168 protein-coding genes, 2 tRNA genes, 1 rRNA gene, 5 pseudogenes and 1 riboswitch (1 of these 177 running past the window's edge) are annotated in these 203,952 nt (G+C 37.2%); of the genes and pseudogenes, 91 read left to right on the top strand and 85 right to left on the bottom strand.

From position 1 onward, the window contains the following. Positions 1–157: 157 nt before the first annotated feature. From rrf to C0T34_RS05700, 6 genes are all read left to right on the top strand, one after another. A 5S ribosomal RNA gene (gene rrf, locus C0T34_RS05725) occupies positions 158–273 on the top strand. Positions 274–323: 50 nt separating this feature from the next. Beyond that, positions 324–400, top strand: a tRNA-Asp gene (locus C0T34_RS05720). 217 nt (positions 401–617) lie between these two features. Then, the gene (locus C0T34_RS05715; protein WP_098942029.1) at positions 618–1,403 is read left to right on the top strand and encodes an endonuclease/exonuclease/phosphatase family protein; all 786 of its coding nucleotides are present in this window, start codon (positions 618–620) and stop codon (positions 1,401–1,403) included. Positions 1,404–1,587: 184 nt separating this feature from the next. Next, the gene (locus C0T34_RS05710) at positions 1,588–2,781 is read left to right on the top strand and encodes an FAD/NAD(P)-binding oxidoreductase (RefSeq protein WP_098942030.1); all 1,194 of its coding nucleotides are present in this window, start codon (positions 1,588–1,590) and stop codon (positions 2,779–2,781) included. An 11-nt stretch (positions 2,782–2,792) separates the two neighbouring features. Further along, on the top strand, positions 2,793–3,191 hold the full coding sequence (locus C0T34_RS05705; protein WP_109849823.1) for a hypothetical protein: 399 nt from the start codon (positions 2,793–2,795) through the stop codon (positions 3,189–3,191). Between the two features lie 19 nt (positions 3,192–3,210). Then, the gene (locus tag C0T34_RS05700) at positions 3,211–4,392 is read left to right on the top strand and encodes a methionine gamma-lyase (protein ID WP_109849822.1); all 1,182 of its coding nucleotides are present in this window, start codon (positions 3,211–3,213) and stop codon (positions 4,390–4,392) included. A 72-nt stretch (positions 4,393–4,464) separates the two neighbouring features. Here the strand turns inward: C0T34_RS05700 and C0T34_RS05695 are convergent, their stop codons facing one another. Further along, positions 4,465–5,832: an amino acid permease gene (locus C0T34_RS05695; RefSeq protein ID WP_088494719.1), complete on the bottom strand. Its 1,368-nt coding sequence runs from the start codon at positions 5,830–5,832 to the stop codon at positions 4,465–4,467. 166 nt (positions 5,833–5,998) lie between these two features. Here C0T34_RS05695 and queE point away from each other — a divergent pair, with 166 nt between their 5' ends. Beyond that, complete coding sequence (gene queE, locus C0T34_RS05690; RefSeq protein ID WP_098942034.1) at positions 5,999–6,670, top strand: 7-carboxy-7-deazaguanine synthase QueE; 672 nt, start codon at positions 5,999–6,001, stop codon at positions 6,668–6,670. 78 nt (positions 6,671–6,748) lie between these two features. On the opposite strand, the gene queD is transcribed toward queE, so the two are convergent. Continuing rightward, a complete protein-coding gene (gene queD / locus C0T34_RS05685) occupies positions 6,749–7,114 on the bottom strand; it encodes a 6-carboxytetrahydropterin synthase QueD (protein WP_088494721.1) in 366 nt (121 codons plus the stop codon). A 298-nt stretch (positions 7,115–7,412) separates the two neighbouring features. On the opposite strand from queD, the gene cysJ reads away from it, so the two are divergent. The 17 genes from cysJ to C0T34_RS05600 all read left to right on the top strand — a co-directional run bounded on the left by cysJ (position 7,413) and on the right by C0T34_RS05600 (position 26,157). Further along, positions 7,413–9,239, top strand: a complete 1,827-nt coding sequence (gene cysJ / locus C0T34_RS05680) for an NADPH-dependent assimilatory sulfite reductase flavoprotein subunit (protein ID WP_109849821.1) — start codon at positions 7,413–7,415, stop codon at positions 9,237–9,239. Beyond that, complete coding sequence (gene cysI, locus C0T34_RS05675; protein ID WP_098942036.1) at positions 9,240–10,970, top strand: assimilatory sulfite reductase (NADPH) hemoprotein subunit; 1,731 nt, start codon at positions 9,240–9,242, stop codon at positions 10,968–10,970. Then, on the top strand, positions 10,967–11,698 hold the full coding sequence (locus C0T34_RS05670; RefSeq protein WP_109849820.1) for a phosphoadenylyl-sulfate reductase: 732 nt from the start codon (positions 10,967–10,969) through the stop codon (positions 11,696–11,698). The genes cysI and C0T34_RS05670 overlap by 4 nt, the downstream gene beginning before the upstream one ends. Positions 11,699–11,904: 206 nt before the next feature. Next, positions 11,905–13,329, top strand: a complete 1,425-nt coding sequence (cysG, locus tag C0T34_RS05665) for a siroheme synthase CysG (RefSeq protein ID WP_109849819.1) — start codon at positions 11,905–11,907, stop codon at positions 13,327–13,329. Between the two features lie 11 nt (positions 13,330–13,340). Next, positions 13,341–14,249, top strand: coding sequence for a sulfate adenylyltransferase subunit CysD (gene cysD, locus C0T34_RS05660; protein WP_098942039.1), 909 nt, complete (start codon positions 13,341–13,343; stop codon positions 14,247–14,249). A gap of 11 nt (positions 14,250–14,260) precedes the next feature. Then, the gene (gene cysN / locus C0T34_RS05655; RefSeq protein ID WP_109849818.1) at positions 14,261–15,712 is read left to right on the top strand and encodes a sulfate adenylyltransferase subunit CysN; all 1,452 of its coding nucleotides are present in this window, start codon (positions 14,261–14,263) and stop codon (positions 15,710–15,712) included. After that, positions 15,712–16,326 carry an adenylyl-sulfate kinase gene (cysC, locus tag C0T34_RS05650; protein ID WP_109849817.1) on the top strand — a complete coding sequence of 205 codons (615 nt, stop codon included), beginning with the start codon at positions 15,712–15,714 and terminating at the stop codon, positions 16,324–16,326. Before cysN ends, cysC begins: the two co-directional genes overlap by 1 nt. Positions 16,327–16,656: 330 nt before the next feature. Then, a complete protein-coding gene (ftsB, locus tag C0T34_RS05645; RefSeq protein ID WP_036913758.1) occupies positions 16,657–16,947 on the top strand; it encodes a cell division protein FtsB in 291 nt (96 codons plus the stop codon). Positions 16,948–16,986: 39 nt separating this feature from the next. Then, complete coding sequence (gene ispD / locus C0T34_RS05640; RefSeq protein WP_075673793.1) at positions 16,987–17,733, top strand: 2-C-methyl-D-erythritol 4-phosphate cytidylyltransferase; 747 nt, start codon at positions 16,987–16,989, stop codon at positions 17,731–17,733. A 3-nt stretch (positions 17,734–17,736) separates the two neighbouring features. Continuing rightward, a complete protein-coding gene (ispF, locus tag C0T34_RS05635) occupies positions 17,737–18,222 on the top strand; it encodes a 2-C-methyl-D-erythritol 2,4-cyclodiphosphate synthase (RefSeq protein WP_023582677.1) in 486 nt (161 codons plus the stop codon). Further along, positions 18,219–19,271, top strand: coding sequence for a tRNA pseudouridine(13) synthase TruD (truD, locus tag C0T34_RS05630; RefSeq protein ID WP_098942042.1), 1,053 nt, complete (start codon positions 18,219–18,221; stop codon positions 19,269–19,271). The genes ispF and truD overlap by 4 nt, the downstream gene beginning before the upstream one ends. Next, positions 19,249–20,013, top strand: coding sequence for a 5'/3'-nucleotidase SurE (surE, locus tag C0T34_RS05625; protein WP_109849816.1), 765 nt, complete (start codon positions 19,249–19,251; stop codon positions 20,011–20,013). The genes truD and surE overlap by 23 nt, the downstream gene beginning before the upstream one ends. After that, positions 20,007–20,633, top strand: coding sequence for a protein-L-isoaspartate(D-aspartate) O-methyltransferase (locus C0T34_RS05620; RefSeq protein ID WP_098942044.1), 627 nt, complete (start codon positions 20,007–20,009; stop codon positions 20,631–20,633). The genes surE and C0T34_RS05620 overlap by 7 nt, the downstream gene beginning before the upstream one ends. A gap of 153 nt (positions 20,634–20,786) precedes the next feature. After that, on the top strand, positions 20,787–21,905 hold the full coding sequence (nlpD, locus tag C0T34_RS05615; RefSeq protein WP_098942045.1) for a murein hydrolase activator NlpD: 1,119 nt from the start codon (positions 20,787–20,789) through the stop codon (positions 21,903–21,905). Positions 21,906–22,592: 687 nt separating this feature from the next. After that, on the top strand, positions 22,593–23,576 hold the full coding sequence (gene rpoS, locus C0T34_RS05610; protein ID WP_023582671.1) for an RNA polymerase sigma factor RpoS: 984 nt from the start codon (positions 22,593–22,595) through the stop codon (positions 23,574–23,576). 170 nt (positions 23,577–23,746) lie between these two features. Beyond that, positions 23,747–25,006 carry a hypothetical protein gene (locus tag C0T34_RS05605; protein ID WP_109849815.1) on the top strand — a complete coding sequence of 420 codons (1,260 nt, stop codon included), beginning with the start codon at positions 23,747–23,749 and terminating at the stop codon, positions 25,004–25,006. Next, positions 25,003–26,157: a hypothetical protein gene (locus C0T34_RS05600; RefSeq protein WP_109849814.1), complete on the top strand. Its 1,155-nt coding sequence runs from the start codon at positions 25,003–25,005 to the stop codon at positions 26,155–26,157. Before C0T34_RS05605 ends, C0T34_RS05600 begins: the two co-directional genes overlap by 4 nt. A 115-nt stretch (positions 26,158–26,272) precedes the next feature. Here the strand turns inward: C0T34_RS05600 and mutS are convergent, their stop codons facing one another. Next, positions 26,273–28,837 carry a DNA mismatch repair protein MutS gene (mutS, locus tag C0T34_RS05595; RefSeq protein ID WP_109849813.1) on the bottom strand — a complete coding sequence of 855 codons (2,565 nt, stop codon included), beginning with the start codon at positions 28,835–28,837 and terminating at the stop codon, positions 26,273–26,275. A gap of 819 nt (positions 28,838–29,656) precedes the next feature. On the opposite strand from mutS, the gene C0T34_RS05590 reads away from it, so the two are divergent. Both C0T34_RS05590 and C0T34_RS05585 read left to right on the top strand, forming a co-directional pair. After that, entirely contained in the window at positions 29,657–29,956 is a 300-nt protein-coding gene (locus C0T34_RS05590; protein WP_231039512.1) for a hypothetical protein, read from the top strand. 171 nt (positions 29,957–30,127) lie between these two features. Next, complete coding sequence (locus C0T34_RS05585; protein ID WP_098942050.1) at positions 30,128–30,475, top strand: hypothetical protein; 348 nt, start codon at positions 30,128–30,130, stop codon at positions 30,473–30,475. 72 nt (positions 30,476–30,547) lie between these two features. Here the strand turns inward: C0T34_RS05585 and C0T34_RS05580 are convergent, their stop codons facing one another. The 4 genes from C0T34_RS05580 to C0T34_RS05565 all read right to left on the bottom strand — a co-directional run bounded on the left by C0T34_RS05580 (position 30,548) and on the right by C0T34_RS05565 (position 34,331). Continuing rightward, positions 30,548–31,477, bottom strand: a complete 930-nt coding sequence (locus tag C0T34_RS05580) for a Dyp-type peroxidase (RefSeq protein ID WP_098942051.1) — start codon at positions 31,475–31,477, stop codon at positions 30,548–30,550. Between the two features lie 189 nt (positions 31,478–31,666). Continuing rightward, positions 31,667–32,245 (bottom strand): YebB family permuted papain-like enzyme, encoded by a 579-nt coding sequence (locus C0T34_RS05575; protein ID WP_196556616.1) that lies wholly within the window; start codon positions 32,243–32,245, stop codon positions 31,667–31,669. A 226-nt stretch (positions 32,246–32,471) separates the two neighbouring features. After that, positions 32,472–33,296 carry a VanW family protein gene (locus tag C0T34_RS05570; protein WP_109849811.1) on the bottom strand — a complete coding sequence of 275 codons (825 nt, stop codon included), beginning with the start codon at positions 33,294–33,296 and terminating at the stop codon, positions 32,472–32,474. Between the two features lie 120 nt (positions 33,297–33,416). Next, positions 33,417–34,331: a LysR family transcriptional regulator gene (locus C0T34_RS05565; RefSeq protein ID WP_098942053.1), complete on the bottom strand. Its 915-nt coding sequence runs from the start codon at positions 34,329–34,331 to the stop codon at positions 33,417–33,419. Positions 34,332–34,440: 109 nt separating this feature from the next. Here C0T34_RS05565 and C0T34_RS05560 point away from each other — a divergent pair, with 109 nt between their 5' ends. From C0T34_RS05560 to C0T34_RS05515, 10 genes are all read left to right on the top strand, one after another. Then, entirely contained in the window at positions 34,441–35,934 is a 1,494-nt protein-coding gene (locus C0T34_RS05560; RefSeq protein ID WP_098942054.1) for a DASS family sodium-coupled anion symporter, read from the top strand. Positions 35,935–35,956: 22 nt separating this feature from the next. Further along, positions 35,957–36,562 carry a histidine phosphatase family protein gene (locus C0T34_RS05555; protein WP_098942055.1) on the top strand — a complete coding sequence of 202 codons (606 nt, stop codon included), beginning with the start codon at positions 35,957–35,959 and terminating at the stop codon, positions 36,560–36,562. A gap of 491 nt (positions 36,563–37,053) precedes the next feature. Next, complete coding sequence (locus C0T34_RS05550) at positions 37,054–37,578, top strand: fimbrial protein (protein ID WP_109849810.1); 525 nt, start codon at positions 37,054–37,056, stop codon at positions 37,576–37,578. A 69-nt stretch (positions 37,579–37,647) separates the two neighbouring features. Beyond that, a complete protein-coding gene (locus tag C0T34_RS05545) occupies positions 37,648–38,316 on the top strand; it encodes a molecular chaperone (protein WP_109849809.1) in 669 nt (222 codons plus the stop codon). Between the two features lie 24 nt (positions 38,317–38,340). Continuing rightward, on the top strand, positions 38,341–40,851 hold the full coding sequence (locus C0T34_RS05540; protein ID WP_109849808.1) for a fimbria/pilus outer membrane usher protein: 2,511 nt from the start codon (positions 38,341–38,343) through the stop codon (positions 40,849–40,851). A gap of 87 nt (positions 40,852–40,938) precedes the next feature. Continuing rightward, positions 40,939–41,454, top strand: a complete 516-nt coding sequence (locus C0T34_RS05535; protein ID WP_098942059.1) for a fimbrial protein — start codon at positions 40,939–40,941, stop codon at positions 41,452–41,454. Between the two features lie 12 nt (positions 41,455–41,466). Further along, entirely contained in the window at positions 41,467–41,958 is a 492-nt protein-coding gene (locus C0T34_RS05530; protein ID WP_098942060.1) for a fimbrial protein, read from the top strand. 23 nt (positions 41,959–41,981) lie between these two features. Then, positions 41,982–42,275 carry a helix-turn-helix transcriptional regulator gene (locus C0T34_RS05525; protein ID WP_098942061.1) on the top strand — a complete coding sequence of 98 codons (294 nt, stop codon included), beginning with the start codon at positions 41,982–41,984 and terminating at the stop codon, positions 42,273–42,275. Next, positions 42,256–43,248 carry a fimbrial protein gene (locus C0T34_RS05520; RefSeq protein ID WP_109849807.1) on the top strand — a complete coding sequence of 331 codons (993 nt, stop codon included), beginning with the start codon at positions 42,256–42,258 and terminating at the stop codon, positions 43,246–43,248. The genes C0T34_RS05525 and C0T34_RS05520 overlap by 20 nt, the downstream gene beginning before the upstream one ends. A gap of 31 nt (positions 43,249–43,279) precedes the next feature. Further along, on the top strand, positions 43,280–43,576 hold the full coding sequence (locus tag C0T34_RS05515; RefSeq protein ID WP_098942063.1) for a helix-turn-helix transcriptional regulator: 297 nt from the start codon (positions 43,280–43,282) through the stop codon (positions 43,574–43,576). A gap of 96 nt (positions 43,577–43,672) precedes the next feature. On the opposite strand, the gene C0T34_RS05510 is transcribed toward C0T34_RS05515, so the two are convergent. Both C0T34_RS05510 and C0T34_RS05505 read right to left on the bottom strand, forming a co-directional pair. Then, the gene (locus tag C0T34_RS05510; protein WP_098942064.1) at positions 43,673–45,145 is read right to left on the bottom strand and encodes an anion permease; all 1,473 of its coding nucleotides are present in this window, start codon (positions 45,143–45,145) and stop codon (positions 43,673–43,675) included. A 454-nt stretch (positions 45,146–45,599) separates the two neighbouring features. Then, positions 45,600–45,698, bottom strand: a pseudogene (locus C0T34_RS05505) (pirin family protein); the annotation flags it as partial. Positions 45,699–46,722: 1,024 nt separating this feature from the next. Between C0T34_RS05505 and C0T34_RS05495 the strand changes: the two are divergent. The 5 genes from C0T34_RS05495 to C0T34_RS05475 are packed head-to-tail and all read left to right on the top strand — an operon-like array spanning position 46,723 to position 52,762. Next, positions 46,723–48,390, top strand: coding sequence for an acyl-CoA synthetase FdrA (locus C0T34_RS05495; RefSeq protein WP_098942065.1), 1,668 nt, complete (start codon positions 46,723–46,725; stop codon positions 48,388–48,390). Positions 48,391–48,402: 12 nt separating this feature from the next. Beyond that, positions 48,403–49,668 carry a DUF1116 domain-containing protein gene (locus tag C0T34_RS05490; RefSeq protein WP_023582647.1) on the top strand — a complete coding sequence of 422 codons (1,266 nt, stop codon included), beginning with the start codon at positions 48,403–48,405 and terminating at the stop codon, positions 49,666–49,668. A gap of 43 nt (positions 49,669–49,711) precedes the next feature. Next, positions 49,712–50,539, top strand: a complete 828-nt coding sequence (locus C0T34_RS05485) for a DUF2877 domain-containing protein (protein WP_098942066.1) — start codon at positions 49,712–49,714, stop codon at positions 50,537–50,539. Positions 50,540–50,586: 47 nt separating this feature from the next. Next, the gene (locus C0T34_RS05480) at positions 50,587–51,492 is read left to right on the top strand and encodes a carbamate kinase (protein ID WP_109849806.1); all 906 of its coding nucleotides are present in this window, start codon (positions 50,587–50,589) and stop codon (positions 51,490–51,492) included. A 25-nt stretch (positions 51,493–51,517) separates the two neighbouring features. Continuing rightward, a complete protein-coding gene (locus C0T34_RS05475) occupies positions 51,518–52,762 on the top strand; it encodes an MFS transporter (RefSeq protein ID WP_098942068.1) in 1,245 nt (414 codons plus the stop codon). A 58-nt stretch (positions 52,763–52,820) separates the two neighbouring features. Here C0T34_RS05475 and allS read toward each other — a convergent pair whose 3' ends face one another. From allS to C0T34_RS05445, 6 genes are all read right to left on the bottom strand, one after another. Further along, complete coding sequence (gene allS / locus C0T34_RS05470) at positions 52,821–53,735, bottom strand: HTH-type transcriptional activator AllS (protein ID WP_036934748.1); 915 nt, start codon at positions 53,733–53,735, stop codon at positions 52,821–52,823. A gap of 397 nt (positions 53,736–54,132) precedes the next feature. Beyond that, positions 54,133–54,954 carry a CPBP family intramembrane glutamic endopeptidase gene (locus C0T34_RS05465; RefSeq protein ID WP_098942069.1) on the bottom strand — a complete coding sequence of 274 codons (822 nt, stop codon included), beginning with the start codon at positions 54,952–54,954 and terminating at the stop codon, positions 54,133–54,135. A 320-nt stretch (positions 54,955–55,274) separates the two neighbouring features. After that, on the bottom strand, positions 55,275–56,210 hold the full coding sequence (locus C0T34_RS05460; protein WP_023582641.1) for a phosphatidate cytidylyltransferase: 936 nt from the start codon (positions 56,208–56,210) through the stop codon (positions 55,275–55,277). After that, complete coding sequence (locus tag C0T34_RS05455) at positions 56,197–56,919, bottom strand: lysophospholipid acyltransferase family protein (RefSeq protein ID WP_109849805.1); 723 nt, start codon at positions 56,917–56,919, stop codon at positions 56,197–56,199. Before C0T34_RS05455 ends, C0T34_RS05460 begins: the two co-directional genes overlap by 14 nt. A 3-nt stretch (positions 56,920–56,922) precedes the next feature. Next, positions 56,923–57,585: a CDP-alcohol phosphatidyltransferase family protein gene (locus C0T34_RS05450; protein WP_109849804.1), complete on the bottom strand. Its 663-nt coding sequence runs from the start codon at positions 57,583–57,585 to the stop codon at positions 56,923–56,925. 945 nt (positions 57,586–58,530) lie between these two features. Next, positions 58,531–59,166, bottom strand: a complete 636-nt coding sequence (locus tag C0T34_RS05445; protein ID WP_098942072.1) for a LuxR C-terminal-related transcriptional regulator — start codon at positions 59,164–59,166, stop codon at positions 58,531–58,533. Positions 59,167–59,634: 468 nt separating this feature from the next. On the opposite strand from C0T34_RS05445, the gene C0T34_RS05440 reads away from it, so the two are divergent. Next, positions 59,635–60,630 (top strand): LacI family DNA-binding transcriptional regulator, encoded by a 996-nt coding sequence (locus C0T34_RS05440; RefSeq protein WP_109849803.1) that lies wholly within the window; start codon positions 59,635–59,637, stop codon positions 60,628–60,630. 29 nt (positions 60,631–60,659) lie between these two features. Here C0T34_RS05440 and C0T34_RS05435 read toward each other — a convergent pair whose 3' ends face one another. Beyond that, positions 60,660–62,126 (bottom strand): glycoside hydrolase family 32 protein, encoded by a 1,467-nt coding sequence (locus C0T34_RS05435; RefSeq protein ID WP_098942074.1) that lies wholly within the window; start codon positions 62,124–62,126, stop codon positions 60,660–60,662. A 273-nt stretch (positions 62,127–62,399) separates the two neighbouring features. Here C0T34_RS05435 and C0T34_RS05430 point away from each other — a divergent pair, with 273 nt between their 5' ends. The 3 genes from C0T34_RS05430 to purT all read left to right on the top strand — a co-directional run bounded on the left by C0T34_RS05430 (position 62,400) and on the right by purT (position 65,807). After that, on the top strand, positions 62,400–63,347 hold the full coding sequence (locus tag C0T34_RS05430; protein ID WP_098942075.1) for an aminoimidazole riboside kinase: 948 nt from the start codon (positions 62,400–62,402) through the stop codon (positions 63,345–63,347). Between the two features lie 235 nt (positions 63,348–63,582). Then, a complete protein-coding gene (rarD, locus tag C0T34_RS05425) occupies positions 63,583–64,494 on the top strand; it encodes an EamA family transporter RarD (RefSeq protein WP_098942076.1) in 912 nt (303 codons plus the stop codon). A gap of 125 nt (positions 64,495–64,619) precedes the next feature. Next, on the top strand, positions 64,620–65,807 hold the full coding sequence (gene purT / locus C0T34_RS05420; RefSeq protein ID WP_109849802.1) for a formate-dependent phosphoribosylglycinamide formyltransferase: 1,188 nt from the start codon (positions 64,620–64,622) through the stop codon (positions 65,805–65,807). Between the two features lie 15 nt (positions 65,808–65,822). On the opposite strand, the gene C0T34_RS05415 is transcribed toward purT, so the two are convergent. Further along, positions 65,823–66,560, bottom strand: a complete 738-nt coding sequence (locus C0T34_RS05415) for a substrate-binding domain-containing protein (RefSeq protein ID WP_109849801.1) — start codon at positions 66,558–66,560, stop codon at positions 65,823–65,825. An 11-nt stretch (positions 66,561–66,571) separates the two neighbouring features. Beyond that, entirely contained in the window at positions 66,572–67,624 is a 1,053-nt protein-coding gene (locus tag C0T34_RS05410; protein ID WP_109849800.1) for an ABC transporter substrate-binding protein, read from the bottom strand. 211 nt (positions 67,625–67,835) lie between these two features. Here C0T34_RS05410 and htpG point away from each other — a divergent pair, with 211 nt between their 5' ends. From htpG to C0T34_RS05385, 5 genes are all read left to right on the top strand, one after another. After that, a complete protein-coding gene (gene htpG, locus C0T34_RS05405; protein ID WP_075673307.1) occupies positions 67,836–69,719 on the top strand; it encodes a molecular chaperone HtpG in 1,884 nt (627 codons plus the stop codon). A 181-nt stretch (positions 69,720–69,900) separates the two neighbouring features. Then, positions 69,901–70,545 (top strand): adenylate kinase, encoded by a 645-nt coding sequence (gene adk / locus C0T34_RS05400; protein WP_075673308.1) that lies wholly within the window; start codon positions 69,901–69,903, stop codon positions 70,543–70,545. A gap of 163 nt (positions 70,546–70,708) precedes the next feature. After that, positions 70,709–71,689 (top strand): ferrochelatase, encoded by a 981-nt coding sequence (hemH, locus tag C0T34_RS05395; protein ID WP_109849799.1) that lies wholly within the window; start codon positions 70,709–70,711, stop codon positions 71,687–71,689. 163 nt (positions 71,690–71,852) lie between these two features. Then, positions 71,853–72,971 (top strand): LPS O-antigen length regulator Wzz(fepE), encoded by a 1,119-nt coding sequence (wzz(fepE), locus tag C0T34_RS05390; RefSeq protein WP_109849798.1) that lies wholly within the window; start codon positions 71,853–71,855, stop codon positions 72,969–72,971. Positions 72,972–73,074: 103 nt separating this feature from the next. Beyond that, on the top strand, positions 73,075–74,385 hold the full coding sequence (locus C0T34_RS05385) for an inosine/guanosine kinase (protein WP_075673311.1): 1,311 nt from the start codon (positions 73,075–73,077) through the stop codon (positions 74,383–74,385). A gap of 120 nt (positions 74,386–74,505) precedes the next feature. Here the strand turns inward: C0T34_RS05385 and ybaL are convergent, their stop codons facing one another. Both ybaL and C0T34_RS05375 read right to left on the bottom strand, forming a co-directional pair. Beyond that, positions 74,506–76,266 carry a YbaL family putative K(+) efflux transporter gene (ybaL, locus tag C0T34_RS05380; RefSeq protein WP_098942082.1) on the bottom strand — a complete coding sequence of 587 codons (1,761 nt, stop codon included), beginning with the start codon at positions 76,264–76,266 and terminating at the stop codon, positions 74,506–74,508. A 238-nt stretch (positions 76,267–76,504) separates the two neighbouring features. Continuing rightward, the gene (locus C0T34_RS05375; protein WP_109849797.1) at positions 76,505–77,743 is read right to left on the bottom strand and encodes an MFS transporter; all 1,239 of its coding nucleotides are present in this window, start codon (positions 77,741–77,743) and stop codon (positions 76,505–76,507) included. Between the two features lie 261 nt (positions 77,744–78,004). Between C0T34_RS05375 and ushA the strand changes: the two genes are divergently transcribed. Then, positions 78,005–79,669: a bifunctional UDP-sugar hydrolase/5'-nucleotidase UshA gene (ushA, locus tag C0T34_RS05370; RefSeq protein ID WP_098942084.1), complete on the top strand. Its 1,665-nt coding sequence runs from the start codon at positions 78,005–78,007 to the stop codon at positions 79,667–79,669. A 120-nt stretch (positions 79,670–79,789) separates the two neighbouring features. On the opposite strand, the gene ybaK is transcribed toward ushA, so the two are convergent. From ybaK to copA, 4 genes are all read right to left on the bottom strand, one after another. Beyond that, positions 79,790–80,269, bottom strand: coding sequence for a Cys-tRNA(Pro)/Cys-tRNA(Cys) deacylase YbaK (gene ybaK, locus C0T34_RS05365; RefSeq protein WP_098942085.1), 480 nt, complete (start codon positions 80,267–80,269; stop codon positions 79,790–79,792). 34 nt (positions 80,270–80,303) lie between these two features. Beyond that, the gene (locus tag C0T34_RS05360) at positions 80,304–81,113 is read right to left on the bottom strand and encodes a TraB/GumN family protein (protein ID WP_098942086.1); all 810 of its coding nucleotides are present in this window, start codon (positions 81,111–81,113) and stop codon (positions 80,304–80,306) included. Between the two features lie 109 nt (positions 81,114–81,222). Continuing rightward, positions 81,223–82,692, bottom strand: a complete 1,470-nt coding sequence (locus C0T34_RS05355; RefSeq protein ID WP_109849796.1) for a YadA C-terminal domain-containing protein — start codon at positions 82,690–82,692, stop codon at positions 81,223–81,225. A gap of 374 nt (positions 82,693–83,066) precedes the next feature. Further along, on the bottom strand, positions 83,067–86,009 hold the full coding sequence (copA, locus tag C0T34_RS05350; protein ID WP_109849795.1) for a copper-exporting P-type ATPase CopA: 2,943 nt from the start codon (positions 86,007–86,009) through the stop codon (positions 83,067–83,069). Positions 86,010–86,141: 132 nt separating this feature from the next. On the opposite strand from copA, the gene cueR reads away from it, so the two are divergent. Further along, positions 86,142–86,555 carry a Cu(I)-responsive transcriptional regulator gene (gene cueR, locus C0T34_RS05345; RefSeq protein WP_109849794.1) on the top strand — a complete coding sequence of 138 codons (414 nt, stop codon included), beginning with the start codon at positions 86,142–86,144 and terminating at the stop codon, positions 86,553–86,555. Here the strand turns inward: cueR and C0T34_RS05340 are convergent. From C0T34_RS05340 to tesA, 5 genes are all read right to left on the bottom strand, one after another. Further along, a complete protein-coding gene (locus tag C0T34_RS05340; protein ID WP_098942090.1) occupies positions 86,509–86,997 on the bottom strand; it encodes an NfeD family protein in 489 nt (162 codons plus the stop codon). The genes cueR and C0T34_RS05340 overlap by 47 nt on opposite strands. A gap of 2 nt (positions 86,998–86,999) precedes the next feature. Then, positions 87,000–87,923, bottom strand: a complete 924-nt coding sequence (locus C0T34_RS05335; protein ID WP_088494787.1) for an SPFH domain-containing protein — start codon at positions 87,921–87,923, stop codon at positions 87,000–87,002. Positions 87,924–87,960: 37 nt separating this feature from the next. Further along, a complete protein-coding gene (locus tag C0T34_RS05330; protein WP_088494788.1) occupies positions 87,961–88,818 on the bottom strand; it encodes a co-chaperone YbbN in 858 nt (285 codons plus the stop codon). Positions 88,819–88,902: 84 nt separating this feature from the next. Beyond that, positions 88,903–89,688 (bottom strand): SDR family oxidoreductase, encoded by a 786-nt coding sequence (locus C0T34_RS05325; protein WP_098942091.1) that lies wholly within the window; start codon positions 89,686–89,688, stop codon positions 88,903–88,905. A 50-nt stretch (positions 89,689–89,738) separates the two neighbouring features. Next, positions 89,739–90,368 carry a multifunctional acyl-CoA thioesterase I/protease I/lysophospholipase L1 gene (gene tesA / locus C0T34_RS05320; RefSeq protein WP_109849793.1) on the bottom strand — a complete coding sequence of 210 codons (630 nt, stop codon included), beginning with the start codon at positions 90,366–90,368 and terminating at the stop codon, positions 89,739–89,741. On the opposite strand from tesA, the gene ybbA reads away from it, so the two are divergent. Both ybbA and ybbP read left to right on the top strand, forming a co-directional pair. Beyond that, a complete protein-coding gene (gene ybbA / locus C0T34_RS05315) occupies positions 90,339–91,025 on the top strand; it encodes a putative ABC transporter ATP-binding protein YbbA (protein WP_098942093.1) in 687 nt (228 codons plus the stop codon). The genes tesA and ybbA overlap by 30 nt on opposite strands. Then, positions 91,022–93,463: a putative ABC transporter permease subunit YbbP gene (gene ybbP / locus C0T34_RS05310; RefSeq protein WP_109849792.1), complete on the top strand. Its 2,442-nt coding sequence runs from the start codon at positions 91,022–91,024 to the stop codon at positions 93,461–93,463. The genes ybbA and ybbP overlap by 4 nt, the downstream gene beginning before the upstream one ends. Positions 93,464–93,551: 88 nt before the next feature. On the opposite strand, the gene C0T34_RS05305 is transcribed toward ybbP, so the two are convergent. From C0T34_RS05305 to ppiB, 7 genes are all read right to left on the bottom strand, one after another. Then, positions 93,552–95,714, bottom strand: a complete 2,163-nt coding sequence (locus tag C0T34_RS05305; protein WP_109849841.1) for an ornithine decarboxylase — start codon at positions 95,712–95,714, stop codon at positions 93,552–93,554. A gap of 177 nt (positions 95,715–95,891) precedes the next feature. Next, entirely contained in the window at positions 95,892–96,917 is a 1,026-nt protein-coding gene (locus C0T34_RS05300; RefSeq protein WP_098942096.1) for a mechanosensitive ion channel family protein, read from the bottom strand. Positions 96,918–96,984: 67 nt separating this feature from the next. Then, positions 96,985–98,244, bottom strand: coding sequence for an MFS transporter (locus tag C0T34_RS05295; RefSeq protein ID WP_098942097.1), 1,260 nt, complete (start codon positions 98,242–98,244; stop codon positions 96,985–96,987). Positions 98,245–98,367: 123 nt separating this feature from the next. Next, on the bottom strand, positions 98,368–99,435 hold the full coding sequence (gene purK, locus C0T34_RS05290) for a 5-(carboxyamino)imidazole ribonucleotide synthase (protein ID WP_109401425.1): 1,068 nt from the start codon (positions 99,433–99,435) through the stop codon (positions 98,368–98,370). Continuing rightward, the gene (purE, locus tag C0T34_RS05285) at positions 99,432–99,953 is read right to left on the bottom strand and encodes a 5-(carboxyamino)imidazole ribonucleotide mutase (protein WP_098942099.1); all 522 of its coding nucleotides are present in this window, start codon (positions 99,951–99,953) and stop codon (positions 99,432–99,434) included. The genes purK and purE overlap by 4 nt, the downstream gene beginning before the upstream one ends. A 134-nt stretch (positions 99,954–100,087) precedes the next feature. Further along, the gene (locus tag C0T34_RS05280) at positions 100,088–100,810 is read right to left on the bottom strand and encodes a UDP-2,3-diacylglucosamine diphosphatase (protein WP_098942100.1); all 723 of its coding nucleotides are present in this window, start codon (positions 100,808–100,810) and stop codon (positions 100,088–100,090) included. Positions 100,811–100,822: 12 nt separating this feature from the next. Beyond that, the gene (gene ppiB / locus C0T34_RS05275; RefSeq protein ID WP_006533972.1) at positions 100,823–101,317 is read right to left on the bottom strand and encodes a peptidylprolyl isomerase B; all 495 of its coding nucleotides are present in this window, start codon (positions 101,315–101,317) and stop codon (positions 100,823–100,825) included. Between the two features lie 374 nt (positions 101,318–101,691). Between ppiB and cysS the strand changes: the two genes are divergently transcribed. After that, a complete protein-coding gene (gene cysS, locus C0T34_RS05270) occupies positions 101,692–103,083 on the top strand; it encodes a cysteine--tRNA ligase (protein WP_098942101.1) in 1,392 nt (463 codons plus the stop codon). 89 nt (positions 103,084–103,172) lie between these two features. On the opposite strand, the gene C0T34_RS05265 is transcribed toward cysS, so the two are convergent. From C0T34_RS05265 to folD, 4 genes are all read right to left on the bottom strand, one after another. Then, positions 103,173–103,616: a hypothetical protein gene (locus tag C0T34_RS05265; RefSeq protein WP_098942102.1), complete on the bottom strand. Its 444-nt coding sequence runs from the start codon at positions 103,614–103,616 to the stop codon at positions 103,173–103,175. Positions 103,617–103,852: 236 nt separating this feature from the next. After that, positions 103,853–104,794: a 1-phosphofructokinase gene (gene fruK / locus C0T34_RS05260; RefSeq protein WP_109849791.1), complete on the bottom strand. Its 942-nt coding sequence runs from the start codon at positions 104,792–104,794 to the stop codon at positions 103,853–103,855. A 652-nt stretch (positions 104,795–105,446) separates the two neighbouring features. After that, positions 105,447–105,659 carry a ribosome-associated protein YbcJ gene (gene ybcJ, locus C0T34_RS05255; RefSeq protein ID WP_023582608.1) on the bottom strand — a complete coding sequence of 71 codons (213 nt, stop codon included), beginning with the start codon at positions 105,657–105,659 and terminating at the stop codon, positions 105,447–105,449. Positions 105,660–105,662: 3 nt separating this feature from the next. After that, positions 105,663–106,535, bottom strand: coding sequence for a bifunctional methylenetetrahydrofolate dehydrogenase/methenyltetrahydrofolate cyclohydrolase FolD (folD, locus tag C0T34_RS05250; RefSeq protein WP_075673948.1), 873 nt, complete (start codon positions 106,533–106,535; stop codon positions 105,663–105,665). A 190-nt stretch (positions 106,536–106,725) separates the two neighbouring features. Here folD and C0T34_RS05245 point away from each other — a divergent pair. Then, positions 106,726–106,802 (top strand) — tRNA-Arg (locus C0T34_RS05245). Positions 106,803–106,817: 15 nt separating this feature from the next. On the opposite strand, the pseudogene C0T34_RS05240 reads toward C0T34_RS05245, so the two are convergent. Continuing rightward, positions 106,818–106,943 (bottom strand): annotated as a pseudogene (locus tag C0T34_RS05240) (integrase); the annotation flags it as partial. Positions 106,944–107,288: 345 nt separating this feature from the next. Here C0T34_RS05240 and C0T34_RS05235 point away from each other — a divergent pair. Further along, complete coding sequence (locus C0T34_RS05235; RefSeq protein WP_109849790.1) at positions 107,289–107,828, top strand: hypothetical protein; 540 nt, start codon at positions 107,289–107,291, stop codon at positions 107,826–107,828. Positions 107,829–107,975: 147 nt separating this feature from the next. Here the strand turns inward: C0T34_RS05235 and C0T34_RS05230 are convergent, their stop codons facing one another. Together C0T34_RS05230 and C0T34_RS05225 are read right to left on the bottom strand one after the other, a co-directional pair. Beyond that, complete coding sequence (locus tag C0T34_RS05230; RefSeq protein WP_075674159.1) at positions 107,976–108,284, bottom strand: helix-turn-helix transcriptional regulator; 309 nt, start codon at positions 108,282–108,284, stop codon at positions 107,976–107,978. 361 nt (positions 108,285–108,645) lie between these two features. Next, positions 108,646–109,125 (bottom strand): annotated as a pseudogene (locus tag C0T34_RS05225) (DUF523 domain-containing protein). A 217-nt stretch (positions 109,126–109,342) separates the two neighbouring features. Between C0T34_RS05225 and C0T34_RS05220 the strand changes: the two are divergent. After that, a complete protein-coding gene (locus C0T34_RS05220) occupies positions 109,343–109,756 on the top strand; it encodes a hypothetical protein (RefSeq protein WP_098942104.1) in 414 nt (137 codons plus the stop codon). On the opposite strand, the gene C0T34_RS05215 is transcribed toward C0T34_RS05220, so the two are convergent. Then, positions 109,724–109,984 (bottom strand): hypothetical protein, encoded by a 261-nt coding sequence (locus C0T34_RS05215; RefSeq protein ID WP_098942105.1) that lies wholly within the window; start codon positions 109,982–109,984, stop codon positions 109,724–109,726. The two genes, C0T34_RS05220 and C0T34_RS05215, sit on opposite strands and share 33 nt — an antisense overlap. A 625-nt stretch (positions 109,985–110,609) precedes the next feature. Between C0T34_RS05215 and C0T34_RS05210 the strand changes: the two genes are divergently transcribed. Next, positions 110,610–112,025: an FAD-dependent oxidoreductase gene (locus C0T34_RS05210; protein ID WP_075674162.1), complete on the top strand. Its 1,416-nt coding sequence runs from the start codon at positions 110,610–110,612 to the stop codon at positions 112,023–112,025. A 594-nt stretch (positions 112,026–112,619) separates the two neighbouring features. Beyond that, positions 112,620–112,913, top strand: a complete 294-nt coding sequence (locus C0T34_RS05205) for a helix-turn-helix transcriptional regulator (RefSeq protein WP_098942106.1) — start codon at positions 112,620–112,622, stop codon at positions 112,911–112,913. A 144-nt stretch (positions 112,914–113,057) separates the two neighbouring features. Here C0T34_RS05205 and C0T34_RS05200 read toward each other — a convergent pair whose 3' ends face one another. The 18 genes and pseudogenes from C0T34_RS05200 to C0T34_RS05120 all read right to left on the bottom strand — a co-directional run bounded on the left by C0T34_RS05200 (position 113,058) and on the right by C0T34_RS05120 (position 129,467). After that, positions 113,058–113,795: an ankyrin repeat domain-containing protein gene (locus C0T34_RS05200; protein WP_192940909.1), complete on the bottom strand. Its 738-nt coding sequence runs from the start codon at positions 113,793–113,795 to the stop codon at positions 113,058–113,060. Between the two features lie 413 nt (positions 113,796–114,208). After that, positions 114,209–114,433, bottom strand: a complete 225-nt coding sequence (locus C0T34_RS05195) for a hypothetical protein (RefSeq protein ID WP_109849789.1) — start codon at positions 114,431–114,433, stop codon at positions 114,209–114,211. 261 nt (positions 114,434–114,694) lie between these two features. Next, positions 114,695–115,003 (bottom strand): VasL domain-containing protein, encoded by a 309-nt coding sequence (locus tag C0T34_RS18125; RefSeq protein ID WP_162556816.1) that lies wholly within the window; start codon positions 115,001–115,003, stop codon positions 114,695–114,697. A gap of 128 nt (positions 115,004–115,131) precedes the next feature. Next, positions 115,132–115,923: a type VI secretion system ImpA family N-terminal domain-containing protein gene (locus tag C0T34_RS05180; RefSeq protein WP_109849787.1), complete on the bottom strand. Its 792-nt coding sequence runs from the start codon at positions 115,921–115,923 to the stop codon at positions 115,132–115,134. A 78-nt stretch (positions 115,924–116,001) separates the two neighbouring features. After that, positions 116,002–116,430: a type VI secretion system baseplate subunit TssE gene (tssE, locus tag C0T34_RS05175; protein WP_098942110.1), complete on the bottom strand. Its 429-nt coding sequence runs from the start codon at positions 116,428–116,430 to the stop codon at positions 116,002–116,004. 2 nt (positions 116,431–116,432) lie between these two features. Beyond that, the gene (gene tssJ, locus C0T34_RS05170; protein WP_109849786.1) at positions 116,433–116,990 is read right to left on the bottom strand and encodes a type VI secretion system lipoprotein TssJ; all 558 of its coding nucleotides are present in this window, start codon (positions 116,988–116,990) and stop codon (positions 116,433–116,435) included. A gap of 11 nt (positions 116,991–117,001) precedes the next feature. Next, positions 117,002–117,799: a type VI secretion system baseplate subunit TssG gene (gene tssG, locus C0T34_RS05165; protein WP_275425775.1), complete on the bottom strand. Its 798-nt coding sequence runs from the start codon at positions 117,797–117,799 to the stop codon at positions 117,002–117,004. Next, positions 117,715–118,065, bottom strand: a complete 351-nt coding sequence (locus C0T34_RS18400; RefSeq protein ID WP_252957280.1) for a type VI secretion system baseplate subunit TssG — start codon at positions 118,063–118,065, stop codon at positions 117,715–117,717. The genes tssG and C0T34_RS18400 overlap by 85 nt, the downstream gene beginning before the upstream one ends. Further along, positions 118,029–119,794, bottom strand: a pseudogene (gene tssF, locus C0T34_RS05160) (type VI secretion system baseplate subunit TssF). Before tssF ends, C0T34_RS18400 begins: the two are co-directional and overlap by 37 nt. Before the next feature lie 32 nt (positions 119,795–119,826). Then, positions 119,827–121,116, bottom strand: a complete 1,290-nt coding sequence (tssA, locus tag C0T34_RS18120) for a type VI secretion system protein TssA (RefSeq protein WP_239450317.1) — start codon at positions 121,114–121,116, stop codon at positions 119,827–119,829. Position 121,117: 1 nt separating this feature from the next. Then, positions 121,118–121,429, bottom strand: a pseudogene (locus C0T34_RS18115) (type VI secretion IcmF C-terminal domain-containing protein); the annotation flags it as partial. 477 nt (positions 121,430–121,906) lie between these two features. Then, positions 121,907–122,488: a DJ-1/PfpI family protein gene (locus tag C0T34_RS05150; protein ID WP_109849784.1), complete on the bottom strand. Its 582-nt coding sequence runs from the start codon at positions 122,486–122,488 to the stop codon at positions 121,907–121,909. Between the two features lie 5 nt (positions 122,489–122,493). Further along, the gene (locus tag C0T34_RS05145; protein WP_098942129.1) at positions 122,494–123,135 is read right to left on the bottom strand and encodes a bifunctional 4-hydroxy-2-oxoglutarate aldolase/2-dehydro-3-deoxy-phosphogluconate aldolase; all 642 of its coding nucleotides are present in this window, start codon (positions 123,133–123,135) and stop codon (positions 122,494–122,496) included. Next, positions 123,116–124,087, bottom strand: a complete 972-nt coding sequence (locus C0T34_RS05140; RefSeq protein ID WP_098942130.1) for a sugar kinase — start codon at positions 124,085–124,087, stop codon at positions 123,116–123,118. Before C0T34_RS05140 ends, C0T34_RS05145 begins: the two co-directional genes overlap by 20 nt. Beyond that, positions 124,084–124,938 (bottom strand): tagatose bisphosphate family class II aldolase, encoded by an 855-nt coding sequence (locus C0T34_RS05135; protein WP_088494868.1) that lies wholly within the window; start codon positions 124,936–124,938, stop codon positions 124,084–124,086. The genes C0T34_RS05140 and C0T34_RS05135 overlap by 4 nt, the downstream gene beginning before the upstream one ends. Before the next feature lie 114 nt (positions 124,939–125,052). Then, the gene (locus C0T34_RS05130) at positions 125,053–126,528 is read right to left on the bottom strand and encodes a DUF2264 domain-containing protein (RefSeq protein ID WP_109849783.1); all 1,476 of its coding nucleotides are present in this window, start codon (positions 126,526–126,528) and stop codon (positions 125,053–125,055) included. Between the two features lie 54 nt (positions 126,529–126,582). Continuing rightward, a complete protein-coding gene (locus C0T34_RS05125; protein ID WP_098942133.1) occupies positions 126,583–128,193 on the bottom strand; it encodes a sulfatase-like hydrolase/transferase in 1,611 nt (536 codons plus the stop codon). A 38-nt stretch (positions 128,194–128,231) separates the two neighbouring features. Continuing rightward, positions 128,232–129,467 carry an anaerobic sulfatase maturase gene (locus C0T34_RS05120; RefSeq protein WP_098942134.1) on the bottom strand — a complete coding sequence of 412 codons (1,236 nt, stop codon included), beginning with the start codon at positions 129,465–129,467 and terminating at the stop codon, positions 128,232–128,234. Positions 129,468–130,002: 535 nt separating this feature from the next. Here C0T34_RS05120 and agaR point away from each other — a divergent pair. From agaR to C0T34_RS05065, 11 genes are all read left to right on the top strand, one after another. After that, positions 130,003–130,782 (top strand): transcriptional repressor AgaR, encoded by a 780-nt coding sequence (agaR, locus tag C0T34_RS05115; RefSeq protein WP_075673686.1) that lies wholly within the window; start codon positions 130,003–130,005, stop codon positions 130,780–130,782. Positions 130,783–130,835: 53 nt separating this feature from the next. Beyond that, the gene (kbaZ, locus tag C0T34_RS05110) at positions 130,836–132,116 is read left to right on the top strand and encodes a tagatose-bisphosphate aldolase subunit KbaZ (protein ID WP_098942135.1); all 1,281 of its coding nucleotides are present in this window, start codon (positions 130,836–130,838) and stop codon (positions 132,114–132,116) included. A gap of 12 nt (positions 132,117–132,128) precedes the next feature. After that, positions 132,129–133,319 carry an SIS domain-containing protein gene (locus tag C0T34_RS05105; RefSeq protein ID WP_098942136.1) on the top strand — a complete coding sequence of 397 codons (1,191 nt, stop codon included), beginning with the start codon at positions 132,129–132,131 and terminating at the stop codon, positions 133,317–133,319. A 24-nt stretch (positions 133,320–133,343) separates the two neighbouring features. After that, complete coding sequence (gene agaV / locus C0T34_RS05100) at positions 133,344–133,838, top strand: PTS N-acetylgalactosamine transporter subunit IIB (RefSeq protein ID WP_023581440.1); 495 nt, start codon at positions 133,344–133,346, stop codon at positions 133,836–133,838. Between the two features lie 48 nt (positions 133,839–133,886). Continuing rightward, positions 133,887–134,654, top strand: a complete 768-nt coding sequence (agaW, locus tag C0T34_RS05095; protein ID WP_098942137.1) for a PTS N-acetylgalactosamine transporter subunit IIC — start codon at positions 133,887–133,889, stop codon at positions 134,652–134,654. Next, positions 134,644–135,534 carry a PTS system mannose/fructose/sorbose family transporter subunit IID gene (locus tag C0T34_RS05090; RefSeq protein ID WP_072063421.1) on the top strand — a complete coding sequence of 297 codons (891 nt, stop codon included), beginning with the start codon at positions 134,644–134,646 and terminating at the stop codon, positions 135,532–135,534. The genes agaW and C0T34_RS05090 overlap by 11 nt, the downstream gene beginning before the upstream one ends. A 99-nt stretch (positions 135,535–135,633) precedes the next feature. Next, positions 135,634–136,068, top strand: coding sequence for a PTS galactosamine/N-acetylgalactosamine transporter subunit IIA (agaF, locus tag C0T34_RS05085; RefSeq protein WP_098942138.1), 435 nt, complete (start codon positions 135,634–135,636; stop codon positions 136,066–136,068). After that, a complete protein-coding gene (nagA, locus tag C0T34_RS05080) occupies positions 136,065–137,234 on the top strand; it encodes an N-acetylglucosamine-6-phosphate deacetylase (RefSeq protein ID WP_109849782.1) in 1,170 nt (389 codons plus the stop codon). The genes agaF and nagA overlap by 4 nt, the downstream gene beginning before the upstream one ends. Positions 137,235–137,276: 42 nt before the next feature. Next, positions 137,277–138,107, top strand: coding sequence for a 5-dehydro-4-deoxy-D-glucuronate isomerase (gene kduI / locus C0T34_RS05075; protein WP_098942140.1), 831 nt, complete (start codon positions 137,277–137,279; stop codon positions 138,105–138,107). Between the two features lie 78 nt (positions 138,108–138,185). After that, positions 138,186–138,941: a 2-dehydro-3-deoxy-D-gluconate 5-dehydrogenase KduD gene (gene kduD / locus C0T34_RS05070; protein WP_098942141.1), complete on the top strand. Its 756-nt coding sequence runs from the start codon at positions 138,186–138,188 to the stop codon at positions 138,939–138,941. 17 nt (positions 138,942–138,958) lie between these two features. Then, the gene (locus C0T34_RS05065; protein ID WP_109849781.1) at positions 138,959–140,020 is read left to right on the top strand and encodes a glycoside hydrolase family 88 protein; all 1,062 of its coding nucleotides are present in this window, start codon (positions 138,959–138,961) and stop codon (positions 140,018–140,020) included. Positions 140,021–141,227: 1,207 nt separating this feature from the next. Here the strand turns inward: C0T34_RS05065 and C0T34_RS05055 are convergent. From C0T34_RS05055 to C0T34_RS05020, 8 genes are all read right to left on the bottom strand, one after another. Further along, positions 141,228–144,269 carry a chondroitinase family polysaccharide lyase gene (locus C0T34_RS05055; protein WP_109849780.1) on the bottom strand — a complete coding sequence of 1,014 codons (3,042 nt, stop codon included), beginning with the start codon at positions 144,267–144,269 and terminating at the stop codon, positions 141,228–141,230. A gap of 54 nt (positions 144,270–144,323) precedes the next feature. Then, positions 144,324–147,389 (bottom strand): chondroitinase family polysaccharide lyase, encoded by a 3,066-nt coding sequence (locus C0T34_RS05050; RefSeq protein WP_098942144.1) that lies wholly within the window; start codon positions 147,387–147,389, stop codon positions 144,324–144,326. A gap of 11 nt (positions 147,390–147,400) precedes the next feature. Further along, the gene (locus tag C0T34_RS05045; protein ID WP_098942145.1) at positions 147,401–149,566 is read right to left on the bottom strand and encodes an autotransporter outer membrane beta-barrel domain-containing protein; all 2,166 of its coding nucleotides are present in this window, start codon (positions 149,564–149,566) and stop codon (positions 147,401–147,403) included. 36 nt (positions 149,567–149,602) lie between these two features. Continuing rightward, complete coding sequence (locus tag C0T34_RS05040; protein WP_109849779.1) at positions 149,603–150,487, bottom strand: OmpG porin family protein; 885 nt, start codon at positions 150,485–150,487, stop codon at positions 149,603–149,605. A 146-nt stretch (positions 150,488–150,633) separates the two neighbouring features. Further along, complete coding sequence (locus tag C0T34_RS05035) at positions 150,634–152,193, bottom strand: sulfatase-like hydrolase/transferase (protein ID WP_075673699.1); 1,560 nt, start codon at positions 152,191–152,193, stop codon at positions 150,634–150,636. 329 nt (positions 152,194–152,522) lie between these two features. Continuing rightward, complete coding sequence (locus C0T34_RS05030) at positions 152,523–153,011, bottom strand: N-acetyltransferase (protein ID WP_098942148.1); 489 nt, start codon at positions 153,009–153,011, stop codon at positions 152,523–152,525. 234 nt (positions 153,012–153,245) lie between these two features. Continuing rightward, positions 153,246–153,995, bottom strand: a complete 750-nt coding sequence (locus C0T34_RS05025) for a YadA-like family protein (protein WP_109849778.1) — start codon at positions 153,993–153,995, stop codon at positions 153,246–153,248. Between the two features lie 233 nt (positions 153,996–154,228). Then, on the bottom strand, positions 154,229–155,056 hold the full coding sequence (locus tag C0T34_RS05020; protein ID WP_075670703.1) for a MurR/RpiR family transcriptional regulator: 828 nt from the start codon (positions 155,054–155,056) through the stop codon (positions 154,229–154,231). 1,038 nt (positions 155,057–156,094) lie between these two features. On the opposite strand from C0T34_RS05020, the gene C0T34_RS05010 reads away from it, so the two are divergent. The 5 genes from C0T34_RS05010 to tehB all read left to right on the top strand — a co-directional run bounded on the left by C0T34_RS05010 (position 156,095) and on the right by tehB (position 160,707). Continuing rightward, positions 156,095–156,649, top strand: a complete 555-nt coding sequence (locus C0T34_RS05010) for a cytochrome b (protein WP_098942151.1) — start codon at positions 156,095–156,097, stop codon at positions 156,647–156,649. A gap of 33 nt (positions 156,650–156,682) precedes the next feature. Beyond that, positions 156,683–157,261, top strand: coding sequence for a YceI family protein (locus C0T34_RS05005; RefSeq protein ID WP_088494888.1), 579 nt, complete (start codon positions 156,683–156,685; stop codon positions 157,259–157,261). A gap of 232 nt (positions 157,262–157,493) precedes the next feature. Continuing rightward, entirely contained in the window at positions 157,494–158,579 is a 1,086-nt protein-coding gene (locus tag C0T34_RS05000) for a linear amide C-N hydrolase (protein ID WP_098942152.1), read from the top strand. A gap of 22 nt (positions 158,580–158,601) precedes the next feature. Further along, entirely contained in the window at positions 158,602–159,774 is a 1,173-nt protein-coding gene (locus tag C0T34_RS04995; protein ID WP_098942153.1) for an NAD-binding protein, read from the top strand. Between the two features lie 78 nt (positions 159,775–159,852). Then, entirely contained in the window at positions 159,853–160,707 is an 855-nt protein-coding gene (gene tehB / locus C0T34_RS04990) for an SAM-dependent methyltransferase TehB (RefSeq protein ID WP_098942154.1), read from the top strand. A 69-nt stretch (positions 160,708–160,776) separates the two neighbouring features. On the opposite strand, the gene clcA is transcribed toward tehB, so the two are convergent. Further along, positions 160,777–162,198 (bottom strand): H(+)/Cl(-) exchange transporter ClcA, encoded by a 1,422-nt coding sequence (gene clcA / locus C0T34_RS04985; RefSeq protein WP_098942155.1) that lies wholly within the window; start codon positions 162,196–162,198, stop codon positions 160,777–160,779. A 195-nt stretch (positions 162,199–162,393) separates the two neighbouring features. Here clcA and C0T34_RS04980 point away from each other — a divergent pair, with 195 nt between their 5' ends. Next, positions 162,394–163,794 (top strand): sodium:alanine symporter family protein, encoded by a 1,401-nt coding sequence (locus tag C0T34_RS04980; protein WP_098942156.1) that lies wholly within the window; start codon positions 162,394–162,396, stop codon positions 163,792–163,794. Between the two features lie 186 nt (positions 163,795–163,980). Here C0T34_RS04980 and C0T34_RS04975 read toward each other — a convergent pair whose 3' ends face one another. After that, positions 163,981–165,462, bottom strand: a complete 1,482-nt coding sequence (locus C0T34_RS04975; RefSeq protein WP_098942157.1) for an aldehyde dehydrogenase family protein — start codon at positions 165,460–165,462, stop codon at positions 163,981–163,983. Between the two features lie 493 nt (positions 165,463–165,955). On the opposite strand from C0T34_RS04975, the gene hcp reads away from it, so the two are divergent. From hcp to mgtE, 4 genes are all read left to right on the top strand, one after another. Continuing rightward, the gene (hcp, locus tag C0T34_RS04970) at positions 165,956–167,608 is read left to right on the top strand and encodes a hydroxylamine reductase (RefSeq protein ID WP_109849777.1); all 1,653 of its coding nucleotides are present in this window, start codon (positions 165,956–165,958) and stop codon (positions 167,606–167,608) included. 58 nt (positions 167,609–167,666) lie between these two features. Continuing rightward, positions 167,667–168,671, top strand: coding sequence for an NADH oxidoreductase (gene hcr, locus C0T34_RS04965; protein WP_098942159.1), 1,005 nt, complete (start codon positions 167,667–167,669; stop codon positions 168,669–168,671). A 270-nt stretch (positions 168,672–168,941) separates the two neighbouring features. Next, positions 168,942–169,277 (top strand): DUF6694 family lipoprotein, encoded by a 336-nt coding sequence (locus C0T34_RS04960; protein WP_098942160.1) that lies wholly within the window; start codon positions 168,942–168,944, stop codon positions 169,275–169,277. Between the two features lie 215 nt (positions 169,278–169,492). Beyond that, positions 169,493–169,664: riboswitch (M-box (ykoK) riboswitch) on the top strand. Positions 169,665–169,740: 76 nt separating this feature from the next. After that, positions 169,741–170,814, top strand: a complete 1,074-nt coding sequence (mgtE, locus tag C0T34_RS04955) for a magnesium transporter (protein WP_098942161.1) — start codon at positions 169,741–169,743, stop codon at positions 170,812–170,814. 70 nt (positions 170,815–170,884) lie between these two features. Here mgtE and C0T34_RS04950 read toward each other — a convergent pair whose 3' ends face one another. Beyond that, entirely contained in the window at positions 170,885–171,400 is a 516-nt protein-coding gene (locus C0T34_RS04950) for a SprT family zinc-dependent metalloprotease (protein ID WP_138158011.1), read from the bottom strand. Positions 171,401–171,505: 105 nt separating this feature from the next. Here C0T34_RS04950 and C0T34_RS04945 point away from each other — a divergent pair, with 105 nt between their 5' ends. The 3 genes from C0T34_RS04945 to C0T34_RS04935 are packed head-to-tail and all read left to right on the top strand — an operon-like array spanning position 171,506 to position 172,691. Beyond that, positions 171,506–171,829: a metalloregulator ArsR/SmtB family transcription factor gene (locus C0T34_RS04945; RefSeq protein ID WP_036912417.1), complete on the top strand. Its 324-nt coding sequence runs from the start codon at positions 171,506–171,508 to the stop codon at positions 171,827–171,829. A gap of 3 nt (positions 171,830–171,832) precedes the next feature. Further along, positions 171,833–172,273 carry a YeeE/YedE family protein gene (locus C0T34_RS04940; protein WP_098942163.1) on the top strand — a complete coding sequence of 147 codons (441 nt, stop codon included), beginning with the start codon at positions 171,833–171,835 and terminating at the stop codon, positions 172,271–172,273. Between the two features lie 4 nt (positions 172,274–172,277). Then, on the top strand, positions 172,278–172,691 hold the full coding sequence (locus C0T34_RS04935; protein ID WP_098942164.1) for a YeeE/YedE family protein: 414 nt from the start codon (positions 172,278–172,280) through the stop codon (positions 172,689–172,691). Between the two features lie 83 nt (positions 172,692–172,774). On the opposite strand, the gene bcsC is transcribed toward C0T34_RS04935, so the two are convergent. From bcsC to bcsR, 5 genes are read right to left on the bottom strand one after another with little or no spacing between them, the layout of a single operon-like run. After that, on the bottom strand, positions 172,775–176,101 hold the full coding sequence (gene bcsC / locus C0T34_RS04930; protein ID WP_109849776.1) for a cellulose synthase complex outer membrane protein BcsC: 3,327 nt from the start codon (positions 176,099–176,101) through the stop codon (positions 172,775–172,777). Positions 176,102–176,104: 3 nt separating this feature from the next. Continuing rightward, entirely contained in the window at positions 176,105–178,426 is a 2,322-nt protein-coding gene (bcsB, locus tag C0T34_RS04925) for a cellulose biosynthesis cyclic di-GMP-binding regulatory protein BcsB (protein WP_109849775.1), read from the bottom strand. A gap of 59 nt (positions 178,427–178,485) precedes the next feature. Next, complete coding sequence (bcsA, locus tag C0T34_RS04920) at positions 178,486–181,071, bottom strand: UDP-forming cellulose synthase catalytic subunit (RefSeq protein WP_109849774.1); 2,586 nt, start codon at positions 181,069–181,071, stop codon at positions 178,486–178,488. After that, entirely contained in the window at positions 181,071–181,808 is a 738-nt protein-coding gene (locus C0T34_RS04915) for a cellulose synthase operon protein YhjQ/BcsQ (protein WP_098942168.1), read from the bottom strand. Before C0T34_RS04915 ends, bcsA begins: the two co-directional genes overlap by 1 nt. 8 nt (positions 181,809–181,816) lie before the next feature. Beyond that, positions 181,817–182,008, bottom strand: coding sequence for a cellulose biosynthesis protein BcsR (gene bcsR / locus C0T34_RS04910; RefSeq protein ID WP_109849773.1), 192 nt, complete (start codon positions 182,006–182,008; stop codon positions 181,817–181,819). Between the two features lie 864 nt (positions 182,009–182,872). On the opposite strand from bcsR, the gene bcsG reads away from it, so the two are divergent. Continuing rightward, a complete protein-coding gene (bcsG, locus tag C0T34_RS04905; protein ID WP_109849772.1) occupies positions 182,873–184,618 on the top strand; it encodes a cellulose biosynthesis protein BcsG in 1,746 nt (581 codons plus the stop codon). A 175-nt stretch (positions 184,619–184,793) separates the two neighbouring features. Here bcsG and metK read toward each other — a convergent pair whose 3' ends face one another. Further along, the gene (gene metK, locus C0T34_RS04900) at positions 184,794–185,948 is read right to left on the bottom strand and encodes a methionine adenosyltransferase (RefSeq protein ID WP_098942171.1); all 1,155 of its coding nucleotides are present in this window, start codon (positions 185,946–185,948) and stop codon (positions 184,794–184,796) included. A gap of 689 nt (positions 185,949–186,637) precedes the next feature. Here metK and speA point away from each other — a divergent pair. Together speA and speB are read left to right on the top strand one after the other, a co-directional pair. Next, positions 186,638–188,545, top strand: a complete 1,908-nt coding sequence (gene speA / locus C0T34_RS04895) for a biosynthetic arginine decarboxylase (RefSeq protein WP_075670749.1) — start codon at positions 186,638–186,640, stop codon at positions 188,543–188,545. 103 nt (positions 188,546–188,648) lie between these two features. After that, positions 188,649–189,569 carry an agmatinase gene (gene speB, locus C0T34_RS04890; RefSeq protein ID WP_036912424.1) on the top strand — a complete coding sequence of 307 codons (921 nt, stop codon included), beginning with the start codon at positions 188,649–188,651 and terminating at the stop codon, positions 189,567–189,569. 102 nt (positions 189,570–189,671) lie between these two features. On the opposite strand, the gene mutH is transcribed toward speB, so the two are convergent. The 6 genes from mutH to leuA all read right to left on the bottom strand — a co-directional run bounded on the left by mutH (position 189,672) and on the right by leuA (position 197,622). After that, positions 189,672–190,349, bottom strand: coding sequence for a DNA mismatch repair endonuclease MutH (gene mutH / locus C0T34_RS04885; RefSeq protein WP_098942172.1), 678 nt, complete (start codon positions 190,347–190,349; stop codon positions 189,672–189,674). A gap of 623 nt (positions 190,350–190,972) precedes the next feature. After that, a complete protein-coding gene (gene sgrR, locus C0T34_RS04880; RefSeq protein ID WP_109849771.1) occupies positions 190,973–192,652 on the bottom strand; it encodes an HTH-type transcriptional regulator SgrR in 1,680 nt (559 codons plus the stop codon). 291 nt (positions 192,653–192,943) lie between these two features. Continuing rightward, complete coding sequence (gene leuD, locus C0T34_RS04875) at positions 192,944–193,549, bottom strand: 3-isopropylmalate dehydratase small subunit (protein ID WP_098942174.1); 606 nt, start codon at positions 193,547–193,549, stop codon at positions 192,944–192,946. An 8-nt stretch (positions 193,550–193,557) separates the two neighbouring features. Beyond that, entirely contained in the window at positions 193,558–194,967 is a 1,410-nt protein-coding gene (gene leuC / locus C0T34_RS04870) for a 3-isopropylmalate dehydratase large subunit (RefSeq protein WP_098942175.1), read from the bottom strand. Position 194,968: 1 nt separating this feature from the next. After that, on the bottom strand, positions 194,969–196,060 hold the full coding sequence (leuB, locus tag C0T34_RS04865; protein WP_109849770.1) for a 3-isopropylmalate dehydrogenase: 1,092 nt from the start codon (positions 196,058–196,060) through the stop codon (positions 194,969–194,971). A gap of 2 nt (positions 196,061–196,062) precedes the next feature. Then, positions 196,063–197,622: a 2-isopropylmalate synthase gene (leuA, locus tag C0T34_RS04860; RefSeq protein WP_098942177.1), complete on the bottom strand. Its 1,560-nt coding sequence runs from the start codon at positions 197,620–197,622 to the stop codon at positions 196,063–196,065. 869 nt (positions 197,623–198,491) lie between these two features. On the opposite strand from leuA, the gene leuO reads away from it, so the two are divergent. The 4 genes from leuO to mraZ form a co-directional block, all read left to right on the top strand. After that, complete coding sequence (gene leuO / locus C0T34_RS04850) at positions 198,492–199,436, top strand: transcriptional regulator LeuO (RefSeq protein WP_109849769.1); 945 nt, start codon at positions 198,492–198,494, stop codon at positions 199,434–199,436. A 520-nt stretch (positions 199,437–199,956) separates the two neighbouring features. Then, a complete protein-coding gene (locus C0T34_RS04845) occupies positions 199,957–201,762 on the top strand; it encodes a long-chain fatty acid--CoA ligase (protein ID WP_098942179.1) in 1,806 nt (601 codons plus the stop codon). A gap of 223 nt (positions 201,763–201,985) precedes the next feature. Beyond that, positions 201,986–202,993: a catabolite repressor/activator gene (gene cra, locus C0T34_RS04840; RefSeq protein ID WP_098942180.1), complete on the top strand. Its 1,008-nt coding sequence runs from the start codon at positions 201,986–201,988 to the stop codon at positions 202,991–202,993. A 684-nt stretch (positions 202,994–203,677) separates the two neighbouring features. Beyond that, on the top strand, positions 203,678–203,952 hold the 5' portion of the coding sequence (mraZ, locus tag C0T34_RS04835; RefSeq protein WP_075670769.1) for a division/cell wall cluster transcriptional repressor MraZ. Its footprint extends 184 nt past the window's final position; only the first 275 of its 459 coding nucleotides appear in the window; it begins with the start codon at positions 203,678–203,680; its stop codon lies off the right edge, out of view.

Here is a 203,952-nt window from a genome sequence, read left to right as displayed (position 1 = left end):
GTTGAGCTAACCAGTACTAATGAACCGTGAGGCTTAACCTGACAACACCGAAGGTGTTTTGTCTGAGAGACGAACAGTAGATGAAGTAGGCTTGTTTAAGATTGATATTGCTGGCGACTAACCGAAAGGAAAGAAGCGGGTAATAAAACCGAATTTGCTTGGCGGCCATAGCGCAGCGGACCCACCTGAATCCATGCCGAACTCAGAAGTGAAACGTTGTAGCGCCGATGGTAGTGTGGGGTCTCCCCATGTGAGAGTAGGGAACTGCCAGGCATTAATTAAAGCGTTAGTGTTAAATAACATTAATCGCGCAAAGAATACGCGGAGCGGTAGTTCAGTTGGTTAGAATACCTGCCTGTCACGCAGGGGGTCGCGGGTTCGAGTCCCGTCCGTTCCGCCAACATTAAGAAACCTAAGTCTAACGACTTAGGTTTTTTTTTGCTTAAAATTTAAAATAAACCAAAAATTAATCAGAGATTTTTAAGTAAATATAACTATTATGTATAAAAATAATTACTTTTGTTGATTATAGTGTCCTTTTAAAGGGTGAGAGCGAAGCTTGCCTTTGGTATACTTCAGTTATAGCAAGAGATCTTGCTGTTTATCTGAGGTTGCTAATGGCGAAAAAACCAACTTATTCAGTGCGTTTTGTGGCAGGTCAACCTGTTGAAAGGATTGAGCCGAGCCCGCCTCTAAGTGAAAGAAAGGATATTCTACCTATTGGAATGCCTCTTTATACTGAAGGTACTCTAAAAATTGCGGTTTGGAATATCTATAAACAGCAACGACTCAATTGGCGTAATATGTTGGAAACGCTTTCAACAGATACACATTTACTTTTGTTACAAGAAGCGCAAACCACACCAGAGCTTGTCCGTTTTGCTGGCACTCATCATTTAATTGCAGATCAAGTTCCTGCCTTGGCTTTTCAACAACACCCTGCAGGTGTGATGACATTATCAAGTTCTCATCCTATCTATTGTTGTCCTCTCAGGGAAAAAGAGCCCTTTTTAAGACTACCGAAATCAGCATTAATTACGGTATATCCGCTAATTACAGGTGATCATTTAATGGTCATTAATGTTCATGCGATTAATTTTAGTTTTGGTGTTGATGTTTATCAGCGTCAGTTAAGTAATTTATCTATTCACATCATGCATCATAAGGGGCCTATTATTTTAGCGGGTGATTTTAATGCGTGGAGTCGCCCAAGAGTCAATGTATTAAAACGTTTTGCGAGAGCGTTAAGACTTAAAGAGGTTATTTTTGATAACGATTGGCGTACAACAGCCTTTGGTAAACCCTTGGATTATATTTTTTATCGAGGATTATCATTGAATAAAGCTGAAGTCTTAATCACAGATGCATCTGATCATCATCCTTTAATTGCGACATTTTATTAGTGAGTGATTATAATATTAGTTAATATTAAAGTTTTAATATTTGAATTGAATGTAATTATATTATTCATTGATTAGATATATTATTTTATGGGTGGTTTATTTATCTATTTAATATATTTGTTATATTAATAACTTTTACTATAATTTTTTCGTCTATCTAATATCACTAGGTATAGGAAATAAAATGCCAACAAAAAATATAGTTATTATTGGCGGCGGTACAGGCGGAACTATTCTTGCTAATATCCTAGCTAAAAAGTTAAATGACGAAATATTTTCAAATAAAATCAAAATAACGCTTATTTCAGATAATCCTAATCATTATTACAAACCTGCATTTATGTATATTGCATTCAATCTTTTTTTAAAAGAAGAGCTAATGCGATCAGAAAGAAGTTTATTAAGACCTGAAATTGAATTTGTTATTGATAAAGCAGAACGTTTTGACTTTAATAATAAAGTTATTTATTGCGAGTCTAATAAAAAATACAATTATGACTTTTTAGTATTAGCAACAGGTTGTGTTCCTAGTCCTCATAGAATTGAAGGCTTAAAAGAAGCGGGGAATCATTTCTACCAATATGAAGCCGCTAGAACACTTGCTGATAAATTAGCTAAAATTGAAAAAGGCCGTATATTTATTACGGTTAGCTTCCCTGAAACACCTAATGTACCTCATCAATGTGGTATTGCTCCTATGGAGACTACATTGATGCTGGATGAACTTCTTCGCCAGCGTCGAGTGAGAAGTAATATTGAGATTGTTTATACCTATCCTACAGTTGCTCAATTACTAAGAAACTGTCTGTTTATGCAACAAGAAGTTTGTGAAGTTCTTCCTGCGGTATTCTCTGAGCGAGATATTAAAGCTAAACGAGGCTTTACGTTAAGCCATGTTGATCCTGATAAGAAAATCGCTTACTCAAAAGAGGGTGAGGCAGAGCCGTTTGATATCCTTATGAGTACACCGCCAATTACTGCGGTTGAGGCTATCCGTAACACAGGCTTAAGTGAACATAATAATGGTGAAGGCTGGTTACCTACTGATCCTGAAACATTGCAAGTTTATGGGTTAAATCAAGTGTATGTTCTTGGTGATACGGTTGATTTACCGATTAGTAAAGCCGGTGGTAGTTGTCATAACCAAGCTGGCGTGATTGCAAATAATATCTGTGGTGAGCTTCGCTATGGTTATCCTGCTGCAATTTATGATGGTCGAGTGCAAGCTGTCGCACAAATGGGATTATCTGCAGGTATGCCATTACAGTATGACTATAAACATGACGTAATTCCTACACCACCAACAAAGTTGGGTGGGTTATTGCGTAATAGTTATAACCGAGGCTTATATTGGGCAACCGTTAGAGGATTATTATAGGGGATACAATAATGAGTGAAAATAATTTAAGCCCAGCAGATATTCAACTTTTATCTGATGAAGATAAATTACATCTTCAACATTTATTAGAAAAAGCAAGACCATTATTGGCATTAAAACGGTTTGATAATATCGTCGATTTATTATCTTTAATATCAGATTCAATAGATATTATGGATAATGCAACAGTTGAAAAACTTTCGGTTGCATTTGAAGAAACATTAATTCCAGTTTGGGAATTAAGTGCTGCTTATAATATGGCAAAGAAAGAATCTATTTATCAAGATAAAAAATATACATTAGGTTCAACTTTCGCATTATTAAGAAACCCTGATACTCTTAAAGGAATTTCAATTATTCTAAGAACAGTTCAGATTATCGGGAAAAATAACCAACGAATAGAAAATTAATTAATATTTAGGAGATATAATGATGCAAAGTAATAAACATTTTAATACTCAAGCAATACATTATGGTTATTCTCCGTTAGATTCTCAGGGGGCATTAGTGCCTCCTGTTTTTCAAACATCTACTTTTGTTTTTCCAACTGCACAATATGGTGCTGATTGTTTTTCAGGAAAACAAAAAGGGCATTTTTATTCTCGGATCTCAAACCCTACATTAGAGTTATTAGAAAAGCGTTTAGCTCAATTAGAAAATGGTGAAGGTGCTGTTGTTTTTTCATCTGGTATAGGTGCAATTACTTCTAGTTGTTGGTCATTGCTTAAACCCGGTGATGAACTTATTGCTGATATGACGCTTTATGGCTGCACTTTTACATTTTTCAATCATGGACTCGCTAAATTTGGCGTTAAAATAAAGCATGTTGATTTAACTAACCTCGAAAAATTAAAAGAAGCGATCACAGAGAAAACAAAACTCATTTTCTTTGAGACTCCGGCTAATCCCAATATGCGAGTGAGTGATATTGCAAAGATATCAGAAATTGCGCATCAGCATAATATTTTAGTCATGGTAGATAGCACTTATTGCTCGCCTTATTTACAGCAACCTTTAGGGCTTGGCGCTGATATTGTAGTGCATTCTATGACTAAATATTTATCAGGCCATGGTGATGTAACAGCAGGTGCAATTATTACTACACATGCCCTAGCAGATAAAATACGAGTTGAAGGTTTAAAGGATATGACTGGTGCTTGTCTGTCTCCTCACGATGCCTCATTAATTTTACGAGGTATAAAAACGTTAGGCATAAGAATGGAACAGATCTGCCAAAATGCACAGCGTATTGCACAATATCTTGAAGATAATCCTAAAGTCGAAACTATTTATTATCCTGGGCTAGCTTCATTTCCTCAATACGAACTTGCTAAGCGTCAAATGCGTTTAGCTGGAGGTATGATCGCCATTGAGTTAAAGGGGGGAATAAAAGCAGGCCGAGAGTTTTTGAATCGCTTAAATCTTTTTAGTCGAGCAGTGAGTTTAGGAGACTGTGAGTCTTTAGCTCAACATCCCGCCACAATGACCCATGCTACTTATAGTGCAGAAGAACGACAAAGGCATGGTATTAGTGATGGTTTGATTCGATTATCAATTGGTCTTGAAGATGTGAATGATTTAATTGCTGATTTAAAACAAGCACTGGTTTAGTGAAGATCGCATAATAAAGAAAAAGGCTGTGAATTAATCCGCAGCCTTTATTGTTTAACTCAGAATTGTGATTTATTTCTGGTTCATTCTTGGTTTGATACCTACATAGTAGCCAATAGTTAAAATAGCTACCCATACCATACCGACAACCAATGCCATTCTGGTTGACTCAAAATAGCCTAAGATTGCGATAACAAACGCCATAAAGACGATAGTCAGTGCAGGAGCAACAGGCCATAGTGGTACTGGGAATTTCAGTGTTTTCACTTCATCTGCGCTCATCTTACGACGCATCGCAACTTGAGAAAGTAAAATCATTAACCATACCCAAACTGTTGCAAATGTCGCAATAGAGGCGATTAAAACGAAGATTTGCTCTGGGATTAGGTAGTTAAGTACTACGCCCAGTAACAAGACAACAGACATCACTAGCACAGTCATCCAAGGCACACCATTACGAGTGAGCTTCATAAAGGATTTTGGTGCTTGTCCTTCTTGAGCCATTCCGTACATCATTCGACCAGCACCAAAGATATCACTGTTAATCGCAGAGATTGCGGCCGTGATAACCACAAGGTTTAAGATATTTGCTGCTGAATTGATCCCTAGATTTGAGAAAATCTGTACAAATGGGCTACCGTTATGGCCGATTTGTTGCCAAGGGAAAATGCACATTAGAATGAAAATCGTCAGTACATAGAATAATAAGATACGAAACGGTACGGCATTGATAGCTTTAGGAATGGTTTTTTCAGGATCTTTAGCTTCACTGGCAGTAATACCAATCACTTCAATCCCACCAAACGCAAACATGACAATGGCGAGCGAGGCGATAACCCCTTCAATACCATTTGGCATAAAGCCACCAAACTCCCATAAGTTAGAAATACCAATAGGGTGTTCAGTTTGTTGCCCAAAGCCATACATCATAATGACAACACCGCCAATTATCATGGCGATAATTGCAGTGACTTTAACAATAGAAAGCCAAAATTCCATTTCACCAAATATCTTCACATGGCAAAGGTTTAAGGCGCCAATAAAGCAAACGATGCCTAATACCCATATCCATTGATCAACATCTGGGAACCAGAGTTTCATATAGAAACCAAATGCCGTGACGTCAGCTAAACAGACAATCAGCATTTCAAAAACGTAGTTCCAGCCCGTTAAGAAGCCGGCTAAAGGCCCCATATAATGGCTTGCATATTGTGAAAAAGAGCCTGCAACAGGATGATGAACTGCCATTTCACCTAATGCACGCATAACCATAAATACTGCTGCACCACCAATAAGGTAAGCAAGCAATACAGCTGGACCCGCTTTCTCAATGGCAGCCGCAGAGCCATAAAATAAACCTGTACCGATTGCAGAGCCTAGCGCCATGAAACGAATGTGCCGCCCTGATAATCCTCGTGAAAGTTGATTCTCTTTTTGCATCTAAAGTATTCCCATCTCTGTCCAACGGAGGATATCTATCCTCTTTTTCAGTGTCTTCTCGCACGTTAGCTATTCAAAACAAACCATGTACCTTATCATAAAGCCTCTTACGGTGAGATAGTTATCTGTAATAATCATCAGCATTCATTGGATATCAGAGTTTCTTATGCAATACCCCATTAATGAAGTGTTTCAAACCTTACAGGGTGAAGGTGTTTTTACTGGCGTTCCTGCACTTTTTGTTCGATTACAGGGTTGTCCTGTAGGTTGTAGTTGGTGTGATACCAAACATACTTGGGAAAAAGAAGACCAAAAAAAAGTTCCTCTTGGTGATATTTCTATTAAAACGCAAGAAAGCGATGCTTGGGGAGAAGCCAGCGTTGCTCAGATTTTATCACTTTTCCAACAACAAGGTTATAGTGCAAAACACGTGGTTATCACAGGAGGCGAGCCTTGCTTATATGATTTACGCCCTTTAACAGAAGGGCTTGAGCAAGCAGGTTTTGCCTGTCAGATAGAAACCAGTGGTACTCACGATATTTTATGTAGTGAGAAGACTTGGGTGACACTTTCCCCAAAAGTGGGCATGAAGGGGGGCTTTAAGGTATTAACCAGCGCAATTAATCGTGCTAATGAGATAAAACATCCTGTTGGACGTGAAAAAGATATTGAAGCGTTGGATGCCTTACTGACATTACGCACAGAGCACCCCGCACCTGTTGTTGCTTTACAACCTATTAGTTGTAAAGAGAGTGCGACGGCATTATGTATTAAAACCTGCATTGAGCGTAATTGGCGTTTCTCAATGCAAACGCATAAATATTTAAATATTGCGTGATCGTGTTTTTAATATAAAAAATCAGCCAATAAAGGCTGATTTTCTTCTAGGTGATAACGGTTTAATGTTAAACTCGATTTACTCACCGCGATAAATACATCCTGCTGTACACGTCTCTTTCACCATCACCGCAGATAATAATGGCAATGACGGTTTTACTTGTTGCCAAATCCATTTTGCCAGCACTTCGCTGGTCGGATTTTCTAGGCCTTCAATTTCATTAAGATAGTAGTGATCTAGACGCTCAAGAGTAGGTTTAAATGCGGCTTTCACATCAGCAAAATCAATAAGCCAACCTGAATGTGCATCAACTTCACCTGTTAGCTCTAATCTAACAAGAAAGGAGTGCCCATGAAGACGTCCACATTTATGGCCTTCAGGAACATGTGGCAAATGGTGGGCTGCTTCAAACTGAAAATCTTTAAAGATGGTGGTTGTCATCAAAACTCTCTTGACTTAATTAGTAAAAAAAAGACACAAATAGTACGAAGTCTACCAGTGTAGCCGATTTATCGTATCACGCCTAATCTCCCTTAATCTTAATGGCTTATTATGTTCCTTTTTGCTTATTGATTATATTGGTAAAGGAAACCGATAAATAAATTTAGCATTTAAGGTTATTAGATAGAGCCAACAGGTCTTTAATTCATCTTCTAGTCGTGGGATACCCTCTCAATATTAGAAATATTATCAAAGAACAATAAAGCACAGATAAGTGCTTCGCTTTTTTAAGGCAGGATAAATGAGCAATCAACCTCCATTATTATCAATGCTTCCATTAACACCGGAACAATTGAATAAATTACAGGATGCAACAAAAGATCTCTCAACAGCGCAGATTGCGTGGTTATCTGGCTATTTGTGGGGACAGCTTAATCCTTCTGTTGTATCCGCATCGACAGCGGTTACCTCAGCAACAGTTACCTCAGCACACGTACCAGAGCAGGAAACCATTACATTGATCTCTGCCTCTCAAACGGGTAATGCGCGTCATCTTGCTGAACAGTTACGAGATAATTTGGTTGCTCACAAATTGAATGTAGAACTATATTCCGCAGGCGAATATAAGTTTAAGCAGATCCATAAAACAACAACCTTGATCATCATTGCATCTACGCAAGGTGAAGGTGATCCCCCTGAAGAAGCAATCGCTTTTTATAAATATCTGAACTCTAAAAAAGCGGCTGAAATGAAAGGAACGTCTTATGCAGTATTGAGCTTAGGTGATACATCGTATGAGCATTTTTGTAAGGCAGGAAAAGATTTTGATGAGCGAATTGCACAACTAGGTGCAACACGTTTATTACCAAGAGTTGATGCTGATGTTGAATATCAAGCCATTGCGGATGAATGGATAGAGCAGCTTACCGGGATCTTAAAGGCAAAAGTTCCGACACAAAATACACAAGTCTTACAACAAACACAGTCAGGTACAACAGATACGATTGAGGCATCTATTTATCATCGAGATGCCCCTTTTACTGCCACATTACTGACTAATCAAAAAATTACAGGCAGAAATTCAGATAGAGATATTCGCCATATTGAAATCAGCCTTGAAGGTTCTGATTTGCAATATCAACCGGGCGATGCATTAGGCGTTTGGTTTAATAACTCACCTGAAAAAGTAGATGAACTTATTACTTTGTTGTGGCTAAAGGGTGATGAGCTTGTCACGTTAAAATCTCAAACATTCACCTTAAGGGAAGCGTTACTGCATCATTGTGAACTAACTCAAAATAGCGCACCTATCGTAAAAGCCTATGCCCAATTGACGCGTCATGAAGATCTATTGTCATTAGTGGCTGATAAAACCAAGCTTCAGCAATATGCAGACAAACATCCTATTAATGAGATGGTACGCCAATATTGTGCTCAACCTACTGCACAAGATTTTGTTGATATTTTACGTCCACTGATTCCTCGCCTTTACTCTATTGCATCGTCACAACAAGAAGTCGAAGACGAAGTACACCTTACTTTAGGGGTTGTACGTTACGACGTTAATTCTCGTGCTTATACCGGTGGGGCTTCTGGCTTTTTAGCGGATAGCTTGAAAGAAGGCGATAGCATCAATGTTTTTATCGAAAAAAATGTGCATTTTCGCCTACCTGAAGATAACACCGCCCCTATCATTATGATTGGCCCAGGTACAGGCATTGCACCTTTTCGAGGTTTTATGCAACAGCGCGACAATGACGCCGCGACAGGTAAAAACTGGTTATTTTTTGGTAATCCTCATTTTGTAGAAGATTTTCTCTATCAAGTGGAATGGCAACGTTATGTCAAAAGCGGTCTGCTAACTCATATCGATTTAGCATGGTCACGAGATCAAGCACATAAAATTTATGTACAAGATAAATTACGTGAACGTGGTAGTGAGATTTGGCAATGGTTACAGCTGGGCGCTTATCTTTATGTCTGTGGCGATGCGTCACGAATGGCAAAAGATGTTGAACAGGCGTTGTTAGATATTGTGATGGAGTATGGCAATAAAAATATTGAAGAAGCAGATGAATACTTAAGTGAGCTACGCCTAGAACGGCGTTATCAGAGGGATGTCTATTAAATGAAATCACACACTCAAGCGCCCTTAGTGGTTGAAGGGAAACTGGCTGATAGTGAACGCATGAAAAAAGAGAGTCACTTTTTACGCGGCACTATTACAGAAGACTTACAAAATGGTTTAACGGGTGGTTTTGAAGGCGATAACTTTCTATTGATCCGCTTTCATGGCATGTATCAACAAGATGACAGAGATATTCGCGCTGAACGTGCGGAGCAAATGTTAGAACCTCGTCATGCAATGATGCTACGTTGCCGTTTACCCGGGGGAGTTATTTCGCCTAAACAGTGGCTTAGCATTGATAAATTTGCGACTGGAAATACGCTTTATGGCAGTATTCGTATTACCAATCGTCAAACATTTCAATTTCATGGCATTTTAAAGGGCAATGTAAAACTTGCTCATCAAATGTTAGCCGCCACAGGACTTGATTCTTTAGCAACAGCGAATGATGTTAACCGTAACGTGTTATGTACTTCAAACCCAGTGCAATCTTCATTACACCAAGAAGCGTATGAGTGGGCGAAAAAAATATCAGAACATCTGTTACCTCGCACCCATGCTTATGCGGAAATTTGGTTAGATAAAGAGAAAATTGCAACAACAGACGAAGAGCCTATTTTAGGAGAAACCTATTTACCACGGAAATTTAAAACCTCGGTGGTGATCCCGCCTCACAATGATGTTGATCTTCATGCTAATGATATGAATTTTATTGCGATTGCTGAAAACGGGCATTTAGTGGGCTTTAATGTGCTTGTAGGTGGCGGTCTTGCAATGACACATGGCGATAAAAACACCTTTCCTCGCTTAGCCAGTGAGTTTGGTTATATCTCTATTGAGAATACATTGGCAATTGCCGAAGCCATTGTGACGACTCAACGTGATTGGGGAAATCGAACTGAACGTAAAAATGCAAAAACAAAATACACACTGGAACGTGTTGGCGTAGAGACATTTAAACAAGAGGTTGAACGCCGTTCTGGAGTGATTTTTGAGGCTATTAAACCTTATGAATTTACCCATCGAGGTGATCAAATCGGTTGGTTAAAAGGTGTTGATAATAAATGGCACCTAACTTTATTTATTGAAAGTGGACGATTGATTGATACGACAGATACTCCATTAAAAACAGGCGTGGCGGAAATAGCCAAAATTCATCAAGGTGATTTCCGACTGACTGCTAATCAAAATTTAATTGTGGCAGGTGTATTAGAGAGTGAAAAAGCCAATATTGAAGCGATTGCTCGTCGATATGGTTTGATGAATAGCCAAATTACACCACTGCGTGAACATGCGATGGCGTGTGTTTCTTTCCCAACTTGCCCATTGGCGATGGCAGAAGCTGAGCGCTTTTTGCCTTCATTCACAGATATCCTTGATAGTTTGATGACAAAACATGGTGTGAGTGACGAGTATATTGTTGTGCGTGTAACAGGATGCCCGAATGGCTGTGGTCGGGCTATGTTGGCAGAAGTTGGGCTGGTGGGTAAAGCACCTGATCGTTACAACTTGTATTTAGGGGGTAATCGCATTGGGACACGTATTCCTAGAATGTATCGTGAAAATATTACCTCGCAAGAAATCATTGCAATACTGGATCCGCTGATTGGTGAATGGGCGATTTCTCGTCATAACAATGAAGGTTTCGGTGATTTTCTTATCCGCACTGATGTTGTTAAACCTGTACTGAATTCAGCGATTGATTTTTATGAAGTGCAGGAGGCGATATGAGTTTATTTCAGCTTGCTTCGCTAAAACAGTTACCTGTTGAAGAGCAAACACATGCTTTGAGCGAGATTAATCAACAGCTAGAGCAATTAAGCGCCATTGAACGGGTTACTTGGGCTTTAGAACATTTGCCTAAAGCCTATGTATTAAGCTCTAGTTTTGGTATTCAAGCTGCGGTATGTCTGCATTTAATCACTCGGCAATATCCTGAAATTCCTGTGATTTTGACTGATACAGGTTACCTGTTTCCTGAAACCTATCAATTTATTGATACGTTGACTCAGCAGTTACAACTTAACTTGAAGATCTATCGAGCTGAAATATCTTCATCTTGGCAAGAAGCGCGCTATGGCAAACTTTGGTTAGAAGGCATTGATGGTATTGAACGTTATAACCAGATAAATAAAGTAGAGCCGATGGAAAGGGCGTTAAAAGCATTACAGGCTCAAACATGGTTTGCAGGTCTTCGCCGACAACAAGCTAAAAGCCGTGAACATTTACCAGTGCTTTCAATCGCAAAAGGGATCTTTAAGTTTTTACCTATCGTTGATTGGGGTAATAAGCAGGTTTATCAATATCTTAAAGAGAACAACTTACCTTATCACCCTTTATGGGAACAAGGTTATCTCTCTGTGGGAGATACTCATACAACCCGAAAATGGGAAGACGGTATGAGTGAAGAAGAAACACGATTTTTCGGCTTAAAACGTGAGTGTGGATTACACGAATAACGCCATTATCTACCAATAAATAATTTGGGGGAATAGAGCTTATCTATTGCCCTTTTTGTCATTTATAAAATTATAACCATTTGAAAATACTTTATTTTTCCTTATTCCTTTCTGTTCCATCACATAGCTTTTTGTCATTTCATAACTTCTAAAGCACCTTTTATAGTCGTTAGTTATAAAGTGAACAACGAAGGTGAAATGCGCGTATGGATTACCTACCCTTATTTGTGGAATTAAAAGAACGCCCAGTGTTATTGGTTGGTGGTGGTCATGTTGCTGCGCGTAAAGCTTTGCTGTTGTTAAGAGCTGGCGCTCGCTTAAGAGTGATTGCACCTCAGTTGTGTGATGAATTACACCTTGCTTATCAGCAAGATAAAATTGAATGGGTATCAGCAAAATATCAATCTGAACATCTATTAGGAATGATGCTTGTGATTGTAGCCACTGATGACAGTGTGCTTAACCAGCAAGTTTATCTTGATGCACAAGCACGGCATATTTTTGTCAATGTGGTGGATTCACAACCTCAATGCTCATTTATTTTTCCTGCCATTATCGATAGAAATCCTATTTTGATTGCCATTTCATCGGCGGGAAAAGCACCTGTTTTAGTGCGAATGATCCGTGAAAAGTTAGAAGCCTTATTGCCAAGTTCATTAGGCACAATGGCGACAATAGCCGGAAAATGGCGCAACAAAGTGAAACAGCACTTAGAGACTTTTCAATCTCGTTGCCGTTTTTGGGAGCAAGCTTTCAGCGGTAAATTTGCTTCTTTAGTGGCAAGCGATCAATTAGCACAAGCAGAAGCCTTGCTTGAACAACAATTGAAACAAAAAGAGTGCCAACAAGGCGAACTTGCATTGGTTGGGGCTGGTCCCGGGGATGCAGGGTTATTAACACTGCGCGGTTTACAGGTTATTCAACAAGCTGAAGTTGTGCTCTACGACAGTTTAGTGAGCCCAGAGGTTTTAGAGCTTGTTCGCCGTGATGCTGACACTATTTGTGTAGGTAAAAGAGCGGGACACCATAGTGTTTCTCAAGAAGAAACCAATGCACTTATCGTGAAATATGCACAACTTGGTAAACGCGTTGTTCGATTAAAAGGTGGCGATCCCTTTATTTTTGGACGTGGTGGTGAAGAAATTGAAGTTGCTATCGCGCATGGGATCTCTTTTCAAGTTGTACCGGGGATCACTGCAGCGAGCGGAGCGAGTGCCTATGCAGGGGTCCCGTTAACCCACCGACAATATGCTCAAAGTGTCACCTTTATGACAGGGCATTGTAAAGCGGATGGGATCGAGCCGGATTGGGCATCGTTAGCGCAAGCTAATCACACACTCGCTATTTATATGGGAACAGCAAAAGCAGAGCTTATTAGCCAGCGTTTAATCAAACTAGGACGTTCTCCATTAACGCCTATCGCGGTGATTAGTTGTGGCACTCGTGGGGATCAGCAGGTCTTCACGGGGGATCTAACACAATTAGCTCAGTTAGCTGAAAAAGCACCGACTCCCGCTTTATTAATTGTGGGAGAAGTCGCTGCACTACATCACCAACTTGCGTGGTTTGGTGATAGATACACTTCTCAATCCTTACCGTCACTCCATTCACCTTTGGTTCATTTTGCCTAAACGAGGTTGTTATGAATGAAACACAGCTAACCCACCTTCAGCAATTAGAAGCAGAAAGTATTTATATTCTGCGTGAGGTTGTCGCTGAATTTGAAAATCCCGTCATGCTTTATTCAATAGGCAAAGATTCCTCGGTGATGTTGCATTTAGCTCGCAAGGCGTTTTATCCCGCGAAATTACCTTTTCCTTTGTTGCATGTTGATACGGGCTGGAAGTTTCGAGAAATGTATGAATTTCGAGATAAAACGGCTAAAGAATATAACTTTGATCTTAAAGTTTATCGAAATCCACAAGGGGTAGAACTTGGGATCAATCCGTTTATTCATGGTAGTGCAAAACACACAGATATCATGAAAACCGAAGGACTAAAGCAAGCCTTAGACAAATATGGGTTTGATGCGGCATTTGGTGGTGCGCGCCGTGACGAAGAAAAATCACGAGCTAAAGAACGTATCTATTCGTTTAGAGATAGAAAGCATCGCTGGGATCCGAAAAACCAACGCCCTGAATTATGGAAAAACTATAACGGACAGATTAATAAAGGTGAAAGTATTCGTGTGTTTCCGTTATCTAATTGGACAGAACTCGATATTTGGCAATATATCTATTTAGAAAATATCGACATTGTTCCGCTCTATTTTGCAAAAAATAGACCGGTTATCGAACGAGATGGCACCTTAATCATGGTAGATGACGACAGAATCGATCTAAAACCCGGTGAGGTGATCTCACAGCAAAAAGTAAGATTTAGAACACTGGGATGCTGGCCATTAACTGGTGCCATTCATTCACAAGCAGAGACTCTACCGGCCATTATTGAAGAAATGCTGATTTCCACCAGCAGTGAGCGACAAGGGCGTTTAATTGACAGTGATCAGTCGGCATCGATGGAACTGAAAAAACGCCAAGGTTATTTTTAATCGGAGGAAATATGGGACTTTTAGCCGTAAAAACGAATCAACTTGTCGCAGGTGAAATTGCACAACAGGGCGGTATAGAGCGCTATCTAAAGACTCAACAGAATAAAGGATTACTGCGATTTCTAACCTGTGGCAATGTCGATGATGGAAAAAGTACATTAATAGGACGTTTACTTCATGACACAAGGCAGATCTATGAAGATCAGCTTTCTACATTACAAAATGAAAGTAAAAAGATCGGGACTCAAGGTGAAAAACTCGATCTTGCTTTGCTGGTGGATGGATTAGCGGCAGAAAGAGAGCAAGGGATCACTATTGATGTTGCTTATCGCTATTTTTCAACTTCAAAGCGCAAGTTTATTATTGCTGACACACCAGGACATGCTCAATATACCCGCAATATGGCGACAGGTGCATCAACAAGTTCACTTTCTATTCTGCTGATCGATGCTCGAAAAGGCGTACAAGAACAAACACGGCGACACAGTTTTATCAGTACACTCCTTGGGATCCGTCACTTAATCGTTGCAATCAATAAAATGGATCTTGTGGATTATCAGCAAGCATTCTTTAACTCGATCCAACAAGATTATCTTCATTTTGCTGATCAGCTCCCAACGGATCTAACCATTGAGTTTGTTCCTATTTCTGCCCTTGATGGTGACAATGTGGTTTCTCCCTCATTGAATATGCCTTGGTATCAAGGAAAACCATTGCTTTCATTATTGGAAGATGCGCCGGTTAAATTAGGTTCAGACGCACAACCACTGTGTTTCCCTGTGCAATATGTGAATCGTCCAGATTTAGATTTTAGAGGATACAGCGGTACGGTGTCTTCGGGCGTGCTTTATCAAGGGCAACAAATCAAAGTACTACCTTCAGGAAAACAGACAACGATTAAACGTATCGTCACTTTTGATGGAGATTTAACACAAGCCAAAGCGGGGCAAGCCATTACACTGGTTTTGGCGGATGAAATTGATATTAGTCGTGGGGATATTATCGTTGATGATAACGATACAACCACCAATATTAGTACTCATGCATTAATTGACGTGGTGTGGATGTCAGAGCAACCTTTAGTACAAGGGCATACTCTAGACATCAAGATCGTAGGCAAAAAAAGCCGCGCCAAAATAGAGAATATTCATTATCAAGTGGATGTGAATAAGCTTACTCAACAAGTTACAGATAACTTAAGTTTAAATGCAATAGGTAGTGTTGAAGTCTCATTTGAAGAGCCATTGGTGCTGGATAACTATCAAACCAATGCCGATATGGGCGGGCTTATTTTTATTGATCGACTAAGCAATGTCACTGTTGGTGCTGGACTTATTCGAGAAACAAGAGATAACGCGATACAAACTACGACACAATATGATGCTTTTGAAATTGAGTTAAACCAGCTTATCCGTCGCCATTTTCCCCATTGGGGAGCAAGAGATCTTCTTGGAGGAAAATAGTGGTGATAAGCAACGATATTGTTTGGCATCCTCATAAAATTGGATTAAATGAACGCGAATCACAACAAACACACAAAGGATGTGTGCTTTGGTTTACAGGCTTATCTGGTTCTGGTAAATCCACACTTGCCGATGCGCTAGAGCAAGCGCTTTATAATTACTCACAAAAGTATTCACTCATTCATACCTATCTATTAGATGGAGATAACTTACGTTATGGATTATGTCGTGATCTTGGATTTAGTGCAGAAGATAGGCACGAAAATATCCGCCGTGTGGGTGAAGTGGCTAAATTGATGGTAGATGCGGGACTGATTGTCTTAACGGCTTTTATCTCGCCTTACCAAAAAGATAGACAACAAGTTAGAGATCGTTTTGAGCAAGGAAGATTTATTGAGATCTTCGTTGATACGCCACTTTCTATTTGTGAAGCTCGTGATCCGAAAGGGCTTTATCAAAAAGCAAGACGAGGTGAGATAAAGCAATTTTCAGGTATCGATTCGCCTTATGAACGGCCCATTGATCCCGAATTACATTTAGACGGCACACTTCCTATAAATACCCTTATCCAACAAATCATCATATACTTACGGCAAAAAAAAATTTACTGTTAATTTTATGATGAGTTTGAATTATCTCTACACAAACACCCCAAAAAAGGGGATATGTGTAGAGATAATGTATGTATTTAAAGTAAAATATGCATATTAAGTCATACTATTTCAAATGCGACTTACGCATTAATTAAGAGCCCATTTATTTATAAATAACCCCCATAGCACTTCATCTTAATAAGAAAAAATCAAACCTTAGTCTGAATTTTATAGAAGTTATCCATGTTTATAGTGAGGATAATGGGAATAATAATGTAATATATTCCAGCACTTTTGTGGCGTCTGTGGTTGAGTTGTGGGATGATTAGCCCATTAATCTTGGGGGTGGTAATGGGGAAATTAACAGTCTTACTTCTGATTTTACTTGGCTGGCTACAATATTCATTGTGGTTAGGTAAAAATGGTATCCATGATTACAACAAAGTAACTCAAGAAGTTGAATCTGCATTGGCGCAAAATACGCAGTTAAAAGAGCGTAATGATCGTCTATTTGCAGAGATTGATGACCTCAATGGCGGGCAAGAAGCTTTAGAAGAGCGTGCTCGTAGTGAATTAGGAATGATAAAGCCTAATGAGACATTTTTCCGTATTGTGAGTGATAAATCTCAACCACGTCGTTAATTTATTGAATTAATAGTGTGTCCTGATACAAATATCATAATGAATATAACAAACTCTACTCTTCCTATTGTTGCCGTTATTCCGGCAGCCGGTATTGGAAGTCGAATGCAATCAGTCTGCCCAAAACAATATTTGAAGATTGGCGGATTGACTATTCTTGAACATACCATTAATGCCTTATTGAAACACCCACGTATAACGCAAATTATCGTGGCAATCAGCCCTAATGACAGCTACTTTCACACTTTATCTTTAGCGCAAGATAAAAGAATAATTACGGTTGATGGTGGTGGTGAACGCGCTGACTCCGTATTGTCAGGTTTAGAATATGTCACTCAACATTTTCCTGAAAACACATGGGCATTAGTTCACGATGCAGCAAGACCTTGTCTACATTTTGGCGATCTTGATCATCTAATTAAACTCATTGATGAAAACGTGATGGAACCCCACTTTTGTGGTGGCATTCTTGCGACACCGGTTCGCGATACAATGAAACGTAGTTATCACCAAGATAACCATATTGAACAAACAGTAGAAAGAACAACGCTATGGCATGCTTTAACACCACAATTCTTTCCTGCATTGTTATTAAAACAAAATATAGAAAATGCACTCTCTCAAAAAGCAACGATCACTGATGAAGCCTCAGCGATGGAGTTTGCTGGATATGAACCTTTATTAGTTAAAGGTCGTGCAGATAATATCAAAGTTACTCAGCCAGAAGATTTAGCGCTTGCAGAGTTTTTCCTCTCACGCCAAATCACCAGTATAAGGAACACATAATAAATGAGAATTGGACACGGTTACGACGTACATAAATTTGGCGGCGAAGGCCCTATTATTATTGGCGGTGTCAGAGTTCCTTATGAACAAGGGCTATTAGCTCACTCTGATGGCGATGTAGTATTACATGCAGTTACAGATGCTATTTTAGGTGCAGTGGCAATGGGTGATATTGGTACATTGTTTCCTGATACCGATCCTGCATACAAAGGTGCAGATAGCCGCGTACTCCTTCGTGAAGCCTTCTCTCGTGTAAGAGCAAAAGGTTACCGAATTGGTAATTTAGATGTCACGATCATTGCTCAGGCTCCAAAAATGCTACCTCATACACCACAAATGCGCGTCAATATTGCAGAAGATCTTCATTGCCACGTTGATGACATCAATGTGAAAGCGACCACAACAGAAAAGCTTGGATTTGTCGGTAGAAAAGAAGGCATTGCCTGTGAAGCCGTTGTTTTACTAATGAAAGAGTCATTACCTGAATGAGTGATTTACCCGAACTCCATTGGTTACATGGAAAACCACAAGCAACAGGTTTGTTAAAGTTAATTCCTGAAGATTTTATTGTCTGTGAAGATCTTGGCTTCACCCTTGATGGTGAAGGCGAGCATGTCATGGTGAAAATCAGAAAAACAGGTTGTAATACGGCTTTTGTTGCTGAAAAATTAGCAAAATTTGTTGGGGTCCATCCTCGTGATGCCAGTTACGCCGGTCTAAAAGACAGAAATGCAGTGACTGAACAATGGTTTTGTCTGCGTATGCCGGGTAAAGAGATGCCTGATTTCAGCCAGCTCGCTTTAGAGGGTTGTGAAGTTCTAGAAGCGACTCGTCAACAACGTAAATTACGTATAGGAACACTAAAAGGTAATCACTTTACATTGGTATTACGAGAGATTTCTGATCGCAATTTTGTTGATGCTCGTTTGACGAAAATAAAAGCAAAAGGTGTCCCTAACTATTTTGGTGCTCAACGATTTGGTCGTAATGGTGATAATTTACGACAAGCCATGCGTTGGGCAACAGACGAAATCCGCGTAAAAGAACGAGGAAAGCGTAGCTTTTATCTCTCCGCAGCCCGTAGTGCGATGTTTAATCATATTGTCAGTAAAAGATTGGAATGCGATTTATATTCAAAAGTGATACTCGGTGATGCAATGCAACTTCATGGGCGAGGTAGCTGGTTTGTTGTTGATGAAGCAGAGCTGACTCAAACACAAATTCGTTATGAAGAGCATGATGTTCATATTACGGCACCTTTACCAGGTAAAGGTGATTTAGGTACACAATCACAAGCATTAGATTTTGAAACTGAAAATCTGGCAGAATATGAAGCCTTCTGGTCGTTGGTTCGACAAGAACGCGTTGATAATACAAGACGTGCTATCAATGTATTACCAGAAAATATGTCATGGAATTGGGTAGACGATACCACTGTTTCTCTGTCATTCTTTTTACCTGCAGGAAGCTTTGCAACTAGCGTTGTACGTGAATTAATTTTATTAGGGAATGATGATGCTGAAAATATTGGTGAGTAATGACGATGGTGTGATGGCGAAGGGGATACAGACCCTCGCTAAAGCATTACGCCAGCGTTATGATGTACAAATTGTTGCACCTGATCGCAATCGTAGTGCTGCATCTAACTCTTTAACAATCGACAGACCTCTACGCAAGCAAGAGCTTGAGAACGGGGATATTGCGATTGTTGAGGGTACACCAACAGATTGTGTTTATCTTGGTGTAAATCATTTAGTGCGCCCTCGTCCTGATATTGTGGTTTCTGGTATTAATCATGGCCCTAATTTGGGTGATGATGTTATTTATTCAGGTACGGTTGCTGCTGCAACAGAAGGGCGTTTTTTAGGTTTACCTGCCATTGCTGTTTCACTTGATGGTGAAACGCACTTTGAGACAGCTGCTCAAGTAACTTGTGATGTTTTAGCAATGTTACAACAAGTACCTTTAAGAGCCGGAAATATTCTCAATATTAACGTACCTGATATTCCTATTGATGAAGTAAAAGGTTTCCGTATTACACGCTGTGGTAGTCGTCATGCATCACAACATGTTTATACGCATACCGATCCTAGAGGAAATAGCCTTTATTGGATTGGGCCTCCAGGTGAAAAAAATGATGTAGGTCCCGATACAGATTTTGCTGCTGTTGATGAAGGTTATGTTTCGATAACTCCATTACATGTTGATTTAACAGCGTATAAAGCACTTGATTTACTACAAAATTGGTTAAATAAAGCAGAGGTCAAAAAAACATGTTAAGTCGGTCAATGAAAGACTTACTGACAATGTTAAAACAGCATGGCATCAAGGATGAGAGCCTGTTGGAAGCAATGAGTAAAGTACCTAGAGAGCTTTTTATTGATGAAGCGCTTTCTCATAAGGCTTACGAAAATACGGCTTTGCCTATTGGCAATGGGCAAACTATTTCACAGCCTTATATTGTTGCCAAAATGACAACATTACTGGAATTACAAAGTACAGATTCTGTATTAGAAATTGGTACAGGTTCGGGGTATCAAACGGCCGTATTAGCAAATTTAGTCCATCATGTTAGTTCTGTTGAGCGTATAAAGATATTGCAATGGCAAGCTAAACGACGTTTCAAACATCTTGATTTACATAACATCTCGACACGCCATGGTGATGGATGGGAAGGTTGGTCATCAAAAGCGCCGTTTAATGCCATAATAGTGACAGCATGTGCAACAGAAGTACCACAACAGTTATTGATGCAGTTAGCCGATGGTGGCAGGATGATAATACCTGTTGGTGAACAACAACAAATACTGAAGTTTATCCGACGTTTAGGTAATGATTTTCACTACCAATCTATAGAAACAGTTAGATTTGTTCCTTTAATTTCAGGCGAGTTAGCATAACTTCCAGATAAATCTGACCGTTTTTTATTACTGCTTTTTAATAGCTTGTCGTAATCTGCACTAATAAATGAAACATTTTCAAAAAATTGCAGTCTTTTTGTTTAACTCGACAAATTGCTAGATGCTAATGCCTTTTTAAAGGGAGAAGGAAGTATGAATTCAGAAAGCCCAATTAAGCATGTCCGCTGGGCAATCATGTGTTCGGTAATTGGATTTGCATTAACAGGCTGTGCAGATACACCTTATCGTCCTGCACCAATTACCTCTGTAAATGATAGCTCTTCAAATAATACGGTATCAACCGCACCTGTAATGACTAACAGTAATGCGACGCCTATTGAAAGAACTACCCCCTTACAATCGTCACCTCCTCCTTCAATTAAGGTGAACTCCGCTTCGTCTAATGGAGGCATGGTTCAGTCTCAAAACCAGCCTCGTCCTCAAACATCTGTTGCTGCGCAAAATGTAAGTACTGATGGCTCTGGACGGATTGTGTACAACCGCAATTATGACAGTATTCCTAAAGGCAATTATAGCGGTAATACCTATACAGTAAAACGCGGTGATACCATGTTCTATATCGCGTGGATAACAGATAGCGATGTAAAAGAGCTGGCATCAATGAATAATATTCCAGAGCCTTACAGTTTAAATGTGGGGCAGGTACTGAATATTGGTAACCGTCAAGTCAATACGGGAACCAATACAAATGTGAACACATCCGTTATCAATCAACCAAGTAGTGCAGGTGTTCAAACGGCTCAAACGAAACCGACAAACAACACATCAATGGGGCCATTGATCACTAAACCGGCAACAACACCGCCGAAAACAACGACTCCGCCACCAACAACCAACACGAATACCACAACGGCAGCGACACCAGCACCAACAGCGGTTTCTGGTAAGTGGATTTGGCCTGCACAAGGTAATATCATCGAAAGCTATTCAAGTGCGCCAGGTGGTAATAAAGGTATCGATATCGGTGGTACAAAAGGTTCACCAATTGTTGCAACCGCAGCGGGTAAAGTGGTTTATGCTGGTAGCGCATTACGTGGTTACGGTAACCTCGTTATCATTAAGCATAATGACGAATACCTCAGCGCATACGCACATAACGACACCATTTTAGTGCGCGAACAACAAAATGTGAATGCAGGTCAGCAAATTGCCACAATGGGTAGCTCTGGAACTAGTTCTGTCCGACTACACTTTGAGATCCGTTATAAAGAAAAATCACTCAACCCAATGAGTTATTTACCTAAGAAATAGATGAGTGATTTTTTACACGCATAGTGAATAATCCTAAAGTTAAGCCCTCTCCTTTACAAAAAGAAGAGGGCTTTTTCTTATCTGTAATTAATTAAAATATTGAAACAAAATAAATTTTACCTAAGTATAAGTGCTTATTTAAAGGTTATTAAAAATGAGAGGTCAATATAAAATTATAGATAACGTTAAATTAGACGGTTGATTCTCAACCAATGAATGCGTATGCTAAAAATTGTTATATAAAAAATGAATAAAGATTCGTTGTTATGAAAAGATGAACTATAAAACAACCTCTTGTTTAGGTAGGTATTTTCTTTATTAGATTATCTTTTTAATAATAGTACGTAATATAAATTATTGGATATTATTTTATTATTATGGATTTTTATTTGTTTTTTTAGATGTAAATAGTCACAAATAGTACATCAAATAGAGTAATTTTACGCATAGATAGATATACGTAAAATATAATAAAAAAACTGTTAATAACCTGCACTCAATAGTTAAGTTATATATTGAATAAAGAAAGAATAAAATTAACAGTAAAATAGATTATGTTATCTTTTATTTTGTAATTCGTTACAAGGGAAAATCAGTAAACCCGTTGTGTCGTGACACAGCGATAAACTGGTAAACAGACTTTAATTATGGGTCGTTTACCTAAATTATCAAGGGTAGGAGCAGCTGATGAGCCAAAGTACGCTAAGAGTAGACGAGTTATATACAGATGAAATTGAAGAGAACATGGAAGAGTTCGATGAAGTTGCTGCAAAAGAGGCAGAAAATGAGTCTGATGCTCAAGATGAAATTGAACTTATTGAAGGAGTCAACCAGCGTGCGCTCGATGCAACTCAGCTTTATTTAGGAGAAATTGGTTATTCTCCGTTGCTGACCGCTGAAGAGGAAGTTTTTTTTGCCCGTAGAGCGTTGCGAGGCGATATTCCTTCAAGACAACGAATGATAGAAAGTAACCTACGTTTAGTTGTTAAGATCTCTCGTCGTTATACAAACCGAGGTCTTGCCCTGCTTGATTTGATTGAAGAAGGGAACTTAGGACTTATTCGTGCTGTTGAAAAATTTGATCCTGAAAAAGGTTTCCGTTTTTCAACTTATGCGACATGGTGGATACGTCAAACTATTGAACGTGCCATTATGAACCAGACTCGTACTATCCGCCTTCCCATTCATATCGTTAAAGAGCTGAATGTTTATTTAAGAACAGCAAGAGAATTAGCACATAAACTCGATCATGAGCCTAGTGTTGAAGAAATTGCACAAACACTTGATAAACCAGTTGAAGATGTGAGTAAGATGCTACGTTTAAACGAACGTATTACTTCTGTTGATACCCCAATTGGTGGTGATTCAGATAAAGCATTACTCGATATTATCTCTGATGAAAATGAAGAAGGACCGGAAGCAACAATTCAAAATAATAACCTCAAGGAAAATATCATAAAGTGGTTATTTGAATTGAATCCTAAGCAACGTGAAGTATTAGCACGTCGTTTTGGGTTATTAGGCTATGAAGCAGAAACTTTAGAAGATGTTGGTAGAGAAATTGGTCTAACAAGAGAAAGAGTTCGTCAAATTCAAGTTGAAGGACTGCGTCGCTTAAAAGACATCCTACAAAGTCAGGGATTATGTATTGAAGCACTTTTCAAAGCATAGTTAGCCACCCTTTTTCTGTTTATAGCTTTAATTGACAGATTGTTATTACCAAAGCCGATTAGTGGATTTACTAATCGGCTTTTCTTTATCTTGTATTATGCGACTCAAAACGATAAAACAAGAACGCAGTCTTGCACCTTGTTAGCCTGATGAAAGTAATAAAGGAAGATATGAAAGATTATTTTTTAAACGTTAAATTAGAATGTTGCGATTTTAACCAACGTAAAATCTCCCCGAATGGAATGGTGAGATTAATAGCATCAGGTAAAAACTTCTATCTTAATGAAGAGGATTTTGCTAATTCCCAAGATTTTCTTAAACGATTAAAACAAGGTGATGAACTTAAAATCTGTGCTGAATTATTGAAAGATGGTAGTTTCTGGGTGCAATGGATTTATCATGATACTAAAGGAAGGCTTGAGCCTGAAAGAAAATTCACGCTAACAGCAAAACAACAAAAATGGTTATTGCTTGCATTTATTCTTACGCTTGTTGGCGGTTATTGGAGCTACTTCTCGATCCTCTATCTTGACGTGAATTTCTTTATCGTTGTTTCTATGGTTATTGCATGTGGTGCTGTGATGGCGGGGGTCAGTTATATCGGAGAAAAAGCTTATCGCTATTTTCAGCGCACAAGACCTAAACATAGAAAGAGAATAAAGGCGTTAGATAAAGTTATCACCAAGCAAGTGTTGATAGCGCCAGATGGCGAGCACCTCATTATTACTGGAATAAAATCAGCACCATTACCTTCATTGACTGTGAGTAAAAAATCGTTTCCTCAAATAAAACAAAGTAAAGTACAACGAGTTCGAGGAATAATACAAATTCATAGTACTAATAGAATTAAAATGCATCACCGCAACGGCGAGACGGTGATAATGCAAGTATCCTGCCTGATTGATAATCATCCTTTCGTATTAAGTTATAGAGAGCGCTTATTTTATTCTGATCATAATCTGTTTCTTGCTGATGGTGATGATGTTGAACTGTTCTTTTGGCAAGTTGAAGATAAGAACTCAGGGCCTGTTGTCTTGGGCGTTTATAATCATACAGATAATGGCGTTTATTCAATATCAGGACAAATGTATATTGGCCACCAGCGTACATATCGTTTATCACTGCTAATAATCGCATTAGTTAGTGTTTTTATTTTCTCAATGGTTGCAAGTTTTTCTATTTCTGATGTTTATGATAATGGCAATTATTGGGATAAATGGGATTGGTATTCTATTGGTGATAGTTTTTTAGGAATGGGAATTATCTATGGCTTAATTATGAGTGGCATTGCTTTTTTAACTGCCTTGTTTTCAAATCTTTATATTTTGTTATCAGAAAAAGGCAATAGCAGTTATCAAACCCATTTTTTACTTCAGCAGCAATGTATTGAAAGCAAACAACCCCTGTATATTACGGAGTTGCGCCAATGAATCCTTTTTTCCGTAAGCCTTTTATCATTATCACAAGTTTATTTATTTTAAGCTTATTGCTTTTTTATGGCGTACTTTTTCATGGATTCGCCTCTAAGTGGCAATGGAAAAATGAAAACTCTTCCGAATTATCTTCATACCCATATTCTCACTATGATTGGCGTAATACTTTTTATGCTTCTAGCGGAATGTTAATTAAAACTGAATCTGATAGTGGCCGATATGATGTAGATATTTATGGCAGACTTCATCGCCAAGATAACCAGAGAAAATATACACTGTACTTTTCTGATAAAGAAGGCATGCGCTTTGTATCGCAAGGTCAAGGTAGCTTTTATAACGCTTATTGTGTTGCCGATAAATGTGTTTTATTTACAGAGCAGGGACGACAAACTATAGATTTAACAGAGTTTACAATAGCAGATTTAATTCCTTGGCAAGAGACTAACAATGGTTATTATCGTTTTCCTTTAGCGCTAATTGGTGGAAAATTACTCTTTTCACAAACAACATCGCAACTAGTACTAGTTGATAATAAGACAATATTAACAAGTTTAGATGAAGGCGAAAGCTGGGAATATTCAGTTAATACAGAAGATTTGGTGAAGCAATATTACGCTGAAGATTTTGGTGAGTTTACTCAATTTCATTACGCTCTATCAGGTGATTCCCTCATTATTTTTTATAACCACCATTACACAACAAATACGTTAGAAATCACGTTAAATTTAGTGAATAAAGAAGTGACAAAAACACGCTGGCTTCCTTTGCGTGTTAAAGAAGTTGCCCAAAATGCTAAAGGTGATATCTATTTTATTGCTCAACATGCTTATCGTGATCTCTATTCTGTTGTTCAACGTCAAGCTGATGGAAATTTAGTGATTTTCTATGAAAGTGGTTATAAATATATAAATCAGTTAATGGCAAGTAATGATAATTTGATTTTAAATAAAGGCCGTAATGATGATGAAATTACGTTAGTCTTTTCATTGAAAACAAAAGATTATACATTTTATGAGAAAACTACTGACGATATGATGTTTAATCCTGCTTTATCATCATTTGTTCGCTTATTTGACAACTATGGTGATAAAGACACTTTATTGTTATTGGGTGAGCGGCTGAAATATAGCCATGCTTCAATTAATTAATGTTGTATTTATCTTTGATTATCTTCATTTGAAAAATTAGAAAGTAAGCCATAAAAAAGGCTCTGAAAAATCAAACAGAGCCTTTTTGCTATCAATATTTAGTATTTGTTATGACTTATTTTACCATCTCTTTTAAACGATAGAGTTGTTCTAATGCTTGTCGAGGTGTTAATGCATCAGGATCGATTTTATCTAATGCTAATTCAATGGCAGAAGGCTCTGCTTCTGTTAATAACATCAGCTGTGACGTTTCAACATGACCAGAGCCAGTATGACCTGATAGCATTTCAAGCTCTTTTAGCTTCTGCTTAGCGCGACGGATCACCTCTTTTGGCACGCCCGCTAATGACGCTACGGCTAAACCATAACTTTTACTTGCAGCGCCTTCTTGGACGCTGTGCATAAAGGCAATAGTATCGCCATGTTCAACTGCATCTAAATGAATGTTTGCAGTGCCTTTAAGTTTTTCAGGCAGTGTAGTTAATTCAAAATAGTGAGTTGCAAAGAGAGTCATCGCTTTAATGCGGTTTGCTAAATTTTCAGCACAAGCCCAAGCCAGAGATAACCCGTCATAAGTGGATGTACCCCGACCAATTTCATCCATTAAAACTAAGCTATTTTCAGTCGCATTGTGCAAAATATTAGCGGTTTCTGTCATTTCAACCATAAAAGTAGAACGTCCAGAAGCAAGATCATCAGAAGCACCGACACGCGTAAAGATGCGATCGACTGGGCCAATTAAGGCTTTTTCAGCAGGTACAAAGCTACCAATATAAGCAAGTAAAGTAATTAATGCGGCTTGGCGCATATAAGTACTTTTACCCCCCATATTAGGGCCTGTAATGATCAATAAGCGACGTTGAGGTGCTAATTGTAATGGATTTGAAATAAACGGTTCACTAAGGACTTGTTCAACAACTGGGTGACGTCCTCCAGTGATTTGAATGCCTGTTTTTTCACTCAATTCTGGGCGAGTATAATTTAATGACTCAGCACGCTCTGCAAGGTTAGAAAGAACATCTGTTTCAGCTAAAGCCTCTGCACTAATTTGTAATGCTGTAAGGTGAGGTAGTAGCTTTTCAAAAATCTCTTCATAAAGCATTTTTTCGATAGCTAATGCTTTACCTTTAGAAGTTAATACCTTGTCTTCATACTCTTTTAATTCAGGAATAATATAACGTTCAGCATTTTTCAATGTTTGACGACGAACATAGTGCATAGGCACTAAATTGCTTTGCCCGCGACTGACTTGGATGTAATAGCCATGTACACCATTAAAGCCAACTTTTAGAGTATCAATACCCCATTTTTCACGTTCACGGATTTCAAGTTTATCAAGGTAATCACTTGCGCCATCGGCTAATGCACGCCATTCATCTAATTCGGCATTATACCCAGAGGCAATAACACCACCGTCACGTACTAATACTGGCGGTGTTTCAACAATAGCATGTTCGAGTAATTCACATAATTCATCGAACTGACTAATACGCTTTTGTAATTCTTTGATGTAAGGCATATCAGCTTGTTCAAGCACTTGATGAATATCGTGATATTGCTGGAAAGCATGGCGCATACGAGAAAGATCACGTGGACGTGCGGAGCGTAGAGCTAAACGAGCTAAGACTCGCTCTAGATCACCTATTTGTCGTAAAAAAGGTTGCAGTTCAAAATAGAGGGGCTGTAATGCACTAATTGCATCTTGACGTTTAACGAGTTGTTCACGTTGGCGCAAAGGCGAATGTATCCAACGTTTTAGCATGCGGCTTCCCATAGGGGTAACACAGAGATCAAGTACGGATGCGAGTGTGTTATCGGTACCACCTGCAAGATTCTGTGTTAATTCAAGATTACGCCGAGTCGCCGCATCTAAAATAATTGAATCTTGAGGACGCTCCATAGTGATGTTACGAATATGGGGCAATGCAGTGCGTTGTGTATCTTTCACATATTGTAATAAGCACCCAGCAGCACAGAGTGCCAAATGTGCATTTTCAACACCAAAGCCTGTTAAATCACGAGTACCAAATTGCAGGTTCAGTTGTTGTCTTGCTGTTTCTGGTTCAAATTCCCAAATAGGACGACGGCGCAAGCCTTGCTGGCGCTCAATCAGTGCCATCGACTCAAAAGTTTCTGGATAGAGTAATTCCGCTGGATGAGTACGTTGCAATTCGGCAGTCATGCTTTCACTATCTGGCATTTCAGTAACACGAAAACGCCCTGATGTGATATCTAACGTTGCATAACCAAATGCGCCATTTTTATCTTGCCAAATAGCCGCTAAAAGGTTGTCTTGGCGCTCTTCAAGTAAGGCTTCATCAGTAACAGTACCCGGCGTTACAATACGAATAACTTTGCGCTCAACAGGGCCTTTACTTGTTGCAGGATCACCAATTTGTTCACAAATAGCGACAGATTCTCCTAGTTGAACTAATTTAGCGAGATAGTTTTCAACAGCATGATGTGGAACACCTGCCATAGGAATAGGTTGACCTGCGGACTGACCTCGTTTTGTTAATGAAATATCTAATAAGCGAGAGGCTTTTTTGGCATCATCAAAAAACAGTTCATAAAAGTCACCCATACGATAGAACAGTAAGATTTCAGGATGCTCTGCTTTAATCTTAAGATACTGCTGCATCATTGGTGTGTGGGAGTCTAAGTGTTGAATGTCAGTCATGTTGTTGTCTGTCTTAACGTATTGAATTTTGAGTTATTTGTGAAAATCTGTTGTTACACCGCATATCGTTCTATTTCACAAGCATTGCGTGATCATATCACAAGGTTTCAGTTCATTGTTTTAATGATCCAAATATCTTTTTAGACCAAAAGCCAAATAATTTCACACACTATAATATCGTTAATTCACCATTAATGATAATCTGCACTTTTCTGAAAACTCTTTATTTTTAATTCATTACATATTGATTTTAATGATGTTTAATTACATTGATAAATAAAGTGGGATACTTTTTACACACAAAATATAAATACGCAAATGACGAAAACAAGGCTAGATATTTAAATGCTAAACATAAGAAAATCATCTCTTTTGCGGTATAACTCGCATAAAAAAAGTTTGTTAGCTATTTTTCGATTTTTAATAGATGTAAAAATCAAGAGTGTGTAAGAGTAATAGGTTATCTTATCGATAATTAAACAAAAAATAGATAAATAATATTTTTTAGTCATCGTCTTACAGTCGCTAGATTTTTTTAAAATAAACATAAAGAGCCACATTATGAGTCGTAAATATTCGCCCCCCTATACAATTACACTTTCAATTCTTAACTCTGTGGCAGAAATTAGTGAGTTATTAGGGTATTGATCAGCGACGGGAAAGGTTGCTTGTCCCCCATATAATGAAGTTCAGGTCAAGATTGAAGTTTTTGAATATTGGCCTTCTGATTTAGCTAAAGTATTTGTTCAAGCAGGGTTACCAAAGCGAATACCACCTTCTACTGCTCACTGTAAAAATGGAGATATTGCTATTACAGGAATGCCTCCTCGTATTTTATCTCCATTACGTAATACCACTTATACTTTAAGGCGTGCTTCATCACCAAATACATCAATTGTATTTAATGCAACAACGGATAATGACAGCAATATTATTTATTGGTTTGTTGATGATGCTTATCTAGGGAATAGTACAAATCAGCGTTCAATAGAATGGTATCCCAAAGAAAGTGGTCGCTATCGTATTCGTGCAGTAGACGATAAAGGAAGAGCGGATACGCGAAATATTCGTGTTGATATTATTGGGGTGATTAACAAACAAGAAATCGAAGCACATTAACATTGAAGTTAAAGTCCGTAGGTTTTACTTAATGTTTTTCTTAACGCCAAAATCTTAATCTCTATCGTTATCTTATCCTAACTGTTATTACCCTATATTGTTGCGAGATAATTATTAGGTAAAATATTGAAAAATTTATTTTATCTCGTGAGCAAGGAAGAAATAACCAGTATGAAAACTAGAATTCTAAAATTAGCTTTATTAGGTGCATTAGCGTTACCGTTAGTGGGATGTGGTGATGCAACACCTAATTGTGATAGCACTGAAGCAAAGAACTTAGTGATTGATATTACAAAAGATGAATTACGTGATCAAAGAATGGCGTCAGTGATCGATCAAATTAAGATCAAAGTAGAAAGCGTACGTACCCGTGAGCATGATGAGAAGAGAGATACTTACTCATGTGCTGCTGAACTTTCTTTTGAAGGTAAAGGTGGTAAAAATTCTATTCCGATTACTTATACCATTGAAAGTACAGATGACGGCAAAGAGTTTTACGTTAATGTATTTGGTTTGTAGTTGACCCAGAAAAAACCAGAATAGAAAGTAGATATATAAGTAACAAGCCTATATATCTACTTGTAATAGAAATTATGCTAGATCATCCAGAAATTCGGGTGATGGAACAAAGAATAATGTACCGGTTACAGGGGTACTGAATTTAAGCAACTTATCCGTATGGCCCTCAGGTGTACCTGCAAACATATTTTCTAACATACGGTTAGTTGTTGAAAAATAACGTGCATAACCAATAAAGTAAGTACCATATTCATTTTTGGATGGATTGGAAAAAGGCATATTGGCTCTGACAATTTTTAAATCTTCGCCGTTCTCATCTTGAATATTGGTGACAACATTGTGTGAACCAGGCTCTTTTTCTTCATCGGTTAATTCCACATCATTAAATTTATGTCTACCAATGACTTTTTCTTGTTCGATAAGAGGCTGTTTTTCCCATGCTTCCATATCGTGAATATATTTTTGTACAAAGGCATAACTGCCACCTGCAAATTCAGGATCTTCATTACCAATAACAGCATAAGAAGCTCGTTCATCTTCATATTCTGGGTTTTCAGTTCCATCGACAAAACCAATAATAGAGCGCCCATCAAAATATCTAAATCCATGTACTTCATCGACAGGCGTAACAATATTCTTTAGCTTTTGGCTGATGATAGATGCTAATTCGTAACAGGCTGAAACCTTGAGAGCTCGAATATGGAAAAAAAGATCGCCTGGAGTTGAAACCGCGGTATAAGTATCACCTTTAATTTCTTTAAAGGTATTTAGCTCTTTGGGTTTAGGCTGATTGGGAAATAATGTAGCCCATGCATTTGCACCGAATCCCATTACACAACTTGTTTCCAATTCAGGAAAACGTGTTCTCATGCTACGTATCAGGCCAGAAAAATTATTACAAAAATCGATCAGAGTATCGCGGTTCTCGGGTGAATAGGTGAGGTTAAAAACTAAAAAATAAGCATTCTCACAGGGTGATTTCGTAACATCTTGGTATTTCATAGTGATCCCTAAATGACGAATAATAGATGAATAAAATTAAGCTATATTTACAAAATATTGTTTTTTAGTTTTACACCAAAAACCTCCCTATTACAAAGAGAGGGTTTGAGTTTTATTCAGATTTTTATCAATAAACAGTATCAGAAATGCTATTGTTTTCTCTATTTTTTTTAATGCTAATACACTGTATTAATTAATATTCTCATGACTTTGATAAACTAAAGATAGGTGCGGATGTTGCCATAAACTAGCTGGAGTGACAGTGGTTCTTTCCCACGGTATTTGCCCAATAAACCATAATTTCCAAAATTGTAATTTGGCATTAGGATTTTTGCTTAATAACTCTTGGAATGTTTCTATTTCACCTATACGAATAGAGAGTGCTGATTTATAAATATCAAAAACAAATTTAGAGCAAAATTGGCGGGAAGAGTCGTATTTAAAACCTGTGTGGTAAAGCTTATTTAATCTTTCAGGTACTTGTGCAACAAGTGCATTTTTTTGTTCGTCAGAGAGTTGTGTGGATAGCCGGCGTATTGCATAACGTTTGCCCGCAGAGCGGTTAATAAAGCGGGTTAATGTGGTTGTGGTTGAGAGCGGAACTCGGCTTTCGGCAACTAAATAATCCTCACCATTATGACCAATAATAATGCCAACATGATTACTCCAGCATAAAGAAGCTGAGGAAATTTGACGAAATAAAGAGGTACCAATACACGTAAATACGATATCACCAACTTCTAATTTTTGTGGATAATCAATTTTTATCATCATTATATGACCTATTAAATAGAAACATAATCACCATTCTTTGACCATAATAAGTACATAAGGTTTCTATTTGATAACTCAATGATCTCAAGATAAAAAGAATACTCGGATTTAAGGTGTTCTTAATTTTAAGAGAAAAATAATTATTTATTTAGAATAAGAAGATAAAATTAAAATATTAAATTAATATTTTAATTGAGTAATAAATATATATTTAAGTAAATTAACTTAGTTGCTCATTTGAAATATCATATTTCACGACCACACTATTTTCATAAAGTAATTCTGATGTAATTAATTGAGGAAAAGCACCTACATTGTTCTTAGTGTAAATATCTCGCCAAATTTCATTACAACGATATACATGCTCTCCCTTTTTGATAAAAGAAGAAGATTTCTCATAAATATGATAACGATATTCTCTTGCTTCACTACAAAGGAGTTCGCCTTCTAACTGATGTTCAGCGACATGTAATCTAATTTGGTAATCATAAGATGTTGGATTATATAAGACTAAATCTACATAATTATAAAAAATAGCGGCTCCTGAGCCAAAAGGAAGCACTCTCCCTTCATCAGGAAAGGGATCAAAACTATGATTAGCTTTCTCGACCACTTTTAATTCAGAATGTAGTGCTAACCAATGTATTAAATTACTCGCCTGACAAATTCCACCGCCTACACCTTTTCTTGCTTCGCCATAGGAAAGCTGCATACCATCAATAAAACCTCTTTTATAGCTAGGTTTACCGACTAAATAGCAAAAAGAGAAATACTCACCCGGTTTTATCACTACGCCATCTAACGCTTTTTCGACTAATTTAAGATTCGTTATTTTATTGTATTGTAATTGAATATCACTTTCGCCACGGCGACTAATTAATTTAGATGTATGTTTTAAATAACGGTAAGAAAGTCGTTGTTCTGGTTGAACGTCTCTGCTGTATTTTCGACCTGAAAAATACCAACGAAGAGAACGAAATAAACGACGCTGAGCCACTCTCAAAGCATAAAGAATAGGGTGATAAGACGAGAGTGTTCTACGCATAAAATCCTTTTAAACAATAGCAAATAGAAAGGGATAAACGTGAGTATAATAACGATCTAATGAGGATATTGATATGCTGATATCCTTAAAATAACAGGGTTAAAAATTTAGTCACTAAATTTACTTATTGATATCTTTAGTTAAAATTTGAGCTTGAGATTGTAAGATAGATAAAAAGTTCTTAGTGGCTGGGGAGATATACTTTTCTTTATGATAAAAGTAACGAATGCCTCGGCTAAATTGAATATCATCAAATGCAATTTCACATAAAAGACCAGATTTTAATTCTTGCATGATAGACAAACGAGATAAAATTGAGATCCCTAAACCGTGAATAACACCCTGTTTTATTCCTTCTAAACTATTTATTTCCATCACATTTTTGAGTTCTTTATTATTTTCTTGGATCCTATCTAATAAAAAATCACGAGTAGCAGAGTGCTCGGGTTTGATCAGAAAAACTTCTGATGCAATATCAGAAAATCTGCAATGTTTCTTTTTTGCCAACCAATGTTCAGGTGAACAAATAAGCACTAAGGGATCGATAAGAAAGGTATCAAGATGATATTCCGTCGGATCTAAATAGATATGATCTGACATGATCAAAAATTCTAATTCTTGGGTATCAAGCTTACGGATAAGTTGTGTTGAGCTTGAAATATCCATACTTAATTTCACATCAGGATATTGCTCTCTAAACTGCGCCATAATTTGAGGTAATAGGTAAACGCCAACAAAATGGCTAGCGCCAAACTTAATTTCACCTTTAGAGGGATCATCAAATTGTCGCATATGCTCAGAAGAAGATTTTACCAAGTTAATAATCTGAGTTGCGTACTGTTGATAAACCTTACCTTGGGGAGTTAAATAAAGCCGATTATTGATCCTTTCAAACAATGTTGTTTGCAATTCTTCTTCTAGTTTTCTGATTTTAATACTCACACTTGGTTGAGTGCAGAATAGGCGTTCTGCGGTTTCCGTAACATTAAAACCGTTGGCAAGTAGTAGAAAAGCATCAAGTTGGCTTAAATTCATATCAACACCATAAATTATTTTTATAGTTATAATATATTAATACAATTATCTTTATACCTCAATATTTCTATACTGGACTTCCTACCCTACACATTAAGAGGAATCGGTTATGGAAAAGACTGCGAAGCGAGATGATATCGCTAAACCAGCGCCATCATCACCAAAACAAAACGGTAAGAAGATAACCTTAAAAACAATAGGAATACCTTTAGCTTTATTGGTATTACTCGTTTTATTTTTTATGCCAACACCAGATGGATTAAGTATTGAAGGGCAAAAAGCCATTGCTATTTTTTGTGCGGCGTTAATTTTATGGGTGTGTGGATCTTTACCCATTTATTTAACCTCAATGCTCGTTATTGTTTTACTTCCAATAACGGGAACTGTCGCAAAAGAGAAAGTGGTTTTCGGTACATTAGGTTATGATGTTATTTGGCTGATGGTTTCAGCATTTGTTTTAACGTCCGCCATGATCAAATCGAATATTGCCAGACGCTTTGCTTTATGGATGATCACCAAATTTGGGCAAACCCCCAAAAAAGCGTTATTTGTTCTTATTTTAATTAACTTCAGTTTAGTTTTCTTTGTTCCTTCAACGACTGCACGCGCAACATTAATGGTGCCTATTTGTATGATCTTATTAGAGATACATAAGGCAATTCCCGGAAAAAGCAATTACGGGAAATTAATGATGTTGCAAGGTGTACAAGCTGATGCTTTGGCAACATCCGGCGTAATGACGGGTACTGCCGCTAATATTATTGCGGTTGGATTTATCAATTCACAAGCAGGTGGTTCTATTGGTTATATGGATTGGCTAATTGCCTCTTTCCCATTAGCTATTGTTGGCATGACTATCTCCTTTTTTATTGGATTAAAATTATTCTCTTTTAAAGGGGAAGTGGATTTTGAAGGCTCGCTAGAGAAATTGAAAAAAGAACGTTCTCAACTTGGTGCATTAACTAAGAATGAGAAAAAAGCCATGTATATCTTTTTAATGGCAGTGTTCTTATGGGCAACCGAAAGCTATCACCAAGATATGTTTGGCTTCAAGATTAGTGTTTATATGACTGCTGTTATTGCTGCCATTCTTTGCCTGATGCCTCGTATTGGCTTATTAACGTGGAATGAAGCCAATATCAAATGGGATCTAATGATATTTGCAGCAGGTGCTTATGCGGCTGGTAACACCTTAGAATCTACAGAAGGAGCACAATGGTTAATTGGTAAAATGGTTTATGGGCTCGGGCTAGAAAATATGAGCACTACAATGGTTTATATTGTGGTTGTCTTTATCTGCATGTATAGCCATTTAATTTTTACCAGTAAAACAGTAAAAACAACCATCTTAATTCCAGCCATTATTGCACTTGCTAAAACATTGGGCATGGATCCGGTTACATTGGCATTAGCTGCGTCATTTACACTGACTTATACCATTACCTTACCACCACATTCGAAAGTAAATACTATCTATTTCTCAAGTGGCTACTTTAGTGTATTAGAGCAAATGAAATATGGATTAATTACTTGTTTTGTTGGGGCATCGGTAATTTCTATTGCGATATTTACTTGGTTCCAAATTCTTGGATATGGTCTTTAAACCATTAAATTAAGGAATAATAATGAGACTAATTTTATTAAGACACGGTGAAACCTTATGGAATATGGAATCGCGCTTACAAGGACATGCTAATTCATGTTTATCACCAAAAGGTATTAATCAAGCAATGGCGATAAAAGAGAGCATTAAATTGTTATCGCCAGTTCGGATTATTACGTCAGATTTAGGCAGAACAGTACAAACCGCAGAAATTGTTGGTCATCCTGAAGCAGTTAAAGAGCCGTTATTGCGTGAGTTAAATATGGGAGAGTGGACGGGGCAACGAAAACCAGAACTTATAAGACACCATGCAGATAAATACAAAAATTGGCGAGCAGGAACATATACGCCACCTAAAGGCGAAAATTGGTTTGATTTTTGCGATCGCATTGGTGCGGCATTACAAGGATGGGTGCATAAAGAAGACAGCGATTTATTAGCAGTTGTGCATAGTGGTGTTATTCGTGCCGCCTGCAAAGTATTTTTAAATTTATCTCCTGAGTTTTTATTACCAGCAACACCAGGCACAATAACGATATTTAATTTTGATCTTAATTCTGACAAAGCACCAAAATTAGAAGCCTATAATATTGGCTCTTATATGCCAGATAAGAATGTCGCTGATTAAGATTAATAAGAGGTGGTTTTCAAATTAATTGTAGTAAATCAATGTATATAACGATCTAAAAAGCACTCCGATATTAAATCAGAGCAAGGGAAACCTTGCTCTTTTTTATGCTCATATCTATTAAAAATAAAAAAAATCCATTAATTACACCGTATAAGTTATTATTCGAAATTAAATCATAAACAAAATAAATTTTTAGTTTTAAAATTTTATTTTGTTTTTATTGATCTACAATAATTAAAAAAAAAGAAAGATATTTAGATCTTAAGTTTATTTATTAACTCATGATGTGTAACTTTAAAATTAACATTTATTAAAGTATATAAATGTATATTTAATGCTGTATTAAGGCAAACTTGTTTATTCTAAAAAATAATATAATAATACTCATATATTGAGTTAATTATTGATGTGGATTAAATTCATGTATTAACCAGTATATATAAATATATTAATAAATATATTAATAATTATTTTTTTGGAGAAAATAAATGAAGAAAAATTTACTTGCAATACTTATTGCTAGTGGTTCTATTTTTACAGTTAATAATGCGTTTGCTGAGGATGGTACTATTGATTTTACAGGTGAAATTATTGATAACGCCTGTGAGCTAGCATCTGGCTCTGATGCTTTAAAAGTTAATTTAGGTACCGTCTCTAAAAAAGCATTACCAAGTACAGGGAGTACTGCTGCAGCGACAAAATTCACAATTAAATTAATTAATTGCCCTAAAACAGTGACTACTGCATCTGTTAAATTTGACGCTGATTCATATGTAGGTGATGACAGTGTTATTGCCCTGAAAAAAGAGTCGGGTGTAGCAACTGGAGTGGGTATTCAAATTACGGATGATGCGAATGTTGTAGTACCTTTATTTACAGCATCTAAAGTCTATCCATTAAAAGAAAATATTGAAAATAATTTAGATTTTAGAGCTCGTTATATTGCTAAAACAGATTCTGTTACTGCGGGTTTAGCAAATGGTAATGCAACATTTACTATTAACTATAACTAAATAAGATTAAATATAAATTAAGGTTTAAAAGGACTTGAACCTTATTATAAATAATACAGTGGTGATAATGTGAAATCTATTATTGTCTTTTTAATTTCTATTCTTTTTTTTATTAGTCAATCTTCTGCTGGCGTTATTATTGGTGGAACTAGAGTTATTTACACAGAGGGAAATAAAAACGTTAGTATTAATGTTGAAAATCCAGATAAAATTCCCTATTTAATCCAGTCTTGGATAGATGATGTTAATGAAAATAAACAGTCAAAATTTACTATTACTCCACCTTTATTTAGATTAAATCCAGATAAGGCGAATACGCTGAGGATTTTTTTAACTGAAGGGAATTTACCTAGCGATAAAGAGTCTCTATTTTGGTTAAATATAAAAACAATACCTGCTACAGAAAAAACAGAAAATTCATTGCAGATTGCTTTTAAGACTCAAATGAAATTAATTTATCGACCTGAAAATTTAAAAAAGGTAAATTTTGAGGAAGAGCAGAAAAAATTAAGATGGTCAAAAGTTGGAAATAAAATTAGTGTGAATAATCCAACACCCTATTACTTTAATTTTCAGATGATTAATTTTAATGGGAAATCAGTCAATGATGTCTCTTATGTTGAACCTTTTTCAACAAAATCATTTGATATAAATGATGATAATAAACACGGCACGATAAACTGGGAAGTTATTAATGACTATGGTGCCAGCGTAAATTTATCAGAAGTTAAAATATAATAAATTATAAATTTAGGTTTTAATATGAAAATTAGCAAAATATGTATTAGCCTAATTTTATATTTGGGCTATACGGCCTCGCTGTATGCGGAAGGGTCTAATATAGATAATCTTTATTTTGATCCTGATTTTTTAGAATTACCTAATAAAGGCTCTATTGATTTATCTCAATTTGAAAATAATGAACAATTGCCCGGTAAATATTATGTCGATATTTATGTTAATACTAATTTAATTGGTACTGAAAATATTAAATTTGAAAAGATAAATAATGGTAAGTTAATACCCTGTTTATCAATCTCTGATCTAGATAAATTTGGTATTAAAACAAAGGAATACCCAGAATTAGAAACAAAAGAAAATAACTGTATTAATTTATCAGCGATCCCTAATGCAAAAAGTGAATTCGAGTTTAATTCTCAGCGTTTGTACTTAAGCATTCCACAAATAGCGATGAATAAGAATCCTAGAGGATTTGTTGATTTAAATAATATAGATAACGGTATTACCGCACTGTTATTAAATTACAGTTATAGCGGTTCTAAAAATTATGATCGTAAAAATGATGGTTCAGATATTACATCGAATTATCTTAATTTAAGACCTGGTCTAAATATAGGGCCATGGCGTTTAAGAAATTACACGACTTGGTCTAATAGTGACGATAAATCCAGTAAGTGGAACACTGTTTATACTTATTTATCGCGTAGTATTAATCAACTAAAAAGCCAATTAGTTTTAGGGGATGGAGTATCACCTTCTTCTATTTTTGACAGTGTACCTTTTAGAGGCGTACAACTCGGTACTGATGATGATATGTATCCTGAAAGTGTACGTGGATATGCACCTGTAGTACGTGGTATTGCGCGTAGTAATGCACAGATTACGATCAGACAAAATGGTTATACCATTTATCAAACAGAAGTGGCAGCAGGTCCTTTTGAAATTAATGATCTTTATCCAACAGGAAGTAGTGGTGATTTATATGTCACAATCAAAGAATCAAATGGAAGTGAACAACACCAAATAATCCCCTTTGCTTCTTTACCTGTTTTACAACGTGAAGGCTATGTTTCTTATAGTATTACTGGGGGGGAATATCGTGCTTATGATAAAGAAATTGAAAAACAGAAATTTGGTCAATTAACATTAATTTATGGTTTACCTTATGGAGCAACGGCTTATGGTGGAAGCCAATTTAGTAACCATTATCAAGCATATTCTATTGGTGTAGGACAAAATTTAGGCGCATTAGGCGCAATTTCAATAGATGTTACTCAAGCAAACTCAAAATTAAATAATGGTGATACATCGCGCGGACAGTCTTACCGTTTCAGATATAACAAAAATCTAAATACGATTGGAACGAATATTGCCCTAGCAGGCTATCGTTATTCAACTGACGGATATTATAGTTTAGCGGAGGTTTTTGACGAATATCGAAATGGTGCTAATGCACCAGAAATAGAACGTAGACGTAATCGTGCTGAAATTACAATTAATCAGAATTTAGGCGAGACATTAGGCTCTCTGTCTTTGGGATACATCAGGGAAAACTATTGGAACAGTGATAGAAAAACACAGTCAGCCACGGTGGGATATAACAATAGCTGGCAAGGTATTAGTTACGGTTTAAATTATACCTATAATAAAAATACAAATAATTATTCTTATAGATCGAGCAGTTACTCCAAAAGTAATGATGACCACCAATTAGCGCTATCGGTGAGTGTGCCGTTTAGTTTCTTTGATGATACGTTTTATTATAACTTTAATACGACGAGTAGTAGTCAAAGTCCAAGTACAGGAAATGTGGGGCTTTCCGCATCTCAATTAAATAATCGATTAAATTGGAGTCTACAACAAGCATTTACAAACCAAGATCAAGGATCTTCTGGAAATTTAAATGCATCTTATAAGGGTAAGTACGGTGAAATGACGGGGGGAAGTGGATATAGTAAAGACAATTATAATTTATATTACGGTGTTAATGGTAGTTTAGTCGCGCATTCTGGAGGGATTGTCTTGGGCCAACAGCTTGGCGAGACCGCAGCTATTGTAGATATTCCTAAAGCAGGTAATGTGGCAGTTTTAAATCAAGCAGGGGTAGAAACTAATAGTTATGGTTATGCTTTAGTGCCTTATATTACACCATATCGTAAAAATACAATCGATATTGATACGACAGCATTACCAGAAAATACTGAAATGGCATTAACGAGCCAGACGGTTGCTCCTAGCCGTGGCGCATTAGTGAAAGCAAATTTCTCTGCGAATGTCGGATATCGTGCATTAATTTCGTTAACATTAGAAAATGGTGAATTAATTCCTTTTGGAGCGCAAATTATTTTTAAAGATAATCCTCAATTAAATAACATCGTTGGTAATGATGGTGAGGTTTATTTGTCAGGATTAAGTGAAAAAGGACAGTTTATTGTTAAATATAATGATAAACAATGTAGTGCAACTTATAATTTATTAGGAGTTCCTCATTATTTAGGACTTTATAAAACTACCGTAGTTTGCCATAAATAAATAACATAAATATTTTATTAATCTAATTGCATTATTACAGCTAATTAAAATATAGCTGTCGATATCTGCTACGTGTAGGAAATGAAAATGAAAAAAATAATCAGTAAGTTATTTTTAATAAATGCTCTGATAATAAGCTCTACATCTGGAGCTTCAGATAGCGTTAATTTAAATTTTACAGGTAATATTAGGATCGCCACATGCAATGTTTCGAGTGGCGATAATATTAATGTTGATTTAAAAAATATACCCGCTGCTAATTTTGAAGAGGCAAACTCAGCGTCTAGCTGGAATATTTTTTATATAGATTTTAAAAATTGTTCCACGGCGATTAATCAAATAAAACTTACGTTTTCAGGTGATTCGGATACTGCTGACCCGAGTAGTCTATATAAAAATCAAGGAAGTGCTAAAAATATTGCAGTGCAATTAGAGAATTGGACAGGCACGTTAAAACTAGGAAATCAACAATCATTAATCATCACATTAAATGGACGAACTGATATTAACCTAGGACTACGAACGCGAGCTTTTAGCCCATCAGGAAAGGGAATGCCAGGAACAATATCGGCGAAAGTGACTGCAAATATTGTCTATTTATAAAAGAGAAATACTATGAAAGCGATAAATTTTTTATTTCTATTTTTCTCATCTTTTACAATGGCGAGTACTGTAAATATCAATATTTATGGAACAGTGACGGTATCTCCTTGTGAAATTGAGAATAAAAACTATTTAATTGATTTTAAGAAAATAAATATTAAAAATTTACAGAATAACCAAAACACAGATTGGATCGATTTTTCAATAAAACTAAGAAATTGCCCAATAAGTACACAAAAAGCGACGATAACAATAGCAGGTGTTTCTGATCCTAATAATGGGAATTATTTTTTAAATAATGGCAGTGCAAAATATGTGGCATTAAATTTAATAGAAAATAGAAATAAAACAACGGTAAAGAATGGTACAAAATTAGAAGCTGTTATTAATAGTCAAACAAAAACAGTTGAATACCCTTTGTCAGCAAGATTAGTTAAAACGGGTAGTGGAATAAGTACAGGTACATTTAAAAGCCATCTTGAATTTACATTACTTTATAATTAATTTTTTCATTGGGGAAAATGAAAATGAGTAGCCGATATCCAGTATCAAAAGCAATAGGTAGAAAGATTACCTATTACAGGAAAATGAAAGGGATTTCATTAGATGAATTAGCCACAATAATTGGAGTCAGTCAACAGCAACAATCAAGGTATGAAAGGGGAGTTAATAGAATTAATTTGGATAGATTAGATCAATATGCACAGATATTTGGTATTCATATAAAAGATTTTTTTATTCTCGATGAAAAAGATAACTTTGAAATAAAAAATATTCTCTTAATACGGAGTGGAATTAAAAATGAAAAATATAATAATTAAATCATTGTTAGTAAGTGGAGTATTAATTTATTCTGCTTATTCCACTGCCGCATGTATACAAAATCCAAATTATAATAATGTGATGGTTGATGTCCCAAATCGCGTTTTTAATATTCAATATGACGATCTAACGACAAGAACACTAGCAACATTTACACTTAATTATAGACCAGCTAATATAACTTCATTTAAAGAAAATAGTGGTAGATGTGGAGATAATGCTTTTATTAAGGGTGATTTCATTAATGGATGGACACCTAATTCCAATAAAATAGCAACAACAAATATTCCTGGCATTGGAATAAAAGTAAAAATGAATAATATGGGTTATATAAATCTTAAATATACTGGTGATAATTATCCTAGCAATGTTATTAAAAGTAAATTTATTATTATTAATCCTACTTGGACAGTAGAAATAATAAAGACAGGTAGAGTAACTCAATCGAATACATTAACGGGAGGAAATTTAGCTCGAATGGTACAACATAATACTTTACCTAATAATCACCAATGGATTTTGTCAACATTAAGGATCCCCGCTGGGGCAATAAAAGTAAACTCATTAAAATGTACAACAAAAGCAACTAGCTACAATATAAATTTAGGAACTTGGTACGATACTCAATTTAAAAATATTGGGGATGTGAGTCAAAATGTTAATGTTCCTATTACGTTGAATTGTGCGGCAGGAACAAATATTAAAGCAACTGTGACAAGTAGTGCAGGATATATTGACGCAAATACAGGAAAATTAAAATTATCTGGTGCTAATAGTGCAACGGGAATTGGTATTCAATTAGTTAATGCCAATAATAGTCCAATTAAATTAAATACAAAACTGACTATGCAAAATAATGTTTCTTCTGGTGATTATATTTTTAATTGGAAAGCGCGTTATATTAAAACAGGTAATACGATAACCGCGGGTAGTGCTAACTCAGTCGCAACAGTTAATATTCTATATGAATAATATATTTTATTTGTTTATGAGGATATTTGTTATGAACAAGAGAATATCAAAGTTAGTTGGAAGAAAGATCCGAAGTTTGAGAGAAATGTATTGTATGAGTGGAGATGAACTCGGCGCACTACTTGGCGTGAGTCAACAACATCAATCTCGTTATGAAAATGGAGACACAAATATTCATGCTGAAACGCTTTATTGTCTATCTTATCTTTTTGATGTGGAGCCTGAATATTTTTTAAGTGATGTGCTTATTGAAGATAATAAGCTTGAGGAAGATAAAATCGATAGTAAAAAAAATCACTACATGGCAGAAGTATTATTTATACAATGAGGTTTCTTTAAAAGAATGCCTAAGGTGTGACTCATTATTTAAATAATGGTGTGATCACGGACACTTAGGCATTAATGTGTTTATAGGCGTTTATTTTTACCAATATCCCAACACTTTCCACCATACACTACCCAAGGTTATCCAAACGATAAGGTTAACTACACTCATCACAAATCCTGTTTTCCACCATTCACCCAATGTGGCATAGCCGGAACCGAAAATAATTGGCGCAGTACCTGTACCATAATGCGTTAATGACATCATTAATGAAGATGAAAATGCCAAAATAAGACCTAATAACATTGGTGGTGCGCCAAGGGCTAAACCAGCGGCATAGAAAGCTGCAAACATTGCGGTAATATGGGCTGTAGTACTGGCAAAGAAATAGTGAGAATAAACATAAATTAGTACCAGTAATATCATGCCACTGACCCAACTTATTCCCATACTATCAATACTTGCCCCTACGCTGAGTGACAACCATTTAATCAATCCTAATTTTCCTAAGAAGGATGCCATCATTACTAAGGCAGAGAACCAAACAACGGTATCCCATGCACCTTTGTTTTTTAAAATATCATCCCAATTTAAAACGCCTGTACATAATAAAATAGATAAGCCAATAAATGCCGCAGTCGTCGCATTAACGCTAAATCCATCACCAAATAACAGCGCAGGGACGCCAGCCCACATAATTAATAATAAGGCGAAGACGGCAAGGGTTATTTTTTCAGGCAATGAAATAGGTCCTAATTGTGCTAAACGTTCTTTAGCAAAATGTGGTGCATTCGGGGTGCTGGTTATTTTAGGTTTATAAAGTAGATAAATAACAATAGGCATTAAAATTAATGAAACGATAGCGGGTACAAAAGCCGCAATAGCCCACATAGACCAACTAAGCTCATGTGTAGGATCAGTTTCACTAATAATTAAACTCACAATGAGTGGATTAGGAGCTGTTGCCGTAATAAACATGGCAGAAGTAATAGGATTTATATTGTAGTTCACTAAAGAGAGATAACGACCTATTTTACCACTTGTACCATCTTCTGCTTTAGAGTTAAAACTGTCTGATATTGAACGCATAATTGGGTGAATAATCCCACCACCACGCGCGGTATTACTTGGTGTTACTGGGGCTAATATTGTTTCAGCAATAGCTAATGAATAGGCTATTCCAATGGTTCTTTTGCCAAATAGTGAAATAAAATAATAGCCAATTCGAGCGCCGAGCCCGGTTTTATTCAGACTCATTGACACCATAATGGAAATACCAATTAACCAGATAAGATCATTGGAAAATCCACTTAATGCATCACCGATAGCGGCTTTGGTTGAATTAGGGTTAGTGACCCCCGTCACAGCAACTAATGCGATAGCAATAATAGAAACAGCACCGATAGGGAGAGCTTTACCAATAATAGCGGCGATAGTACCAACAAAGAGTGCTAATAAGTGCCAAGCATTGGGATCAACACCTTGTGGTACTGGGATCAGAAACCAAATAATAAGGGTAATAGAAACGGCGATTAATGTAGGTATGGGTCGTAATGGAGTTAATTTATTCATCAGGTTATTCCATTAGGTTGCAGGTTAAATAAATAATTGGAAGTAAAAAATAAAGCGAATAAGTGTTTTTATTTAAGATAATCTTATTAACATATTATTAAATATTCATTGATTAGTGTCATAAAAATAAAATTATCTATTAACTTAATTTTAAAACAAGAGGTTTTATGTAACTCAATGTTATTGAAATATAAGGTGACTATTTATCTCTGTGTTTTTATTAGTGTTTTTTTATTACAACTAAAGTTTAATAATAAAAACCAATTCCAATGATAGGTGGAAATAAAATATAATTGTGGTATGTGAATTTATCTCATATCACATTTATAATATTTAATTGATAAGGTTATAACGGATTATGTTATTATTTTTAGTCGTTTTTGTTTTATTAACCTATGTGATTATAATGTTATTAACAATAGCTGAATAATAGCAAATAATATTTACAATTATTTTTACCATGATTACCATAACTAAAGAGTGAGCGAACATGAAAACCATCACCAACCCAATGTTGACGAGGTGCTTTATAAATACCTATGATCTTTTTCATAAAATGTTCCTATAAGATTTCTATCGGACCTATTTTAGAGCGACTAATATATTTAAGTAGTGCCAAAAATAGATTTCATCATCCTAAAAATAGAACAATAATAAAATGTTTTAGTGTTCTATTTTTAGAATAGTGTTTATCAGAATCGCTACTACCGAGCTTTTAATTAATTGATTATTGTTTATTACAACGAAAGAGAAAAGATATAAAAATATTTTTCTCTAATATTGTTCTTCAATCATGTTAATGATCAACTTTATTAATTAAAAGGAATAAATAAATGAGCACTTCAGCAAATTCAATTAACGGCAACTAAATTTAATTGTTATGAAAGCCCTGTATTTAATGCACCTGTATGTGGAGGCGATTTTGAAACGATCATTAAATGTTCAGATTGGGGTGTAGACTTTTTAGTTAAAGAAGGGATGGCTGATAATATGACATTAAAAATTCAAGTAGAAGCTATTAAGCAGTAACTTAAGTCATATATTAAATATTCTTTCTATTTTAAATAGCCTTATTATATACAAGGATTTTTTGTTATTTTATAAAATAAAATGCAATTAAAAATAAAGGTTAATTTAAAAATCCAAGAAAGAAAAATGGCCTTTTTTTATTTGTTGATAATAATAATTTATTACTGTATGTTATAAAATTGTAACTTGCAATTCGGTTGTCTTTGTTTTATTTGAAGTTTATAGTTTGGTGATTGTTTCTTGTTCGTTAGGTTCCTCTCTAAAGTTTGTGGTTTTATTCCAAGATTAATAAACTTTTCTCATCATAATTTATTTAATAAATATCGTTCGATTAAATAAAAATTTTTTACAATAAATAAGTGTGACTTCTATCACTCTACATTTTGATATTTCTTCAGTATGTTTATACGCAGAGATTAGAAATTAATAAATCAAACATTTATTTATATTGCTTAATAACTTAAGCAAATAGGCTTCTTATTATCAAAAAAACGAAATGCAAATAGATATGTGCTGTTACATATATTAAATGCGTTAAGGATATCATAATGATCCATGCTTTTATTAAAAAAGGGAGCTTTCAGGATTCAGTAAGCCTGATGATTATTTCCCGAAAATTAAGTGAAGCCCCAGAGGTGGAAGAAATTTCCGTCATGATGGGAACACCAGCGAATAAATCTCTTCTCGATGTCACCGGTTTCTGGCATGACATGTTTAACGAAGCAACACCGAATGACATTTGTGTTTCGATTAAAGCGGAATCAGATGATCCTGCGATTATCGATATGATTTCAACTGCGTTAGAAGAAGCATTAGCAGAAATTGCAAGTGGTCAAAAAGGCGGTAACAAATTAACGACAGTACGTAGCTGGCGCACCGCTAAACAAAAAAGCACGAATGCCAATATGTTGCTTATCTCTATTGCCGGTGAATATGCTGCTGAGCTAGCGGATACGGGGTTAGAAGATGGCTGTAACGTTATGCTGTTCTCTGACAACGTATCTATCGCAGATGAAAAAGCATTAAAAGAAAAAGCAGCAGCCAAAGGCCTGATTGTTATGGGACCTGACTGTGGTACGGCAAATATTGCAGGTGCTCCTCTTGCTTTCGCAAACATTGCACCGAAAGGCTCAATTGGTATTGTTGGCGCATCAGGTACAGGTATTCAAGAAATTACCTCTCAAATCGTTTTACAACGCCAAGGTATTTCTCACTCAATTGGTTTAGGTGGTCGTGATTTAACAGAGCAAATTGGTGGTATCAGTGCAATCACTGCTATCAATATGCTGGCAGCTGATCCTAATACCCGTGTTATTGCTTTTGTTTCTAAGCCACCAGCACCTGCTGTTCGTCAAAAAATCATTGCAGAAATGAAACGCCATAATAAACCGATTGTGGCTCAATTCTTAGGAACAACACCTGAGAAATTCCAAGACGACAATATCTATTTTACTCGTACTTTAGATGAAACTGCACGTGTTGCGGCTGAATTAGCGCGTGTTGAAGATATCGCAGCAGAGTTACCAAAAGTTGCTGGTAAGAAAATCATTGGTCTTTATGCCGGTGGTACGTTAGCGGCTGAGTGCGCCATGCTGTTATCTGAAAAACTTAATGTTGAAGTCGATAACGAGCATAAACAAGGCACGATGCTAGATGCAGATGGCCACAAAATTATCGATATGGGTGATGACTTCTATACACAGGGTAAACCACACCCAATGATTGACCCATCTACACGTAACAAATTTATCAGTGAGCTAAGCAATAAAATAGAAGCTGGCGTGTTACTGGTTGATTTTGTTATTGGTTATGGTGCAACTCAAGATCCAGCTGGCGCGTTAATTCAGGAAATCAAAAAACTGAATGAGAAACGTGGCGAAGCTAATCCACTGATCACTATCGCAACTATCACTGGTACTGAAGACGATCCACAAAACCGCAGCGAACAGCAAAAACAGCTGAAAGAAGCGGGCATTATTGTGATGGACACGTTGCCAGAAGCCGTTTTATTAGCAAAAGAATTAATCCAGCCACATCCAGCAGAAGCACATGCTGAAGTGTCGCCACTACTTAACGGGATCTCTGTGATCAACGCAGGATTACGTAGCTTTGCAGACGATCTGCAATCAAGTGGCACCCCTGTTGTTCATTATCAGTGGGCACCTGTCGCAGGTGGCAATAAAAAACTGGCTGAAATATTAAAGAAATTGAAATAAGGAATTGCAGATATGTACTCAACTATCGAACAAGCGAATGAAGCAGTTATCGAACGTATCCGTGAAGCCCGTCCTCACTGGTGTGATGTTAGCTTAGCAAAAGAAGTTGTTCCTACTTTAGAGACAGGTAAAAAATTACTTCACGCAGGTCCACCAGTAACTTGGGGAGAAATGAGTGGCCCTGTTCGTGGTGCATGTATCGGTGCTTCTTTATTTGAAGGCTGGGCAGAAACTGAAGAGCAAGCATTAGCCATGTTAGAAGCAGGCGAAATTGAGTTTATTCCTTGCCATAACGTGAATGCAGTAGGCCCAATGGGCGGTATTACTTCTGCTCATATGCCAATGCTGGTTATCAAAAACCATATTCATGGTAACTATGCTTACTGCAACATGAACGAAGGTATCGGTAAAGTGATGCGCTTTGGTGCTTACGGCCCAGATGTGCAAGAACGTCTACATTGGATGCAAAAGAGTTTAGCGCCAGTATTAAAAGCAGCGATTGCAACGTTTGAAAACGGTATCGATCTAACTGCAATTATGGGGCAGGCAATTACGATGGGTGATGAGTTCCACCAACGTAACATCGCTGCATCTGCCCTGTTACTGCGCCAACTGGCACCAGTATTAGGTACTTTAGATTTCGAAGAAGCTGAAATCACAAAAGTGACTAAATTCCTGAGCATTACAGACCAATTCTTCCTGAACTTAGCAATGGCTTACTGTAAAGCAGCGATGGATGCAGGTGCTCAAATCAAGCAAGGTACTATCGTCACCGTGATGACACGTAATGGTAGCAACTTTGGTATCAAAATCAGCGGAATGGGTGACCAATGGTTTACCGCTCCAGTCAATACACCGCAAGGTTTATTCTTCTCTGGCTTTAGCCAAGCTGATGCAAACCCAGATATTGGTGACAGTGCGATCACTGAAACTTTCGGTATTGGTGGCGCAGCAATGGTTGCGGCTCCAGGTGTAACACGCTTTGTAGGTGCATCTGGTGGTATGGATGCAGCGCGTGAAGTGACTGAAGAAATGGCTGAGATCTACCTTGCTCGTAACATGATGTTGCAAATTCCAACTTGGGATTTCCAAGGTGCATGTTTAGGCTTAGATGCACGTCGCGTTGTTGAAACAGGGATCACACCACTGATTAACACTGGTATTGCACATAAAGAGCCGGGTGTTGGTCAGATTGGTGCGGGTACCGTGCGCGCACCTCTAGGTTGCTTTGAAAAAGCGATTGTTGCACTTGCTGAAGAGCTAGGTATCGACGCTTAATCTCGTTTTCTAACGACAAAGTACAGCAATAAAGGGGGGCATTATGCAAATTCAAGCGCTTCAAACCAGCCAGCATATCACTGACTTTGAAGGTGAGATTAAATGTGTGGGCATTTATGATCATGCTTTGAATTTCATTTGCCCTCAGCAACACTTAATAACTTTTCATCGTGAAGGAAGAGGATTAAGCCCGATGGGGTGGTTGCTGAAGCAAGATGATTTTGATTATTTTGCAAAACAGTGCCATCTCTCAATCGTGATGAACCTTAAAAGTCATCAAGCAACACTGACAAATAAGCTCACATTGATCGCAGGTCAAAGTGAGAATTTGCGCTTGCAAGATAAAGCAGATTTAGATTTACGTTGGTTAGAAAGTTTTTTTTCTCTGTTATCACCCGCGATTGCAACGGGATTATATGGATCATTGAAAAATTACCGTCAAATCGCGCAACTTAGTGAAATTAAGTTATTAACTAAGCTGTTTCATAACCAACTATTAGGCAATGCAGTTAACTGGGCTATTTTTACAGGGAAAGGCCCCGGATTAACACCAAGTTCAGATGATATGCTGGTGGGTATGTTATTTGCACATTATTTAGCAGAACCTGAAAAGAAACTTAATAATTTTTTTAATAACACACCGCCTTTATCTGAATTGACCACTATTGTCAGTAAGCATTATTTGGAATATGCCACACAGGGAATATTTTCTACCTATCTCATTCAACTAGGTAAAAAAATAAAGAATAAAGAGATTATTTTTAAGGATATGTTGGAAATACTCTCTATTGGTCATCATTCCGGAGCAGATACATTACTGGGATTATGGATTGGTTACCAAGCTAAAAAACAACAACAGCATATTGATTAAATTTTTTTAATAAAAGAATTTATATAAACATTCGGATACGGATAATTATGAAAACAATTGTTATTGCTTTAGGCGGAAATGCATTATTGCAACGCGGAGAAGTTTTGTCTGCTGAAAATCAATATAAAAATATTGAATTGATGTCAGAGACAATTAATAAATTAGCTAAAGAGTATCGTGTTGTATTAGTACACGGTAATGGGCCTCAAGTTGGATTGCTTGCACTGCAAAACCTTGCATATCAAGATGTTCCTTCATACCCGTTAGATATCTTGGTGGCAGAAAGCCAAGGTATGATTGGTTATATGATGATGCAGAAAATTAATCAAAATCATCCTGAGCAAGCTATTACAACGGTAATGACTCGCGTTTCAGTTGATATTAATGATGAAGCATTTAACGATCCAAGTAAATTTATTGGCCCTATTTATGATGAAGCTGATAAAGAAGAATTAATTGCGAAATATCAATGGACATTTAAACAAGACGGTAAACATTATCGTCGTGTTGTTCCATCACCAACACCGAAAAAGATTATTGATATCGAGGCAGTAAGACTTTTATTAGATAAAGGTCATATTGTTATTTGTGGTGGCGGTGGTGGTATTCCAGTCAACAATTCAAATAATGAATTTATTGGTAGTGAAGCTGTTATTGATAAAGATTTAACGGCGGCTTTAATTTCTCGTGAATTAAATGCAGAGCACTTTGTTATTTTAACAGAGGCAGATGCTATTTATAAAAATTGGGGTACACCAGAACAAGCTGCAATTCGTGAAGCAACACCAGAAGAACTTGCACCAATGGCTGTCGCTGATGGTGCAATGGGACCAAAAATTATGGCAGTGAGTGATTTTGTTAATGCAACAGGGCAACAAGCTCATATTGGTGCATTACAAAATATTCAACAAGTTATTGAAGGTCAGTCTGGCACTTTAATTTATAAGTCTTAATAAGAATTCTTTCAGGAGCGTCATTATGAACGATGCACAAGTGAATGAGAAAGGCAAAGTCCCTTATTGGGTCAAACTGACCATTATCTTCTTCTTTGGCTGGATTGCGCTGTATGGCAGCCGTGCCATTGTTGGTCCTTTAATGGTAAATATTGGTGCTGAGTTTGATCTATCTAAAGCTCAACTTGGCTCCATCATGAGTATTTTCTTTATCGGATATACTGCACTTAATATTCCATCAGGAATGATAGGTGACTATTTAGGTAAGAAAAAAGTATTAGTAACAGGGGTTGTTCTCTTTGGTGGATTTACCATTATTGCGGGGATGATGCCAACTTACGTGACCTTTATGTTTGCATGGGTCATGGTGGGGATATTCCAAGGCTTCTATTATGGCCCTCAGTATGGCTTATCTTCAGAAGCAATACCGAAGCATCGTATTACATTAGGTAGTGCGATTATCAATAGTGGTATGGCATTTGGTCTGTCTATTGGTTACTACATTTCAAGTATTTCTGTCGGTGAGATGGGAATGAGCTGGCGTGCTCCGTTCTATATCATTGGTGTGCCAATTATTATCATTGGTTTGGTGATGTTATGGATCATCAAAGATAAGCCAAAAGCACAACCTGCGGCAGAAAGTGGCGCTCCAAAACAGAAAGTTAAACTGACATTTAAAGATCTATTTGGCAATCGCAATATCAACCTTGCATATGTCACTATCTTCTGTTCAATCTATGGCTTCTTTGTATTAGTCACTTGGTTACCGTACTACTTAGAAACTGAGCGTGGAATTACAGGAACTCAAATTTCAACTATCGCATCATTAATGCCATGGTTTGCTATTCCTGGTTCACTTATTTTTAGCTGGGTTTCAGATAAAATTGGTCGTCGTAAACCTGTATTACTGATCATGTTACCACTGTCATTAGTCGCTATTCTTGCTGTACCAATGTCAGAATCAATGCCTGTATTAATCGGTGCTCTGATCCTTTACGGTATTGTAGGTAAAATCAGTACAAACCCAGTTCTTGTTGCTGTAGTGGCTGATAACTCACCGCGACATGCATTAGGTACATCGTTTGGTGTTTATAACTGTATCGGTATGTTAGGTTCTGTTTTTGCTCCAACATTAACGGGTTTCTTATCAGACAAAACAGGTAGCATGGACTCAGGTTTCTACTTTGCAGCTATTCTGATTTGTATCGGTATTGTGGCAAGCCTCTTTATTAAAGAAAGCAACAACAATAATGAAGAAGCAAAAGCGTAGCACACTATTCAGATAGTCACTGAATAAATAGTTAAAGGGCAAACTTCGGTTTGCCTTTTTAATTTAAAGGATCGTAAAACGATTGCACACTAGGATGATTTTGCTTAAACAACTCCACTAAATAACTTACCACAGCACCTTTTTTATCTTCACACCATGCTAATGAGAGAGGGGAGTTATGACGACGGTTTTTCACTTCTTTCGCAATTAACTGTCCACTATCAATAAGTGGTTTGCATAAACTTAATGGCAAAAATCCTATTCCTACGCCTTTTAAGTGACAGGCTAATTTTGTGTGTAAATCAGGCACACGGATCTCATGCTGACCCGATAAACGCCATGCTGTACGTTTAGAAAGATGGCGAGAGGTATCTTCGACGTTTACAGCAGAATACATACGCATTTGGTCATCACTTAATACACCACTGATATTGGCTAAAGGATGATTAGGCGCGACAACAAATTGCCATTGAATTTCGCCCATCGCACAAATGTTAATATTATTCTTAAGGGATTCATTACCGGTAACGCCGATAGCAAAATGATAATCTTCGTTAATAAGCGCATCCCAAACACCCATATAGACTTGGCGAGTGATATGAAACTGGGTAGAAGGAAAGCGTTGATGAAGACAAGCCAACATACTGGCAACTGCGGTGCGATCATAAAGCAGATTATTGATGACAATGTTGACCTGATGTTCGACACCCGCGTTCATCTGCTGAAGTTCCACAGGCATTGACTCTAACCATACAATCCATTGACGACATTTTTCTAATAGATATTCGCCCGCTGGTGTCAGTGTAACGGTTCTTGTGGTGCGATTAAAAAGTTGGGTGCCGATATTTTCTTCTAATGTTTTGATACGGTAACTAATTGCCGCTGATGTTTTATGAAGCACATCGGCTGCTTTGGTAAAACTTTGGCAATCGGCTACCTGTATAAAGGTACGGATCATTTCTTGGTCTAACATATTTTTTGTCCTGGTAATAAGAGAGGCAAAATATCAGCAGATAAGGCTGAACTAAAAAAAGCAAAAAAAGTAAAAAAAGCAAACAGAGCAAAGCTTACCTATTTTTTCTGAGGTCTATACCGCAAAGTAAGACAACTTCTTGTCGTGTTAATGGATGTTATTATTTTTGGCTTATTGTTGTTCGCCGTATGAAGTTTTGATTATTTATAGATAAGCGATAAAGCATACTAACAAAAATTTCATCAGATGATGGGCGCAAATAAGAATATCTGTATTCTATTTGTGTGATTGCTTTCACGTTTCACTCATCCTTTTACTGACGAAGTTAAGATATCAGTAAAAGGCAGTGAAGATCAGAATAAAAATTAGGCCAGTATTAAATGGTGATAAATAGAGATCACGCGATTTTAAATGGGTAAGTAAAGAAGAGAAGGTGAGTCAGATTAAGTGCAAAGTGAAATAGCGTTGAAACCCAAAGTCGACCACTCCACATCCACGCTAATCCATAAATAATACCTGCCAGTGAAGCAAATATGATCAACAGTAATCCGCCTGCAGAATGTGCTAAACCAAAGATAATGGCTGCTATTAATAGCGCGACATAAGGGGGAAGGTAACGTGATAATGTTTGCTGAATCACACCTCTAAATAATGCTTCTTCAGCAAGTGATACAAAAAAGAGATTCGCGAGAATAAATGCAGGTAGCCATGATGGTAAATGCAATTCAATTGCCAATCCCCCCAGCTTTACAGCGATCAATAATAATGCAGGAATGGCAATAATTAGCATTGCCCAATGTAATTTATTTGCTTTTTTTAATGGATCGCAGACAAAAAGTGTAGGAATAAAAATCAGAAAAATAAAAGGTAATAATGCTTTATCGGCATTGAAATAAAAAGAAAAAGGGGCGCTTTTCATACCTATAATGGCATGTGAAAGGTAACGTAAATTGTTAAAACCAGGAATAAGGTGAAAAGTTAATCCACTGGCAATAATGACAAGTGCGAGAATGATGATAGCTCTAAGTAGAGGCTGTTTTTTATAGCGAGAATAGGCGAATGCGAGTAAGAGAATACTAAAAATAACTGGCAAGGTTTGCCATGTAATAACACCCGTTATAAATGCGCTAAGTGCTGTAAATATCAATGTAATAAACGCAAGCTTACGATTGAAACCCAGAAATAACAAAGAAAAAGCAAGAAGTAGCCAAGTGATCATAATTGTAAAGGATCTAAAATAAAAAAGGAGCGCTAGGGTAAAAGATAGTAGCCTTCTAGGCTATCATTATAAATAAAAATGGAGAGAAATCAGACCTCTTTATTCGCCATGTCTTTATTTAATTGCTTGATTTATATATAAAATGGTTATATTTGATTTTTAATCTAAAATTAAAACAAATGTTTAATTTATATAATAATAGTCAATTCGTGATATTAAATTAGCATGAGCGAAATAGGGCGTATAAAAATGCCGATAGTTTTAATATCGGCATTTGAGCCTACATCGGGCTAGTTTACATTTGATTAAACAAAGTAAAACTAAACATAAAAATAGCGAATAACATGGAAGAAAATAGGCGCTGCAAAACAGAGAGAATCCATTCTATCCATCATGCCACCATGGCCTTCGATCATCGTACCAAAATCTTTTACACCACTGTCTCTTTTGATTGCTGACATGCATAAACCACCAGCAAAACCGGCCAATGTAATTACTAAAGAGAGTAAAAATGCCGCCCACCATGAGAAAGGAGTTGCCCACCACAACATCATGCCAATCAGGCTGGCAGAGATAATTCCACCAAAAAAACCTTCCACTGTTTTATTTGGGCTTAATTTAGGAACGATAGGATGTTTGCCAAATAATTTACCAAATACATATTGAAGTACGTCAGAAACTTGCACCACTATCATTAAAAAGAGCAGTAAATTGATATTACGACCTTCAAAACCTTCTATTGGTAACATTAGAAGTGCTGGTGCATAACTTAGGCAATAAATTGCTATCATCACGCTCCACTGTACTTTCGCCATACGTTCTAAGAAGTGGCGAGTATCACCTGAAAGTGCCATACGTGTTGGTATTAATAAGAAGGCGTAAACTGGGATAAATACCGCCATTAAGTTATACCATTGCACGCCAACAAGAATGTATTGGATAGGTAATATAACGAAGAAACACCAGAAGAGCGCTTCATGATCGCCACGATGTGTGGGTGTTAAGGTAATCAGTTCACGTAATGCAAGCCATGAGATAATGGTAAATAGGACGACAGATCCAATTGCCCCAATTCCTATGGCAACACCCGCAATAATACACATTACCCACCACGCGTTGATCCTTGAATTAAGATTCGTGATAGTGGAGGTTGGGCCTTTTATGGCGGCTAAAATAGCACCAATAATGCTGGCAATAATTAAGAAAGAGAAGAGCCCGATAAAGATCCATAGGACTTCGTTATTAATACGTTCCATTGTGTAGCTCCTCTAACGCACTTTTTGCTCTTACCAGAAACTCTTGTTTACTTTCATTTTCATGAGTGGAGCCAATAGGGGCACCAAAAATCGCACTGCAAATAACAGGAACTACTAAGCGAGAACCTTTAGGAAGGACTCTATTTAAGTTTTCCAGATAAATAGGGACTAATTGTACATTCGGATTTTTACGAGAGAGATGCCAAAGACCCGCTTTAAAATCTTGAATAGACTCGCCGTTACCTCGAGTGCCTTCAGGAAAAATAATTAAAGAATCACCTTGGTCTAAAATTTCTTGCATCAAAGCAAGTGCGTTGACTTTATTGGGTGTAGATGATGTCGAGTCATTAGTGGGTTGTTCTATGATCTCTTCGCCAGAATTTTCTTCTTGTGGAAAATTCATTTTGGCAGCATGACGAGGAATAAGAATAGCTCTAAAGATACGACGAGATAAATAACGGCGTAAGCGATTTTTATTCCAATAATCTTCAGCGGCAACCGGATGAACATAAGGACGAATATTGGGCGAAAGACAAGACCAAATAACTAAGCCATCAAGATGACTAGAGTGGTTAGCGTAATAAATACAAGGTGTATCTTTCGCAATAGGAGAGGTTTGTTTAGCACGAATACCTGTTAAGAATCGGCAAATAGAGACTAAGACAGATGATACCACTTTTGCATCTAAAGCAAGTTTTCCATTTTTCATTAATCAGACACCTTGTGCTAAATCCCGTAAAATTCGACGGGTTCTGAAAATTGTGGTCAGCGTTGAACCTAAAATAATAATCCATAACGAAATAAAAAAGAGCCATATTCCACAAAGACTAGGAATAAATGCAGCAATAACGGCAACAGAGGTTAATAATGCCATTCGGTGTTGTTTTGCCATTGGGCCTGTAAATTGTTGATCTAATCCACAAGCACCACCTAAGACACGAACATAAGCGGTCATTACCGCAAAAAAAGCGCCCACCCAACTTAATGTAATGGCCATAGAAAAGTCAGAAGAGAGCCCATAACCGACACCCAAAATAATTAAAGTATCGGCAATTCGGTCAGGTAATTCATTATAGACAGCACCTACTGGGCTTTTCATGCCCCCTTCGACAGCAACCATACCATCTAATAAATTACAAATTAGGCGACCTTGGATCATGATAGCTCCAAGGATCAATAAAATTGAGCGTAATAATCCAGATGTGTAAAAGAGAGCACAAAAGAGTGATAAGCCAGCAAGTAATGCAAATACGACGCTAAACACAGAAATACCATTAGGGGTAGCCCCTTTTTGTTGTAAAAAGCGACTGCACTTTGTGGCCCAGTTTGTTTGCCTTGCTTTTATAGGACGACGGTTTTTATCTTGAGCGTTCATTTTTCTTTGTAAAAGGCGAGTTAGGAATGTATAGCATAAAGGCATTTGTTCAAAGTGAGAATAAGAATAAACGTATAAGTTTATCTTATGTTTTTTTTATAACGATTGATCTCTTTTTGTTATGCTCGAATTAAGACTATAAATCAAACATTAATAATCATTTATTTTTCTAGGTGTTAATACTTATTTAGGGCTAGTGTATTATACTTACATTGCAAGATCATTTTATGATGCTCTTTATTTGAGTGTTATTAAGTATAGATGTTAAATGATGTATTACATTAATTAAACTATGAAGAGAATAAATTTCTTAAGTAAAAGGGAGTATAAAGGGAAATACTTATTATTATTTCTTATTTTACTGTTTAAATAATCGCAATTAAAATACTTCGATTAGAATATTCTTATAAGGAATTTTTTGTTTAAATCAAAAATCAAAACGCATAAACAGTCTTTAAATGGGCATAAAAAAAAGAGACAAGAATTCCTTTTGTATTATTTTTTAATCGTTAATAATTTTCTTCGTGAAATAAGAATAAAGGAAATGATAAATTAAAAATGAGAATATTCATCTTTATAATAAGTAAAAAATGATTTATATCAAATGAAGAGCTTCATCTGTTCTTATATTGCCATTATTAATAAAAAACAATCATAATAGTTATTAATAATAGCGATTATGAAAATAATATATAGAAGTGTTTTTTATTGAAATAAAACGAACACTAATGAAAGGGTGGCATCAAAATAAGTTGCCGCCCTTTCTATCGTAGAATGGTGTTTAACGTATTAATTATTCCCATATTAGGTGTAATTCATCCAAAATAGAATATTTTTAGAAGTACAGCTTTCTCTCATTAATAAAATATAATGAAAATTAAACAGGTCATATCGTTATATCGCTAGATAATACAACCCATTGATAAATAGAAATCACGTTGTAAATCAACTTGCTCTTAAATCATATTTCTTAAAGAAATCATATTCTTGAACTAATTGTGGTAGTGATCTTATTTTCAATTTTGTATACATATTTGAACGATGTACTTCAACGGTACGAGGCGATAGAGAAAGTTTTTCTGCTGCTTCTTTGCTCGTATTTCCCTCAAGGATCATCTCCATAACCTCTTTTTCTCTATTAGATAACTTACCAAATTTATCTTTTAGAGAGATATATGTTCGGAATTGCTCAACTTCGCTTTCATAATGTAGGAAAGATTCCGAGACAATATTAAGAAGTTCATTTACATTTAGAGGGCGAGTTAAATATTCAAAAGCCCCTGATTTAAATGCGTTACGACAACTCTCAATGGAACTATCCCCTGAAATAATAATAACAGGGATGATGTTTCTCAATTTGTTGAGTTCTTTAATCAGTGCAATTGATGGCGCAGCACTGCTTTTTGTATTAATTATGATGCACTCTTTATGAGCCCCTTTTGTCGATGAAAAATAGTATTTCAAGAAAGCCTGTTCATTTGAATAGGTTTTCACATTAGCCGCTAAAGAAGAAAGAACGGCTTTAAGCTGAACTTTTGTACTGTCATCTTCAAAAGTGATTAAGTGGATTATTGATTCCATATGTTGCTCCTGGTTTTACTCTGCTCTTTCACTAAAAGTGAATGAGTAACGAAATTTGACTAATTTATAAGTTTTTTTGTGTAGGGTGACATTCACGCAACGGAGCCATATTTAGAATATATCAAATTAAAAATGATTAATACTTCTGTATTATATTATAGATAAAATATCAGAACTTTGTTTTGTTTCAATATTTGTATTTTATAGATAAGAATAATTTATTTCTATAATGAAGGAAGGAGATAACTATTATTAATTGTAACTAAGTTTTTTCTCGTAAGTGATTTTAACTATATTAAACTCATTTAATAAGTAAAAAAATAATATATTTAGGTGTCTTTTTATGAGGTAATTAATAGTCGCATTTAGTTACAATACAATTCCCTTTGTGGCTTTTTGACTTTACTTCTTGTAAAATAGCACTTTATTTCTATTGATCTTTTTTAATAAACCAATCGAGCCAATGCTATGGCGTCACTGAAAGATGTAGCTCGACTTGCATCCGTTTCTTTGATGACAGTCTCAAGAGCGATTAATAACCCTGAGTTATTAAAACCAGAAACACTGAAACAAGTCCAAAATGCGATTGATCAACTTAATTATGTTCCAGATTATTCTGCACGAAAAATTCGTGGTCAAGGAACAAAAGTATCATCAATCGGTGTTCTGGCAATTGATACCGCAACGACACCATTTTCTGTGGAAATGATTTTATCCATAGAACAAACTGCAAGAGAATTTGGCTGGAGTTCATTTGTTGTCAATTTGACTGCACAAGATTGTTATGAAAATGCCATTTGGCAACTTTTGGCTCAACGTCCAGATGGTATTATTTATACCACGATGGGTTTGCGTGAAATCACCGTGCATGAAAAGTTGCTTGATAAGAATTTAGTGTTAGCAAACTGTTTGGATAAAACGCACGCTTTTCCTACTTATATTCCCGATGATTATCATGGGCAGTATTTTGCGATGAAAAAAGTCATCGAAAAAGGGTATCGCCGCCCTTTGTGCTTCTATATACCTGAAGAGTCTGTAGCAGGCCCTATTCGCCGTAAAGCTGTTGAAGATGCTTGGCATGAGGCTGGGCTACCATTGGTGGATCTGCAACAATATACGATGATGTTTGGAGATGAACATTACCGTGATGTGATTGAAATATTGAAAAAGCATTGTATTCATCAAAAAGCAGATTTTGATATTCTCATTTGTGGTAATGACCGTATTGCATTTCTAGCGTATCAAGTTTTACTTTCTATGGGGGTACGCATTCCAGAGCAAGTGGCTGTTTTGGGATACGACAATATGATTGGTACAGGAGAGTTATTTTATCCGCCATTAACAACGGTACAATTGCCTCATTATGAATTAGGTAAAGAAGCAACGTTGCATATCATTCAAGAACGGAACCATAGAGATACGGTACACGTACCTTGCCAATTAGTTGAACGTGAGTCTATTTAAAGACTCACGTCTTACTTATCTTATCAATATCAGTAAATACTATTTAACTGCCAATATTCACCATTAATCAGTGTTACATCACCATTAATGGCGAAAAGACGTAAAGTTTGAATATCTTGTTGATCATAATATCGGCTACTAAAAGTGAATTCGCCTTTGTTTACAAAGATTTCAATTGATGAGCGATCAATGAAAATACGTAAATTCAATTCACAACCTTCAGGTAATGGAATACTTCGAGCGCCACTTATATTGTACTGAGGATAATGACGATTAAGAACTAAACGGTGTGATTGATTATCAACAAAGAGCTCAAGCCCTTCGCCTAGCCATAGGCCAAACTTTTCAGCGAGGCTGTCTAAAGATAATGTTAAGTTGAGTTCGATCGCAGAAGTGTTATTGATTAGCTCTATGGATTGATTACTGAGAGTTAATGGCTGGATAGTCTGTTTTTCTTGGCGCAATGATTCGACTTCTTTAACGGGGATCATGCGTAAGCGATTTTTGGATTTATCAAAAGTGATTTCACGAGGGAGTGTAAAACAGCCAGACCAAAATTCAGATTTTGAAGGCATGGGTGAATTCCACATATCCATCCATCCCATAGAAACGCGACGACCATCAGGTGTCATAAATGATTGTGGCGCATAATAGTCATGACCATTATCAAGTTCAATAAAATGCCCTTGTGGTTTAAAGAGTTGGTTTGGCGCCCACTGGCCAATTAGCGCACCAGATTGAAAGAGATTGCGATATTGATATCCTTCGGCTCGTTTTCCTTGTGGTGAGAAGACGATTGCAAATTCGTTTTCTTGGCTAATAGGGAAGAAATCAGGGCACTCCCACATATAGACATTTTTATCATCCGTTTTTCCTAAAACAGTGTAATCGTTGCTCCACTGCTGACCTTCCACAAATAAGGCGTCGCTAGAAAAGAGCAGAACTTGTCCTTGATCTTTTTCATCACGAGCACCAACAACCATCCACCATTTGCCTTCTTGATACCAAACTTTAGGATCACGAAAATGCATATAGCCTTTAGGGGGTTCTAAAACGATCCCTTTTTTCTCAAAATGAATGCCATCTTCACTGATAGCAACACATTGCGCTTCATAGATTTGGCTATCATCACCTTCGTCTGCTAACCAGTTGTGTCCTGTATAGAAAAGATAGAGTTTGCCTTCATGACTAATTGCTGATCCTGAGAAACAACCACTTTTGTCATAGTCATCCCCTGGTGCTAACGCAATAGGTTGGTGTTGCCAGTGGATCATATCCGTACTAGTGGCATGCCCCCAATGCATTGGCCCCCAATCTTGAGAATAAGGGTGGTGCTGATAAAAGGCATGATATAAACCATCATGATAAATAAGACCATTAGGATCATTTAACCAACCCGCTGGTGCAGCCAAATGAAACTGGGGATAAAATTTATTGCCTCGTTTTTCAATCAAAGTATTTAAGGCTTTTGTTGATTGTTCTAAGCGGTGTTTCATATCATTATCCTTATTATATTTCAGAGTTATTAGTGTGTTTTTAAGAGCATAAAAAGGGTAAAGAACAGATGTAATCACACTATTACTCTTATTGTTAACGATAACATTTCGAGTGAAAAAAATACGATGTATGAGATTGACTTTATCATATTATCTCATTATGTTAACGTTATCAGTGTGGATTTACGAGCAATATCTTTATTTATTCGTTATGAATAGCCATAAAAACAGAATATAGTTAATAAAAATAATTGCTTATCTTCAGGAGAGATTATGAAAGTCTGGTCTTTAGGTGACGCTGTTGTTGACTTGATCCCATTGCAAAACATGCAATATGAAGCATGTGCTGGTGGTGCGCCAGTCAATGTTGCTGCAGGCGTTGCCAAGCTTGGTCAACAAAGTGGTTTTATTGGACGTGTAGGTGAAGATGCGTTCGGCCATTTTATGCAAAAAACACTGTTTGATCTGGGTGTCGATACTCGTGCAATGGAATTTGATGAGTTTCACCGTACCAGTACTGTACTTGTCTCTTTACAAGAAAATGGTGAGCGTGATTTTACTTTCTTAGTTGCAGAGTCTGCTGATCAATTTTTAACAGAAAAATCTTTACCTGCATTCGAAAAAGATATTTTGCATTTTTGCTCCTTAGCATTGGTGAATCCTATTTGTCGCTCGACCTTAGATTGTGCAATCAAAAGCATTAAAGAAAGTGATTCACTATTGAGTTTTGATATTAATTTACGACCTCAAATGTGGCGTGATCATGAAGAAATGCGTGAAATTATCGATAATTATGCGCATAAAGCAGACATATTAAAATTATCAGAAGATGAGCTCACGTGGATGACACAAGAAGTGACATTGAATAATGCACTTAAAAAATTAGAAAATTATCCCGCTCGTTTAAAAGTGATCACTCAAGGTTCTAAAGGTTGTTTAGTTTTAACGCCAAATACTCAAGTCGCATTTAGTGCCTTTACTGTTGAATGCATTGATACAACAGGTGCCGGTGATGCCTTTATGTCAGGTTTGTTAGCAGCGCTTGCGGAATATGGTTTTGCTGAAGATGAACAATACCTATCAAAAATAGTGACGCAAGCAGCAGCTTGTGGTGCTTTAGCCACCACTCAAAAAGGGGCGATAGCTGCGGCACCAAGTCGTAAAAAATTACATGATTTTGTTCAGCAACAGCCACCTTTACATGTTAGGGAGATTTTCTAACAATTTACCCATTTTTTCTGGTTGTGGTTTTTACCACGGTTTTCCCTTAATGGTATTTTCCTATTCTCCATTTATAACTACTTTTCTCGGAGTGGTTATTATGGAGATTTTTTTTATCCCGTCTATTTGGTTGTATTGATGTTTGATCAATCAATCAGCGATGCTGATCATATTGTTCTGTCTGTTTTAAGCGTATGATATTAAATCTTATTCACTTTTATTGATGGAACATTAAATGTGGGCTCAATCGGGCGCGATATTAGCCATTTTTTCTTATATTCTTTGGGGAATAACCCCTCTGTTTTATCGGCTGTTACCCGGAGCACAACCATTAGAGATGTTGGCTCAGCGTTTGATCTGGTCTATCCCTCTTTTATTACTCGTACGACTCTTTATTAAAAATAGAACACGATGGCGCGCGGTTTTACAAGATAAGCGCTCTGTTTTTATGTGTCTATTTAGCTCAATGGCTATGGCTGTATCTTGGTGTACGTTTACTTATGCGTTAACACATCAACAAGTATTAGAAGCGAGCTTGGGGTATTTTATTAATCCTCTTTTCTCTATTTTATTAGGTGTGATATTTCTTAAAGAAAAGCTTAATTCAGCAGAAAAATGGGCTGTTACCTTAATTTGTGCGGGTGTGGGCTATCAATTGTGGATGTACGGTGAATTACCTGTATTGGCTATCATGATGGGGGGAGCATTTGCTGTATATGGCTTAATCCGTAAGTTTATTCGTTTTGATGTGATCACCTCTTTATTTATGGAAACACTTTGGTTAATGCCATTAGCAATAGGTGCCACTATTTGGTTGTTTATAACAGATAAAAGTGCACTACCTTCTGAAGATAATCTGACTCGTTTTTATTATATTCTAACCGCACCAGTCACGATACTTCCGTTATTGTTCTTTACCGCAGCAGTCAAACGAACCACATTAACTGTAATTGGATTAGCACAATATATTGAGCCTACTATTCAATTTTTACTGGCTGTTTTCTTATTCCATGAAGCTTTTGATGAAGTAAAAGGTGTGAGTTTCTCTTTAATTTGGTTAGGGCTTTTATGCTGTATCTTAGCACTTATCCGAAAACGCCTGAATTATCTAAAAATCCAAAAAGGAAAACGTAGCCAAACGGTGTAATTGTTTTATTTCCTTGTTTGATTATTTTTTTGTCTGGCTATTTTTCTATCAAGCTAAATCCGCTATGCTATATGAAAAGCAATCGTTTGCGTGATTGTGGTTTTTATTAATGGTGAGGATAAAAAATGACAGTGCTGGGTACGGCTCTTACGGCAAATGCAACAAAAGTGATGTTATTAGGTGCTGGTGAATTAGGCAAAGAAGTCGCGATTGAATGCCAACGCTTAGGCATTGAAGTGATTGCTGTTGATCGCTATCTAAATGCCCCTGCTATGCATGTTGCTCATCGCTATCATGTTATAAATATGCTTGATAGTGATGCATTAAAGCAAGTTATTGAACAAGAGCAACCTGATTTTATCGTTCCAGAAATTGAAGCTATTGCAACAACGTTACTGGTTGAATTAGAGCAGGCAGGACAAAAAATTGTTCCTTGCGCCCGTGCGGTAAAGCTGACTATGGATAGAGAAGGGATCCGTCGATTAGCCTCAGAAACATTACATTTATCTACATCAAACTATCAATTTGTTGATGATGAAGTGAGTTTTAAAAAAGCCGCTTTAGAAATAGGCTTCCCTTGTATTGTAAAACCCGTCATGAGTTCATCCGGAAAAGGGCAAAGTGTTATTCGTAATGAAAACGATTTGGCTCAGGCTTGGACTTACTCGCAAGAGGGGGGGAGAGCAGGAAAAGGACGCGTTATTGTTGAAAAAATGATCCCGTTTGATTTTGAGATCACTTTACTGACTATTCATGCTGTTGATGGTATCCATTTTTGTGCCCCTATTGGTCATCGACAAGAAAAAGGGGATTACCGAAGTTCGTGGCAGCCTCAAAAAATGAGTGATATCGCACTTGCTAAAGCAGAACATATTGCGAGTAAAGTGGTTGAGAACTTAGGGGGCTATGGCTTATTTGGTGTTGAGTTATTTGTTCAAGGTGATGAGGTATTCTTTAATGAAGTCTCTCCTCGTCCTCATGATACAGGGCTCGTAACATTAATCTCTCAAGACTTATCCGAGTTCGCGCTTCATGTCCGTGCTTTTTTAGGTTATCCCATTGGTGGTATTCGCCAATTAGGCCCTTGTGCATCAGCTGTTATTTTACCGGAGCTTTATAGTACAAATATCGTTTATTCTGGTATTGAAAAAGCGTTGAAGGCGGATCGTCAAATTCGCCTTTTTGCTAAACCTGAAATTGCCGGCACTCGCCGTTTAGGTGTCGTACTTGCCCATGCTGATACAATAAAACATGCATTAGATGAAGCAAACGCAGGTGCTAACGCTATCATTGTAAATGATGCCAAAAAATAGCGATATAACATAAGGTTACTTACCGCTAAGATGGGAACTTAGCGGTAAAAATCCAGCTTTAATAAAATACGCTTTAGTATAAGGAGATAATATCTCCTGATATAAACTATAAGCCTGAGAATGAATAAGCGTCGCACAATAGTGCGCGATAACATTAAAGGGTTTTGGAATATCGAAGATCTTTAATTCAGGAAATTGGCTTAATTGTGTTTGGTAGTGCTGGTAACCAATAAACGCGTCCGCTTGGTGTGTGGCAATTAAATAATGTGCAGCCATTCTACCTTGAGGAATGGTAAGTGAATGCTCACCCCCAACCAAAGAGAGTGCTCGCATTTTTAATGCCTGGCTTAACTTTGGGTCAATCTGCGCGATATTATCAAATAGTTGCCAACTATAATCCCCTGATGGATCTGCTTTGGGTGTGGATATCCCTAATTTTAATGTAGTATTTGATAATACACTAAGCCAGTTATCTTCTTCATTCACATCATTACGACGAGTTGTAATACAAAGCTGATTGGCAATAAAAGGAGCATATTGTAGTGCGAAACTTTTATCGATTAATTGCTTTGCATTATTTTCATCAGCAGAAAGAAATAAATGACAGGTTTCCCCTTGTTCAATGCGTTGGCGCAAAAGCCCAGCAGGTCCAAATGTAAGTGTCCACTTCTCGCCTGTTTTTTGCTGATGATGCTCAATAAAAGCAGGTAGTGTAGTTTTTAAACTACCTGCTGCAAAAAGGGAAAATGTCATGGTGTTATATCCTACTCTTTTCCTTGATACTGAGTACGATAGAATTTTTGATACCAATCATTAGCTACTTTTTGCATATCGATATCGCTAAATTTTTCAGGATATAGTTTTTTTGCCATCCACAATTCACCTATTGCCATAGCTTCAGGCATTGGGTATCCCCATGCTTTCGCATACTCAGGCATTAAGTAAATTCGGTTATTTTTAACAGCGCTAATGACTTGCCAACGTGCATCTTGTTTGATTTCATCGACAACTTGAGGATATCTGTCTTGAATAAAAATAACTTCGGGATCCCATGCAATAACTTGCTCTAGCGAGACTTGCTTATAACCTTTAACGGTTGATGCGGCGACATTAAATGCACCTGCATGTTCCATCATTAACCCAGTATATTTTCCTGAGCCATATGTTGTTAAGTCTGGATTAGCCATATAAGCCCGCACTCGTTGCTCTTTAGGAACATTTTGTAAGCGCTGACTAACTTGTTCACGTTGTTTAAAGGTATCGTTAACTAATGCTTGTGCATTTTCTGATTTATTGACGATGTTACCAATCAGCAAAATACCTTCTTTTAACCCTTCGTTATAGGCTTGCTCTTCATTTTGTAATGTTGGATTCAGTGTTGATTTATCATCATTAACTTCTTTACGTAATGAAATCGCCACAACCGGAATACCAAGAGCAGAGATCTTATTAATCATCTCTTTAGGGGCATAGTTAGTAACAAAAACAACTTGAGGTTGCAATTTTACTAAGCTTTCAGCATCAAAACTGGTGAGATCGCCGACTTTAGGTGTTTTTTCTAGAGATGGCGCTAGTTGTGCATATCCATCACCAAGTTGTTGTTTCCAGTTGGACATCACGCCAACAACTTTATCTGTGGCATCCAGTTGAACCAGTAAGTTCAGTGTTTGGTGTTGTAAAACTACCGTTCTTTCTACTTTGTCTGGAATGGTAACAGTGCGACCAATTTGGTCTACGATTTGTCTATCTGCATAAGAGAAAGAAGATAGGGAGAGTAAGCCAATACCTAGTAAACAGTGTTGTAATAAAGTTTTCATAGTAATAAACCTAAGTTAATATCGCTGTATAATAAAATATACAGCTAAAAATATACAGCAAGTATTATTTTGGCTCAAACTTTAATCATATAAGGTGCTTAATCACTTTTATTCGCTTAATTTTTTACTCGACCCTTGAAACTAGCTTAACTATCCCCACTTTTTACTCATATTGATTTTTTTCGCCAAATTAGGATTAATTGAGGTAAAAATGAGTATGAAAGGTCAGGAAACAAGAGGATTTCAGTCAGAAGTTAAACAACTTCTTCAATTAATGATCCATTCTCTTTACTCCAATAAAGAAATTTTCCTTCGCGAATTGATTTCGAACGCATCAGATGCGGCTGATAAATTGCGTTTCCGTGCATTATCAGATGCAGCGCTTTATGAGAATAATGGTGAGTTGCATGTGCGCATTTCCACTGATAAAGAAGCTCGTACTCTGACTATCAGTGATAATGGTATTGGTATGACTCGCGATGAAGTCATTGATAACCTCGGTACTATTGCAAAATCAGGTACCAAATCATTCTTAGAATCTATCGGACAAGATCAAGCTAAAGATAGCCAACTAATTGGTCAGTTTGGTGTCGGATTCTATTCTGCGTTTATCGTTGCAGATAAAGTGACAGTACGCACTCGTGCAGCTGGCGAAAGTGCAGATAAAGGTGTTTTTTGGGAGTCTGAAGGCGAAGGTGATTACACCGTTGCTGATATTGAAAAAGCAGATCGCGGTACTGAGATTACGCTTCATTTACGTGAAGGTGAAGATGAGTATTTAGATGATTGGCGTCTGCGTAGCATTATTAGTAAATATTCCGACCATATTTCTCTGCCTGTTGAAATTGAAACAAAAAATGAAGAAGACGGCACTGTAACATGGGAAAAGATTAATAAAGCGCAAGCCCTTTGGACTCGTAACAAAGCTGAAGTGAGTGATGAAGAGTATAAAGAGTTTTATAAACATATCTCTCATGACTTTGCCGATCCATTAAGCTGGGTACATAACCGTGTAGAAGGTAAGCAAGAGTATACAAGCTTATTATATGTGCCATCAAAAGCGCCTTGGGATTTATGGAATCGTGAACAGCGCCATGGTTTAAAACTGTATGTCCAGCGCGTCTTTATTATGGATGAAGCTGAGCAGTTTATGCCTAATTACCTGCGTTTTATCCGTGGGTTAGTAGATTCTAATGACTTACCGCTAAACGTTTCTCGTGAAATTTTACAAGACAGCTCTGTTACACGTAACTTACGCAGTGCATTAACTAAACGTGCATTACAGATGTTACAAAAACTGGCAGAAAACAAGCCGGAAGAGTATCAAGCATTCTGGAAAGAGTTTGGTTTAGTCTTAAAAGAAGGCCCTGCAGAAGACTCATCTAACATTGAAACAATTGCTAAATTACTACGTTTTGCATCAACGCATAACGATAGTGATGCTCAAACAGTTTCTCTGGAAGATTATGTTGGTCGTATGGTCGATGGTCAGGAAAAAATCTACTACATCACCGCAGATAGCTATGCCGCAGCAAAAAACAGTCCTCATTTAGAGCTGTTCCGCAAAAAAGGTATCGAGGTACTGCTGTTATCTGATCGAATAGATGAGTGGATGATGAATTACCTGACTGAGTTTGATGGCAAATCATTCCAGTCTGTCAGTAAAGCGGATGAATCTCTTGATAAACTTGCCGATGAAGAGAAGCAGGCTGAGCAAGAAGAAACAGATAAACAATTAGCACCGTTCGTCGAACGTATTAAAACCTTACTAGGAGATAAAGTTAAAGATGTGAAATTAACGCATCGTTTAACAGATACTCCAGCAATCGTGACAACCAGTGCTGATGAAATGACAACACAAATGGCTAAATTGTTTGCTGCAGCAGGACAAGAAGTGCCAGAAGTGAAATATAACTTTGAGCTGAATCCAAATCACCCATTAGTGAAGCAAACAGCCGAGCTAACGGATGAAGCATTATTTGCGGATTGGGTAAATTTATTACTCGATCAGGCATTATTTGCTGAAAGAGGCTCTTTAGAGGATCCAAACCAGTTTATTCGCTTAGTGAATCAACTTTTAGTTCAAAAAGCGTAACTGTTTTCGTTTTCAAACATTTAAACCACGTTTATCTGAAAAGAGAGCGTGGTTTTTTCTTTTTCGATAAAAATAAAATGCAATCGCTACCGTGATTTCTTGAGCGATGACCTCACAAAATGGTATGGTAATGCGTTTTCGAGTTTAAATATAAAAAATTAAATGCAAGGGGATTTACGCGATGCGTATCATTCTGCTAGGCGCTCCAGGCGCTGGTAAAGGCACTCAGGCTCAATTCATTAAAGAAAACTATGGTATCCCACAGATTTCAACTGGTGATATGTTACGTGCAGCAGTAAGTGCAGGTACAGAACTAGGACTGAAAGCAAAAGCACTGATGGACAATGGTCAGTTAGTTACTGATGAATTAGTTATTGCGTTAGTTAAAGAGCGCATCAAACAAGACGATTGCCGTAATGGTTTCTTGTTGGATGGGTTCCCAAGAACAATTCCACAAGCTGATGCAATGAAAGAAGCGGGTATCAACGTGGATTTCGTACTGGAATTCGCTGTACCTGATGAAATCATTGTTGAGCGTATTATTGGCCGTCGTGTTCACGCACCATCAGGTCGTGTTTATCATGTGAAATTTAATCCACCTAAAGTGGAAAATCGTGATGACGTGACAGGTGAAGAGTTAACAACACGTAAAGATGACCAAGAAGAAACTGTTCGTAAACGTTTAGTTGAGTACCATACTCAAACTGCACCATTAGTTTCTTATTACCAAAATGAAGCTAAAGCAGGCAATGCGAAATACTTCAAAGTTGATGGTACACAAAAAGTAAGCGAAATTAACGCTGAACTGAAAAGTATCCTTGGCTAATTTCGTCATTGTGATGATTAATCCCGGTTGAGCCGGGATTTTTTTTATCTAAATAAAATAGGGGAAAAGAACAATCCAATAAATTGACAAGCACAATCTATTATTTTCCTTTATTCTTCTACTCTTTGGTTATCCTAATAAAATAACTCTAAGGAGTCATAGTATGAATGATGCTAAGTATGGTGTTCTTTTGGTTAATCTTGGCACACCTGATGCGCCGACAACGAGTGCTGTTCGACGTTATTTAGCACAATTTCTTAGCGACCCTCGTGTTGTTGATGTTTCTCCTTTGATTTGGAAACCAATATTACAAGGGGCGATATTACCGTTTCGTTCACCTAAAGTGGCTAAGTTATACCAACAGATTTGGATGGATGAGGGATCACCACTTTTAGTCTATAGCCGAGCGCAACAACGAGCTGTCGCTGAGCGATTACCTAATATACCCGTAGAGTTAGGGATGTGTTATGGCAATCCATCGCTAAATGAAGGGGTTGAAAAGTTATTACAACAAGGTGTTGAAAAGATTATTTTGTTACCGCTGTATCCTCAATACTCTTGCTCTACTTCTGCTGCGGTATTTGATGGTGTTAGTCGCATTTTTAAAGATATGCGCACAATACCTTCTCTTCACTTTATTCGCAGTTATCCTACTCATCCGCTTTATATCAAAGCGCTTGTCACCTCTATTGAGAAAAGTTTTCAGCAATATGGCAAACCCGATCGTTTAATTCTCTCTTTTCATGGTATTCCTGAGCGCTTTATCAAAACGGGCGATATTTATTATGATGAGTGTTGCCTCACAACAGAAAAACTAAAACAGCAATTAGAAGAACAGTTAGGTTATCCTAAAGAGCAAGTCATGCTGACATTCCAGTCACGCTTTGGTCGCGAACCTTGGCTATCGCCTTATACGGATAAAACGATGGAAAAGCTGGGAAGTGAGGGTGTTGAACATGTGCAGGTTGTATGTCCGGGATTTTCATCTGATTGCTTGGAAACATTAGAAGAAATTAATGAACAGAACCGAGAGTTCTTTATTCATGGTGGTGGCAAACAGTACGAATATATTCCGGCATTAAATGATGATCCAGAGCATATTGACTTGCTAGAAGCGATGATCCGTGAGGTATGCGAAAAATAATTACTGAATTCTATAAATAAAATTATCGGATTTGATGATATATTAATTTGAACATATTTCAGTTATATATAAACTTATCTTTTCTCATTTTTTAAGTCTTTTAGTGGAAACCACTAAAAGTGCTGATAAACGGACACTGCATTACATAAATTTAGGCAGGAAAATGAATAGTAAGCTTTCAAAACCACAATCTTCAGAAATTGATAAAGGACATTTTGACGATTTCTATCTAAAACAGAATGATGAAATCGATCTTTTTGAATTATTTTCTGTTATTTATAAATCAAAATTTGTCATTATTGGTATCACTTTATTATTTGCTATCGTTGGCTTTACTGTTGCAAGCTTTTTGCCACAAAAATGGACAAGCCAAGCTGCAATTACTAAGCCAATGTTAGAGGAAATGAAACAGTTAAGAGCAACTCTAACTGAGCTTAGCTTAGTGGATGTTGATACAGGTGTGAATGGTTCATCTGTTTATCAAAAATTTATCAATAACTATAACTCTCGTGTTTTACGTGAAGAGTATTTGGTCAGTACGGATTATTACAAAAGTTTGCTGGCTAAAATGGAAGATCCAACGCCATTGGATAAACGTAGATTAATCGAAACCATTGTAACTAAAGATATTAATTTAAAAGCTGCAGATGATAAAAAGAGTGAAGACGAGTTTAGTGGTGAAATTAATTTAAGCTTTACAGCGCCAACGCCTGAAGAAGCTTACGATTTACTTTCTGGTTATATTCGCTTTATCTCTACCAAAGTACGTGTAGAAGTAAAAGACGAAATTGATGATCAAATTGAGCGTAAATTAAGTTTCGCACAAAAAGCCTATGAAATGGATTTAGAGCGTATCGCTAATGCGCGTAACGTTAATGTGCAACGCTTAAAGTATGCATTAGAAATCGCAAATGCAGCTGGGGTTAAAAAACCAATTTCCAGTGAAGGCGCACAGATTAAAGATGACCCTGATTATTCTATTGCTATGGGTTCTGATGCATTAAGCAGTAAATTAGCCATTACTGAAGCTATCACTGATCCTACAACGGTGAGTGCTGATCTGAAAAACCGTTTATACAATATGAAGCAATTAGAGAAAGTCAAATTAGATGATCTTCAATTTGTACCGTTCAAATATATGTTGAAACCTTACGAACCGACTAAAAAAGATGCACCTAAACGCGCTCTGATCTTAGTTGGCGCCGCTTTTGTTGGCTTCATTCTTTCTATTATGGGTGTTTTACTGAGCTACATGGCAAGAAGCCGTCGTAAAACTGCATAAAAATATCTTTAAATAAGTAGGTGTACTGACGTACACCTACTGTCTCTCCTATAATATTGTGTTAACATTGCGCATCTTTTTTAGCTGTGTAGCATCGTTCACAATGAAATTCCCTGGCAAACGAAAATCCAAACACTATTTTCCCGTTAGTTTACGAGATCCTCTATTACAACCCATCATCAATATGACGGAGAGCGAATCCTCTCGCGCTTATATCGTGGGTATTGACCAAACATTGGTTGATATTGAAGCGAAAGTTGATGAAGCGTTTATTAACCGCTATAACTTGAGTCAGGGACACTCTCTTGTTATTGAAGATGATGTCGCAGAGGCACTTTATCGTGAATTAACAGACAATAATCTGATAACACACGAATTTGCTGGTGGCACCATTGGTAATACGCTACATAACTACTCTGTATTGGCTGACGACCGCTCTGTGTTATTAGGTACTATGTGTAATAACATTCAGATTGGTAGCTATGCTTATCGTTATTTATGTAATACCTCTAGCCGTACTGATCTTAATTACCTCCAAGGTGTTGATGGCGCCATTGGGCGCTGTTTTACGCTGATCACGGAAAATGGTGAACGCACATTTGCTATTAGCCCTGGTCAAATGAATCAGCTTAAACCTGAAAGTATTCCGGAAGAGGTGATCGCAGAAGCTTCTGCATTGGTATTAACAGCTTATTTAGTTCGCTGTAAACCCGGTGAGCCGATGCCGTTAGCAACCATGAAAGCAATTGAATACGCGAAAAAATACGATGTGCCAGTTGTTCTCACCCTTGGTACAAAATATGTTATTGCAGATGATCCACAATGGTGGCGTGATTTCCTAAAAGAGCATGTGTCTGTTGTCGCAATGAATGAAGATGAAGCGTTTGAGTTAACAGGGCATTCTGATCCTCTGTTAGCCTCTGATGTTGCTTTAGAATGGGTTGATTTAGTGCTTTGTACCGCTGGGCCAGCAGGGCTTTATATGGGCGGTTATACAGAACATAGCTTTAAGCGCCAAACCACACATCCTTTATTACCGGGAGCGATTGCTGAATTTAATCGCTATGAATTTAGTCGTGCAATGCGCCGTAAAGATTGTGATGAACCAGAGAAAGTCTATTCTCATATTGAGCCTTATATGGGTGGCCCAGAAAAGATCATGAATACAAATGGTGCGGGTGACGCAGCATTGTCAGCATTACTGCATGATATCACAGCGAATAGCTATCATCGTATTAATGTGCCAAATTCAAGTAAGCATCCTCGGACTTATTTAACTTATTCATCATTAGCGCAAGTGTGTAAATATGCTAACCGAGTGAGTTATCAAGTGCTAAGCCAGCATTCTCCACGCTTGACACGCGGTTTACCTGAAAAAGAAGACAGCTTGGAAGAAGCTTATTGGGAACGTTGAGTTTATATTGTTTCTAAGCCTTGTTTTATCCGAGTGAAATAAAAAAAACCTATCAACATTTATTGATAGGTTTTTTTATTGACTTAAATTTTATAGGGTTAAGTGGTTATTTGTGTTTGATTATTGTGCTGCACTAGGTGCAATGATTTGTTGACCATTTTCAGGTGTATCATCAATAGCACAACCAAACTCAACTTCTTTAATTAGCATATCTGCCATTGCAGATGCGGTTTGATCTTCATCGATAATGACGTGATTTGCTCCTTTTTCAAGGATAAAAGAAGCTTCTTCATCATAGTTAGCGCGCACGATAATATCGTCAAAATGAGCACGAACAATGATGTTTAAATCAGGGTTCATACTTCTTGCTGTTTCAGCGATATCGGCTGCTTCATAACCATTAGGTATCGTCAGTAATAAAGATTTAGCACAATCAATACGGGCTAAAGCAAGAGACTCTTTAGTTGATGCATTACCCAGTACTGTGTTTAAGCTTTTCTCTTTTAATTCAGCGAATTTATTACGACTATTTTCGATAATAACTAATGGAATAGATTGAGCTAATAATTTCTCCGAAAGCATGCTTCCCGCACGTCCATAACCGACGATAATGGCGTGGCCACAAATATCAACAGGGACTGGCATCTCTTCTTCAAGCTCTTCTTGTTGTAGCTGCTCCATTTCTTCTTTGGTTTCTGTTTTTGCCAGATAACGATCTAACAAAGAGAACAGTACAGGGTTTAGCATAATAGAGACTAAAGCACCGGCTAAAACAAGGTTACGCGCATCGGGTTCTAAAACGTTCAGTGCCACACCAAGACCTGCAAGAATAAAGGCAAATTCACCAATTTGAGCAAGGCTGGCTGAAATAGTTAATGCGGTGCGTCTGGAATGCCCAAACATCCGCACAAGGACTAATGCCGCGGCTGATTTACCAATAATAATGATAGCCAGTGTCGCTAAGATACCTAGTGGATGCTCAATTAATACCATTGGATCAAATAGCATACCGACAGAAACAAAGAACAGTACAGCAAAAGCATCACGCAGCGGTAAAGTATCTTGAGCTGCTCTGTGGCTTAACTCAGACTCATTAAGCACCATACCTGCAAAGAATGCGCCTAATGCGAAGGAAGCATCAAATAAGGTTACAGCGCCATAAGCGATACCTAAAGCAAGAGCGAGTACACTCAGTGTAAATAGCTCACGAGAGCCCGTTGCTGCGGTTTTAGCCAAAATCCAAGGAATAAGTTTACGACCAACAACCATCATGATTAAGATAAAGGCAACAACTTTACCGATTGTAATACCTAAATTGATCATGAGTTCAGAAATACTGGTTTGATCGCTACTTTCCAGCATATTGGCAACAGCGGGAAGTAGTACAAGAGCTAACACCATGGCTAAGTCTTCAACAATCAACCAACCAATAGCAATTTGACCTCGTTGGCTATCAATCAAGCCTCTTTCTTCAAGTGCTCGTAAAAGCACAACGGTACTTGCTGTTGATAGACACAAGCCGAATACTATGCCACTAAATAAACCCCAGCCAAAAAATGCTGATAATCCCAGTCCTAATAGCGTTGCGACTGCAATTTGAGCAATAGCACCCGGAATAGCGATGGCTTTTACCGCCATCAGATCTTTTAACGAAAAGTGTAAACCTACACCAAACATTAGCAGAATAACGCCAATTTCAGCGAGTTCAGGTGCGAGAGAGGTATCGGCAACAAAGCCGGGAGTAAATGGACCAGCGAGTACACCCGCAGCAAGATATCCTACTAAAGGTGAGATTTTTAGCCGTTGAGCAATCATGCCTAAAATGTAAGCAAGTGCTAACCCACCAACAATGGTGGTAATGAGGGGTGTTGAATGCGGCATCAATTCTCCTTCTCTTTATAAAACTACATGTATCGGGGGGCGAGTAATATAGCAGGCTGATAGTTTAACGTATTCATGCAATAAATTCGCTAAAAATTATTGATTATTTATAAAAATAGCAAGTTGATTGAGTTTTTTGATGCAAATGCACTTTTTTATGTTATTTTAATCAGTCTTACCTTTTAAAGTAAGAAATACCCTGTTGCCGGTTCATTTAGATAACAGGGAGAATTACAAGTTATTCGGTTTTATCTACCCCAATGTTAGGGAGAAGAATGGTGAAAATACCTAACAGTGGTAAATAAGCACAAATATGATAAACATATTCAATACTCTTCTGATCTGCAATATAGCCTAAGACAGCGGCACCAATACCTCCCATCCCAAAAGCAAGTCCGAAGAAAAGCCCTGAAACCATGCCTGTTTTACCCGGTATTAACTCTTGAGCATAAACTAAGATAGCAGAAAATGCTGAAGCTAAAATAACACCAATGAATACAGTAAGTACGCCAGTCCAGTACAAGCTGGCATAAGGGAGCATCAACGTAAAAGGTGCAACACCAAGAATAGATCCCCAAATTACGTATTTTCTGCCAATTTTATCGCCTACGGGGCCACCAATCATAGTGCCAGCAGCAACAGCAAAGAGGAAAATAAACAGGTGAATTTGTGCATTTTGTACTGAAACGCCAAATTTATGTATTAAATAGAAAGTATAGTAGCTACTGATGCTTGCAAGATAAAAATACTTAGAAAAAATCAGAATAAGTAAAATGGCTAAAGAGCCCAAAAGGGTTTTACGTGGCAATATGGCTTTGTTATTTAGTGCTTTAGGTTTTTTTTTCTGAGCTTCTTGTTGAATTTTATACCAACGGCTAACTTGTAATAGCACTACAATAGCCAATAAAGCAGCAAGGGAGAACCAACCGACATTTCCTTTGCCATAAGGCGCAATCAATAAAGCTGCCAAAAGAGGGCCTAAAGAGCTACCTAAATTACCCCCGACTTGAAAGAGTGATTGTGCAAGTCCGTGTCTTCCTCCTGATGCCATTCTAGCAACACGAGATGATTCAGGATGGAAAACAGACGAGCCAGTACCAACTAATCCCGCAGCAAGTAATAACATTGGGAATGTATCTGCAAAGGCGAGGAGAATAAGCCCTGTCAGCGTAAAACCCATACCAATAGGTAATGAGTAAGGCTTAGGGAATTTATCAGTATAGAGGCCAATAAAAGGCTGTAATAAAGATGCTGTAATTTGATAGGTCAACGTTATCATCCCTATTTGCACAAAACTGAGTGAAAACTCTGATTGCAACATAGGGTAAATAGCTAATATCAATGATTGGATCATATCATTGAGAAGATGAGAAAAACTGATAGCAGTTAAAATACTAAAAACAGTATTACGCTTATTGGCTTTTCGTTGTAAAACATCGGTTTCTTCTATGGGAAGCGTTGGATCGGTATTGCTCATTTTAGTTCCCTGTCACATCATTTTGTTAATGAATTGTTTCTATTTTTATTGGTCTAGTTTACATCTATTTGGAGTTGAGTGCTTTTGTGAGAAATAGAGTTTGATTCATGTCTCAAAAAAACTATTGGATCAATGAAATAATAAAAAAATTATATAACCTACGTCATAAAATACAGCAAAAGTATTTAACTTCTGTCTTCTTTTTCTACAGTAGAACCATGGCAGAACCTTCTCAATAAATAATATACATGGGGATATACCATGAGCTTATCTTTTAAATTATCAGCATGCGCATTAACAGTTTCTTTAGCGATGGCGCCTGCGATGTCTCAGGCATGGGAAAAGGATAAAACCTACGAAATTACTATTTTGCATACCAATGATCACCATGGCCATTTCTGGCATAACGATCGTGGCGAATATGGTTTAGCGGCACAAAAAACGGTTGTTGATGACATTCGTAATGAAGTGGCTAAAAAAGGCGGTAGCGTACTGCTGTTATCTGGCGGCGATATTAATACTGGTGTACCAGAATCTGATTTACAAGATGCAGAGCCTGATTTTAAAGGTATGAATCTTGTGGGTTACGATGCAATGGCACTGGGTAACCATGAATTCGACAATCCATTAGATGTTTTACGTCAACAAGAGAAATGGGCAACATTCCCATTCTTATCTGCAAATATTTATCAAAAAAGTACGGGTGAGCGTTTATTCAAGCCTTACACCATTTTCGATAAGCAAGGTGTGAAGATTGCAGTATTGGGCTTAACGACTGATGATACTGTGCGTATCGGTAACCCAGCAAACTTCCCTGATACTGAATTCCGTAAGCCTTCTGATGAGGCTAAAAAAGTGGTAGAAGAACTGCGTACAACAGAAAAGCCAGACATTATTATCGCTGCAACTCATATGGGTCACTATGATGATGGTAATCACGGTTCTAACGCACCTGGCGATGTAGAAATGGCGCGTGCCTTACCAAAAGGCTACCTTGATATGATTGTGGGTGGTCACTCACAAGATCCTGTTTGTATGTCTCAAGAAAATAAAAACTACAAACAAGCTGATTATGTGCCAGGAACACCTTGTGCACCAGATAACCAAAATGGTACATGGATTGTTCAGGCTCATGAATGGGGTAAATATGTTGGTCGTGCAGACTTCGAATTCCGTAATGGTGAATTCACGTTAAAACATTACCAATTAATCCCAATCAACTTAAATCAAAAAGTGAAGAAAGACGACGGTACAACTGAGCTTGTTTACTATACAAAAGAAATTCCTCATAACCCTGAAATGATGAAACTGCTGACGCCTTACCAAGAAAAAGGTGGCGAGCAATTGAATGTTAAAGTGGGTGAGGTTGTTGGTAAATTAGAGGGTGATCGTAGTAAAGTTCGCTTTGTTCAAACCAATATGGCACGCCTATTATTATCAGCTCAAGCTGAACGTGCAAATGCAGACTTTGCCATTATGAGTGGTGGTGGTGTCCGTGATTCTATTGAATCTGGTGATATTACTTATAAAGATGTACTGAAAGTACAACCATTTGCGAACGAACTGGTTTATGTTGATTTTAAAGGTGAAGAAGTCGAGCCTTATCTATCAGCTGTTGCATGTATGAAAGTAGACTCTGGTGCTTACGCACAATTCTACAATGTTAGCTTAACTGTAGATGCAGACTGCAAAGTTAGCGATGTTAAAATTGCTGGTAAACCATTAGATAAAACTAAGACTTACCGCATGGCGACATTAAACTTTAATGGTATTGGTGGTGATGGTTATCCTAAGATTGATGTTCATCCTGCATATGTAAATACTGGTTTTGTTGATGCTGAAGTATTAAAAGGTTATATCGAAGCACACTCTCCATTGAAAGCTGCTGATTTCGAACCTAAAGGTGAGATCGTTTATAAAAAATAAGCTCAGTAAATCATGATGATATAGATAAAAGGCGACATTAATGTCGCCTTTTATTTTAGGTCTAAATTAGGTTAATTTCTTATTTTGAGGATGCGCCTTAAAATAAAAAATCATTAATGATTATGACGCTTTACGAATAAGTGCAAATTGAGCACCTAATACAGAACCTAAATCTTTTGCTGATAATTCAATATCTAAACCACGTTTGCCACCAGAAACAAAGATAGTGTCAAATTCAAGGGCTTGTTCATCAATTACTGTCGGTAGGCGTTTTTTCTGACCCAATGGGCTTATTCCACCCACTAAATAACCCGTTACCTTTTGTGCAATCTGTGGATCTGCCATATCTGCTTTTTTTGCCTTAAAGCACTTAGCAACAAGTTTTAAATCTAACTGACCAGAAACCGGTGTTACTGCAACAGCAAGATTCTTAGCATCACCATTTAAAGAAACTAACAGTGTTTTGAATACTTGGCGATTATCCAAACCTAATTTTTCAACGGCTTCATCACCGAAATTATGGACATTCGCATCATGCTCATAAGGATGAAGGGTAAATTTGATTTTTTGTTTTTCCAGTAAATTTACAGCGGGAGTCATAGCTATTCCTATTTATAAGGTTAGAACCATATTTTTATTCTTGGTGCGTTAATAAATCGATCAAATTCTCTTCACCAAATAAATGAAGGGCACCTACAGTCACTACATAACGACCAGCCGGTAATTTTGATAATATGCTTACCCATTTTTGGTTACGGCTTTCCATTAAAATATCAAATACAGCTTTACTAAAGGTATTCGGTAAAGGCGGTTGTTTTTCTCTACTATTATAATTTAACCACCAATTGATCATGATTTGCAATGTACGCGCGTTCTCGTGCCAATTTTTTAATGTGTCTTCGAGTAATTGCTGACCATCCTCAGGAAAACTCAATAATAATGCGACCTGACTCTCAATGCCTTCGAGTTCAATAATCCTTTTTTTGTGTTCATTAGCATGTTGGATAACTTGATAATCAACGCCGTATTGTGGTTGTAATCCAAGTTGCATCGCTTGAGTAGATTGTAAAATCAAAGCAATTTGCCAAAGAGGCTTATTCTCAAGTTGATAAAGCGAGAGGGAGAGATCTTCACAATAGCGTGTCACTTGAGAAAATAGAGGAGTATTTAAGCGTGTTTCTAGTGACTCTCTAAAAAGGGATGCTTGGTCAAAAGGTTGAACGTCAGTTGAAATATCAGCTTCAACAATAATAGCATCTGCATTTTTTATTTCGTTGATAAGCACGTTGGAGAGCGGTGACATTGCAGGAACCCCCATATGGATACTACCCACAAGGTGTAAAGAGACATTATTAGGCAACGCAATATCAACAGCGGGATAAGGGTAATGGACCGTATTTTTTATTCCTACCCAATGTTTGATTTTCTGAAAAATACCCGTCATTGATATGCTCCTTTGAGTATAGAATCGCAAAGTTTTAGCATAACGGATTTGAACTGGAATGAAACAACGAAAACTAAGCTTTACTTAGCTTTCGCTGTTTTTACGTTATTTACCAGCTTATGCCAACACCGCCAGCAGAAACCCAATTTGATTCATTCCATGCAGTAGAGGCTCTCACTTTAATATTTTCGTTAATACGGTATTGCATACCCCAAGCAAGCGCTGTTGCATTACGATAATTACCGATACCAATTGCGGTACTAAATGTGGCAGAATCAGTAAAGGGCAAATTACTCATGGCTGCCACAGATGCAATACCTTGATTGGCACGTTTCTCAACTTTATAAAAGCGGTTTTGAGTATCTGATTTAAAATGTTCAAAATTAGTTTTTAGATCTTTAAATTCATTTCTTGCTACTGATTGTTCAATATAAAGAGTAGAAAAATGATTTTTTAATGAAAGATCCCTTCCACTAATATTTAGATTATCAATATATTTTTCTTTAATATTATCAATGCCTTCTTTGTTGGTTTCGATATTTTCTTTATTAGCTTTGATATCGGTCGAGTTAGTGTTTATTTTGTTTCTATTGCTTGTAATATTATCTTTATTAATGTCAATGTCAGTTTTGTTGGTAATAATGTCATTTTTATTAGTGGCAATATTGTTTTTATTGGTACTGATATTGCTTTTGTTAGTGTCGATTTGGGTTTTATTGTTTTCAATATTACTTTGAATGGTATTATTTTTAGCCTCTATTCTATTTTTGTTACCATTGATTTCATTTACATGTTGATCTAGTTTAGCTATTGTATCATGTATTTTTTCATTTAATTCATTATCAGTTTTTTGTCTTTCTCGATTGTCTTCGGTTCTTTTTTTCTCAACATTTGCAAACTTTTCTACGACACTCTCTTCTAGTTTGAAAATTATTTTTTTTGAATGAGGTGGAACTTTCATTCCTCTTTCTATATTTTCATTTAGCTCGCTAAGTTTCGAGGTTGGTTGGTAATGTCTTTGGATTTCAATAGGTTTTTTAATGATCTCATCTATTTTATTTTTATTAAAAGAAATCGTTTCTTTTAATCCGGAATTTATATTTTCTTTTTGATCTGAAAAATTAGAAAGATAATTCAATATCGCTGTTTTAAAATCAGGCGGCATACTATCTAACTTTATTGAGTTATTACCTCGTTGGTTATCTGTGATGAGAACTTTCTCTATATTTATATTTGTATTTTCTTGAGATACGTTTTTTTTTATTTCTTCATTCATCATCTTTATTATTTCATCTGTGATTTTGATGACTTCAATATGTTTTTTTGAAGATGCTTCGGCATCATGATAGATATATATATCACTCACAAATTCATCAAAAATAGGTCTGATAATGTCATTTTTCATGGGGTGTGAGTTTAGATATGTAGAATTAGAATCGGTGTTGTTAGGGTAATTATTTGCAGGATAGCTGTCTTCAAGTGAAATAATGTTTTTATCGGTTGTTTTTTCTGTAAAGGAAAAAGCATTTATAGAATAAATTAAAGATAAGCAAAATATAGTGGTATTTTTTAATTTCATGATTAATTCCTTTTAATATAGATTCCTTTGTTACTTTTTAATTCTAAATTTAGAAAAATATACTGGCAACAATAATATCTTTTAAAATATTTTTATGGCTATTTTATATAAACATTTAATTTTATATATGAATAATAAAGTTAATGAAAAAATTATAATATATTGCTATTCTAGCGCTAAGAGGGCGGAGTGATGACTCTCTTGTATAATGAGAAATTCCTCTTTGACTGGCCGATAGTAATATCGGCTTTTTTTTTAACCTTTTGATAAGGTTAAAAATCATTAAATAAGAATTCAACAATAAGATAATAAAAAACCTCTTTAACTAATAAGCAAAAGAGGTTTTAGGGAAATGCTTAATATATTATTAAGTATTATTGCTTGGGTTTGAATCGTAACAAGCGATTCGCATTACTCACAACAGTAATTGAAGACAATGCCATTGCCGCACCTGCAACAACTGGATTTAACAGTGTGCCAGTGAAGGGATAGAGAATACCTGCTGCAATAGGGATACCTAAGCTATTATAGACAAAGGCACCAAATAGATTCTGCTTCATATTACGTAGTGTGCCTTTTGAGATCTCAACTGCATCAGCCACACCATGCAAACTATGACGCATTAGCGTGATTGCTGCTGTTTCAATGGCAATATCACTACCGCCTCCCATTGCAATACCGACATCTGCTTTGGCTAATGCTGGGGCATCGTTAATACCATCTCCAATCATTGCAACACGACGTCCTTCAGCTTGAAGCTCTGTAATCGCTTGTGTTTTGCCTTCTGGCATCACACCTGCAATAACCTGATCAATACCTGCTTCTTTTGCAATTGCATTGGCCGTAATAGGGTTATCCCCCGTTAACATCACGAGGCGATAACCTTGATTATGTAAACGCTGTAATGCACTTACGGTATCATCTCTAAGAGGATCACAAATAGAAAGTAATGCTGTAATTTTGCCATCTTGTGCTAATAAAACAGGAGTCACCCCTTTGGCAGCTTGGGAATCAATCAATGAATTAACTTCGCTAATATCAATACCAGATCCAAGCATTAATTTAGGGTTACCTAAAAGCACTGTTTTACCATTAATTTCGCCACTTAATCCCATACCGGCTAATGTACGGAAATTGTTTACTTCTGGTAAATCAATACTTTCGGCACGCGCTAAAATAGCTTTAGCTAATGGGTGATTAGAACCATTTTCTAGTGATGCCGCCAATGCAAGTGCTTGAGTGTCATCTACTTGATTAAAAGTATGAATTTCAGTGACTTGAGGCATACCTTCTGTCAGTGTTCCTGTTTTATCAAAGACTAAAGTGTCTAGTTTACTGGCTTGTTGTAGTGCATCTGCATCACGGACTAGCACACCATATTCAGCAGCACGACCGACACCCGAAATGATCGACATAGGTGTCGCTAGACCTAAAGCACAAGGGCAAGCGATGATAAGAACAGTTGTGATAATCACAAGTGCATAGGTAATTTGTGGAGAAGGGCCAAAGAAATACCAAATAGCTCCTGCAACAAGAGCAATAGCGACAACGACAGGTACAAATACCCCCGAGATTTTATCCGCTAACTGACCTATTTCAGGTTTACTGCTTTGTGCTTGGCGAACTAATTTAATAATACGAGCCAGTGTTGTTTTACTTCCCACTGCCGCTGCTTTAAATAGAACAGAGCCGTCTTGAACTGTTGTTCCGGCATGAATAGTATCACCCACTGTTTTTTGCTGTGGAATTGGCTCGCCTGTTAGCATAGCCTCATCCATCCACACTTCACCTTGGATAATTTCACCATCAACGGGTACTTTATCACCTGTTGCTAAACGTAAAGTCATTCCTTGTTTAACATCAGCCAATGGCATTTCGACTTCACCATGTTCAGTTATCACTCTTGCTGTTGGTGGAGTTAAATCTAATAGTCGTTCTAGCGCTTTAGATGAACGTTGGCGCGCTCTTTGCTCAAGCATATGCCCTAGATTGATTAACCCGATAATCATCGCACTAGCTTCATAATAGAGATGTCGAGCTTGAGCTGGGAACACTTCTGGCCATAAGTTTACGGTAATGGAATAGAGCCAGGCTGTTCCTGTTCCTAATGCAACGAGGGTATCCATTGTTGCACTGCGGTTTTTTAAACTCTGCCATGCGCTACGATAGAAGTGACCACCAGCAACAACCATAACAAACAGTGTCACAATACCAATACCTAACCAGATGTTGTGATTGGCTTCTGTCAGCATCATATTGTCGCCGATCATTCCCCAAATCATGACAGGAATACCAACAACTAAGGCCAACGCAGCTTGCCAGCGAAAACGTTTCATATTAGCAACAGCAACTTCTTGCTGACGTTCTCTGCGTTTTACATCGTCTTGAATAATTTCAGCGCCATAACCTGCTTTTTCAATGGCAGTCACAAGTGCATCATGATCGATGTCACCCGTTACTAATGCACTACGTTCAGCTAGATTCACACGCACATTTTCAACGCCATCAACGGATTGTAATGCTTTATGAACCTTGTTTACGCAACTCGCACAAGTCATGCCATCAATTAAAAGCTGAACACTGTCGTCATCGTCAGTGTCGATTTCAGCGCTATCATCAATATCAGTATTCTCAGCTGGAATATTACAAACAGCCGCTGACGATGCTTCCAGTTGTGCATGCGTTTGCGTCAGCGGCTCAGTTTTTGGGAAATCAGTACCTGCTAGTTGAGCTTCAAAACCAGCTTCTGTAATGGCGGTAATTAAGGTTTCAGCGGTTGCAGAACCAGTCACTTTTGCATGAGTCAATTCAACTTCAGCTGTTTCAACACCCGCAGTATTTTCTAGTGCTTTTTTTACTGAACCGACACAGTGACCACAATTTAAGCCCGATAGAGTTAAGTGAATTACGTTGTCAGCGGGTGCTAAGCTTGCTTGAAAACCTTCAGCCGTAATCGCTGAAATTAAAGTATCCGCATCTGCGTCACCAAAAATTTCAGCTGACTCTTTTGTGACATTAACGGCTGCAACACCTTCAACAGCTAATAATGCTTTTTCAGTTTTACCAACACACTTCATGCAGTTAAGTCCGCTTAGGCTTAATTTTACATCAGGCTGTGTTGCAACACTTGCTTCATAGCCTGCATCTTCAATTGTTTTGATTAAGCTTTCAGCAGTTGCATCACTGTCAATTTTAGCGTAATGAATAGTCACAATTGCCTGCTCTATGTCATTGCGAGTATCAAGTGCTTTTTTTACACTGTTAACACAGTGAGAGCATGAAAGTCCTTTCAATGCGAGTATTATAGTTTTTGCCATGTTAATTATCTCCGTCATAAAAGCGTTACCTCTATTATTGCGCAATATTCGGTAACTCGCTTTCTTTAAAGGTTTTTTCTTATCAGAGATAAAGGCTAAACCTTTCCGCAAGGGGAAGGTCAAGGGGGAATTTTGAATATTAGTGAAATCGCAAGTAAAACAGGATTAACGGCTAAAGCTATTCGGTTTTATGAAGAAAAAGACTTGATAACACCACCGGGAAGAGGTGAAAACGGCTATCGTTATTATCAGGCTCAACATATTGAAGAGTTAACATTATTGCGCCAAGCAAGAGAAGTTGGCTTTAGTTTAGAAGAGTGCCGAGCTTTATTAATGTTGTTAAGAAATCCTTCTCGTCATAGTTCAGACGTGAAAGAAGCCACCTTAAAAAAAGTGGCTGAAATTGAGAAAACAATTAATGAGCTTAATGGCATTCGCCAGCGATTACTTTTGTTGGCCAGCGAATGTCCTGGTGATGACGGAGCAGATTGCCCGATCATCAATCATTTGTCAGGGTGTTGTCATCACCAGAAACAGCCGGTTTAAGTGCAATCACTCGTAAGGTAATACCATCAATTTCGGTTACGGTTACTTTATCGCCTGCAAGTAATGGCGTGTCTGAATAAACGCGCCAACTGCCATCAGCTAATTTAACGCGACTAAAACCGTTTTCTGTATCTGATAATAAAACAGCATGAACACCAATTAGTTGATGACTTTTCTGATTTAAGTTCTCGGCTTCTTTTGATTGTTTTCTGCGTTTAAGCCAAAGGTGCCAAAAAACAGCACTAATAACTGTTAATATCGCAAATAAAACACCTTGAATAGGCCAGTTAATAGGCAATATCCATGTGATCAACGATACACATAGAGCAGCCATTCCTGACCATAAAAGGTATCCTGCTGTTCCTAACATTTCTGTAATTAACAACAAGCCACCAAGACAAAGCCAGAAAAGTGCAGGTTGAGCACTAATCCATTCAATCATAATTAATTGCTCTTGTTGCCTGAGTCACTTTTTTTGGTATTGAGTAATTCAGAAATACCGCCAATCGCACCCATAAGATTACTTGCTTCTAGTGGCATCATAATAACTTTACTGTTATTAGCTGAACCAATTTGAGACAGCGCATCAGTATATTTTTGAGCAACAAAGTAGTTAATTGCTTGCATATCACCTTTTGCGATGGCCTCAGATACCATTTGTGTTGCCTTAGCTTCAGCTTCTGCCGCACGTTCACGGGCTTCTGCTTGTAAGAATGCAGATTGACGCTCACCTTCAGCCTTCAGAATTTGCCCTTGTTTCTCACCTTCAGCTTTTAAGATAGCTGCTTGACGAATACCTTCAGCTTCAAGAATGTCGGCACGTTTAGTTCGCTCAGCTTTCATCTGCGCATTCATTGCAGAAATCAATTCTTTTGGTGGGCGGACATCACGAATTTCGATACGGGTAATTTTGATACCCCAAGGGTTTGTTGCATCATCGACAATCAGTAACAGGCGACTGTTGATTTGGTCACGCTGAGAAAGAATTTCATCAAGTTCCATTGAACCTAACACTGTACGAATATTCGTGAGTGTTAAATTAATAATGGCAAGCTCAAGATTATTGACTTCATAAGCGGCTTTTACAGGATCGATCACTTGAATAAAGCAGACTGCATCGATGCTGACGTTGGCGTTATCACGAGAAATGACTTCTTGAGAAGGAATATCAAGCACTTGTTCCATCATGTTGATACGACGACCAATACGATCGACAAATGGCACGAGAATTTGAAGACCTGGAGTCAGAGTACGAGTGTAACGACCAAAACGTTCGACAGTCCACTGGTAACCTTGTGGAACGGTTTTAACTCCGCATAAAACTAAAATAATAGCGAATAAGATGATAATACCAATGACTATTTCCATATACCTGTCCTAAGTCTGCTTTAATAAGAAAGTAAAATTAATAAAGTAAAGAATACACCATACGACGATATTTAGACGCTAAATTATCATTAGTGCCTAAGGCTGACAGAATATCCATCAGGGTTTTCTTAACTTGACCATCACCTGCATTTAGATCTTTTTTGATAAAGCTAAATAGCAACTCTAATGCCTCTTCATTACGAGCAACTTCATGTAATTTTAGTGCAAGTTGAATAGCAAGATCGGTATTTTCAGGCTGTTGATTAAAATCGTTCTGTAATTGTTGAATTTCAGGCGTATCAGCAGCCTGTTTTTGTAGTTCAATTTGCGCTAACAAACTATGGTAGTAGCTGTCTTGATCTTGTAATGGAATGGTGATTAATAGTGTTTGAGCTTCTTCACTTTTATTTAAAGAAATTAAAGCACCAGCCAATGCAAGTGTAATTTCACTATTTTTAGGTGCGAGCTGGTGAGCTTCTTTTAGTAGCGGTAACGCTTCCTCGGCTTTTCCTTCAGAAAGTAGTTGTGCTGCTTGTGCTGCTTTCAACTCTTCTGGCTTAGGTAATACGTTGGCTAAAATTTGACGGATTGCTTCTTCTGGTTGAGGGCCTTGGAAGCCATCAACTGGGCGACCTTCTTGCAATATATAAACAGTTGGAATAGCACGTAGACCAAACTGTGAGGCAATCATTTGTTCAACATCACAATCCAATTTTGCCAAAATAAATTGATCAGCAAATTCGGCTGCAAGTTTATCTAATGTTGCGCCAAGCTCTGCACAATGAGGGCTACGTTCTGAATAGAAATACATCATGACCGGTTTCGTCATGGATTGTTCTATAACTTGTTGAATATTTGATTCATTTACATCAACAATATGTGCAGTTGCTAACATTAACTTGCCCCTTTTTGAGAGTTTTAAAGATAGATGCTATTTATAAAGCTATTTTATTAATAAGTAAGGGTGGATACTGAAAAATCAAGCCTTGCCACTCTGGCGACTGAGAATCGCATCCATTAAAATATCAGGTAGAAAACGCTTTAGTATTCTAACAGCGTGAGTTAATAAGGTTACGGGATAACGTATCTTAGGTTTTGGGCTTTCTAAAGCATGAATGAGCTTTTTCACGACATCTTCAGGCGTTAATGTGAAACGACTCGCAATCCCCGGATTTTTTACAGGTTTATCTTTTTCGGCTTGAGCGACATTTTCAGTGAAACAAGTTCGTATTGGGCCTGGCTCTATTAAACTCACCTTAACTCCAGTATGCGCTATTTCCATTCTTAGCGCATCAGACCATGCTTCTACCGCATATTTACTGGCAGCGTAAGCACCTCGACCTGGCGTTGAGATAATCCCCATTACAGAACTCGTTTGAATAATGCGTCCCTCTCCATGAGGTAACATTGCGGGTAGAAGTAATGTAGTAAGCTGATGTAAACCAAAAAAGTTAGTCGAAAACTGTTTTTCCATTTGTTGGCGAGTAATAGCATCTAATGGGCCATAAACACCAAATCCACCATTATTAAATAATCCATATAAATGACCGTTTGTTAGGCGAATAACTTCTAATGCCGCATTTTCAACACTTTTTGGATCATCAAGGTCAAGATGAATGGGTTCTAATCCCAATGTTTCCATGCGTTTAAGGTCTTCACCTTTACGGCAAGCAGCAAGAACTCGATAGCCTCTTTTCTGTAGTGCTTTTGCCGCACAGAGTCCTATTCCACTGGAACTTCCTGTAATCAATACCGTTTTTTGCATAATTTTACAATTAATCTCGTTTAATCTACGTCAACTACTGTCAGAATAGTCTAACGTGTTAGGTAAGGGGATAATGTTTCATCCATCCACTGCGTAATAAAAGGCTGAGCATCTTCATTGGGGTGTATGCTGTCATTTTGCATCCACTCAGGCTTATCAGCGATTTTCTCCATATAAAAAGGAAGCAGAGGAAGCGCATTATCTTCAGCGAGTTTTGGATAGATCGCTGAAAACGATTGTGTATAACGTTTACCGTAATTAGGTGAAATCATTATTTGCATAAAAAGTGGCATTGCACCGGCATCTTTCACTTGTGTAATGATGTTTTGTAATGCCTCTTTTGTTTGTGCAACAGGGTATCCCTGTAAACCATCATTTGCACCTAATTCAATTAAAACCCAGCGTGGTTGATGCTGTTTTAATAAATCAGGAAGCCTATCTTGTCCCTGAAAGGCTGTTTCACCACTAATGCTTGCATTAACAACATTAATTTCAGGGTAGGTTGTTTTCCATTTATCAGCAAGGCGTTGTGGCCATGCGCTTTCAATCGGAAGACGGTATCCTGCACTCAAGCTGTCACCAAAGATCAAAAAGGTATCAGCAGCAATTGCCTTAAAGCTAAACATCATCATAACGATAAGGAAAAATGTATGTCGACGGAAAAGGTTCTTGAAGTTCATCAGTTAACCAAAAAAGTAGGACAAGGTGATAGTCAGATCTCTATATTGCAGGGTGTTGAGTTAGTTGTCGAGCCTGCACAAACAATTGCGTTAATTGGTGAGTCAGGATCGGGTAAATCGACATTGCTAGGGATCATCGCTGGATTAGATGATGGCACCTCTGGCAGTGTACATTTGATGGGTGAAGATCTCACAAAAATGAATGAAGAAGCGCGTGCCAAGTTGCGTGCTGAACATGTTGGTTTTGTTTTTCAATCATTTATGTTGATCCCAACATTGAATGCTCTTGAAAATGTGCAGTTGCCCGCATTATTAAAAGGTGAGTCAGAAAAGCACAGCCATGCGCGTGCAGTTGATTTACTTAAGCTGTTGGGGTTAGGCGAACGTTTATACCATATGCCAGCACAGCTTTCTGGCGGTGAGCAACAGCGTGTTGCATTAGCAAGAGCATTTTGTACTCAACCTGCCATTCTTTTTGCGGATGAACCAACAGGGAACCTTGATCGTAAAACTGGCGATAAAATTGCTGACTTGTTGTTCTCTCTTAACCGCGATTATGCAACAACCTTGATTTTAGTGACTCATGACAATGAGCTAGCTGCTCGTTGTCAAAGACGATTACGATTAGTTGATGGACAACTTAAGGAGGAGTCATGATTTGGCGTTGGTTTTGGCGTGAATGGCGTTCTCCTGCATTATTAATTGTTTGGCTTTCTTTAGCGCTGGCAGTTGCTTGTGTGCTCGCTTTAGGGCGGATAGGTGATCGCATCGATAAAAGCATTTATGCTCAAAGCCGCGATTTGATCGCTGGTGATTTAGTCTTACGTGCATCTTATCCTGTTGATGAAAACTGGCTTGCTGAGGCGAAGAAAGAAGGGTTAACTCTCAGTCGCCAAATGCAATTTACTACCATGTCTTATGCGCCAGAAGGTGATACACCTCAGCTTGCGTTGGTGAAAGCTACAGATAATTTATATCCACTGTATGGTGAGTTAGAAACAGAGCCAGCAGGCTTAAAGCCTGAAAAAGGAACTGCGCTTGTCGGTGCTAGATTACTTGAATTACTTGATATAAAAGTCGGCGATAACATTGATGTAGGCGATGCCTCATTTACTATCAGTGGTGTATTAATTCAAGAGCCAGACAGTGGGTTTAATCCTTTTCAAATCGCGCCCCGAATTTTAATTAGTCTTGATGATGTTGAGGCAACTGGAGCTGTGCAACCCGGAAGCCGCCTGACTTATCGCTATATGTTTGCGGGCGATGAAGCGGTGATTGATAGTTATCAGCAACGCTTCGACCCAATATTAAAGCCAGATCAGCGTTGGAATAGTTTAAAACAAGATAGCGGGGCACTTTCACAATCAATGGAGCGTGCAAAAAACTTTCTTTTGCTATCAGCTCTATTGACATTATTGCTTGCTATATCAGCGGTTGCTGTTTCAATGGCTCATTATTGCCGGACTCGTCATACCTTAATCGCGGTATTAAAAACACTAGGTGCAGATAAACGGGCATTGAGAAAGTGGATCGTTGGGCAATGGGGAGTGATCCTTGTTGGTGCTATTGTTGTAGGCTCATTAGTCGGGCTTGTTTTTGAGGCAATATTGCTACAAATTTTAGCACCAGTGTTACCTAAAAGTTTACCTGAAGCGAGTTTCTTACCATGGGTATGGTCAGTGGGTTCCTTGTTGTTAATAGCTTTATTAACAGGATTAAGACCTTATTATCAACTAATGGCGACACAACCTTCTCGTGTATTAAGAAGTGATACCACGGCACCTATCTGGCCTCTTCGTTACTATTTACCGATTGTAGGCTTAATTATTGTTGGTGCTTTGACGCTTTTTGCGGGAACGGGCGTTTTACTCTGGTCAATTCTATTTGGTGTTGTTGTTATTGCTTTTTTATTGGGGGGGATTGGTTGGCTTGGATTGTGGGTGTTAAAGCAGTTTAAATTTCGCCAACTCAGTGCGCGCTTAGCAGTAACTCGCTTGTTGCGACAGCCTTTTCAGACCATGACTCAATTGGCTGCTTTTGCACTTTCATTTATGTTGTTAACACTATTGGTGCTGATCCAAGGTGATTTATTAGATAAATGGCAAAAACAGTTACCCGAAGATAGCCCTAATTACTTTCTGATCAATATGTCTGCACCTCAAGTTCAAGAAGTTAATACCTTGTTGGCAAAGTATAACGTTGAACCAACGGATGCATTTCCTGTGGTATTAGCGCGCTTAACGCAGATTAATGAGAATAATGCTAAAGAGTGGGCTGATAAACGTGATGCTGGTAATAACACTGTTCGTCGAGAGCTTAACTTAACGTGGCATAGCGAGTTGCCAAAAGATAACGTGATTGTTGAGGGAACATGGCCTCCAGTGGGAAATGGTGTTTCTCTTGATCAAGGTGTTGCTGAACAACTCGAAATTAAATTGGGTGATGAATTAACATTTGTTGGTGATACTCGTGAATTTAAGTCGATTGTTACTAGCATTCGCCATGTTGATTGGGAAAATATGCGTCCTAACTTCTTCTTTATCTTCTCTGAAGAAGGGTTAAGTAATCAGCCAGAAAAATGGATGAGTAGTTTTTATTACAATGGTGAAGGGACGTTAATTACGGCACTTAATCGGCAATTTCCAACTGTAAGCGTATTAGATACAGGCGCATTAATTCAGCAAGTTCAACAAATCTTACAGCAAGTCAGTCGAGCATTGGAGATTATGGTTGGATTGGTAATGATCTGTGGTGCGTTATTGTTAATTGCCCAAATTCAGGTAGGAATGACACAGCGACGTATTGAGCTAGTGGTATATCGAACATTAGGCGCAGGTAAGTCATTATTAAGACGGACTCTTTGGGCTGAATTTGCATTATTAGGTTTAATGGCGGGATTAGCTGCGGCGATTGGTGCGGAGGTTGCATTAAGTTTATTACAAATATCGGTGTTTAATTTCCCTTGGCAACCGCAATGGGGAATGTGGATCATCGTACCTATTGTTGCTGCACTATTACTTTCATTATGTGGCAGTATCTTAGGGATCAGACTGTTGCAAGATAAAGGGCAGTATCGACGAATTCAAGGTGAATAGTTGAAATAAGTTGGGCTTATAAATAGAGTTAAATAAAAATGCTGATGTTATTAAACATCAGCATTTTTTATGGGAAAAGATAAGACAATTATTCTTTTATAACATAAGCATAAATGCGCTTGCTGCCATCATCTTCATCATAAATATAAACCCCTTGAAGTTCAGTTGAAAAACCAGGTAGTTGATTAAGCGTGACTTCAAGTGCCTGAAAATAACGTAAAACAGCACCATCCCAAATTTCACCGGGCACAGCACATAAAACACCTGGTGGATAAGGTAAAGCACCTTCCGCGGCAATTCTGCCCGCTAATTTATTTAAAGGTAAAAACTCAACATTACCACGAACAAACTCAATATTAGCTTGTTGCGGACTTAGTGCTCGCTTAGGGAAATGACTTTTTCTAAACATCTGTTTTTGCAGCAACTTGATATTATATGTGACACAAATATCATGCATTTCCTGACAGAGTTGACGCAATGTATAACCTTGATAACGAGATTGATAGCGATGACAAACAGAAGGCAATATTTGTTCTAATGGCACATCTTCAACTAAGTGCTTTTCAAATTGAACAATCAAAGAGATTAAGCGATCAAATTTCGCTTGATGCTCTGCGGGAGTCAGCAAAAATAAGATTGAATTAAGGTCACTTTTTTCAGGAATTACACCGTGCTCACGTAGATAATTTGCCAAAATAGAGGCTGGTACACCAAAGGATTCATATTCCCCTGTATGAGGATTGATCCCCGGCGTTGTAAGCATTAATTTGCAAGGATCAACAAAGTATTGATTGGTGGCGTAACCTTCAAATGAGTGCCAATTATCATCAGGAATAAAATTGAAAAAACGTTGATCGTGAGCGATTTCATCTGTGTCATGATCTTGCCAAGCAAGTCCATCAATTACTTCAGGAATAAATGGCTTAATAAATTGACACTGTTTTAGTAATGATTTACGAGCTTCGATGCCTTGTTTTACACAACTCATCCACATTGCTTCACCACTTTTACCCGAATGCATTTTTGCATTGACATCAAGAGCCGCAAAAAGGGGGTAAAATGGGCTGGTGGACGCATGCATCATAAAAGCATTATTCATACGTTTATGATTAACATAACGTGATTGCCCTTTAAGGTGCGCATCTTTTTTATGTATCTGCGAGGTTTGTGAAAAGCCCGCTAATTGCTTATGAACGGATTGAGTAACCAAAATACCGGGATCGTCTTTATTAAGCGTTAGTAATAAAGGGGAACACTGTTTCATCATCGGAATGAATTGTTCATAACCAACCCATGCAGAATCAAATAAAATGTAATCACAAAGATGACCAATTTTATCGACAACTTGTCTTGCGTTGTAAATCGTACCGTCATAAGTGCCTAGTTGAATAACGGCTAAGCGGAAAGGGCGTTTATCGAATTGGCGTTCTGGCGTAATCTCTGCGATTTGTTGGCGTAAATAGCTCTCTTCAAAGCAATGTGCATCTATACCCCCGATAAAGCCAAAAGGATTACGAGCCGTTTCTAAATAAATAGGTGTTGCTCCCGCTTGAATTAACGCGCCATGATGATTGGATTTATGGTTATTCCTATCAAATAGCACTAAATCATTTGGTGCCAATAAGGCATTTAAGGCAACTTTATTAGAAGAGGATGTCCCATTTAAAACAAAATAGGTTTTATCGGCATTAAACACTTGTGCTGCAAAGGTTTGGGCATCATAAGGCGCACCTTCATGAATAAGTAAATCACCCATTTCTACATCAGCATTACAGAGATCAGAGCGAAATAGATTCTCACCAAAATATTGATAAAACTGTTCGCCTGCGGGATGACGACGGAAAAACTCTCCGCCTTGATGGCCGGGACAATCAAAAGCAACGTTCTTTTCGGCAACATAATTCACTAAGCGTGAAAAAAATGGTGTTGTCAGACTCTTTTCATATTGTTGTGCAGCTTCATTAATCAACGCACTATTTTTTTGATGCGCGCTTTTATCTGTAATCACAATCCCTGAAACTTGATTAAGTAATTCAGCACTGACTGTATCATTAAGATTAACTGCAATAAATACGGGGAGTTGAAAGCCTGTTTGATGAATGCGATATAGTTCGCCAGACTCAATATCTGACAACGACAATACTACTGCTGACACTTGCGTTAAATTTGCATCAACAATATCAACAATCGGACGTTCACAATAAAAATAGTGTGAAAGAGTCGGGTGACACGCCAACTTCATTTTTTTCATTATACTCGCGTTTTTATCAATAGAAGAATTGGCGAACAATATACTTGGTTGTGAATGTGATTGAAATAAATTAAAAGATAAATGAGGTGTTTCTATGCACTTAAAGCGCATAAATTACCATTTTAACAAGTGGGTGAATGGATAAGTTTATGAGAAAATAAACTTATCCATTTTGTATTATTGGGTAATTGGCGAAGGTTTTTCGATATAGACCGTTTGAGATGGAAAAGCAAAATCAGCGCCATGTTTATGCACAATCTCAATTATCTTTAAATAGACTTCTTGCTGAGCTTCAAGCCACTGTGCCCATACCGTTGTTTTAGTAAAACAATACACCATGATATTGAGTGAAGAGTCTGCAAATTGATTAAAGTAGACTAACAATGTTTGTTGTGTATCAATTTTGTCATTTTGCATCAGCATGGTGCGAATATCTTCAACGATCACGCCAATTTTATCTGAATCTTCATAACGTAAACCGAGTTCAGTTTCAATACGTCGATTAGTCATTCTTCCCGGATTTTCCACACTAATAGAGGAAAAAATTGAGTTAGGAATATAAAGTGGTCGATGATCAAACGTGATGATTTTGGTAATACGCCAGCCAATCTCAACTACTGTACCTTCAATATTACGATCAGGAGATCGAACCCAATCACCAATATTAAAAGGACGATCGAAATAGAGCATGACACCCGAAAAAAGATTACTTAATACATCTTTACTTGCCATGCCAATGGCGATACCACCTAATCCGCCAAATGTCATTAAGCCGGATAAGCTCATACCAAAATGCTCACCAAACAATAAAATGATAATGACAAATAGAGTGATTTTAAATATACGAGAAATAATACGAGCAGAAGTAGGGTCACTACCTTTTTTAATTTGAGCTTTTTCTAATCGATTAATTAGTAAGAAAAACTTTCTCATTAAAATTAATGCAATGCCAACATAGGTGAAAAAATTAATCATTCTAAAGGAGATAAAGTGGAGATTAAAATCGACCACAGCCATTTCACAATATTGGCTTAAGATAAGCACTAAACTACAAAGCAAGATAGCTTGGCTGATATGAATAATAATATTTCTACGGCGTTTTTTCTTTTTGTCATGAAAAAGAGATACGACGACAAAACCAACAAAACAGGCTAAAGCTATGCCAACACCTATCGAGTATTTTATTATTAATGCATCATTCATCAGCTTAATATCTCCTTAGAAAATGCGTTCTTATAATACGAAACTCACTATCTTGCTTATTTAATGGTTACTTTTCTTGCTCACTTGCATGCTGAAATTTAGGATAGACTGGTGGTTTCATAAACAGTGTTATCGCTAAAATAAGTAAAACAGGGATGGTTAAAATCAAGAACGCAGGTGTAAAACTACCTGAAATATCTTTGATTGCTCCAGCAAAGAAAGGTGCTAAACAAGCCAGTGTTGAAATTAAATTCATCACTGAAAACAGCTCAAGGTAAGGAGAGCGGCCAAAATAGTTAGCAAGCAAAATACTTGATGCTAAGAACGTCATGCCATAACCGATGCCGACACAAACCGTAAATAAGATCAGATAAACCCAAGAATTAGCCATACTTAGTGCAAGCAACCCAATGATAATAATACTTAAACTTGCGATAAGTAATTTTTTAGGTTCTAACCATTCACCAATAGCTCCACCTGCTAGGCGCGAGAAAGCATTAATAAATGCCATACTACTCAATAGTGTTGCGGCAATGGTTTCACCAAAACCATTTTCAATAATATGTGCAACAGCAAAACTATTGACCGTGATCCCACACCATAAAAAGGCCGTATAAGTCGCAGCAATAACATAAAATTGCCATGTTCTTAAAGCATGACGAGCCGTCCAAATCTCTTTAGTTTGATAGATACGTTTTGTGGTTTGAAGTTGGTTAATTTTTTTTGCGTGCTCTTGCTCTTTAGTGCCTTCGCGTAAAAATAAAATAGTGAGAAGAGTAACGATAGTAAGTGTGATCGCTGAGATAAGCCAGTGCATTCGCCATGTATGCCATAAATGGGTTGCTAAAAAATAGATCCAAGGCCCAGCAACACCACCTAATCCACCAATGGTAAAATAAACACCAAAGGCAAAGGACTGCTTTTCAAATAAGCGGGAAATAACATAAGTACCGGGTACGGTAGCCAGTAGCGTAAAACCAATACCTAGTAGTGCAGTACCGAGAAAATAACGTGCAATGGTGTATGTTTCATAAAGAAAGTAGAAACCACTGACAAAAATGATTAATCCGATAAGTAGTGTAAGACGAACACTTAATTTACGGATCAGCAAGGTAGGTAAAAAACTCGCAAGACCGCAGGTTAATCCTAATAACGTAAAGCCAAGGCCTGCTTGAGTCCAGTTCCACTCTAGCTCGTTTATCATACTAGGAAGAACAACGCCTAAAGAAGTAAATGTGGTTGCGGTAGCTAAAAAATACACAAAGCCCAATAATATCAGCATACTCCACTGATAAACGGGCCCAAAAATCTGTTGCGTGGCTTGCATCCTGACTCCATCAAATGGGTGCAGTAACCTGAATAATCAGGAGAAAATAGCGAATAACAGACCTCTTTATCTAAGGTCTGTTCGTTTAAAGGCTATTATTCTCTAACTTTATGAGTCGGACTGCTAGCTTAATTTTTCTAAAGCCCATTTGATAGGGTACTGATAGGCATCATCAAGCATCAAGCTTAATGATTTGAGTGTCTCTTTCAGTGGTTGATTATCACGATGTACAAGATTGAGATGGCCCACTTTACGGACAGGGCGAACTTCTTTTTCATACCAATGTAAATGAACTAATGGTAATGAAAGCCATTGAGGGTTGACATCAGTACCAATCAAATTAACCATTACTGCCGGTTGGCAAACTTCAGGTTTTGGCATAGGTAAATCTAAAATTGCACGTAGATGTAACTCAAACTGGCTAATTGAGGCACCATTTTGTGTCCAATGACCACTGTTATGAACTCTAGGGGCTAATTCGTTAATAAGTAATTTATCACCAACGATAAAGCACTCCATCGCCATTACACCCACATAATTGAGCTTATTAAGGATGGCGGTCAGCATTTTTTCCGCTGATTGTTGTAGTTTTGACGCAGGTGTTGGTAAGGCGACACTCATGCGTAAAATGCCATCTTGGTGCAGGTTGTGAGTCAAAGGGTAGAAAACACAATTTCCGTTACTATCTCTTGCACCTACTAATGATACTTCACCTGAAAAAGGGATACCTTGCTCAACAATACACTCACCATAAATTTCAGCCGGTAATTGTTGTTCTTCACCGGGATGAATGCGCCATTGGCCACGACCGTCATACCCACCAACACGGCGCTTCACAATAATAAAATCACCCAATTGAGCGAAGATATCAGGCCATTGTGTTGGCGATGTTAATGGTTGCCAAGGTGCTGTTGCTAAACCTAGCTCATCAAGAAGTTGTTTTTGAGGCAATCTATCGGCAAGCAATGGGAATATGTCACGGTTTACAAAGTTAGTATGGCGTTCTAATTCTTTGGTGAGTGCGGTTTCAGGCCAGCGTTCAATTTCAGCTGTGATGATGCTTTTTTGATAAGGAACTGCTTCAGGCTCTGCATCTAATCCTACTGGATAAACTGCAATTCCTAAAGGCTCACCGGCTTGTCTTAGCATTCGCCCTAGTTGGCCATTTCCAAGAACACAAACTGGCTTCATAGTGCCTCCCTTGGATCAGGGTTATTTAAGACATCATCAGTTTGTGCTGTACGCCATGCTGTTAGTGCTTCAAAAATAGTAGAGGAGTGTAATGCTAAAATTTGAGCAGCTAATAAAGCGGCATTGGCGGCACCTGCTTTACCAATCGCTAAGGTTCCCACAGGAATACCTTTCGGCATTTGTACAATAGAGTAAAGGCTATCAACACCGCTTAATGCAGCACTTTGAACAGGAACACCTAATACAGGGACGAGTGTTTTTGCTGCGAGCATACCCGGTAAGTGGGCAGCACCGCCAGCTCCTGCAATAATGACATCAAAGCCATTACTTTTGGCTTGTTCTGCAAAGCTAAATAGCTTATCAGGGGTACGGTGTGCAGAGACAATCTCAACATGATAAGGAAGTTGTAGTGCGTCTAGTACATCAGCGGCATGAGACATTGTTGCCCAGTCACTTTTAGAGCCCATTACAATAGCGATACGAGCGGAAGAGGTATTTAGACCAACTTGAGAAGACATTACTTAACTGCTCCTGTAAGCATAAACGGATATAGCCTAATAAACTGAGCATGATAGTATCACGCTAACACACATAGGAAAACGTTTGCGTAAAGAAAAAACAGCCTTTTTATGAAGAAAATAAGCAAAACAACTTAGAAGGGGAAATGAATAAGTTCTATTTTTTCAGCCGTTACTTTAAACATAGAACCTTCAGTATGCCAAGCACCTAATACACCTCGATAATGTATTTTATCATCAATATTAACAGTATGAATTGCTGGACGATGAGTATGACCGTGGATCATCCATTCTGTATTGAAATACTTAAAAGTATCAATCACTGCCTGCGGGTTAACATCCATAATGGCATCAGACTTATACTGATTTTCGTGCTGGCTACGTGAACGCATTTTGTCAGCGATACGCAGTCGAATAAATAGAGGCAGTAGTGAGAATAAGCGCTGAATAAATTTATTATGCACTTTTTTACGGTAACGTTGATACGCATCATCATCTGTACAAAGTGTATCACCATGCAAAATTAGGATGCGATGCTTCTCAATTTCGAGCACTTTTTCTTGTGGAAGTAAGGTGATACCACTCTCTTTTGCAAAACGAGAGCCAATTAAAAAATCACGATTTCCATGAATAAAATAACAAGGTACTCCTGCATTTTTTAGCGTCATCAGAGCTTGAGCAATTTGTTGATGCAAAGGATTAGGATCATCGTCACCTATCCAAAAATCAAAAAAATCACCTAGGATATAAAGTGCTTTTGCATGAATAGCTTGTTCTTTTAAAAAGCGAAGAAAACCGGCAGTGATTGCCGGTTCATGTTCACTTAAATGCAGGTCTGCAATAAAAAGCGTACACATAAAAAGCGAGGCTTATTCGCTAACCGTTACACTTTTAATGACGATATCTTCACGAGGAACATCTTGGTGGAAACCGCTACGACCTGTGGAAACAGCTTTAATTTTATCAACAACGTCCATACCTTCAACAACTTCAGCAAAGACACAATATCCCCAACCATTTGCGTTTTCAGCACGGAAGTTTAAGAAATCGTTGTCTGCAACGTTGATAAAGAATTGAGCAGTAGCAGAATGTGGATCGTTCGTACGAGCCATTGCTAATGTACCGCGGTTGTTTGCTAGGCCATTGTTTGCTTCGTTTCTTACAGGTGCTTTGGTCGCTTTTTGGTTCATACCTGGTTCAAAACCACCACCTTGGATCATAAAACCATTGATGACACGGTGGAAAATAGTGTTATCGTAGAATCCTTCTTTACAGTAGTCTAAAAAATTTTCTACGGTTGCAGGTGCTTTGTCTGCAAATGTATTAATCACGATATCGCCGTAATTGGTATGAAAAGTAACCATATTCAGATCCTAATATAATTTTAGCTTTACCCAGATTTGGGCATAAACAACAGTCCCGTTTTTATATCACAGTTGCCTAATTTAGTCAGTATGCATCTTTTTCTCGCTCTACTTTTTCTTGCTAAATAAATCAGTAATGAAAGGAAAAAACACTTTTCGCCAAAATTTAGCAAATAATAGAAGTTTGATTGTTCACTATCAACGATTGAACAGTGAAAATAAGTGTTAAGCAGAGTAAGATGAAAACCCTAATCTTGCGTTTGCTTTGGCTGCAAGATCCAATATCCTTATTAATATCATGCTATAGTAGTTGTTATTTTCTTTTATATAAAAACGTAATAAACACGTACAGTTGAAAACGGGAACGTCCACTGATGCTAAAGATTTTTAATACTCTCACTCGCCAAAAAGAAGAATTTAAACCTATCCATGCAGGAAAAATAGGTATGTACGTGTGTGGCATCACTATTTATGACTTATGCCATATTGGTCATGGGCGTACATTTGTGGCTTTTGACGCCATAACCCGTTATCTGCGTTACTTAGGATACGATGTTAACTATGTTCGTAACGTAACGGATGTGGATGATAAAATCATCAAACGTGCGATTGAAAATAATGAAACATGTGAGCAATTAACTACTCGTATGTTAGCTGAAATGCATAAAGATTTTGATGCATTAAATATTGCTCGCCCTGATTCAGAGCCGCGTGCAACACACCATATTACTGAAATTATTGAATTAACAGAAGCGTTAATTAAACGTGGACATGCTTACGTTGCCGACAATGGCGATGTGATGTTTGCGATTGATACTGATCCTGATTATGGCTTACTTTCTCGCCAAGATTTAGAGCAGCTACAAGCCGGTGCTCGTGTTGAAGTGGCTAACGTAAAACGCAATCCAATGGATTTCGTCTTATGGAAAATGTCTAAACCGGGTGAACCAAGCTGGGAGTCTCCTTGGGGAGAAGGTCGTCCGGGCTGGCATATCGAATGTTCTGCGATGAATGGTAAAGAATTAGGACATCATTTTGATATTCATGGTGGTGGTTCAGACTTAATGTTCCCTCATCATGAAAATGAGATTGCACAATCAACTTGTGCCCATGATGGCCCTTACGTTAATTACTGGATGCACTCTGGTATGGTGATGGTAGACAAAGAAAAAATGTCTAAATCACTTAATAACTTTTTTACTATTCGTGATGTATTGGCTTATTACGATGCTGAAACTGTGCGTTATTTCTTATTATCAGGCCATTATCGTAGTCAACTTAACTACACTGAAGAAAACTTAAAACAGGCTCGTACGGCATTAGAACGCCTCTATACTTCATTACGTGGCACTGATGCAGATGCACAACCTGTGGGGGGCGAAACGTTTGAAGCGCAATTTATTGACGCAATGAACGATGATTTCAATACACCAGAAGCTTATTCAGTCTTGTTTGATTTAGCGCGTGAAGTGAATCGCCTAAAATCAGTTGATATGAATACAGCGAATGGCTTAGCCGCGGTATTACGTAAGCTTGCTAAAGTATTAGGTTTATTAGAGCAAGAGCCTGAGTTCTTCTTACAAAGTGGTGCTAAAGCAGATGATGCTGGTGAAGTTGAAAAAATTGAATCGTTAATTCAGCAGCGTAATGATGCTCGTAAAAATAAAGATTGGGTAGCAGCTGATGTTGCTCGTGACGCATTAACAGCGATGGGGATTGTTTTAGAAGATGGTCCTCAAGGAACAGTTTGGCGTCGTAATAATTAATACAATGATTGAGTGGTTACTCTTAATACGTGTTTAATATAAAGATATCGGATATTAAATATCCGATATTTTTTTGTCTGATGATTAATTTATTTACTAATAATACTAGTTTCTCTTTCGCTATCTTTTTGTTTATCTTCAAAATAAGAAATCACATTTTCAGAGAAAAAAAGTCGATGCGTTAAGATTACGATAATAGAAAAAATAACAAAGCTAATCTCTGACATATTTGTTAATGACATCGAAATACTAAGTATAAAAAAGAGCGAAATAGATAAACATACCCATGAAATCTTCAAAAAAGAGTAAGCATTTCTACTATTTCTAGCTAGTTTTATCCATGCTGTAACTTGCATTATCATCGTTATAATTAGACACAGCATGATTAAAAAACCCACTAGCATTGTTTGACCGCCACCCATTGCCATTGCTAATAAATAAATTGGTGCCCCGGCAACTAATATAAATAAACTTACACCTAAAAATAATACCGAAATAACTTGGATCCATAAAAGCACTATGGGCCTTTCCATAACTTCTCCTAAAAACAGAAATAAGTTTTTATTGGCTTTAGAATATCTTTATCAATTTTTATTAAAGTGAAGTTTATCGAATAAATAGAAAAAATAAAGTTTGATTTAATAATAAAAAAATATTAATCAATTAAAGAGATTCTATTTTAGAGTTTTATAACATAGCGTTAATATATTTAATGAAGGTAGTGGTAATTCTACTTAATATTATTCGATTTACCACCAAGTGTTATTACTCATAATTTTAGAGGGGTTAATTCTACTTCTGCCATCATTTTTGCTAATTGTTCACGATCGTGAATACCAACATTGGTTTGGCTTACAGCAAGTGCAGAAACAGCAGTTGCTAGACGTAAGGTATGCTCACTGGTTTGTCGCATCATTAAACCATAAATTAAACCACCCACCATTGAATCTCCAGCACCAACTGTACTTACAACATCACATTTAGGTGGTTTTGCCATCCATGCACCTGATGCATTTACCCACATAGCACCTTGTTCACCTAATGAAATAACAACATGAGCAATACCTTGCTGACGCAATGTTTGTGCCGCTTGTACAACATCAGAAAGTTCAGGTAAAGGTCTGCCTGCCCAAATCTCTAATTCATGATGATTAGGTTTAACTAACCAAGGAGAGGCTTTTAATCCTGCGACAAAAGCATCTCTGCTACTGTCAAAGATCAAGCACATACATTCGCTACGTAAGCGTGTCATCCACGCAGTGAAATCATTGAGATCAACACTCGGGGGAACACTACCGCTGACACAAATCATATCAAATTGACCCGCCCAACTTAGCGTGTCGTTAACAAAGCGAGTCCAGTCTTGTTTTGTGATTTCAAAACCTGAAAAATTGAAGTCAGTTACTTTGCCATTAGGTTCTGTGAGTTTGACATTAATACGAGTACGTCCTTCAACCATTTGAAAACGGTTAGCGATACCGGAGTCACTGAACTCTTTTTGGAATCCATCTTGGTTTTCTTTACCTAAAAAACCGCCAACAGTAACATCAACGGCAAGGCTTTTTAAAACCTTAGCCACATTGATGCCTTTACCAGCAGCATGGAAGCCAGCCGTTTTAACACGATTAACTTCACCAAGTTCAATGGGATTACTTAAACCAACAAGATCATATGCAGGGTTAAGTGTGATGGTTGCTACTCTGCGTTTCATGCTAGTTCCTTACCTTAAATAAAAGAACAGGCATCGATTTTTGCTGTAATTTAGCAAAGACAAAGATACCTTGAGTGGGTAAGCCGAGCATAAAATCTCCTGTTAGATAAAGGGCAAAAAAGACTTAAATATTACAAAATAACAGCTAAAATAGTACCATTAGGCTGAATCGTTTCAAATTATAACCTGTAATTTAGTACAAACAATGTTCTTTTGCCTAATGAAAGTAGAAATAAATTAGATCTAAATCACACTTAAGGGCATTTAAACATGAATAAACGGATAAAAATATCAATAAAAAGGGTTGTTGCTGAAGTTTTACAGTAATGGTTGAAAAGTGTTATCCATATATAAAATAATAACTTATAGCACTTCTTTTTATCTATTTTTTTATAAAATGTACAATTTGCTGAACTGTGAAAGGAGATTATAACCATAGATGGGCTTAAAAATGATGATCTAAATTTAAATATATTAAATTAAATTTTGTGATTTTATTTTAATTCAATGAGTTATGTTGATTTGTTTTTTTAGAATATGATTAAATAAGAAAAAAAAGGGAGAAAATGCAGATTAAAGATAAAAAAGGATTAAAAAGAAAAAAAGCGAGGCTGAGATAGCGACGCTTTTTCAATTTTAATTAATTTGCTGATTATTTGCTGACGCTAACGGAAAATTCACCAAAGGTGACCACTTTCCCTGCAACAATTTTACAGCGTTTACGGGTTTCAACTTCTCCGTCAACACTCACCAAACCTTCAGCAATGACACTTTTAGCAGCAGCTCCGCTTTCAGTCCAACCTTGAAGTTTTAATAAATCACAAAGCTCGACATAGTCGTGCCCATCTAATTGAAATGTTTCCATCGATTAATTATTTCCTGTTTCAGGGTCGTGGTACTCTTCGCATGCTTGCAAAGTATTTTGAATAAGTGTGGCTACGGTCATTGGACCTACACCACCAGGTACAGGAGAAATCCAGCCCGCACGTTGAGATGCTGCCTCAAAATCAACATCCCCGACAACTTTACCACTTTCAAGACGGTTTATACCGACATCAATCACGATTGCACCCGGTTTAATCCACTCACCAGGAATAAAGTTAGGTTTACCTACCGCCACAACAACTAAATCCGCGTGCTCAACATGAAAGCGCAGATCTTTAGTAAAACGGTGAGTAACCGTTGTTGTACAACCCGCAAGTAATAGTTCTAAGCTCATCGGGCGACCAACAATATTTGATGCACCAATAATAACGGCATTTAAGCCATTCATAGGAATATTACAACGCTCTAGTAGTGTAACAATACCACGAGGTGTGCAAGGGCGTAATTTAGGTGCTCGTTGGCATAGGCGGCCGATATTGTAAGGATGAAAGCCATCCACATCTTTATCAGGATGAATGCGTTCTAAAACCTTAACATTATCAATTCCGGCAGGTAAGGGGAGCTGAACGAGGATACCATCAATGGTGTTGTCTGCATTAAGCTGGTCAATAAGATTTAATAAATCAGCTTCACTGGTAGTATCTGGTAAATCATAAGAGCGAGAAATAAATCCTACTTCTTCACAAGCACGGCGTTTACTTCCAACATAAATCTGTGATGCTGGGTTATCCCCCACTAAAATAACAGCTAAACCAGGTGCTCGTTTTCCTGCATTAATACGTTGTTTTACTTTTTCTGCAACTTCGCTTCTGATGGTCTGCGCAATCGATTTCCCATCTATAATTCTTGCTGACATCTATACATCCAAATTATTCAATTACGGTATTGGTCTATTTTGTCAGATCAAGAGCAATCTGTCAGTCGAATACTTGCCATATTTTGACCATATAGTTTGATATCGTTGAAAAAGCGTTGACTCTCAGAATGTTGAACGTATAATTCACACCCGTTATCAGCAGTGATTGCTGACGTCTAAGTTCCTCTAGGCGCCCTTAGCTCAGTTGGATAGAGCAACGGCCTTCTAAGCCGTAGGTCACAGGTTCGAATCCTGTAGGGCGTACCATTTAAAATCAATGAGTTAAGCTAATTTTAATCCAACTTGGTTTTTGCTTTGTGTCGTATTTGTGTCGTTATCATTAAAAACGTCATCAATTTTACGTGCGTGCTCTGTCAAATGGTTTGGTGCTAAATGAGCATACCTTCTAGCCTGCCTCATTAATCCGTTCAGCAATAATGCGTTTGTTCTTTCTGGTCGATGTTTCATTATCTGCAATAAAATTACCATTTCTATATTTTCCATCTCCTTATTCTTTGCTGTACTATTAATGGAATGTTGATTTAATTAATCTCTATTTTACTGATATGAGATGCAATTAATAGACATACTAATAACGGAATTTAATATTTAAATAGTAAAAATATTTTAGAGAAAAACAGTTGGAATGGAGGATTAAATAATAATAGTTTTAACTAAACAGTTAAAGAATAGCTAATAAAAACTATATTAAGATATACTAATTTAATAAAAACAGTATAAATGGAATAAAATATGTCTTTACCTAACAGATTGAAACCAATAAAAAGAAGTAAAGCTAAACTTAATGAGTTGATCGATTTACTACGGAAGATAATTAATAAAATCGATAATGGTGCAACTGAAGACGATCCTGATATTAAAATCATGATGACAAATTGGAACACACAAGTAGTAACACCTTGTGAATTTTCAGATTTTCGTGATTATAATTCTTGGACAAGCGCAAAAGAGTTTACAAAAATAGCGTTTAATCAGGTCAAATATTTAGATGACCTGACTTATGAAGAGTTAATTAATATTATTGATTTTATATGTTTAGATGAAGGCAGTGAATCTGAACATTCCTATGCAATGAAGTTACTCAAAGTAAACTTCAAATCCTTTTCTTCAGATCTTATTTATTGGCCAGATGAGTATTTTAATATTGAAGAGGTCGATGATTTATCATCAGAAGAAATAGCGGCTTACTTGATGGAAGGATCTAATCGAAAATTATCTAATACTCCAGAACTTCGATTAAAATATTCAATTCCGAAAGATATTAACAATTGATTATTTATTTTAACAATAAATCAAGCGATTGATTTTATAAATAGATGAGATTTTATTTAAATAAAAGAAGATGAAAAATTGCGATATTCTTTAACTAAAATAGTTTAAATATTAAATCAGATAGCGCTAAACAATATTATTGCATTCTTATCTAAGATTACGGCGTTTTTTATTTCTTGAAACAACAATTTCATTTGATGACAAAGTTGTTTCAGCCCAAGCATTTAGCATTGGTGACATTATTTCGGGTGTAATCAACAAACTTTGTGGCGATATTCCTAATATTAAAGCAATAGCAATAAGCTGATCGACGGTTATCTTAAGATGCCCATTTTCCAAACGCGAATAGTGTTGCTGACTGATACCAAGCCTTCTTGCCATCTCGATACCTGTTATTTTTAATTGCTTTCTTTTCTGTTTAATTCTCTGACCTACAACAATATTAATTGAACTCATATTAATCCCTCTTTTTAAAAGAGATTACCGTAAAAATACTTAGAGATCGATATAAACGATCAAAAATAGATTATTAATAGTCGCTATCTATCGATTTTTATTTATTAAAAGATTTAAACCGTTTTACCTAAATCAAATAATTAGATAAATTACATTAGTCTTTAGCAGTATTTTTGTTTGTTAATGACGAAATAAGAGTGTTGAATAAGAATAATATGAGTTAATTGGAGGTTAGTGAGAATGGAAGGCTCCATTTTGCAGAGCCTGTTTGAAACAATGGATGATGATCCGTATCCGATAAGAATAAGTTAATGTTTTTTAACTGGTTATTTGATTGAGTCATTAGCTATTCAGATTTTTATCATAAAATAGTGTTTTCTTTATCCCAGTTTTCTACCCAATCAATTAATTCACCCAACTGATTTTCAGAAAATACCTTTATACCATGTTGACGTAATAAGGCCGTTGCAACACCTTCACCTTGCTTTGTCACACCAGAAAAATTGCCATCGTAGATATATTGGCTACCACAGGTTGGACTTTTATCGGTTAATAGGGCAACGATACAGTTAGAATCTAAAGCTGTGCGCAAAGCAAGTCATGCTGCAAGTTGGTAATGTGCAGTTGCATCGTTACCCGTGTTTTCAATCACTTTTGCGTTATTTTGCATAACTTGATAACCATCAGATCCTAATATTTCTGCTGAGGCTCTGGACGTTGGTAACCCAGCTGCAAGTTCAGGGCAGTGGATCACTAATCGTTGCTCTTGTTGCCACTGTTTAAGTATTATATTTAATCGTGCTTTTTCTGTGCCATTATAACGAACCTTAAATCCCATCAGGCAAGCACTAACGTTTCATATAAATTTAGTGATCTTATATCCACTCAATGAGATATGTGTTTTGATAGAATTTATATTCTTGACGTTATCGTTCAATGCATTTATAGGATACAATTCTATTTAAGCACAAAAAGCCACGGTATTTCAGTATTTATAGAGCTACTGTGATAAAGTTTCAAATAGAGCATTAATAATACCAAGATAGTAGGAAGAAAATATGAAAAAAGGATATTGGATCACTTTATTTCTACTGACTTTATTTTCCATTCTTATTTTTGGGATATTAAAAGATATTAAAAATACAAAAGAAAGAGGTTACACCTACACTGAATATAATATTTTTTCTTATTATCTTAATACTTCCTCTGTAATTAAATCAGTACCTAGAATATCAAATGATTATTTTTTTACTGGTGATGGCATTATTGATAGAGGATTTAGAGATGGTAGTGTGACATTTTGTCTTATTAATGATTGGAATAAGGCATATCAACAATTAAGAGAGTATACCGATAAATTAGATTTTCCAGTTTATTATGGAAATCCTAAAGTAAGAAATAGTGAGCAATATCTTGAGGTTTATAAATATGATAATTGTTTACATATAACTTATTCTGAAAATTATTTTTGATATTAGTGAGTTGTTTAGTGTTTTAATTAATTTTATGTAGTTATTTAATAACAGTAGAGAAGCTTTTGAAAACATTTTATTTAAGTCATTAGTTGAACGTTGTGCTGAGCGCTTTTTAGCTAGCCTCTTAGAGGCTGTGACGCTATTGGGATCGAATGTAGTTCGAGATGCAATAGAAAGGGCTACCGCATAGGCTTTTTCTTTTGCACTATTATTAATTTTAGCCATTTCTTTTGCTCCTTATTTTTTATTTAGATGAATTCTCACATAAAATAAATTTGTTATAAATAGATGAGTACTTAACTCAATATTTTTTTATTTCTCTTCTTAAAATTTGGTTATATAAAGAGATAAATATGATCTTAAGTGTGGTAATTCCAATTATCTCCTTCTGAATCACCATCGGATAACCAGTCCCTTGTTATGTTTCTTATCATTATCTCCTTTTTATGTGCTCAATTTATTGCTTTAGTAACATTAGTGATTTTGTGGATTATTTGTTAACCAATTTATTTTATCCAGCTTGTTTATTTGTAATTTTAATGTGTAATCAACCTATGTTTAACAAATGGTTTGTAGGTCTTTAATAGTGAAAAATTTTATATTTTGATGAAAAAACCAAGAAAACAACTAGTTTAATATGTTCTCATTTTACTTAGTGTGCTTAAATAATCGATAAAAAACAAAGTGATAATTAATTCCCTTGTTTGTATAAGTAAATTAAATAGTACGGATTTTTAAGAAAAAAACAGACGAAAGGATTTACAAATACTTTACTAATAGTTTACAAATGAAATAAGATATCGTTATTGTTTTAATGCTAATAATTCATTGAGTAAAAGGAACGTGTAAAATGGCGATATCTAGAAGAAAATTTATCATTGGTGGAACAGTAGTGGCTGTCGCTGCTGGTGCGGGTATTTTGACACCAATGTTAACTCGCGAAGGGCGCTTTGTTCCGGGTACGCCAAGACATGGCTTTGTTGAAGGCACTGAAGGTGCTTTACCAAAACAAGCTGATGTTGTTGTTATTGGTGCTGGTATTCTTGGTATTATGACAGCGATTAACCTTGTAGAACGTGGTTTATCTGTTGTGATCGTTGAGAAAGGTAACATCGCCGGTGAGCAATCTTCAAGATTCTATGGTCAGGCGATTAGCTATAAAATGCCTGATGAAACGTTCTTATTACACCATTTGGGCAAACATCGCTGGCGTGAAATGAATGCAAAAGTAGGTGTTGATACTACTTATCGTACACAAGGTCGCGTTGAAGTTCCTCTTGATGAAGAAGATTTAGTTAACGTAAGAAAATGGATTGATGAAAGAAGTAAGAATGTTGGCTCAGATATTCCATTTAAAACCAGAATTATTGAAGGTGCTGAATTAAATCAACGTCTTCGTGGCGCGACAACAGATTGGAAAATTGCAGGCTTTGAAGAAGATTCAGGTAGCTTCGATCCAGAAGTTGCAACTTTCGTTATGGCTGAATACGCTAAAAAAATGGGCGTTAGAATTTACACTCAATGCGCGGCTCGTGGCTTAGAAACACAAGCTGGTGTGATTTCTGATGTTGTCACTGAGAAAGGTGCAATCAAAACCTCTCAAGTTGTTGTTGCGGGTGGTGTTTGGTCACGCTTATTTATGCAAAATCTCAATGTTGATGTGCCAACACTGCCTGCATATCAGTCTCAACAGTTAATCAGTGGTTCACCAACGGCACCGGGTGGTAACGTCGCCTTACCAGGCGGTATTTTCTTCCGTGAACAAGCTGATGGTACTTATGCAACCTCTCCTCGTGTTATTGTGGCGCCAGTAGTGAAAGAATCCTTCACTTACGGTTATAAATATCTGCCATTATTAGCTCTACCTGATTTCCCTGTGCATATTTCTTTAAATGAACAATTAATCAATTCATTTATGCAATCAACACATTGGAACTTAGATGAAGTTTCTCCGTTTGAACAGTTTAGAAATATGACTGCATTGCCAGATTTACCTGAGCTAAATGCTTCATTAGAAAAATTAAAAGCAGAATTCCCTGCCTTTAAAGAATCGAAATTAATTGATCAATGGAGTGGTGCAATGGCTATCGCACCAGATGAGAACCCAATTATTTCAGAAGTTAAAGAGTACCCAGGTTTAGTGATTAATACTGCAACAGGTTGGGGGATGACAGAAAGCCCAGTATCAGCGGAGTTAACGGCTGATTTATTACTTGGTAAAAAACCTGTTTTAGATCCAAAACCATTTAGCCTTTACAGATTCTAATCGATATAGTTTAGAAAAAGCCTTCAAATTTGAAGGGACTCCATAAAGTTGGGGTCGTTTATTAAGTGGCTAACAAAGCCTGATTTCGATATTTAATCGGAATCAGGCTTTTTATTTTTATTAAATTTTACTTTTATAAAAAACTAAAGAATGAAAATATTATAAATATTAAATTTATTTCATCTAATAAATGACCAATATATTTTCATAAGATTTATTGTTTATTAATAATAAATAATCCCACATAAAAACCATTGATTGTATCTATGGTTTTTAGAGTAAATATCTCTTTTTCTATAAAATGACAACTAAAAATCATCTAACTTATTGATATTTACTAATTATATATTCGATATTTAATACTATTGTGTTACTCTAAATTTGATGTATGTTAAAATAACATATAGAAATGTAAATTATTTTAAATTTTAAATATCGGAATAACCTTATTAACAGAATTAGTAAAAGTAAGTAATGTTACGGTTATCCAACAACTAATGATTAAGTATTTTCAGTTTATGGTTTGATGGTTTATAAACTATAATTCGGTGTTTTATCGATGTAATCATCTAATGAATAAAGGAGAGTAAAGGGATGATTAACACCAAAGTTGGGAATAGAATAAAAATGATAAGAAGACAATTGAAAATAACAGAAAATGAGATGTCTGAACGATTGGGAATAAGTATGCTACATTATTCTCAATTAGAAGATGGGCATTTAAAAATAACAGTAGATCAATTGATTGCTATTTCTTATATACTTGGTGTCACACCTCAAAGTCTTATCTTAGAAGCTAAGAAAACAGATTTTATGGTTTTTGAAGATAAGCAGTCGATAACACAGCCAAGTGAGATAGTTATATTTAGAAAGAAGAAAGTAGTTTAAATGTAGTGTTAGGATATTGTTTATATTGAGTTCTGATAAATATATTGAATCGTTTTTTTAGTTGTTTTAATTAAAATTCTATTTTTCAAAACTCAATGACTAATAGCACAAAAGCCATCTTATTATAGGATGGCTTTTGTGTATTTAATGGCAGGATGTTGTACCTGTTATATGATTTATAGCGCCGTTTCTGATCAACAGTCTCTGCATATCTTTTAGATTATTTTGGCAAGCATAACTTAACGCACTGTGGTTATAAGAAAATAATGATTTATCTTGCGTTGTAGTAACAAGATTAACATCTGCACCTTTAGAAATAAGGTATCTTACGGTATCAAGACGATTATTTCTGGCTGCAATCATAATAAATGTTTCACCATCGTCTTCTACTCTTTGGTTATTGAGTTCGATATCGCTTCTCATTAGGTCGTGAATTTTTTTTACCACATTGACATTATTTCCTAAGATCGCTGATTTAAAAACATTATAAACATCGTCTTTATCCGTAGCCCAAAGGCTTGCACCTTGAGAGATAAGGTATTCTACCATCTCTTCATCACCAATAAACACAGCCCATCCTAGAGCTGTTTGTTCTAAGCTTCCCGTGTCTTTTGCTTCAATATTTTGGCCATTGGCAAGCATCTTTTTGACTTCATTTAAATCACCATGTTTTACAGCATCAAACCATAGTGCATTTCTGCCTGTACTTGGTGAAGTATAGAATATTCTATGTGGTAAACGTGATTTATTAGCCAACTCAATCATATCAGAATAATTTGATTTAAAAGATTGATACTCGGGTGGATTATTTTCATTAATAATCAATGCTTGTGCGCCAAAAGAAACCAATAACAATGAAATAACAAACATTTTTATATTCATTTAAAACACCTTACAATCTAAATAATTAACAAAACTTATTACAATTAGTTTATTAAAAATTAATATTTATTAGTGTTGATAATTGAAACAGAATGTAATTAAGGTGTGTTTTATTAATACGTATTTATAATAAAGATAAATCTTATTAATTGATTTGTTGCTTTAGTGATTAAAGACACGTGTTTTTACTTGTATTTTCTTGAATATAATGAGAGTTATTCCTTTTTAGTCATTGTGTGATAATTAAATTATGTCATATACTGATGGCTTAATACTGTGATTTTATTATTATCTACCTTTTTAATTCTTAATTTAAAAATTATTTTGTAATAACTCGTTACTTTTTAATGGGTATTGCTATAAATATTAAAAATAGCGCAATTATGATGATTTTTTACTTTTCAATGTTTAAATTAATGATAGGCTATTTTGTCTATTTTATAGTCTTTTTCATCTATTATTATTTTTGATTTTAATATTGAATAATTGTTTTTAATTATCAGTTCTTCATTTGAACTGTAATTTGTTTCTGATTGAGTATTTTTAGATGGGCTTATTCTTTCATCTTTAGATTTAAAAATTATTTTAATAAAATCTATAGGAGAAACAAAGATAGCCCCTCCATAAGGTGAACCCATAATACAACCACTTAATAAGCTAACAATGGCAATAATGATTAAGCTTCTTATAAAGTACATATTGTTTTCGCTATTTAAAACGCAATAAAGAATATTGATTTGATGGTTGTTTGAAGTGATTATCTATTTATTGATATTCATAGTCTGAAATTGCATTTTGTGTTGGTTGCTTTTCAAGTAAGCGTAGCTCTTCTTCTAAGGGTTTGGCTTGATTGAGATGTTGACGAGCTTTAAAAATGATCGATTTTAATTCAGGGCCTGTTATGTAATTTTTAGGGTTACCATCAAAGCTATGTGACTGCTCCCCGCCCATATTGGGCGATGGTTTACGGCAGATTTTGCTAATCTTTGACTTAATCCATCAAGTTCAGCCATACCTTTAGACCATTGATTGAGTTGTTCATCCGTGGTGGCATTTATTTTTAGATTATTTTTCCAAAGCTGCGTAAATGATAAAAGCTCTGGATTATCGTCATACTGCGCATTCAAATAACTGATGACTTCAAGTCCATAACTCTGTGCCCATGTGGGAGAAAGTAATGCGAGTTCATCTAAACGTTGTTGTATCACGTCAATCTGTTCAGAATTGAGCGTTCTTATTATGTTTCTACCATTTGCGGTTTGTTGTTCAATAAGAGAACCTGCGTGGGCATTAATGGTTGGTATATAAGGAAATGCATCTATTAGATTGTTATTTTTTAATTCAGATAACCAAAAATAAAATAGGATAACAAAAATAAACTACTGGTTAGTGTGCCAATTAAAATCCCTCGCCATAACTCCTGTCGATATGCCTTTTTTATGGGCGGTTGTAATGAGATGGAAGAAGATATATAGGCTTTGGGTGGTGTAATGATTTCATTAATATTCTGGGGTGTAGATAAAATCACATCGATAATTTCAGATGGCTTTTCTTCTTTATTGACTGTGGAGGATAATTTAGGAGCGTTAAAATTATTATCTAATGTATCTGCATTCTTTAATTGCCGCGCTTGAGCAATAACTAAGTTCTCTAAATAATCAAATTGAACAAGATGTTTAATTTCTAATGTTTGAAGGTGATGATTGATATTCTTTAATAATTCTTCAATTTGATAAAGAATAGATAAGTCGGAATAAACAAAAATTGTACCACGAATACCAGAGACTAAATGTTGGCTTAAGGATGAAAGAATATTGATACGAGTATGTGTTTGCACTGGCCATAATATTTGCCAATGTTGAGTCAATATATTATGAATAAGGTGAAGTCCTTCATTTAGGCCATCAAGTCCAGCTTGGTGTTGACGACATATAACAAACCAAGAGGCGGTTTGAAGATCGACACCATTTTGATTAAATAAAGAGATACACAACTCATGGATATACTGCCAATTAATATCTGGGCGAGCTGGATGAAAACGTTTATTAAGTTCTTCTTTAATAGCAAGAAATTGATTAAATATACGAGGATCACCTCCAATTGAAAGTGAATGTAAGTAAGAATTCATAGTTGCCTCAAGTTAATTGAAGGTCTAAATAAAATAATATAAATAAAGAAAATTAAGAATAAATAGAAAGAAATAACATCATGATAAATAAAATTGTTTTTTTAAATGGTGGAGAAATATTTTTCCATCAGGTGAAAACTCAGTACCATAACGTATAAGCCCTCTTTCATGTAATTCAATATCTAAAGAATAACACAATTTTCCAAATTCATTTTCAGGCAATATACCTAGTGTTACTGATTTTATTCTTGGTTCATATTTTAGTAATGTTGTTGATAATATAGACATTACTTTATGCGAACTTCCAGGTAATCCTTGAATTATTTTACTCATATCAGGTAAACCATAATCAGGCAGATGTTTTAATGTTCCTGCTCGTGAATTTAATATTCGACGAATATTATCCATAACAGAAAGAATAACCTGATCTTCTTCTGATATAGAATCAACAGGTAACCCACCTGAAAAATAACCCGTTAGCATTTCATAAAGAGATGGTTGTGGCATCGTTATTTTTTATCCAAAGGTTGTAATGTAAGTGTATTCTCAGCAAGTTTAATTTTACGTGCTTTATCAGGATCGAGTTCGTTTTTAGGAATAACAATTCGCCAGCTATTTTTAGCTTCATCTGGTGTGTGAAACATTGTGGCAATAGCAACAAATTCGGTTTCTTTTTCCATTGGCATATCTAAAGAAATAGATTCACCTGGTCGAATGCGTAAATCTTTTTGTGCTAATAAAGAGGATTTTAAAACATCGTTATTTTGATTAAATAGTGAGAGGTAGTCACTATCATTAAAAGTATCCGCTGATTTTAGTTGGAATACTCGAACAATAACGGAAAGTGATGAGCCATTATCATCGGTATTAAGTGCTTCTCTCGCAGTGAAATCTAAATGCAATATTTTGATTTGTTTATAAAAAATAGACTTAGTTAAAGAGGCAGTACCATCACTGATGGTTTGAGTTAAACCGCAACCTGCGATTGAAAATGTTGCTATAAATAACAGTGCTAATCGGTGGGCGCGAGAAAGAAATGTTTGCGATTTAAAATTGATAATTGCCATATTCATCACTTTTATAATGTTGAGTGCGGGGGGGGAATATATTGGTAAAAGCCAAGTCCAATGGTGATAAAAGACGCTGTTAGTGTTTCAATCTGGTTGTGAGGTCGCATGACAGCGGTTCTACCCAATTGCACGCCTTGGTTTTTAGAGGTACTCAATGTTGCATCCGGTAATAAATTTCTAGGTAATGTTAAACGGAGCCGCGCATTAACCCTTGATCCTAAATAAACGCGAAGTAGTGCCATAAAGTCTTGATAAATACTGCCATCAGGTAACCAGCCTTTTGCTTCTTCTTTATTTTCAGTGTGTAGTTTTATTAATACTTGGCTATTTACATCAATAGCATAGCGGCCTAAAACGGGCTTATTTTCTAATGTTATTGGTTGTAAACATGACATGATTGTGGGGGGAGCTAGTGCAATTCTTCGTGGATCATGAGGCACAATACTGACTTTTGTTGATGGCGCTAATAATTTTACTAACGCGCTAATGCCTTCGGCTGTACGAGTTGGTAAACGTAAGATCCCTAATAGCGCTAAAAAGCGAGATAGGGGGGATTGCACATGATTAGCGCAACCGGGAATACCTAAACCAATTAGGCCATAAAGATATTGCGATGTTTTATCTGATCCTCCTTCCCCAAACGTGGCTGGATAAGAGTATTTGCGCCAGACCCGATAAAACTGGGTCGTAAGGCGATGGTTAAAAATATCTAAAAAATCAGTTAGTGAATCCGTACCATCTCGATATTGTGCAATATCGTCAAGGTAAGATGTTGGAAGTGGTGATGTGATACCATAAAGTCCCAAAAAGGTAGATGTAAGCTTGGTATTGTGCTTTTTCGGTATTTATCTAGAGGATCAGTTCCTTTGATTTCAGTCGCAGGAAAGCCCATACCACGATGTGGACGAAAGCGAATAGGATCGGTTTTTGGATCATGAGAACTTCCTAATTCAGGTAATTCGGGGCTGTTTTTTTCCAGTAATTGACAAAAGCGATAGAAATTCACATAAGGTAATTTTTCGCCTAACGCCTGAATTAACGGGGTAGCTGTGGATTGTGGCTTTCTTTCCATTGAATTCGTTTTCCTGTTGGCAAGATAACCAGTGTTAATTGATTAAAAAGATGAACATCGGCATAAAGTGCAAAAAAGCGATTAAGCATTTCACCAAATAAATGAATATCACTATCACCATTAAAGCCATTGCTATCAATAGTGACTTCGATATCAATACCTCGTTGTAAAAAACCTTTTTCAAAGCGTTCAATTAAATGATGTTCAACATGAATAATGGCATCGAGTTTTCGATGGTTCATATCATCATCTCGCTAATCATAAAGTGCGAGAGTGCCTCGCAGTACTTCGGCATTGTCCATCATGTTAAGAAAGCTTGAACCTAAATGGCTCAGCACTCGCCAGTGGAAACGATCTTCTGAAGGAGGGTAAAGAGGAAGTGTTGGTTTACACAAATTACATACAGTTAATGGGATTTGTAAGGTTTGTTCAGTTCTATCAAGTAAGGTACTTTGTAGTGCTTTGCGCGGTAATTGCCCATTAGTGCCAGTGAGTTGCAATGAAAGGGTTTCTGTCTGAGTTGCTAAATCAATCTCTTGTTTTTCCCCCCCCCTAATATAAGCCAAGTATCATGAAGTCCCGTAACACCACGCTTTATTCGGGTATGATAATAACGTTCAGGCGCATTATGGCGTAACATGCCACCACGATGGCGAAAGCTGGTAAAGGGTACATAAATTGCTTCTTTTATACGTTGAGAGCCATGTACGCTATCAACACTATAGATTTCAGTGTGTCCATCTTGAACACGACGCGGTCGTAATAAATATTCGCTTTCTAATCCATTAACAGTGAGTGGATCAGCTTCTATATTGAAAAGATTAATAACGGGTACGCAATGTAAACGGATATTTTCTTCATTTAATGTAAGAGAGCTATCCCATGATATATTGAGAACAATATCTAATTCAAAATCAGGTGTTTCTTCAGGAAAATGAATATCATCTAATCCATTAAGTGAAACAAACATAAATTTTTCACGGAAAGAAAAATATTCGAGTAATAATTGATAGCCACTAAATGTGGTATCTCCTTTAGGCCAAAGAGTGTCTGTATCCTGAAATCCTCCCGGTGAAAAATAGAGAGGGATTGCTATTCTATCTTTTGATTGAGGGAGTTTTAGATAAGTTTTTGCAACTTGTTTAGTTAATGCCAAATGCAGTGCATTGGTTGTCGGAATATCGCCAGATAAATAAAATGAAAGTTTATGAAGGCTAATTTCAAACCAATTAATCATTTCACTGCATTTAAATTTCAGTCTAATAGTTGAACGACCATCGAGCTCCGTCGTTAAATTTACAGCGACAATTTTTATTGGATTAAGCGTTAAATCTTGAGTTGTTCGATAATGACAAATCGTTCTTTTAGGGCCAATAGGGCGAGAGAGAACCTCAAATTGAGCAGGGATCTTATCTGCTATTTTCATTTTTTGAATATCTGGGGCCAATTCAACAATTGATAGTGAAGGGATTGTTTGTAAATAGTGAGGCCATAATAAGCTGACAAGACCTTCTGTTAATTCAGGCAAATCATCATCAATTTTTTGTCTTAATTGCCCCATTGAAAAAGCAAAGCCTTCAAATAAGCGCTCAACAAAAGGATCGGGAGTACCTGCTTTATCTAAATCGAGCATCACAGCTCTATCGGGGTGTGCTTGTGCAAATTCTTTGGCAGCTTCTCTAAGATAGCGCATTTCTGCATCAAAATAGCGAAGGGTTAAATCATTCATTAATTTAAATCCTTGATTTATATAATAAAATATTAGTGATATAAAATCGCAGAGCGAACGGGATCGATAGCGGTTAGCTCACTGAGTAGCAGCTCCATTTGTTGTTCTATATAGGGCTTATCTGAGGTATTACGTTGGATTTTTGCTCGGTAAAGATGAAGTTGTCGTGCTTTCACTTCAAAAATATAGTTAGGCTCCCATTGTGTTAATGACATCGAAAGTGCTTTTTTATCGAGTTCTCTTAATAAATTTAATGCCAGATCGTGACGAGCAAATTGTTCTGCTACTCGCGCCATAACGAGGTTTAATAGCCATTTTTGCCTTGAAGTGCTGATATCAGGACGGTGTTGTAGCCATTTTAATGCAACCTCTATACCTTCATTATCCGCTTGAGTGATAGCTTCGGTTTCTAATGCCAATATCGGTTCATCTTCAGATTGATGAGAGTAACTATTTGATAACCCTTGCATGGCATCAAAGTTTTCTTCCATAACATGTTGTTTTATCCAACTTAATGTTACTTCGTCGGCAAAGGGCGTGCCGTCTTCCCATGATAATTTTTCTAAATCAGAAAGGCGGGTAAGAAACTGTTTTAAATCATTTTTTATAATATCAGACCATGCATTCCAAGGAGCAGGTGATTTACTGAGTGCTTGATAGAGATACCACTGCACATCTAACCAAAAATGGTTAACACCTTCTGCAAAAAGCTTATCAGCTTGTTCTGCAAGCTCTCCCCAACTTTGTTGTAAATAAAGTCGTTTAAGTTGTGCTCTTGCATCAGTTCTTGGGGGAGAAAGGCGAGTACAACCTTGCTGATCTTGTGGGGGAAGTTGATGAAGCGTATCCCATCTCACTACTTTCATTAGTCTATGCCCAGCCAACCAGCCGCTAGGTTGATTGCGTAAGTAGTTAGCAAGCATTTTAGATTGATCTAATAATTCACGGCCTGATTGTATAATCTCTATTGGTGTGCTTTGTGATAAAGAAGAAGGCGTTGAAGATGAGTTATAAGTGGATTCATTTCTGCTGATATTTTGTGGTACTAATGAGCTTGTGCCACCAGATTGAGCAAGGCGTTTTTCGAGTGCTTGATGTAACCCTGTAAGCTGTGGTCTTTCAGTTTCATTCCATGTTTCAAGCTCCGCTTCAATGGTGGCTAATAAGGCGATAATACGAGAAAACTCATGACGATCGACTTCAGGATAAAGCGATAAGCTATCTAAAACGCGTTGTCCTGATAACCACTCTAAAGCAGACTTTCTACTCGTGGCTCGGCTAGGTAATAGCGTGTCGTGGTAGCGAATAAGCAACCTTGGCATCTTCCAATAAACGAATAATTCCCCAGACACCACGATAATCACCATAAATGCGTGTACCTGTATTGGTAGTGACCCAACTGAGTGATGCACCAGAGGCAACGGTATCAGCCGGCCAAACAAAGCGTTGCCATTGAGGTTGTTGGTTATCATAGATAAGAGACTGTTTATCTATCATTAGATGGGTTTGCATGATGTCTGGTGATGTACCTGGGCGTAACTCAAAGTAAAGACGCGCTTCACCATTCGCAAAAACGACATCACCTAAGTAGCTTAGTTTATCTAAGGCTTTTAAGAACTCAAGGTTAAAGGAAATAGAAATGAAGAGAGTGAATTAAAATAAGCGTAATATTTTACACTTATTATTTTATAGTGATTAATACTTATTTTATTAAGTATGAACAACCAGAATAAAAACTTTTTACTTGTACTATTATATAAAATATATTGATCTCTAATTGTTACTGTTTTATCTTTTTTTATAATAAATAACTATTTTTATAAACATAAATTAAAATTATTCATTTAATTTTTTATTTCTGATTTATAAAATTAAAAATAATTTATCAATCTCCTTATGACAGTATTTTCTACCGTTAAGTGAAACAAAATAAGTGTTAATAATCTTTTTTTGATGAATTAGTATACAGTTTCTTTTATGTATACATAGAGAGAAAGAAGCAGAGAATAATTAATCACTAGATTAGTGTTTTTAGTGTGATAGACAATGGCTTTGATAGGCATAAAAAAGGGGAGTTAATCCCCTTTATATCGTTAATAATAATTAATTTAGCTATTTTAGGTAGTCTAACGGCCAGTGTTTAAAATAAATATGATTAGCTTGCCAGTCTACTTTTTCTGTATTGTCGCTTAATAAATAGCGAGCTACGGTAAAGGCAAATTCAAAACTTACGCCTAATCCTTTTGCACTGATAAATTTACCATCAACAACAACATCTTGATCAAGATAATGACCATCGTCATATTTATCTGCCAATTTATCGCCTGTGCTGTAATTACGACCTTCAAGAAGATGATGTGCTGCTAATACTTTTGCTCCAGAAGAGCATAACGCACAAATATATTTATCTTCGGCAATATGACGTTTAATAAATTGAATAACGTGCTCGTTAGCGCATAAACGATCGGTACCTTTAGGGCCACCCGGCATCATTATTGCGTCATAGCTGTGTGTCATTTTTTCAGTTAATAGAAAATCAGCACTGATTTTAGTTTCAAAATAAGTATTTAATACCAAGGTATCCATGCAAGAAAGCACATCAACATGAATATCAAGACGGCGCATGATATCAATAAAAACAACAGCTTCACCTTCTTCAAATCCATCAGCTAATAAAACGGCAACCTGTTTCATTTTATTTATCCTTTATCTGTTTTTAGTAATGAGTGGATATTCTGAATATGATTAACAATGGTTTCTTTATCTTGCTTATCAATCGTATCAGCTGTGGCAATCCAGCTTCCTCCGCAAGCAACAACTTGTGGAATAGCAAGGTAATCACTCACGTTATTTAAACTAATTCCACCCGTTGGCATAAATTGCATTTGTGAGTAAGGTGCCGCAAGTGCTTTTAGCATTTTTATACCGCCAGAGGCTTCTGCTGGAAAGAATTTAACTAAGGTTAAGCCTCTTTCAAGGGCAACTTCTATTTGGCTTGGATTGTTAATTCCCGGCACAATGTCGATGCCATTATTTAGACAATAATCAACTGTACTTGGGTTATAACCTGGCGAAATGACAAAGCTTGCTCCGGCTTCTTTTGCCATATCAGCTTGTTGTGCCGTTAATACTGTTCCTGCGCATAAAATAAGCTCAGGAAAATGCTCATGCATTAGCTTAATCGTTTTAACTGCCGCAGGTGTACGAAAGGTGATTTCAGCAATAGGTAATTGATTTTGGGTTAGAATTTCACCCAGCCAGATTGCATCTTCAGCGCGATTAATTTGGATCACGGGGATCACTTTCAGTGAGGAAAGTGTATCAACAATTGACTGTGTCATGGCTATCCTTGATTAATGTATAGAATGAATCGGTGACTTTGTGAGGAATGATGGCACCGTGATGTTGAATAACGAGCCCGGCTAATGTATTTCCCCATAAACAGCAAGTTGGTAAGCTGTGATTTTGTAGCCAAGCAGCAATAAAGCCAGCATTAAACGAGTCGCCCGCAGCGGTAGTATCAACAACAGGATCAACCGATTTGGGAGAGATATAGCCCGTATCTATGCCATCGGACCAGAAAGCGCCATGTGCACCGAGTTTGACAATCACGTTTTGATTGCCCCATTGATGAAGGCGTTGTGCAATATCTTGTTCTGTCAAAATGGGTTGTTGCCAAAGCATTTGCTCATCATCACCCGTAACTAAAGCGATATCGCTAAGTCTGTACAATTTTTCAAACCACTCTTGTGCATGAGGTATTGAATCCCATAAGCGAGGTCGATAATTTGAATCCACAATTAAAGTGATCCCACGCTGTTTAAGGTGGATTAATTGCGTGAGTAGAGACTCTTTTCCTTCCGGCGTTAAAATAGCAAGAGAAATTCCGCTGAGATAAATCACACTATTATCAGGAAGAGCATTGAGATGTGCTACAAAGCGACTATCAGTAGCAATATAACGTGCCGCTGCATCATTACGCCAATAGTGGAAGCTACGCTCACCATAAATATCGATTTCAATGGCATATAGGCCGGGAAGTTTTTCGGGAATAGTAATAACAGACTGGCAGTTAACTCCTTCTTCTTCCCATGCTTTTTGCATTAAGGCACTGTAAGTATCAGTGCCTAAACCTGTCATATAGCGAGGATGTAATGTAGGGATAAGTCGCGCTAAGTACAGCGCTGTATTTAGCGTATCACCACCAAAGCGCTGCTGTTGTGGTAAAAAAGGTTGACCACTAAGCTCTATCATACATTCGCCAATAATGGCGACAGCTCTATTTTTTTTCACAGTTTCCCATCACTTTTACAGACACGAATTTTATCTGCAACCACAGCTTTCATTGCGGCTTTACCCGGTACAAGGTAATGACGAGGATCACTTGCATCAGGGTTATCCAAGAAGTACTGCTTGATTGCGTTAGAGAAAGCTATTTTCAGTTCAGTTGCGACGTTAACTTTGCAAATACCCAAGTCAATACAACGGCGCACATCTGCATCAGGAATACCGGATGCACCATGAAGAACTAAAGGGATGTCTGTTTTTTGACGAATAATTTCTAAGCGATCAAAGTCGAGATGAGGTTCATGCTTGTACATCCCATGTGCTGTACCGATTGCAACAGCTAATGAGTCAATTCCTGTTGCTTTGATAAATTGCACCGCTGAATCAGGATCGGTGAATAAGGCATCTTTTGTATCAACGATAAGGTCATCTTCTTGTCCTCCAAGACGGCCTAATTCAGCTTCTACAGTGCAATCCCAATGATGGCAGAAATTGACCACTTCTTTGACGATGCGAATATTTTCTTCGAAATGAAAATGAGAGGCATCGATCATAGCGGATCGCACACCTGAAATGACTTTATGACAGATATCAGGAATATCTTCATGATGATCTAAATGTAGGGCAACAGGGATACGATATTGTTCTGCGGCTTGCTGACAAATAGAGATCAAATAATCACTACCTGCATAAGCAAACGTGCTTGGTGTACCAGCTAAGATAACAGGTGATGCCATCTCAGCAGCCGTTTCCATCACAACTTGAATAGTTTCCAAATTATGAATATTAAAAGCAGGCACAGCATAATTTTCACGCTGTGCTTTATTGAGCATATTACGAGTAGAAACCAGATACATGTTTGCCTCTCATCTTTCGTTTAATTACGAATTATAATAAACGAAAGAAATAGAAAGGTAAAAGATCTAAATCACATTTTTATTGCCTTCGCACTGAAAGCAAATGAAAGGTAACTAGAAAAAATGAGCCATTTTAGAGCTATAACTGGTGATCCCTTTGCGTAATAAGTTGTTTTTCGGTCGTCTTGACTGTCCTATCACGGTTTCGGCGACTTTTTGTGCTAAGGTCTGTTTTTCTAAACGGCGAGTTAACGGTGTTTGTTTTTCCGTATATTCTTCACAAAAAATGACACTCACTTCTTGTGTTGCTTTCACTCCAGTTACTAAAGCTTGGATAGATGGAATTTCGAAACGAAAGTTATCTTTTTCGATAGGCAAAGGAAGTGAAGGCGTTTGCCATAAATTGATACGATCAGCACAATAAAGCGCGATAATCACGGCGCGTAATGACCAAAAACTACTAGCAGGACCACTGTAGTTATCAACCAAACGTGGATCGTGAGTAAATAAGCCTTGAGTAGGGGCGCCATTTTTTAATGCGCCTTGAGAAATGAAATAACGTAAACTACTTTCAAAAGCGCGTTTTGCCTCACCTATCTTCACTGAAGGACAGTGTAAATCGACACCTGCTAATAATGGAGCAGAAACCGCAAGGCGATAGCAGGCACTACGACCAAAAAAAGGAATACCTTTTGGCGTCATAAAATAAAGGTAGTGCTGATTAAAGGTATTAAGTGATTGAGTAATAAATGTCGTATCAAATTGAGGATCAATTTGCGCTAACCAATACAACGAATAGTAAAAACCCCACGCATTGTAGTAATCATAATTACCTTTTGCACCATCACGAAACCATCCATCACCAACATAAAACTCTTTTAATCGTTCATAGCGCCAATGAGCAATCGTGTCTTTTCCTGTGAGTGCTTTAATAACAAATTGGACGGTAAGAGGAAAGAAATGCCAGTTATTATCGACAATCTTGCAGTGATTAACTTGTTCGAACCAAGCAATAATTTGTTGTTGTGTTGTGGGTGATAATGTATCCCACACCCATTCACGGCTTATCCAAAGAGTAAGCGCTAAATCAGATGCTTCACAAATTCGTTGATCGTAATCTTCAAGTTTCCCCCAATATCCTTTATGAAGTGGATCAGTGCCATGAATAAAGCTTTGTTTGATCATTAAAGGTAAGTTGAAAGGTTGCTGATTTAATCCTATCAACGTACTTTTTTTGCTACTAACAGTCCATGCAGCAAGTAGAGGGAGTACCCTGCTAACACCTTCAAGAGCATCAGTTCTTGCCGTTTGTTGCCCCGGACTTCCTGGATAATAAGCATGAGAGTAGCCCCAGACTTGGTAATGATGAAAAGCCTGTGTGACATACTGTGTTAGCATTTCACATAAAGAGAAAAGCGACCGACTTTCATCATTAAAAAAGTCAGTGATCGTTTTATCATAGCGACGATAAGCAGATTTTCTGACTAATCGTCGAATGATATTTTCCTTAAATAAGCGTTGGTAGATTTCTACGTTTGGGTGCTCATAAGGGAGTTTGGGACGTGCTGAAGATGCAATTTTAATAGCCATTTTCGTATCTCAGAAAAAAGACGCATCCTTGCGAAACAAAACGGATGTTGAATATTAAGGTTTTGCAGAATCCACTAATATTTGATAATGATCTTGTCCCCAAAGAACGGGCTTTGGCTTATCCTTGATCCACTGGTAATACGCATTTTTTAGCTCTATCACTTTTTGTGGATTTTGTTTGGCAAGATCAATCGATTCGGACGGATCGTTTTTATCGTTAAAAAGCTGAGGCTGATTTTTCCCGTCATCATAAAAATAGAGCGCCCATTCACCATCACGTACAGCCCAAGCACCTTTAGAGAGTTTTTCTAAATTAGGATTTGTAGGCGGTGTTTTACGTTGATAGGTTATCCATTGGTGATATCCATGCCAAAACTCTTGGTTTTCTTCGCTGTAATGTTTAGTGCCAGGACCTGCCCAATAAAGATAGCTGTGAGGGGATTTTTTTGTTTCTCCTTTCAGTAAAGGCATGATGTTTTTCCCTTCAACATTTAAATTGGCAGGAATAGTAATACCTGCTGTTTGTAGCGCAGTCGGTAAAATATCAAGTGCAGAGATCATCTCATCACTTTTTGTACCAGCAGGAATAGTTCCGGGTTGATAGGCAATAAAAGGCACTCTAACGCCACCATTAAACATTTGCCCTTTAAAGCCTCTATCCATCGCATTCATTGGCATTGGCGATTCATTAACTGCGCCATTATCTGATAAGAAAAAGATCAGCGTGTTTTCTAACTCACCGTTTTCTTTTAACTTTGCAATAATTTGACCAATTCCTTCATCAGCTGCATTTAAGGCTGCGAAGTATTTGTCTGCTTCAACATTACCAGTATCAAATTTCTCCATATATTTAGCGGGTGAAGCTTGTTCTAGCGGAATATGAGGAACACTGTAGGAGAGATTAATAAAGAAAGGTTTATCTTTATGTTCATCAATAAATTTTAATGTTTCATCTGTTAAAAGATGCGTGGTATAGCCCGGAGCTGGGACATTGACACCATTACGCCAAAATGCAGGCGAATTCCATAAAGCTACACCTGATGCGTAATAGCTAAAGTCATAATCAAAACCACGCTCATGAGGCGCATAACCTGCTTCTGGCGTTGAAATCATGTTGTCGTGATAATCACGAGTTTGCTTACTTTCATTAATTTTCGGTTTGCGAATAACTTTTGCATTATGCCATTTACCAATACTGGCGGTGGCATAGCCATTTTCTTGGAAAAGTGAAGGTAATAGTTTGATATCTTGGGGAATACCTAAAATGGCATCGTCATTACTGTAAGTACCAAAACTTGCTGGAGAGCGCCCAGTAAAGATACCCGCTCGGGAAGGGCCACAAACAGGATGGGCAACAAAGGCATTGGTCATTTTAGCGCCATTTGTGGCCATTTCACTGACATTGGGCATAGCAATGCGCGCCGCTTCTACCATTTTATTTATATCGCCTTCATAACGTGGCGGTGTGGATCTTTGCGCTAATGCATCAACATCTAAGGTATCCAGTACAAAATCAAGTTGTCCTGTACCTAAATCATCCATCACTATCAGTAAAATATTCGGCTTTTCAGGTGTACCACCTGCATTGGCTGATATTGGGATGCTTAAACACGACGTGGCAATCAGCCCCGCGAGTAAGCTTTTTTTAACAGAAGGTAAGATCACGGATTGTCTCCAGAATAAACAAGATAAAATAAAAAGAGTTACTTTAAGTAGTTTTTTTTCATCGCAGGAAGTGCATCACTAGCAAGGCCTCCGCGTGAAATAGCTTGTTGCATTAATTGCATTCCTATCGCGGTATGGTGAAATATTTTTTTATAAGAGCGACATAGGTAGTTATGGCGATGTTTTTCGCCTTCAATAGCAATAATGCGATGTTTAGGGCAACCGCCATAACATAAGCTTTGCACTTCACACTGTTTGCAAAGGCTAGTTTGTTTATCATATTTATTTTGACCAAAGCGCTGTTGCTGTTTTGATGTGGCTAAATGAGCAAGGCTATTTTGATGAATATTGCCCAAATTATTGGCGGGATAAACATAGTGATCACAAGAGTAAACATCACCATTGGCTTCAATGATCAATGCCTGACCACAGGTTTTAGATTGAATACAGGTTGATGCGGGATAACCCATCCATGTACCTAATAAACTATCAAATAAGCGGATATATATTTTCCCGATATCGCCTTGCCGTACCCATTCATCAAATACTTCAGCCATAAATTGCCCATAGCCTTCGGCAGGAACAGAAAATGGCGCTAATTGTGCATTAGGGCCCGGCGCATAATGTCCTCCGTGAGTATGAGGAAAGCGTCTATCGACTTCGACAATGGGTATAAATTGAAAGAAAGTGGAACCTAATTCTTTTAAGGCTTGATAAGTTTCTTTTCCTTTATTCCAGTTTTGGTCATTAACGACAGTGAGTGTGTTAAATTCGACGCCATATTCATTGAGTAACTTAATTGCACGTTTTACTCGTTCAAAAGTAGGGCTTCCATTGACCGAAATACGATATTTATCGTGAACAGCTTCAATACCATCAATTGAAACGCCTAATAGAAAGTGATTATCAGCAAAGAATTGTGCCCACTGGCGATTAATAGCGATTGCATTAGTTTGTACACTATTTGTAATCGTTTTGCCGTTAGCAAATTGCTTTTGGTATTTGACTACCTTTTCAAAGAAGGCTAGCCCCGCAAGCGTTGGCTCTCCACCCTGCCAAGAGAAATCAACCTGATCGCCACCGTGTGATTGAATATAATCTTTAATATAACGACGCAGCACACCATCAGGCATGACTATATGACCAGCCTCTTTTTCTTCATCTTGAAAAATATTTTCTTTTTCCAGATAAAAGCAGTATTCACACTTAATATTACAGTGGTAGCTTGTAGGTTTTGCCATCATATGAAAATAAGCAGGTTGATTTAATGCCATTAGTCATTTCCTGAGTTTCTTTTTTATCCTGTTACATTACGTAAAATTTATCAAAACAAAAGAGATTAAAATCACAAATACGAAATATCGAAAGTAATTGAAAGTTATTTTCGAAAGGTTAGAGTGTGTGTTTTCGATTTTAGTACTTTCGGTTTGATACTATTTCAGGATTTATTGACTATTTGAGCTATTTATCTTGATTTGTTTTTCGAAAATAAATGAATGCAGTGAAGTTTTACTCTGTATTTTCTGATATGTAGCTGTATTAAATCTATATTATTGTGTTTTATATAGCGATATATGGTGTAATCATAAGTATATCGTTGCGTTATATCATTTTATTTATTGGAAACTGGTGGCCTCAAGGCTATTATTGAAGCTACACGAAAATAATCGTAAGAAATCGATGATGATTCGAAACTTTGTGAAAGAGATCAAAAGTTTTGTTTTTTTGCATTGTCGGTAAAAATTGGCGTAGTAAACTACATTCGAAACCAATCGAAAGAAAGTCTTTTGGTTTCGTAAGGAGACGAAAGTGAAAGCGGCAGTTGAGAGGCGTATGGAAATCCTCGATATGGTAAACCAACAAGGTAAAGCCAGAGTCGAAGATCTCGCTGAATTATTTAAAGTCTCAAGTGTCACTATCCGCAGCGATCTAAGTTTTCTTGAGAAAAATGGTTATATCGTTCGCTCTCATGGTGCAGCAATTCCTAATACAGGATTTATTGCCGAATTGAGTATCCACGAAAAACGTGGGCAAAACGCGGGCATAAAAACATTAATCGGGAAAGCTGCCGCAACGCTGATAAAGGATGGAGACACCGTCATTCTTGACTCGGGGACAACTACTCGCGAAATCGCGACACATTTAAAGTCGCGCGAAAATGTAGTGGTCATGACTAACGGTCTGGATGTCGCAATGGAGTTAGCAAATACCTCAGGTGTGGAAGTATTAATGACCGGTGGTGTATTGCGAAAAAGTGCGTTGTCTTTTTCAGGCTCACAAGCTGAAAATAGCCTTAGAAATTATCGGTTTGATAAGGTTTTTCTGGGGGTTGACGGATTCGATTTACGCGTTGGTATTACCACACACAATGAACAAGAAGCTAGTCTTAACCGTTTAATGTGTGATATCTCAGAAACGATTATTGCGGTTGCAGATTCTACGAAATTCAGTAAACGCAGCTGTCATATGATCAGAGAATTTGGTGATATCGATATATTAGTGACCGATTCAGGTATCCCTGAAGAATATATTCAGGAACTGAAAGAGCACAAAATCGAAGTGATTATCGTCGACGATAAGGCATCGTAATTTGCTAACTCCATTAGCAACACCGCCGGTGTTGATTATGGAGTTAGTATTTAATGCATCCTTTAGAAAAGATTGTTCAGCAACACAAATCAGGCAAACAGAATGGCATTTATTCTGTTTGTTCTGCACACCCTTTAGTAATAGAAGCAGCTCTATTACAAGCGCTGGATAATGATTCCTTTCTGCTAATTGAGGCCACCTCTAATCAGGTTGATCAGTTTGGTGGTTATACGGGAATGACTCCCGCTGACTTCTACCAATATGTCATTGAACAAGCTGAAAATGTGGGTTTTCCTATCGAGAAACTTATTCTTGGTGGTGACCATTTAGGGCCTAATCGTTGGCAACATCTTAACGCTGAAAAAGCGATGGCAAATGCAGATGTGTTGATTGCACATTATGTTGCCGCGGGTTTTAAAAAAATTCACCTCGATTGCAGTATGTCTTGTGCTGATGATCCTATTCCTTTAACGGATGAAATTGTGGCATCTCGTGCAGCACGCCTTGCTGTGATTGCAGAAAACACAGCAAAAGAGGCATTTGGCACAAGTGATATTGTTTATGTTGTTGGTACAGAAGTACCCGTTCCGGGCGGTGCCGCTGAAGAACTTGATACTGTTGAAGTGACTTCACCTGATGCTGCACGTAAAACATTAGAGTGCCATCGCCAAGCTTTTCAAAATGTGGGTGTTGGTGATTGTTGGGAACGCGTTATTGGTCTGGTTGTGCAACCCGGCGTTGAATTTGATCATACGGGTATCATTGATTATCAATCAGAAGAAGCACAAGCATTAAGCCAAGTGGTAAATGATTATTCTCATCTTGTTTTCGAAGCACATTCTACGGATTATCAAACTAAAGAAGCTTATAAACAGCTAGTTCATGATCACTTTGCCATTTTAAAAGTAGGGCCTGCATTAACTTTTGCAATGCGCGAAGGTTTATATGCACTTTGCTCTATTGAAGAAACATTATTCCCTCAAGAACAGTGCTCTAAATTACGTGAAAAAATGGAGCAATTGATGTGCCGTGAACCGGGCTTTTGGCAAAAGTACTATCATGGTGATGAGCGTCAACAAGCCTTTGCTCGAGTATATAGTTTTAGTGATCGTATTCGCTATTACTGGCCAGATGCTGAGATTAATGCCGCCATCGACACATTAATGGATAACTTATCCGTTAAACCTATTCCATTACCGTTACTAAGCCAATATCTGCCTTATCAATTTACCCAATTTAGAGAAGGCATGATTGACGGATCGCCTGAGTCTTTTGTTATTGCAAAAATTCGTGATGTGTTATCGGTTTATGCCGATGCGTGCTATGTCCATTAATTGAGGGAAACTATGGAATATTTAAGTTATCAGACCGCTCAATTAGAGCAACTGAATGCATTTTGGACTGCGAAAGAAATTGAGCAACAACCAGAATGTTGGAAGAAAACATGGCAATCAGTAAAAGAAAAACGTGCTGATATTGAAGCCTTTCTAAATGAAGCGCTGGCAGTACCTCATGCGCGAATTATTTTGACTGGAGCGGGTACGTCTGCATTTGCTGGGAAAGCATTGGCTCCTATTTTAAGTGGCCATACAAAACGTCGCGTCGATGCGATTGCAACAACCGATTTAGTGGCTGATCCACAAGAATATTTAGCAGAAGACATTCCTACTTTATTGATTTCTTTTGCTCGCTCCGGAAATAGTCCTGAAAGTGTGGCTGCATTAGATGTTGCGACTGAATGCCTATCACAATGTTATCACTTGGTGCTGACATGTAATGCAAATGGCAAGCTTTATGAGTACTGCCAAAATAACAGCAGTGCGTTGGCATTGTTGATGCCTGAAGAATCCAATGACCGTTCTTTAGCAATGACCTCTAGCTTTTCATCCATGATGATGGCTGCGGTAACCATCTTTTTAGGTGATAACGTTTTTAGTGACTCGATTGCTCCTTTTTTTAGTCACTATAAAGCGCAGTTTAATAAAGCAAATCAAATTATTAGGGATAAATACGCGGGTAAATTTAAACGGGTTATTTATCTTGGAAGCGGTGGATTGCAAGGTTTAGCACAAGAAGCTGCGTTAAAAATGTTAGAGCTTACAGCGGGTAAAGTGGTTGCGAGCTTTGATACTCCACTAGGCTTTCGACATGGGCCTAAGTCTATCGTAAATAAAGAAACTTTAGTGGTGATGTTTTTCTCTAATGATCCTTATACACGTCAATATGAGACTGACTTATTACGAGAGGTTATTCACGATAATGCATCAGGCAAGGTGATCGCGATCACCGCACGAAATGATAACGCTTTCTCACCAGAGAGTTTTGTTTATATTCCTGCGTTAGAGAACTGTTCTGATGTGGCGCTATTGTTCCCTTACTTGATGTTGGCGCAATCATTCGCATTTCACAGTTCCATTGCACTAGGGAATACGCCTGATAACCCGTCTCCAACAGGAGAAATCAACCGCGTTGTACAAGGCGTCACAATTTATCCGTTCTCACACAAAAAAGACGACACACAGTCTGCTTTAAATTAATAAAATATAATAAGAGAGCTAATCATGAACACACCGAATATTGTCTGGACCCGCATTGATGAACGTTTACTCCATGGTCAAATCCGTATTACATGGGGTAAACATACAGAAGCAAACCTGATTTTAGTGGCTAATGATGATGCAGCAGAAGGCCCTAATGCCGCATTTATGCAAGCGGGAATGAAAGCGTCAGCGGGTGGTGAATACGCTGTTCGCTTCTTCTCTATTCAAAAAACTATTGATGTTATTAGTAAAGCATCTCCTCGTCAGAAAATTTTTGTTTTGTGTAATAACCCGAAAGATGTTGCCCGTTTAGTGGAAGGTGGCGTGCCCATTACTCATTGTAATGTTGGCAATATGCATTTTCATGAAGGAAAACGCCAAATTGCGAAAACCGTGTCAGTCAATGATGCCGACATTGAGGCATTTAAAAGCCTCGTTGCAAATGGGGTCACTTGCACAATCCAAAACACCCCCGATCAGACACCCGTTGATGTGTTAGCGCTCGCATCAGCCTGATAATTTCCTGAACAAAAAAACCTGCATTAGCAGGTTTGAGGATTATTTATGATTTTTGAAGCTTCTTTAGTGGCTTTATGGGCCTTTTTTTGCGGTATAGATAAGTATGACGTTGCATTAAATATTCACAGACCACTCATTACAGGGCCTGTTGTTGGTCTGATTATGGGTGATATGCAGGTTGGGTTGATTGCAGGTGCAACGTTAGAACTCGCGTGGTTAGGATTAGTTCCTAACGCAGGCGCTCAGCCACCTGATGTGACTTTAGGTACGATTGCTGCGGTTGCTTTTGCGGTAATGACAAACCAATCACCTGAAGTTGCTATGGGAATTGGTATGCCTATTGCGGTGTTAATGCAAATGCTCGTGATTGGTTTCTTTGCTATGACAGCTTTCACAATGGGGAAAGCGGATAGATATGCGGAAAGAGCTGATGCTGCCGGAGTTTCTCGGCTACTTATTATCACAATTACAGTACGTTCATTACTCTATGCTTTAGTCGCCTTTGTGACGGTCTACTTTGGTGAACATGCGGCTCAATGGATTGATGAGAATACCCCAAAAGTGTTGCTTGAAGGCTTAGGCATCGGAGCGAAAATGGTTCCTGCTATTGGTTTCGCAATGTTGTTGAAAATTATGTGGTCAAAAGAAGTTGCAGGTGTGTTCTTCATTGGTTTCGTGATGACAACCTATCTAAAACTCCCAATTATGGCAGTCGCTATTTTAGGCGCATCAGCCGCCGCGCTCTACTTCTTCTTTAGTGGTAACAACAAAAATACAAGTCAGCAGAATGAGGATTTCGAAGATGGTATCTGATAATAGCACCGCATTGAAAACGCAGGATAAAACAGAAACGGGTTCTTTGATTGATGGCATTGACGAGTATCAAGATACCACTGTCAGAAAAGTTATCACTAAAGGCGACCTTTGGAAGTGTGCATTCCGCGGTTTATTTATGGAAGGTAACTTTAACTTTGAACGTATGCAAGGTGGTGGATTTGCCTTCTCGATTATCCCAGCCTTAAAGAAAATTCATGGGAACAATAAGCGCGACTATGCAACATCACTGAAAAACCATCTGCAATTTTTTAATGCCAGTCCTAAGCTGTTTACCTTTTTATTGGGTACAGCCGTTGCAATGGAAGAAAACAAAGAAAAACCATCGACTGTTAACGTCATGAAAGTTGCGGGAATGGGGCCAACGGGGGGGATCGGTGATGCTATCGACCATATGACTTTGATGCCACTGACATTAGCATTGGGTGCATCTATTGCAATGGAAGGTTCGATTGCGGGACCTTTTGTTTTCTTCTTTTTATATCAAATTGTGCACTTTTTAGTGTATTTCGGACTGATGTTTATGGGTTATCGTGCGGGAACCGCTGCGATGGTCAATATGAGTGATGCCACTGAAAAGCTGGCTAAAGCCGCCAATATTATGGGGATCTTTGTTATCGGTGCGCTGAGTGCAACTTTTATCAAGGTGCAAACCACCGCCTCGCTGGAGCTGGGAGGAAAGGTGGTTGAATTACAAACTGCGCTCTTTGACAAAATCATGCCGAACTTATTACCTCTGTGCTTGGTTTTCCTTATGTACAAAATGGTGAAAAGCACCGGTTTTTGGGGTAAGCCTCCAGTATTGATTTTCTCAACTCTTGCATTTGGCGTTGTCGGTCACGTATTAGGGTTCTTATAACAAAAAGCCTTTATAGCCGTCGTTATTGTCAATCGAAATACATTATTAACTTGCTATAAACGGGCAGGAGAGTCTTCTGCTGCCCGCAAGGAGTCACTCATGATAGGTCTTATTGTTTCAGGACATCTTAATTTTGCCTCTGGTATGGCATCAGCCGTAAAAGCGATTGCTGGCGAGCAAGAAGATATCGCATTTATTGATTTTGTTGAGTCAATTTCTCCTGATGAACTTGAAGAAAAAATGCGTGAAGCGATCAACTCAATGTCATGTCAGCAATATCTATTCCTAACAGATTTACCTGGTGGAACACCTTGTAATCGTGCAATGGCCATTATGATGCAAAATCCTGCCGTTGAAGTATTAGCGGGTGTAAATCTACCGATGATTGTTAATGCAGCTTTCGAACGAGAAGGGTGTTCAACATCAGAGTTAGTGCAAATATTACGCGAAATAGGCCAAGACAGTATTCAAGATATTCGTGAGCAATTGGCACAAATAGACAGCAATGATGTTGAAGAAGAAGACGGTTTATGAGTCAGCAATATGCCATTTTAGCCGATCGAACTTTTACACCAGAAGGTATTCGTTATCTTTGCTATGTCTGTGTTAAAGACGATGTCATTGAGTCAATCACCACGCAAGCACCAACAGATTGCCCCATTATTCGCCTAAAAGGGAAATCGTTATTACCCGGTTTTGTGGATATTCATATTCATGGTCGTGAAGGTGCAGATGTAATGGATGCGACTCAACAAGGATTACAAACCATTGCTGATGCTTTAGTGAAAACAGGTGTGGTTGCATGGGTTGGTACAACCGTTACTGCGCCTATGGATGATATTCGCCAAGCATTATCACAAGTACGTGAGTTTTTGTCGGAGCCACAAACTTCTGGCGCACAGTTACTTGGGAGCTTTTTAGAAGGGCCTTATTTTACTGAGCGCCATAGAGGCTCTCATCCTGTGAAATATCTAAAAGCACCAACGATATCAGAGCTAGAAACATTGCTTGAAAGTGCGGGGGACACATTATTGCGTGTCGCTGTTGCGCCGGAAGCACAAGGTTCGATGGAGGCGATTGATTGGTTGGTCAATCGAGGCATTAAACCTAGTGTGGCGCATACAGCGGCAACTTATGAACAAACATCAGATGCTTTTTTACATGGCGCTGATTGTGGCGTGCATTTGTATAACGGAATGACGGGACTTCATCATCGCGAACCGGGATGTTGTGGTGCCGTGTTGTATCACAATGTATTGGCGGAATTGATTGCAGATGGCATTCATGTTCATCCCGTTATGATGCAATTAGCGTATCGCATGAAAGGTTATCAACAACTCGCTTTAATTACAGATTGCATGCGTGCTGGGGGACTACCTGACGGTGATTACACGCTGGGTGCTCAAACAGTTAGCGTCTCCCAAGGTCAGGCAAAAACAGCAGATGGCTCTTTGGCAGGGAGTACATGTAGCTTAGACAGTGCATTAAGAAATATGGTGCAATTAGCACATGTTCCTGAATGGGAAGCAGTACAAATGGCGAGTGCGATCCCCGCTGAGTATCTCGGTATCGGCGACAAATTGGGTTATATCAAAGTTGGGCGACAAGCCAGCTTTGCTGTGGTGGATGAATGTTTTCATCTCACCGATACATTCATCAGAGGAAATCATATTTACTCTGTATCCGGGGAAAATGTGTAGCTTTTCAGTTATGCACCCATCAGTAAAAATGAGGTATTTATAATGGAAATTCGTCAGCCAATTCATAGTGAACATGCTAAAAGGCTTGATACAGAAGGACTTCGCAAGGAGTTCCTGATAGAGAACCTATTCTGTGAAGGGGAAATGAATCTCACTTATAGCCATATAGATCGTATTATTGTTGGCGGTATTGTTCCTACAACACAGCCTTTAGCATTAATGGCGGGTAAAGCCTTAGGCGTTGATTTCTTTTTAGAAAGACGTGAGTTAGGTGCCATTAATATTGGCGGTGCTGGTAAAGTGGTTGTTGATGGTGATGTCTTTGACATTGGTCCTCGTGAAGCGATTTATATCGGAATGGGCGCTAAAAGTGTCGAATTTACCAGTGACAGTGTAGAAACGCCTGCACGTTTTTATATGAATTGTGCACCAGCTCATCATACTTACCCAACACGTAAAATAACGCAGCAACAAGCATCACCAGAAAAAATTGGTAATGCAGAAAACTGTAACGTTCGTACTATTTATAAATTCTTACACCCTTCTGTTTTGCCAACATGCCAATTATCTATGGGGATGACGGTTCTTGAACCGGGTAGCTTATGGAATACCATGCCTTGCCATACTCATGAACGCCGTATGGAAGTGTATCTCTATTTTGATATGAAAGATGACAATGTGGTTTTCCATTATATGGGGGAGCCAACGGAAACTCGTCATTTGGTTGTTCGTAACGAGCAAGCAGTGATAAGCCCTAGTTGGTCAATTCACTCCGGTGTGGGCTCAGCATCTTATACTTTTATTTGGGGAATGGTCGGTGAAAATCAGGTCTTCCACGATATGGATCATGTGGCAATGAAAGATCTGAAATAACCATAAATAGTTATATTTTCTTCTTACCCTACATATAAAAAGGTGTGGCTATAAAGCCACACCTAAGAGGTTATTGTTATGAATTTATTCGATTTAAATGGTAAGGTTGCTATTGTTACAGGTTGTAATACCGGGTTAGGTCAAGGCATGGCTATTGGTTTAGCCAAAGCAGGTGCAGATATTGTTGGCGTTGGGATCCAAGATGCACCAGAAACTCGCCAACAAGTAGAGGCTCTGGGGCGCCGTTTTCATTACATTACGCAAAATTTAATGAAACAAGATGGATTACAAGCGCTGGTGGATGAAGCAATTTCTGTTATGGGGCGCATTGATATTTTAGTAAATAATGCCGGTATTATTCGTCGAGAAGATCTTTTGGAGTTTGGTGAAAAAGATTGGGATGATGTGATTGATATTAATCAGAAAACACTATTCTTTTTATCCCAAAAAGTGGCTCGCCAATTTGTGAAACAAGGAGAGGGTGGCAAGATAATTAATATTGCTTCTATGCTCTCTTATCAAGGTGGCATTCGTGTGCCTTCTTACACCGCAAGTAAATCTGCAGTAATGGGACTAACTCGCGCATTGGCGACTGAACTCTCTCAGTACAATATCAATGTAAATGCAATTGCTCCGGGCTATATGGCAACAGATAACACGGCTGCTCTGCGTGCTGATGATGCTCGTAATGCCGCTATTGTAGAGCGTATTCCTGCTGGACGTTGGGGAACTCCTGAAGATGTTGCAGGTCCTGCGATTTTCTTAGCCTCTAAAGCCAGTGACTATGTTAATGGATACACCATTGCCGTTGATGGTGGTTGGTTAGCTCGTTAATTTCATGGAGAAATAGGATGGAACACGCTAATACAGAGACTTTGCAAAGAGAGCTTGTATTACAAAACATGAAGCGAGTGTATCGTTATCAATCGGCTAATCAAGTTCGTAGTGTTCGTCGCCGTAGTGGTAAAACCCGTTTTATTAAAGACACAGATTGGGAACGTGGTGTTTTATGGAGTTGTGTAAGTGCAGCATGGCAAGCTACACAAGATGAAGAATATCTTAATGGCATATTGAATTACACATTACATACAGGATTTAGAACAGGTCCTAATGCGCGTTTTGCTGATGATCATGTTTGTGCACAAGCTTATCTCGCCATTAGCCCGCTTTTTGAACAACCTGAAGTGATTGAACCAACAATCAAAGCATTTGATATCATGCTCAATGAGCCAAAGCCTGGCCGTGAAGATTGGTGGTGGTGTGATGCACTTTTTATGGCGCCTCCAGGATTTGCAGCATTAGCCGAAATCACCAATGAGCGACGTTATTTAGATTATATGCACACAGCTTATTGGGATGCGATTGACTATTTACGTGATCCTGAAACAGGGCTTATCTTCCGTGATCATCGCTATATTCCTGATGGTCAAGGCAATGAATTGCGTGAAGCTAATGGTGAAAAAGTATTTTGGAGTCGCGGTATTGGTTGGGTTTTAGCTTCGATACCGCGTATCTTAAAATATATGCCTGATGATTATCATGGCCGTGAACGTTATATTGCATTATTTAAAGAATTAGCGACCTCCATCCTAGATTATCAACATGAAGATGGTTTTTGGCGGACTAGTTTACTCGATCCTGATAATTTTCCTGCACCAGAAAGTTCAGCAACAGCACTATTTTGTTATGGGCTAGCATGGGGAATTAATCAGGGAGTATTAGAGAAAGATGTGTATTGCCCCGCATTAAATAGAGCATGGTCAGCATTACAAACCTGTATTCATGACAATGGCATGATAGGTTGGGTTCAACTTCCGGCATTTAACCCTCGTGAAGTGAAGTTCGAACATAATATGGATTATGGTGCTGGTGCTTATTTATTAGCAGGAAGTGAAGTTTTAAATCTTTTGTAAAATTGCTAGAGCTTTGATATTGACGCTTTGTTGTTTTTCTTGCGCTTTACATGCCTTCCGCGCAATATTTTCCTATCTAGGATGCCGACCAAAAATAAGGTCGGCTTTTTTATTTTTAATATAATAAGAGGTAACAATAATCTGTTACCTCTTATTATAAATTTGGGTGCTTAGATTAAACCGTAATCACTTAATGAGAAAACTGCGGGGGATTACTCCCCCACAAGGCTAGTGTTTATTATTGATAAACTTAACCTGAACATTTATATATTCACTATTAATGGTGAAATTCTCGATTGGATTATTGTAGAATAAAATTATCAGTAATACCGTGATATTTATACTAATAACAATCACACTAATCAGAGAATATTTGTTTATCTTCTTGACAGCTCCTTTATAAGGAGGCAGAATCAAATTGTTAGGGTTTGAGTCCGCCTCGGTGAATATAAAATATATTTTCCGGGGCTTTTCTCTTTCTGGTGTTTGCAAAATGCTTGAACCAGATTGATCCAAGCACCCGCGCAGAGAATAACAAAATAATCATCGAGCACAACACATTTATTTTTAATAATAAAGCTAGCGATTTGTTTTTGCTTTTTTAAATAATTAATTTATTTATTAATTGAGATAAATAATAAAATAAGAGGTAAAAATAATCTGTTACCCCTTATTTTAAATTTGGGTGCTTAGATAAATACACAACTATTGAAAAAGGAAACTGTGGGGGAGTGCTCCCCCACAAGATTAATATAAAGTAAACGTTATATTAACCTGAATAGTTAAATATTCAGTAGTTGGTATGAATAAATAAGGTATTTACTCTCTAATAATACGCGATTCGATATTATCATCGTCACGATCATCAGTCCGATTAAAGAATATTTTTTCATTTCCTCTTGCACTCCGATAAAGATAGAGGCAAAATCAAATTGTTGGGTATGATTTGGCCTCGATTAATGTTAAATAACGTAATCGGGGCTTTTCTCTTTCTGGTGTCTGCAAAATGCTTGAACCAGATTGATCCAAGCACCCGTACAGAGAATAACAAAATAATCATCGGGCACAACACATTTATTTTTAATAATAAAGCTAGCGATTTGTTTTTGCTTTTTTAAATAATTAATTTATTCGTTAATTTATATTTAATAAAAAAGAGTCTCGATATTTTTATTTCGAGACTCTTTAGTTTATAAAGTTACGAAATTTACTTAACTAAATTAATAACAGTAGGTGTTGCCTGTATTGTTGTTGTCGTAATAAGAGTATTGTTATTGTGGTGCTTAATAATAACACCGGGTTGAGGTGTCGTTAATTTCCATATTCCTTTTACGGTAATAGTACTATTTGTTGATTGCGATTCTGCTGTAAGCCAATGACGAGAATAAACACTAACTTCGATTTGATCACCTTTATCATCAAATTGATCTTTTTCTCTACCTTGATATAAATTTAAATCAGGATTAACAATACTTAATGTTAATTGCTGATTTTGTATTTTAGCCATGACCATAACCGGCGCATCACTGGATAATAATGTTGCATCCGCTGACTTTAACTTAGTGGCTTCAAAAAAAGCATATCCCTCTTCTTGGGTTATTTTATCTTTTACCGCATGAAGCTGATCATTATGTTGTAATACTGTGTATTCGGGAGCTTTATTATTTTGTGCTTCGATAGCTATTGCATATTCATAATTTGCATTACTCGGTGCTTTACCATGAGAAATAACAGCTGTTGCAAATAATTGTTCTGTTGGTTTTGAATTTCTATCATCAAGTGAATGTTGTTTTTGATAACTAAACTCTACGGTTTGTCCTTTAGTCAGCTTATATAAATTACCGGCAGGATCAATTAAAGTATCTGCATTATTTAAAGTTAACTGAGTACCTAATTGATTAATCTCTTTGCCATTAATTATCACTGATTGTAATTTAGGAACAGCGAACTGGAATAGTGTTGTTTCTGTTGAATGTTGCTTATCATCATTTTCAATACCTGAGCCTAAAGCGATCACTCTATTATCAAATAAGAAATAGGATTTATTTGCCTTCAAACTCTGTTGTTGATATTTACTGTGGCCATGTAATTTCATAGCAAACATACTGTTGTTATTTAATGTATTGGCACCAGAATAACTCTCAGTTGAAAGCAACATTTCTTCAATACCCGCACTAGGTAATTGATTAAGTTTTGCTTCAAGTTCGTTATATGGAAGATGGATTGTGGTTGTTCCTGGGTATCGATTCCAATCCCATCCGGCATGGCTAAACCCTGATTGAGTTAAATCAGCTGGAATAATTTCTAATTGTCCATATTGTAAATAGCGTCCATAACGATTGTTATTCTCATAACTTTCATTACCAACAAGATAGCGACTAAAACCACGAGCAATTGCAAGCCAGCTTTGTTGTGGTGACTGGGCTGATGCTCTGCGTTGTATTGCCATTGACGCATAATTCATTGCCCATGCACCAACAGGTTCATTTTCAGCCTTAATACCTTCAAAATGTGCTTTGTTATCTAATTTTGCATAAGCGGCAGATAATGTGGGATCTAACTTCTGTTTACCATCAGGAGTTCCTGCTAAGGCCATCCATTTAAATGGAGCTATTCCAATTTTATGTAATCCTGTGGGATGACGGCCACTTAATACCACAGGAATTTGTGTCTCTTTAGTGTAGATCCGCATTTTTAACAGAACATCTTTTAAACGCTCATGAGCTGAAGTTGATAAGCGAAAAGGAGAGTCACTTAATGCATAAACACTCGGTGCTAAACCCCCAAATGCGTCTTTAGCGTAGGCTGGATAATGTTGTGAATGATGAAAAATAGAACCATCGGATTTGAAACCACCGGCAACGCCTTTTGAACTTAGTATGGTTTTATTGAGCCAGTTTTGCAGTTGTGCTAAAGCTTGTTGGCGTTGTTGATAATCTGGCAACATCAGTAAGCTTTTTATCATCCACTGTAATTGAGTATTGAGAATATCAACGTTCGCATCAACGATTTCATCATCTTTTTCGAAAATTCGTCCAGTGGCGTTGTACCACATCATCGCTTGTTGAGTGGGTGCTAAAAGGTTGTTTTTTGCGAGAATATGACGACCAATAAACCATGCATCAAAAAGCTCTCTGGTTTGATAGCCAACATGAGTAATAATTTGATAACCACTACCTCGTGTAAAACCTTGTTCAAGTACGTAACGAGTTCCTAATAAATAGAGATCTTCTAATTTTTTTCGATCGGTTGCTGATAAGGAATTACTACGCAAGTAAATAGCAGTTTGAAGAAGTGTTTTACCCACATCTCTTAGCATATTAGCATCAAGCAATGTTTGTTTTGTCTCATCACTAAATACACCTTCGACTTTCATAAAGTTTTGCCGGTTAGGATGATCTAGTGCTTTCCCTGTTATTGAACCATCAGCGTGTTGTGTTAATTCTAATTTCTCCCAGAGCGCTAAATTTTTATTTAGCATGTCAGAGGTGATTTTTTTCTCACTACTAATTCCCTGATAATACTCAAAACGCTGGTAAATTGATGCCATCTCAGATTGATCGTCATGAAATTCGGTATCGAAATTTAGAGTTGGATAATGTGCTTTAAACATCTGATCGTACATCAGTAAAGCACTCCAGTTTTTACTGACCATCGTATTTACTGCATTATTTACGTACGGTGTTTGATAGTCAGGAACTGCCCAACGATTATCTAAAGGTACACTCATAATAATTTGATCAAAAAAGAGAGTTCCAGCCTGATTTGGGGCTGCTATCACTAATTGATCAAATTGACCTGTTGCTGTGCCTTGCATATCACGAAAAGGAATTGCAATACCTCTCCATCCTGTAAAATCAAGTTGAGTATCGAAACTTAATGCAATTTTATTATTTTGTTTAAATGCAAATGTTAATGGGGAAGATTGAGGTTTTTCATTATAAATCCACATCATAAAAGTGAGTGGTGTCGCTGTATTTTTATCATCTTGGTAATTAACAATATTATTTAGTGTTAATGTTGTTTGTGGTTGATATTGCCATTTGAGTGATTGTTCACCATCTTTAGCATGCTGTTTGCTCAGTGATAATTGATTATTATCTGAAGTGGTGAGGGTATTAGGTATTTCACTCTCAAAGAGATAAATATCACCGAAAGTTTCATGGGAAAGAGAAGGTAATGCTTGTGCGGGTAATGATAAACATAAGCTTAATGCTATTGCATGTGCTAAAGGATTTTTTATTAGCATAATCAGATTTCCTGCAAATAAAAAAGGAACGCGAGTGCGTTCCTTTTAGTAATATCAAGAGAGAGGTGAAAGTTTGATTTCTTGTGGAATACCAAAGTAACTGGTAAACGTCAGTTCAGTGTTATCACCTGAAACGTTATATTTTACGTCACTATTTTTATCAGTAGGTTGCCATTTCCCGTTGATGATGACATTGATAGTAACGGCAGTTGCTGCTTTCTGACGTGTCATGTTTAAATCCGGTGTAACAGCACTAACAGTGAGTGTATTTCCTTGATGATGAGTCATCACAATCGCAGGTTTATCAACCTTTTTGATCCATTTATCTTCGATTGAAGCAGATTGATAAAAGGCGTATCCCGTCACGTTGCTGAGTTTATCGTAAATAATATGAACATCTTTATCTTTACGAAGAACCTGATATAACCCATTATTTTCACGGAATTTTTTAGCCATCTCTCCCATTTTTTCAGGAGTCGCATCTAAAAAGACCATATACTCATAACTGGAATCTTTAGGTTGAACACTGTGATCAATCCACGCTGAACTGAAGTTTCCTTCTGTTGGCTGGCGATTTTTATTTTCAGCCGAAGTCTGGTGTTGACGACTGATATTCACTTTTTCAGCTTGAGTAATTAAATAACCATTACCGTTACTATCAATTAACCAATCACCTTGTTTTAGTGTTGCTTGATAAGGAAACGTTTCAACTTTTTGCCCATTAATCCAAATGGTATTTAATGATGGCGTTATGGCATGTTGAAATAAGGTCGTTTCAACATCTTTATTCTTATCACTACTGTTTATATTGCTACCAATAAAAATTAAGTGGTTATCAGCGGCTAATACACTCTTTTTCGCAGTAAAATTAGGATCAAAACGCTCAAGATTAGCAGGATAAATCAGATCGAATGCCATCATGCCATATTGACCTTCAAGAGCTGATGTTCCGCTAAATCCACGCTCGCCACGTTGCATTAATGTATGAGGTTTAGGGCTGTCTAATTCTTTAAGAGGAAGATGAATTGTGGTTGCCCCTGGCATCCTATTCCAATCCCAACCTTCTTGCTGATAGCCCTGTGAAAGCTGCGAACCATTACTCACTATTTGAGCGACACCATGACTTTGATAACGACCATAACGGTTATCTTTGTTATAAATTTCAGATGACCAAACATTGGTATTATAAGCTTTCAGTGTCACCATTTTATCTTGCCAGCGATGAATACCAAAAGCCCCGCCATTAAAGGAATAGAAACCTTGAGGCAAAGCAGCTGGCGCAATAGTTTCTCCAAAAATAGCATTCGATTCGCTTTGTGTTTTATCACTTATTGCAAGATAAATAGACGCGAGTGTTTTATCTGGAGACGGTTTTGCAGACATGGCAAGCCAGTAGTAGCCTTGTGCGACGGATTTTAACGAAGGTGAGTTAAAGGGGTGTCGCCCAGCAAGAGGTAACCCAACTTCAGGGTTACTGTAAATCCACGCTGAGACCATTGCTTTTTTCAGGTTATTCCAACCGCTTTCACCCACTGAAAATGGTGTGCCACGTAGTAAATAAATGAGCTGAGAGGCATTTTTAAAGGCAGGGAAAGAGTAACCTGGATAGTTACCTTCATGGCGCCACGCTGTGCCATCAGGACGTAAACCATCTTTACCGCCTGGTGGTACCTGAGTTAACGCCCCAGTGATGTAATGACTGAAAGTATTAACTAAGTTGATGCGCTTTTGATCATCAGGCTCTAGCAGTAATAAGGCTAAGTGCTGACGAGATAAGGTGTTGAAATAATCTAAGTCTGAACTATCTGCTCCTACCTTCATATCAAAACTACTTTTAAACTCTCGTGAATACCACAGTAATGAGTCATAAACTTGAGTTTGTAGATTTGCTTCTTTTAAGGCATCAGACATTAATAGTGTAGAAATATACCACCAACGAGAACTGTATCCCCAGTGATGGGTTGTGACTAATGCACTTCCCTTAACAAAGCCTTGGTCTAATAAATGCTTTGTCATTAATAAGTACATCTGTTTTAACTGGGCTTTTTGTGACGGATCTTTTTCAAGGACATAAGCACGGCTGATATTAAACATTAATGTTGTGTAATTACCAAGAATGACATAATTATCAAAAAGTGGCTTATCTTGAGCATTAAGATTTTCTGGCTGATAAATAATAGTTTGTTTATCCGTGATCAGATGTCGCCCTTGTATTCCACCATCCGCTAAAGTGCGAATATTGAGTGCATCAAAGTCACTTTTTAATTTACTAATATTTTCTTCTAGCGCGAGATTTGTCTCTTTTTCACCACCGACAAATTCATTAATCAAGCGTTGACGAATAAGATCAATCGCCGCTAAGTTTTCAGGTGTCACGGGTAACTGAGGTTGTACGTTATGAAATTGGATCTCAGGCTCTGATAAGCGTGTTTTAACTTGATAATCAGACCATTGATAGCGAGCATCATCGATAGAAAACATAATACGATCGATATAGATTTCACCCTGACCTACATTTGATGGGGCTTTAAATCGAATGCTATCGACATTAGCACCTAAAGAGCGCCCAATGCTGTCTTGAGTACCATCGGAAGAGGTATTCATTGCATTTAAGGTCATCTCTCGATTTTCAAGATCGTTATTTAAAGAGATCCCAATAGCACGCCAGCCAGTGAAATTTAGTTTTACTTTAAAACCTGCTTGCGCTTCGCTCGTTGAATTCAGCTTCTCTCCAAAATCGATAGTAAGATAGCCATCAATGGGTTTTTCATTATAAAGCCAAAATGATAAAACAGGTGTTGATGCACGTCCCCATGCTTTAGACGCTTCTTTATCTGTTGGGACAATAAGTTTTTTATGCAAAGTAAAACTGCTACCACCTTTCCATTTCCACAAAAGGGATTGGCTTCCCATAACACTACGCTTATCAGATAACGTCAGTGTTGAGTTTTTATCTGATGAAAAGTCCGCTAATGGGTTACTTTGCGCAAAGTGATAGATTTCTGACTGCATCAGATTTTTAGGATCAAATGCAGGATTGCTGGTAGCTGCAAGTGCATTATAAGGGGCTGATAATAGCCCCAGTGTCATAGCAAGTGCAGTAAAGCGAAATATCGGCATTATTTTTCTCCTTAGAAACGTTGGCTAACGGTGAAGCCAATGCGTCCTTCATTGAATTTGTCATAACGCTGATATCCCATTGTTGTGCCTAAATTTAACGATTGGGTAATATCAAGATTTGCCCCTAATTCAGCACTAATAATGTCGCCACCAACACGATTTCCTTTAATATCGAAGGTACTTGCTCCAGTATTAAAATAAGTGAGGCTATGACGTTGATTAATATTATTGTCACCTGCAATATCTTTGAAATAACGCAGATTAAGGGATGGAGTTAATTTGCCATAAGCGGTTTGATAGCTATTCCATAAAGCAACTGAACCACCTAATTGATTAACAGCATAGCGTTGACCATAAGTTCGCATAGATAAAGCAGAGCCTGTTTCTTCCCATGAATCAATATTTAGCCATTGATATTGGTAAGTCAGCATTGGTTTAATATGGATAAAATCAAAATCAAAATAGGTTCCAGCGTTAATTTGATAACCTAATTGAACACCAGAATAGTCACCTTTTGCTTTGGTATTTCCTTCCCATCCAGTATTACCACCGATATCTCGTTCACTATCGACAGTGTAATAACCAATATTTAAATTACCGTTTAGGAATAATGTGTCACTATACCAACCGGTGTAAGGCATAAATTCAAAATGGTTAATTTCTTTATTTGCGTTACGTTGTTTGGCATCAACTTTTGCGTAGTTATAAGCAAAAGAAACACCGATAAGAGCATCTTGATTAATTTCGTAATCAGTACCGATTTGAATGCCTGTGCGGTAAGTGTTGTAACCGTTAACTCCACCTTGATTGCTTTGCGTACCATAACCGTACAGCACATTAGCCCAGCTATTCCAGCCAGCTTCTCTTTCTTCAATCGGTAATTGGTTATCATAGCGTAAATAGCGATGAGCAATATTATTGCGCATATCTTCAACCATGATTAATCCCGCTTGAATATCACTACCATCAGCTATAGGGGCTAAATCATTCGATAATGCAGCAATATTATTATCGTCATTTCCAGCTGCGACTAATAGACTCAGTGCTTCATCTGAAACTTGGTTACGCGTATTATTAAATTCATTTAGTACAGTTGGAATAACATAGTTGGCTGCTGCTAATCCATTTTCACTGACACCACCACGTTCGGCAGCACTAATAAAGTTATTACCACCTTCGTAGCTAATACCATAACGCGCAACTAACTGGTTACCACTAACACCACCGCTAATATTAGGTGGTGTAGTTTCTAACCATGAATCTGTTTTTTCTAATAAAGGAGAAACATCGGGTGCAATAGCATTTGCATCTGTAACCGTAATCCCAGCTTCATCTTTAATGGCTGAATTGGAAGAAATTAAAACAATATCTTTATTTATGATGTTATCGACACTGGTGCCTTTAAAATCTAGCTTGGCTTGGCTACCTTTCTTAAAGGTGACATCACCGTCAACATGAAGAATGGTTTCATCGGTATTGGTATTGTCATCAAGGCGGAAAATAAGCTGGCTATTTTCCTTATTCATGAAATTACCTTCCCAGTGGATCGTTCTATCTTTTCCTTGGATAGTTAAATTGCCGTGGTTTTCAATTAATGGAACACCTGTAATTTTATATCCATCAAATAGGGCATTTTGAGCACCACCTTGATAAGCGAAATTTATTTTAGTATCTGCATGGCCATTTCCTAAAATATCACCGTGGATCTCACCATTTACATCACTTCTAAAACCTGTTTTCAGTGTTCTAAAATCAATGGCTGCGGTTTTTCCACGAATAATGGCACCGTCTCTGATATAAACTCCCGTACCTCGTTTAGGGAAATCACCTTCAACCAATATGGCTGTACCATTTTCACTGGTCACATTAGCGCCATTTAAGTTGATATTACTGCTAAAAGAAGCCCCTTGATTTATTTTGATGGCACTGGCTCCATCACCAGTAACAGTAATATTTTTTGTAATTGCTTGAGCTTTGTATTCTGTTGATGAGCCATTAAATACAACACCATCACCTTGAGAAACAGTAACATCTTTATTTATTTGAGCCGTATTCCCGTCATTAATATTAACTGTTTCACAGATATTTAAAGTAGGATCACATTCTGCCGCCCATGCTGAACCATAAATAGCTGATAAAATAGCAGCGCTCAAAAATAACAATTTTTTATTTTTCACAATATAACTCCATGAACAATTATATGATTTTAATTATTAGAATGTTGCTCGGAATGAAACTTTGAAATAATCTTGAGTTGATTTACTACCATCATTTTTATTTTCAACTCGTTCATTATAATATTCCGTCATGACTCGCCATTGAGGTGATATTTGATAAGCCATTTGTAAGGTATAACGTGTCATATCTTTTTCGATATAAACGCCTTTATTTGTTCTATCCTCTAATTTCCCGAAAATAGATTTACGCATTGATGGAGAAACAATTAATCCTATTGGAGTTGTCCAGTTTACATACATACGTAATTGTTGATTATGGTTTGTTTCTTTTGTGTCGTATTCTTCATGTCGTATTGCTTGTTTACCACCATCAAAATAAGCCACAGTTGTATTAATATTCGGAGTGACAAAATAACGTAGACCAGGTTCAATTTCCCAGCCTAAGTAATCCGTATTTGTGATGCCATTACTGCGTTTGTCTTCTTTCTTTTGTAAGCCAAATAAAACGCTACCCGTTAAAACCCAATCTTTATTAATTGGAAATTGGTAATTGGTTTTTGATTCATAAAAATCAATAGTTAAGCGGCTACCATTATCATAGTTAGTCAGATCTTGACGTACTTTTAAACCAGGTTGGATCCAACCATTATTTAATTTAAAGCGATAACTACCCTGTAAATCATAACGCTGATAACGATTTTTATTGTCATGCTCACGTTGACGAAAACCAACATCGAAATACCAGTTAGACTTATCTGGATTAATATTAAAATCTACACGATAACCAGCATAGTTATTTGGTGTATCGTAATCTGCCGTTTCCCAAGAAAACATGGCATTGACATTAGCTGCCTGAGAATGAAAAGAAGTTAAACCTAAGCCAAGAAGAGGTAAAAAAAGAGCAATACGAAGTTTGTTCATGGTATATATCCAATTCTTTATTCGCTTTTATTTGTGTCAATTTTTAGGTGTAGGACATTTTTCCCTTTATTTTATTAAAAGGATTTTTTATATCAGCGAATTGGGTTTATATATAGCGCCATAAAATTATGGCGCAGATATTTTTATTATTTTTCTTTACATGTCGATATTGTTTTATTTAATTTATTGGTTGTTGCCGTAATGAATTCAGTGGCGCGCCAAGAATCTCCTGTTTTTTCCAACCAAGGGGTTAATTCTTCTTTAATTAACTTCTCAATTAAAGGCATATTATCTTTGGCAATATTTTTCATTTGATATGGATCGTTCACATTGTCATATAAAGTATATTTCAATGGTTGCCCATCTTGTCTATCTATAACCAAAGTATGAGTTTTGGTTCTTACTCCTCGTTTACCAAATGAAGGTTCACCATAAGGAATAAAGAGATAAAGCTGAGAGTTTGCTGTGTCGCCTTTGCCTGTCACTACTCTATCTGCAAGATCAGTACCTTCTACTGAATCAGGTATCCATTCTGATAAACCAAGTAGCCCTAAGATAGTTGGATAAATATCAGGAGCTGACATTAATGCATCGTCAGAACCTGGTTTAATTTTACCTGGTAAACGAAACATCATAGGAACACGCATGGATTCTTCATAAGGATTATTTTTTGTTGCTTGTCCATTTGCCCCTAAGCAACTGCCATGATCAGAGAAGAAAACAACGAGAGTATTATCTGCAAGGCCTTGTTTTTCTAATTCATCTACGATGCGACCAAATTGCTCATCAACACCGTTGACCATTGCCATATATTCTTTGAAATATTGAGGGCCATAGCCTTCTTGATATTCAGTATCCCACTGTACATTAGGGCGCGTATTTAGCTCTTTTGACGTCTTACCTTGATAAGCATCGAGGTATTTTTTCGGTACTTGATCATAAGGTGAATGAGGTGGATTCATTGAAACCACTAATGCAAATGGTTTCGAATTGTCTCTAAATTGATTGTTTTCATTTTTGAGGAACTTGATTGCCATATCAGCTTCATGTTCAGGTCCCCATTGATCAATGTAAATTGGCTTATCACGAGGGGTATCGTTTGCCCAATACATTGGTTTTAAATGTAAATCGTAAGTACCATAAGAATACCAAAAATCAAAACCATGGCGTCTATCTGGTGCAGCCCATTCATTCCAATAGCGACCTTCCATTGGATTGTTGTAACTTTCGATAAATGGCTCGTAAGGCGCATCAAGGTGCCATTTACCGATATAACCAGTACTGTAATCGAGAGATTTTAAAACATCAGACCAACATTTTGCATAAGGAGATAAATCAATACCCACTTTGCCACCATAGTCATGTGCATTTCCTGTAATGCCATTACGAACAGGGTATTGACCTGTCATAAACATGCCACGGAATGGAGAACAAAGAGGGTAGTTTGAAGCCATCTGCGTCATTACTTTGGCTTGCTTCGCAAATTTATTCAAATTAGGTGTAATTGAAGGGTCTTCCCCCATAAACTGTAATGCATGAGCACGCATTTCATCTGGGAAAACAATTAATAGGTTAGGGGCATTCTCTGGACGCGATCGCGTGTTAGAAGCCGAATTCCCTGAATTAGCAATAACAGGGGTAGAAACAGTCATTGCTGCACCGCTGGCTGCGAGTCCTTTGATAAAAGTTCTGCGGGAAACAGTCATTGCTTCCTCCTATTTTACGTTTACTTTCGAATTGGTGTCTTTTATCTTATTTATACTTTTGTATAAGATCAAAAAGTAAGTTAACGAAAGATCGAGAATTGAAAGGGAGATCACAGAATGATGTCAAATTGTAAGCAATTTGACAGCCAAAATAGGAGTTGAAATATTGTTAAGAATAGATTAACTTTTTATTGTTTTATGTATTACACTGATTTATATGGTTATTATTTATTTTGTGATGGCGATAGCAAAAATACTTAAAAGCCTCCATTTTTAGCCAGAAAACTAAATAACAGAAAGTGTAAGTATTTTTCTTTCGTTTGTTTTCATTATCCTTTAATGACCCACCAAGATGTGCCTTTAAACTCAAAGTTTTTAACGATCTCCATACCTAGTTTTTGATGGGCTTTTAGTGACCGAATATTTTCACTATTCACAAATGCAATAGGATGCCCGCCATGTAAAGAACAGATCTGCTGGTAGAGATCTTTTAATAGGGATTTTCCACGGTGCAATTTATCTATACAAACAGGGCCGTAAAACCAATTGTTTTGTGTTATTTCTGGAAAGTGTTGATTAATAGCTTGAGCAATTGGAGGGATCGAAAAAGAGGTAACAGGAAAGCTAAAAACAACAGCTACAATATTTGCTTGGTAAAGTGCAATGATGGCGTTAGTGCTACTTTGATACATCGCCTCAACTTTATTTAGAGGGTATTCGCCATATAATCCACCTTGCTGAGATTCGGAATTTGCCTGTAATAATAGTGCGACTGCATTAATATCTTTAGCGGTCATTTTTTGAAATATATAATTCATTTTTTATTCCTTTTTTCTCTAGCTTATAATCCTAGTATATAAAAAATAGTCTATATTACAAAAAATATATTAGAGATACTAAAGTTAAACTTATCGATCTCTCTTTAAATAGCTCATTTTTATTAAATTGCTAATTACGTTTTTTATAAACAAGCAGTAATATTATTTAGATATTACCGCTTTAATTATAAAGCTATTTTTTAATAATAATCTGATTCTAGAAAAGAAAATCGATTACCAACCATAAGCTAATCCACCGCCAATAATAATTTCCTTTTCACTATTAATGGAGGAGTTTAATCGAAATGCAATATCGTTATTCGGTTTATATTGTACACCTCCAGCAAATGCTGTGCCTGTTCGATAATTACTAATACCGATTCCGCCACTTAAGGTGTGATGAGTAAGATAAGGAATGCTAGTCATTGCAACAGATGAAGCAATACCCGCAAATACTTTATTCTCTAACGCGATAATTTCTTTATCTAAATTTGCTATTGAATCTGTGATTTCAGCTTGTCTTTTTCTATAATAGTTATCAAAATCATTAATATGGGTTTTAAGATCACTGATATCTGTACTGACAGTTCTTTTTAATTGATTGATGGCGTTATTTGTTGTTATTCTATTTTTATCTACCAATTTTTTAGTTTGAATAAGATTTACTGCATCTGTATTATTTTTACCATCACTAATATTGACTAATCGAGAAGTATGATTATTTTCAATATTACCAAATGACACTGTATTTTCTTCTGTTGCTAATGAATTAGCTCCTATAGCAACTGAATGTGTATTTTTAGCTTGGCTATTTGTTCCTATTGCAATTGAACCGTTACCAGATGCTTTACTTTTGTCACCTAATGAAATACTGGGAATATTCACGATTATTGGTTTTTCTTTATTTTCTTTTATTAAATGAGAGTTTGAATAGGAGAAGGTTGGAAATAAGAAAACAATTAAAAATAATTTTTTAAATAGCATTTAATTTAACCCTTTAATGATCTTTGGTGGTATGAATTAATGCTAAATGATTGCTTTTATCATCACAAATGAAACATTCTGTATTTACTCTTAAAAATAGTTTTCAATAAGATACTAAGCTATTTAATCTTTGGTTAATAGTTGAGGTTATATTCAATTAAATAGCATTTTAAAAATTATTTATTTTATGAAAAACTGCACCTCAATTAAGATGCAGTTTGGGGTAAAAATCATTAACGTTTTTTTCTAAAAGCAAAAGCGACGGAAATTGCTTGTAGTAAACACATTGTTGACGTTTGAGAACGAAAGGTTTTTATTTGAGCTTCTTTAACTGTTAAACAAACATCGCTTAGACTCGCTAATGGGCTAATTGGACTATCAGTAACAATAATCTGTTTTGCTTCTTTATAAGTCGCCATTTCACACATTTTTTGCATTTCATCTGAATACGGGTGGAAGTGAATGCCAAAGAGCACATCACGATGTGTAATATTTCTCAATTGCTCTTTGTACATCCCACCTAAACTGTTAACAAAAACAGTCTCACAAGGGATATGCGAGAGAGCATGAAAAAAATAACTTGCAGCACTGAATGAGTGATGAAAGCCACAAATATAAATTGTTTCAGCGTGTTCCAGTAATTGTAATGTTTTATTTAACATTTCTCTGTGAGTCTGATTTGCCAATTGTTGCAATGAATGGCTATTTGCTTGCGCAAATTCTTGCAAAATATAGGCAGGCTCATTCAGATTAGGAGGCTCCTCTTTATATTTTTGTTTATAAGTTAAATTTTCATTTTCGTTTACCATTTCATTCATCAGATGGTTTTGAAATAATTGTTTCATTTCATTAAAGCCATTGAAATGAAATGCATTGGCAAAACGAATTAATGTCGATGGAGGAACATTTGCTTTATCTGCAAGGATCGCAATTGTATCAAATGCCACACTGTTTTTATTATCAAGTAGATAATGTGCAACCTGCTGTAGCCTTTTACTTAATCCATTATAGCGGGAGCGAACTTGTTCCTGTAGTTCATTCAGATTTGTTGCAGTAGACATAGTGCCCTCAATAAAAATACTATTGTAATTGTAGTGTTTTTTGCTTGGGATTTGAATGTTTTTAGCTAATAGTAATTAAAATGAAATATAGAGTTAATTCCAAGTAAATGAATAACCTAAAGGTAATTATTTGATGTTTAAAACTCTATTTTATTTATTCTTTATTACTTTTATTATCACTTTGTGAAATTAATTTTCTTTATTTGAAATTAAATGAAATTATTATTTCGTTAAGCTAAGGTGATATTAATAATGATATTGGATTTGTTTGAGTGAATTAACTGTATTTGACATTATTCATTTTATATTATTGGAAATTTAACTTAGATTATTATTTTTATTTACTAATGTTGTCTCTATTTAAAATGTGAAGTGTTTTAATATCTTTGTGCGCGATGATTGATATTTATAATACGACGCTTGTTTTATTTGTTAATGATAGTAATTTATCACTATCTTAATTTAAATTTATTTTTATTGGTTGAAATTTTTATATGCAAAACGATCACCCGTGGATTAATTTATTAATGCACTATTGTCATGATCACTACTCAGAAATGATGCCTGTTATATTTTTTGTTTGTATTGTTGGTATTATTTTTGGTGTTGTACGTGAAATGCGCTGGTTATCCGTTTTTTTTACGATTCCTCTCATCATTATCGTATTTTGTTTAATAAGTTCTAATTTAGAATAAGTGAAAAATACAATTGTTTTTATGGTTGGACAATTGTTTTTATGGTTGGACAATTGTTGTATTGATCTTATTCCGCTTCTTATTTTTACTTCTCTATTTATTTTTTATTATGTATATAAACACCTCCCAATACACCTATCTTATTTTTTTTTGAAAAAAATCTGATCCAACAATGTCATTGATTAGATAATCAACAGAGTGACTAATAAGAGCTCATTACTTATTGATTATTATTGATAATGATAAGCAAATTATTTGTTGAATTATGGACTAACAATTTGCTCTCAATATACTAAACTAGATAACATTATTTTAATGAATTAGAAACTATTGGATTTTTATTATGCAATGGCGAAATAATGTGTCTCGCTATGGGCACTTATCACTCCTTTTACACTGGGGGTCAGCGTTGGCTGTCTATGGCATGTTTGCTTTAGGACTGTGGATGGTAACGTTAGGATATTATGATAGCTGGTATCATTCTGCACCTGAAATACATAAGAGCATTGGTATTCTTTTATTTATTATTCTGATAGTGCGTGTGATTTGGCGTTGGGTCTCACCACCTCCTAAAGCTTTATCAAGTTACAGCCAATTGACTCGCATTAGTGCTCATATTGCACATATGCTTTTATATTTAATCTTATTTTCTATTCTGATTAGTGGTTATTTAATTTCAACCGCAGATGGACAAGCTATATCTGTATTTGATTGGTTTTCTGTACCTGCCATTTTTACAGGGGAAGCCGAACAAGCGGATTTAGCGGGTGATATTCATCTTTATTTAGCTTGGGCAGTGGTTTTGTTATCGCTGTTACATGCTGCTGGTGCTTTAAAACATCATTTTATTGATAAAGATGTCACGTTAAAACGCATGCTAGGAATGCGAACTAAATAATTAAACTTATAAAACGAAATTATGGAGATAACAATGTTTAAGAAAGCTTTATTAGGTTTAACCGCAGGTGCGTTGTTATTTAATGCAAGTACTGCTTTAGCAGCAGATTATGCTATTGATAAACAAGGCCAACACGCATTTGTACAGTTTCGTATCCAACATTTAGGCTATAGCTGGTTATACGGCACTTTTAAAGATTTCGATGGTACATTTAGTTACGATAAAGAAGATCCATCAAAAGACAAAGTTGATGTTGTGATTAAAACAGGAAGCTTAGATACTAATCACGCAGAACGTGATAAGCACTTACGTAGCGCTGATTTCTTTAATGCAAGCAAATATCCTGAAGCTCGATTTGTTTCAACTCAAGTTACTCGTGATGGCGAAAATTATGTAGTTACAGGTGATTTAACATTAAATGGTGTGACTAAACCTGTTTCATTAAATGCAAAATTAATTGGCGAAGGTACCGATCCTTGGAAAGGTTATCGCGCTGGTTTTGAAGCAACAGGTAAAGTGAATCTGAAAGAGTTTAATTTTAAATCAGATTTAGGACCAAAATCACAAGAAGCAGAATTAATTATCTCTGTTGAAGGTGTAAAAAAAGCGTAATTAAATGTTTTTTTTAAGGCAATAAAACCTCTTATTACCTAGACGATTTATAAACCGATACTTTAACGTATCGGTTTTTTTATGCACAATTATGATGAATGATCTTATACTTAAGTAATAATTCTTATTTTTTAATAGGATTAATATTTATGTTGAGGCTTTATCTATTCTAAGTCGGTGCCAAGAAAGGTCATAACAAAGAAGCCATCCATTTGTTTAACAGGAAAGAGTCATAATGAAAAAATTACGCCATACTTTTTTGGGTACTCTACTTATCTCTGGTTTTTTCACAGTAGGTATTACAGATGTTGACGCATGTACTCGGCTTGTTTATTTAGGCGACAATAACCAAATTATCACAGCTCGCTCAATGGACTGGAAATATGATATAGGAACAAATTTATGGGTGTTCCCACAAGGAATGCAACGCTCAGGAGAAGCGGGCGATAACTCGATAAAATGGATATCTAAATATGGAAGCGTGATTGCATCAGGTTATGATATTTCTACGACTGATGGTATGAATGAAAAAGGTTTAGTGGCTAATTTATTGTGGTTGGCGGAATCAGATTATCCAGCGTATACCAAAGAAAGACCGGCGATTTCAATTTCTGCATGGGCACAGTATGTATTAGATAATTTTGCTTCAGTTGAAGAAGCTGTCAATGCATTAGACAGTGAGCCTTTTATTGTATTAACAGATAAAGTTCCTGGACAAGATAGAATGGCAACGTTACATCTCTCGCTTTCAGATGCAACGGGAGATAGCGCCATTATAGAATATATTAATGGTAAGCAAGTGATTCATCATAGCAAAGAGTATCAAGTGATGACGAACTCTCCTATTTTTTCAGAACAATTAGCGTTGAACAGTTATTGGCAACAAATTGGTGGAACTGTGATGTTACCGGGGACTAATCGAGCCTCAGATCGTTTTGCTAGAGCTTCTTTTTATGTGAATGCCATTCCTAAAGCTCAATCGAGTAAAAAATCGCTTGCCAGTGTATTTGGTGTGATCAGAAATGTATCTGTGCCTTATGGGCTAAGTACGGCTGAATCACCAGAAATTTCATCCACACGCTGGAGAACTGTCGCTGATCATAAAAACCAATTATATTTTTTTGAATCAGCATTATCGCCAAATACCTTTTGGGTTAATTTAAAGGAAATTGATTTTTCAAAAGAGAGTGGGAAAGTAATGACATTACCATTAGGTGAAGAGCAGTCGATAATCTATTCTGCAAATGCGACAAGTCATTTTAAACCCGCAGAACCTTTTAGATTTCAAGGATTAGATAATATTCCTTTAAATAACTAGCTGAGTATTTACGATATCTAATATGAAATTATCCGCAATACTGAATGTAATAGAGACATCTAAAGTGACAAGAAAAATGATGTCTTTATTACTTATCTTAAATGGTATTTTTATCATTTACTCTATTTTGCTGTCTCGTGGTATTTATCTGGATTGGGAAATCCATGGGTTTTCAGCATGGCTTAAATCTTTAGGCGTATTAAAACTTCTTGATATACCCAAGGTCATGTTAGCTTGCGCATTGATCTTGCTTTCAATATTTATGTATCTTGGCGCCAGAATTGCGTGGTGTGTCTCTTTGATTTTATTAGCCACCATTATTTTTCTCGATGTTGCTGTTTATCAGCAAATGGATTTTCAATCCTATTTTTCTTTTATTTTAGCGATTGGGCTGTTGATGAGTTGGCGCGCATTTCCGCATCATAGTTTAACTAGTGCTGGCTTTGTGGCTTTTATCTGTATCCTTTCTTTGCTGTTATTCTCAATGCTGGGAAGTCTTTATATTGGTGATGAGTTTAAGCCACATATAACAACGCTGATGGATGCGTTCTATTTTTCTATTGTCTGTATGACGACGCTAGGATTTGGCGATATTGTGCCAGTTAGCACGAATGCACGTATTTTTACTCTTACTGTTGTTATCTTGGGAATAACTGTTTTTACCACGTCCATTGTGTATGTCATGGGATTTCTTGCGCGTGGTACTCGCGATATTGTTAAGAAGAGGATCGCTAAAATGCATAATCATTTTATTATTATTGGTTCATCGGCATTAGCTTCTCAATTAGAAAAAGGGTTAAGAGAGCAAGGGAAACAGGTTATTGCGATTTGCACCGATAAAAGCAAAGCCTCTTATGATGCGCAAGCCAATATTATTGAAGGCGATCCTACTAATCTTAAAACATTACTATCTGCCAATATTGCAAAAGCGAGTTGGGTGGCGACTTTATCTGAAAGTGATGCAGAAAATACCTTTATCTTACTGACTATCCAAGAATGTTCTAATGTTGATGCCAAATTGATCACTATTATTAATCAAGATGAGAATAGAGATAAAATCAGTCGGTTACGCCCAGATATGCTGTTTTCTTTAGCATCATTAGGTAAAGAAATTATGATGAAAGTTTTGTGTGGTGAATCTATTTCTTCATCAGATGTGACTGATTTGCTTTTAAACAAATATTTAAAATCATAATTTTGATAAAACCTTCTTTACGAAAGATAATGATTGCCATAAGATGTATTTAAAATGCATCTTAAGTGAGGTTGAATTATGGAACTTGTAAGTTATAAAACAATGCCTGAGTGGACTCGTACATCCATTCCTTTAGCGTTATTAGAACGTCACAATACAAAGGAAGGCACTTATGCCCAAATGCGGGTATTGCAAGGTAACATGACATTTGTTGTTTTTAATGATGATGGTTCACAGATTTCAGTGGAGTGTGATACTGACAATCAGCCACCTTTAATTCAACCTCAACAGTGGCATAAAATAGATAAAGCGAGCGATGATGTTCGTTGTCAACTCTCTTTTTTATGTGCTCCAGAAGATAAGCTATTTAAAGTAAACGAGTTATCATTACCACATTCTGAAGTACGTTATATGGTAACATTTACCCAGCCTTGTAAGGTGTTAGATTTAGGTGCTGGTCGTGGTCGAAATAGTTTCTATTTGGCATCTCAAGGTTATGATGTAACAGCGTTAGATATTAATGCCTCGCATATTGATGCTATTGAAGCTGTTAAAACCAAAACAGGGTTAGCGGTAAAAAGCGGCTTATATGATATTAATGAAGCTTCACTGACAGATAAATACGATATTATTCTTTCAACTGTTGTCTTGATGTTCTGCCAACGGGAACGTATTGAAAGTATTATTAAAAACATGCAGGAATGTACCAACTCTAATGGTATTAATGTGATTGTTTGCCCTGTTGAAACGCCAAATAGTGATCCTGCTGAAATTCCATTTAAAACCTTTTTACGTCCAAATGAATTAGCTGATTATTATAAAGAATGGGAGATTATTAAATATAATGAAAACCCAGGGCATCTACATAAAACAGATGCAAATGGCAATCGTATCGCCCTAAACTTTGCTACTTTAATCGCACGTAAAAAATAGTTAAGTACAATCATCTCTTTTTAAATACCCCAAATAATTGGGGTATTTTTTTATCTATTTAAGCGAGTTTTATTGTTGTGGTAATTTATCGCTTTTAATATCATCGGCTTGATTTGCTTGTTCTTTTACCTCAGATTTTTGTAATATTCGTTCTAATAAAACGGTATAAATAGGGCGACCACCTAATAGTTGTGCCAACATTGTTGCACCTAAACAGGTAATGATCATCGGTAGGATAAGTTGATAATTATCAGTCATTTCTAACACGAGGACGATCCCTGTTAGAGGTGCTCTTACGGTTGCTGCAAATAAAGCTCCCATTCCAGCAATGGCAAATGTACCAATTTGGATTTGATAATCAGGGAAAAGTAAGGTTGCAGTTAATCCGAAGGCGCTACCAAATAACGTACCTAATGCCAGGGTTGGGGCGAATATACCGCCAGGAGCACCCGAAGCAAAACTGATAATGGATGTTATGGTTCGTAAAACAAAGAAAAGTAATAGGGCGATAAGAGAATATTGCCCTGCGCTTAATGCTGGAATAATACTAAATCCACCACCGGTTATTTCAGGAATAATTAATGCTAATAAGCCACAAAGCCCACCGATGATCCCACCTGTTAAAACAAAACGTGATGTTTTATCTTGATAAAAATGTTGAAACTGGGTTTGAACATAAAAAAGTAATTTACTAAAAATAACGCCAATAACACCAAATAACATTCCTAAAACTAAATACAACCAGAGTGTGTTTAGTGGTGCAGATGAAAACTTACCGATATGAATAACACCACCTTCACCATTAAATAGGCGAAAAACAATGCAAGACATAATAACGCCAATAAATACCGCTTTAATTGAAATAAGGCTGTATTTAAATTGAGGACGCATCTCTTCAATAATAAATAAAATACCAGCCAGAGGGGCATTAAAAGCCGCGGTTAATCCTGCGGCGGCTCCGGTAGCTAATAGAGTATGGCGCGACTCTTTATCTTTTACTCGAGAAATATCATTTACGAGCTGGCCGATATTGGCACCCAATTGTACTGTTGGGCCTTCTCGTCCTAATACCATACCAGAACCTAACGTCCCAATACTGGCAATAAATTTTACAGGTAATACTCGCCACCAACGAACAGGGCGAATATCTATCATGGCACCTTCAATTTCAGGTATTCCTGATCCCCCTGATTCGGGTGAAAATTTCTTGACTAAATAGTATCCCAGCATTGCCAGAATAGAGGAAAAAAGTAATGTACAGATCGCTAGAATATAAGGATTAGTAAAGGTTTTAATAAACTCTTCTTGTCGAAAATGAATCACCCAACTAACACTTTTTTCAAATAAAACACCCACTAGCCCAGCCAAAGAGCCGACTACAGCGGACAATAACAGGATCTTTAGTGGTGCAAGATTGGTTTCTTGCGCTTTTCTGAACAGATTAAAGCGTCGCTCATTTTGGCTGTTTTGTACTGATTTATGATTATGCATAACTTTGATTGAAGTATTGTAACGATGAACCTAATGATAGCGTAATTTAATAATGAAGTGATATTTCTCACATAACTAAGCCAATTTTAGAGTTAGTTGTTTTTTTTTCTAGCATATTTTCCCTTTTTCATCTTTAGTGTAATTGATAACAAAAAATACATATTTAGATAACATTTGGACGAAAAAGGGTAAATTATGGATTTCATCACAAATATATTAAGCGCTATAAATGGCGTGGTATGGGGAGTTCCGATGCTTGTCGGCATTCTCGGTATCGGCCTTTTTATGCAGTTTCGACTTGGATTTTTACCTATTAGGAAGTTAGGAACAGGCTTTAAGCTTTTATTTGAAAAAAATGACAAAAGAGGTGAAGGGCAAATATCGCCATTTAATGCCTTAATGACCGCGCTTTCTGCCACTATAGGAACTGGTAATATTGCCGGTGTTGCAACAGCTGTTGTCTTAGGTGGCCCCGGTGCATTGTTTTGGATGTGGATGACCGCATTAGTGGGAATGGCAACCAAATATTCAGAAGCCGTGCTTGCTGTACGTTTCCGTGAAGTTGATAAATACGGAAACTATGTCGGTGGGCCAATGTATTACATCAAAAATGGCTTAGGTAAAAATTGGGTTTGGTTAGGTACTGTTTTTGCTGTTTTTGGTAGTTTTGCGGGTTTTGGTATTGGTAACACAGTACAAGCAAACTCTGTCGCTGATGTACTGGAAAGTAACTTTGGTATTTCGACAACAATAACCGCTATTGTGCTCGTTGTTTTAGTCGGAGCCGTACTCATTGGAGGCATTAAGCGTATTGCTGATGTTGCCGGTAAATTAGTTCCTATTATGACCGTTGGCTATTTTGGTGCAGGCATTATTGTTCTCGCACTGAATGCGACTGCGATCCCAGATGCAATTGTCCTTATTGTTAAATCTGCGTTTACACCTGTTGCTGCTCAAGGTGGTTTCGCAGGGGCAGCTGTTTGGGCTGCGATCCGCTTTGGTGTAGCGCGTGGTGTTTTCTCAAATGAAGCAGGATTGGGTAGTGCGCCAATTGCCCATGCGACAGCAAAAACACAAAATCCTGTTCGCCAAGGTTTGATTGCGATGTTGGGGACTTTTATTGATACCATCATCGTCTGTTCTGTTACAGGATTAACCATTGTTATTACAGGACAATGGCTAACAGGGCAAAGTGGAGCAACATTAACCGCTGCATCATTCTCTATCGCTATTCCGGGTGGTAACTATATTGTGGCAATTGCATTAGCTATTTTTGCCTTTACCACCATTTTAGGCTGGAGTTTTTACGGTGAAAAATGTGTGCAATATCTTTTTGGACCTAAAGCGATTATGCCATTTAGGGTTGCATGGCTAATTGCGTTACCAATTGGTGCGACACAATCGTTAGAGTTTGTGTGGTTGTTAGCCGATACACTCAATGCAATGATGGCTATTCCTAACTTAATTGCATTAGCTTTATTAAGTCCCGTTGTTTATCGCTTAACAAGAGATCATATAAAAGATGTTAATGCCGATAATATTGAATTAGATAAAGAAACTCACTCAGTAAGTAAAAAAGAAGCCGAAGCAGAGTAACTCGTTCTTACTTATTGGCTAACAACACAACATAAAACCGCATGCTTTATCGCGATAAGTATGCGGTTTTTTTATGGTAATAACGTAAGGGGGAGAAATTACAGATAATAAAAAGCCTTCTGGGGAGAAGGCGAAGAGATGAGTATAGATATTATCTTTATAAGAATTTAGAAAAGAGAGAAAATCTTATTCTTTCATACTGATGAAGATGTTTTTCACTTGGCTATAAGCATCTAACATCATTTTATGTGTTTCACGTCCTAAACCTGATTTCTTGTAGCCCCCAAAAGGTGCGTGAGCAGGGAGTTCGTGATAAGTGTTAACCCACATACGACCGGTTCTTACTGCTTTTGCAACTCGTAAGGCACGGTTAATATCTTGAGTCCAAACACCACCACCAAGGCCATATTCAGAGTCATTCGCCATTTCGATCACTTCATCTTCATTATCGAATGGAATAACACATAACACAGGTCCAAAAATTTCTTCTCGGGCAACACGCATTTGGTTTGTTGCGTTGATGATGATGGTTGGACGAACAAAGAAGCCGTCATCATAACCTTCACCAGTAATACGCTCACCACCAGTTAAAACAGTTGCACCTTCTTTTTTCGCGAGTTCAACGTAGCCTAAGATGGTATCCATTTGATCTTGGCTAACTTGTGTACCCATTTGTGTATTCGGGTCAAGTGGATCGCCGACACGAATACTCTCAAATTCAGTTTTTAATGCTTTCAAAAATTCATCATGAATATCTTTATGTAAGAACAAACGTGAACCTGATTCACAAGCTTGTCCTTGGTTCATCAATATTGCCAATGCTGAATATTTGACTGCTTTTTTCATGTTCGCATCAGGGAACACGATATTGGCTGATTTACCGCCTAGTTCCAATGTTGCTGGAACCATTTTTTTTGCTGCGGCTTCTGCTACGGTATAACCCACATTGGTAGAGCCAGTAAATGCAAGTTTATCAATATCTTCGTGCTCTAAAATAGCTTGTCCTACAACAGATCCGCGTCCGGTAACAATATTAATCACACCCGCTGGTAATATTTCATTTAAAATACGACCTAGTTCTAATAATGAAAGGGAAGTCAGTGTTGCTGGGTTAATAACCACTGTGTCACCCGCTGCAATCGCTGGTGCCAATTTCCATGCCGCCATTAATAATGGGAAGTTCCACGGAATAATTTGACCCACGACACCAATAGGTTCGCGAATAACAAGGCTAATGGTATTTTCGTCTAGGACGGCACTTTCATCGGTATGAGAGCGTATCACGCCTGCAAAATATCGAAAATGGTCAATAGAGGCAGGTAAATCTATGTTTTTCGACTCATTGAGTGGCTTACCATTATCTAATGACTCAATCCAAGCAAAGCGTTCTTGTTCTTGCTCTAAGCGATCTGCGATTTTTAATAAGAGGGCTTGACGCTCAGCAGGTGACGTTTTACTCCATGTTTTGAATGCATTACGTGCAGCACTGACTGCGCGTTCAACATCTTCAGCACTACCAGATTGGTATTCACTTAATAATTCACCAGTAGCTGGGCTATAGGTTTTCGTTGTTTTTTGCGATGTGCTAGATACCCATTCTCCTCCAATTAGCATTTTATAACTTTCTAGAGGACGAAATTCTGATGGAACATTATTTAATTTAATCATTTTTAATCTCCAATGTAGGGATGAGCATCATTCAAATGTGTAGTTTCATTTCGTAATACTCGTGCTAATAACATATCTCAATTGAAATAATTTGATTAGCTATTGATGCAATAGGTGATATTAACTATAAAAAATAGTAATGAATATTACTGACTTAACAAAAATGGATAAACTTAATCGTTTCATCTCTCAGTATTTATATGATTAAACAAAAAATAACCGTCAAAAATCCTTAAACATTCCTTCTTATTTAGTCATCATCGGCACAATGCAATAGCGCTCTCTTTTTTGAGAAAATTATTTTGAGGCTTAAGCAAAATCAAAGGATAAAAAAGGGATATTAAAAAATTTGCTAGAAATTGCGTTAGATCAAACAACATTTAAATTGTTCAATATTGCACTTTCGCTCTTATAAAAATGGCGTATTCTTATGTTGCATCTGTAATGCAACTTATAAAAATAAAGCGTTATCTTTTATTAGAAGGAATACGATATGTATTGTGTGCAATGTGAACAAACAATGAAAACGCCTGTAGGTAATGGTTGTGCCTATGCGCAAGGTATGTGTGGTAAAACAGCAGAAACTTCAGATCTTCAAGATTTACTCGTTGCAGTATTAGAAGGACTTTCAGCGTGGGCTTTGGCAGCGCGTAGTGTCGGTATTATTGATCATGATGTAGATAGCTTTGCTCCTCGTGCTTTTTTCTCTACGTTAACTAACGTCAACTTTGATTCTGATCGTATTGTCGGTTATGCGAAAGAAGCTATCTATTTCCGTGAAAGCTTGAAATCTCGTACTTTAGCGAAAAATGCAGCAATTCAAGTCACTAACCCAAGAGCTGAAATTCAATTAGCGGGTAGCGATTTAGACAGCTTACAAAAACAAGCTCAACTTTTTGCTTTAAATGCAGATAAAGCGCAAATCGGTGATGATCTTCATGGATTACGTATGCTGTGCCTGTATGGCTTAAAAGGGGCGGCGGCTTATATGGAGCACGCGCATGTTTTAGGTCAGTATGATAATGAAATTTATGCAGAATATCACCGTTATATGGCGTGGTTAGGTACTGATCCTTCGGATATGAATGAGTTGTTAGAAAATGCAATGGGTATTGGTCAAATGAACTTTCGCATTATGGCCATTCTTGATAAAGGCGAAACTCAAGCTTACGGCAACCCAACACCCGTTACTGTTAACGTGCGCCCTGTTGCAGGTAAAGCTATTTTAATTTCAGGTCATGACCTGAAAGATTTGCAAATGCTTCTTGAGCAAACTGAAGGTAAAGGGATCAACATTTATACTCATGGTGAAATGTTACCTGCTCATGGTTACCCAGAACTTAAAAAATACAAACACTTAGTGGGTAATTACGGAAGTGGTTGGCAGAATCAGCAAATTGAGTTTGCGAAATTCCCTGGCCCTGTATTAATGACTTCAAACTGTATTATTGATCCAAATGTAGGTAATTACGGTGACCGTATTTGGACACGTAGTATTGTTGGTTGGCCGGGTGTGAAACATATTACTGGTGATGACTTCTCTGAAATGATTGAACAAGCACAATCATTAGAAGGTTTCCCATACAATGAAATTGAGCATTTAATTACTGTCGGTTTCGGTCGTGAAACACTATTAAATGCCGCTGATACTGTGATTGATTTAGTCTCACAGAACAAATTACGTCATGTTTTCTTGGTGGGTGGTTGTGATGGTAGCCGTGGTGAACGTAGTTACTACACCGATCTTGCAAGAGAAATTCCACAAGATTGTTTAATTATGACCTTGGCGTGTGGTAAATACCGTTTCAATAAACTGGATTTCGGTACTTTAGAAGGCTTACCTCGCTTACTTGATGTGGGTCAGTGTAACGATGCTTACTCAGCGATTATGCTAGCTGTTAACCTTGCTGAGAAATTAGGTTGTGGTGTGAATGATTTACCACTGTCTTTAATTCTCTCTTGGTTCGAGCAAAAAGCGATTGTTATCTTATTGACTCTGCTTTCATTAGGCGTGAAAAACATTTATACCGGTCCAACAGCACCAGCGTTCTTAACTGACAATCTGCTAGCGGTATTAAATGAGAAATTTGGTATGCGCTCTATTACTACACCAGAACAAGATCTTAAAGATATTCTTTCTGCTTAATGTTTTAAATTCATTATCATTACCGAAGCCTACGGGCTTCGGTGAAGGATCAATATCCATGACGATGCCTACTTCTCTTTGTCCTAATCGTATGCAAGTTCACTCTATTCATCAGGAAACACCTGAAGTGTGGACGCTAAATTTAATTAATCATGACTTTTATTCTTATAAACCAGGTCAATTTGCACTGGTGAGTATCAATAATAGTAATGAAACAATGCGCGCTTATACCATTTCATCTTCTCCGGGGTTAAGCCCATTTATCACTTTAACCGTTCGTCGTATAGAAAATGGCGTGGGTTCAGGCTGGTTAACATCACAAGTAAAACCAGGTGATTATCTTTGGTTATCTGATGCTCAGGGTGAGTTTACTTGTGCAGATAAAGAAGGTGCGCGCTATTTAATGTTGGCGGCAGGATGTGGTGTGACACCGGTTATGTCGATGACACGTTGGTTGTTAAATAATCAACCTAAAGCGGATATCACGGTTATTTTTAATATTCGCGAGCAAAGCCAGTTTATTTTTGAGAAAGAGTGGATCGAATTAGCAAATGCATATCCATATAATCTCAATTTTATCATGATGCCAAAATTGCCTGATAATAAAGGGTTATTTAGTGGGCGCATTTCTCAAGAAAAATTAGCTGCATTAGTCCCTGATATTGCGAGCCGTACTGTCATGTGCTGTGGTCCAAATAGCTATATGGAAGACACAGGACGTTTTGCAAGAAATCTTGGTGTACCTGCTGAGAATATCTTTATGGAACGTTTTGGTGATGAGCCTGTTTGTGTTGATGAAAACGAACAATTAACCATGACTATTCGTCACCCATTATCACAAATTAAAGTTCCTGTTGGTGTAACTTTATTATCGGCAATGGAAGAAAATAAAGTTCCTGTCTTTGCTGCTTGTCGTGCAGGAGTTTGCGGTAGTTGTAAAACTCGCATTGCGAGTGGTGATTATGATGTCAGCAGTACCAGTACATTAACGCCTGAAGAGATAGCTCAAGGTTATGTCTTAGCATGTAGCTGTCGTTTAAAAGGAGATGTTGAGCTCGCTTAACCTCTTTTTATTAAGTATTTCCTTCTATTTTCCTGTTTTTTTACCCTGTTAATTTATTAACAGGGTTTTTTATGCCTATTCCTCCCATTAAAAAAACGAATAATCTGGAAAATGCTTCCCTTCATTTTAAATTAAAGACGGTTTTTATTTATTCAGAATAATAAAAATATTGGAAATGATGACTCATTAAAAATATATTTTAGTTAGTGGGGAGTTTCCTTATAAACATTCTGCTATTATTTAAACTATTGACTGGGTAAGGGGGGATATATGAAAAAATTGTTAGTTATTTGTTTATTTAGTGTCATGTTATCTGGCTGTGAAAAACCTCAACAAACCCTTGATGGCTCTAATGTAGAATCGCTACGTATCTCAATTGTTGAAATGCGCAATTCACTCCCCCTTGATGAACAAACGCGTTTTGATGAAGCAATAGAATTAGCTATTCTTAATGATATTAATTTTAATGATTTAGTTATCGCAGGGAGTCATAAAAATGCGGATATTATCACTCGTAAAATGTGCCAATCATTAGATGGTAAAACGGTAAAAGAGATATTTTTGCAAGCAGAAGAAATAAGAGTGCAAAAATTAGCATTTAAATAATCAATTAATAAACAAATTCCTTCTTACTATACGATTTTAACTTTCGTAGGAAATCTTCATTTCTTTTTTATATATTAATTTCTAATGGAATTATATTATTTAATTGTATAATGAATATCGTGGGTTATTTTTCAATAGAACTTAAACAAAATCGTTATCGTGCTTTTCATTATATTGTGAATGGTTATAATGCGCGCCGCATTCGCAAGAAAAGTGCAGTATCTCGTTAGGCGAGGCTCCTATACAAACACAGGTTACTGATCTGACGACGTCGAGAGACGCCCAAGATTAGGACAGGATATATCGACCGAAGGTATATCCCCATGTAACTTCCAGTATTCATCGGATACGTTGTATAGTGCTAAAACCGAGACGTGTAGATAGCTTTTGCATTCTCGCTTCTGGTTTCGCCCCTATGGAGAACTGATTTGCTAAACACAAACAGTAATAGGGAACCACAAAAATGAAATTCAATACTCAAAACAAAATGGATGCTGTATTAGTTGCAGATGCATCCTTAAACACACCTAAAAACAACTCAACTCAAGACCAATACAATCGTTTAAAAGATGATGCAACTGTTAGCGCATATATGAGCCAGTCCTATATCGCTGTTTCTGTCGCTGATTCTGTTGAAAATGTGAAAGCTCAATTGGTTAATGATTTAAAAGATGAATTAATTCCAACCTATTTATATGTGGTGGATAAAGATAACTATCTAAATGGGATTTTGCCTGTTAAATCATTATTAACAGCTGCGAATGATCTGTTTGTCTCTGATGTGATGCGTCAAACCTTTTTTTCTGTTTCACCAGAACAGAATCGACATGATGTTTATCAACTGATTAGCCATAGCGGTTTAGACAGCGTACCGGTGATGCATTTTGGAAAGTTAGTCGGTGTTTTACGTCCTCAAGATATTGCTGAATTAATTGAAGATGAAAATACACTGGATGCACAAATGCAGGGTGCAACCTCACCTTTAGAGCAGCCTTATTTAGAAACCAGTCCGGTGACATTATGGCGTAAACGTGTTGTCTGGTTATTGATGCTGTTTGTGGCAGAAGCGTATACCAGCACGGTATTACATGCCTTTGAAGACAGATTAGAAGCTGCGATTTCATTAGCTTTCTTTATTCCATTGCTAATTGGTACAGGTGGGAATAGTGGTACACAGATCACCTCAACATTAGTACGAGCTATGGCATTAGGGGAAGTGAGCTTACGTAATGTTTGGTCTGTATTAAGAAAAGAGATAACCACATCCATAATGGTCGCACTAACTATGGGTATTGCCGGTTTTGTGCGTGCTTGGTTCTTAGGTGTGGGTATGGAAGTGATGATTGTTGTTGGCTTAACACTCATTTCAATCACTGTTTGGAGTGCGATTGTTTCGTCTGTAATTCCAATGGTATTAAAGCGTTTAGGTATTGATCCTGCGGTTGTCTCAGCACCGTTTATCGCGACCTTAATTGATGGTACAGGTCTTATTATTTACTTTGAAATCGCATCTCATGTGATGAGCGAGTTTGCTTAATACAATCCCACATATTTATTCTCAAGATAAAGCCGATGTGACTTAATCAACACATCGGCTTTATTTTTATCTACACAAGTTCGTGTTCTATAAATTGCAAAATTGACTGACAATGACGGCAACGATATTGAGTTTCACCACGTAATACCTTGTTATGACGTCGAATTGTAAGTTGATGTTCTTCTTCACATTGGCAAGCATAAGGAAAGGTCTTAGCTTTAACTGCGCTGACATCAAAATGATGAGTACGTTTAGCTGAAACTTGTAATACAGTTTCCATCATCCATTTCCACTCTTTCCCATGAGGTGCTACACGACCAAAATGGCGATTAACTAATAAATGCGCTAATTCATGAGGAATAACTTCTTCAATAAAATTCTGTTTATTTTCAATCAATAATGTAGGATTAATACGGATTTCCCAATTTGCATAATAGGCACTGCCTGCAATAGTTCCTCTCTGATTATAATGTAGAGTAGGTTCTGGGTAATTTGTATTAAGATAAAGATTAGCCTGCTGCAATTTTTCACGCAGTGTTCGCATAACGCTTTGCACTAAGGCAATGGGGACTCTTACCGTTTTCATGTTACAGAGCATATAGCGCCTTATACAAACACGCAATAAAAAGAAAACTTGCACAATATATAAATTAACATATTATTAAAAAGTATATTGATTATGGAGTTTACCATGACACAACGAGTTCAACCTGATTTATTAGATGCAATGAAATTGGCGGCTAATGAAGCGTCTAGCATGCTTAAGACGCTAGGAAATGGCGATCGCCTCTTATTATTGTGTCAGTTAAGTCAGGGCGAAAAAAGTGTGAGTGAGTTAGAAGAGAGTTTAGGTATTCGTCAACCGACACTTTCTCAACAACTAACCGTTTTGCGCAATGAAGGGTTAGTGAATACTCGTCGTGATGGAAAACGTATCTTTTATTCTATTGCTGATGAAAAAGTTCTTGTGCTACTCAATACGCTTTATCAGCTTTATTGTCCGATAGCAGGTTAATTTATGAATATAGATTGGGTTCACTTTACGCCTTTAAGTGCGGCAATTGGTGGGCTTATGATAGGTGCAGCTGCCGCTATTTTACTGTTATTTAATGGTCGCATTGCCGGAATAAGCGGTATTTTAGGTGGTGTGTTATCAATAAAACAGCAAGGAAATGGTTGGCGTTGGGCATTTTTACTTGGCATGCTAATCGCACCTACACTGTTTTATTTTTTTGATAAACCTTTATCACCTGTGATTGAAACGTCACCTTGGATGCTAATTATTGCCGGGGTGCTGGTGGGAGCAGGCACTCGTTTAGGTAATGGTTGCACTAGCGGTCATGGCATTTGTGGGTTAGCTCGATTATCACGTCGCTCGATGGTGGCAGTTATAGTCTTTATGGTGACTGCATTTATTACCGTTTATATTCAGCGCCACGTAATAGGAATAGGAGGCTAAGAAAATGACTAAGTTTGTTGCTTTTCTTTGTGGTCTTCTATTCAGTGCAGGATTGATTGTTGGTGGAATGAGCAATCCGCAAAAAATTCTAGGTTTTCTGGATATTACGGGAAACTGGGACCCTTCTTTATTGATCATTATGGGGGCAGGATTGGTTGTCAGTGTGATTGGTTACCAATTAACACGTCGTAGACAACAAAGTATTTTAGCGTGCCCTTTAAATATTCCAACCAATAAAGTGATTGATAAACCATTAGTGTTGGGCAGTGTATTATTTGGTCTTGGTTGGGGATTAGCTGGAATTTGCCCGGGGCCTGGTTTGGTATTAGCAGGTGCTGGATTTTATCAAGGTATTTTATTTGTCCTTGCCATGATAGTGGGTTGGTTGCTAGTTGGGCTTTTTCGTAAAACGCAATAATGACAACTTGCTATCATAACTTTAGCGAAAATGTTAAACGGGAAGCCTGTGCTTCCCGTTTGTGTATTTAATACATTTGAGCGTTATTTAAAATCTGCATAAGGAATAAGAGGATTTGGCGGTAAATCTAAATCACCATTCCAACCATCAAATGAATAACGTAAGTACATTAATGCATGGCTTGGGGTATAGTTTTTTGCTTGTTGAATATCAATAGCCGCACCAATAAACCAATGCGGTGTAATTCGATGCTCAACTAATGCTCTTGCGGTATAACCAAAACCATTGCTGGAGTCTCCTTCATCAACAGCATCACGCTCTTGATAATAAAGCCTCATCATCTCTTCTCGATCTTCAGGGCTAAGTCCATTTAGATAGCGATTGAATTTATCGGGAGAAATGAGATTTTGTAAAGGATAGCGCTTTCTGTCATCTGTTTGGGAGTAAGACCAAGAAAGAGAGCCTGATAATTCCCAAGACCAATTTTCAGTGCGTTCACGATAATTAATCGGGATACCTAAAGAGACATATTTTTGAGGGCTATAATAACCACCTTGACCTAAAGTGTATCCGCTTAAGTCTTTATCATAATGCCAAAGCATTGTGCTTAATCCCACGGAAACGCGGCGATTGTTCTCATTGATAAGTTTGTAATAGTAGCCACCCATTCCTCGAACACTGCTATTATCTTCAACGTTTTTACCCGTCAGTTTATCAATAGAAACTTCGCCCCAATAACCATCTTTTCCACCTAAGTCATAGCTTGCGCTTAAACGAATGCCGGTTCTTCTCACTCCGCCCCATATTTGGTTAGTCCAAATATCTCGTTGACCAGCAAAAGCCAGTTGAGAGCTATTAACTGGACGACGGTGAATATCAAGTGTCCAGCCAACATTAAAAAGATCATGACTATAGGCGATTCTACCGACCCAATCAGTTACCTCGAAACCCAGTGGTGTTGTACCAAGATCCCATCGCCATTGATCATTTTCCCAGCCGATTGCCGGGCTAACACCAAAGGATTTCTGCTCTAACGGGAAACAGCCAGTACGATAACAAGTCCCAAATTTAGAATCATAAGGTGATGCATCCAGTTTACCACTGCTGAGATTAACTAAGTCTGCCCGCCAAAAGAAACGACCATCATAAACAGGGTGATCGAGTTGTAACATTGTGGTGTGAGCGCGTAGTTTCGAATAGCCTTCGCTACCACTAGAGCCCCAATAATCATGTTCAAGAGTAAAATGCCACTCTTGTTGACGATAAAGAGAGTGAGCGTCAGCTCGTAGGCTTCGAGATAACCAGTTATCTTTTTCGTCATTACGCATTAATGTGGTGTACTCAATATTATCTTTTGGCAACCTATCTGTTATTCCATCCTTGATCATCGCTTGTTGATAATAATAGTGAGCTTGTTGACGATGTTGCCCATCACGCTGAAAACGAGCAATATCGCGTAATATTAAAGGATCAGCACTGTCCGGCTCTGTTTCAATTTGTTGTGCCAAGTAAGCGAAATAGTGTTGCGCTTTTTCTGTATTACCTACCTCTTTTTCTGCATTGGCGACACGTCTAATAGAGTTGCTATTAAACTGGTTGGGTGAAAGTGTTTCTATTTTCGCAAGATAGTATTTTGCCTGAGATTCTTGTCCTTGTTCCAAGGCAATATCTGTTGCACCTAATAATGCCGTTTCATTATTAGGTTCTAGGTTTAGTGCGGTATGGTAATAACTTAAGGCTTGTTCAAGATTATTTCGCTCTTGAGCCCAGTTCGCTAGTAGTAAATAGGTCTGAATTTTCTGCTCTGGCGGAATATGAGCAAAAAGATAATCAACAGCTTGTTGTTCTTGTCCTTTTGCGCGTAGAGACTCTGCATGCACTAATATTTCACCAAAACGTAATCGACTATCTAACGCTTTCATACTCTCACTTCGTTGAGACAAAGGAATTGCTTTTAGCGTATCGAGTGCTTGAGTTTCTCGCCCTGTTTTATTGAGATATAGCGCATAGGCGTAAAGACGAGATGGATCATTAGGGAGACGGCGATTAAGTTGATTAAAATACTCTTCAGCTTCAGAGATTTGTTGAGTTATTAATAAATCATCAGTAAGGCGATAAATATTCCAAACATCATTAGGATAATCTTTAGCGATTGCCTTACGTTTTTCAATCGCACTAAGGTATTGCTCTTTATGTTCATCATCAGCGGCTAAATCTTGTCTTATGCCAGAGATAATATAGCCATAATCTTCTGCCAAATTTTTATATTGTCTTGGCGTTAAGTTATTAATAAATTGTTGAGCTTTATTATGTGACTGTTGGCGATAAAGTTTTGCGAGACTATGTAAAGTCGCGGGGTGATTGGGTTGATATTTTAAGGCTTGTAAATAATGGCTTTCAGCAACATCCAATTGGTGCAGTGCAACGGCAATGTTACCTAAACCAATATAAGGCTCACTTTCATAAGGACTTAACTTATTGAGTTGGTTAAAATATCGTTCAGCTAATTCATAATTTTGTTTTAAGAGTGCTTCATCACCTTTTGAAAGCAGATGCCAATATTGATTAGCCTGCAACATGGCTCGCCATTGACCGCTATTATCATGATTAGGTGATAATTTCAGGGCTTGTGAAAGATAATAAATAGCCACACCACGTTGATTTGCGCGAGAATAACGCACACCCAATGCACCTACAACATCCGCATTATCAGGCTGTTGTCGTGCTTTTTGTTTTAAGGTCGCAATAGGCAATGAGGCAACCTCTGTTTTAGATTTTACAGAGGAAACCGTACTGGTTGTGCTTGTTGCAACCGTCGATTTTATTGTGGATTGTTGCCGATAGAGACTGGCTAGTTTCGCATTCTGAGGATATTGGCGATAAATATTATTAAGTCTATCTACCTTATCATCATGGGAAGATTGCATAAGCACTTGAATATATTCCAGTGCTAAAGTCTCATCTGGTGGCATTCCTCGATAAATTTCATCGTATAAATTTAGTGCATCATCATAGCGTCCAGCTGTACGGTAAAGTTGAGCTCGCTGTAATTTTTGCCGATTAACATCCGTTGTCAGTGATAAGGTTTTTATTGCACGTTGATATTGCTCTGATTGAGGAAACTGAGTACCTAATTGAGTAAATAGCTGTTGTGCTTTTGCATTATCTTTCTGTTTAACGGCAAACTGAATTTGCATTAATAAGATATTAGGATCATTGGGTTTAATTAACGCTAAACGATGCAACGATTGAGCCATTAAAGCTTCATTTCCCATGGACGTTCCTAATCTCACTTGCTCTTGTAAAAAGGCTTCCGTTGTCTCTTCGCTGGCTTGCGTGACAGGCAAAATGCCTGTCAGCAAAAAGAGAGCGATAACAGAGTGGCGATGTGTGTGACCAAATTGCCACATAGCTTAATCCTTAGCCGCTAAACGACGTTGGCTTCTTATTTTCATTGCTCGCCAAATAAGAAGAGAGACAAGAATAATGCCGATAATTGCTGCTAAACCAAGCCATATAGGGTGAGATGCAAATACATACCAAACTTCTTCCCACCAAGGTAAATAACCGACGAAATAAGTGTCACCCACACGCAAGCTATTTACACCAGACTCTCTGACTAATACCACTGAACCATGCATTGCATCGCGCTTACCGCTATCACTAATTGCCTCATTTAACAGTTTGTAACCTTGTGTACTATCGGCTAATAGTGCGACAACGCTACGTTGTGAAAAGAATGGAGATTGGAAACCAATAATTGCACCCATTGAGCCTTTAGACGTCAGGGAGATACGGCTATCAGGACGTTTATCAGTGGGTTGATAACTTGTGTGGCTAAAGATACTGATCTCACGAGAAGGCAGAGTGATTTCACTGCGTGCTTTATCAATCAGTACATTCATCTGTTTATCATTATTTAATGCAGGTGGAATGGTGCCGATAAGTAGCAGATCCGCATCCCTTTTTTGCACTTCCTCTAATGAATCGGTTAATGAAACGTTCAGCGCAGGATAACCTGTTTGAGCACCGATATTCCCGATTGAAATTAATAGAGTAGACAACTGAGTTGGAGACGGTTGCTGATTAACAAAAATCAGAGTTTCGGACAGATCCGCATAACGGCTAAATGGGAAGCCAGCATGGCTGTAAACTCGCAAATCAGGCAGTGCAATGTAATGTCGATAGTCACCAGTAAAATTAAAACTAGATAAATCATCAATTGCCACTGCATTTGGAACAGGTTGATAAGTAATACATTGATCTACTGAACCACCCGGAATAGGGTTGGTGTAATCAAAGGCAAATGTAATTTGGTTACGTTCACCCAGTTTTACAGCAGGAATATTCAATAAATTCTTATGCTCAATCCAACCTTGAATAAGCGGTAAATAAGCGATAACAAGATTATCTTTTTTATCTTTCTCGAGAGGATAAGCTTTAATGAAATGGTCGTTCACTGAGATAGACATACGAGAGTCATCTTGAAATGCAGGTGCGGTATAGCGATAACGCAATTGCATTTGTAATCCCGTATTATTAAACATAAAGAGATCAGGCGGTAACGTCATATTCAACGTAATAGGATTCGGTTTTAATCCGCGAGATTGCAATTGGCCTTCGTAGTCTTGTAACGTATTAAAATAGATAGGTTTATTCAACTGTACCCATTTGGGCGCATCATAAGGCTCACGAGGGATCAATTTTTCTACTTCATTAATTGTAACGATATTTCCTCTGAAAATAACTTGTCCGCGGGCTATTCCGTTTACGGCAGTGATCAAATCATTATCATCACGTCCCAGGATAAGAAGTAATTTAATATAAGGATTGGTTGGGTGTGTCAGCATTTCGATGGTTGGTGCTTTAACATCGGGATGCTGTTTTAAAAATGCGGGTTTTTGTTTATTAGTTGCAAAAATAATACTGTGTTGATTTGGTAAAGCATCATAATAAACAGGGTAATTTTGCTTACGCCAATCAACTTGAGTACCAAACCAAGAAGAGAGTATAGCAGCTGCCTTTTGTTGAACTAAATTAGGCGACTGACTGAATACCATCGGCAGTGTTAATTCACCAAAATCACGGCTGTCAAAAAATGGCTCTGGGAAGTGCGCTAATTCATTACCTAAACGGAGTGATTGAAAGGTCAAATTTAATTGACTGCTTTTACTCACATCAAGCCAGAGTGTGGTATTTGCTTGGTTTTCACAAATTTCACGATAATGGCCAATAAAAGAGAGTTTTATATGGTTAAAATCTTGAATAAATAAAGGAACAATCGGTATCGTAATTTGGTTTTTCTTACCTAAATCTTCCTGCTTTAAGGTAATAACTCTCATCAATTCATCATTCAAATAGACATTAAGATGAGATTCCACAGGAAGGAGTGACGGAGACGGTGTAAATTCTAAATCGAGAGTCGCTTTTGAAACATATTCATCACTACGTACACCAAATTCTAAATAGCCGTCAGGGCTAACGCCTGTTAAATGAATAGCGCCATAACTAGGTGCTGTCTCTGCAAATTTTAATATCTTCTGGCGAGCGGAAGGTATGACATCAGCAGAAGGCAGTTGTGCATTTCCAAGCGCTGTTTGGGAAATAACTTCAGGAGCCACTTCGGTTATTGTAACGGGTGGCACTGAAATATTATTTTGCGCTTCTTGCATTTCATCTCCATGAACTGAAGAAGTGAGCATAAATAAGGCAAATATGAGAAAACGTTTTTTCATTATTGTTACCCATGATCTTATTGTTTATGAATAAATTCCCAGAAAACTGAATTTTTCCTTCAAGACTGATGAAATATTTGTGAAACATTAACGCGTTGAGGGAGTAACGATGAAAGCCACAGCAAAAACAAACCGAGTAAGCGAAAAGTGACGTAAATAAAGTAAGGAGCACGCTTTAACAAGGTGTTATAACCTTGCATGCTGATAAAAATAATGTTCTTGAGACTGCTTAAAGGCCTGTCGGCTGGAAGTTCGTTTTGCCACTCAGCCCAAGTATCGGCTCGCTCAAAAGTACAAGCGGTAAAATCGATAGCTTTTTGTGTTGTCATTTCAAGGAGTTGTAACCCAATAATTTGCCCATTAACACGTGAAATATTAGCTTTAAAGGCGTGTTCACGCTGATTTTCGCTGAGTAATAGAGTGATACTTTCATTTGGAGAGAGTGAAAGAGTGACGTTATCAGGTAATTGAATGGCACAGCTATTATCAGAAAAATCATAGAGATAACAGCGATAGAGAGAGCCATTATTTAACAGCAACATGGCAGGAGCTTTAACGCGAACGCGAGGGAAACGGCGTTGTTGCTTTGTTTCGACAGAAACTGCAATAGCAACACCGAGTAAGATAAGGTTATAGCAAACCCACAATAAACACATAACAACAGCCCAAGCTTCATCAGGATCGCCTGTTGTAATGCGCCAAAAGGCAAACAAAATACCCAGTAAATTTAGGTTGAGAAAGAGTAAATAAGGACGGTTAATTCGCCAATCGACAAAGCCTTCTTCCATCACGCCACCTTTGCCAGTAACGTTGAAAGTTCCTTTATGAGGAGAAAAAAGGGTACTTAACACTGGGCGGGTGGTGTACCACGCCAAAATCGTTTCATAAACTTCACCCCAAAATGAGTGGCGATAAGCGCCTTGTAACTTCGCACTTGCGAGTGAAATATGGATCAAATAGGGTACAACATAGAGGGCGATGGCAACTGCAGGCGCATAAATGATATAGGCATGGAAAAAAAGAAACGTCAGCGGTGCAAGTAAGAAAATCATCCGTGGAATACCAGAGAAAAAGTGCAACATGGCATTTAAGTAACAAAGCCGTTGTGGCAGGCTTAAGCCTTTACCAAAGAGTGGATTATCAAGTCGGAATATTTGCACCATTCCTCTTGCCCACCGAATACGTTGACCTATATGTGCGGATAATGATTCAGTCGCTAAACCTGCGGCTTGTGGAATACGAATATAAGCAGATCTCCAGCCATGACGGTGTAAGCGTAATGAGGTATGTGCATCTTCTGTAACTGTTTCAACGGCAATACCACCAATTTCATCCAGTGCAGTACGACGTAAAACGGCACACGAGCCACAGAAAAACGCTGCATTCCAAGTATCATTTCCATCTTGAACTAATCCGTAAAAGAGAGTGCCTTCATTCGGCGTTTCACGGAAGTTACCTAAGTTACGTTCAAAAGGATCGGGTGAGAAAAAATGGTGAGGTGTTTGTACCAATGCCATTTTTTCATCTTTTAAAAACCATCCCATCGTAAATTGTAGAAATGAGCGTGTTGGAATATGGTCGCAGTCAAAGATAGCGACAAATTCGCCAGAAGCGAGTGTTAAGGCATGATTAATATTACCTGCTTTAGCAAAATCGTGTTTTTCTCGTGCGATATAACGAATACCTAATTCTTGAGCAAATGCTTTAAATTCAGGACGATCCCCATCATCAAGCAGATAAATAGTGAGCTTATCTTTAGGCCAATCTAAATTTAAGCTGGCATAGATTGTAGGTTTAACAACTTGTAAATCTTCGTTATAGGTAGGAATGAAAATATCAACGCTTTGCCATTGTATAATGTCTTCAGGCATAGAAACGGGTTTTCGATGTAGTGGCCAAATGCATTGCATAAAACTGAGGAATAACACACACCAGGCATAAGTTTCAGCCAATAAAAGCAGTAAACCGCAAAATAAGCTGAAATTATCAATCCAATAAAGGGTTGATTGATAACGCCACCAAATATATCGACATGCAATTGTCAGTGCCAACATAACCATTGCGATTGAAGAGAAACGCCCCGGAATATCGCGGATAGCTAAGGCAACTAACCAAAGAACAATCACAAAAACAAACTGAAACGTAAGATCAAACGGCTGAGTGATACTGAGTAAAATAAAGAAAATGGCAAAAATAGCGATGGCGGAATAGAGAGCATACTGCCAAAATGGTGTGTTTTTTTTCTTATGTTCAATGATGTCAATCGCGATAGGAGTGACATGAATAAAGAGTTTTTTGTATGTTTTTCGAATATAGGAAATCAGTTGTGTGGGTTTTTTAATCAGCAAATGCGAGACATAATGACAAGCTAGCCAAATGCTTTGCAATAAATAGCGTAGAGGATCGAAAACTTTGGGGCAACGAGGATCAATATGGGGATATAGCTCTCGTTGTTTTCTGGCAATTCTCCGCCAAAAAGGGGATTCCATCCGTAAAAAAAACCACATAATGCCCATAAATAGCTCGCTAATAATAGCCGCGCTACGAGATGCACCGTTATGGCGATAAAACTTGTAGTAACGAATAAGAATGTGTTGTGTCATATTCTTTTCGACTTTTTTCGTGGCATCGTAAGATGATGGCATTATGGCTGTCCTTCTTTCCTCTCAAATAACGAAAAACACCATTGAGCGAGTTGCGATATTTCTTCTACTAACATGCAATTAGCTCGGTAATCATATAAAGGTAAACGTGAGGCACAGGCCTCTAGTGAGGCTTCATCTCGATGAAGAACGACAGGGCATAATGGAAATGGCGTCGTTTGCCAAAATTGATAAAAATCTTGGTGGATTTGGCTGGTGGCACGAAATTGGCTAATCAGTACGTATTCATTTTCAATAAATTCGTGCTGGTTAAGGCGAATATGGCAGTTGCTTTCTGCCATTGCTACGGTGAAAAAAATATCCGCTTTTTCTATCCAAGGCGTGAAAAGAGCGTCTTCTGCATGCTGTAAATCCATTAAAATAATGGCATCAGGGTGTAGCTGAATAAATGTCGTTAAAAAATGGGTAAGCTGTTGTTTTGCTGAAAATGACAATTGTAAGAGCAAATTATCCTTCATATTAACTAAACCAAAAGGTAACACTTGGTAGTGTGGTCGATAGTAAAAAATACTCTCCTCTATTGGTGTTTCTGCTAATAAAGCCTGACTTAATGTGGTGTTTTTTTGCTGTGCAGGAAAATAAAAAGACAAAATATTTTCAGTGCAATTATCAATAATAAGCACTTCTTTATTTTGTTGATTAAATTGTCGAGCAAGCGCAATTGCTGTGGACGTTGTACCCGCTCCACCTCTGAGTCCTTTTAATACAATAAGTGGCATAGTTAGCCTCATTTAGTCATGTAATGAAATGAATTAAGTAATGGCCAGCGATAAATAAGCACACTATTTCCTTCTTCTTTATTGATATCCTGATAGTGATAGTTATTTAATGAAAATAATTTTTTTAGTTTATCAATGTCCTTATTTAGATTATTTTTTTCTATTTTTATATTTGAGTTAATAAAACTTTCACTTTTCATTTTAATAACCTCTGTAAAAAAGAGAAATAAATTTCTATCAAAATTAAAATCTCGATAAAAATAGTGATTAATTAATTATGCATTCTATTTATTTAAGGTTCCTATTTTAGAATATGCTTTAAAGTACATTATTTCAATTACGTAAAAACACATAAAATAGATATTTATTATCTTATTTGCATAAATGATGGCTATCGATTTTCTTTTTTATTTATATTTATTTGTTTCTTTAATCACGTTAATTAAATAACAACTGAAAGAGTTTAGCTACAAAATAAAGCAATAAAAAAGAAATGTAATTTAGCTGTTTATAACAAAATATTAAATTATTCAAATTCGATGATCATTATTGTATATTGATCTGTATCATTTTTAATATAAAAACCATTGTTTTTTAGTCTTTTAGTGATTACTTATGTTCTTATATTGAGGTTTTTGTTTGTTTATTGCTGTTTGTGTTTATTGATTGTTATGTATTGTTGTTAATGTGTACTTTGTTTTGTATTTGTTTCGAAATATAAAAATAAGATAACTCTGTGTTTCATTATTTAATGTAAATAAAGCATCATTTTTGAAAATAGAAGCTATTCTATAAATAGAACGTTTAGTATTTTGTTTTTAAATACAGATTAAATAAATTGGCTATCGTAATTATTTTTATTTTATATAAGAGGTCAGTACTTTCTGACGAGATTTTCTTTTTCGTTGTTTTTTATTTAAGGGTTTTCAATTAGTTTTAAACAAATATTCTCTTATATGTTTGTTTAGTAGTTAATTAAATATCAGAAGTAATAAAAAGACAGATATGAGTAATCATATAACTGTCGAATTGGATTTATTTATACTAAAGAGTAGGAAATCAAAATGAACAAATCTAATACAACCCAGTTCGATTTTTTACATTACTGGCATGGGTTGGGAGCATGGAATTTCTATTTTTTACTAAAGTTTGTTTTACTTTGGTATGGTTATTTAAATTTTGATGCTTTTAGCAATTTACTTTTCCTTGCCTTTTTATTGTTCCCATTACCAAAGAATATTTGGCATAAAATGCGTAATTGGGTCGCTATCCCAATAGGGATAATATTATTTTACCACGATACTTGGTTACCCAGCTTTACAACAGTACTTGCTCAAGGCGGACAGCTTAAACAGTTTTCTTTCGATTACCTTGTTGAGTTAACTGTTAACTTTATTAATATCAAAATGATAGGTGTCGCCTTTATTTTATTAGTGGGATACCTTTTTATTGAACAGTGGATGAGGATATCCGTTTTTATTATTGCGGGGGTGTTGTGGCTAAATCTTGGTGGGTTTACTTATTTTTCTCAAGGTGTAGTGCCTGCTGTTTCCGCTAATTCTTTTACGCAAGAAAGTAACATTAGTACAGAAAAAAACACGGTAGTAGCCAAAGCACCTGAAGTATTACCAGCATCAGTTGAACCGCGAGTTTCCCCTGAAGTTGTACCAACTAAAGAAGTAGAGACTGTATCTATTAATACCGTTTATCCACCACAAAAATTGAAGGTCAATAATAAGGTATTGGATGATTGGTTAACACAGTTTTATGGTTATGAGAAAAAACGTACAACACCATTTCCTGCGCAATTAGCAGCCAATGCTCAGCCTTTTGATATCTTAATTATTAATATTTGTTCACTTTCTACTGCAGATGCGGCAGCTGTTGGGCTACAAGAACACCCTATTTGGGGTAACTTTGATGTGTTATTTAGTCACTTTAATACCGTATCTTCTTATAGCGGTCCTGCATCATTAAGATTATTACGTGCGAGTTGTGGCCAGACTCACCACTCTGATTTATACGATCCGGCAGATGCACAATGTTTGCTGATGAATAATCTGTCTTCGTTGGGATTTGCCAAGAAATTGGTTCTCGATCATAACGGAAAATTTGGTAATTACCTCAAAGAAGTTCAGCAACTCGGTGATCTTAATATCGCCTTACAAGATCAAGAAAATCTTTCTCATCAAATTACCGCATTTGATGGCACTAAAATTTATAACGATAAGGAAACATTACAACGTTGGTTGAAAGCGCGTGAAGAGTCTAATGAGAGCCGTTCTGTGACCTTTGTGAACTTGGTGTCATTACATGATGGTAACCGTTATGTAGGCGAAAATAGCACTGCTGATTACGGCAAACGCGCCTCTACATTACTTGATAACTTAGATAGCTTTATGAATGAGCTAGATAAGAAAGGAAGAAAAGTGATGGTGGTGATTGTGCCTGAGCATGGTGCGGCGTTACAGGGTGATAAGACACAAATGTCAGGGTTAAGAGATATTCCAAGCCAAAGTATTACTACCGTTCCTGTTGGTATTCGTTTCACAGGAATAAAAGATAGAGCACAATTTTATCCTCCTGTGATTGTCGATGAACCCAGTAGCTATTTGGCTATCTCTGAGCTTATTTCTCGTAATGTGAATGGTGATGTTTTTAACCAATCTGTTATTGATTGGAACGCCTTAGCCAGTGAACTTCCTCAAACTGCCAATGTTGCGGAAAACCAAGCTACGGTTGTAGTTGATTATCAAGGACAGTCTTATATCAAGTTAAATGGAGGTGAGTGGATTAACTACCCTAACTAATTTTTTATAGGAAACAGTTTCATCATAAATCTATGTTCTCGTTTTCTCTTATTGAGGCCCCCGTATGATTGCGGGGTTTTTTTATGGGTTTTATAAATAGAAGCCCATAAAAAAACCACATCTATTCAGATGTGGCCTTATCAAAATCAATTACGTGATGTTATTGGCAAGAGACTTATTTTAAGCCTGCTGCTTCACGTAAGATTTCAGCTTTGTCTGTTGCTTCCCAAGGAAATTCAGGACGACCAAAGTGACCATAAGCAGCCGTTTTTTGGTAGATTGGGTGCAGTAAATCTAACATTTGAATTAATCCATAAGGACGTAAGTCAAAGAATTCACGCACTAACAGAATAAGCTGTGCTGTTGGGACTTTTTCAGTACCAAATGTTTCTACCATAATTGATGTTGGCTCTGCCACACCGATTGCGTAAGAAACTTGAATTTCACAACGATCTGCTAAACCTGCTGCCACGATATTTTTAGCAACATAACGAGCAGCATAAGCTGCTGAACGGTCAACTTTCGATGGATCTTTACCAGAGAAAGCACCGCCACCGTGACGAGCCATACCGCCGTAAGTATCAACAATGATTTTACGACCGGTTAAACCACAGTCACCCATTGGTCCACCGATAACAAAACGGCCTGTTGGGTTGATGAAATATTTAGTTTGTTCATTTAACCATTCTGCTGGCAGAACAGGTTTAATGATCTCTTCCATCACGGCTTCATGCAGATCTTTTTGTGAAATCTCTTCAGAATGCTGAGTTGATAATACAACTGCATCAATACCAACAACTTTATTGTTGTCGTATTGGAAGGTAATTTGGCTTTTCGCATCAGGACGTAACCAAGCTAAAGTACCGCTTTTACGTACTTGTGCTTGGCGTTGAACTAAACGATGAGCATAAGTAATTGGAGCAGGCATTAATACGTCAGTTTCGTTGGTTGCATAACCAAACATTAAACCTTGGTCGCCAGCGCCTTGTTCTAATGGATTTGCACGGTCAACGCCTTGGTTGATATCAGGTGATTGTTTACCAATCGCACTGATAACTGCGCAGGAATTAGCATCAAAGCCCATGTCGGAACTGGTATAGCCGATTTCACGAACAGTGTTACGTGTAATTTCTTCGATATCGACCCAAGCTTTGGTGGTAATTTCTCCGCCTACCATAACCATGCCTGTCTTAACGTAAGTTTCGCAGGCAACGCGTGCTTTTGGATCTTGTTCTAAAATTGCATCCAGAACAGCATCAGAAATCTGATCTGCAATTTTATCTGGATGACCTTCTGAGACTGATTCAGAAGTAAAAAGGTGTGTAGTCATTATATTTCGTTACCTTAATACAAACGGTTTAAGGATGGATGTTTTAACATCTAGACGTCTATTTTATGACTCTTCTCTCTTTAATTCCAGCTTTTTTTAATCAAATATAGGGATAAAGCAGAATCAAACAGTTAATCTTATTTTTTGTTGCCCACTATTTTTGTATCAAAAAAATAGGGATGAGAGAAAAAAAAGTTTTTTGTACTTTTTGCTTTGCATTTTTAACTAACTAAAGGTATAACCTCGCGGTTACTGTGAAATCTGAACACAGTGTAAACCGCAGGATTTCTGATCCTGTTTCTCTGTTAGGGAAATGGCTTATAGGTTTAAGCCATGTGTGGAGTGAATGGGTAATGATCCATTGTCTACAGGTTAGTCTTTTCAAAAACCAAAACAGTACTCGCCAATACTATACACGTAGTATATCTAGAGTGATTTCCTCTTTGAGCTCTTTCTCTTTAGAGCGAAGTTGTCTGTTACTTGCCAATAGGTGATTGTGTTAACTCGTTATAGGTTAACTCGAGAACTTTCTACTATTATGTCCTGCGTATAGCTGGATAATCATATAAAAATATATAGTGAGCCATTACTTCCAACTGTTATTTATCAGTCGTTTCAGATTTTTGTCGGATAATTGACTACTATGGTGACAGGCAAGGTATAAACTCATACTCCCTAAGGAGAATGTCATGAATGATAACATCGCTCGTAAGATGCAGCAGACCTATAACATTGCATATTGGGGGGGCGGTTACTATTTAGCGAATAATCGGGGAAATATTAGCGTTTGTCCTAATCCTGATGTTCCTGATGCAACTTTTGATTTAACCGAATTGGTTAAACGAGTTCAAGAAGAGCAATCGAACCTGCGTTTACCTGCGCTTTTTTGCTTCCCTCAAATACTACAACATCGTTTACGTTCAATTAATGCCGCGTTTCATCGTGCGCGTGAATCCTATGGTTATAAAGGTGACTATTTTTTAGTTTATCCAATTAAAGTTAACCAACAACGTCGTGTTATTGAGTCATTAGTAAATGCAGGAGAGCCTTTAGGTTTAGAGGCTGGCTCTAAAGCAGAATTAATGGCAGTACTTGCTCATGCTAATATGACAAGTTCTGTGATTGTTTGTAATGGTTATAAAGATCGTGAGTATATTCGCCTAGCACTCACTGGTGAAAAACTTGGGCATAAAGTTTTCTTAGTCATTGAGAAAATGTCTGAGATTAAAATGGTTCTTGAAGAAGCTGAACGTTTAGAAGTTATTCCACGTTTAGGCGTTCGTGCTCGTCTTGCTTCTCAAGGATCAGGCAAATGGCAGGCTAGTGGTGGTGAAAAATCAAAATTTGGTTTAGCCGCGACACAAGTTCTGCAATTAATTGATATGTTACGCCAAGCTGACCGCTTAGATAGCCTGCAATTACTGCATTTCCATTTGGGATCACAAATGGCGAATATCCGTGATATCGCAACTGGTGTTCGTGAATCTGCACGCTTCTATGTTGAACTGCATAAACTGGGCGTGAATATTCAGTATTTCGATGTGGGTGGCGGTTTAGGTGTGGACTATGAAGGTACACGCTCACAATCTGATTGCTCTGTTAACTATGGCCTTAATGAATATGCGAATAACGTTATTTGGGCGATTGGTGACGCGTGTGATGAAAATGATTTACCACATCCAACCGTTATTACTGAATCAGGCCGTGCATTAACAGCACATCACACTGTATTAATTTCTAATGTGATTGGTGTTGAACGTAATGAATTTACGGCAATTACACCACCTGAAGATGATGCTGCAAGACCGATTGCAAGCCTTTGGGAAACATGGGAAGAGATGCAAACAAAGGGGCATAGCCGTTCATTACGTGAATGGTTACACGATAGCCAATTAGACTTACATGATGTGCATACTCAATATGTTCACGGTATGTTAAGCCTGACAGAGCGTGCATGGGCAGAAGAGCTGTATTTGAATATCTGCCGTCGTATTCAGTATGATTTAGATCCAAGCAATCGTGCCCATCGTCCTATTATTGATGAGTTACAAGAACGTATGTCAGATAAGTTCTATGTTAACTTCTCATTGTTCCAATCTTTACCTGATGCATGGGGTATTGACCAATTATTCCCTGTATTACCTATTGAAGGGTTAGATAAACCCCTTGATCGTCGCGCAGTGTTACTCGATATTACTTGTGACTCAGATGGTATTATTGATCATTATGTTGATGGTGACGGTGTTGAAACAACAATGCCAATGCCAGCTTATGATCCTGAATATCCACCAATGATCGGCTTCTTTATGGTAGGGGCTTATCAGGAAATTTTAGGCAATATGCATAACTTATTTGGTGATACTGCAGCTGTTGACGTTTACCTTGATGAGAAAGGCAATCTAACTTACGTGCAAAGTGAAGAGGGCGACACAGTTGCTGATATGCTTCAGTACGTTAAGCTAAATCCTACCGTGCTGTTAGATCGTTTCCGCACCCAAGTAAAAAATGCACAGTTAGATGAAGCGTTACAAGAGCAATTCCTGACTGAATTTGAAAGTGGTTTATACGGTTATACGTATCTGGAAGAAGAAGAGTAATTCTTCACTTTCCAATGCAGGAGTGATGTTATTAAACATCACTCTTTATCTATCATATTGATTTGTATGTTGCTTATTTTAAATAAGTAACAGAGGTAATAGCATGAAAAATAGTACGTTAGGTAATGAGACTGATAATTCATTGATCTCTAATGCATTTGGTTTTTTACGTTTTCCACTGAATTTTCAGCCTTATAGCAGTGATGCAGATTGGGTTATTACGGGTGTGCCTTTTGATATGGCAACATCGGGTCGTGCAGGAACTCGTCATGGGCCAGGCGCTATTCGTCAAATTTCAACGAATTTAGCGTGGGAAGGTAATCGCTGGCCGTGGGATTTCGATATGCGTGAACGTTTAAGCGTTGTTGATTGTGGTGACTTAGTGTTTAACTTCGGTGATGCGCAAGATATGAGCGATAAATTACAAGCTCATACAGAGAAGTTATTAGCTGCAGGTAAAAAGTGCTTAACGTTTGGTGGTGACCATTTTGTCACATTGCCTTTATTACGTGCCCATGCAAAACACTTCGGTAAGATGGCATTAGTTCATTTTGATGCGCATACTGATACTTATGGTAATGGCAGTAAATTTGACCACGGTACAATGTTCTTCCATGCACCAAATGAAGGATTAATCGATCCCAACCACTCTGTTCAAATTGGTATTCGTACTGATCATGACAGTGATAATGGTTTCACTGTATTAGATGCCGCACAAGTTAACGATCGTGGTGTAACTGATCTTGTTGATCAGATCAAAGGTATTGTTGGTGATCTACCTGTTTATCTGACTTTTGATATTGATTGTCTTGATCCTGCGTTTGCACCAGGAACAGGAACACCCGTTGTAGGTGGTTTAACAACAGATAAGGCACTGAAGATCTTACGTGCATTACAACCGTTAAATATTGTCGGCATGGATTTAGTTGAAGTTTCTCCAGCTTACGATCAATCAGATATTACAGCACTTGCAGGGGCAACCATTGCTCTTGATATGTTGTATCTGCAAGCCGCAAAAAAATAATTTCTGTTAATTTCAGAAAATAAAGACAAAGCGATATCTGTTAGGTATCGCTTTTTTTACATCTTATCTATGTGCAAATTAAGTATTTTTGAGAGCTAAGAATTAAAGTTGAAAATAACGAGCAAGCAGAGGGGCGGTAAAATTCTTTTTTAAATAGAAGCCTCTGGGTAAGGTCATAATACGTTGTCCATCTTCACCAATAGCTTCTGTTAATGCTTTACTGTTTGCGGCTTTAGGGCGGATTTGTAAGACTTGCCCGTGACGTGCGGTAATGCTTTCTATTTTACCTAACACAATCATATCCATTAGCTCTTCCCAATCATGACGTAATAGTTCTTCTTCAGTACTATTTGGGCTCCAAAGTAACGGAGAGGCGACGCGACGTTGTGCTAATGGTATTTCCCTTTCTCCTTCAACAGGCACCCATAATACTTTTGAGAGCTTACGTTTTACGTGGCTATTTTCCCATGTAATACCGCTGTTTCCGGTCAACGCTGCGACACAAACAAAAGTGGTTTCTAAAGGCATACCCAATCTATCAATTGGAATTGTTTTTAGCTCAATGCCCAATTCACTGAAATCTTGTTCAGGTTTGCTACCTGCACTTGCGCCTAAATAATATTCCAACAACATACCTACCCAGCCTTTATCTCTTTTAAGATCGATTGGAATAGGGAGTTGTGCAAAAGCGGCAAGTTCACCAAAAGTATAACCCGCAAGCGCTTTTGCTCGTTCGAATAAAACCTGCTCATTTTCGGGTGCGACTGGTGGTTTAAACATAGTTATTATCTTCTTGTATAAATAATAGGCAGAAAAAACGGGTTGTTGATAACGTATTTAGCTTTATTTTATTTAAATCATAATAGCATGATATATCATCATTTTTTTGAGTTAATTCGCTAATTGAAATTTATAATTCCAAGTTGTGCACGGTTATCCTGAAATCATAAACAGGCTTTTACACTAGGTTATCCACAGCTTTATGGGATAACTCACAGAAAGTGAGATCACTGTTCTGATTTACAGCCTTGACTTTTACAGATATTTGCCAAAATTATCCTATTTTGTCTAACTAATCGGCATAACCTGTGGATAAAACATCCTTTGATTGTTTTTTGTACGATTTAAGCAGGGGGGGCTTTTAATTGTTTTATCCAATCGCTGAAATAGGCATTAAATTTTAGCTACTAATTTGAATTATAAGTGATATTTTAAAATTTGTATCAACAGCCTTTCTAACAATACAAAAACTATACCCTGATTATCTCACTCTTTTTCACATAGATATCCACAGAAAAAGTGAATAAATCCCCTAAGTGTTTATGTGGGTGTTTATAACTTTCAAGGTTTCTGTGAATTAACATAAATAATGGTTAATTTGAACACTGAAAAGAGACGATAACCTATTTTAGTTTTGATGTATCGATATCAGGCGTAAACCATGCTGATTTAAAATCAAACCAGCCAAAGGTATTCATTTTGACACCTCGTATGGTTCTCTGCCCTTGTAGCTCTAGTAAATGGTGAAATAGAGGATAAAGCCAAATATCTTGTGTTAATTGGCGACACCACTCTTCCAGTGGCAAGGATTTTTGGTGCCATAGTGTGAGCTCTTGTGAAAACGATGCTCCTAAACATTGGTGAAAGAGAGGTAATTCATAAAGTGCGGCAAAAATTGAGAACTCTAAAGGTTTATAAAAATTCACTGTCGCTAACCAAATATCACTGTCAGCTTCACCGTAATACCACTGCTCATAGTCAAGTACTTGAATGGTAAGTTCGATATCATACTGAGATAAAATGCTTTTTATTAAATCTGCAATAGTGCTGTATTCATGATGCTCTTTATAAAGAGTGACGGTCAGTTTTGTTAATGAAGCCGGTTTGGGATGTTGGCGGATTAATTTACTGTGATGCCAATGAAGTAATAACCCATAAGCAGGAGACCAATGGCGTTGATAGAAAGGATCACAATGCGTCAGCATATTAACAGGGGTTAACACACTGCTTAACCATTCCCTTATTTCAGTCTGTTGGCACTGCTTTGAGCGACTATCATAGAGAAGAAAATAACATCCTTCCTCTTTACGGCTTTCTAGCGAATCTTTATTAGTATCATCATCTGTTAAATGAATAGTTGAACAGACCATTTTGTTATTTAGTTCTGGAACTACCCAAATATCAATTTCATCTAATAATGCTCGTAAGCCAAAATAGCGATTAAAGGCTTTGATTTGTAGCTTATGTTTATCATTAGCGATAACCTGATAGGCCCCCGTACCAATAGGACGTTGTGCAAAAGAAGGGAGTGATGCCCATTCTTGCGGTAAAATAACGGCTTGTGGACTCCCTAATAACGTTGCAAATTGCTTATCTACTTCGCTTAAGAAAATATCCAGCACATAAGGTTGAGGCGAGGAAATTTGTTCTATATGCGCATAAAGAGGATTGCAGTGTTTCATTCTCATTAAAGAAGTACTGATATCTTCAAGGGTGAGCTCACGGCCATGATGGAAATAGATAGAAGGACGTAAATAAAATCGCCAATGTTGCTCTGTGATCATTTGCCAATGATGAGCTAACTCGGCTTCAACTTCCCCATTTTCCTCTTTTAGATGCACTAATGAGTTAAATATCTGACTCATTAAATGCAATTCAGAACGTCTTAATGGTGTTCCGGGTAATAAATTTCTAAAAGGACGATAGTAAATAATGCGCAGTAATTGTTGACCAGGATGAAAGCTTTTTTCAATCTGTGAAAGCACCATTTGACGCACTGAATCTTTATCGCCCATTAATGCGACAAGCTTTTCAATATCATTCTCTGCTATCAGTCTTTCAGCGCGATTTTGTTGGATCTCGAGTGCATTAGAGTGAAAAATAAGCGTGGATTTTTTACCTCGACCGACTTCTGCTTGCCAATTTATCCAACCTATTTCTTGCATCTTATTTAATAAAGAGCGGACATGACGACGCGTGCAATGCAGGGTTTGTGCTAATTCTTGTAACGTTGTTTCAGTTGCTTTTCCCTGAAAGGCTTGCCATAAGCGAATAAATTGTAACTCTAAGCGGGGTGAGGTCATAAAAGAGGAAATCCCTTGATAAAGTGATCAATTTTAATTTCCTTATATTAGACCGATAATGATTGCGTTTAAAGTTAGCTCTCATGTTAGTTATCACAAATTACGAATACTGACAGACTCCCCCATTTGAGCATTCGGTGATTACCGGCCAGTGATGATTGATCACTGGCTTTTTTATTGGTTATTTATAGGAAGGGTTTTGTTGGGGCAAAAAAAAGCCGTAAACGAATTTACGGCAAGAATGACAAAGTAAACATCACAGAAAGTAGAAGAAGGTAAAAATTGCTCTAATTAGCGCATAAAGGCAGGTTGTTTTGCCTCGTAAGCACTAATATCATCTTGGTGTTGCAGTGTTAATCCAATGCTGTCTAATCCTTCAATCATGCAGTGACGGCGAAATGAGTCGATTTCAAAAGAGAAATGTAATTCACCCGCTCTGACCTCTTGCGCCACTAAATCTACGGTAATGGGGGTGCCTGCATGTTCTTTCACCCAATCAAATAACTGTGAGACTTCATCATCACTTAATTTGATTGGTAATAATTGATTGTTAAATGAATTCCCGTAAAAAATATCAGCAAAACTGGGTGCGATAACAGCGTGAAAACCATAATCAGTTAATGCCCAAGGTGCGTGTTCACGAGATGATCCACAGCCAAAATTTTCTCGTGCCAATAAAATAGAAGCACCTTGGTAAATTGGCTGATTCAAAATAAACGCAGGATCAGGCTGAGTACCTTCATCATCCAAAAAACGCCAATCGTGAAACAGGTGCTTACCAAAGCCAGTACGTGTTACTTTTTGCAAAAATTGCTTAGGAATAATGGCGTCGGTATCTACATTTGCTGCATCTAAAGGAACCGCAATACCCGTATGTTGAGTAAATTTATTCATCATGTTCTCCCTTAAGATGCTACTGCAAATGTACGAATATCTGCAAAATGACCATTAATCGCTGCCGCTGCCGCCATTGCAGGACTGACTAAGTGTGTTCGACCTCCACGACCTTGGCGACCTTCAAAGTTACGATTGCTGGTGGATGCGCAACGTTCGCCCGGATTTAATCGGTCGTTATTCATCGCTAAACACATTGAACAGCCCGGTAAACGCCATTCAAAACCTGCTTCAATAAAGATTTTATCTAAGCCTTCTGCTTCAGCTTGCGCTTTAACAGGGCCTGAACCCGGAACTACAATCGCCTGAACATGAGACGCAACTTTATGGCCTTTTGCGATTTCAGCAGCCGCTCGTAAATCTTCAATACGTGAGTTTGTACAAGAGCCAATAAAGACTTTATCGATAGTGACATCTGTTAAGTTGACACCTTCATTTAATCCCATATAGGCCAAGGCTTTTTCTGCAGAAGCGCGTTCAACGGGATCATTAAAGCTATTTAATAACGGGACTATTTGGTCAATAGCAATAACTTGCCCAGGATTGGTACCCCATGTGACTTGTGGCGCAATATCAGCCGCATTAATAGTGACAGTGGCATCAAAAGTTGCATCATTGTCAGACTTTAAGGTTCTCCAATAAGCGACAGCTTCATCCCAAGATTGATCTTTAGGTGCAAATTGGCGCCCTTTTAAGTAGTCAAAAGTGGTGTCATCTGGCGCTACTAAGCCTGCTTTAGCCCCCATTTCAATCGCCATATTGCATAAAGTCATTCGACCTTCCATGCTTAATGCTTCAATGGCTTCACCTGCAAATTCAACGATATAGCCTGTACCACCGGCACTACCTAATTTGCCGATAATGGCTAATACGATATCTTTCGCAGTGATCCCAGTGGCAGTTTTACCCTGAACTTCAATTTTTAATGTTTTAGCGCGAGACTGTTTTAAAGTTTGAGTTGCTAAAACGTGTTCGACTTCTGAAGTTCCAATCCCAAAAGCTAATGAACCAAAGGCACCATGAGTTGCAGTATGTGAGTCACCACAAACAATGGTCATTCCCGGTAAGGTTAAGCCTTGCTCTGGCCCCATTACGTGAACAATCCCTTGATATGGATGGTTTAAGTCATACAGCGTAACGCCAAATTCTTGGCAGTTTTTCATCAACTCTTGCATTTGAATTCTCGCCATATCACCACAAGCATTAATGTCTTTGGTTTGTGTTGATACGTTGTGATCCATTGTTGCAAAGGTTTTATTCGGTTGACGAACAGGGCGACCTTTTGTTCTTAATCCATCAAAGGCTTGAGGCGATGTCACTTCATGCACTAAATGTCTATCGATATACAAAATGGGTGTTTCATCACTCACTTCTCTGACAACATGTGCATCATAAATTTTTTGATATAATGTTTTACCCATGTTATGCCCCTTCACGAATATACTGAGCGATACGATCACCCATTTCGTCGGTTGTGATTGCGTTGCCATCACCGGCTAAATCTGCGGTGCGATAGCCTTCTGCTAATACTTGTGTGATAGCATCTTCAATGGCTTGAGCTGCATTATCTTCATTAAAGCTATAGCGTAATAACAGTGCAGCAGACAGAATTTGTGCAATTGGGTTTGCTATGTTTTTACCTGCTATATCAGGCGCTGAGCCTCCTGCGGGTTCATATAAACCAAAGTGCTCTTCGTTAACACTGGCCGATGGCAACATTCCCATAGAGCCTGTGATCATTGCGCATTCATCCGATAAAATATCGCCAAAAATATTGGAGCACAGCAACACATCGAATTGAGAAGGATCTTTAATTAACTGCATTGTCGCGTTATCGATATACATATGCTGAATTTCAACATCTGGATATTCTTTTGCGATCCCAGTGACAACTTCACGCCATAAAATAGAGCTTTGTAATACGTTAGCTTTATCAATAGAGGTTACTTTATGACGGCGTTTACGTGCCGACTCAAACGCAAAGCGTGCAATACGTTCAATCTCATAACGATGATAAACTTCAGTATCAAAAGCATGCTCTTGTGCGCCTTCACCTTCACGACCTTTAGGCTGACCGAAGTAAATACCGCCTGTTAATTCACGTACACATAAAATATCAAAACCACGTTGGGCGATATCAGCACGTAATGGGCAGTAGGCTTCTAAGCCTTCATATAAGCGTGCAGGGCGTAAATTGCAGAACAATTTAAAATGCTTGCGTAATGGCAATAAAGCACCGCGCTCTGGCTGTTCATTTGCGGGTAAGTGTTCCCATTTAGGACCACCGACGGAACCAAATAAAATCGCATCAGCTTGTTCACAACCTGTTAAGGTATCTGCTGGCAACGGAGTGCCATGATTATCAATGGCAATGCCACCGATATCGTATTCTTTTGTTGTGATATTAAGTGAGAAACACTCGCTGATCGCCTTCATCACTTTTTGTGCTTGAGCCATGACTTCAGGGCCAATACCATCTCCGGGTAATACTGCAATATGATAATTTCTTGACATAATTAAACCGCTTCTTGTGTTGTGTGTTGTTTGCGTTTTTCTATTTCGACTTGCTCAGAGCGCCAAATGCTATTGATAACGTGGATCATGGCATTCGCCGATGAACCTACGATGTCAGTTTCTAAACCCATTCCATGAAATTTACGTCCTTGATATTCAACGACGATGTCAACTTGTCCTAAAGCGTCTCTACCTTCACCTTTAGCGGTTAATTGGTAAGTGACTAATTTTAATGGATAACCTGTTGCACGAGAGATAGCTTGATAAACTGCATCAACGGGACCATTACCGGTTGCTGCTTCAGTAATTTCTTTGTCACCATGGGTAATACTGACACTTGCCGTAGCAACGGTTGATGAACCCGATTGAGTATTAAAATAGTTCATTACAAACTCATCAGGCTCTTGTTGCTGTTGTCCCATAAATGCTAAAGCTTCCAAATCGTAATCAAAGACTTGGCCTTTTTTATCGGCTAAACGTAAGAAGGCAGAATATAAAGTATCCAAGTTATAATCTGTTTCGCGATAACCCATCTCTTCCATTCGGTGTTTAACTGCAGCACGGCCTGAGCGAGAAGTTAAATTCAATTGCACTTCTTTTAATCCGATAGATTCTGGTGTCATGATTTCGTAGGTTTCGCGATTTTTCAAAACGCCATCTTGGTGAATACCCGATGAATGCGCGAATGCATTGGAGCCAACAACAGATTTATTAGCATGAATTGGCGTATTACATAATTGGCTGACTAATTGACTGGTACGATAAATTTCTTTGTGATTAATCCGTGTTTGAACCTTCATCATTTGTTCACGGACTTTTATCGCCATAATGACTTCTTCTAACGCACAGTTGCCTGCGCGCTCGCCTAAGCCATTAATTGTCCCTTCTACTTGTCTTGCACCTGCTTGTACTGCGGTAATTGAGTTAGCAACTGCCATACCCAAATCGTCATGACAGTGAACAGAAATAATGGCTTTATCGATATTGGGAACACGCTCAAACAAGTTGGTGATAATGCCACCAAATTGATAAGGTGTTGTATAACCTACGGTATCTGGAATATTAATGGTGGTTGCGCCAGCATTAATTGCACTTTCAACAATTCGACATAAATTATCGATATGAGTACGACCTGCATCTTCGCAAGAGAATTCCACGTCATCGGTGTAGCGACGTGCGCGCTTTATCGAATTCACGCCCATCTCAATAATATCTTCGAATGATTTTTTTAATTTGTGTTCAGCATGCAATGCCGAGGTTGCCAAGAATACGTGGATACGAAAAGCTTCAGCAACTTTTAAAGACTCTGCTGCAACATCAATATCGTTATCAACACAGCGCGCTAATGCACAAATACGGCTATTTTTGATTTCGCGTGCAATGGTTTGTACGGATTCAAAATCACCAGGAGAAGAAACAGGAAAGCCCGCTTCAATGATATCCACACCTAAACGCTCTAAAGCGTAAGCAATTTGTAACTTCTCTTTTACGCTTAAGCTCGCCTGCAATGCTTGTTCGCCATCTCTCAATGTGGTATCAAAAATAATCACGTCGTTGCTCATAATCTGTTCCTTTCTCTTTTTATTGGCTGTTTGCGCTCTCCCAGGTATAAAAAAACCCGCGACTAGCGCGGGTTTTCTCTCTAAGGGCAGGTGTGTTTCACTTTTTACCCATAAGCCGACCGCGCATAAAAGTTGCGAGTAGTAGTAGGCTTGATAGTAAAATTGCGTTTAACATGAAACATCCTTAGATAAGTTCTCAATAATCTGTATTTATTGATACCTAATACCAATAAAGATGTCAAGCGTTGGAATTTATTAATTCATTTATGAGTGTTATTTATAAAATATATATAGTGATTCTGACTAATATCTAAATTTTTACTAATGATTATAACTATTAAGTATTCATTGATTGGGTTAATGTGCCATACGTTGTTTGAAAAAGAGTGAAATGAAAAATTAAACGATTGTTTGCTTTTTTTTTAACCAGCTAGTTGAGAGAGAGAAAAGAGCCAGTTAGAGAGGGGAAGATTGAGGAATGTGAGCAACGTTTTGAATGTAAGAATAAAAATCATTGTATTATTAATGATGATGGCTATCAGATACCTATTTTAGGAATGAAAGTACATTATTTTATTATGATTTTTATCATACTTTGTTTTATTATTTGCAAGGCAGAAGGTAAAACAGGTTGTAATATATATTGATATAATCATTTTCTATACATGTAATTTTAATGCCAAATTTCATCACTTATATGAAATACGTTTTTTTATTGATATGAAACTTATATGTTTAGTTATATTCATGGATGATGAATAATAAATTTTAATAAATAGTTTAAGTAATAGTTGAAGCCTATCTATTATTAATAATATCTCAGTTAATAATATTTATTTTGCTATTATGATAACATAGTGGAGTAAGAAATGACGGATTACACATCAGCAACAGTTACCAGCAGAGAATCAACAGATATGCATTTACGTAATGTTGATCTTAATTTATTAACGGTATTTGATGCTGTTATGCAAATGCAAAATGTCACCCGTGCTGCACAAGTATTGGGCATGTCACAACCCGCAGTAAGTAATGCAGTGTCTCGCCTTAAAATTATGTTTAATGACGAATTATTTGTTCGTTATGGACGAGGAATTCAGCCTACGTTAAGAGCTAAACAACTTTTTGGTCCAGTGAGACAAGCCTTACAATTAGTTCATAACGAGCTTCCAGGAGCAGGATTTGAACCAGAACAAAGTGAGCGTATATTCAATTTATCTATTTGTAGCCCTCTAGATATAAAATTAGCACCAAAAATAGTTGAACAAATTAAAAATGAAACACCTAATATTAATGTTAATATAAAATCTTATTTAAATAGCAATATAGAACACCAATTAAAATATCAAGAAGTTGAATTTTTTATTAGCTATAAGGAATTTGAAAAGTCTGAATTTCATTCACAACCACTATTTAACGATGAAGTTGTTTTGGTCGTTTCTAATAAACATCCTCGTATTAAAGATAGTGTAACCCAAGAGATGTTATTAAATGAGCAACATTCTATTGTTTCTTTAGATGATATTGGTTCATTTAGTACATCTTATTATAAAAATAATCAATTGGAAGATTTAATCACTTATCAAGGAACTGATTTAAATAGTGTACTAAATATTGTTTCTAGAACTTATTTGGTTGCCATTGCACCAAAATGGTTAGTTGAGAGTTATTCTGAACAATTAGATATTAAAGCCGTGTCGTTACCTTGGGAAAAAACAGAGCGTCCATGTTATTTGATTTGGCATGAGTCAACAGCGCGTGATAAAGACCACTTATGGATGAAAAATTTATTAAGTGAAGTTTGTCAAAACTAGAGTGTTTTTACTCATAATTAGGATTTATTACTAATTATGCAGAAATAGTGGCAGATAACGTTAGTTAACCAGCTAATGACCAAAATGGCGTTTATGTAGTTAGATAAACTAAATTGGATTGCTGTCACTATTTTTGCCCTTTCTTTGTAATAATGACTCTTATTCGTATTATAACTATGTTAAACCTATTTTTTTACAATAATATCCCTCTCTTTCTATTGTCATTGATTAAGTTATGATAATTACCCATTGTTATTTATCAGCTTTTCTTCTTAGCTTTCCATAAAAAATAAGATCATAAAATTTAATTACCTCACTGTGATGAGATAGCCTTTTCTGACAAAACTTTTCATAACTCACAATTTTACAAATTTATGTAAAATTGAATTCCTTTATTTTGGCGGATCACTTAGACTTTTATCCGACTCAGCGAACAAGTGTAAGCTGAAATTGTAAGAGAGGGATTTCCTCCATTTCAGTTTCATAACACGATCGCTTTTCCATAAATAGCAGGAAAATTATGATAACTAATAATAATCTTCATGATTATCATATAATTAGAAGATTGCAGATGCAGTTTTTGCACAGCGGGAATAAAATTGCTTATCGTCAATGGGATGCTAAGCGCAATATCGAAATGTCATGGGAGTTGGTTGAAAAGAAAACACATGCGCTCTCAAATGCATTGTTAGAAATGGGTGTAAATGTCCAAGAAAACATTGGGATCTTTTCTCAAAATACCATTGATTGGTCTTTGGCTGATATTGCTTCTTTACAACTACGTGCAGTAACCGTTCCTCTTTATGCAACAAGTGGTGTTGAACAAGCCGCTTATATTTTAAATGATGCGAATATTCGCATTCTTTTTGTTGGCGACCAAAAGCAATACGATATTGTTTCTGAATTATTAGCGTTATGTCCTCAGCTTAAACATATTATTGTGTTTAACTCCGATGTTGTGTTAAACGAAAATACACCTTCATGCTATCTGGAAGATTTAATTAACCAGACACAATTTCAGCATGATGAAGTGTTAAAACAACGTATTAATGAATGCAGTTTAGATGACCTGTTTACTTTGATTTATACATCAGGAACAACAGGTGAACCTAAAGGCGTTATGCTTGATTATACGAGTCTGGCATCACAGCTTTATCTTCATGATGAACGTCTCTCATTATCTGATAAAGATGTTTCGCTCTGTTTTTTACCTCTTTCTCACGTTTTTGAACGCGCGTGGAGCTTCTATGTGATGCACACTGGTGCGGTTAACGTGTATTTAACAGATACTCATGCAGTGAGAGAGGCTATGAGTGCGGTTAAGCCTACGGTGATGTGTGCTGTTCCTCGCTTTTATGAAAAAGTGTATAGCGCTATTCAAGATAAAGTGTCTCAAGCTTCTGTGTTTCGCCAATTTATCTTTAAATGGGCGATAAAGCAGGGCGAAAAACAGCGTGAAGCACAACTGAATCAGTGTCAGCAAGGGTTTATTTCCCGCTTATGTTATCGCTTTGCAGATAAAAAAGTATTAAATCCATTGCGTCAAATCTTAGGTGGGCGTGTTCGCTTTTTACCAGCGGCAGGGGCTCGTTTAGATGATGCAGTGATCCGTTTCTTCTTGGCTGCCGGTATTAATATTAAATACGGCTATGGTATGACAGAAACCTGCGCCACAGTTTCATGCTGGGAAGAGAATAAATATAAGTTAGGCTCTATTGGTACACCATTGCCGGGTGTTGAAGTGCGTATTGGTGCAGAAAATGAAATCCAAGTACGTGGTAACATTGTCATGAAAGGGTATTTCAATAAGCCTGAAGATACGGCGGCTGCCTTTACAGAAGATGGTTGGTTACGTACAGGTGACGCAGGCGCACTTGATAGTGATGGTATGTTATTTATCACGGAACGTTTGAAGGATTTAATGAAAACGTCAAATGGTAAATATATTGCACCACAAATGATCGAAGGAACATTAGGGCAAGACCGTTTTATTGAGCATATTGCGGTGATTGCTGATACGCGTAAATTTGTTTCTGCACTTATCGTGCCTTGTTTTGATGCATTAGAAGAACATGCGCGTGCATTAAATTTAAAATATCAAGATCGTATGGAATTATTACGCCATACTAAAATTAAAGAGCTATTTGATGAGCGTTTACGTGAAATGCAAAAAAACTTTGCAAGTTTTCATCAAGTTAAGCGCTTTACTCTTCTTGCTGAAGGCTTTTCAATGGAATCGGGTGAGTTAACACCAACATTGAAACTTCGCCGTAAAATTATTTCTGAACGTTATCGAAATGAAATCGAATTAATGTATCAAGATTAATTTTTATTGATGAAAAAGCACCTAAATGGTGCTTTTTTCTTTTGAAATTACTTATTGATAGATAACGATGATTGAAATAATTGATAAAAGACATAAACGGAAACGTTGACGCATACGGTTTTATCAGTAAATTGTGTTAAAATGCAAAATCAGATCAGCATGATGACTGAAATTCATAGCAATATGTAATAAATAACACATTTAATAATTAAAAGAGGCTAATGTGAAACTGGATGAAATCGCCCGCTTGGCTGGTGTTTCACGAACAACAGCAAGTTATGTCATTAATGGTAAAGCGAAACAGTACCGTGTAAGTGACAAGACTGTTGAAAAAGTGATGGCGGTGGTCAGAGAGCATAATTACCACCCGAACGCTGTTGCCGCGGGATTACGTGCTGGTCGTACGCGTTCTATTGGTTTGGTTATTCCTGATTTGGAAAATACCAGTTATACCAGGATCGCAAATTACCTTGAACGACAAGCACGTCAACGCGGTTATCAATTATTGATTGCCTGTTCAGAAGACCAACCAGACAACGAAATTCGTTGTGTTGAGCACTTACTGCAACGTCAAGTTGATGCCATTATTGTTTCAACAGCATTGCCACCAGAGCACCCTTTCTATCAGCGTTGGGCTAATCGCTCATTACCGATTATTGCATTAGACCGAGCATTAGAAAGTGAGCATTTTATCAGTGTTGTTGGTGATGACTTAGAAGATGCCAAAATGTTGGCAACAGAACTAAAAGCATTTCCTTCGCAATCTGTACTCTATTTAGGCGCACTTCCTGAGCTCTCTGTGAGTTTTTTACGTGAACAAGGTTTTCGTAATGTATGGAAAGATGATCCTAGAGAAGTTACCTACCTATATGCAAATAGCTATGAACGAGAAGCTGCTGCGACTGCTTTTTCTGAATGGTTAAATAATAATCCAATGCCTGATGCATTATTCACGACTTCTTTTGCTTTATTACAAGGGGTTATGGATGTGACATTACAACGTAGTGGTCGTTTACCAACACAATTGGTTATTGCGACTTTCGGTGATCATGAGTTATTGGATTTCCTTGAGTGTCCCGTTTTATCTGTCGCTCAACGACATCGTGATATTGCAGAGCGTGTGTTAGAGCTTGTTCTTGCAAGTCTTGAAGAAGAACAAAAACCACAAGCGGGTATTACACGTATTCGTCGTGATTTATGCCGTCGAGGCAGTTTGGGACGTGCACGTTAATTGATATCACTCTGTTGGTAATTATCTGCATTTATACTCATCCCTGTTTTATTAAATTAAAACGGGGATGTTTTATTTGATTTAAGAATGTCGAATAGCTTAGAGAATATTAAATTTGAGATTAATCTTAAGCCTTTTTTTACTATTTCTCTCATTTTACTAAGTTAATAGATTAAATTTTGATATATCCATAAGTGATATTGCTTAAATTTAATAAGTAATTAATTTTATTTTGGGAAGCTTAAGAAAAAAATAAATAACTATCCTCATGATATTGAATTATTTTTTTTTGTCTTGCTATTTTTATTTATATAAAAGCAACCCCAAATTATTATGTTGGCTAAAGGTAAATGAACTGCAATAAATTAGTTTTTTATAATAAAAATCATGATTTACTGATTATGATTTCTTTATCTGTTTTTCCTCCTTGTAATCGTTATAAATAATTACTTTTCGTGATTAAAAATAGAATTGGAAAAATAATCTCTATTAATCATAGTGTTAATGTTTTCCTTTTCCTTTTTGTCGATAATTTAAACATTTCGGTGTGCCTATCAAATTACTGTAAATATAAATAAAGCTTCCTATATCTGGCTTGACAACGTTTTCATACCATCCGTAAACTCTATTTGTGGGGATTTGTGGGATAATGTGGTGTAAATTACAAAGCTGAGGGTAATGAGGATGTTTCGTGGAGCAACACTCGTTAATCTTGACAGCAAAGGGCGAATAACAGTTCCTTCCCGTTATCGAACAACGCTGAGTGAGATTTCTGAAGGTCAAATGGTTTGTACCATTGATCTCAATCAGCCATGTTTATTGCTTTATACCCTTCCAGAATGGGAAAAGATTGAGTTAAAATTAGCGGCTTTGTCCTCCATGAACCCTGCGGAACGTCGAGTTCAACGTTTGTTATTAGGCCACGCCAGCGAATGCCAAATGGATAGCGCAGGACGTCT

The sequence above is a fragment of the Proteus sp. CA142267 genome, assembly GCF_003336825.1.
Classification (GTDB): domain Bacteria; phylum Pseudomonadota; class Gammaproteobacteria; order Enterobacterales; family Enterobacteriaceae; genus Proteus; species Proteus terrae.
The sequence above is the reverse complement of the archived record's forward strand: the minus strand, read 5'-3'. Positions and strand labels throughout refer to the sequence as shown.

Coding starts and splice junctions, on each gene's coding strand:
- C0T34_RS05200 (WP_192940909.1), bottom strand. CDS start 113,795: ATGAATATAAAAATGTTTGTTATTTCATTGTTATTGGTTTCTTTTGGC.
- mutS (WP_109849813.1), bottom strand. CDS start 28,837: ATGACTGACATTCAACACTTAGACTCCCACACACCAATGATGCAGCAG.
- agaV (WP_023581440.1), top strand. CDS start 133,344: ATGAACACACCGAATATTGTCTGGACCCGCATTGATGAACGTTTACTC.
- tehB (WP_098942154.1), top strand. CDS start 159,853: ATGGAACTTGTAAGTTATAAAACAATGCCTGAGTGGACTCGTACATCC.
- C0T34_RS04960 (WP_098942160.1), top strand. CDS start 168,942: ATGAAAAAATTGTTAGTTATTTGTTTATTTAGTGTCATGTTATCTGGC.
- allS (WP_036934748.1), bottom strand. CDS start 53,735: ATGTTAGACCAAGAAATGATCCGTACCTTTATACAGGTAGCCGATTGC.
- cysI (WP_098942036.1), top strand. CDS start 9,240: ATGAAATCACACACTCAAGCGCCCTTAGTGGTTGAAGGGAAACTGGCT.
- C0T34_RS05530 (WP_098942060.1), top strand. CDS start 41,467: ATGAAAGCGATAAATTTTTTATTTCTATTTTTCTCATCTTTTACAATG.
- ftsB (WP_036913758.1), top strand. CDS start 16,657: ATGGGGAAATTAACAGTCTTACTTCTGATTTTACTTGGCTGGCTACAA.
- C0T34_RS05705 (WP_109849823.1), top strand. CDS start 2,793: ATGAGTGAAAATAATTTAAGCCCAGCAGATATTCAACTTTTATCTGAT.
- cysD (WP_098942039.1), top strand. CDS start 13,341: ATGAATGAAACACAGCTAACCCACCTTCAGCAATTAGAAGCAGAAAGT.
- queE (WP_098942034.1), top strand. CDS start 5,999: ATGCAATACCCCATTAATGAAGTGTTTCAAACCTTACAGGGTGAAGGT.
- C0T34_RS05450 (WP_109849804.1), bottom strand. CDS start 57,585: ATGAACGCTCAAGATAAAAACCGTCGTCCTATAAAAGCAAGGCAAACA.
- C0T34_RS05065 (WP_109849781.1), top strand. CDS start 138,959: ATGGAACACGCTAATACAGAGACTTTGCAAAGAGAGCTTGTATTACAA.
- C0T34_RS05670 (WP_109849820.1), top strand. CDS start 10,967: ATGAGTTTATTTCAGCTTGCTTCGCTAAAACAGTTACCTGTTGAAGAG.
- C0T34_RS05565 (WP_098942053.1), bottom strand. CDS start 34,331: ATGAATTTAAGCCAACTTGATGCTTTTCTACTACTTGCCAACGGTTTT.
- C0T34_RS05540 (WP_109849808.1), top strand. CDS start 38,341: ATGAAAATTAGCAAAATATGTATTAGCCTAATTTTATATTTGGGCTAT.
- C0T34_RS05620 (WP_098942044.1), top strand. CDS start 20,007: ATGTTAAGTCGGTCAATGAAAGACTTACTGACAATGTTAAAACAGCAT.
- C0T34_RS05280 (WP_098942100.1), bottom strand. CDS start 100,810: ATGTGTACGCTTTTTATTGCAGACCTGCATTTAAGTGAACATGAACCG.
- C0T34_RS05385 (WP_075673311.1), top strand. CDS start 73,075: ATGAAATTCCCTGGCAAACGAAAATCCAAACACTATTTTCCCGTTAGT.
- C0T34_RS05475 (WP_098942068.1), top strand. CDS start 51,518: ATGAACGATGCACAAGTGAATGAGAAAGGCAAAGTCCCTTATTGGGTC.
- clcA (WP_098942155.1), bottom strand. CDS start 162,198: ATGCATAATCATAAATCAGTACAAAACAGCCAAAATGAGCGACGCTTT.
- C0T34_RS05550 (WP_109849810.1), top strand. CDS start 37,054: ATGAAGAAAAATTTACTTGCAATACTTATTGCTAGTGGTTCTATTTTT.
- speB (WP_036912424.1), top strand. CDS start 188,649: ATGAAAAATAGTACGTTAGGTAATGAGACTGATAATTCATTGATCTCT.
- C0T34_RS05460 (WP_023582641.1), bottom strand. CDS start 56,210: ATGGAACGTATTAATAACGAAGTCCTATGGATCTTTATCGGGCTCTTC.
- C0T34_RS05510 (WP_098942064.1), bottom strand. CDS start 45,145: ATGAATAAATTAACTCCATTACGACCCATACCTACATTAATCGCCGTT.
- C0T34_RS04950 (WP_138158011.1), bottom strand. CDS start 171,400: ATGAAAACGGTAAGAGTCCCCATTGCCTTAGTGCAAAGCGTTATGCGA.
- cysJ (WP_109849821.1), top strand. CDS start 7,413: ATGAGCAATCAACCTCCATTATTATCAATGCTTCCATTAACACCGGAA.
- C0T34_RS05700 (WP_109849822.1), top strand. CDS start 3,211: ATGATGCAAAGTAATAAACATTTTAATACTCAAGCAATACATTATGGT.
- C0T34_RS05445 (WP_098942072.1), bottom strand. CDS start 59,166: ATGGAATCAATAATCCACTTAATCACTTTTGAAGATGACAGTACAAAA.
- bcsB (WP_109849775.1), bottom strand. CDS start 178,426: ATGAAAAAACGTTTTCTCATATTTGCCTTATTTATGCTCACTTCTTCA.
- C0T34_RS05305 (WP_109849841.1), bottom strand. CDS start 95,714: ATGAAAAAAATGAAGTTGGCGTGTCACCCGACTCTTTCACACTATTTT.
- leuD (WP_098942174.1), bottom strand. CDS start 193,549: ATGATGAATAAATTTACTCAACATACGGGTATTGCGGTTCCTTTAGAT.
- C0T34_RS05435 (WP_098942074.1), bottom strand. CDS start 62,126: ATGAAACACCGCTTAGAACAATCAACAAAAGCCTTAAATACTTTGATT.
- C0T34_RS05300 (WP_098942096.1), bottom strand. CDS start 96,917: ATGAATGATGCATTAATAATAAAATACTCGATAGGTGTTGGCATAGCT.
- agaF (WP_098942138.1), top strand. CDS start 135,634: ATGATAGGTCTTATTGTTTCAGGACATCTTAATTTTGCCTCTGGTATG.
- C0T34_RS05525 (WP_098942061.1), top strand. CDS start 41,982: ATGAGTAGCCGATATCCAGTATCAAAAGCAATAGGTAGAAAGATTACC.
- C0T34_RS18400 (WP_252957280.1), bottom strand. CDS start 118,065: ATGGAAAGAAAGCCACAATCCACAGCTACCCCGTTAATTCAGGCGTTA.
- C0T34_RS05360 (WP_098942086.1), bottom strand. CDS start 81,113: ATGACGGGTATTTTTCAGAAAATCAAACATTGGGTAGGAATAAAAAAT.
- C0T34_RS05035 (WP_075673699.1), bottom strand. CDS start 152,193: ATGACTGTTTCCCGCAGAACTTTTATCAAAGGACTCGCAGCCAGCGGT.
- fruK (WP_109849791.1), bottom strand. CDS start 104,794: ATGAAACGCAGAGTAGCAACCATCACACTTAACCCTGCATATGATCTT.
- C0T34_RS04935 (WP_098942164.1), top strand. CDS start 172,278: ATGACTAAGTTTGTTGCTTTTCTTTGTGGTCTTCTATTCAGTGCAGGA.
- C0T34_RS05695 (WP_088494719.1), bottom strand. CDS start 5,832: ATGCAAAAAGAGAATCAACTTTCACGAGGATTATCAGGGCGGCACATT.
- C0T34_RS05050 (WP_098942144.1), bottom strand. CDS start 147,389: ATGCCGATATTTCGCTTTACTGCACTTGCTATGACACTGGGGCTATTA.
- C0T34_RS05135 (WP_088494868.1), bottom strand. CDS start 124,938: ATGTATCTGGTTTCTACTCGTAATATGCTCAATAAAGCACAGCGTGAA.
- kduI (WP_098942140.1), top strand. CDS start 137,277: ATGGAAATTCGTCAGCCAATTCATAGTGAACATGCTAAAAGGCTTGAT.
- C0T34_RS05410 (WP_109849800.1), bottom strand. CDS start 67,624: ATGAAAACTTTATTACAACACTGTTTACTAGGTATTGGCTTACTCTCC.
- C0T34_RS05600 (WP_109849814.1), top strand. CDS start 25,003: ATGAATCCTTTTTTCCGTAAGCCTTTTATCATTATCACAAGTTTATTT.
- C0T34_RS05010 (WP_098942151.1), top strand. CDS start 156,095: ATGCAATGGCGAAATAATGTGTCTCGCTATGGGCACTTATCACTCCTT.
- C0T34_RS05205 (WP_098942106.1), top strand. CDS start 112,620: ATGATTAACACCAAAGTTGGGAATAGAATAAAAATGATAAGAAGACAA.
- C0T34_RS04995 (WP_098942153.1), top strand. CDS start 158,602: ATGAAATTATCCGCAATACTGAATGTAATAGAGACATCTAAAGTGACA.
- ushA (WP_098942084.1), top strand. CDS start 78,005: ATGAGCTTATCTTTTAAATTATCAGCATGCGCATTAACAGTTTCTTTA.
- C0T34_RS04975 (WP_098942157.1), bottom strand. CDS start 165,462: ATGATTAAATTAAATAATGTTCCATCAGAATTTCGTCCTCTAGAAAGT.
- cysN (WP_109849818.1), top strand. CDS start 14,261: ATGGGACTTTTAGCCGTAAAAACGAATCAACTTGTCGCAGGTGAAATT.
- tssA (WP_239450317.1), bottom strand. CDS start 121,116: ATGCCAAGGTTGCTTATTCGCTACCACGACACGCTATTACCTAGCCGA.
- C0T34_RS05215 (WP_098942105.1), bottom strand. CDS start 109,984: ATGGCTAAAATTAATAATAGTGCAAAAGAAAAAGCCTATGCGGTAGCC.
- ispD (WP_075673793.1), top strand. CDS start 16,987: ATGAATATAACAAACTCTACTCTTCCTATTGTTGCCGTTATTCCGGCA.
- ybbP (WP_109849792.1), top strand. CDS start 91,022: ATGATTTGGCGTTGGTTTTGGCGTGAATGGCGTTCTCCTGCATTATTA.
- C0T34_RS05330 (WP_088494788.1), bottom strand. CDS start 88,818: ATGTTAGCAACTGCACATATTGTTGATGTAAATGAATCAAATATTCAA.
- C0T34_RS05570 (WP_109849811.1), bottom strand. CDS start 33,296: ATGCGTAGAACACTCTCGTCTTATCACCCTATTCTTTATGCTTTGAGA.
- hcr (WP_098942159.1), top strand. CDS start 167,667: ATGACGATGCCTACTTCTCTTTGTCCTAATCGTATGCAAGTTCACTCT.
- rpoS (WP_023582671.1), top strand. CDS start 22,593: ATGAGCCAAAGTACGCTAAGAGTAGACGAGTTATATACAGATGAAATT.
- C0T34_RS05440 (WP_109849803.1), top strand. CDS start 59,635: ATGGCGTCACTGAAAGATGTAGCTCGACTTGCATCCGTTTCTTTGATG.
- kduD (WP_098942141.1), top strand. CDS start 138,186: ATGAATTTATTCGATTTAAATGGTAAGGTTGCTATTGTTACAGGTTGT.
- C0T34_RS05340 (WP_098942090.1), bottom strand. CDS start 86,997: ATGATTGAATGGATTAGTGCTCAACCTGCACTTTTCTGGCTTTGTCTT.
- C0T34_RS05585 (WP_098942050.1), top strand. CDS start 30,128: ATGAAAACTAGAATTCTAAAATTAGCTTTATTAGGTGCATTAGCGTTA.
- bcsR (WP_109849773.1), bottom strand. CDS start 182,008: ATGAAAAGTGAAAGTTTTATTAACTCAAATATAAAAATAGAAAAAAAT.
- ispF (WP_023582677.1), top strand. CDS start 17,737: ATGAGAATTGGACACGGTTACGACGTACATAAATTTGGCGGCGAAGGC.
- speA (WP_075670749.1), top strand. CDS start 186,638: ATGAATGATAACATCGCTCGTAAGATGCAGCAGACCTATAACATTGCA.
- leuB (WP_109849770.1), bottom strand. CDS start 196,060: ATGTCAAGAAATTATCATATTGCAGTATTACCCGGAGATGGTATTGGC.
- C0T34_RS05480 (WP_109849806.1), top strand. CDS start 50,587: ATGAAAACAATTGTTATTGCTTTAGGCGGAAATGCATTATTGCAACGC.
- C0T34_RS05090 (WP_072063421.1), top strand. CDS start 134,644: ATGGTATCTGATAATAGCACCGCATTGAAAACGCAGGATAAAACAGAA.
- ybaK (WP_098942085.1), bottom strand. CDS start 80,269: ATGACTCCCGCTGTAAATTTACTGGAAAAACAAAAAATCAAATTTACC.
- C0T34_RS05210 (WP_075674162.1), top strand. CDS start 110,610: ATGGCGATATCTAGAAGAAAATTTATCATTGGTGGAACAGTAGTGGCT.
- C0T34_RS05325 (WP_098942091.1), bottom strand. CDS start 89,688: ATGCAAAAAACGGTATTGATTACAGGAAGTTCCAGTGGAATAGGACTC.
- tesA (WP_109849793.1), bottom strand. CDS start 90,368: ATGAACTTCAAGAACCTTTTCCGTCGACATACATTTTTCCTTATCGTT.
- cysS (WP_098942101.1), top strand. CDS start 101,692: ATGCTAAAGATTTTTAATACTCTCACTCGCCAAAAAGAAGAATTTAAA.
- hemH (WP_109849799.1), top strand. CDS start 70,709: ATGAATGATGCTAAGTATGGTGTTCTTTTGGTTAATCTTGGCACACCT.
- C0T34_RS05465 (WP_098942069.1), bottom strand. CDS start 54,954: ATGATCACTTGGCTACTTCTTGCTTTTTCTTTGTTATTTCTGGGTTTC.
- C0T34_RS05025 (WP_109849778.1), bottom strand. CDS start 153,995: ATGCTATTTAAAAAATTATTTTTAATTGTTTTCTTATTTCCAACCTTC.
- C0T34_RS05555 (WP_098942055.1), top strand. CDS start 35,957: ATGAGACTAATTTTATTAAGACACGGTGAAACCTTATGGAATATGGAA.
- purE (WP_098942099.1), bottom strand. CDS start 99,953: ATGTCTTCTCAAGTTGGTCTAAATACCTCTTCCGCTCGTATCGCTATT.
- C0T34_RS05055 (WP_109849780.1), bottom strand. CDS start 144,269: ATGCTAATAAAAAATCCTTTAGCACATGCAATAGCATTAAGCTTATGT.
- mgtE (WP_098942161.1), top strand. CDS start 169,741: ATGAAATTCAATACTCAAAACAAAATGGATGCTGTATTAGTTGCAGAT.
- nagA (WP_109849782.1), top strand. CDS start 136,065: ATGAGTCAGCAATATGCCATTTTAGCCGATCGAACTTTTACACCAGAA.
- C0T34_RS05150 (WP_109849784.1), bottom strand. CDS start 122,488: ATGAAACAGGTTGCCGTTTTATTAGCTGATGGATTTGAAGAAGGTGAA.
- C0T34_RS05040 (WP_109849779.1), bottom strand. CDS start 150,487: ATGAACAAACTTCGTATTGCTCTTTTTTTACCTCTTCTTGGCTTAGGT.
- C0T34_RS05120 (WP_098942134.1), bottom strand. CDS start 129,467: ATGGCATTAAATCAACCTGCTTATTTTCATATGATGGCAAAACCTACA.
- C0T34_RS05130 (WP_109849783.1), bottom strand. CDS start 126,528: ATGGCTATTAAAATTGCATCTTCAGCACGTCCCAAACTCCCTTATGAG.
- bcsC (WP_109849776.1), bottom strand. CDS start 176,101: ATGTGGCAATTTGGTCACACACATCGCCACTCTGTTATCGCTCTCTTT.
- C0T34_RS05105 (WP_098942136.1), top strand. CDS start 132,129: ATGGAATATTTAAGTTATCAGACCGCTCAATTAGAGCAACTGAATGCA.
- C0T34_RS05430 (WP_098942075.1), top strand. CDS start 62,400: ATGAAAGTCTGGTCTTTAGGTGACGCTGTTGTTGACTTGATCCCATTG.
- C0T34_RS05590 (WP_231039512.1), top strand. CDS start 29,657: ATGCCTCCTCGTATTTTATCTCCATTACGTAATACCACTTATACTTTA.
- C0T34_RS04845 (WP_098942179.1), top strand. CDS start 199,957: ATGATAACTAATAATAATCTTCATGATTATCATATAATTAGAAGATTG.
- C0T34_RS04915 (WP_098942168.1), bottom strand. CDS start 181,808: ATGCCACTTATTGTATTAAAAGGACTCAGAGGTGGAGCGGGTACAACG.
- C0T34_RS04945 (WP_036912417.1), top strand. CDS start 171,506: ATGACACAACGAGTTCAACCTGATTTATTAGATGCAATGAAATTGGCG.
- C0T34_RS05235 (WP_109849790.1), top strand. CDS start 107,289: ATGTCTTTACCTAACAGATTGAAACCAATAAAAAGAAGTAAAGCTAAA.
- C0T34_RS05520 (WP_109849807.1), top strand. CDS start 42,256: ATGAAAAATATAATAATTAAATCATTGTTAGTAAGTGGAGTATTAATT.
- hcp (WP_109849777.1), top strand. CDS start 165,956: ATGTATTGTGTGCAATGTGAACAAACAATGAAAACGCCTGTAGGTAAT.
- ybcJ (WP_023582608.1), bottom strand. CDS start 105,659: ATGGAAACATTTCAATTAGATGGGCACGACTATGTCGAGCTTTGTGAT.
- kbaZ (WP_098942135.1), top strand. CDS start 130,836: ATGCATCCTTTAGAAAAGATTGTTCAGCAACACAAATCAGGCAAACAG.
- C0T34_RS05515 (WP_098942063.1), top strand. CDS start 43,280: ATGAACAAGAGAATATCAAAGTTAGTTGGAAGAAAGATCCGAAGTTTG.
- cysG (WP_109849819.1), top strand. CDS start 11,905: ATGGATTACCTACCCTTATTTGTGGAATTAAAAGAACGCCCAGTGTTA.
- C0T34_RS05710 (WP_098942030.1), top strand. CDS start 1,588: ATGCCAACAAAAAATATAGTTATTATTGGCGGCGGTACAGGCGGAACT.
- C0T34_RS04940 (WP_098942163.1), top strand. CDS start 171,833: ATGAATATAGATTGGGTTCACTTTACGCCTTTAAGTGCGGCAATTGGT.
- C0T34_RS05535 (WP_098942059.1), top strand. CDS start 40,939: ATGAAAAAAATAATCAGTAAGTTATTTTTAATAAATGCTCTGATAATA.
- C0T34_RS05455 (WP_109849805.1), bottom strand. CDS start 56,919: ATGAAAAATGGAAAACTTGCTTTAGATGCAAAAGTGGTATCATCTGTC.
- mutH (WP_098942172.1), bottom strand. CDS start 190,349: ATGTTTAAACCACCAGTCGCACCCGAAAATGAGCAGGTTTTATTCGAA.
- C0T34_RS05180 (WP_109849787.1), bottom strand. CDS start 115,923: ATGAATTCTTACTTACATTCACTTTCAATTGGAGGTGATCCTCGTATA.
- C0T34_RS05355 (WP_109849796.1), bottom strand. CDS start 82,692: ATGAAATTAAAAAATACCACTATATTTTGCTTATCTTTAATTTATTCT.
- folD (WP_075673948.1), bottom strand. CDS start 106,535: ATGTCAGCAAGAATTATAGATGGGAAATCGATTGCGCAGACCATCAGA.
- purT (WP_109849802.1), top strand. CDS start 64,620: ATGACAGTGCTGGGTACGGCTCTTACGGCAAATGCAACAAAAGTGATG.
- C0T34_RS05195 (WP_109849789.1), bottom strand. CDS start 114,433: ATGGGTTCACCTTATGGAGGGGCTATCTTTGTTTCTCCTATAGATTTT.
- C0T34_RS05335 (WP_088494787.1), bottom strand. CDS start 87,923: ATGGAAATAGTCATTGGTATTATCATCTTATTCGCTATTATTTTAGTT.
- surE (WP_109849816.1), top strand. CDS start 19,249: ATGCTGAAAATATTGGTGAGTAATGACGATGGTGTGATGGCGAAGGGG.
- copA (WP_109849795.1), bottom strand. CDS start 86,009: ATGGCAAAAACTATAATACTCGCATTGAAAGGACTTTCATGCTCTCAC.
- bcsA (WP_109849774.1), bottom strand. CDS start 181,071: ATGCCATCATCTTACGATGCCACGAAAAAAGTCGAAAAGAATATGACA.
- tssE (WP_098942110.1), bottom strand. CDS start 116,430: ATGCCACAACCATCTCTTTATGAAATGCTAACGGGTTATTTTTCAGGT.
- C0T34_RS05295 (WP_098942097.1), bottom strand. CDS start 98,244: ATGCAAGCCACGCAACAGATTTTTGGGCCCGTTTATCAGTGGAGTATG.
- htpG (WP_075673307.1), top strand. CDS start 67,836: ATGAGTATGAAAGGTCAGGAAACAAGAGGATTTCAGTCAGAAGTTAAA.
- C0T34_RS05230 (WP_075674159.1), bottom strand. CDS start 108,284: ATGAGTTCAATTAATATTGTTGTAGGTCAGAGAATTAAACAGAAAAGA.
- metK (WP_098942171.1), bottom strand. CDS start 185,948: ATGACTACACACCTTTTTACTTCTGAATCAGTCTCAGAAGGTCATCCA.
- agaW (WP_098942137.1), top strand. CDS start 133,887: ATGATTTTTGAAGCTTCTTTAGTGGCTTTATGGGCCTTTTTTTGCGGT.
- sgrR (WP_109849771.1), bottom strand. CDS start 192,652: ATGACCTCACCCCGCTTAGAGTTACAATTTATTCGCTTATGGCAAGCC.
- C0T34_RS05265 (WP_098942102.1), bottom strand. CDS start 103,616: ATGGAAAGGCCCATAGTGCTTTTATGGATCCAAGTTATTTCGGTATTA.
- C0T34_RS05030 (WP_098942148.1), bottom strand. CDS start 153,011: ATGAATTATATATTTCAAAAAATGACCGCTAAAGATATTAATGCAGTC.
- C0T34_RS05495 (WP_098942065.1), top strand. CDS start 46,723: ATGATCCATGCTTTTATTAAAAAAGGGAGCTTTCAGGATTCAGTAAGC.
- C0T34_RS05580 (WP_098942051.1), bottom strand. CDS start 31,477: ATGAAATACCAAGATGTTACGAAATCACCCTGTGAGAATGCTTATTTT.
- leuO (WP_109849769.1), top strand. CDS start 198,492: ATGACGGATTACACATCAGCAACAGTTACCAGCAGAGAATCAACAGAT.
- C0T34_RS05220 (WP_098942104.1), top strand. CDS start 109,343: ATGAAAAAAGGATATTGGATCACTTTATTTCTACTGACTTTATTTTCC.
- C0T34_RS05490 (WP_023582647.1), top strand. CDS start 48,403: ATGTACTCAACTATCGAACAAGCGAATGAAGCAGTTATCGAACGTATC.
- C0T34_RS04980 (WP_098942156.1), top strand. CDS start 162,394: ATGGATTTCATCACAAATATATTAAGCGCTATAAATGGCGTGGTATGG.
- ppiB (WP_006533972.1), bottom strand. CDS start 101,317: ATGGTTACTTTTCATACCAATTACGGCGATATCGTGATTAATACATTT.
- C0T34_RS05415 (WP_109849801.1), bottom strand. CDS start 66,560: ATGACATTTTCCCTTTTTGCAGCAGGTAGTTTAAAAACTACACTACCT.
- adk (WP_075673308.1), top strand. CDS start 69,901: ATGCGTATCATTCTGCTAGGCGCTCCAGGCGCTGGTAAAGGCACTCAG.
- bcsG (WP_109849772.1), top strand. CDS start 182,873: ATGAACAAATCTAATACAACCCAGTTCGATTTTTTACATTACTGGCAT.
- C0T34_RS05715 (WP_098942029.1), top strand. CDS start 618: ATGGCGAAAAAACCAACTTATTCAGTGCGTTTTGTGGCAGGTCAACCT.
- rarD (WP_098942076.1), top strand. CDS start 63,583: ATGTGGGCTCAATCGGGCGCGATATTAGCCATTTTTTCTTATATTCTT.
- tssJ (WP_109849786.1), bottom strand. CDS start 116,990: ATGGCAATTATCAATTTTAAATCGCAAACATTTCTTTCTCGCGCCCAC.
- nlpD (WP_098942045.1), top strand. CDS start 20,787: ATGAATTCAGAAAGCCCAATTAAGCATGTCCGCTGGGCAATCATGTGT.
- C0T34_RS05605 (WP_109849815.1), top strand. CDS start 23,747: ATGAAAGATTATTTTTTAAACGTTAAATTAGAATGTTGCGATTTTAAC.
- C0T34_RS05005 (WP_088494888.1), top strand. CDS start 156,683: ATGTTTAAGAAAGCTTTATTAGGTTTAACCGCAGGTGCGTTGTTATTT.
- C0T34_RS05560 (WP_098942054.1), top strand. CDS start 34,441: ATGGAAAAGACTGCGAAGCGAGATGATATCGCTAAACCAGCGCCATCA.
- C0T34_RS05375 (WP_109849797.1), bottom strand. CDS start 77,743: ATGAGCAATACCGATCCAACGCTTCCCATAGAAGAAACCGATGTTTTA.
- purK (WP_109401425.1), bottom strand. CDS start 99,435: ATGAAGCCAGTTTGTGTTCTTGGAAATGGCCAACTAGGGCGAATGCTA.
- ybbA (WP_098942093.1), top strand. CDS start 90,339: ATGTCGACGGAAAAGGTTCTTGAAGTTCATCAGTTAACCAAAAAAGTA.
- C0T34_RS05485 (WP_098942066.1), top strand. CDS start 49,712: ATGCAAATTCAAGCGCTTCAAACCAGCCAGCATATCACTGACTTTGAA.
- C0T34_RS05020 (WP_075670703.1), bottom strand. CDS start 155,056: ATGTCTACTGCAACAAATCTGAATGAACTACAGGAACAAGTTCGCTCC.
- ybaL (WP_098942082.1), bottom strand. CDS start 76,266: ATGCCGCATTCAACACCCCTCATTACCACCATTGTTGGTGGGTTAGCA.
- truD (WP_098942042.1), top strand. CDS start 18,219: ATGAGTGATTTACCCGAACTCCATTGGTTACATGGAAAACCACAAGCA.
- leuA (WP_098942177.1), bottom strand. CDS start 197,622: ATGAGCAACGACGTGATTATTTTTGATACCACATTGAGAGATGGCGAA.
- leuC (WP_098942175.1), bottom strand. CDS start 194,967: ATGGGTAAAACATTATATCAAAAAATTTATGATGCACATGTTGTCAGA.
- C0T34_RS05145 (WP_098942129.1), bottom strand. CDS start 123,135: ATGACACAGTCAATTGTTGATACACTTTCCTCACTGAAAGTGATCCCC.